Annotated in this window: 195 protein-coding genes, 1 tRNA gene and 1 other annotated feature (1 of these 197 cut by a window edge); of the genes, 103 read left to right on the top strand and 93 right to left on the bottom strand. The window is 50.0% G+C overall.

The genetic code is table 11. The features are described 5' to 3' along the window. Nucleotides 1-478 precede the first annotated feature (478 nt). Together IMY23_RS09510 and IMY23_RS09505 are read right to left on the bottom strand one after the other, a co-directional pair. Nucleotides 479-1,150, bottom strand: a complete 672-nt coding sequence (locus tag IMY23_RS09510) for a C40 family peptidase (protein WP_225986468.1) — start codon at nt 1,148-1,150, stop codon at nt 479-481. A 203-nt stretch (nt 1,151-1,353) separates the two neighbouring features. Next, nucleotides 1,354-2,316, bottom strand: a complete 963-nt coding sequence (locus IMY23_RS09505) for a YheT family hydrolase (protein WP_192821857.1) — start codon at nt 2,314-2,316, stop codon at nt 1,354-1,356. Nucleotides 2,317-2,521: 205 nt separating this feature from the next. Here IMY23_RS09505 and IMY23_RS09500 point away from each other — a divergent pair, with 205 nt between their 5' ends. Further along, the gene (locus IMY23_RS09500) at nt 2,522-2,698 is read left to right on the top strand and encodes a hypothetical protein (protein WP_192821856.1); all 177 of its coding nucleotides are present in this window, start codon (nt 2,522-2,524) and stop codon (nt 2,696-2,698) included. A 144-nt stretch (nt 2,699-2,842) separates the two neighbouring features. Next, nucleotides 2,843-2,931 (bottom strand) — a sequence feature (Phe leader region). On the opposite strand, the gene IMY23_RS09495 is transcribed toward IMY23_RS09500, so the two are convergent. Next, a complete protein-coding gene (locus IMY23_RS09495) occupies nt 2,930-5,326 on the bottom strand; it encodes an endonuclease (RefSeq protein ID WP_192821855.1) in 2,397 nt (798 codons plus the stop codon). Its footprint overlaps the feature before it by 2 nt. A 938-nt stretch (nt 5,327-6,264) precedes the next feature. Between IMY23_RS09495 and IMY23_RS09490 the strand changes: the two genes are divergently transcribed. Then, entirely contained in the window at nt 6,265-8,223 is a 1,959-nt protein-coding gene (locus IMY23_RS09490; RefSeq protein ID WP_192821854.1) for a hypothetical protein, read from the top strand. A gap of 224 nt (nt 8,224-8,447) precedes the next feature. Here the strand turns inward: IMY23_RS09490 and phoU are convergent, their stop codons facing one another. From phoU to IMY23_RS09460, 6 genes are all read right to left on the bottom strand, one after another. Continuing rightward, complete coding sequence (gene phoU, locus IMY23_RS09485) at nt 8,448-9,161, bottom strand: phosphate signaling complex protein PhoU (protein ID WP_192821853.1); 714 nt, start codon at nt 9,159-9,161, stop codon at nt 8,448-8,450. A 102-nt stretch (nt 9,162-9,263) separates the two neighbouring features. Further along, complete coding sequence (pstB, locus tag IMY23_RS09480; protein WP_192821852.1) at nt 9,264-10,016, bottom strand: phosphate ABC transporter ATP-binding protein PstB; 753 nt, start codon at nt 10,014-10,016, stop codon at nt 9,264-9,266. Nucleotides 10,017-10,175: 159 nt separating this feature from the next. Next, complete coding sequence (pstA, locus tag IMY23_RS09475; RefSeq protein ID WP_192821851.1) at nt 10,176-11,060, bottom strand: phosphate ABC transporter permease PstA; 885 nt, start codon at nt 11,058-11,060, stop codon at nt 10,176-10,178. 2 nt (nt 11,061-11,062) lie between these two features. Further along, nucleotides 11,063-12,268: a phosphate ABC transporter permease subunit PstC gene (pstC, locus tag IMY23_RS09470; RefSeq protein ID WP_370589842.1), complete on the bottom strand. Its 1,206-nt coding sequence runs from the start codon at nt 12,266-12,268 to the stop codon at nt 11,063-11,065. Nucleotides 12,269-12,300: 32 nt separating this feature from the next. Continuing rightward, a complete protein-coding gene (locus tag IMY23_RS09465; protein ID WP_192821850.1) occupies nt 12,301-13,200 on the bottom strand; it encodes a phosphate ABC transporter substrate-binding protein in 900 nt (299 codons plus the stop codon). Between the two features lie 23 nt (nt 13,201-13,223). Further along, nucleotides 13,224-14,492: a porin gene (locus IMY23_RS09460; RefSeq protein ID WP_192821849.1), complete on the bottom strand. Its 1,269-nt coding sequence runs from the start codon at nt 14,490-14,492 to the stop codon at nt 13,224-13,226. A gap of 515 nt (nt 14,493-15,007) precedes the next feature. Here IMY23_RS09460 and IMY23_RS19980 point away from each other — a divergent pair. From IMY23_RS19980 to hemA, 10 genes are all read left to right on the top strand, one after another. After that, nucleotides 15,008-15,199 carry a TetR family transcriptional regulator gene (locus tag IMY23_RS19980; RefSeq protein WP_225986467.1) on the top strand — a complete coding sequence of 64 codons (192 nt, stop codon included), beginning with the start codon at nt 15,008-15,010 and terminating at the stop codon, nt 15,197-15,199. Between the two features lie 12 nt (nt 15,200-15,211). Then, nucleotides 15,212-15,712 carry a hypothetical protein gene (locus IMY23_RS09455; RefSeq protein WP_225986466.1) on the top strand — a complete coding sequence of 167 codons (501 nt, stop codon included), beginning with the start codon at nt 15,212-15,214 and terminating at the stop codon, nt 15,710-15,712. A 20-nt stretch (nt 15,713-15,732) separates the two neighbouring features. Further along, entirely contained in the window at nt 15,733-17,469 is a 1,737-nt protein-coding gene (locus IMY23_RS09450) for a peptidase domain-containing ABC transporter (RefSeq protein ID WP_192821848.1), read from the top strand. Then, nucleotides 17,469-18,842, top strand: a complete 1,374-nt coding sequence (locus IMY23_RS09445; protein ID WP_192821847.1) for an HlyD family secretion protein — start codon at nt 17,469-17,471, stop codon at nt 18,840-18,842. Before IMY23_RS09450 ends, IMY23_RS09445 begins: the two co-directional genes overlap by 1 nt. Beyond that, complete coding sequence (locus tag IMY23_RS09440; protein ID WP_192821846.1) at nt 18,839-20,269, top strand: TolC family protein; 1,431 nt, start codon at nt 18,839-18,841, stop codon at nt 20,267-20,269. The genes IMY23_RS09445 and IMY23_RS09440 overlap by 4 nt, the downstream gene beginning before the upstream one ends. A gap of 156 nt (nt 20,270-20,425) precedes the next feature. Beyond that, nucleotides 20,426-21,976 carry a PAS domain S-box protein gene (locus tag IMY23_RS09435; protein ID WP_192821845.1) on the top strand — a complete coding sequence of 517 codons (1,551 nt, stop codon included), beginning with the start codon at nt 20,426-20,428 and terminating at the stop codon, nt 21,974-21,976. 8 nt (nt 21,977-21,984) lie between these two features. Further along, the gene (locus IMY23_RS09430) at nt 21,985-22,434 is read left to right on the top strand and encodes a response regulator (protein ID WP_192821844.1); all 450 of its coding nucleotides are present in this window, start codon (nt 21,985-21,987) and stop codon (nt 22,432-22,434) included. Nucleotides 22,435-22,763: 329 nt separating this feature from the next. Further along, the gene (locus tag IMY23_RS09425; protein WP_192821843.1) at nt 22,764-23,996 is read left to right on the top strand and encodes a hybrid sensor histidine kinase/response regulator; all 1,233 of its coding nucleotides are present in this window, start codon (nt 22,764-22,766) and stop codon (nt 23,994-23,996) included. After that, the gene (locus IMY23_RS09420; RefSeq protein ID WP_192821842.1) at nt 23,993-25,054 is read left to right on the top strand and encodes a response regulator; all 1,062 of its coding nucleotides are present in this window, start codon (nt 23,993-23,995) and stop codon (nt 25,052-25,054) included. The genes IMY23_RS09425 and IMY23_RS09420 overlap by 4 nt, the downstream gene beginning before the upstream one ends. 782 nt (nt 25,055-25,836) lie before the next feature. After that, nucleotides 25,837-27,135 carry a glutamyl-tRNA reductase gene (gene hemA, locus IMY23_RS09415; RefSeq protein ID WP_370589841.1) on the top strand — a complete coding sequence of 433 codons (1,299 nt, stop codon included), beginning with the start codon at nt 25,837-25,839 and terminating at the stop codon, nt 27,133-27,135. Nucleotides 27,136-27,484: 349 nt separating this feature from the next. Here the strand turns inward: hemA and IMY23_RS09410 are convergent, their stop codons facing one another. Continuing rightward, nucleotides 27,485-27,778, bottom strand: a complete 294-nt coding sequence (locus tag IMY23_RS09410) for a cupin domain-containing protein (protein ID WP_192821841.1) — start codon at nt 27,776-27,778, stop codon at nt 27,485-27,487. 18 nt (nt 27,779-27,796) lie between these two features. Further along, nucleotides 27,797-28,261 carry a hypothetical protein gene (locus IMY23_RS09405; RefSeq protein ID WP_192821840.1) on the bottom strand — a complete coding sequence of 155 codons (465 nt, stop codon included), beginning with the start codon at nt 28,259-28,261 and terminating at the stop codon, nt 27,797-27,799. A 229-nt stretch (nt 28,262-28,490) separates the two neighbouring features. Between IMY23_RS09405 and IMY23_RS09400 the strand changes: the two genes are divergently transcribed. The 3 genes from IMY23_RS09400 to IMY23_RS09390 all read left to right on the top strand — a co-directional run bounded on the left by IMY23_RS09400 (nt 28,491) and on the right by IMY23_RS09390 (nt 31,942). After that, on the top strand, nt 28,491-30,935 hold the full coding sequence (locus IMY23_RS09400; RefSeq protein WP_192821839.1) for a heavy metal translocating P-type ATPase metal-binding domain-containing protein: 2,445 nt from the start codon (nt 28,491-28,493) through the stop codon (nt 30,933-30,935). A gap of 4 nt (nt 30,936-30,939) precedes the next feature. Next, nucleotides 30,940-31,110 carry a cbb3-type cytochrome oxidase assembly protein CcoS gene (gene ccoS / locus IMY23_RS09395; RefSeq protein WP_192821838.1) on the top strand — a complete coding sequence of 57 codons (171 nt, stop codon included), beginning with the start codon at nt 30,940-30,942 and terminating at the stop codon, nt 31,108-31,110. A gap of 184 nt (nt 31,111-31,294) precedes the next feature. Then, on the top strand, nt 31,295-31,942 hold the full coding sequence (locus IMY23_RS09390; RefSeq protein WP_192821837.1) for a hypothetical protein: 648 nt from the start codon (nt 31,295-31,297) through the stop codon (nt 31,940-31,942). A 128-nt stretch (nt 31,943-32,070) separates the two neighbouring features. On the opposite strand, the gene IMY23_RS09385 is transcribed toward IMY23_RS09390, so the two are convergent. From IMY23_RS09385 to IMY23_RS09375, 3 genes are read right to left on the bottom strand one after another with little or no spacing between them, the layout of a single operon-like run. Continuing rightward, nucleotides 32,071-32,358, bottom strand: a complete 288-nt coding sequence (locus IMY23_RS09385; RefSeq protein ID WP_192821836.1) for a type II toxin-antitoxin system RelE/ParE family toxin — start codon at nt 32,356-32,358, stop codon at nt 32,071-32,073. Continuing rightward, nucleotides 32,346-32,681, bottom strand: coding sequence for a hypothetical protein (locus IMY23_RS09380; RefSeq protein WP_192821835.1), 336 nt, complete (start codon nt 32,679-32,681; stop codon nt 32,346-32,348). Before IMY23_RS09380 ends, IMY23_RS09385 begins: the two co-directional genes overlap by 13 nt. 43 nt (nt 32,682-32,724) lie before the next feature. Continuing rightward, nucleotides 32,725-33,423: a hypothetical protein gene (locus IMY23_RS09375; RefSeq protein WP_192821834.1), complete on the bottom strand. Its 699-nt coding sequence runs from the start codon at nt 33,421-33,423 to the stop codon at nt 32,725-32,727. A 211-nt stretch (nt 33,424-33,634) separates the two neighbouring features. On the opposite strand from IMY23_RS09375, the gene ccoN reads away from it, so the two are divergent. The 8 genes from ccoN to hemN all read left to right on the top strand — a co-directional run bounded on the left by ccoN (nt 33,635) and on the right by hemN (nt 43,721). After that, a complete protein-coding gene (gene ccoN, locus IMY23_RS09370) occupies nt 33,635-35,815 on the top strand; it encodes a cytochrome-c oxidase, cbb3-type subunit I (protein ID WP_192821833.1) in 2,181 nt (726 codons plus the stop codon). Nucleotides 35,816-36,120: 305 nt separating this feature from the next. Further along, nucleotides 36,121-36,330, top strand: a complete 210-nt coding sequence (locus IMY23_RS09365) for a hypothetical protein (RefSeq protein ID WP_192821832.1) — start codon at nt 36,121-36,123, stop codon at nt 36,328-36,330. Further along, nucleotides 36,320-37,216 (top strand): cbb3-type cytochrome c oxidase N-terminal domain-containing protein, encoded by an 897-nt coding sequence (locus IMY23_RS09360; RefSeq protein ID WP_192821831.1) that lies wholly within the window; start codon nt 36,320-36,322, stop codon nt 37,214-37,216. Before IMY23_RS09365 ends, IMY23_RS09360 begins: the two co-directional genes overlap by 11 nt. Before the next feature lie 1,058 nt (nt 37,217-38,274). Next, a complete protein-coding gene (gene ccoG, locus IMY23_RS09355) occupies nt 38,275-39,675 on the top strand; it encodes a cytochrome c oxidase accessory protein CcoG (protein WP_192821830.1) in 1,401 nt (466 codons plus the stop codon). 67 nt (nt 39,676-39,742) lie between these two features. Next, nucleotides 39,743-40,219: a FixH family protein gene (locus IMY23_RS09350; RefSeq protein ID WP_192821829.1), complete on the top strand. Its 477-nt coding sequence runs from the start codon at nt 39,743-39,745 to the stop codon at nt 40,217-40,219. A gap of 1 nt (nt 40,220) precedes the next feature. Further along, a complete protein-coding gene (locus IMY23_RS09345; protein ID WP_192821828.1) occupies nt 40,221-40,937 on the top strand; it encodes a sulfite exporter TauE/SafE family protein in 717 nt (238 codons plus the stop codon). 53 nt (nt 40,938-40,990) lie between these two features. Continuing rightward, entirely contained in the window at nt 40,991-41,866 is an 876-nt protein-coding gene (locus IMY23_RS09340; RefSeq protein WP_192821827.1) for a universal stress protein, read from the top strand. A 448-nt stretch (nt 41,867-42,314) separates the two neighbouring features. Further along, nucleotides 42,315-43,721: an oxygen-independent coproporphyrinogen III oxidase gene (gene hemN, locus IMY23_RS09335; RefSeq protein WP_192821826.1), complete on the top strand. Its 1,407-nt coding sequence runs from the start codon at nt 42,315-42,317 to the stop codon at nt 43,719-43,721. A gap of 19 nt (nt 43,722-43,740) precedes the next feature. Here the strand turns inward: hemN and IMY23_RS09330 are convergent, their stop codons facing one another. Then, on the bottom strand, nt 43,741-44,448 hold the full coding sequence (locus IMY23_RS09330) for a DUF6766 family protein (RefSeq protein WP_225986465.1): 708 nt from the start codon (nt 44,446-44,448) through the stop codon (nt 43,741-43,743). A 106-nt stretch (nt 44,449-44,554) separates the two neighbouring features. After that, a complete protein-coding gene (locus IMY23_RS09325; protein ID WP_192821825.1) occupies nt 44,555-44,872 on the bottom strand; it encodes a hypothetical protein in 318 nt (105 codons plus the stop codon). 476 nt (nt 44,873-45,348) lie between these two features. Here IMY23_RS09325 and IMY23_RS09320 point away from each other — a divergent pair. Then, nucleotides 45,349-45,425 (top strand) — tRNA-Arg (locus IMY23_RS09320). 49 nt (nt 45,426-45,474) lie between these two features. Here IMY23_RS09320 and nhaA read toward each other — a convergent pair. Together nhaA and IMY23_RS09310 are read right to left on the bottom strand one after the other, a co-directional pair. After that, entirely contained in the window at nt 45,475-46,671 is a 1,197-nt protein-coding gene (gene nhaA, locus IMY23_RS09315; RefSeq protein ID WP_192821824.1) for a Na+/H+ antiporter NhaA, read from the bottom strand. A gap of 307 nt (nt 46,672-46,978) precedes the next feature. Next, a complete protein-coding gene (locus IMY23_RS09310) occupies nt 46,979-47,677 on the bottom strand; it encodes a TVP38/TMEM64 family protein (RefSeq protein WP_192821823.1) in 699 nt (232 codons plus the stop codon). A gap of 268 nt (nt 47,678-47,945) precedes the next feature. Here IMY23_RS09310 and IMY23_RS09305 point away from each other — a divergent pair, with 268 nt between their 5' ends. From IMY23_RS09305 to IMY23_RS09295, 3 genes are all read left to right on the top strand, one after another. Next, on the top strand, nt 47,946-49,085 hold the full coding sequence (locus tag IMY23_RS09305) for a cystathionine gamma-synthase (protein ID WP_192821822.1): 1,140 nt from the start codon (nt 47,946-47,948) through the stop codon (nt 49,083-49,085). Nucleotides 49,086-49,461: 376 nt separating this feature from the next. Further along, on the top strand, nt 49,462-50,148 hold the full coding sequence (locus IMY23_RS09300) for a hypothetical protein (RefSeq protein WP_192821821.1): 687 nt from the start codon (nt 49,462-49,464) through the stop codon (nt 50,146-50,148). 135 nt (nt 50,149-50,283) lie between these two features. Continuing rightward, on the top strand, nt 50,284-50,712 hold the full coding sequence (locus IMY23_RS09295; protein ID WP_192821820.1) for a nuclear transport factor 2 family protein: 429 nt from the start codon (nt 50,284-50,286) through the stop codon (nt 50,710-50,712). Between the two features lie 116 nt (nt 50,713-50,828). On the opposite strand, the gene bglX is transcribed toward IMY23_RS09295, so the two are convergent. From bglX to IMY23_RS09270, 5 genes are all read right to left on the bottom strand, one after another. After that, nucleotides 50,829-53,090, bottom strand: coding sequence for a beta-glucosidase BglX (gene bglX / locus IMY23_RS09290; protein WP_192821819.1), 2,262 nt, complete (start codon nt 53,088-53,090; stop codon nt 50,829-50,831). Between the two features lie 261 nt (nt 53,091-53,351). Further along, on the bottom strand, nt 53,352-54,416 hold the full coding sequence (locus IMY23_RS09285) for a family 16 glycosylhydrolase (protein WP_192821818.1): 1,065 nt from the start codon (nt 54,414-54,416) through the stop codon (nt 53,352-53,354). Nucleotides 54,417-54,483: 67 nt separating this feature from the next. After that, nucleotides 54,484-55,917: a PKD domain-containing protein gene (locus IMY23_RS09280; protein WP_192821817.1), complete on the bottom strand. Its 1,434-nt coding sequence runs from the start codon at nt 55,915-55,917 to the stop codon at nt 54,484-54,486. 18 nt (nt 55,918-55,935) lie between these two features. Next, nucleotides 55,936-57,510, bottom strand: coding sequence for a RagB/SusD family nutrient uptake outer membrane protein (locus IMY23_RS09275; protein WP_192821816.1), 1,575 nt, complete (start codon nt 57,508-57,510; stop codon nt 55,936-55,938). A gap of 12 nt (nt 57,511-57,522) precedes the next feature. Continuing rightward, nucleotides 57,523-60,633, bottom strand: coding sequence for a TonB-dependent receptor (locus tag IMY23_RS09270; protein ID WP_192821815.1), 3,111 nt, complete (start codon nt 60,631-60,633; stop codon nt 57,523-57,525). 251 nt (nt 60,634-60,884) lie between these two features. Between IMY23_RS09270 and IMY23_RS09265 the strand changes: the two genes are divergently transcribed. Further along, nucleotides 60,885-63,782 carry a triple tyrosine motif-containing protein gene (locus tag IMY23_RS09265; protein ID WP_192821814.1) on the top strand — a complete coding sequence of 966 codons (2,898 nt, stop codon included), beginning with the start codon at nt 60,885-60,887 and terminating at the stop codon, nt 63,780-63,782. A 954-nt stretch (nt 63,783-64,736) separates the two neighbouring features. Here the strand turns inward: IMY23_RS09265 and namA are convergent. The 6 genes from namA to IMY23_RS09235 all read right to left on the bottom strand — a co-directional run bounded on the left by namA (nt 64,737) and on the right by IMY23_RS09235 (nt 71,262). Further along, nucleotides 64,737-65,804 (bottom strand): NADPH dehydrogenase NamA, encoded by a 1,068-nt coding sequence (namA, locus tag IMY23_RS09260; RefSeq protein WP_192821813.1) that lies wholly within the window; start codon nt 65,802-65,804, stop codon nt 64,737-64,739. A gap of 202 nt (nt 65,805-66,006) precedes the next feature. Continuing rightward, nucleotides 66,007-66,621: a peptide chain release factor H gene (gene prfH, locus IMY23_RS09255; RefSeq protein ID WP_192821812.1), complete on the bottom strand. Its 615-nt coding sequence runs from the start codon at nt 66,619-66,621 to the stop codon at nt 66,007-66,009. 7 nt (nt 66,622-66,628) lie between these two features. After that, a complete protein-coding gene (locus IMY23_RS09250; protein ID WP_192821811.1) occupies nt 66,629-68,035 on the bottom strand; it encodes an RtcB family protein in 1,407 nt (468 codons plus the stop codon). Between the two features lie 752 nt (nt 68,036-68,787). Further along, nucleotides 68,788-69,252, bottom strand: coding sequence for a MaoC family dehydratase (locus IMY23_RS09245; protein ID WP_192821810.1), 465 nt, complete (start codon nt 69,250-69,252; stop codon nt 68,788-68,790). Nucleotides 69,253-69,342: 90 nt separating this feature from the next. Then, on the bottom strand, nt 69,343-70,338 hold the full coding sequence (locus IMY23_RS09240; RefSeq protein ID WP_192821809.1) for an OmpA family protein: 996 nt from the start codon (nt 70,336-70,338) through the stop codon (nt 69,343-69,345). Nucleotides 70,339-70,551: 213 nt separating this feature from the next. After that, nucleotides 70,552-71,262, bottom strand: a complete 711-nt coding sequence (locus IMY23_RS09235; protein ID WP_192821808.1) for a flagellar motor protein MotB — start codon at nt 71,260-71,262, stop codon at nt 70,552-70,554. A 574-nt stretch (nt 71,263-71,836) separates the two neighbouring features. On the opposite strand from IMY23_RS09235, the gene accD reads away from it, so the two are divergent. The 3 genes from accD (at nt 71,837) to IMY23_RS09220 (ending at nt 74,373) form a co-directional block, all read left to right on the top strand. Continuing rightward, the gene (gene accD, locus IMY23_RS09230) at nt 71,837-72,730 is read left to right on the top strand and encodes an acetyl-CoA carboxylase, carboxyltransferase subunit beta (RefSeq protein WP_192821807.1); all 894 of its coding nucleotides are present in this window, start codon (nt 71,837-71,839) and stop codon (nt 72,728-72,730) included. Nucleotides 72,731-72,922: 192 nt separating this feature from the next. Next, nucleotides 72,923-73,636 carry an OmpA family protein gene (locus tag IMY23_RS09225; protein ID WP_192821806.1) on the top strand — a complete coding sequence of 238 codons (714 nt, stop codon included), beginning with the start codon at nt 72,923-72,925 and terminating at the stop codon, nt 73,634-73,636. Nucleotides 73,637-73,761: 125 nt separating this feature from the next. Then, nucleotides 73,762-74,373 carry a hypothetical protein gene (locus IMY23_RS09220; protein ID WP_192821805.1) on the top strand — a complete coding sequence of 204 codons (612 nt, stop codon included), beginning with the start codon at nt 73,762-73,764 and terminating at the stop codon, nt 74,371-74,373. A 324-nt stretch (nt 74,374-74,697) separates the two neighbouring features. Here the strand turns inward: IMY23_RS09220 and IMY23_RS09215 are convergent, their stop codons facing one another. Next, on the bottom strand, nt 74,698-75,342 hold the full coding sequence (locus IMY23_RS09215) for a DUF2238 domain-containing protein (protein WP_192821804.1): 645 nt from the start codon (nt 75,340-75,342) through the stop codon (nt 74,698-74,700). 78 nt (nt 75,343-75,420) lie between these two features. Next, on the bottom strand, nt 75,421-76,152 hold the full coding sequence (locus tag IMY23_RS09210; RefSeq protein WP_192821803.1) for an MBL fold metallo-hydrolase: 732 nt from the start codon (nt 76,150-76,152) through the stop codon (nt 75,421-75,423). A 116-nt stretch (nt 76,153-76,268) separates the two neighbouring features. Between IMY23_RS09210 and nth the strand changes: the two genes are divergently transcribed. After that, on the top strand, nt 76,269-76,973 hold the full coding sequence (nth, locus tag IMY23_RS09205; RefSeq protein ID WP_192821802.1) for an endonuclease III: 705 nt from the start codon (nt 76,269-76,271) through the stop codon (nt 76,971-76,973). Between the two features lie 231 nt (nt 76,974-77,204). On the opposite strand, the gene IMY23_RS09200 is transcribed toward nth, so the two are convergent. Beyond that, nucleotides 77,205-77,381 carry a hypothetical protein gene (locus IMY23_RS09200; RefSeq protein WP_192821801.1) on the bottom strand — a complete coding sequence of 59 codons (177 nt, stop codon included), beginning with the start codon at nt 77,379-77,381 and terminating at the stop codon, nt 77,205-77,207. 11 nt (nt 77,382-77,392) lie between these two features. Between IMY23_RS09200 and IMY23_RS09195 the strand changes: the two genes are divergently transcribed. The 4 genes from IMY23_RS09195 (at nt 77,393) to IMY23_RS09180 (ending at nt 84,996) form a co-directional block, all read left to right on the top strand. Continuing rightward, complete coding sequence (locus tag IMY23_RS09195; protein ID WP_225986464.1) at nt 77,393-79,903, top strand: TonB-dependent receptor; 2,511 nt, start codon at nt 77,393-77,395, stop codon at nt 79,901-79,903. 458 nt (nt 79,904-80,361) lie between these two features. After that, nucleotides 80,362-81,342 carry a radical SAM protein gene (locus tag IMY23_RS09190; RefSeq protein WP_192821800.1) on the top strand — a complete coding sequence of 327 codons (981 nt, stop codon included), beginning with the start codon at nt 80,362-80,364 and terminating at the stop codon, nt 81,340-81,342. A gap of 186 nt (nt 81,343-81,528) precedes the next feature. Next, nucleotides 81,529-82,041, top strand: a complete 513-nt coding sequence (locus IMY23_RS09185; protein WP_192821799.1) for a gamma carbonic anhydrase family protein — start codon at nt 81,529-81,531, stop codon at nt 82,039-82,041. Nucleotides 82,042-82,425: 384 nt separating this feature from the next. Further along, nucleotides 82,426-84,996 (top strand): DUF6311 domain-containing protein, encoded by a 2,571-nt coding sequence (locus tag IMY23_RS09180; RefSeq protein ID WP_192821798.1) that lies wholly within the window; start codon nt 82,426-82,428, stop codon nt 84,994-84,996. A gap of 138 nt (nt 84,997-85,134) precedes the next feature. Here IMY23_RS09180 and IMY23_RS09175 read toward each other — a convergent pair whose 3' ends face one another. The 3 genes from IMY23_RS09175 to IMY23_RS09165 all read right to left on the bottom strand — a co-directional run bounded on the left by IMY23_RS09175 (nt 85,135) and on the right by IMY23_RS09165 (nt 88,659). Continuing rightward, nucleotides 85,135-86,088 (bottom strand): glycosyltransferase family 2 protein, encoded by a 954-nt coding sequence (locus tag IMY23_RS09175; RefSeq protein WP_192821797.1) that lies wholly within the window; start codon nt 86,086-86,088, stop codon nt 85,135-85,137. A 343-nt stretch (nt 86,089-86,431) separates the two neighbouring features. Next, the gene (locus IMY23_RS09170) at nt 86,432-87,019 is read right to left on the bottom strand and encodes a Pycsar system effector family protein (RefSeq protein ID WP_192821796.1); all 588 of its coding nucleotides are present in this window, start codon (nt 87,017-87,019) and stop codon (nt 86,432-86,434) included. A gap of 329 nt (nt 87,020-87,348) precedes the next feature. Next, a complete protein-coding gene (locus IMY23_RS09165) occupies nt 87,349-88,659 on the bottom strand; it encodes a hemolysin family protein (RefSeq protein WP_192821795.1) in 1,311 nt (436 codons plus the stop codon). Between the two features lie 184 nt (nt 88,660-88,843). On the opposite strand from IMY23_RS09165, the gene IMY23_RS09160 reads away from it, so the two are divergent. Continuing rightward, nucleotides 88,844-91,102, top strand: coding sequence for a cytochrome c biogenesis protein CcdA (locus IMY23_RS09160; RefSeq protein WP_192821794.1), 2,259 nt, complete (start codon nt 88,844-88,846; stop codon nt 91,100-91,102). Nucleotides 91,103-91,456: 354 nt separating this feature from the next. On the opposite strand, the gene IMY23_RS09155 is transcribed toward IMY23_RS09160, so the two are convergent. Beyond that, nucleotides 91,457-91,987, bottom strand: coding sequence for a DUF4385 domain-containing protein (locus IMY23_RS09155; protein WP_192821793.1), 531 nt, complete (start codon nt 91,985-91,987; stop codon nt 91,457-91,459). Between the two features lie 60 nt (nt 91,988-92,047). On the opposite strand from IMY23_RS09155, the gene IMY23_RS09150 reads away from it, so the two are divergent. After that, nucleotides 92,048-92,614, top strand: a complete 567-nt coding sequence (locus IMY23_RS09150) for a hypothetical protein (RefSeq protein WP_192821792.1) — start codon at nt 92,048-92,050, stop codon at nt 92,612-92,614. Nucleotides 92,615-92,889: 275 nt separating this feature from the next. On the opposite strand, the gene IMY23_RS09145 is transcribed toward IMY23_RS09150, so the two are convergent. Continuing rightward, on the bottom strand, nt 92,890-94,494 hold the full coding sequence (locus tag IMY23_RS09145) for a glycosyltransferase family 39 protein (RefSeq protein WP_192821791.1): 1,605 nt from the start codon (nt 94,492-94,494) through the stop codon (nt 92,890-92,892). 183 nt (nt 94,495-94,677) lie between these two features. Here IMY23_RS09145 and IMY23_RS09140 point away from each other — a divergent pair, with 183 nt between their 5' ends. Then, nucleotides 94,678-96,612, top strand: coding sequence for a hypothetical protein (locus IMY23_RS09140; protein ID WP_192821790.1), 1,935 nt, complete (start codon nt 94,678-94,680; stop codon nt 96,610-96,612). Between the two features lie 360 nt (nt 96,613-96,972). On the opposite strand, the gene trxA is transcribed toward IMY23_RS09140, so the two are convergent. Next, nucleotides 96,973-97,299: a thioredoxin gene (gene trxA, locus IMY23_RS09135; RefSeq protein WP_062542637.1), complete on the bottom strand. Its 327-nt coding sequence runs from the start codon at nt 97,297-97,299 to the stop codon at nt 96,973-96,975. 550 nt (nt 97,300-97,849) lie between these two features. Between trxA and IMY23_RS09130 the strand changes: the two genes are divergently transcribed. Beyond that, the gene (locus IMY23_RS09130; protein WP_192821789.1) at nt 97,850-98,395 is read left to right on the top strand and encodes a transposase; all 546 of its coding nucleotides are present in this window, start codon (nt 97,850-97,852) and stop codon (nt 98,393-98,395) included. A gap of 86 nt (nt 98,396-98,481) precedes the next feature. On the opposite strand, the gene IMY23_RS09125 is transcribed toward IMY23_RS09130, so the two are convergent. The 3 genes from IMY23_RS09125 to dnaE form a co-directional block, all read right to left on the bottom strand. Continuing rightward, a complete protein-coding gene (locus tag IMY23_RS09125) occupies nt 98,482-99,045 on the bottom strand; it encodes a transposase (protein WP_192821788.1) in 564 nt (187 codons plus the stop codon). 230 nt (nt 99,046-99,275) lie between these two features. After that, the gene (locus tag IMY23_RS09120; RefSeq protein ID WP_192821787.1) at nt 99,276-99,647 is read right to left on the bottom strand and encodes a hypothetical protein; all 372 of its coding nucleotides are present in this window, start codon (nt 99,645-99,647) and stop codon (nt 99,276-99,278) included. Between the two features lie 12 nt (nt 99,648-99,659). Continuing rightward, entirely contained in the window at nt 99,660-103,295 is a 3,636-nt protein-coding gene (gene dnaE / locus IMY23_RS09115; protein WP_192821786.1) for a DNA polymerase III subunit alpha, read from the bottom strand. Nucleotides 103,296-103,521: 226 nt separating this feature from the next. Between dnaE and IMY23_RS09110 the strand changes: the two genes are divergently transcribed. Both IMY23_RS09110 and IMY23_RS09105 read left to right on the top strand, forming a co-directional pair. Beyond that, complete coding sequence (locus IMY23_RS09110) at nt 103,522-104,007, top strand: copper resistance protein NlpE (RefSeq protein ID WP_192821785.1); 486 nt, start codon at nt 103,522-103,524, stop codon at nt 104,005-104,007. Between the two features lie 52 nt (nt 104,008-104,059). Next, nucleotides 104,060-104,368 (top strand): DUF3817 domain-containing protein, encoded by a 309-nt coding sequence (locus IMY23_RS09105; RefSeq protein WP_192821784.1) that lies wholly within the window; start codon nt 104,060-104,062, stop codon nt 104,366-104,368. A 54-nt stretch (nt 104,369-104,422) separates the two neighbouring features. Here the strand turns inward: IMY23_RS09105 and IMY23_RS09100 are convergent, their stop codons facing one another. Continuing rightward, nucleotides 104,423-105,325, bottom strand: coding sequence for a cyanophycinase (locus IMY23_RS09100; protein ID WP_192821783.1), 903 nt, complete (start codon nt 105,323-105,325; stop codon nt 104,423-104,425). A 615-nt stretch (nt 105,326-105,940) separates the two neighbouring features. Here IMY23_RS09100 and IMY23_RS09095 point away from each other — a divergent pair. Further along, complete coding sequence (locus tag IMY23_RS09095) at nt 105,941-107,278, top strand: MFS transporter (protein WP_225986463.1); 1,338 nt, start codon at nt 105,941-105,943, stop codon at nt 107,276-107,278. Between the two features lie 6 nt (nt 107,279-107,284). Here the strand turns inward: IMY23_RS09095 and IMY23_RS09090 are convergent, their stop codons facing one another. The 6 genes from IMY23_RS09090 to IMY23_RS09065 all read right to left on the bottom strand — a co-directional run bounded on the left by IMY23_RS09090 (nt 107,285) and on the right by IMY23_RS09065 (nt 112,881). Then, a complete protein-coding gene (locus IMY23_RS09090) occupies nt 107,285-107,587 on the bottom strand; it encodes a helix-turn-helix domain-containing protein (RefSeq protein WP_192821782.1) in 303 nt (100 codons plus the stop codon). Nucleotides 107,588-107,627: 40 nt separating this feature from the next. Next, on the bottom strand, nt 107,628-107,966 hold the full coding sequence (locus tag IMY23_RS09085; protein WP_192821781.1) for a type II toxin-antitoxin system RelE/ParE family toxin: 339 nt from the start codon (nt 107,964-107,966) through the stop codon (nt 107,628-107,630). A 153-nt stretch (nt 107,967-108,119) separates the two neighbouring features. Next, nucleotides 108,120-110,366 carry a LysM peptidoglycan-binding domain-containing protein gene (locus IMY23_RS09080; protein WP_192821780.1) on the bottom strand — a complete coding sequence of 749 codons (2,247 nt, stop codon included), beginning with the start codon at nt 110,364-110,366 and terminating at the stop codon, nt 108,120-108,122. Between the two features lie 193 nt (nt 110,367-110,559). Further along, complete coding sequence (locus IMY23_RS09075) at nt 110,560-111,204, bottom strand: O-methyltransferase (protein ID WP_192821779.1); 645 nt, start codon at nt 111,202-111,204, stop codon at nt 110,560-110,562. Between the two features lie 391 nt (nt 111,205-111,595). Further along, nucleotides 111,596-112,186, bottom strand: coding sequence for a redoxin family protein (locus IMY23_RS09070; RefSeq protein WP_192821778.1), 591 nt, complete (start codon nt 112,184-112,186; stop codon nt 111,596-111,598). A gap of 41 nt (nt 112,187-112,227) precedes the next feature. Continuing rightward, nucleotides 112,228-112,881 carry a 4'-phosphopantetheinyl transferase superfamily protein gene (locus IMY23_RS09065; protein WP_192821777.1) on the bottom strand — a complete coding sequence of 218 codons (654 nt, stop codon included), beginning with the start codon at nt 112,879-112,881 and terminating at the stop codon, nt 112,228-112,230. An 85-nt stretch (nt 112,882-112,966) separates the two neighbouring features. On the opposite strand from IMY23_RS09065, the gene IMY23_RS09060 reads away from it, so the two are divergent. From IMY23_RS09060 to folB, 3 genes are read left to right on the top strand one after another with little or no spacing between them, the layout of a single operon-like run. Further along, entirely contained in the window at nt 112,967-113,890 is a 924-nt protein-coding gene (locus IMY23_RS09060; RefSeq protein ID WP_192821776.1) for a WD40 repeat domain-containing protein, read from the top strand. Nucleotides 113,891-113,899: 9 nt separating this feature from the next. Further along, complete coding sequence (locus IMY23_RS09055) at nt 113,900-114,907, top strand: DivIVA domain-containing protein (RefSeq protein ID WP_192821775.1); 1,008 nt, start codon at nt 113,900-113,902, stop codon at nt 114,905-114,907. 9 nt (nt 114,908-114,916) lie between these two features. After that, nucleotides 114,917-115,276: a dihydroneopterin aldolase gene (folB, locus tag IMY23_RS09050; protein WP_192821774.1), complete on the top strand. Its 360-nt coding sequence runs from the start codon at nt 114,917-114,919 to the stop codon at nt 115,274-115,276. A gap of 492 nt (nt 115,277-115,768) precedes the next feature. On the opposite strand, the gene IMY23_RS09045 is transcribed toward folB, so the two are convergent. From IMY23_RS09045 to IMY23_RS09030, 4 genes are all read right to left on the bottom strand, one after another. Beyond that, nucleotides 115,769-118,228 carry a penicillin-binding protein 1A gene (locus IMY23_RS09045; protein ID WP_192821773.1) on the bottom strand — a complete coding sequence of 820 codons (2,460 nt, stop codon included), beginning with the start codon at nt 118,226-118,228 and terminating at the stop codon, nt 115,769-115,771. 340 nt (nt 118,229-118,568) lie between these two features. Continuing rightward, the gene (locus IMY23_RS09040) at nt 118,569-119,309 is read right to left on the bottom strand and encodes a DUF72 domain-containing protein (RefSeq protein ID WP_192821772.1); all 741 of its coding nucleotides are present in this window, start codon (nt 119,307-119,309) and stop codon (nt 118,569-118,571) included. Between the two features lie 426 nt (nt 119,310-119,735). Continuing rightward, nucleotides 119,736-120,107, bottom strand: coding sequence for a hypothetical protein (locus IMY23_RS09035; RefSeq protein ID WP_192821771.1), 372 nt, complete (start codon nt 120,105-120,107; stop codon nt 119,736-119,738). Continuing rightward, complete coding sequence (locus tag IMY23_RS09030) at nt 120,080-120,376, bottom strand: hypothetical protein (RefSeq protein WP_192821770.1); 297 nt, start codon at nt 120,374-120,376, stop codon at nt 120,080-120,082. Before IMY23_RS09030 ends, IMY23_RS09035 begins: the two co-directional genes overlap by 28 nt. A 135-nt stretch (nt 120,377-120,511) precedes the next feature. Here IMY23_RS09030 and IMY23_RS09025 point away from each other — a divergent pair, with 135 nt between their 5' ends. From IMY23_RS09025 to IMY23_RS08985, 9 genes are all read left to right on the top strand, one after another. Continuing rightward, nucleotides 120,512-121,543: a quinone-dependent dihydroorotate dehydrogenase gene (locus tag IMY23_RS09025; RefSeq protein WP_192823729.1), complete on the top strand. Its 1,032-nt coding sequence runs from the start codon at nt 120,512-120,514 to the stop codon at nt 121,541-121,543. Between the two features lie 701 nt (nt 121,544-122,244). Beyond that, entirely contained in the window at nt 122,245-124,908 is a 2,664-nt protein-coding gene (locus IMY23_RS09020; RefSeq protein ID WP_192821769.1) for a DNA translocase FtsK, read from the top strand. Nucleotides 124,909-124,942: 34 nt separating this feature from the next. Further along, the gene (locus IMY23_RS09015) at nt 124,943-125,596 is read left to right on the top strand and encodes an outer membrane lipoprotein carrier protein LolA (RefSeq protein ID WP_192821768.1); all 654 of its coding nucleotides are present in this window, start codon (nt 124,943-124,945) and stop codon (nt 125,594-125,596) included. An 897-nt stretch (nt 125,597-126,493) separates the two neighbouring features. Further along, a complete protein-coding gene (gene pyrF / locus IMY23_RS09010) occupies nt 126,494-127,327 on the top strand; it encodes an orotidine-5'-phosphate decarboxylase (protein ID WP_192821767.1) in 834 nt (277 codons plus the stop codon). Between the two features lie 96 nt (nt 127,328-127,423). Further along, nucleotides 127,424-128,719, top strand: a complete 1,296-nt coding sequence (locus IMY23_RS09005) for a DUF2851 family protein (RefSeq protein WP_192821766.1) — start codon at nt 127,424-127,426, stop codon at nt 128,717-128,719. Then, nucleotides 128,716-130,008, top strand: a complete 1,293-nt coding sequence (locus tag IMY23_RS09000; protein WP_192821765.1) for a hypothetical protein — start codon at nt 128,716-128,718, stop codon at nt 130,006-130,008. The genes IMY23_RS09005 and IMY23_RS09000 overlap by 4 nt, the downstream gene beginning before the upstream one ends. Nucleotides 130,009-130,135: 127 nt before the next feature. Beyond that, nucleotides 130,136-130,768 (top strand): NeuD/PglB/VioB family sugar acetyltransferase, encoded by a 633-nt coding sequence (locus tag IMY23_RS08995; RefSeq protein WP_192821764.1) that lies wholly within the window; start codon nt 130,136-130,138, stop codon nt 130,766-130,768. Between the two features lie 281 nt (nt 130,769-131,049). Further along, complete coding sequence (locus IMY23_RS08990) at nt 131,050-132,018, top strand: rhodanese-related sulfurtransferase (protein ID WP_192821763.1); 969 nt, start codon at nt 131,050-131,052, stop codon at nt 132,016-132,018. A 129-nt stretch (nt 132,019-132,147) separates the two neighbouring features. Continuing rightward, on the top strand, nt 132,148-133,011 hold the full coding sequence (locus IMY23_RS08985) for a nucleoside phosphorylase (RefSeq protein ID WP_192821762.1): 864 nt from the start codon (nt 132,148-132,150) through the stop codon (nt 133,009-133,011). 84 nt (nt 133,012-133,095) lie between these two features. Here the strand turns inward: IMY23_RS08985 and IMY23_RS08980 are convergent, their stop codons facing one another. Both IMY23_RS08980 and IMY23_RS08975 read right to left on the bottom strand, forming a co-directional pair. Then, nucleotides 133,096-133,395: a hypothetical protein gene (locus IMY23_RS08980; protein ID WP_192821761.1), complete on the bottom strand. Its 300-nt coding sequence runs from the start codon at nt 133,393-133,395 to the stop codon at nt 133,096-133,098. A gap of 153 nt (nt 133,396-133,548) precedes the next feature. Beyond that, nucleotides 133,549-134,568 carry an acyl-CoA reductase gene (locus tag IMY23_RS08975; RefSeq protein ID WP_192821760.1) on the bottom strand — a complete coding sequence of 340 codons (1,020 nt, stop codon included), beginning with the start codon at nt 134,566-134,568 and terminating at the stop codon, nt 133,549-133,551. Nucleotides 134,569-134,692: 124 nt separating this feature from the next. On the opposite strand from IMY23_RS08975, the gene IMY23_RS08970 reads away from it, so the two are divergent. Together IMY23_RS08970 and IMY23_RS08965 are read left to right on the top strand one after the other, a co-directional pair. Continuing rightward, the gene (locus IMY23_RS08970) at nt 134,693-135,040 is read left to right on the top strand and encodes a 4Fe-4S binding protein (RefSeq protein WP_192821759.1); all 348 of its coding nucleotides are present in this window, start codon (nt 134,693-134,695) and stop codon (nt 135,038-135,040) included. A 247-nt stretch (nt 135,041-135,287) separates the two neighbouring features. After that, nucleotides 135,288-137,927, top strand: a complete 2,640-nt coding sequence (locus IMY23_RS08965) for a valine--tRNA ligase (RefSeq protein ID WP_192821758.1) — start codon at nt 135,288-135,290, stop codon at nt 137,925-137,927. 206 nt (nt 137,928-138,133) lie between these two features. Here the strand turns inward: IMY23_RS08965 and IMY23_RS08960 are convergent, their stop codons facing one another. The 3 genes from IMY23_RS08960 to IMY23_RS08950 form a co-directional block, all read right to left on the bottom strand. After that, nucleotides 138,134-138,682, bottom strand: a complete 549-nt coding sequence (locus IMY23_RS08960; protein ID WP_192821757.1) for a hypothetical protein — start codon at nt 138,680-138,682, stop codon at nt 138,134-138,136. Between the two features lie 504 nt (nt 138,683-139,186). After that, complete coding sequence (locus IMY23_RS08955; RefSeq protein ID WP_192821756.1) at nt 139,187-140,563, bottom strand: dihydrolipoamide acetyltransferase family protein; 1,377 nt, start codon at nt 140,561-140,563, stop codon at nt 139,187-139,189. A gap of 162 nt (nt 140,564-140,725) precedes the next feature. Further along, entirely contained in the window at nt 140,726-141,991 is a 1,266-nt protein-coding gene (locus tag IMY23_RS08950) for a competence/damage-inducible protein A (protein ID WP_192821755.1), read from the bottom strand. 142 nt (nt 141,992-142,133) lie between these two features. Between IMY23_RS08950 and IMY23_RS08945 the strand changes: the two genes are divergently transcribed. The 3 genes from IMY23_RS08945 to IMY23_RS08935 all read left to right on the top strand — a co-directional run bounded on the left by IMY23_RS08945 (nt 142,134) and on the right by IMY23_RS08935 (nt 147,098). Next, on the top strand, nt 142,134-142,874 hold the full coding sequence (locus IMY23_RS08945) for a DUF4197 domain-containing protein (protein WP_192821754.1): 741 nt from the start codon (nt 142,134-142,136) through the stop codon (nt 142,872-142,874). Between the two features lie 256 nt (nt 142,875-143,130). Continuing rightward, on the top strand, nt 143,131-144,411 hold the full coding sequence (locus IMY23_RS08940; protein WP_192821753.1) for an erythromycin esterase family protein: 1,281 nt from the start codon (nt 143,131-143,133) through the stop codon (nt 144,409-144,411). A gap of 401 nt (nt 144,412-144,812) precedes the next feature. Further along, nucleotides 144,813-147,098, top strand: coding sequence for a T9SS type A sorting domain-containing protein (locus IMY23_RS08935; RefSeq protein WP_192821752.1), 2,286 nt, complete (start codon nt 144,813-144,815; stop codon nt 147,096-147,098). A 1,074-nt stretch (nt 147,099-148,172) separates the two neighbouring features. Here the strand turns inward: IMY23_RS08935 and IMY23_RS08930 are convergent. Both IMY23_RS08930 and IMY23_RS08925 read right to left on the bottom strand, forming a co-directional pair. Next, nucleotides 148,173-148,445, bottom strand: a complete 273-nt coding sequence (locus IMY23_RS08930) for a NifU family protein (protein ID WP_192821751.1) — start codon at nt 148,443-148,445, stop codon at nt 148,173-148,175. 4 nt (nt 148,446-148,449) lie between these two features. After that, nucleotides 148,450-149,553, bottom strand: a complete 1,104-nt coding sequence (locus IMY23_RS08925) for an Mrp/NBP35 family ATP-binding protein (protein ID WP_192821750.1) — start codon at nt 149,551-149,553, stop codon at nt 148,450-148,452. 155 nt (nt 149,554-149,708) lie between these two features. On the opposite strand from IMY23_RS08925, the gene IMY23_RS08920 reads away from it, so the two are divergent. The 7 genes from IMY23_RS08920 to IMY23_RS08890 all read left to right on the top strand — a co-directional run bounded on the left by IMY23_RS08920 (nt 149,709) and on the right by IMY23_RS08890 (nt 156,410). Beyond that, nucleotides 149,709-150,569, top strand: coding sequence for a hypothetical protein (locus tag IMY23_RS08920; RefSeq protein ID WP_192821749.1), 861 nt, complete (start codon nt 149,709-149,711; stop codon nt 150,567-150,569). A gap of 129 nt (nt 150,570-150,698) precedes the next feature. Further along, a complete protein-coding gene (gene dnaG, locus IMY23_RS08915) occupies nt 150,699-152,687 on the top strand; it encodes a DNA primase (protein ID WP_192821748.1) in 1,989 nt (662 codons plus the stop codon). A 72-nt stretch (nt 152,688-152,759) separates the two neighbouring features. Continuing rightward, nucleotides 152,760-153,263, top strand: a complete 504-nt coding sequence (locus tag IMY23_RS08910; RefSeq protein WP_192821747.1) for a hypothetical protein — start codon at nt 152,760-152,762, stop codon at nt 153,261-153,263. A gap of 160 nt (nt 153,264-153,423) precedes the next feature. Next, a complete protein-coding gene (locus IMY23_RS08905; RefSeq protein ID WP_192821746.1) occupies nt 153,424-153,660 on the top strand; it encodes an antitoxin in 237 nt (78 codons plus the stop codon). Further along, on the top strand, nt 153,660-154,061 hold the full coding sequence (locus IMY23_RS08900; protein WP_192821745.1) for a type II toxin-antitoxin system VapC family toxin: 402 nt from the start codon (nt 153,660-153,662) through the stop codon (nt 154,059-154,061). Before IMY23_RS08905 ends, IMY23_RS08900 begins: the two co-directional genes overlap by 1 nt. 196 nt (nt 154,062-154,257) lie before the next feature. After that, nucleotides 154,258-155,457, top strand: coding sequence for a bifunctional 3,4-dihydroxy-2-butanone-4-phosphate synthase/GTP cyclohydrolase II (locus tag IMY23_RS08895; RefSeq protein ID WP_192821744.1), 1,200 nt, complete (start codon nt 154,258-154,260; stop codon nt 155,455-155,457). 269 nt (nt 155,458-155,726) lie between these two features. After that, on the top strand, nt 155,727-156,410 hold the full coding sequence (locus IMY23_RS08890; RefSeq protein ID WP_192821743.1) for a hypothetical protein: 684 nt from the start codon (nt 155,727-155,729) through the stop codon (nt 156,408-156,410). Nucleotides 156,411-156,500: 90 nt separating this feature from the next. Here the strand turns inward: IMY23_RS08890 and IMY23_RS08885 are convergent, their stop codons facing one another. The 8 genes from IMY23_RS08885 to IMY23_RS08850 all read right to left on the bottom strand — a co-directional run bounded on the left by IMY23_RS08885 (nt 156,501) and on the right by IMY23_RS08850 (nt 164,465). Then, the gene (locus IMY23_RS08885; RefSeq protein WP_192821742.1) at nt 156,501-157,274 is read right to left on the bottom strand and encodes an ABC transporter permease; all 774 of its coding nucleotides are present in this window, start codon (nt 157,272-157,274) and stop codon (nt 156,501-156,503) included. Further along, nucleotides 157,271-158,176, bottom strand: coding sequence for an ABC transporter ATP-binding protein (locus tag IMY23_RS08880; protein WP_192821741.1), 906 nt, complete (start codon nt 158,174-158,176; stop codon nt 157,271-157,273). Before IMY23_RS08880 ends, IMY23_RS08885 begins: the two co-directional genes overlap by 4 nt. Nucleotides 158,177-158,369: 193 nt before the next feature. Then, nucleotides 158,370-159,818 (bottom strand): M56 family metallopeptidase, encoded by a 1,449-nt coding sequence (locus tag IMY23_RS08875; RefSeq protein WP_192821740.1) that lies wholly within the window; start codon nt 159,816-159,818, stop codon nt 158,370-158,372. A 1-nt stretch (nt 159,819) separates the two neighbouring features. Then, the gene (locus IMY23_RS08870) at nt 159,820-160,185 is read right to left on the bottom strand and encodes a BlaI/MecI/CopY family transcriptional regulator (RefSeq protein WP_192821739.1); all 366 of its coding nucleotides are present in this window, start codon (nt 160,183-160,185) and stop codon (nt 159,820-159,822) included. Nucleotides 160,186-160,505: 320 nt separating this feature from the next. Next, complete coding sequence (locus IMY23_RS08865) at nt 160,506-162,257, bottom strand: M14 family metallopeptidase (RefSeq protein WP_192821738.1); 1,752 nt, start codon at nt 162,255-162,257, stop codon at nt 160,506-160,508. 46 nt (nt 162,258-162,303) lie between these two features. Then, nucleotides 162,304-162,948: a hypothetical protein gene (locus IMY23_RS08860; protein ID WP_192821737.1), complete on the bottom strand. Its 645-nt coding sequence runs from the start codon at nt 162,946-162,948 to the stop codon at nt 162,304-162,306. 172 nt (nt 162,949-163,120) lie between these two features. Beyond that, a complete protein-coding gene (locus IMY23_RS08855; protein ID WP_192821736.1) occupies nt 163,121-163,447 on the bottom strand; it encodes a 2Fe-2S iron-sulfur cluster-binding protein in 327 nt (108 codons plus the stop codon). Nucleotides 163,448-163,451: 4 nt separating this feature from the next. Then, nucleotides 163,452-164,465 (bottom strand): NAD(P)/FAD-dependent oxidoreductase, encoded by a 1,014-nt coding sequence (locus tag IMY23_RS08850; protein WP_192821735.1) that lies wholly within the window; start codon nt 164,463-164,465, stop codon nt 163,452-163,454. A gap of 198 nt (nt 164,466-164,663) precedes the next feature. On the opposite strand from IMY23_RS08850, the gene lgt reads away from it, so the two are divergent. Further along, nucleotides 164,664-165,503: a prolipoprotein diacylglyceryl transferase gene (gene lgt, locus IMY23_RS08845; RefSeq protein WP_192821734.1), complete on the top strand. Its 840-nt coding sequence runs from the start codon at nt 164,664-164,666 to the stop codon at nt 165,501-165,503. A gap of 94 nt (nt 165,504-165,597) precedes the next feature. Here the strand turns inward: lgt and IMY23_RS08840 are convergent, their stop codons facing one another. From IMY23_RS08840 to yidD, 6 genes are all read right to left on the bottom strand, one after another. Beyond that, nucleotides 165,598-166,005: a hypothetical protein gene (locus IMY23_RS08840; RefSeq protein ID WP_192821733.1), complete on the bottom strand. Its 408-nt coding sequence runs from the start codon at nt 166,003-166,005 to the stop codon at nt 165,598-165,600. Between the two features lie 29 nt (nt 166,006-166,034). After that, nucleotides 166,035-166,862 (bottom strand): hypothetical protein, encoded by an 828-nt coding sequence (locus IMY23_RS08835; RefSeq protein WP_192821732.1) that lies wholly within the window; start codon nt 166,860-166,862, stop codon nt 166,035-166,037. 120 nt (nt 166,863-166,982) lie between these two features. Continuing rightward, nucleotides 166,983-168,431 (bottom strand): NAD(P)/FAD-dependent oxidoreductase, encoded by a 1,449-nt coding sequence (locus tag IMY23_RS08830; protein WP_192821731.1) that lies wholly within the window; start codon nt 168,429-168,431, stop codon nt 166,983-166,985. Between the two features lie 2 nt (nt 168,432-168,433). Beyond that, nucleotides 168,434-168,985: a metal-dependent hydrolase gene (locus IMY23_RS08825; protein WP_192821730.1), complete on the bottom strand. Its 552-nt coding sequence runs from the start codon at nt 168,983-168,985 to the stop codon at nt 168,434-168,436. Nucleotides 168,986-169,074: 89 nt separating this feature from the next. Further along, nucleotides 169,075-169,512: a nucleoside deaminase gene (locus tag IMY23_RS08820; RefSeq protein WP_192821729.1), complete on the bottom strand. Its 438-nt coding sequence runs from the start codon at nt 169,510-169,512 to the stop codon at nt 169,075-169,077. Nucleotides 169,513-169,676: 164 nt separating this feature from the next. After that, complete coding sequence (yidD, locus tag IMY23_RS08815) at nt 169,677-169,907, bottom strand: membrane protein insertion efficiency factor YidD (protein WP_192821728.1); 231 nt, start codon at nt 169,905-169,907, stop codon at nt 169,677-169,679. 66 nt (nt 169,908-169,973) lie between these two features. Here yidD and IMY23_RS08810 point away from each other — a divergent pair, with 66 nt between their 5' ends. After that, nucleotides 169,974-172,280, top strand: a complete 2,307-nt coding sequence (locus tag IMY23_RS08810) for a S46 family peptidase (protein WP_192821727.1) — start codon at nt 169,974-169,976, stop codon at nt 172,278-172,280. 401 nt (nt 172,281-172,681) lie between these two features. Here the strand turns inward: IMY23_RS08810 and IMY23_RS08805 are convergent, their stop codons facing one another. Then, nucleotides 172,682-172,885, bottom strand: coding sequence for a hypothetical protein (locus IMY23_RS08805; protein ID WP_192821726.1), 204 nt, complete (start codon nt 172,883-172,885; stop codon nt 172,682-172,684). A 125-nt stretch (nt 172,886-173,010) separates the two neighbouring features. Between IMY23_RS08805 and IMY23_RS08800 the strand changes: the two genes are divergently transcribed. Both IMY23_RS08800 and IMY23_RS08795 read left to right on the top strand, forming a co-directional pair. After that, nucleotides 173,011-173,841, top strand: coding sequence for a hypothetical protein (locus IMY23_RS08800; RefSeq protein WP_192821725.1), 831 nt, complete (start codon nt 173,011-173,013; stop codon nt 173,839-173,841). Further along, entirely contained in the window at nt 173,838-175,925 is a 2,088-nt protein-coding gene (locus IMY23_RS08795; RefSeq protein ID WP_192821724.1) for a hypothetical protein, read from the top strand. Before IMY23_RS08800 ends, IMY23_RS08795 begins: the two co-directional genes overlap by 4 nt. A gap of 173 nt (nt 175,926-176,098) precedes the next feature. Here IMY23_RS08795 and IMY23_RS08790 read toward each other — a convergent pair whose 3' ends face one another. From IMY23_RS08790 to IMY23_RS08765, 6 genes are all read right to left on the bottom strand, one after another. After that, entirely contained in the window at nt 176,099-177,577 is a 1,479-nt protein-coding gene (locus IMY23_RS08790) for a hypothetical protein (RefSeq protein ID WP_192821723.1), read from the bottom strand. After that, nucleotides 177,574-179,163, bottom strand: coding sequence for a hypothetical protein (locus IMY23_RS08785; protein ID WP_192821722.1), 1,590 nt, complete (start codon nt 179,161-179,163; stop codon nt 177,574-177,576). The genes IMY23_RS08790 and IMY23_RS08785 overlap by 4 nt, the downstream gene beginning before the upstream one ends. Further along, nucleotides 179,150-180,736: an NAD(P)/FAD-dependent oxidoreductase gene (locus IMY23_RS08780; protein ID WP_192821721.1), complete on the bottom strand. Its 1,587-nt coding sequence runs from the start codon at nt 180,734-180,736 to the stop codon at nt 179,150-179,152. Before IMY23_RS08780 ends, IMY23_RS08785 begins: the two co-directional genes overlap by 14 nt. Nucleotides 180,737-181,045: 309 nt before the next feature. Then, entirely contained in the window at nt 181,046-181,711 is a 666-nt protein-coding gene (locus IMY23_RS08775) for a flavin reductase family protein (RefSeq protein WP_192821720.1), read from the bottom strand. Between the two features lie 198 nt (nt 181,712-181,909). Continuing rightward, nucleotides 181,910-182,197 carry a hypothetical protein gene (locus tag IMY23_RS08770; protein WP_192821719.1) on the bottom strand — a complete coding sequence of 96 codons (288 nt, stop codon included), beginning with the start codon at nt 182,195-182,197 and terminating at the stop codon, nt 181,910-181,912. A 187-nt stretch (nt 182,198-182,384) separates the two neighbouring features. Beyond that, complete coding sequence (locus tag IMY23_RS08765) at nt 182,385-182,582, bottom strand: hypothetical protein (protein ID WP_192821718.1); 198 nt, start codon at nt 182,580-182,582, stop codon at nt 182,385-182,387. A gap of 193 nt (nt 182,583-182,775) precedes the next feature. Between IMY23_RS08765 and IMY23_RS08760 the strand changes: the two genes are divergently transcribed. Genes IMY23_RS08760 through IMY23_RS08745 form a run of 4 tightly spaced genes read left to right on the top strand, consistent with a single transcriptional unit; the run spans nt 182,776 to nt 186,927 of the window. Next, nucleotides 182,776-183,195, top strand: a complete 420-nt coding sequence (locus IMY23_RS08760) for an FdtA/QdtA family cupin domain-containing protein (protein ID WP_192821717.1) — start codon at nt 182,776-182,778, stop codon at nt 183,193-183,195. Continuing rightward, nucleotides 183,186-184,124, top strand: coding sequence for a hypothetical protein (locus IMY23_RS08755; protein WP_192821716.1), 939 nt, complete (start codon nt 183,186-183,188; stop codon nt 184,122-184,124). Before IMY23_RS08760 ends, IMY23_RS08755 begins: the two co-directional genes overlap by 10 nt. Before the next feature lie 54 nt (nt 184,125-184,178). Beyond that, nucleotides 184,179-185,105 (top strand): glycosyltransferase family 2 protein, encoded by a 927-nt coding sequence (locus IMY23_RS08750; protein WP_192821715.1) that lies wholly within the window; start codon nt 184,179-184,181, stop codon nt 185,103-185,105. Nucleotides 185,106-185,127: 22 nt separating this feature from the next. Continuing rightward, the gene (locus tag IMY23_RS08745; RefSeq protein ID WP_192821714.1) at nt 185,128-186,927 is read left to right on the top strand and encodes a hypothetical protein; all 1,800 of its coding nucleotides are present in this window, start codon (nt 185,128-185,130) and stop codon (nt 186,925-186,927) included. A 37-nt stretch (nt 186,928-186,964) separates the two neighbouring features. On the opposite strand, the gene IMY23_RS08740 is transcribed toward IMY23_RS08745, so the two are convergent. Further along, nucleotides 186,965-187,282 (bottom strand): hypothetical protein, encoded by a 318-nt coding sequence (locus IMY23_RS08740; protein WP_192821713.1) that lies wholly within the window; start codon nt 187,280-187,282, stop codon nt 186,965-186,967. Nucleotides 187,283-187,481: 199 nt separating this feature from the next. On the opposite strand from IMY23_RS08740, the gene asnB reads away from it, so the two are divergent. The 9 genes from asnB to IMY23_RS20305 all read left to right on the top strand — a co-directional run bounded on the left by asnB (nt 187,482) and on the right by IMY23_RS20305 (nt 199,134). Beyond that, nucleotides 187,482-189,329 carry an asparagine synthase (glutamine-hydrolyzing) gene (asnB, locus tag IMY23_RS08735; RefSeq protein WP_370589840.1) on the top strand — a complete coding sequence of 616 codons (1,848 nt, stop codon included), beginning with the start codon at nt 187,482-187,484 and terminating at the stop codon, nt 189,327-189,329. A 53-nt stretch (nt 189,330-189,382) separates the two neighbouring features. Then, nucleotides 189,383-190,735 carry a UDP-glucose/GDP-mannose dehydrogenase family protein gene (locus IMY23_RS08730; RefSeq protein ID WP_192821711.1) on the top strand — a complete coding sequence of 451 codons (1,353 nt, stop codon included), beginning with the start codon at nt 189,383-189,385 and terminating at the stop codon, nt 190,733-190,735. A 13-nt stretch (nt 190,736-190,748) separates the two neighbouring features. Beyond that, complete coding sequence (locus IMY23_RS08725) at nt 190,749-191,711, top strand: UDP-glucuronic acid decarboxylase family protein (protein ID WP_192821710.1); 963 nt, start codon at nt 190,749-190,751, stop codon at nt 191,709-191,711. 119 nt (nt 191,712-191,830) lie between these two features. Beyond that, a complete protein-coding gene (locus IMY23_RS08720; RefSeq protein WP_192821709.1) occupies nt 191,831-192,751 on the top strand; it encodes a glycosyltransferase family 2 protein in 921 nt (306 codons plus the stop codon). A gap of 47 nt (nt 192,752-192,798) precedes the next feature. After that, on the top strand, nt 192,799-194,235 hold the full coding sequence (locus IMY23_RS08715) for a lipopolysaccharide biosynthesis protein (protein ID WP_192821708.1): 1,437 nt from the start codon (nt 192,799-192,801) through the stop codon (nt 194,233-194,235). Between the two features lie 114 nt (nt 194,236-194,349). After that, complete coding sequence (locus IMY23_RS08710) at nt 194,350-195,423, top strand: glycosyltransferase (RefSeq protein WP_192821707.1); 1,074 nt, start codon at nt 194,350-194,352, stop codon at nt 195,421-195,423. Nucleotides 195,424-195,491: 68 nt separating this feature from the next. Beyond that, nucleotides 195,492-196,691, top strand: coding sequence for a glycosyltransferase (locus IMY23_RS08705; protein WP_192821706.1), 1,200 nt, complete (start codon nt 195,492-195,494; stop codon nt 196,689-196,691). A 115-nt stretch (nt 196,692-196,806) separates the two neighbouring features. Further along, nucleotides 196,807-198,048 carry a glycosyltransferase gene (locus IMY23_RS08700; RefSeq protein ID WP_192821705.1) on the top strand — a complete coding sequence of 414 codons (1,242 nt, stop codon included), beginning with the start codon at nt 196,807-196,809 and terminating at the stop codon, nt 198,046-198,048. A 6-nt stretch (nt 198,049-198,054) separates the two neighbouring features. Then, on the top strand, nt 198,055-199,134 hold the full coding sequence (locus tag IMY23_RS20305) for a glycosyltransferase family 4 protein (protein ID WP_192821704.1): 1,080 nt from the start codon (nt 198,055-198,057) through the stop codon (nt 199,132-199,134). A 152-nt stretch (nt 199,135-199,286) separates the two neighbouring features. On the opposite strand, the gene IMY23_RS08690 is transcribed toward IMY23_RS20305, so the two are convergent. From IMY23_RS08690 to IMY23_RS08665, 7 genes are all read right to left on the bottom strand, one after another. Continuing rightward, complete coding sequence (locus IMY23_RS08690) at nt 199,287-200,111, bottom strand: IS3 family transposase (protein WP_225986461.1); 825 nt, start codon at nt 200,109-200,111, stop codon at nt 199,287-199,289. Between the two features lie 8 nt (nt 200,112-200,119). Then, nucleotides 200,120-200,395 (bottom strand): transposase, encoded by a 276-nt coding sequence (locus tag IMY23_RS19970; RefSeq protein ID WP_370589906.1) that lies wholly within the window; start codon nt 200,393-200,395, stop codon nt 200,120-200,122. Nucleotides 200,396-200,479: 84 nt separating this feature from the next. Continuing rightward, nucleotides 200,480-201,589, bottom strand: a complete 1,110-nt coding sequence (locus IMY23_RS08685) for an acyltransferase (RefSeq protein WP_192821703.1) — start codon at nt 201,587-201,589, stop codon at nt 200,480-200,482. A gap of 89 nt (nt 201,590-201,678) precedes the next feature. Then, nucleotides 201,679-202,281, bottom strand: a complete 603-nt coding sequence (locus IMY23_RS08680; protein WP_192821702.1) for an IS982 family transposase — start codon at nt 202,279-202,281, stop codon at nt 201,679-201,681. A gap of 366 nt (nt 202,282-202,647) precedes the next feature. Next, the gene (locus IMY23_RS08675; RefSeq protein ID WP_192821701.1) at nt 202,648-204,033 is read right to left on the bottom strand and encodes a hypothetical protein; all 1,386 of its coding nucleotides are present in this window, start codon (nt 204,031-204,033) and stop codon (nt 202,648-202,650) included. A 53-nt stretch (nt 204,034-204,086) separates the two neighbouring features. Continuing rightward, nucleotides 204,087-205,235, bottom strand: a complete 1,149-nt coding sequence (locus IMY23_RS08670; RefSeq protein ID WP_192821700.1) for an acyltransferase — start codon at nt 205,233-205,235, stop codon at nt 204,087-204,089. 6 nt (nt 205,236-205,241) lie between these two features. Further along, complete coding sequence (locus tag IMY23_RS08665) at nt 205,242-206,513, bottom strand: lipopolysaccharide assembly protein LapB (protein WP_192821699.1); 1,272 nt, start codon at nt 206,511-206,513, stop codon at nt 205,242-205,244. 292 nt (nt 206,514-206,805) lie between these two features. Between IMY23_RS08665 and IMY23_RS08660 the strand changes: the two genes are divergently transcribed. From IMY23_RS08660 to IMY23_RS08605, 12 genes are all read left to right on the top strand, one after another. Next, nucleotides 206,806-207,720, top strand: coding sequence for a M20/M25/M40 family metallo-hydrolase (locus tag IMY23_RS08660; protein WP_192821698.1), 915 nt, complete (start codon nt 206,806-206,808; stop codon nt 207,718-207,720). 322 nt (nt 207,721-208,042) lie between these two features. After that, entirely contained in the window at nt 208,043-210,289 is a 2,247-nt protein-coding gene (locus tag IMY23_RS08655) for a sodium-translocating pyrophosphatase (RefSeq protein ID WP_192821697.1), read from the top strand. Between the two features lie 88 nt (nt 210,290-210,377). Continuing rightward, complete coding sequence (gene hpt / locus IMY23_RS08650) at nt 210,378-210,938, top strand: hypoxanthine phosphoribosyltransferase (RefSeq protein ID WP_225986460.1); 561 nt, start codon at nt 210,378-210,380, stop codon at nt 210,936-210,938. A gap of 177 nt (nt 210,939-211,115) precedes the next feature. After that, nucleotides 211,116-212,363 (top strand): acyltransferase, encoded by a 1,248-nt coding sequence (locus IMY23_RS08645; RefSeq protein ID WP_192821696.1) that lies wholly within the window; start codon nt 211,116-211,118, stop codon nt 212,361-212,363. Between the two features lie 465 nt (nt 212,364-212,828). Further along, the gene (locus IMY23_RS08640; protein ID WP_225986459.1) at nt 212,829-212,969 is read left to right on the top strand and encodes a hypothetical protein; all 141 of its coding nucleotides are present in this window, start codon (nt 212,829-212,831) and stop codon (nt 212,967-212,969) included. 141 nt (nt 212,970-213,110) lie between these two features. After that, nucleotides 213,111-213,692, top strand: coding sequence for an adenylate kinase (locus IMY23_RS08635; RefSeq protein ID WP_192821695.1), 582 nt, complete (start codon nt 213,111-213,113; stop codon nt 213,690-213,692). A gap of 189 nt (nt 213,693-213,881) precedes the next feature. Continuing rightward, nucleotides 213,882-214,877, top strand: coding sequence for a GTPase ObgE (obgE, locus tag IMY23_RS08630; RefSeq protein ID WP_192821694.1), 996 nt, complete (start codon nt 213,882-213,884; stop codon nt 214,875-214,877). Between the two features lie 229 nt (nt 214,878-215,106). Next, on the top strand, nt 215,107-215,682 hold the full coding sequence (locus tag IMY23_RS08625) for a nucleotide exchange factor GrpE (RefSeq protein WP_192821693.1): 576 nt from the start codon (nt 215,107-215,109) through the stop codon (nt 215,680-215,682). A gap of 6 nt (nt 215,683-215,688) precedes the next feature. Continuing rightward, entirely contained in the window at nt 215,689-216,843 is a 1,155-nt protein-coding gene (gene dnaJ / locus IMY23_RS08620) for a molecular chaperone DnaJ (RefSeq protein WP_192821692.1), read from the top strand. A 585-nt stretch (nt 216,844-217,428) separates the two neighbouring features. Beyond that, on the top strand, nt 217,429-218,343 hold the full coding sequence (locus IMY23_RS08615; RefSeq protein WP_192821691.1) for an ABC transporter ATP-binding protein: 915 nt from the start codon (nt 217,429-217,431) through the stop codon (nt 218,341-218,343). Further along, entirely contained in the window at nt 218,336-219,646 is a 1,311-nt protein-coding gene (locus IMY23_RS08610; protein ID WP_192821690.1) for an ABC transporter permease, read from the top strand. Before IMY23_RS08615 ends, IMY23_RS08610 begins: the two co-directional genes overlap by 8 nt. An 84-nt stretch (nt 219,647-219,730) precedes the next feature. Next, on the top strand, nt 219,731-220,330 hold the full coding sequence (locus tag IMY23_RS08605) for a hypothetical protein (RefSeq protein WP_192821689.1): 600 nt from the start codon (nt 219,731-219,733) through the stop codon (nt 220,328-220,330). Between the two features lie 88 nt (nt 220,331-220,418). Here the strand turns inward: IMY23_RS08605 and IMY23_RS08600 are convergent, their stop codons facing one another. Then, nucleotides 220,419-220,769 carry an iron-sulfur cluster assembly accessory protein gene (locus tag IMY23_RS08600; RefSeq protein WP_192821688.1) on the bottom strand — a complete coding sequence of 117 codons (351 nt, stop codon included), beginning with the start codon at nt 220,767-220,769 and terminating at the stop codon, nt 220,419-220,421. A gap of 175 nt (nt 220,770-220,944) precedes the next feature. Here IMY23_RS08600 and IMY23_RS08595 point away from each other — a divergent pair, with 175 nt between their 5' ends. Continuing rightward, nucleotides 220,945-221,481, top strand: a complete 537-nt coding sequence (locus IMY23_RS08595; RefSeq protein WP_192821687.1) for a hypothetical protein — start codon at nt 220,945-220,947, stop codon at nt 221,479-221,481. Between the two features lie 233 nt (nt 221,482-221,714). Here the strand turns inward: IMY23_RS08595 and dinB are convergent, their stop codons facing one another. Beyond that, a complete protein-coding gene (gene dinB / locus IMY23_RS08590) occupies nt 221,715-222,776 on the bottom strand; it encodes a DNA polymerase IV (RefSeq protein ID WP_370589839.1) in 1,062 nt (353 codons plus the stop codon). 235 nt (nt 222,777-223,011) lie between these two features. On the opposite strand from dinB, the gene IMY23_RS08585 reads away from it, so the two are divergent. Further along, complete coding sequence (locus IMY23_RS08585) at nt 223,012-223,611, top strand: hypothetical protein (RefSeq protein WP_192821686.1); 600 nt, start codon at nt 223,012-223,014, stop codon at nt 223,609-223,611. 107 nt (nt 223,612-223,718) lie between these two features. Here the strand turns inward: IMY23_RS08585 and IMY23_RS08580 are convergent, their stop codons facing one another. Then, nucleotides 223,719-223,904 (bottom strand): hypothetical protein, encoded by a 186-nt coding sequence (locus tag IMY23_RS08580; RefSeq protein ID WP_192821685.1) that lies wholly within the window; start codon nt 223,902-223,904, stop codon nt 223,719-223,721. A gap of 37 nt (nt 223,905-223,941) precedes the next feature. Then, a complete protein-coding gene (locus tag IMY23_RS08575; RefSeq protein ID WP_192821684.1) occupies nt 223,942-224,319 on the bottom strand; it encodes a hypothetical protein in 378 nt (125 codons plus the stop codon). Nucleotides 224,320-224,562: 243 nt separating this feature from the next. Here IMY23_RS08575 and IMY23_RS08570 point away from each other — a divergent pair, with 243 nt between their 5' ends. Further along, nucleotides 224,563-226,842 (top strand): Tex family protein, encoded by a 2,280-nt coding sequence (locus IMY23_RS08570; protein ID WP_192821683.1) that lies wholly within the window; start codon nt 224,563-224,565, stop codon nt 226,840-226,842. A gap of 291 nt (nt 226,843-227,133) precedes the next feature. Continuing rightward, nucleotides 227,134-228,693, top strand: a complete 1,560-nt coding sequence (locus IMY23_RS08565) for a hypothetical protein (RefSeq protein ID WP_192821682.1) — start codon at nt 227,134-227,136, stop codon at nt 228,691-228,693. A 128-nt stretch (nt 228,694-228,821) separates the two neighbouring features. On the opposite strand, the gene IMY23_RS08560 is transcribed toward IMY23_RS08565, so the two are convergent. Beyond that, nucleotides 228,822-229,712, bottom strand: a complete 891-nt coding sequence (locus IMY23_RS08560) for a DUF3667 domain-containing protein (protein ID WP_192821681.1) — start codon at nt 229,710-229,712, stop codon at nt 228,822-228,824. Between the two features lie 296 nt (nt 229,713-230,008). Here IMY23_RS08560 and IMY23_RS08555 point away from each other — a divergent pair, with 296 nt between their 5' ends. The 3 genes in view from IMY23_RS08555 to IMY23_RS08545 are tightly spaced (at most 20 nt apart) and all read left to right on the top strand, a layout consistent with a single transcriptional unit that may run on beyond the window. Continuing rightward, complete coding sequence (locus tag IMY23_RS08555) at nt 230,009-230,440, top strand: STAS/SEC14 domain-containing protein (protein ID WP_192821680.1); 432 nt, start codon at nt 230,009-230,011, stop codon at nt 230,438-230,440. Between the two features lie 20 nt (nt 230,441-230,460). Beyond that, a complete protein-coding gene (locus tag IMY23_RS08550) occupies nt 230,461-230,652 on the top strand; it encodes a hypothetical protein (protein WP_192821679.1) in 192 nt (63 codons plus the stop codon). 2 nt (nt 230,653-230,654) lie between these two features. Then, nucleotides 230,655-230,686, top strand: the start of a protein-coding gene (locus tag IMY23_RS08545; protein ID WP_192821678.1) for a hypothetical protein. It continues 229 nt past the right edge of the window; only the first 32 of its 261 coding nucleotides appear in the window; it begins with the start codon at nt 230,655-230,657; the stop codon falls past the right edge of the window.

The raw sequence follows: 230,686 nt of genomic DNA, 5'->3' as shown, positions 1-230,686 counted from the left end.
GGCGGGGCTTCCTTTTTTATATCATCTCCAATCAAGGATATGTAATTCTGCCATCTTCTGTTTTGGGGCTCATTTCCAGAAATGAGCCCCAAAACAGAAGACTTTTTATGTGAAGGAAAACCAACCGATAAACCCTTTGGTTAATCTGAAAGCGTAGGAAGCAAATAGCCATCCTGCCTCTGGGCCGCAGCATCTTTCTTTTAAGCGTGGTTTTCAATTGATTTTACCTTAAGTGACTGCCCATACCAAATAGACTTGGGCGGCACATACCGCAGCTAAAGCAAGAAGAAGTTGAAGGAATAGACAGACCACCCGGCAGTTTTGGCAACCAGTAGTTTCTGTTTTTGGCTTCGTTTTCAGAAATGAGCCCGAAAACGGAAAGGAAGATTCTGGAAGAATAACCATCAATCCACCCTTACCAAACACCAATGGAGGTAATGGTTGAAAGGATGTTCTGAGTTACAGGAAGCGGGAAGTTCTAGATGTTCGGTCTTACCGCTTTTACGAAGATTTTCTGGTAATAAGGGGCGTAGAGGTTGTCTTCGGTTACGCCCAAGGAGGTGGAGGAATGGATGAAATAGACTTCATTGGCGCCTTTTACTTCGGTGACCATGCCCACATGCGTGATGTTGTTCACGTTTCTGGACGAGCTGAAGAAGACCAGGTCGCCGGCTTTCAGGTCACGGGTAGAGACAGATGGGCCGAATTGGCTCTGTTCCCCGGAGGTGCGCGGCAAGGTGACGTTAATAGCCTGGAACGAGGTGCACAACAAACCAGAACAGTCCATGCCAATGCGGGTGGTGCCCCCAAACTTGTAAGGCGTGCCGCGGTAAGAACGGGCCGTGGAAATCACTTTCTGAATGTTTTTGTCAGCGCTTCCCAAATGAATGGAAGACACGCGCTTGCGCCGGTCCTTACTTGGCTTGGCGGCCATTTTCTTTTTCTCAGTGGGCGTGAGCAGCCCAGATTTACGGGCCAGTCTGCGCTGCTGGCGCTCGGTGCGCTTGAGTTCGGCAATTTCCTGGGCAGACTTGTATTGGTCGCCGGGCTTGCTGAACGTGGCATATGAGGATTTACCGCAGGAACTCACCAGAAAGACAAGGCCCAGCAGCAAAAGAGAAAAATGGTAAAAAGCGCGGTGCACAGCCATAACGCAAGGTTGGGGTAGGTCTGGATGATAAATATACTTCTTTCCGCTTTCAGATGAAATGAAAAAAGCCTGAATCTGGAATCTGCCCTAGCCCCAGAAGTGGCTGGTGACTTAGTTGCCAAGCTCCTTACCCTGCGCAGACAGACAGTAATTCTTGAACGCGGCCTTGCCAGGCTTAGTATTCCGTAGGCAGTCCAAAAAGATTAGAAGGCTTGGCTTAAAAATTCCACCGCCCGGCGTTCTGAGTAATAGTGGCCCTTCGCGAAATTCTCTGCAAACCCCACATGGCCGCCCGTGGCAGGCATCTCCAGGTAGAAATGTGGGTTTTGCCGGGCCTGCTCCACCGGAAAACACTCCGGTGACAGAAAGGGATCATTCAGGGCGTTGACCATGAGCGTGGGAATCTCAATCTGGTGCAGGCGCTGAACAGAACTGCAGCTTTCATAATAGTCATCGGCGCTTTTGAAGCCATGCAGCGGGGCGGTGTAGCGCTCGTCAAACTGCTCAAAAGTCTTTATGCGGTCATACTGCGTCAGGTCCAGTTCAAACCGCTGGGCTTTCTCAGAGAGTTTTAGGTGTAGGCTTTTCAGGAAGCGTTTCATGTAGACCCGGTTCTGGGGCTTGGCCAACTGCAGGCAGGAACCTTTCAAATGGCAGGGCACAGAAAACACCGCGGCCCGCTGCACCTGCTCGGGGAGTTGACCATTGCCCTGCGCCAGGTAATTAAGCGTGAGGTTGCCGCCCATGCTGAAACCTACCAGAAAAATGCGGGCATACGGCTTGGTAGCCAACGCATGGCGCACCACCAAATCCAAATCCTCAATGGCGCCCATGTGGTAAGACCGAAGCAAGTGGTTGGGTTCGCCGCTGCAACTCCTGAAATTCCAGGCCAGGGCATCCCAGCCAGCGGAGTTGAGCGCCCGCACCATGCCTTTTATGTACGGCCTATGGGAATCGCCCTCCAGGCCATGAGACAGTACCACCAATGTGTCTGACCCCACTTTGGACCAGTCCAGATCCAGGAAATCATGGTCTGGGGTGGTGAGGCGCTCCCGCGTGTAGGAAATCACCGGCGCGCGGCGGGCCATGCTTGGCAGAATGGTTTGCAAATGCCCATTGAACAGGTAATACGGCGAAGAAAAGGCAGGCGTGGGAAGTAGCGGCATGGCAAAGGCTGGAACTACCGCAAATTTACGCTTTAATGGCAAGGCCGTCAAACGCATAAGGTGGAAAGGCATAGCTAGCTGACGCAGAGGTTCATCGGGAGTTTGGGAGCATTCATCGGTTAGGCCACGGGTTAAGTCTAAAAGTGAAAAGGTCTGTTTTAAAAGGGGGTACCTTTGCATCAGTTCAGAACAAACACATGTGCGTATGCTGTATTCAAAGGTTGAGGTGAAGAATGAAAGTTGCCTTGTGGCAAAGGCCCAGGAAGAGACCGTTGACCAAGAGGAGAAGTTTGAACACGCAGACCAAATGGTGCTGTCGGCGCAGGCCCGCTTAGCCGCGTTGAAAGAAAAATACCGCCAGAAACTAGAGTTGGAGTTCTAAGCTTCCTTTTCCTCTGCATTGGTTTAAAAACCCGCTCTGTCTATATAAAAAACCGCCGATGACCCTTCGGCGGTTTTTGCTTTTACAAGGTTTGCTACTTCGGTTTGGCTGGCATCAAGAATGATTTCCGTAGAGTATGACATAAAAAAAGAGGCCGCCCAGCTGGGTGGCCTCTTTCCGTTTTCGGGCTCATTTCTGAAAATGAGCCCGAAAACGGGAGTTAGAAGAATATTATTGCACTACAATGCGGCGTACCAAGGTTCCTTTGTCAGTTCTCAGGTGCAGGATGTAAATGCCTTTGGCGGCATTCTGCAGGTTGAACGTGACAGGTTGGTTAGCCGAAGCAGGTTTCTTAGCAGTGATCTGTTGACCTACCGCATTGAATACCGCCGCTTCCAGCAACCGCAGGCCAGCTGGGGCTTGCACCGTGAAGGTGCCCGTGGTTGGGTTAGGGTACACCACAAACTGCTCATCTATTTCCTTGGGCAAGCCAGTCACAGTAGAAGTACCATACAAGGTCACGTCATCAATGTTTAGGACTTCATTGGGTGCGTTAGCAGACAATACCAGTTTCAATTGAACAGAGGTAGTGCCAGCCGGGACTCTAATAATCATTCGGGAAGGCGCAGCGTCACCAGAAATGTCTCCAGGCGTGCTAATCGTTTTGGTGACAGGGGTTCCTGCGGTTGTTTCCACAACGCCTGTTCCGTTCATGCCATAGCGTACGTTCAACTCAGAAGAGGTGATTTTAAGGTCTGGAGTGTTAGAGAATTCACTGCCGTTCAACGTAACATAGGCCTCAATAAAATCACCGGCATCCATACCATTGCCCGAAGTGACAGATATTGAGCTGTTGAAAATCTCTACGGTTAAGTCTTTGAAGTCAGTGGTGTTGATAGGTGCGAAAATCAGCTGACCTAAAGTAGGCACGCCAGTGGTGGTAGGAATGTGTTGGAAAGATTTGGCTCCACTCTTTATTCTTTGACCATTGGGTGTGCCCGTGTTATCTGTGGAACTGCTGAAGCCCGTTAAAACCTCCCAGCCATCTTCAGAACCGTTCTCAAAATCCTGTCTGGCTACTACACCTTCAGGCAGAACGCCACCGGCTACGGTAGTTGCCACTTGCAAAGGCACCGAAGCCGTGCTGTAGCGCCAGCCGTTAGAGCAGGCTTCCAGGGCTACCACATAATACGTAGTGTTAGATCTCAAACCAGTGATGGAGGCTTGTAACCCAGTGCCGCTGTATACCACACGTGACCCGTCTGACAACATAGGCGCAGAGGCATAGTTGGCATTGGCGGTGGCGGTGTAAGAGGTGCCAGTAGTAGGCAAAGCTGTTGGGGCGCTTCCTTCTTTCACCAAAAGCAGGCGGCTGTCGCCGTTACCCGCCGTGAACGTGGCCATAAAACCAGAAGAACCAATCTCAGAAGAAGTAAGGTTGGTCACGGTCTGGTTTGGCGCGTTGAAGCAGTTGTAATCTGGCAAAGTCACTTGGGCAGCCGGCACGTTGGTGGTGTTGAAGGCATTGTCTGTGCTGCAGTACTCAAACACCTGTACATGGTAGGTCCGCGCCGCAATCAGGCCGGTCACGGTTACGTTGGTGGCGGTGCCACTGTACACAATCTTGTTGTCGTTGGCCTGGGCGGTAGCCTGGGAGAAATCTGCGTTGATGCCGGTGGTATAAGCACCACTTGGGCTGAAGTTAGCCGCTGCGCCTTCTTTCACCACTACCAACCGTCTGTTGCCGCTGCCGTTGGTCCAGTTAACGGTAAAGGTAGTCTGCGTGGCACCGGAGATGGTTACCTGAGACGCCTGGGTGGCAGGAGAACAGGCCGTCGTTGGTGTGAAGCCCCAGGCATTGGCCACCAACTCCGGATAATCAATGTAGGGGTTACGGTTCCCCTGCGAACGTTGCACACGGTTGTTGCGCTCAATTTCGCGGGCATCTACGGGATCTTGTAAGTGCCACTGGTACAGGGTCTGCAGGTTGGCCACCGCGCTGATAGTGCCTTTACCTGGGTCAAAGGTTTGGCCGTCATGCATGGTGTAGAAATAGAAAATGGCGCGGGCCAGGTTGCCTTTGTGCACTTCGCGGGGCTCAAACTCAGAGTTGGTGTCCTCGCTGTAATCATCAATATTACTGGTAGGAATGGAGGTCTGGGCGTTATTAAGGCCGATGATCCATTTCTGGGTCTGGGCATCTGGGATTTCCGCGAAAGGGTCTGAGCCACGGTCACTGTTCCACTGGTTTACAGTAGGGAACAGGTGGTGAATGTCTGAGCGCATGCGTTCCGCCTCATTAAACCAAGACTGCGGCACGGTGTGCTCAGAGTTAATGTTGGCGATGGACGTGGACGTGCTGGTCTCACTGTAGCTAAACGGCTGCTGGTAGCCAGAATACACGCAGGTTACTTTGCCGTTGTCATTGTCAATGTAGTTGTACATTTTGCCGCGGGCGGTGCTGTAGCTGAGCACCTGGCGTTTGCCGTCATACCAGTTCTGTCTGAGCCAGGTACGTAACTCTGTGCCACTCAGGTTGGCAGGAGGAGCCGTTTGGGCAAATGTTGCCGTCAGGCCGCCCCAACCTAGAAGCAGGAAGGTAAACAGGGACCGTAAATTCTTGTTCATAAAAAAGCGTTGGATTTGAATTACAAAGGTACGAAGCCCAACTGGCTTATGGTAGGAATTTGCTGACCCTGACAGAATTATCCAGACATTTTACAATTATTTAATAAGTATTCGGTCAATTGTAGGCTTATGTAAAGCAGCCTGTCAGCCCTTCGGTTTTAAGAAAAGTGCTTTTTCCGTTTTCGGGCTCATTTCCGGAAATGAGCCCGAAAACGGAGGAAGTGCCGCAAGAAATCAAATGAATTTCAACTGCAGGACATTGAAAACTGACAAAGCACCCAGTGGTTAAAGGCCGAAACTGCTTTTGCCATATGATGCGCGTCACGCAAGTGTCGGCTAGTTATTCGGGCCTTCGGTCTTAACATAAAGGCTATTCCAGGCGCTTGGCTGTAGTTTTTCTGGAAGGGAAGACGAGTGGTGATGATTTTACAGAATTGAAATTAAGCGTTTATGTTTCTGGCCATCAGCAATGACAGGATCCTATTACGAGCTTGTTTAGTATAGAAGAATGGGTGAGTAGAAAAGCAGCCCTTGTTGGTATTATCACCAACAAGGGTGACGGCACATAATTATCCGTTACTAAACAGGTTCACTTTTTATAATTGGTTCCTGAATTCTTGCCGCTGCTACCAGCAGGTGTTCAGATAATTACCTAATTATAGGTATTGCGGCCCTACCTATCTCTTGCTATTTTTGACTGCCAAAACTTATCATTTCAAGACTGTTTCAATTCATATCTGCTACATAAGACAGCCCAAGTAAACATGAGCCTTTTATAAGTTGGTTCTAGGAAACTCTAGAGTGCTGGGTTTTTGAGGCGCTCCGAAAAAAGGTAAAAGACATCTCCATCTCTTGGGTTGTCTACTTGATTTTTACAACAGAGCCAATGGCAGCAGGGCCACTGTGGTTGAACAGCAATGAATTCTATTTACATCATAATGAAAAACAACATTACCCTTAAAAGCCTGTTGCTCCTTTTCTGCGGGCTGTTCGCGTTTGTTTCCTGTGAGGAATCTGAGGAGGAACCTACCGGCAAAGTCACCTTCGTCATTAACCCCCCAGAAGAGATAACTGCCACCAGCGCTGTTTTCTCCGGAGAGGTCACCGCTGAAGGCAATTACGAAGTAGAAGGCAAAGGCATGGTCTGGAGCATAAATCCTAAACCAACTTTAGCCGATGATAGCTATGCCTTTGGCTCAGGGCCCGGGGAAATCATGATCACTGCCCATGATTTGTCATCTTCCACCACCTATTATGTGCGGGTCTATTCCGTGGATGCTGACAATGAGGTGACCTACAGCCAACAGGAAACATTCACCACGTTGGCGCCACCCTCTAATGCTTTTGATATTATCACCAACCCGGCCACTGCTGTCACCGCTTCATCGGCTACCGTGAGTGCTTCTATTGTAGGAACGAGTACGGTGATAGGCAGGGGAATCTGCTGGAGCAAGGATGTGACGGTGCCTACGGTTAATCATTTCGTGTCCACCAACGGCTCGGGGCCTGGGGTTTTCTCTGCGTCGCTGACCGGTCTGACCGCCAATGCGGTGTATTATGCCCGGGCATATGCAGTTACTAGCGTAGGAACCGTGTACGGCAACACCATCAGTTTCACGGCTTCCAGCAACAGCACGCCTACCATTTCTGTAACCACAGACCCGGCGCAGTCTGTCACCACCAATTCTGCCATTGTGGGCGGCGTAGTGACTGGATCAGCTATGGTAACGGCGCGCGGCATCTGTTACAACACAGCTCCTAACCCCACCACCAGCAACAGCAAGACTACGCTGGGCAGTGGCACCGGGTCTTTCAACAGCAATCTTACGGGATTAACAGCCGGAACCCTGTATTATGCGCGGGCCTACGCCACCACTAGTGCGGGCACCACGTACGGGAACTCAGTTTCCTTTACCACCGTCTCCGCTGCTACGCCCTTGGCCATTTCCACGGCACCAGTGACAGGAATCACCACCACAGCGGCGGCCTCTGGCGGGACTATCACGGGAACTGGAACAGTGACTGCCCGGGGCGTTTGCTGGAGCACGTCTGCCAACCCAACCACCAGCAACTCAAAAACCAGCAACGGGACCGGAACGGGATCTTTCGCCAGCGCCATCTCTGGGTTAGAAGCCGGGAAAACCTATTACGTACGGGCCTACGCCATCACCAGCGCGGGCATCACCCTGTACGGCAGCAGCGTGTCCTTTGCTACCCCCGCCGGCACGGTCACCGTGGTCACCAATGACATGAGCTTCTTCCAAACCAATTCATCGGCGAGTATTAAACTAACCGGAACCGCTGAGCTGCAGTCTGCGGGAGTCTGTTGGAGCAAGTCGCCCAACCCCACCATCAATAATTCCAAAACCCAGGTGCCAAATTTCAGGGGGAACAACTTTACTTACAATGGCATTTTGGTGCCCTCGCTGGAAAGCTGCACCAAGTACTATTTGCGCGCTTACGCCATTACGACTGCGGGCGTGGTAACGTATGGCAATGAAATCAACTTCAAGAGCCCGGCACCTATTTTAGGCGACTGCAGCCCGTTGAACGGCGTTTGGGAAAGAAGCGGCGGGGCGTTTGTCTTGAGCGGTAGCGTGAACGGTTTTAAATTCACCTCCTTTGCCACCAGCACAGATAAGCTGAGTTGGTACAATGCCTTTAGCAAAGGCTTGGTGGGTCTAGGCGGCTATTACATCTCCAACCTGGTGCCTCAGTCCAGCAACACCTGGAAGTGCTCCAGCCTTTGGTTGAACGGTACCACTACCGGCGGGGTGACCGAAGTGAAATACGGAACCGGTACTTTAACCATGAGCGCAGATGAAAAATCGTTCACGGTAGTTTCAACCAGTCCTTTCTCCGGAACCACGTCTTCGGCTACTTTCACAAAGAGATAAAAGTACACATTGATAGCATAAAAAAAGCCCGCTCTGTTGAGAGCGGGCTTTTTTTATGTTTTTAGAGCATGTTTAAAATTGTCTTTCGCGCTGCAAACTGGTATCAAAAGAACCTGTCTTTGCCTTTTTTTCTCACCATAGCGCTGCTATGCTGCTCAAAAAACGCTTCGCCAGAACCTTTCGCTCCCAATTTTCGCTTGCAAAATCAAATTTTAAACAAGCTCTTAGGTGTCCTGCAACGGCGAGCCGGAGCCGCCTTTCTTCTTTTTCTTTTTGGCTTTCTCTTTGTGCTTCACCACTTTGGCGTCTACATAGAAGATGATTTCCTCAGCTATGTTGGTGATTTGGTCGCCAATGCGTTCCAGTTTTCTGATGATGCCAGATACTTTCAGGGCCTGATTGATGGCGTCTGGGTTCTGCCGAATGTATTTGATGATGACTTTGTCGGTCTTTGCGTGGATCTTGTTGAGCAGCTTGTCTTGCTTGATGATCTGGCGGGCCAGCTCAGTGTCTTCTTCATGAAAGGCGCGCTGCACATCGGCCAGCATGGCTTCGGCGGCGTTGTACATCTCCACCACGCGCGTGACCTCCAGCAAAGCGGGGGCAATGGGGCCTTTGGCTTCCTTCACCAGTTGGGCCACGCCTTCGGCAGAATCTCCAATGCGTTCAATGTTGGCGTTGATTTTCAAGATGGCCATAAGCCAGCGCAGGTCCACGGCCACCGGGTTGTACAGCGCAAAGATGTTCTCGCACATGCGGTCTATCTTTATGTCATAGGCGTTCACCTTGCGGCCGGCCTTGAGAATCTTCTTGGTCAGGTCCTCTTCCTGCTGGTGTAAAAGCGCGTCTTTGCCGGCCAGTACCTGGAATTCTACCAGCGCCCACATTTCCTGCACTTTCACTTTAATGGCCAGCAACTCTTTGTCTAAATAATTCATGTTTCCCGCTGTTCTGTGGTACTAACGTACTTATTTTAAGCCGATTTTTTTCTGTTTTTGGCTTCGTTTTCAGAAATGAGCCCTAAAACGGAATTCTAATACTCAACCAAACCTACCCGTGATGTAATTCTGGGTGCGGGTGTCTTTGGGGTTGGTGAAAATGGTCTTGGTCTTCCCGAACTCCACCAACTCGCCCAGGTAGAAAAACGCCGTGAAATCGCTCACTCGGCCGGCCTGCTGCATGTTGTGCGTCACAATCACAATGGTGTATTGCTCCTTGAGTTCATGAATGAGTTCTTCGGTTTTGGCCGTGGAAATAGGGTCCAGCGCCGAGGTGGGTTCGTCCATGAGCAGCACGGTGGGTTCAATGGCCAGCGCGCGCGCAATGCAGAGGCGCTGCTGCTGCCCGCCGGAGAGTTCAAAGGCCGATTTCTTGAGCTTGTCTTTTACTTCGTCCCAGAGGGCGGCCTGTTTCAGGGAACGCTCTACGCGCTCCTCCACGAAGGTTTTGTCATTGTTGCCGTTCACGCGCAGGCCATAGGCCACGTTCTCAAAGATGGACTTGGGGAACGGGTTGGGCTTCTGGAACACCATGCCCACGTGCTTGCGCAGGTCATCTACCTGAATGTTGCTTTTGTAAATGTCCACGCCGTCAATGAGAATGTCGCCGGTGATTTTTACGCCGTCAATGAGGTCGTTCATGCGGTTGAAGCAGCGCAGGTACGTGGACTTTCCGCAGCCCGAGGGGCCGATGAAGGCCGTGACGTGGTTCTTTTTCATGTCCATGGAAATTCCCTTGAGCGCATGGAAATCGCCGTAATATAAATGGACGTCTTTGGTTTCTACGCTGTTCATATGGTTGTAAAAAAGGCGTTTCCGCCAGCTTTCCTGTTTTTGGCCCCGTTTCTGGGAATGAGCCCCAAAACGGCTTTCCTTTTCTTTTTAATGCTCCGGATGGTTTCCACCGAATTCCTGTTTTTGGCTTCGTTTCCAGAAATGAGCCCGAAAACGGCCTTAATTCATTTTCACTTTCTTACCGAAGTAACGGCGCAGCCAGTTGGCTAGCAAATTCACTAACAGTACAATCATAATCAGCACGAAGGCGGTGCCGTAGGCCATGGTGCGCGAGGCTTCAATGTTGGTACCGCTGGTGGAGATCACGTACAAGTGGTAGGGCAGGGCCATGACCTGGTCAAAGATGCTGCCGGGCAGTTTGGGTAAAAAATAGGCCGCCACCGTGAACAGAATGGGCGCCGTCTCCCCGGACACGCGGCCAATGCTCAGGATCAGACCCGTGATGATGTTGGGGAAGGCCATGGGCAACACCACGCGGCTGGTGGTCTGCCATTTGGTGGCGCCCAGCGCCAGAGACCCAATCCTAAAGGAGTTGTCAATGGCTTTCAGGGCTTCCTCCGTGGTTCTGATCACTACCGGCAAGGCCAGGAGCCCCAGCGTGAGCGAGCCCGCCAGAATAGAATCGCCAAACCCGAACTGGTTCACAAACAGGGCCATGCCAAACAAACCGAACACAATAGACGGAATGCCCGCCAGGTTGTTGGTCATGAGCTTGATGAACCGCTTGAACCAGCTGTCTTTGGCGTATTCGTTGATGTAAATACCCGACATGATGCCAATGGGAAACGCAAAAATCATGCTGCCCAGCACTAAGCACAGCGTGCCCACAATGGCCGGGAAAATGCCGCCCTCGGTCATGCCCTCTTTGGGCGATTCTGTGAGGAATTCCCAGCTGATCACCGAAATGCCCTGCACCATGATAAAGCCCAGAATGATGAGTAAAATGGCCACCACCGAGAAACTCAGCAGCCGGAAAACCAGAAACGCCGCGCCCTGCCTGAACGCCTTGCTTTTGTTGTTGGAAGTTTTTTCGCCGAACGCCATACTTATCTATTCGCTTTCTTTTTGGCAGACACAAAATCTACGGTGAGGTTAATGGCAAGCGTCATGAGGAACAAGATGCAACCCAGCGCAAACAGAGACTGGTAATGGATGCCGCCCTGGGGCGCCTCGCCTAATTCTGCCGCAATGGTGGCCGGAATGGTGCGCACCGGCTCCAGAAACGTGCTCGGGATCACCGCGGCATTACCCGTCACCATCAAGACCGCCATGGTCTCGCCAATAGCCCGACCAATACCCAAGATGGCCGCCGTGGAAATACCCGAGATGGAATACGGAATGATGACTTTGTAAATGGTCTGCCACTTGTTGGCGCCCAGGGCCAGGCTGGCTTCCTTCATGGCGCGAGGCGTGGTGCGCATGGCATCTTCAGACACCGAGATGATGGTAGGCAAGGCCATGATGCCCAAGACAATGCTACCCGCCAACGCCGTCTCGCCCACCGGCAAACCAAACACACTTTGAATCATGGGCACAATCACCACCAACCCGAAGAACCCATATACCACTGACGGAATACCCGCCAGCAACTCAATCACCGGTTTTAGAATTCCTCTGATTTTGGGGTTGGCAATCTCAGCCAGGTAAATAGCCGTGGCTAAACCCAGCGGCAAGGCAATGATTATGGCGCCCAAACTCACCCAAAGCGTTCCCAGAATGAGCGACAACACGCCCATCTGCACGGCCGGCTGAATAGTTGGATACCACTCTTTGCCGCCCAAGAAGCTGCCCAGGTTGATTTTCTCCAAGGCCAGTTTCTTGCCCGTGAAGTCCTTGGCCAGGTATTCATCTGGAAAGAAAGCCAGAATGTGCGGGTCTTTGGCCACTACTTCGTTCAGGCGCTGGGGCAGGTGTTCAAAGTTAGCCCCAATCTGTTCCTCAGAATAATAGTCTGTGATGTCATCTACCTGAAACAGTTTGATGGGCGCGTCTGGCCCGCCCACATCTTTCCAGTTGGTGATGTTCTGGTCAAAGATTTCCTTCACCTGGTTGGCAGACAGCTCCGTGACCGGGTTCTGGCGGTTCACGGCCAGAACAGATTCCTCGGCCACGGGCGTGTGGCTGAAAATGCCCAACCCTTCTTTGAACAGGTAGAACACAATCAGGAGCACCGTGAGGCTGGTCACCGTCCCGCTGATGGTAATCAACCCTTCAATCAATTTTTCGCCCAGGTGGTGGAGTCGCCGTTTCACAGGTAATTGGTAAGGTTAAGCAGAGGTAAAACTTATTTGCTCAAAGGGATGTAACCGGTTTCCTGCACGGTTTTCTGGCCTTCGTCAGACAACACGTAGTCAATGAATGGCTTCACTTTGCTTTCTGACGTGGCGTTGTAGAAGAAGAAAAGCGGGCGGGAGATTGGGTAAGTTTTGTCTTTGGCAGATTCCATGCTGGGGGCCACAAAGGTTTTGCCCTGGTCATAAGACACTTTCAAAGATTTCACCTGGTTAGACTCGTAGGCCAAGCCAATGTAGCCAATAGCGCCCGTGGTCTGGCTCACCGACTGCACAATGGAACCGGTGGCGGGCATCATGAGAATGTTGTTGGCATAGTTCTTCTTGTCCAGCACGTGCTCTTTGAAGAATTCATAGGTACCGGAGCTGGTCTCACGGGAATAGGCCACAATTTTCTCGTCATTGCCGCCCACTTCTTTCCAGTTGGTCACTTTGCCGGTGAAAATGCTCTCCAGTTGCTCGCGGGTGAGTTGGCTTACGTTGTTTTTGGGGTGCACAATGATGGAAAGCGCGTCATAGGCGATCAAGGTTTCGCGGGTGTCTATCTTGGCGCCTTTCAGTTTCAGTTTCTCCTCGGTTTTCAGGCCGCGCGATGCCATGGCAATGTCAGTGGTGCCTTCCTGCAGGGCAGACAGGCCTACGCCCGTTCCGCCGCCCACTACCGTAAGCGAGGCACCGGAATTCTTGGCCATGTACCTCTCGGCTTGCTGCTGGGCTAAAGGCAACACCGTGTCGCTGCCCTTGATGGTGACAGAAGACGTGGCATTGGCAGAAGATTTGTCATTCTCTACGTTCTCTTTTTTGCCGCTTTCGCCGCAGGCGCCCAACAGTAAAGTAACTACCAATAAGCTGCTCACCTGGGTCTTGATGGAGTTGAATGCTTTGTTTTTCATGGTTTTATGGAAATTCTTTTATGTTAGAAGTTGAATTGGGCCTGCAAGCGCAGAAATTGCCCATGCTGGCGGTTGTCTTTGGCTTTGCCGTCTGAAGTGGTGCGGTCAGAAATGGTGTATTGCGCCGCGAATTCAAAATTCTGGATGGGTTGCCATTCTACGCCAATTTCGGTTTCATACACCTTGCTGTAGCGGGCATCGGTTTCGGTTTTCTTGCCGCCGTCATAATACTGGGCTTTCACAAACGGAATGAAATCATGCTCCCCAATGCTGAACGCGTACATGGCCTGCGCATAGCCGCCCTTCAATGATTTGGTCTGAATGGTGCCGCTGGCTGTGTCAAACTCGGGCCCTTTGCCCACGTTGTACTCGGCCACAAACCCGAACGGCTGCGGGTACACCATAATACTGGCTGCCACGCGCTGGTCCCTGAAATCGCCGCCCGTTACGGCATCACTGCTCAATTGGTCTTTGGTCACGGCGTATAAACCAGTGTAGGCCTGTATGCCGGGCTCAATGATCTGGCCGTTTTTAAACGCGAAGGGGTAGGAGAGGCGAGCCACCACGTGCTGGTTGTTGTTGGCCTCCGGGCGGTTCACGGTTTGGCCGTTGTAAACACCCAGCCCGAACACGCCGTAGTCGCCGGAGCCTTTCATGCGGCTGTTAGCCAGCTCATTGAATCTTTTTCTGATATGGGCTGGCGCCCAGTAAAACATTACCCCTAAATCACGCTCGTTGGGCAGGGCGCTGTTCAAGGCATCGGCGCGGTCTTGGGTGAGGCGGTTAGAGCTGGACTGCATGTTCTCAAACCCGAAGGGAATCTTGCTCTGGCCCACGCGCAGCCGGTATTCTTTTTTCTTGTCAAGCGAAAGGTCAAAATACGCGTCTCTTAGCTGCGCGAAATGAATGGAAGACCCCCCCGAAGGTGTGGAAGCCAAATCTACTTGTATATAGGCCTGCACACGCTCATGCACATCTCCGCTGAACACCAGACGGGCGCGTCTGATCAAGAAACCGCCTTTGTCGCCCACAGATTTGTCATAGTCGGTTTTTAGGTTGGGGTTGGTTTCCAGCAGGCGGTTGTATCTGAACTGCACGTAGCCGCGCAAGGATATTTTCTCATACCAAGGGGCTTTGGCCGGTTCAGCGTTGCTGGCCGTTTCCGCCACCGAGTCCTGGGCCACTGTCTGTGCCTGCGCGTTCGCCAAAGGGGAGATCAAGAGAATAGTTGCCAGGGCGCTTGCTTTTACAAAGGAAGAACAGGCCGCTACTTTGTTTATGGGTGAGAACATAAGCAAATGGTTAGCTGAAGGTTAAGATTCGTGCTGCTTGCCGCGCTGTAGTCAACAGCTCTGGCCGCCGTACGAAGTGAGAAAGAGGGCCTGGCTTCTGTAGTCAGCAGGTACAAGGCTGTTCTTTTTCAGTGCAAAACTACCTAGGGCTTATTGCCTGAATATTATGGCCGTGTTATGGAATTGTTATGAGATGACAGGGTGCCGTTTTTGGCCTCGTTTTCGGAAACGGAGCCAAAAACGGAAAAGGAGGACAGCTTTCTGTTTTGGGGCTCATTTCCAGAATTGAGCTCCAAAATGGAATGTTTGATTTTTATTTCGAATTAGAATAAAGATAGATATGTGTAAATCAGTATGTTAAAATTGTCAAGGACAGCCTAGCGGGTGCAGGTTTCATTTTTTTTCGGGCCAATCAAAAAACAAACTAAGCGCTGCTTTGTTGCTAGCATTGTATTACCTTATTTTGTGATAGTAATACTATTAATTGTAAGCGTAAACAGATTATACAATCTCTCATGAGTGCAGCCTTACAGATTGAACTGAACCAAAAGCTTTTCTTACGCAACCCAGACCAGACAGAACTGGGCCGGACCATTATCAAAGAAAGCATCAGGTTGATAGATGACTTGGGGTTTGAGCATTTCACTTTTAAGAAGCTGGCCAACCATATTCAGAGCACGGAGGCGTCTGTGTACCGGTATTTTTAGAACAAGCACAAATTGTTGCTGTACCTGGTGTCTTGGTATTGGAACTGGGTAGATTACCAGATTGGGTTCCATACGCACCACATGACCAATGCCCAGGAGAAACTCCAGATGTTCATCCATCTGCTGGCCACCCACCAAACCAATTCCACCTTGACCACTTACCTAGACGTGGAGGTGTTGGCCCGGTTGGTAATGGTGGAAGCCTCCAAAGCCTACCTCACCAAAGAAGTGGACCAAGACAACAAAGAAGGTTTGTTTCAGGAATACAAAAGCCTGTGCCACAAGATGGCCGAGACGGTCCTTGACATACAACCTGCCTATCCTTATCCGCATGCTTTGGTGAGTACCTTGATTGAAAGCGCCCGCAAGCATCGGTTTTTCGCGCAGCACCTGCCTTCCCTCACTGAGGTGAAAGACCAAGGGCAAAACCAAAGTAGCCTGGAAGCCTTTCTGCGCCACATTGCCTTCTCTTCTTTGGGCTTAGGAGATTTTTCATCGCAGAAACCATCTTAAACACCTCAGGTTATTCAACTATGGCAACTACTTCTACTGCTGGCACCAAAGGCAAGGCCACTCCTTTCAGGCAGTTCCTTGATTTGCTGTCCTCTGAGAAAAGGGTGATTGGGTATATTTATCTGTATGCCGTTTTCTCTGGGTTAGTCAGCTTGTCTTTGCCCTTGGGCATTCAAAGCCTCATCGGGTTTGTGTCTGGGGGGGAATTGGTCACGTCTGTCACGGTGCTTATCTTTTTCATTGTGGTGGGGGTGTTGGTGGTAGGGGCGCTGCAAGTGATGCAACTCTCCTTGGTGGAACATATTCAACAGCGCATATTCGCCACCAAAGCGTTTGAGTTCTCCAGCCACCTCACGCAACTCAAGAGCAACCAGATGGCCCTGCAAAACCTGCCGGAACTCATGAACCGGTTTTTTGACGTGATTTCCCTGCAGAAAGGAATCGCCAAGATGCTCACAGACTTTTCTGCGGCGGCCATTCAAATTGTGTTCGGGCTGATTCTGCTGTCTTTTTACCACCCGTACTTTATCATTTTCGGGGTGCTGCTGATTTTAATTCTGGTCCTTATTCTCAGGCTTACCGCGCCCCGGGGCATGCACACCAGTTTAGAGGAATCTACCTACAAATACCGGCTGGTGAATTGGCTGGAAGAGATGGCTCGTAACATCACCATCTTTAAAGTCTCCACCCACGAGAACCTGTCTCTGCAGAAAACCGATGCCTACACCAGCAACTATTTAAAAGCCAGGGAAGCGCATTTCAAGGTCTTGATTACCCAGTACATTGGTTTTGTGGGATTTAAAACCGTTATCACCGCGGCCTTGCTGTTGATGGGAAGTTTGTTGCTGGTCAATCAGGAAATCAACCTGGGGCAATTTGTAGCCACCGAAATCATCATCATCTTAATCATCAACGCCGTTGAAAAACTGCTTGTGAAGTTAGATGTGGTGTATGATGTGTTGACCAGCCTAGTGAAACTGAGCGCCGTCACAGATTTGCCCATGCAGGAGAAGCAGGAAGCCAATCTGCCTGTAGTAATGGAGCAAGAAGGCGTAGCGGTAGAGGTTAGGAATGTGTCTTTTACCTATGGCGGTGCCACCCGTGAAGCCTTGAGCCAGATAAGTTTCACGTGCGCGCCCGGCGAGAAAATTTGCCTGGCTGGTTCAGAGGAAGCCGGCCGGTCCACGCTTCTGCAAATACTGGCTGGCATCCAAACCGAGTATGCCGGTACCGTGGTGCTCAACGGCTTGTCTCTCCAGGATTACGGGGCGGCGGGCATGCAAGGTCAGATAGGGTTTTACCTTTTGCCAAGCCTTTTGTTTGAAGGCACCGTGCTGGAAAACATGACCATGGGCCAGCCCGAGGTGACACTGCCAGAAGTGCTGTGGGCCTTGGAACTGGTAGAGTTGTCTGAGTATGTGCAGGCGCTGCTCAATGGCTTGCAAACGGTCTTGTACAGTAATGCGCTCAACGTACCGGTGGGCGTGGCCCAGCGGCTGGCCCTGGCCCGCAGCATAGTCCGGAAACCCAAGTTACTGTTGCTAGACAGTTTTATACCGTCTGTGAGCCGGGTGCAACGCGAGCGCATTGCCAAACGCATATTGCAGCAAGACTTGCCCTGGACCGTGCTGCTGCTCTCCAATGATGTGGGCATCATGCAGTTGTGCCACCGGGTTCTGCTGCTCCAAAAAGGCCAACTGCTGCAAGATATTCAGGTACATCAAACTTCTAAAGAAGCGCTTCAAACGTTAGTGTAATGGCAAAATCAACTACCAAACGCCCGTACCCCGCCTCGTGGGAGCAGTTTCAGTCTTTCCAGCTGGTCAGCAAGCCCCGCCTAGGCCGAGTGATGGCCTATTGGGTAACGGGCATATTTGCGGGGCTCTTCATCTTCACCTTGCTGCCCTGGACCCAGAACATTCGGTCCGCGGGTTCTGTGACCACTTTGCAGCCCCAGGACCGACCGCAAACGGTGCACAGCACTATTGCCGGCCGCATTGAAATTTGGAAAGTACAGGAAGGCCAGCGGGTGAGAAAAGGTGATACGCTAGTAGTGTTGTCTGAAGTGAAAGAGAAGTATTTTGACCCGCAACTACTGCCCCGCATACAAGAGCAGGTGCAGGCCAAAGAAGGTAGCCTGCAGGCCACCCAAGCCAAGGCTGGGGCCCTTGAAAACCAGATTGTAGCGTTGCAGGAGGGGTTGCAGTTCAGTCTGGAGAAAGCGCGTAACAAAATGCGGCAAGGCCGCTTGAAAGTGCAAAGTGACAGTGCCGAGGTAGTGGCGCTCAAGGCAGAATTCGCGGTGGCGCAGGACCAGTACCGGCGGCAGGAAGTCTTGTACCAGCAAGGGCTTAAATCACTCACAGAATTAGAGAGCCGCCGTCTGAAACTACAGGAGGTGCAAGCCAAATTCCAAGGGGTGCAGAACAAACTGAGCATCAGTAGAAATGAAGTGCAGAACGCGCGCATTGAACTCTCTTCCCTAGACGCCGAATACCAGGACAAGATTGCCAAGGCCCGGTCAGAATTAAACGCCACCCGAGCGTATCTAGGTGATTCCCGGGCCGACATCTCCAAGATGCAGAACGAGTACGCCAATGCCCAAATCAGGAATTCATTTTACCAAATCACCGCCCCGCAAGACGGCTATATTGTACGGGCCTTGAAATCTGGTTTAGGCGAGACGGTGAAAGAAGGCGAAGCCATCTGCAGCATCATGCCGGCCAACCCGCAGCTGGCGGTCCAGTTGTATGTAAAACCCATTGACATGCCGCTGCTGGATGTTGGCCGAAAGGTGCGGCTGCAGTTTGAAGGTTGGCCCACGCTCGTCTTTTCAGGTTGGCCCAACGTGGGCTTCGGTACCTTTGGCGGTGTAGTGGCCGTGATGGACAACATTGACAGCGCCGGCAAATACCGTATTCTGGTGGTGCCAGACCCGGCCTCGGGGCCATGGCCGGAAGCCGTCCGGATTGGGTCTGGGGCCTACGGCTGGGCTATGCTGAATGACGTGCCCATCTGGTACGAGTTGTGGAGGCAGATGAATGCCTTCCCGCCAGATTACATGGGCCCAACCACCTCCCCAAAAGAAACCCAAGCCAAAACCAGCGTTCCTGAGGAAGAAGGCAAATGAAACAGGTAAGTAAAGCCTTCCTTTTCTTGATAGCCGGTTTTTTGTGGTTTATGCCTATACCGGGGTTGGCGGCAGACAGTACTGCGGTTTTCACGGTCAATGCCCTGCTGCGGCAGATTACTACGCACCATCCGGTGGCGCGGCAAGCCGCCTTGCTTTCTGAACAGGCCAAGCAAGAAATCAGAATGGCCAGAGGCAGCTTTGACCCCAGCGCCGCGGTAAAAGTCTCTAACAAAGAATTAGACGACAAGCATTATTATACCCTCTGGGACAATGTCTTGAAAGTGCCCCTCTGGGTGGGCGATATAAAAGTAGGGTATGAACGCAACACCGGGCCCAACGTTAACGGCGAAAATAGCACCCCAACACAAGGTCTGCATTATGTAGGTTTCTCGCTGCCCCTGGCGCAGGGCTTGCTCATAGATGAACGCCGGGCCACCTTGCAATTGGCTCAGCAGGCTCAGGCTTTGGCCGAAACAGAGCGCGTGAAACTCATCAACAAACTTTATTTTGAGGCGGCCAAAGCGTACTGGGACTGGGCCTATAGCTACCATCGCTGGCGCTTGTTGCAGGAAGGTTCTCAACTGGCCCAGGTACGGTTGCAGGCTATTAAAGAGCGCGTGATACAGGGAGATTTAGCGTCCATTGATTCAGTGGAAGCCTTGATTGAAGCACAGAGCCGGTTGGTGTCCGCTAATCAGGCGCAGGTAGAAACCCAGAATGCCGCTTTGCTGGTTTCTAATTTCCTGTGGCGTGAAAACAACGTGCCAGTTGAGATTCCCGGCGGCGTTGTTCCTTCCATGGTGGGCACTGAAATAGAAGTCCTGTCACCGGCGGCGCTGGCTGATCTGCTGGAAACTGCGGGCCAGCAACATCCGGAGCTTTTGAAATTAGAGGTGAAACTCAACCAACTGGACATTGAGCGGCGCTTTGCGCAAAACAAACTGCTGCCCAAAGTCAACCTAGACTACAACCTGCTTGGCAAAGGCACCACCGTGGGCGAGGGTTGGCTGCAGGACCAATACTTCCGGAACAACTATAAAATTGGGGCCAGTGTGAGTATGCCCTTGTTTCTGCGGCAGGAGCGCGGCAAACTGCAACTTACCCGCCTTAAAGTGACCAGCACGCAACTAGAACTAACCCAACGCCGCCGCGAAACCCAGAACCAGATACAAGCCACCTACAATGACCGGCTGCAACTGGAAACCCAGCTTGCCCTGCAGGAACAGGTGGTGGCCAACAGCCTTGTCTTACGCAATGGGGAACAGCAACGGTTTGAGAACGGCGAAAGCTCTGTTTTTCTGGTGAACACCAGAGAGATGAACCTGCTCAACCAACAGATAAAACTCTATGAACTCAAGGCCAAATACGGCAAGGCCAAATACCTGTTGCAGTGGGCTGCGGGGAGATTAACGGAGGGAAATTAGAATGGACAAGGAATGTCTGATTCTCGTTTTGGGGCTCATTTTCAGAATTGAGCCCCAAAACGGAAACCAGGTTTCTAAAGCCCACAAATGACATTCATCATACCCATGCTACCTTGAAATTCGTATTTTTGCCTTAGCACCCAGAACTGAACCGGCATGGCCCCAGACAACCCGCAAGACGTTACCCCGCAGAACATAGATGACAGGACTCGCCTGCAAGCCATCATTGACACCGCCATTGACGGCATTATCACCATTGACGCGCGCGGCACCATTGAGAGCGTGAACCCGGCGGCGGCCCGCATCTTCGGGTATTTGCCAGACGAAGTGATTGGCCAGAACATCAGAATGCTCATGCCCGAGCCCGACCGAAGCCAGCACGACCAGTACATTGAGAACTATCACCAAACCGGCGTGGGCAAAATAATCGGTATTGGACGCGAGGTTTTGGGCCGAAGAAAAGACGGAACGGTTTTCCCGTTTCTGCTGAGCATCAGTGAAGTGAAACTGCAGGACAAGCAGATTTTTACGGGCATTGTGCATGACATTTCCAACCTCAAGAAAGCAGAGGCCGCACTTCGCGAAAGCGAAAACAAAATCTCTTCCATCATTCAGGCGGCCGTAGATGGCATTATTACCATTGACACGCGCGGCACCATGGAAATGATCAACCCTTCGGCGGCCAAACTGTTTGGCTATGAACCGCAGGAACTGTTTGGCAAAAGTATCAACATGCTCATGCCGGAGCCCGATAAAAGCCAGCATGACGGTTACATTCATAATTACCAGGCAACCGGGCACCGCAAGATTATTGGCATTGGGCGTGAGGTGACGGGCTTGCGCAAAGACGGTACCACGTTTCCGTTTTTCCTGAGCATCAGTGAAGTGCAGCTGAGTGACCGCAAGGTGTACACCGGCTTTATCCATGACATCACGCTGCAGAAAATAAGCGAGGAACGCCTGCGCCGCTACGCGGCAGAATTGGAGCGAAGCAATCTGGAATTACAGGATTTCGCCTACGTGTCTTCACATGATTTGCAGGAGCCGCTGCGCAAGATTCAGGCCTTTGGCGATAGGCTGAAAAGTAAGGAACTGGACAACCTGAGTGAGCAAGGAAAAGATTACGTAGACCGCATGCTCAACGCGGCTTCGCGCATGCAAAACCTGATTAATGACCTGCTGGCCTTCTCGCGCGTGACTACCAAAAGCAAACCATTCGTGCGCGTGAACCTGGATCAGATTCTCTCAGAAGTGCTGTCAGATTTGGAAGTGACCATTGAGAAAACGGGCACGCAGATTATTCGATCGCCGTTGCCGGAGATTGAGGCAGAGCCCACCCAAATGCGCCAGCTGTTCCAGAACCTGATCAGTAACGCCATGAAATTCAGGAAAGAAGATGTGGCACCCATCATCAAAATCACCGCCCGCCTGACCCAGCGCCAGGCGCACCTCACGGCCACCCCCGGCGACGAGAAAGTGGAGATTGAGATTCAGGACAACGGCATCGGGTTCCATGAAAAATACCTTGACAGAATTTTTAATATCTTTCAGCGGCTAGACGGCCAGAAGTACGAAGGCTCGGGCATAGGCCTGGCCATCTGCCGTAAAATAGCCATCAGACACGGCGGCGACATCACCGCCAGAAGCCAACCCGGCCTGGGAACGCAGTTTTTCATCACCCTCGCCACCAAACAAACCACCGAGTAACCGCGCCTATGAACAACCCTAAAAAATCTATCCTGATTCTGATAGCCGATGATGACGCCGAAGACCGCATGTTGCTCAAAGAAGCGCTGGAGGAAAACCGGCTGAAAAACGCCCTGCAGTTTGTGGAGAACGGCGAAGTGCTCATGGACTACCTGCACGGCGAGGGTCAGTACCAGGACCGCGAGAAATTCCCGCTGCCCGGCCTTATACTGCTGGATCTCAACATGCCCAAAAAAGACGGTCGCGAAGCGCTCAAAGAGATAAAGGAAGACCCGCACCTGCGCATGATTCCCATTGTGGTGCTCACCACCTCCAAAGCCGAGGAAGACATCATCAAAACCTATGACCTGGGCGTGAGCTCGTTCATCACCAAACCCGTCACTTTCGTGGCGCTGGTAGACATGATGAAAACCCTCACCGACTATTGGTTTGAACTGGTGGAACTGCCTAAGGTGTAGCTGATTTTCCGTTTTCGGGCTCATTTTTGGAAACGGAACCAAAAACGGACCTCACCCCCGGCCCCTCTCCAATGGAAAGGGGAGCTTGCAGAAGTGGTTGAATTTTTATCATTCACTTATGGCAGACACCTCTGGCGCGGATTTACTTGCTGATATTATGGTTAGTCACGGAAGTAAATCCGCGCCATATAAAGGAAATCCAAATAAATAGAAATTCCCCTCTCCGTGGGAGAGGGGCCGGGGGTGGGGCTGTTTTTCGCCTCATTTGCCAAAACGAAGCCAAAAACGGAAACCCACATCATCCACACAAAACCACACGGCGCACGCGTATGTCAGACCCTATCAAAATCCTGCTAATTGATGACGATGAAGACGACTACATCATCACCCGTGACATCATCTCAGACATTCCGGCGCGCAAATATTCCCTGGATTGGACCGCTTCGTTTACCGAGGCATTGGAAATCATTGCTGAAAAACGGCATGACATTTACCTGGTAGACTACCGGCTGGGCGCGCATGACGGGCTGGAGCTCATTACGCAGGCGCTGGAAAGCGGCACTACTGCACCACTCATCCTACTCACCGGTCAGTCTGACCGCGAAACTGACGAACGCGCCATGCGCCTGGGCGCGTCTGATTACCTGGTCAAAGGCACCATCAGTCCGTTTGATCTGGAGCGCTCCATTAGGTACAGCATGGAGCACGCCAAGAACCTAGCCGAAATCCAGAAACTGAACGCAGAACTGGAACAGCGCGTGGCTGACCGCACACAGGAATTGGCTCAGGCCATCAAAGAACTGGAGAGCTCTAACCGCAGCCTCTTCAAAGCCCAGCAGGAAATCAACAAAGCACTGCAGAAAGAGAAAGAACTGAACGAGCTGAAATCCCGGTTTGTGACCATCGCCTCGCATGAATTTAGAACGCCGCTGAGCACGGTGCTGTCGTCGGCGTCTCTGATTGGCCGTTACCAAACTGAGGAAGATGATGACAAGCGCCAGAAACACGTGCACCGCATCAAGAGCGCGGTGAGCAATTTGACCGGCATTCTCAATGATTTCCTGAGCCTGAGCCGCATTGAGGAAGGCAAGATTTACAACGTGCCCACCACCTTTGAGCTGGAGCCGTTCGCGGCTGAGGTGGTAGACGAAATGCAGAGTTACATCAAGGTAGGCCAGCAAATCCACTACCAGCACCAGGGCGCCGCAGATGCGGTTACGCTGGACAAGCAACTGCTCAAAAACGTGCTGCTCAACCTGCTTTCCAATGCCAGCAAGTACTCTGCAGAAGGAAAAAATATTTATCTTACCACCCAGACGTCTGCCAAAGAAATAAAAATTACGGTGAAAGACGAGGGCATCGGCATTCCTGCCCAAGACCAGCAGCACCTTTTTACGCTCTTTTTCAGGGCGCAGAACGCGGCCAACTATGAAGGCACCGGGCTGGGTCTCAACATCGTGAAACGGTACGTAGACATCATGCAGGGCACGCTCACCTTTGAGAGTGCACTGCACCAAGGCACCACGTTCACCGTTGAACTTCCTAAAACCACTGAGCTGTGAAAAAAATCCTTTTGATAGAAGACAACACGGAAATACGGGAGAATATTTCTGAAATTTTGGCATTGGCCAACTATGATATTCTGGAGGCCGAAAACGGGAAAGTAGGCGTGGAACTGGCCAAACAGCACGCCCCAGACCTGATTATTTGTGACATCATGATGCCCCAGCTAGACGGCTACGGTGTGCTGAATATCCTGAGTAAAAACCCCGCCACCGCTACCATTCCGTTTATATTTTTAACGGCCAAATCTGAAAAAGAAGACTTTAGAAAAGGCATGAATTTGGGCGCCGATGATTATCTGATTAAGCCGTTTGATGACCTGGAACTGCTGGACGCGGTGGAGATGCGCCTCAAGAAAAACGAGATTGTGAAAGGCGACTTCCAGAAGAACGCCGCCGGCCTGCAGGAGTTTATGCAAGAGGCCAAAGGCCTGGAAGACCTGAACAAATTCATCTCGCAAGACCAGAAAATTGTCACCTACAAAAAGAAGCACCAGCTGTTCGCTGAAGGCCAGTACCCGCACACGCTTTTCTTTTTGAACAAAGGCAAAGTCAAAACCTACAAAACCAACGAGGAAGGCCGCGAATTTATCACCAACCTCTACAAAGAAGGCGATTTCATTGGCTACCTGGATCTGCTGGAAGACCAAGCCTACCGTGAATCAGCCGAAGCCCTGGAAGACACCGAAGTCTGCCTCATCCCCAAAGATGATTTCTTCTCCTTACTCCACAAAAACCGCGACGTCGCCAACAAATTCATCAAAATCCTGTCAGACAACCTGGCCGAGCGTGAAGAACGCTTGTTAAAACTGGCCTACAACTCCGTCCGCAAACGCGTGGCTGAATCTCTGCTGCTAGTGGAGAAACAATACCAAAAAGAAAACGGCGTACACGCGCCGGTGAGCATTTCCCGCGAGGATTTGGCCAACATTGTGGGCGCCTCCAAAGAGACTGTCATCAGAACCCTATCAGACTTCAAAGACGAAAAACTCATCAACATCTCCGGCGGCAAAATCACCATTTTAAATTCAGACAAACTCACCCGCATGCGGAATTGAGTTTATAGAGAAAAACTGCAGGCGATAACCCACCCCTACCCCCTCCGAGGAGGGGAATTGAAATGTGTACTTGGTGGATTTGGTAAATAAAATAAGTTTTCAAAACCACGCATTCCTGATAATTCCCCTCCTCGGAGGGGTAGGGGTGGGTTTCCGTTTTTAGCCTCATTTCCCAAAACGGAGCCAAAAACAGGAAATTGCCTTTTCGCTGGTTCAAGTTTTCAACTTGGACCCACCCACGACCTGAAGTTTGTAACTTCAGTGAAGCGCCAGCTTCAACCCACGTATTCCTGAAATTACAGCATCTAAATCAAGTCGTGATTCAGGGGCAATTTTTCCCGTAGGGATAGGGCTTGACTGCTCTTCTGGAGTTCTACTCCAGAAACAAACTGATTGGGAGTTCTACTCCCCTACGTCTGCGCGTGGTTCCCGGCGGAGTGGAACTCCGCAGCAGGAAGGTTCGGGAGTAGAACTCCCGAACAGCAAACTTATATTTTTCCCTGCAAGATTAGCCGTTGGGGAGGGGCCAGGGGTGGGGCTGTTTTTGCCCCCATTTCCAAAACTGAGCCCAAAAACGAACGGTCCTCTCCAAAGAAATTGAAGCTTTCGCTTCACTGAAGTTGAAAACTTCAGGTCATGGATAGGTCCAAGTTGAAAACTTGAACCAGTTGGAGTAGAGTGTTTGCGTTTTCGCCTTCATTTCCCAAAACGAGCCCCTAAACGGAAAACCTGACCAACATCTTTAGGGAAACTGACCTTCGTCATCTTTTGCAAAGGGCCCTGTGCCGAACTTTGTCCTAGATTTAGACGAAGCCATGCACGTTCCATTCAAAGCGCTCACCCTTTCTTACAAGCACGCCCCCATTGCCGTCCGAGAGGCTGTGTCTCTGAATGAAACCGCCAGCCGTAACCTGTTGCAGAAAATACAGGAATTCACGTCGGCCAAGGAAGTGCTGGTGCTTTCCACCTGCAACCGCACCGAAGTCTATTACGCGGCAGAGAAAGACCTTTCCCGCGAAATCATCAAACTGATTGCCCTGGAGAAAGGCTTCATTGCGTCTAAATCCATCAGTCCGTTTTTCCGGCATTTAACCGACCCCAAAGAAGCCATGCAGCACCTATACCGGGTGGCGCTGGGCGTGGAGTCGCAGGTGGTGGGCGATATGCAGATTCTGAATCAGGTGAAAAGCGCCTACCAATGGTCTACAGACGCTAATTTGGCTGGCCCAATTCTACACCGCTTACTCCATTCCGTTTTCTTCGCCAACAAGCGCGTGGTGAACGAAACCGGTTTTAAAGACGGCGCGGCCTCAGCGGCCTATGCTACGGTGGAACTGGTGGAAGAACTCACCAAAGACCTGAACCGTCCGCGGGTGCTTATGATTGGCCTGGGCGATATTGGCGCCAACGTGTGCCGCAACTTCAAGAAATCTGCCGGCATTGATCTGGTGGTAGTCAACAGAACTTTCGCCACTGCCGAAGCTTTAGCCCTTGAATGCCACGCGCAGGCCCAGCCCTGGGAAAACGTCTGGACCGAAATCACCAAAGCCGATGTGGTCATTTCCTCGGTACCCGGCGATGCGTTTTTCATCAGCAAAGCGCAGGTAGCGCCCCGCATGAAGGCCGTGAACAAATTCTTCATAGACCTTTCCATTCCGCGCAGCGTGGACAGCACTATTGAAACGCTTCCGGGCGCCTGCGTCTATAACATTGACGGCATCCGGAACCGCGCCTCTGAGGCCCTGGAAAAACGAATGGCGGCCTTGCCAGAAGTGCATACCATCATCGCTGAATCTCTGGAAGAATTCCTGGCCTGGACCCAAGAAATGGCGTTCTCACCGGCCATTCAGAATTTCAAGAAGCGCCTGGAGGAAATTCGGCAGTTAGAGATGGCCCGCCACCTCAAGCACCTGAACCCTACTGAGAAAGAAGCCGTGGAGGCCCTCACCAAAAGCATGCTCCAGAAAATCATCAAACTCCCCGTCCTGGAACTCAAAGCCGCCTGCAAACGTGGCGATTCTGAGGAGTTATTGGCTGGTTTGAGTGCGTTGTTTAATCTGGAGATGAAGCAGGAAGTGTAGAGGATTTGTACATTCATGATGATGTAGGGACAGGTCGCGACCTGTCCTTTCGCATTCCTGGTCCTACGGATTCCCGAAGGCGCATTCCATTTGGTTGCATTGCCTACCTAATGGGAGGGCCACCGTTCCGGACAGGTCAAGCCCTGTCCCTACATTCTCTTGGATGCCAGCGTGATGTAGGGGCGTATCGCATACGCCCTCACGCATTCCTGATTCAAGAATATTTGGTTCATCCTCTTCCAGGAATAAAAGATACCACAGCGGCCACCGCAAGGGCGTATGCAATACGCCCCTACAGATCAACATCTACACACCTTCAAATTCCCGCATCTTCAAATCTCCAAATTCATCAAGGCTTCACCAGCAACATTTTAAAATCAGTAACCGCCGTTAAGGCGTGCGGCACGTTGGCGGGAATGTAGATGGCGGTGCCTGAAGTCAGGTCATGGGTTTGGTCTTCCATCATGAAATGGGCGGTGCCTTCCAGCACTACCAAAACTGCCTGGTTGGGCGTGGTGTGCGTTTTCAGGCCTTGGCCTTGCGCGAAGGCGAAGAGAATGGTTTTCTGCCCGTCTTGGTTCAGGAGGATTTTGCTGTTGAATTTCTCGGGGGTGTACGGTACGTGGTCGGTTAGATTTTCCATATTAATAGCGATAAAAGTTTAAGAAAGCGCAGTTGCGCGGACAGATGCCAACTGTTGGCGGTAAACGGTAAAAGCGGTGAACAAAAGCAGCATAACTTTCAGGAGTTCCAGTGCCACGTAGCCAAAATGCAGGTTACTGGGCGGAGGCGTGTGGCCAGCTATGATTTGAACGGCCCTCACGTCAAGGGCAGGCAGCAGCCAGAAGGTTTGAAACAGGAGTATAGTGGCCAGAATGATGGCTGGTACCCAAGCCTTTCCATAGGCGCGGTTGAAGAGCAGACCAATCAGGAGAATGGCGCAGAAAACCAGTTCGCATTTGTTCAGCCACCCGAAGACCAGACGGCCAATGCCCAGCCCCAGGGCCAAGGTAATGTTAGGGGCGGTGAATTTGACGGGCGCCTCCAAGAAAGAAATGCCCAGGATCATGCCGGCCCACAACAACAGAGCCAGTAAGAGAATAAATGTTAGGGTTGCGTTTCGCATAAACGAGAGATTTAAGTGCTGCGAAGTAGAATATGACTTCCGTTTTTGGCCTCGTTTTCAGAAATGAAGCCGAAAACGGGAATTGCCGGAAAGCCGGATCTCTTTGTACAAAGATGAGGGAAGAAGTTTACCTGTAAAGCGGTAAGAATCATCTAAAAGAGTGATGTGCATCATAATTTCAGGGGACAAGCCAGGGTAATTTTGTGATTGATTCAAAGGCCGAAGACCCATGATTGAAACCGCCTGCCCCCAGATAAAAGAGCACTGCTACCACTGCGGCGATGAATGCACGTCTGAACCGCTGCACGTGGAGGAGAAAGCCTTCTGCTGCACCGGCTGCAAGGCCGTGTATGAACTGCTCTACGCCAACAACCTCTGCACCTACTACAACCTGGAACAGGGCGAAAAACCTGGCGTTGCGGTCAAAGAGGAAGAGGTGACCATGGGCCAGTTCGCGTATTTAGATGCCACGGCCGTGCGCAGTCAATTGCTCACGTTCCAGAGCGAGGCCCTGGAGAAAGTGCATTTCAAAGTGCCCAACATGCACTGCAGTTCTTGTATCTGGCTTCTGGAAAACCTCTATAAACTAGACCAGGGTGTGCTGGAGTCACGCGTGAATTTCCCCAGAAAAGAGATTTCCATTTCGTACCACCCGGCGCAGACCAAACTGAGCGCGGTGGTCACGCTGTTGCATAAAATTGGCTACGCGCCCACGCTTAACCTGGACAACCTCTCGGTTAAGAAAGAGAAAAACACCTTGGGCATTAACCTGCAGTTGGGCGTGGCGGGCTTCTTCTTCGGGAACATTATGCTGTTCAGCTTTCCGGAATACTTCGCGCTGGCAGATGAAATCAAGGAGACGTTTGGGCCGTTTTTCGGGTACCTGAGCATTGTGCTGGCCTTGCCGGTGCTGCTGTTCAGCGCGAAGGGGTTTTTCACGTCGGCCTGGCAATCTCTAAAGCAGCGGCACATTAACCTGGACACGCCCATCAGTCTGGGATTGGCGTCTTTGTTCTGTGTGAGTTTATATGACATCATCAGCGGAAGCGGCCCCGGCTTTCTGGATTCGTTTACGGGCTTGGTGTTCTTCATGCTGATTGGCAAATACGTGCAGCAGACCACCTATGACGCCCTCACCTTTGACCGCGACTACAAAGCGTATTTCCCTATTTCGGTGACCGTGCTGGAGAAAGGGCAGGAGCGCACCATGGCTGTGAAAGAACTCACGCCCACCAAACGCATTAGAATCAGAAACCAGGAATTGGTGCCCGCAGACGCTATTCTGCTCCGTGGAAACGCCTTTATTGACTACAGTTTTGTCTCGGGTGAATCTGTGGCGGTGCCCAAGGTGCCCGGCGAAATCATCTACGCCGGTGGCCGTCAGGTGGGCGAAAGCATTGAGTTGGAAGTGATTAAAGACGTATCGCAGAGTTACCTCACCCAGCTCTGGAACAATGACGTTTTTCAAAAGGAGAAAAGCTATTTCGGGGTGGGCACGTACGCCGACAAAGTGGGCGGTTGGTTTATCTCGGTGACCATGCTGATTGCCCTGGGCGCGCTGGTGTACTGGGTGCCCCGAGATACGGACATGGCCATCAAAGCCTTCACCTCGGTGTTGGTGATTGCCTGCCCGTGCGCCTTGTCGCTGAGTACGCCGTTCACGCTGTCTAACGTGCTCAAAATCTTCGGAAAGCAGAAGTTCTACCTTAAAAACGGCGATGTGGCCGAAACATTGGCCAAGGCCGATGCCGTGGTCTTCGACAAAACCGGAACCTTGACGGAAAGCGCCCAAACCGATATTCTGTTCACCGGAAACGTGCTGAACGCCCCGGAAATTACCGCCGTGAAATCTGTGTTGCAGCATTCCACGCACCCTTTGAGCCAGAGTCTATATCAGCAACTGCTGGGGCCGGTGTTGCCCGTGAGCCAGTACCAGGAAGTGGCGGGCCAAGGCATTACCGGCGTGGTCAACGGTCTGGAAATAAAGGTCGGTTCCGCCGAATTTGTGGGCGCGCAGCTTAACCAGACTACTAAAAATACGCTGGCCACCCGTGTGTACATTGCCCTGGAAAATGCAGTGGTAGGCTTTTACACCTTCAGCAACCACTACCGGCCAGGCCTGCAAGAATTGGTAAGGGAACTGCAAAAGCAAGGCAAACAACTGGCCGTGCTTTCCGGGGACAACGCCGCCGAGGCTGAGAACCTGCGCGTATTATTCGGCCCTGCCGCTGATTTGAACTTCAACCAAACCCCCGCCAATAAACTGGCCTACATTGAGAAACTGAAAGCCGAAGGCAAGAAAGTCATCATGGTGGGAGATGGTTTGAACGATGCCGGTGCCCTAAAAATGAGCGATGCGGGCATTGCGGTTACGTCGTCGGTAAACGGGTTTTCGCCGGGCTGTGACGCCATTCTGGATGCCGGTTCTTTCACGCAACTGGCCAAATTTCTGGTGTTCTCCAAGCGCGCGCTGTACGTGATTCTGGGTTCTTTTCTGGTGTCGTTTGTGTACAACATTGTGGGGCTGAGCTTGGCGGTGACGGGGCAGTTTACGCCAGTGGCTTCGGCCATTTTAATGCCCATCAGTTCCATTAGTGTGATTCTGTGCTCGGTGCTGGGCGTGCGCTGGGTGGCCTGGCGCATGGGCTTTTTGACTTCTACTTCTAACGCGTAACGCTATGACCATCATCTTTTTATTAATTGGCATCAGCCTCACGGTGGCGCTGTTTTTTCTGAGTTCGTTTATCTGGGCGGTTAAGTCTGGTCAATATGAAGACGACTACACGCCCGCCGTGCGCATGTTGTTTGAGGAAGAAAAACCTGCGGTGAAAGAAGAAGGAGGAGATTGATTTCCGTTTTCGGGCCCGTTTTCAGAAATGAGGCTAAAAACAGGAATTGGCAACTATGGCTCACCTTCTATGGCGCGGATTTACTTTCATGACTTTTAAGTGGCAAAAAGGCAAGTCACGGAAGTAAATCCGCGCCATAGTTTGCTCTAAATCCATTATCAAAAGCTACATATTATTAGAAACCATGAAACATCTCACCTTATATGCGCTCGCTTTTGTTTCGTTGCTGGGCTTTTCGGGCTGTCAGTCAGAATCGGCAGATGGCCGGTACAAGACCGCCGATGAAGACGTGATTGAAACCCAGATTGACGAAGACGCCAAAGCCTCTATTGACAGTTTGGCCAAAGCCACCCGCAAAGGGAAAATCACCTTCGCGCTGCCCGACACGCTCACTGACTTGCTCACGCAGCAGCGGCCCAAGGCCAAAGTAGCCGCGTTACCTGACCAGATTCTGGCCCAGAACCAATCGTTCGTCAAAGATCCGCTCTACATCATCGGGGATTTTAACGGTGACCAGAAACGCGACTACGCCGTGCAGGTGCTGGAGAATGATTCTATTCATGTGCTGGCGTTCCTGGATTTCGCGCGGCAGGCTAAACTGGTGAAGGTGGCCACGTATCCGGCGCAGAAACTGGCCAACGGTTTGTTTAGCGTGTATCAACTGCGCCTGGCGCCCAAAGACTCCGTGGTGACTGACTTCCGGAACCAGAAAAAAAGACCGCTGGGCTTGGATGGCGTTTCGGTGATTGAACAGACCCGCACCATTCTGTATGTCCTGAAAAACAACCGCTTCCTGCCGTTTGACCAGCAATTGCCTCCAGACCAACGGTAAGTAATTCTGGGGATAGGCAGCGTTGTGGTTGCTTTCTCTGAAGAAGCTGAGAGTAGTTTTGTGGATGGAAGAAGCATTCCCGTTTTCGGGCTCGTTTTCAGAAATGAGCCCGAAAATGGGGATTTATTTTATTTCTTGGAAGGATTTTGCCGGTTATCAAAAAAGGCCAGCAGGTAAATCTTTTCGTTCACTGATTTGTACAGCAGCGTGGTGTGGCGGTGCAGGACAAAACCTCTGATGTTCTTTTCTGGGTTTTCAATGGTACCTAGCGTGGGAAATTGCTGGAGTAATTCCAGAAATTGGAAGCTATGAAAAGTAAACTCCTTGGCTGCTTTCTTCCCAAATTCCTCTAAAAGGTAGGTTTGAATAGCCTGAAACTGTTGGGTGGCGCGTTTATGCCAAATTATTTGAGCCATGGGGCATTGGCTTTCACTTGGTCTTCATGGCTGAGCCAGGCTTTTGGGTCGTCAATCTCGGCTTCATTGTCCAGCACTTGTTGCCGTTGTTCTGCGCTTAAACTTTCCCAGATCTGGCCGGCGGGTTGCTGTGGGTTTGACAGCAGCATGAAAATGTTCTGCAGCAGCGCTTCGTCTTCGGTGCTTTCAATCAGTTTATGCAAGTCTTCTTTCAGGGCGCCCATGGTCTGCAATTTCTTAAAAGATACGGAGAAAGTGAAAGAAAAGTGTTTGGTAAGTAGTTTGGAGGTTGGCGTGGAAGTGTAAACAGAAAAAGACATCATTCCGTTTTCGGGCCCATTTTCAAAAATGAGCCCGAAAACGGAATTAAGATCTAAAATACTCTACCAACAGAAAAATTCCGTAAATCCAGCTGTTGTACAACAAGGTATAAACCAAGCCAAAGCCCAAACTTGCCAACAATCGGCCCTTGGTCTGGTGACTGTGCCGAAACACCAATCGCAAGGCCCTAAAGAAGACCCAATAGAGCATAGCCATAAACGCGAACACGGCTACCAACAGAACTTCGCCAAAGAGAAAAAGCACAACGCTCAGCACCACCGCCGCCAGTATCCAAAGCAAGATGCCAGCTAGCACTACCAGACAGCCTTCATCTCCACCGTCTAAGTCGCCCAAATCAAAACCACTTTTAGAAGAACCAGATGAATTACCGCTAGGGAAGGTGGGGGATACATCTAGAAAATTTGACCAACCGGTGCGTTTCTTGCTTGCGGTTGTCTCTCGCCGGAAGGGAATTCTGTCTGTGATGTTGCCTACTGTATCTTTTAATTTCACGCCTCTATAAAGCCCCGCGCTCACAAACCCAAAGAACGCCAACGACAACAGCGAAGTGGAAAGCAACGAGTTCTGGAAAAACGTATGGTGTCGGCCAAGGCCGAATAAATACACGCTTAAGACGGTAAGCCCCAGAACCAGCAGCGTGAGCGTGAAAACGGTGGAAGAATTAAGAAATGGGCGCGAGGTTCTGATGGTAGGAGCTTTAGGTTGAGTGCGAGAGTTATTCAAAATAAATTGAATTTCCAGACTTCACCTGTTAAGTGATGTATTAATTTTTTCTGGGCCTTTAATTGTACGGCGCTAGCTCCACTTTTTAATCGTTTTAGCCCTTTCGCCTTTACCTCCCTTTTTGACATCAATCACCCGCGCAACTGACAACCGTCATCTTTTTCCCTGGCGGTACTCCTGACATTTGTAGTGTTCAATAAACACCACGTACATGTCAACGCTAACCCTCACCAAACCCAATCCGCCGCTCCGGAAAACCGACGACCCCAGTTGGGTAGATACCTTCTTCTATGACAACAAGATTGTCAGGGACTTTGCGTACGCCACCTTGTTCTGGGGAATAGCCGGTATGATGATCGGCGTGCTGATCGCTTTCCAGCTGGCGCGGCCAGAACTGAACATGGGCACCGAGTACACCACCTTCGGGCGGGTACGGCCCTTGCACACCAACGCCGTGATTTTCGCCTTTGTGGGCAACGGTATTTTCATGGGGGTGTATTACAGTTTGCAGCGCCTCTGCAAAACCCGCATGTATTCAGATGTGCTCAGTAAAATCCATTTCTGGGCCTGGCAGTTGATTATTGTAGCTGCCGTGATTACGCTGCCCTTGGGCTACACCACTTCTAAAGAATACGCTGAATTAGAGTGGCCCATTGACATTGCCATTACGGTAGTGTGGGTAGTGTTCGGCTGGAACATGTTCGGAACCATTCTGAAACGCCGCGAGCGCCACCTGTACGTGGGTATCTGGTTTTACATTGCTACTTTTTTGACCGTGGCGGTGCTACACATTGTGAACTCCTACGAGATTCCGGTGACGTTCATGAAAAGCTACTCTGGTTACGCCGGGGTGCAAGATGCGCTGGTGCAGTGGTGGTATGGCCACAACGCAGTCGCATTCTTTTTGACCACGCCGTACCTGGGCATGATGTATTACTTCCTGCCCAAGGCGGCTAATCGTCCGGTATATTCTTATAGATTATCCATCATCCACTTCTGGTCCTTGATTTTCATTTACATTTGGGCCGGTCCGCACCATTTGCTGTACACGTCTTTGCCCGATTGGGCGCAGAGTTTGGGCGTGGTGTTCTCGGTGATGCTTTTGGCGCCTAGCTGGGGCGGGATGATTAACGGCCTCCTGACCTTGCGCGGTGCCTGGGACAAAGTGCGCGAAGAGCCGGTGCTTAAGTTCATGGTAGTGGCTATCACGGCCTACGGTATGGCTACGTTTGAAGGCCCTATGCTGTCGCTGAAAAACGTGAACGCCATTGCTCACTTTACAGACTGGATAGTAGCACACGTACACGTAGGCGCACTAGGCTGGAACGGGTTCCTGACCTTCGGGATTATCTATTGGCTGTTGCCGCGCATTTTTCAGACTAAACTATATTCTAAAAAACTGGCCAATGTGCACTTCTGGTTAGGTACGCTGGGGATTCTGTTCTACGCCATTCCTATGTACTGGGCCGGTTTCACCCAAGGCTTAATGTGGAAACAGTTTAACCAAGACGGCCTGTTGCAATACTCTAACTTCTTAGAGACCGTGCTGCAATTGGTGCCTATGTATTACCTGCGTGGTATTGGGGGCGTGTTGTACCTGGGCGGTGTGTTTGTGATGCTCTACAACGTGATTAAGACCGTGAAATCCGGGTCTTTGCTCGCCAACGAAGAAGCCCACGCCGCGCCAATGATGCCTATGATTAAAGGCGTGGAGCATAAAGGACACTGGCACCGCTGGATTGAGCGTCGTCCTATTCAAATGGCGGTATGGGCCACCGTGGCTATCCTGATTGGCGGGGCTGTGGAGATGATTCCTACCTTCTTAGTAGAATCTAACGTGCCGACCATTGCTTCAGTGAAGCCTTACACATCACTGGAATTACAGGGCCGCGACGTCTATATCAAGGAAGGCTGTGTGAACTGCCATACGCAAATGGTTCGGCCGTTTAGGTCAGAAACCGAGCGCTACGGCGAGTATTCCAAAGCCGGCGAGTTTGTGTATGACCGTCCGTTCCTGTGGGGTTCTAAGCGCACCGGGCCAGACTTGCACCGCGTAGGCGGAAAGTACCCGCACAGCTGGCACTACCACCACATGTTAGACCCCACCAGCATGTCGCCGGGTTCTATTATGCCCGCTTACCCGTGGTTGTTTGAGAAAGACTTAGACACCTCAGACACACCGGTCAAGATTGAAGCCCTGCAGAAACTGGGCACACCATATCCCGCCGGCTACGCCCAACAGGCCAACGCCGACCTGCAGAAACAAGCTGCCCAAATCTCTGCCGAGCTGGCCAAGGAAGGCATAGAAGTGAAACCTGAGAAAGAGATTGTCGCCCTCATTGCCTACCTGCAACGCCTGGGCACTGACATAAAAGTGAAAACTGAAAAGTAGACACAAGATGTAAGCCGCAAGACGCAAGAGATGTGAAGTGGAATTTGAAGAGTTGAAGTCTTGCGTCTTGTATCTTACATCTTGTGTCTCAAAAAGAAAAGTAGGAATTCCCATTTGCATGGGGAAAAAGGGAGGGTGCTGTTTTTGGCTTCGTTTGGGGGAATGAGCCCGAAAACGCCCCTACCTGTTCCTGCTTCTTTTACAAAAAAAAATTAGTCAAGCCCCAGGGGTGCTTCAAGCCAGGGAACTGGAACGAGCCCAACTTTTAACTCATAATTCTCAACTCTTAACTTAACATAAGAGCCATGTATAAAAATATACTGCAATCCATTGACGGCATCGCCATTTACCCAATTATCTCGTTTTTAATCTTCTTCGTGTTTTTCATCGGGTTGCTCTTGTTCGTGATTTTCTCAGACAAGCAGCACATTGCCGCCATGAGCGCCATGCCCCTGCAACAGCCTGAGGGCGAGGAAGTAGCCACGCCGTTAACCCACCTGCGTTATGAAAACTAATTTTACGCTCTCTTCTAAACCGGCCCTGGCGCTGGCGGGTGCCTGGCTGCTGAGTTTGCCCAGCTGGGCGCAGGAAGCTGCAACCGCCGCTGCCCCAGAAGCCGCGCCTGAAAGCATGTTCGGCATACCGGGCTTGTCCACGGCGGGTTTGCTGGTGCTCTGCCTCACGGGGCTGCTGTTAACGGCGGTGCTGGTGTTGGGCGGCATGGTCTTCGTGCAGAGTTTGCCGTTGCTGGAGAAACTGTACGCCCGCCCGGGCCTGGAGCACTCGTTCATGGCCCGCCTGATTGCCCTTTTGCGTGGCGATGCCCAACTGCTCACCGGCAAAGCCACCGACGTGGTGCTGGACGACCATGACTATGACGGCATCCATGAATTTGACAATGACCTTCCGCCCTGGTGGAAATACAGTTTCTACGCCACCATTGTGTTTTCTGTGGTGTACCTGCTGAACTACCACGTGTGGGGCGGCAAACTGCAGGACGCAGAATACCAACATGAGATGCAGCAAGCGGCCCTGCTTCAGCCCAAAGACGGCTCGGGCAATGCCCAGGAAGTCACCAACTTCAAACCGCTCACAGACGCGGCTCTGCTGGAAGCCGGCCACGCCACCTACACCCAGAACTGCGCGGCCTGTCACGGCCAGAACGGCGAAGGCATGGTAGGCCCCAACCTCACCGATGAATTCTGGCTCCACGGCGGCGACGTGAACGATGTGTTCAAAGTGATCAAATACGGCGTGACCAGCAAAGGCATGGTGGCCTGGCAAAGCAAACTCTCAGATGACCAGATTCTGGAAGTGTCCAGCTACCTCCTCAGCCTGCAAGGCACCAAACCCGCCAACGGCAAAGCCCCGCAAGGCGAGAAATATGAAGGAAAGAAGTAATTATTGTTAGTGTTTAATGGGAGAGATGCGGAATTTCCGCACATCTCTTGAACGAAAGGGAATGCTCAATGGGCATTCCTTTTTTGTTTTGGGAATGTTCATTCATTGCTTTTTACGCATTTCGTCCCCCTTCAAAGGGGGACGGAACGCGCCATAAAACGTATGTAATTAAAGTTTTCCAAGTCTTGAAATTTGGGTCGAAAAGGTAAGGGCTAGTTTCCGTTTTCGGCTTCATTTTCTGAAATGAGGCCGAAAACGCAAGTCACCCAGCTCTTTCGGATTTACCAATCCGAAAGTTATCTGTCGGGGATTTCCTAATCCCCGTTTTCTAGCAGCGGGGATTAGGAAATCCCCGACAGAGTGGTTCGGGATTGGTAAATCCCGAACAGCATAGATAGCATAAAAAAACTCCCGCAAGTTTAGCGCCAGCGTAACTTGTGGGAATGCACCGAGTCAGTTTATCAACTGACGTAAGTTTATAAACTTACAACGTGTGCTGCCACAAGTTACGCTAGCGCTAAACTTGCGGCAGGTGAAGCCCTTGTGTTATCAACATCCGTTTTTGGCTCCATTTCCAGAAATGAGCCCGAAAACGCTTTTTACATTTTTATGTCTTATTTACACGCATTCCGTCCCCCTTTGAAGGGGGTAGGGGGATGATTTCTTGTGCAGGTAAGGGCACTTCTGGATTCCTTCCGTTGTCTGGAGTCTTCCGCAAGATGACTCCAAATATAGGACAAAGGAGCAATGCGTGGTAGAGACAAGGCACTGCCTTGTCTCTACAGGTGGAGGTTCCGACAAACGCCCGCCCAAAGGACCTCGTAGTGTGCGCAGCTCCTACGAGTGTCTCCGCCAACGTCCGTTTTCGGCCTCGTTTCCAGAAATGAGCCCGAAAACGCACGTCATCGTTTTTACATCCCCACCTCTCCACATCGCCTTTGACAAGAATCACTGCGCTACATGACCGGCGTCATCTTCTGGCTGGGGCAAAACCCTGAATTTTGTAGGGTAGAAAGGAGAAGACCCTTTCTGAGTGCAACCCCCAAACAGAGAAAGAAATGAGCCAGGTAGTAGTAGATCATGACGCCTTCCGGGATACCATTGCCACCGTTGACAAAGACGGCAAACGCGTGTGGGTGTACCCCAAGAAGCCCAGCGGAAAGTTCTACAACTACCGCAAGCTGGTAAGCTATGGCTTTCTGGCGCTTCTGTTCATAGGCCCGTTCCTGAAAATCAATGATTTGCCGGTGTTGATGCTCAATTTGCCCGAGCGCAAGTTCATCATCATGGGCATGATTTTCTGGCCGCAGGATTTCTTTATTCTGCTGGTGGGGTTCATGGCCTTTGTGCTGTTCATCATTCTGTTCACCATTGTGTTTGGGCGCGTGTTCTGCGGCTGGGTGTGCCCCCAGACCATTTTCATGGAAATGGTGTTCCGGCGCATTGAGTACTGGATTGAGGGCGATTTCAACAAGCAGAAAGCCCTGGACAAAGCCCCACTCACCTTTGAGAAATTCTGGAAAAAGAGCTTGAAGCACCTGGCGTTCCTGGCCATTTCATTTGTGATTGCCAACACGTTTCTGGCCTACATTATTGGGGTAGAGGAACTGCAGAAAATAGTGACAGACGCCCCCGCCAACCACGTAGGCGGCTTGTCTTCCATGGTCATTTTCACGGGCATTTTTTACGGCGTATTTGCCCGGTTCAGGGAGCAGGTGTGTACCATTGTGTGCCCCTACGGGCGGCTGCAAGGCGTCATGATGGACAAGAAAACCAGCGTGATTGCCTATGATTACGTGCGAGGTGAACCCCGTGAGAAACTCCGCAAAAACGTGGAACGCACCGCCGGCGACTGCATTGACTGCCACCAGTGTGTGTCTGTGTGTCCCACGGGCATTGACATCAGGAACGGCGCGCAGCAGATGGAATGCATTAACTGCACCGCCTGCATTGACGCCTGCAACAACATCATGGACCTGATTGGCAAGCCGCAGAACCTGATCAAATATTCGTCAGAGGAAAGCATTGCCCTGGGCACGCCCACCCGGTTCACGGCCCGCATGAAAAGCTACACCGTGGTGCTGGTCTTGTTAATGGCTGGGTTTGTAGCGCTGTTGGTGACCCGAAGCAACGTAGACGCCACCGTCTTGCGCACACCGGGCATGCTCTACCAGAAAAAAGAGAACGGCCACATCAGCAACCTCTACAACATCTCAGTCATCAACAAAACCAACGCGCCCATGCCCATCACCGTGAAAGTTCTCCGGCCCGCGGGTAAGGTGAAACTGGTGCGCAACGAGATGGTATTGCCCGCGCAGGGCATCACTGAAGGCGTGTTCTTCGTGGAGATTGACGGCCAGAAACTCAGCGGAATGTCTACGGAGATTGAACTGGGCGTGTATAGCGGCGATGAACTGATTTCCAAAGAGAAAACCAAGTTCCTGGGCCCGGGCAAATAAAATAAAAGACAGCAAACAAGCATAAAAATAACTGCTTCTGGTCAACGGGAGCTTACCCCTAGAAATCATGACAACAACTAGTCCAGCTAAGAAAAGTGGCGCCTGGTGGCCCAGGTTGATCATCACGGCCTTCGTGCTGTTCATCTGCTACATTGCCTTTATGGTGCGCGGCGCCATGCAGAGCGAAGTGAACCTGGTGTCAAAAGACTACTACCAACAGGAACTGGAATACGGCCAGCGCATGGACCAATTGAGCCAAACCCAGGCCTTGGCGCAACCGCTTACCATTGTGCACGCCGCCGCCGCGGAGCAAGTGAGTCTGGTATTTCCAGAGGCATTTAAAGGTCAGAAACTGAAAGGAAACGTGCGGTTTTTCAGGCCCTCAGACAGCCAGCAAGACATAGAAGTAGCCTTGGCTTTGAACAGTGATTTGCAGCAGCACATCAGCACCGCCCAACTGGCCAAAGGTTTCTGGCGGGTAGAAGTAAGCTGGCAGGCCGAGGGTCAGCAGTATTTCATGAAACAAGACCTTACGCTGGAGTAACATGATCTGGGCAGGGTTTTTATTCGGGATTTTGGGCAGTTTTCACTGCGTGGGCATGTGCGGCCCCATTGCCATGGCCTTGCCCATGGGCAAAGGCGCGGGGTTTTCCTTCCTTTCAGGCCGGTTGCTGTACAATTTGGGACGCATTATCTCTTATACTGCCTTGGGGGCGGTGGCCGGTTTGCTGGGCCAGAGTTTCCAGTTAGCGGGTTTTCAGCAGGGGCTTTCCATCTTCTCCGGGGTTTTGATTCTGGTGTTGGTGGTGGTACCGGCTGCCGTGTCTGGGAAGTTCAGACAAGTAACCGGGGTGGAGGCGCTGCTGCAAAAAAATCAGAAAGCCATGGGCCATTTTTTTAAGAATCCGTCTTGGTGGTCCATGGGCGCTATTGGTTTGTTGAACGGACTGCTGCCTTGCGGGTTTGTGTACTTCGCCATGGCGGGGGCGGTAAGCATGCCTAGCGTGCCGGCCGCCATGGGCTATATGGCGCTGTTTGGGTTGGGCACGTTTCCGTTGATGTTTTTGCTCTCGGTGTCTGGCAAATTGGTAGGGCCGGGGCTACGGCGGTTCTTTAAGAAGTCTATCCCGTACGCGGCCACGTTCATGGCGGTGCTGTTCATTTTGCGGGGCCTCAATCTGGGCATTCCGTACGTGAGCCCGCAACTGGCGCAAACAGAAGCAGGGGAGAAGCCCATTGCCACCTGCCATTCTCCTAGATAATAACTGCCCTTAACCGGGAAATAAAATACGTGTTCACGCTTAACCTATTGAAGATGAAAAAGATATTAGTACTCACAGATTTGTCTGACAACAGCGTGAACGCCTACCGCTATGCCGTGGAGATGGCCTGTCACCAAGGCGCCGATGTGTTGTTGGTCTTCAGTTCCAACGGCGCGCCCATGTCCATGACGGATCATTACCAGTACTCGCAGCGGCTGCATAGCTTCGCCAAGCGGTATGCCTGCCCAACCCGCCAGCGCGCCCAACCGCAGCACCTGGAATGCCTGCTCAGTCATGACCGTTGGGCCGAGGCGCTGCCGTTGCTGGTGCAGGTACATCAGCCGGATTTAGTGATTGCCGGTTCTGAGATGTTGGAAGTGGTGCAGGGAGAGCAACAGGCCTGGTCGTTGCAATATTTTGAACATTGCCCCGTGCTGTGGGTGCCGGAGAAAGCCGAATACAAACCCATTCAGCATTTAGTCTACGCCACCGACTTCACCGACCAGGACCCTGCCGTGGTGAGCCAACTGAAAACCCTGGCAGATCTGTTCCGGGCGTCTGTGTCTTTGGTGCATTTCTACCCCAAGTCTGACCGCAACCACCTGGCAGAGATCAAGCGCCAGGGCGAGGAATTACGGGGATTGCTGAAATCTTCTGGTGCCACGTATTTGCTGATGGAGGAAGAAGACCTGATTGAAGGCCTGCAGGAAGTGCTGGAGAAACAGCCCGTGGATTTATTTGTGATGGCCACCAAAGACACGCACCTGGCTCAGCAATACACGCAGCCCACCTACCGCAAAACCCAGTCGTGCCAGACAGCCATTCCGCTGCTCAACCTGTACCAGCAGAAACTGAAAAGCTGCGCCGGTTCTTGTTCTTTCTGCCACCATGAACATGAGTCAACGGCGCAGGCGGTTCCCGTGGCGTAAGGAGACTTTGTGAACGAAGCAAGACCCACCCCTAACCCCTCCTCGGAGGGGAATTTTCAGCACAATTAGTTGAAGATGATGTTAGTAAGTAATGGTCCTGATTTTTTAATACTTACGCATTCCATTCCCCTCCTCGGAGGGGTAGGGGTGGGTTAGTTTAAGTGAAGAATTCATCACATTTTTTATATCATCACGCAGGCATCCCAATTCGAACTCAGAAATTTTTGCCTATTGAATTAACATTCCAGCAACTCCCGTTTTCGGGCTCATTTCTGAAATTGAGCCCGAAAACGGGAGTTGGTTTTTCCGCTCAGTTCATCTTTCAACCAATAGGGTTTCCGTTTTCGGGCTCCAAATCTGAAATGTGACCAAAATCAGTGCGCGGTATGGTGTAGGTCATGTTTCTCAGGAGAAGGGGGCTGTAGCTTTGCAGTATAATTAGCTGAGCATGAACGCACTTCCCCTGAACACCGGCCTCACAGAGATCCAACGCATCCAGCAACAACTGGTACAGAAGTATGATGTGCCTGCGCCGCGGTACACCAGTTACCCTACCGTGCCTTTCTGGGATGCCACACCGCCCACGGCCAGCCAGTGGTTTGAGGTGGTGGAGCGCGTGTTCACGGAGTCTAACCAAGAGAAGGGCATCAGTCTTTATCTTCATCTACCATTCTGCGAGGCGCTGTGCACGTACTGCGGTTGCAACACGCGCATCACCAAAAACCACAGCGTGGAAGGTGGTTATATTGAAAGCCTGCTGCAGGAGTGGAGCTTGTATCTGCGCCATTTCCCGGAGAAACCCATCATCAGGGAATTGCATTTGGGTGGCGGCACACCTACATTTTTCAGCCCAGAGAATTTGAAACTGTTGCTGGACGGCATTTTTGCGCAGGCCGAAATTCATCCTGACCACGAGTTCAGTTTTGAGGGCCACCCCAACAACACCACCTCGGCCCATTTGCAGACCTTGTTTGACCTGGGCTTCCGGCGCGTAAGTTTCGGGATTCAGGATTTTGACCCGCTAGTGCAATTGACCATCAACCGCGTACAGCCCTTTGAAAACGTGGAATTTGTGACCCAGGAAGCCCGAAGGATCGGGTACGAGTCCGTGAACTTCGATCTGATTTACGGCTTGCCTTACCAGACCCTGACCAGCGTGTCTGACACCATTGACAAAGTGGCGTTGCTTATGCCAGACCGCATTGCGTTTTACTCCTACGCGCACGTGCCGTGGGTGAAACCGGGCCAGCGAAGTTATACGCACAAAGATCTGCCCAGCGGTTCTGAGAAACGGGCCTTGTATGAACTGGGCCTGCAGAAATTCAAGGAGTTGGGCTACTCAGACATCGGCATGGACCATTTCGCGCTGCCCCAAGACGCGCTTTACAAAGCCATGGAGAACGGCACCCTGCACCGCAATTTCATGGGCTACACCACGTGCCACACAGAACTGTTGATTGGGTTGGGCACGTCGTCCATCAGTGACGCCAAGTACGGCTACCTGCAGAACCAGAAGAAAGTGGAAGACTACAAAACTGCCGTTGCCAGCGGAGAACTGGCCATTTTCAAGGGGCATTTGCATACCCTGGAAGATCTGCGCACCAAAGAAATTATCTTGAACCTCATCTGTAAAGGCGAGCAGCCCATAGACCAAAGCCTGCTGGGTTCCCTGGATTATGATTCCAAAATTGCCCTGGTAGAAATGATGGAGGAAGACCTGCTCACCCTTACAGACCATGCGCTCAAAGTCAACCAATTGGGCAAAGCCTTCGTCAGGAACATCTGCATGGTCTTTGACCAACGCCTGCGGCAATCTTCCCAAGCCAACGAAAACACCTTCAGTAAAGCCATTTAAGCCATTCTGGAACGGTTTTCTACTCCATGTCCTGGTGGGCCATGTCTACGGGCTTTGACTCCGGCGAGCCTTTCTGCCTGAGGTAAATGGACAGCACCACAATAGAGAGAATGGCGATGAACTCACTCTGCCAGTTCTGTAAAGACTCAAACCAGAATCTGGACGTGGCCATATAGCCCCACAGGTCTACCGTTGGCTCCCCATGGTGCTGTTGTTCTATGTTGTAGACTTCCATTCCGCCGTAGGCGTGCAAAAAGAACGAAGCCAGAAACAGCAGAAAAAAGGCGAGGCTCAGCGAGTTTTTATAGAGCGTTTTCCAGAGCCCGCCGGCGCGCACGGGCCACGGTGCGTCTTTGTGTGGCTGGGGTTCGCGGTCCACTTCGTCTTCCTCGTAGGGCTTTTTAGACTCGGCAGATCCCTTCTGCCTTAACCACACCGTGAGCAGCACATAGAGGCCCATTTGCAGAAACTCGCTTTCCCAGTTCTCAAAAGTGGCCTCAATAAAATGTCCAGATTTTAAGTAGGCTCCCAACGCGAGCGGCGCCAGCTCCATCTGCTCCAGCTCGTCATTGTACTCATGCCAGCCAAACACAATCTGCCCCACCATAGCCAGCAGCACCAGACCCAGCGTGACCAGGCTCAGGCCGTTCTCATACAGAAACCTTTTAAGCGGCGAGGAAGAAGGCTGTGACGGCATGGCGGTTGTGTAAGTGAAACGAGTGAGCATACGCGTTTCATGCCAGTAAGTGACAGAGGCCCAAAAGAAAAACCCGTTTTCGGGCTCATTTCTGAAAATGAGCCCGAAAACGGGTTTTTTGACGAATTCCGGAAAGTTAGTCCTGCTCTTCTACGGGCTCAATGGTGGCTTCGCGCAGCAGGAAAAGAATGGTGACCTTGGTGAGTTGCACACTGTCCTCGGCGTTGTCATTGAGCAGCAACTGCTTGGCATGGCTCAGCTTTATTTTGCAATAGTTCATGATCTGCTCCTGCTCACTGGAATACCCCGACGACAGCAGCATGTGGCAGCTATTGATCACAGAATCTATGTGCTCGGTGAGCAACGGGTAGTTGGCCCGGTAGCTAATGTCCAGGGCGTTGATTTCCTCCAGCACCTGCCGCAGCTCCTGAATGTATTCCTCTTTAGTGGCCATTGCCTGGTGGTGGTTAATTTGAAAATGGTGGAAGCACCCGTGGCCTACTGCCTGCCAGCGCCTTTTTTCTCTGGTTGACCGCTTGTTTCTAGCGCTGGTAACGGCCAAACTCCGGAAAATATTCGCGCGGGAACCTCCCGGAACTGGCTCCCTTTCCTTCGGCTGCCATTCCAAAGGAAATGTACGAAGTTATCTGCCACACTTGCAAGCGGTGCGAGGCAATAGATTTTTCTGGTTCTTCAGGTAGATGCAGAAAACCAGAATTGTTGGGCGGCTTGCGTAGGCCAGCACCATCCGCAGACCCCACGGAGCATAACCACCTAAGGATTGTGGAAGCTTTGCCTGAAACAAGTTTTTTCTGGGAAACGTGCTGAAACACAGGCTTCCGGGGCAAGAGGATGATTTTTTCTTGAAAATATTTGCCTGGAACTTGCGTATAAAGGGGAACCCTGCTACCTTTGCATCACTAAATAACTGGTCACGTAGCTCAACTGGATAGAGCATCTGACTACGAATCAGAAGGTTAGGGGTTCGACTCCCTTCGCGACCACCATTTATCTTAAAAGGCCCTTCAGCTACAGCTGAAGGGCCTTTTTGTGTTTCTATAGCCCGTTGGTATGGCGCAGGGAAGCCGCGGCTTGTTTGTTGGCCACCACCCGCAGGGTAATGTACCCCAGAACCCCAGAGGCAACCGAGGCCACCAGAATGCAGAACTTAGCCTCAGTGTGGTAGGCCGGGTCTGAGAAGGAGAGCAAGGCAATGAAGATGGACATGGTGAACCCAATACCGGCCAGCAGGCCCAGGCCCACTACCATAGGCCAATTAACGCCCTGCGGCAAAACGCTTATTTTCAGTTTGACGGCTAGCCAGCTGGAGAGCAAAATGCCAACCGGTTTTCCCACGCACAAACCCAGAATCACACCCAGTCCCAGAGGGTTGAATATGCCTTCCACCATGCCTTCCTCAAACCTGATGTTGGTGTTGGCCAACGCAAAAATGGGCATGATCAGAAAGTTCACGGGCTTGGTGAGGGCATGTTCCAGTTTTTCCAGCGGTGACTCCGTGGCGTCTGGGGTGGTGGGGATGGCCAGTGCAGTGAGCACCCCGGCAATAGTGGCGTGTACCCCAGAATGGTGAATGAAATACCAGATGAAGAAACCGGGCACCAGGTAAAAAATCAACGATTTCACGCCCAGGCGGTTCAACACCAACAAGCCCAGAAATATGCCCAGGGCATATAAAAGGTTAGACACTTGAATGCCGGAAGAATAGAAAAACGCAATCACGGCAATGGCGCCCAAATCATCTACAATGGCCAGCGCCGTGAGGAAAACCTTTAAACCAATGGGCACCCGGCTCCCCAAAAGGGAAAGCAAGCCAATGGCAAAGGCAATGTCGGTGGCCATGGGAATGCCCCAGCCGCTGGCCGTATCAGTACCCGCGTTCACCAGAGCATAAATACCGGCGGGAATGAACATACCACCCATGGCGGCGAAGACCGGCAGGGCCGCTTTTCTGAAGGAAGACAATTCGCCTTCCACCATTTCGCGTTTAATCTCCAGGCCCACCAGCAGAAAGAAAATAGCCATGAGTCCGTCATTCACCCAAAGCAGGATGGGGTATCTAAGATGGATTTGGTCAGATTCATACCCCAGTTCTAGGCTCAGGAAATTGGCGAAAGCCGCACCCCAGGGAGAGTTGGCAATGAGAAGCGACACCACCAAGGCAATGATCAGAATGATGCCACCGGCTGAAGCGGACCTGAAGAAATCTGGAAAGACTTTTAAGTTTATGTTCATGATAGGGAATGGTTGATGCAAGGGGATTTAGGACGTGAAAAGAGGGTTTCCTTGGTAATACGGCAGGGAAAAACAAGGTGTTAGAAACCGCCTGGCCAGACAAACATACCCAAACTAGCCTTGGATTGCCAGAGAAAAGGGCATAAAAGACCACTTGAAGGCTTTAAAATCGCCCAAAATTATAAGCAGAAACGGCAGCTTAGGAGACTTGGAAACGGAAAGATGCAGTCTGAAAATTATTCCTGATTTATCGGAAAAGTCTTGTGTTATTTTGGGAAGTCAGGTTATAAAAAAGCGATTTAATATATTACCCTTTTTTTCTGGACAGTGCTTTTTTAATGGCCCGGTTCAGCACCAGGTACAGGCCGGCAAATGAGATAAGCACCAACGCCCCCATGAGCAGCTTGCCAGAGGTGCCGGCGTTGGGGTCCTGCAACAGGGCCAGCAAGTCCTGGGCCTGGGTGCCCACCCAGAAGAAGAACAGCGTACGCGGCAACATGCCCACCATGCTGGCCAGCAGAAAGCGGGTGCGCGGCACCTGCACCAAAGACAGCACAAAGGTCATGAACGCAAAAGGCAGCACCGGCGAAATACGGGAGAGAATGATCAGGCCCCAGCTCTGCTGCTGTAATTCATCGCGCACGCTTTGGGCTTTGGGGAACTGCTGCAGCAGCTTCTCCATCTTGCCCTGGTCAATAAGTTGCGCCATGCTGTAGCCAATGAGCGCGGCCACGCCGTAAGAAACCACCACGCCCGGAAATCCTTCCCAACCCAGGAAAAAGCCGGTGGCCAGCGCCACAAACGTGGTAGGCGTGAGGGCAAATGCCATGGTGAGCGAAACCAGGAAGTAGTACAGCAGCATTTGCGCCCACGTGAGCGAATGCATGAGTTCCTGGTTGTTGTACAGCCAAATAGCCAGGCCAGAGCTGGCCAACACCGGCACCACTACCAAAAGCAGCGAGTAGAGCACCGTGCCCGAATTCTGTTGCAGGAGTTTCTTCCACATAAACGTTAGCTATAACTAGGGCGGGGGCAGTTTTCCCTCCGTTTCCTCGCCGTGAATTATCATTTTAAAGCCAATGCGGCTCGGTTCGGTAGGATTGCCACCTGTTTTTGTAGGGAGTCTGTTGGGTGCGTGAAAGTAAGGAGTAAAAGCAATACGTCAACAGACTCACAGGGAAGTACGGCAAAATTGGTTGTTGGGCTGAAACCGGGCCACTGGAAACTTGTCGGCAATATCCTTAACTTGCGGACCATCCTTCGTATAACACACTATGAAATTCGGAACCAAAACCATACACGCGGGGGTAGAGCCAGATCCTACCACCGGGGCCATCATGACGCCCATCTACCAGACCAGTACCTACGTGCAGCGCTCCCCCGGCGACCACAACGGCTATGAATACAGCCGCACGCACAACCCCACCCGCACCGCCCTGCAGAACGCCCTGGCGGCGCTGGAGAACGGCAACCACGGCCTCTGCTTCGCCTCTGGCATGGCCGCCACTGACTGCATCATCAAAATGCTGAAGCCCGGCGATGAGGTGATTTCCACCAATGATCTGTACGGCGGCACGTACCGCATCTTCACCAAGGTGTTCCAGAACTACGGCATCAAGTTCACCTTTGTGCCCATGGGCGATATTGCCAGCATTGAGCAGTACATCACAGAGAACACCAAAATGATCTGGGTAGAGACGCCCACCAATCCGCTGCTCAACATCATTGACATCAAAGGCGCCGCCCAAATCAGCAAAAAGCATAACCTCACGCTGGTGGTGGACAACACCTTCAGCACGCCGTACCTGCAAACGCCCTTAGATCTGGGCGCCGATATTGTCATGCACTCGCTCACCAAATACATGGCCGGTCACTCAGACGTGGTCATGGGTGCCATTGTGGTGAAAGACCAGGAACTGGCAGACCAGTTGGCCTTTCTGCAGAACGCCTGCGGCGGAACGCCCGGCCCGCAAGATTGCTTTTTGGTGCTGCGCGGCCTCAAAACCCTGCACATACGCATGCAGCGCCACTGTGAGAACGGGAAAAAAATTGCCGAATACCTTAAAGGCCACGCCAAGGTGGAAAAAGTCTTCTGGCCCGGGTTTGAGAGCCACCCCAACCACCAAATTGCCAAAGACCAGATGCGTGATTTTGGCGGTATGATCTCATTTGTGCTGAAAGGCGACAAGCAGGAAGATGCCATCAAAGTGCTGGAAAAATTGAAATACTTCGCCTTGGCTGAATCTCTGGGCGGCGTGGAATCATTGTGCGGGCACCCGGCCACCATGACCCACGCCACCATTCCGCAGGTGGAGCGCCTGAAAGGCGGCTTGTCAGATTCCTTGATCAGGCTCAGCGTGGGCATTGAAGACGTGGAAGATCTGATTGCAGACCTGGAGCAAGCCATCGGGTAATTACTAGGAATTTCTCTTTTCAGAATCCCCGTTAGCAGAAGTGCTGGCGGGGATTTTCCGTTTTCGGGCTCATTTCCAGAAATGAGCCCGAAAACGCCTTGGTTGTTGGCTTCCAGATTTTGGGGCCGAAAGCATTTAATTCAGTTAGAGCTTGTTTAAATTTTGATTTTGTAGGCGAAAAAAGATAGCAAAAGGTTCTGGCGAAGCGTTTTTGCAGCGCAAAAGACAAATTTAAACATGCTCTTAGAGAGCAACCGGTAGAAAACCTTCCAAAATGCTAATCCGTTTTTAAGTAGAATTCCAGAATGGCCTGTGGTGCTATTCAGAAGTCAATCTGAAGAACAAAATCCCAACTCAATAGAAAGGAGTAGGAGCTATGGTTTTAGCCAATTGCCGGGCCCAGTTCACCGCCCAGGACTTTGAGTTTGTGGCCCGCGTGTTAGCCCAGAAACAAGGCAGCAGCGTGAGTCTGGTAGAATTGCTCTCTGACCCCGAATGCCGCGATGAAATGCTGGACCATCAGGCCCTGGTGCAAGTTCTGTTGTCGGGGAAAGGGCAGTTGTTTGTGTCACAGCACCTGTATTTCTACGTGCTGGCCCGCACCGTGCTCAAGCGCCAGGGCCTGGACGACCGCGAACTCTCTGACTACATTGCCGCCTTGCTCTGGAAATTTTCCCACACCCAGCGTCTGCATACCGTGCATGAAAAATTGCCCCAGAACTACCAGTACATGGTAGAAATGCTGGAAGCCCTGGAGACCGCCACCGCCGCCGAAGCCTTTTTGATACGGGTGCACATGGGCAATTACGCGCTCTTTCTGTCTGGCATGTTCAAAGCGTTCATTGAGCGGAGGCAACGCCGGGGCGCGCCAGATTTCTCGTTCTATGAACAGATTGGCAAAAGCAGTTTCAGGACCGCCTCTGAGCACAAACTGGCCTACCAACTGGAACTAACCCAAATCTACCACCAACTGGCCGACGGATTCCAAGTTGCCCGCCAGGCGCTCAATGAACTGGCCAGCCGTGTCTGGCGCCCAGACTCAGAGCCGCCGCTGGCGTGGTAGTGCCCAATGATTTTCCGTTTTCGGGCTCATTTCAGGAAACGGAGCCGAAAACGGAAAATTTAGTTTGGCCTCTGAATTGAAAACAGTTTCTGGCAATTTAAGTACCTTCCGGAAATATCAGCAACATCAACGTTTATGAAAAGAATTGTCTGCCTGCTGGCGCTTTGTCTGGCATTTATAGGTTCTGTGGCCGCGCAAACCAAGGATGAACGCAAGGTAGCCGCCGCGGTGGAGGCCCTGAAAAACGCCATGCTTTCCGGCGAAAAACAAGCCCTGCAAATGATTGTCGCCGACCAACTAAGCTACGGCCACTCCAGCGGAAAAATAGAAGACAAAGCCACGTTCATAGAAACCCTGGCGAGCGGGAAATCAGATTTCGTGACGATGGAGTTGACCAACCAAACCGTTCAGGTCACCGGGAAAACCGCCGTGGTGCGGCACCAAATACAGGCCACCACCAATGACAGCGGTACTCCCGGCACCGTGAAACTGGGTATTTTGCTGGTCTGGCAGAAACAAGGCGGCCACTGGAAACTGTTGGCCCGGCAGGCGTTTAAGTTGTAATTTATCTAACGAGTATCAAGATTTCCATTTCGTGCTAAAGCCAAAAACGCCCGCAGAACCAACGGGCGTTTTTGGCTTCGTTTCCGGAAATGAGCCCGAAAACGGGTAATTAAATGCTACAAGGAAGTCAAGGTAAACGGAAGTTCCTGCACGTCGCGGGAGTTGCCACCCACCATCACTTTGAAATCACCGGGCTCGGCGCCGTAGGTCATATCACGCCGCCAGAAGGAGAGGTCGGCGGTGGTGAGGGTGAAGGTGATGGTCTTTTTCTCACCCGGCGCGAAGGAAAGTTTCTGGAATTTCTTGAGTTCTTTCACCGGCCGGCCCGTGCTGCCCACCATATCTCGGGTGTAGAGTTGTACCACTTCTTCGCCGGCTACTTTCCCGGTGTTGGTCACGTCCACGGTCACGGTTAACGTTTCTTTGCCGGTGATGCTGCTTTTGCTCAAGGTTGGTTTTCCGTAGCTGAAGGTAGTGTAGCTTAAACCGTAGCCAAACGGATACAAAGGCGTGTTAGGCACATCGCGGTAGCGTGATTTGTACACGCGCTCGCTGCCAGGCTCAGAATGGTCGCCTTCATACATGCGGCCGGTATTTTTGTGATTGTAATACAAGGGCAACTGGCCCACGTGGCGCGGGAAAGAAAGCGGCAATTTACCGGCTGGGTTGTACTCCCCGAACAACACGCTGGCGGCGGCGTTTCCGGCCTCAGACCCTAGTGACCAGGTGGCCAGAATGGTAGGAATATTCTGGTCCAGCCACGTCAATTCCAACGCCCGACCGCTGCTCACCATAGCCACTATCGGCTTGCCGGTTTTATGGATTTCCTTCACCAAATCCAGCTGTACGCCCGGTAAACCAATGTCGGCGCGGGAACCGCCTTCTCCGTTCATGACGGCGCTTTCGCCAATGGCCATGATCACCACATCAGCATTGCGGGCGGCGGTTACGGCTTCGGCAAATAGGGTGGTGGAGTTGGTGTACAAATCGCAGCCTTGGGCATAGGTTACTTCGGCTCCTTTGGCGTATTTCTTAATGCCTTCCAGGAAACTCACGGCGTGCTGCTCTTCCCCGAAGAACGACCACGTGCCGTTCATGTCTGCTTTGTTGTTGCCCAGCGGGCCAATGACCGCAATTCTTTTGGTAGCCGCGGTTAGAGGTAGCACGTTGCCCTGGTTTTTGAGCAATACGATGGATTTGCGCGCCATGTCAAAGGCGGCACCCAGGTTTTCTTTGTTTCTTATTTCGTTTTTCTCGCGCTTGGTATCTGAGTACAGGTACGGTTTATCAAACAAGCCCAATTTAAACTTGAGCCACAATACGCGGCGCACCGAGGCATCCAGAACCTTGACATCCATTTTGCCAGACCGTACCATTTCCGGAATGAAGTTGAGGTAAGCCTCGCCCATCATGTCCACATCTGTTCCGGCTCTTAAGGCTTGCTCAGCGGCTTGGCCGTGGTCTTTGGAGTAGCCGTGGTGCACCATTTCTGTGATGTTCTGCCAATCTGAAATCACCGCGCCGGTAAAGCCCCATTCTTTGCGCAGAATCTGGTCCATGGTGAACATATTGCCCGTGGCCGGAATACCGTTGAATTCATTAAACGACGACATTAACGTAGCGGAACCCGCATCTAAAGCCGCTTTGAACGGCGGAAGGTAAATGTCCCGCAGCACGTACTCAGACATGTCGGTGGTGTTGTAATCGCGCCCGCCCTCAGCGGCACCGTAGGCCACGAAATGCTTCACACAGGCCGCCATGGTTCTGGGGTCAGCCAAGTCTTTCCCCTGGAAACCGCGCACGCGGGCAGCGGCAATGAGGGAACCTAAATAAGGGTCTTCGCCGGCACCTTCGGCGGTACGGCCCCAGCGGGAGTCGCGGGCAATGTCTACCATAGGCGCGAAGGTCAGGTTGATGCCGCCGGCCGTAGATTCAATGGCCGCCACGCGGGCGCCGTTCTCAATGGCCGCCAGATCCCAACTGGCAGACTCGCCCAAGGGAATTGGGAAAACAGTCTTGAATCCATGGATAATATCGGCGCCAATCAACAATGGAATGCCCAACCGAGATTCCTTCACCGCAATGCGCTGCAGTTTGCCAATGTATTCGGCCCCGTGAATGTTGAAGATGCCGGTGATCTTGCCGCTTTTAATATCTTGGTTGAATTTGTCTGACTGTGACGTTCTCACCGTGGGGCCGGTGTTGAACAAATCACCCACTACAAAGTTGAGCTGTCCTACTTTTTCTTCCAGCGTCATTTTGGCCAGCAGGTCTTCTATGCGTTTTTCAATGGGAGCCTGTTTTTGGGGCGGCGTAAAGGAAGAAAATGTTCCCAGGGAAAGTACAAACAGGAGGAGCGTAGCGGTAAACCTTTTCATGGGTTTTATTTTAGGGTTGTTGAAATCAGGAAGAAAAGCTTCCTGTAAAAATTAAAGAAAGAATACGGGCTGCAGGCCATCCTTTTACCAGGTTAATGGCTGCTTGAAATGCGTTTTGTACTAGATGTAGTCTTAATCTGGCGAAAGCATAGCTCACTGGGTCCATGTTCATCATTTACAGCTAATTTATTTCGTAGGAGTCCCTTGCGAACATTCACCTGGAAGTAGAAACCACACTAAACCATTAAGCAAACTGAACTGCTACCCAATACCATTTCCGGTTTTAACGTCCATGGTTTTGGTATAGGTCTGGCCGTTGTGTTGTACCTGCACGCGTACTTTCCCAGAAGATTTTCCCCAGTTGATCACTATTTCTGAGGTGTTATGACCCCTCACAATGGTGGCACCCTTTGGCAAAAACCAGGTATAAGTGGCATTGGCCAAGCGGCTGGTTTTGAACAGTAGGTTTTGCGCGGCAGGCCTCACCACAGCCGGACCCGTGAGCGTTAAATCTTTGAATTGTTGGTACACCCGCACATAGTCTACCTCCATGCGCGTGCTGGTCAGGTTGGGGTCAACGCCGTTTTTCTGCCCGTTGGTTTCAAGCGTCGGTTCACTGCCCATGTTGCCGCCCACGGCTATGTTCATGATAAGGAAAAAATTGTCATTCAACGGCCAGGTCTTGGCGTCTTTCACGGCAGGCGCATAGGTGTAATACAGCGTGTTGTCTACAAAGAATTTTATGTCATGGGGCGTCCATTCTGCGGCATACACATGAAAGGCGGTAGTAGCGTCTGGTACTTGCGTAGCGCCAATGTTCTGGGTGTTGCCGTAGCTGGCAGGCGTGTGCATGGCACTTTGTATTTTACCCGGAAGCCTGTCAATGTATTCCACCACGTCTATCTCCCCGCAGGCAGGCCAGCCTTTGGTAGAAACGCTTTCGCCCAGCATCCAGAGCGCGGGCCAGGTGCCCACGCCGGGTGCCATCTTTGCCTTGAACTCAACACGGCCATGGGTAAAGCTGAACTTGCCCTGAGTTTTCACACGGGCAGAAGTCCAGGTGCCGTTTTGTTTAATGGCCTCAATCACCAGGTTACCATTGGCCATGCGCACGTTGGCTGGTTGGTTGGTGTAATGCTGCAATTCACGGTTGCCCCAGCCATTTTCACCGGTACCCAAGTCATATGTCCACCGCGCCGGATTTGGAGCACCATCGCCCTCAAATTCATCGTTCCAGACTAATTCATTGAACGTACTGGTCTGGGCCACTGCCGGTGCGCCAAAGGCCAGGCAGAGGGTAAGGGCCAGATATTTAAATTTCCGCATTTTAAAGGGGATTCAGGAAAAGCGGGCCAGAAACAAGAGTGTCTCTGGCCTATTTCCCTATGAAAAACTAAGGCATCAGACGGAAATCGTCTAAATAGAAAATGCCTGGGTTAAAATGCGCTTCGCCACCAAATTGAATAACGATCTTGTCAAAGTCCTGGCGTTGGTCAAAATTAGAGAAGTCAAAGGTGAGCTCTACCCACTGGTCCATCACGGTCACTTGTTGAATGATCTCAGCCTGGGTAGTCCAGGAGTTGCCGCCCAGTTCTGAGTTCTGCAGTTTAACGGCCAGCTGCTTTTGCAAGGTTTTTACCGGTGACCAATCCTCTGCACCCCCCATGGTGGTGTAGTCATTGTAACTAGGCAAGAAGACCTTCACTTTAAATACTTTGCGCTGTCTGAGGTCTATTTTATAGGGAAGTTCAATGAACACATTAGAAAAAGCTTTCCCCTGGCCGGCCTCTTTAATATAGCGGGCCACTTTATCAGATGGGTTAGCGGCTACCTGGGCTGGGTTATCAAAGCTTTCATTGAACAAGGCGTTGTCCATTTTCCAGGTGAAGTTGCCCGGCGAATCAAAGTCATCATTCAGGTCAGCGGCCTTGTATTCTTTGGGAGGAACAGGTTTAGAGAATCCCTTGGGAACCAGGCGCTGGTACCAGCCGTGTTCTGCATTGGCTGTGCTGCCAAATTTGATGTACAGCTCGGTTTCTGTGAGGCGTAGGATTTCATAACGTGACACACCGGTGTAATACCCAATGAACCCGTTTTTGGTGATTTCCAGAAACTTCTTGTCTCCTTCTTCCACAATGTTCCACTGCATGCCGGTAGGCGGGGTGTACACTAACGTGTGGTCTCCACCAGGTACGCCACCTAAGCCAGCTGCTGAAGCGCCGTGCGTAAAAGTGGTACCCTTGTTGTCATAGGTATAAGCCAAGTTATTGTTCAGGTTGAACACCATTTCGTCATCATAATACCCTTCAGAGGCTTTTTCATTAGGACCCGCGGAGTACCACTCTGGGGTGCTGCTGGTAATTGGGCCCAGAGCCAGGTGTCCGCCGTTTTCACGGTCAATCACCCAGGTCTTGCCTTGTAAGTTACTGATACCACCGGTCAGGAAGTTGTAATCTTCGCGGTTGAGCATGGCGGGGTTGGTGGCGGCAATGGGAACAGTCTTGGTACTGGAAGCTGAGCCCCCAGGGGTTGAAAAAGTCATTTTGACGGTGTATTCACCTTTTAAGGGATAGCTGCGCGTCACTTCGCGGCCTTGCACGGTAGAACCGCCGTCAAATTCCCATTGCACGGCTGCCCCTTCTGGAGCGGTGCTTTTAAAGGTGACAATGTTAGGGTTGGTGCCGTAGGAGTAAGTAAAGGTGGCTTGCTCCGCCGAAGGAGTAGGCACTGGGCCCAGCTCAGGGTCTTCCACTTCACAACTGGTCCACGCAAAGGCTGACAACAGCAACAGCGTGATGTATGGAATTATTTTTCTCATCTCTTTCATGGTGAATGCTTTAAATAATTAGTAACCGGCATTTGGTTTCAGAACCCCAGCAGACAAATCAATCTCACTCTGTGGAATAGGAAGGAAGCCTTTTCTGGCAGTATTGAATTGTATGGTGAAGTCGCTCTGGGTACCCACATAGGTAGGAGGCAATGGACTAGGCGTCACGGTGATGGCGGCACTGGCCGTGCTCAGGCCGTAACGCAACAAATCCCAGTACCGGTGACCTTCAAGAGCTAGTTCTAACCGGCGCTCTTTTCTAATGTTGTCTAAGGTGGCGGGTACGGGGTCTAAGCCTACCCGGGCTCTTACCCGCGTCAAAGGGCCTTGCGCGTCTCCGCCGGTGGTCAGAGCTAATTCAGCAGCCATTAACAGGACATCTGCAAACCGGATGGAACGGTAGTTGTTTCCCCAGTTCAGTTCCATTTGCCCGAATTCTGGCTGGTATTCTTTGGTGGTGGTGTATTTCTGACTGAAGTACCCGGTGTGCTGGTAGCCTAGGTCCAGGTTGGCCCTTCCGCCCGCTTCATTCTCCTCTAAAATAGTGGAGTCTCTTCTTATGTCATTGGCGGCAAAAGCGTCATACAATTCCTGGGTAGGGGTGCCTGTGCTCCAGCCACGAACGTACAGCAGACCCGTTGGATTGATGATGCGAGGCCCCTGTTGCTGCGGCTGCATATTTCCTTCGCCACCGTGAATGTAGCCCCAGTCAAACCACGGGTTTTCATCTGAATAAGAGATTTCCCATACAGATTCAATACTGAACTCATTGGCTTTGGTAAAGATGCTGCCGTAGGAAGGAAGCAAATCATGGCCACTTTGGGAAATGATATCTGCAAGTTGTTGCTGCACATAAGCTGCGTTCACGGCAGTGGTGCCGGCTTGTAACTCTTGGTTGTACACGCCTTTGTGGAACAGATAGGCTCGGGCAAGTAAAGCTTTGGCGGCCCATCTGGTGGCCCGGCCCTGGCTTCCTTTGAGGTTGGTGGCGGGCAGGTCTACCATGGCTTCCACTAAATCCTTGGCAATCTGGTCAAAGACCGCCTTGGGCGTGGCAGCGGGTTGGTTGTATTCAGAGGGGCTTGGCGTTTTCAAAACCAGCGGCACATTCTCAAATAACCGTACCAAGTCTAAGTAGAAGTGGGCACGCAGGAATTTGGCTTCGGCGGCTACGCGTTTTTTAAAGTCATCTGGTGCCGCCACGCCGTCAATTTTCTCCAGCAACGTGTTGGCCCGGGCAATACCTATGTAGTGTTTCCTCCAAAGACCATGCACCTCACCGTTGGTAGGCAAGATTTGGTGCCGGTCCATTTCTAAAAGAGATGGCTCTGAGGTGGCCTGGCCCGCAGAATAAGAATCATCTGACATGATATCCAACACCAGCGGTGTGGTATGGTAGCCCACTACGGTGTTCCATTGCAAGATATCATAGACTCCCACCAGGGCTTCACTGGCGTCTGCCTGGGTTTTGTAGAAATTGTCTGCCGTTCTGGTGTCTAGGGGAGAGCGGTCCAGAAAGTCCTCACAGCCGGTACCCGCGAACAGAAAACTGGCCAAGAGAAGCGTAGAAGTTTTTTTAACTATATTTTTCATAGAGAATGTCAATTAAAAAGTAGCGTTGAATCCTAACCTGAAAGTCTGCGCTTGTGGGTACACGCCCCGGTCAATGCCAATGTTCAAGGAACCTGCCGCGCCAATCTCCGGGTCAAAACCTGTGTAGTTTGTAAGCGTGAGCAGGTTGTCAGCGGAGATATACATGCGCAGTTTCTGGACGTGTATTTTGTTCAGCAGGGCACCTGGCAGGCTGTAGCCAAGCTGCAAGGTTCTCAAGCGTACAAAATCAGCGTCTTCCACGTAGAGGTCAGAAATGTTTTTATAATTTCCGTTGGTGTCATTCCAGGTGAAGCGCGGATACTCATTGGTGCTGCCTTCGCCGGTCCAACGGTTGAGGTACCTGGTTTGCATGTTGGCCTGTGGCAAGTCAAAACGACGGGTACCGTTGAACACCTGGTGCCCAAAGGCGCCATACAAGAAGGCACTGATATCAAAGTTGAGGAAGTTGGCGCCCAGGTTGAAGCCCACCACGGTGGTAGGCGTGGGGTTGCCCAGTTTGGTGCGGTCTCCATTGTCAATTACTCCGTTGTTGTTTAAATCCACAAACCGCACGTCGCCTGGTTTAGCCAGGGGCTGAATCAGCTGGCCGTCTTTGGAATAAGCCGAAACCTCAGCTGGGTTCTGGAAGATGCCGGCCGTTTTATAGCCGTAGAAGTAACTGATAGGCATGCCTACTTCTGTTCTGGTCACCGCGCCATAGGTAGAGAAGCCAGCACCGCCAGGTATTACACCTTCAGCGTTTCTCACTTCGGTTACCTCATTTTTATTAATGCTTCCGTTAAGGCCCAGATTATAGCCAAAACGACCTATGGTACCGTTGTAGTTAAGCGCCAGTTCAAAGCCAGTGTTTCTTACCGAGCCGGCGTTTTGAGGAGGGGCAATGGGCAACCCGGCAGACCCTGGAACCGGAGGGTTCAACAGCAAGCCTTTAGTGGTTTTGATGTAGTAGTCTGAGGTAACCGTAAAGGCATTGTTGAAGAAGGAAAGATCAAGGCCCACGTTGGTTTGTTCAGAAGTTTCCCAGCGCAACTCGCGGTTTTCAGCGTCTTGCAGAGCGGCACCACTGGTGTAGCCCGGCTCTTCTGGGTTGGCGCTGTAGAAAGAATAGCCTCTGCCAGTGCCAATGGTAGCTCTGGAGGCATAGAAGCCGCCAATGTTTTCATTGCCATTCTGCCCCCAGGAACCTCTCAGTTTAGCTAAGCTCAATACATTGCTCTGCGGGAAGAAAGATTCTTCAGACAATATCCAGCCCAGGGAGAAGGAAGGGAAGGTTTCATACTTATTGTCTACAAACCTGGAAGAACCATCACGTCTTACCGTGGCCGAAAACAGGTACTTCTCTTTAAAGGCGTAGTTCACCCTTCCAAAGAAAGAGAGGATAGCTCGTTCTGCGGCACCACCCAACGCTCTTTGGGTTCTGGTGCCTACGGCGGTGTTCAGGTAAGCCATGGCAGGATCTGTCACCACCAGGTTGTTGTTGGAGCCATAAACCCCTTCATTGCTTTCTTCCAGGGCACTGGTCCCGGCGGTCAAGCCCAGACTGTGGTCACCGAAGACCTTGTTGTAATTGAAGTAGTTTTCGGCTTGCCATGAGAAGTACTGCGTGGTGCCTCTGGACACGGCAGAAAGGCGGTTCTGGGTGGCCGAGTTCAGGTAAAATACCGGAGAATAGTCAGTAGCGGTAACAAACGCGAGGTCAATGGAGAACGTGGACCGGAACGTAAGTCCTTCCAAAAGTTTTACTTCGCCAAAGACGTTTCCTACCAGTTTGTCTACATTGGTCAGGCCGTTGCTTACCTGTAAGCGCGCCAGGGGATTGACCACTTCCTGGCTTACATATCTGGAAATCCCGAATACTCTACCGTTGGCATCAAACACCAAAGGGCTAGCGGCTCCGCCATATTGCGGCTGCGCTAAGTCCTCTGGGTTGGTCACATACACCGGCGTGATGGGGTCCATGTTCAAGGCATTGCTCAAGGCCCCGCCAAACTCGCCGTTGGCGTTCACGGTTCTTCTGTTAATATGGGTGTAAGCCAGGTTGGTGCCAATTTTCAAAAAGCTTTTTACCTGGTTGTCTGCGTTGACTCTGGCGGTGTACCTCTGAAAGCCAGATTTCTCGCCGCCCACAATGCCTTCCTGGTCAAAGTAGGAGAAAGCCGCAGAATAGCCAGATTTCTCGGTACCACCATTAATAGTGAGCTGGTGATTTTGGATGGGGGCACTTTTCTCAAAAAGGGCATCTTGCCAGTTGGTACCGCCGCTTATCTGGTTCACATCTGGGAACAGAATGGCAGAACCTGCATTGATAGCCCCTTCGTTCATCATGACGGCGTATTCCCGGGCATCCAGCATCTTTAGAGTGCGCCAAGGTTTCTGAACACCTACATAGCCGTCATAAGAAACAGTCATCTGCCCGTCTCTTTTTCCTTGTTTGGTGGTGATGATGACCACGCCGTTACCGCCTCTGGCGCCATAGATGGCCGCGGAGGCTGCGTCTTTCAGCACGTCAATTGATTCAATATCACCGGGGTTGAGGTAGTCAATGCCGCCCACTGGAAACCCGTCTACCACATATAAAGGATCTGAGGTGCCCGTAGAGCCTATTCCCCTGATTCTGATGGTGGGGGCGTCACCGGGTTGGCCGGTCACATTGGTGGCCTGCACACCGGCTACTCTTCCTTGCAAAGCCTGTTCAATGCGTGTGATAGGCGTTTGGGTGATTTCCTCTGGGGTAACCGATGAAATGGCCGTGGACACTTCCCTTTTCAATTGAGTGCCATAGCCCACCACCACCACTTCTTCTAGGGCCCGTTGGTCTTCTTGCAAGGCCAGGTTAATGGTAGTTCTGCCATTGATGGCTTCTTCTTTGGTAACAAAGCCTATATAAGAGAATACCAAAGCACTTGAGGTGGCGGGTGCCTGAATCTGATACCGGCCGTCTACATCTGTTGACGCACCAGCGGTGGTTCCTTTCACCACCACGCTAACGCCTGGCAACGGCTCACCGTTCTTAGCCGAGGTGACGCGCCCAGTAATGGTGCTCTGGGCGAAGGCTATTCCGCAGGAGAGGAACAGCAAAAGAGTGAGTAATTTTTTCTTCATAGGTGATGGGTTTAGGGGTAGCGATTCCGCTGATATAAATGTAGGTGGGCAGGGGTGGCGTAACCTAACAATCTACTACATCAATACTACATCATAGACTGCCAAGCCACTACATCAGGATTACATCAAATAGGCTAAATGGGGTATTCTGGCAGAATAATGAGGTTTTGTTAAAAAAATTATCCTTAAAATTAACTTTTACTAAATACATCGCTACCTTGAAAAGGTATTCTGTCAAAATGATATTTCCCATGAAACGAGTTGGTGTTCTGTGTGCCGTGGTTTGGTTGGCCTGCCTGGCCTTTGTCAACACTACACTGCAGGCGCAGCACTACTTCTTTGGCAACCCGGTCATCAGGAATTTTAAGCCGGAGGAATTCAAGGGCGGCATACAGAGCTGGGGCATTGTGCAAGATGACCGGGAGTTGCTGTATGTGGCCAATAACTTCGGGTTACTGGAGTTTGACGGGGCTACCTGGTCGTTGCATTCGCCCAAAACCGGTACCAAGATCAGGTCAGTGCATGTGGGCAAAGATGAGAAAATCTACGTGGGCGGCCAGGGCGATTTTGGCTATTTCCAGGCAGATGCCCTGGGCAAGATGCAGTATGTCTCCTTGGCTGACAGTCTCTCTCAGAAATACCGCAATTTTGACGAGGTGTGGCGCATCTATGAGCAGTCTGGGCGCATCTATTTCTTTACGTTCAAGAACATATATACCTATGTGGCCGGCAAACCTATAGAAGTCATTCAGTCTGCTAGCCCGTTGGAGTTTTCTTTTCAGGTGAACAAGAACCTGTACACGCAGGTGTGGACCAAAGGCCTGGCTCAGTTGGCCAACAAGAGTTTGAAAGTGTTGCCCGGCGGCGAATTCTTTGCCTACAAGCGCATTGCCTCCATTTTGCCCTTTGATAAAAACCAGTTGATTGTTTTTACCATTCAAGATGGGGCTTTTTTGTATGACGGTCGCGAGGTAACGCCTTTCCTCATGCCCCAGGAGCCCATCTACCAGGGCGTGATCATCAACCAGGCCATTTTACTGAAGGACGGAAATTTTGCATTGGCTACCCAGAACAAAGGCCTCATGCTCATTGACCACAAAGGGCAGTTGGTGCTCTCCACTTCTGTGCGTGAAGGTTTGCTGGATAACACCGTGCACACGCTCTACCAGGACAGCCAGGAGAATCTATGGCTGGGTCTGAATAACGGCTTGTCTTTGGTGGAGTTGAGTTCGCCGTTCAGCAGGCTAGACGGCACCATGGGTTTGTCTGGCACGGGGTATGCCGCCTTGCAGAAAGGCACCAATCTGTATGTGGGTACCAACAGCGGCTTGTTTGTCTCCAGCACAGAAAACCACAAGAAAAGCTTTGTGCCCGTGGGCAACAGCAACGGCCAGGTGTACCACTTAAACCAGATAGGCAGGCAGATCTTGATGGGGCATCACAACGGGCCTTATCTGGTGAACCAAGCCAACTCCACCCTCATTCACCCCGAAAACGGTTCCTGGGAATTTGTTCCGGTGCCCAACCACCCAGACAAAGTGATCATGGGCTCCTACAACGGCATAAGTCTATACAACGTCACGGCGCAGGGCTTGCAATTCGTGAAGAAATTTAAAGGCCTGGACGAATCTTCACGGGTGCTGGAGTTTGACAAAGACGGCGAACTCTGGATGGCCCACGGCTACAAAGGCCTTTTCAGGATCACGTTTGACGCCGCTCTGGAGAACATCACTTCTGTCAGGTTCTACAATGCCCGTCACGGCCTGCCCTCCAACCAGCTCATTAACATGGAGAAGTTGCACGGGGAGTTGGTGTTCCCGGCCATGTACGGCATGTTCACCTTTGACAAAACCAAAAACCGGTTTGTCAAGCACAAGCAGTACACGGCTTTGTTCGCGGCCAACGAGCACATCATTGAGATGGAGGAAGACGTGCAGGGCAATATCTACTTCATCTCTGACCAGCGGGTAGGCAAAATTACGTTAGACAAATTCGGGAAACCCACATTGGACGACAAGCTTTTCAAAAACATACGGGAGCTGTTAAATGATGACCTGAGCTATATTCAAGTGCTGGACATCAACAACGTGCTGTTTGGGGCCAAGGAAGGTTTTATTCATTACAACGCCGCCAAAGCCAAACGCATGGTGCCTTACCATACCCGCCTGGCCCAGGTGCTTACCATCTCCAATGAATTGGATTCACTGCTACTCTCGGGCCGACAGCTGGACAAAGCCTCAGACACAGAACTGCCGTATGCGCTCAATTCCCTTCGGTTTGTGTATGCCTCCACTTTTTTTGAGAAACCGGAGAAAACGCAGTACCAGTATTTCCTGAAGAACTTTGACGTGGCCTGGTCTGAGTGGACAAACAAAACTGAGAAGGAATACACCAACCTGCCCGAAGGAACCTATACGTTCCACGTGCGCGCCCGCAACATCTACGGCATTGTGAGCAAGGCCCAGGCATTTACTTTTGTGGTGAATCCGCCGTTTTACCGCAGCAAATGGGCCTACCTGTTCTACACCTTGCTGGGCGTGCTGGTGCTGGGCGCCGCGTTTTACCAGGTAGACAAGCGGTTTAAGGTAGAGAAACGCCGGTTAATCCTGGACAAGGAACGCAAACTGGGGCAGAAGGAAATTGAGATCAGGCACATCACCAACCAGAGCGAGCTGGAGATTGACCGCCTGCGCAATGAAAAATTCCAGGCCGAACTGGACCACAAAAACCGCGAACTCACCTATTCCACCATTCACCTCATCAATAAAAACGAACTGCTCAACAACGTGAAACTGGAGCTTCAGGACATTCTTAAAGGGGGCGGAAAAACGGCTCCGCAAGAAGAACTCCGCAAGATCATCAGGAGCATTGACCACAACATCACTAGTGAGGTAGACTGGAAGCAATTTGAGCTCCATTTCAACCACGTGCACGGCGACTTCATCCATCGGCTGCAATGCAATTTTCCCAACCTCACGCCCCAGGAAATCAAACTCAGCACTTACCTGCGCCTGAACCTCACCACCAAAGACATCGCACAGCTGCTCAACATCTCGGTGCGAGGCGTGGAGATCAGCCGCTACCGCCTCCGCAAACGCCTTCTCCTGGACCGCAGCGAAAACCTCACCGACTTCATGCTCAAGTTTTAACCAGAAAGCCGAATTGAAGAAGTGGGCTGGAGAAGATGTTTTTCCGTTTTCGGGCTCATTTCCAGAAATGAAGCCGAAAATGGAAAGCTAAAGTCTCATATCATAAAGACAGGCAGCGCCTCATCTTTGCAATTCATGCTACAGAAATTATCACGCATTTCGTCCCCCTTAGAAGGGGGTAGGGGGATGATAAAGTTTGCAGAAATGTCTTTCCTACCACAAGTTACGCTGCGCTAAACTTGCGGCAGTAGAAGTAGGAAATGATGTTCTTAGTTTGGCCTCCATTTCTAATCTAGAGCCGGAAAACGCAATTGGCGGAGACACTCGTAGGAGCTGCGCACACTACGAGGTCTTTTGAGCAGGCGTCTGTCGGGACCTCGACCGTAGAGACAAGGCAGTGCCTTGTCTCTACAACCGGCAACCGAATTCCAGTTTCGTTACCATTTTCAATCCAGAGCCCGAAAACGCAGTTGGCGCAGACCTCACAGGTTTTGGAAACCTGTGAGGTCTTACCTGGCAAACTGCCCATGAACCCGCACCTTTTCCAGCCTTTCCATCGAGCGCCTCGCGGGTTGGCCTTGTATGGCCGGGGCTAAATGCAGATTGCAGAGTTGGCCAAGACGGGCAGTGCGAGAGGGGAAGGCGGGGCCTCGCGGCCGTGAGCGCTCGGAGCCCAGCTATGCAAAAGGCCGTCTTGTAAAACTCAGGATGAAACGGCGGTTTGGAAGGAAGGCAAATGGCGTGCACAAAGGCAGCTGGAACCGCAGATTTGGTCGTTGGTGATAACACCAACAACGGCAATTGCTTGAACAGTCCAAGAAAGAATCTTCGTTAGATCCGTCGGTAGCTTCGCTCGCTCTCTTCGGCTCTCGCCTCAAGAATGCTCAGGATGACCGTGAAAAATAATTTCTGTTTTGGGGCTCATTTCCAGAAATGAGCCCCAAAACAGAAATTCTAATTCTTGGCGCGTTGGTATTGCAGCGGCCATTCCAAATCCACACCCAATTCTTGGGCGGCGTGCAACGGAAAATACGGATTACGGAGCATTTCACGGGCCAATAGCACCAGATCGGCTTGGCCGGTGGCAATGATTTCCTCGGCATGGGCCGGGGTGGTGATCATACCTACGGCCCCGGTCATGATACCCGCTTCTTTCTTCACTTTCTCTGCAAAAGGCACTTGGTAACCCGGCCCCACCGGAATCTTGGCTCTGGGCACGTTTCCGCCGGTAGAGCAATCCACTAAATCCACACCCTTTTCCAGCAGCACCTTCGCCAATTGCACCGAGTCTTCATCCGTCCAGCCGCCTTCTGACCAATCTGTGGCCGAGATGCGCACGAACAGCGGGAAACCGGTAGGCCAGACTTCCTGCACGGCCGCAATCACTTCCAGCAACAGCCTGATCCGGTTTTCAAAAGAGCCGCCGTAGTGGTCCTGGCGCTGGTTGCTGAGCGGAGAATAAAACGAATGCAACAAATAGCCGTGGGCCGCATGAATTTCCACTACTTTGAAACCGGCAGCCAGGGCGCGGGCAGCGGCCGTTTTAAAATCAGCAATGACTTTCTGAATACCTTCCTGGTCTAATTCCTGGGGCATAACATCTGCTTCATGAAACGGAAGCGCGCTGGGTGCTACCGTAGTCCAGGCGCCTTCCTGACCGGGGAACAGCGGCGCGCTGTTTTGCCAAGGCGGCAAGTGGCTGGCTTTTCTTCCGGCGTGGGCCAATTGTATGCCGGGCACGGCGCCGTGGGCTTCCAGAAACTTTGTGATGCGCGAAAGCTCAGAGATGTGGGCGTCTTTCCAGATGCCCAGGTCAAAAGGCGTAATGCGCGCTTCGGGGGAAACGCCGGCGGCTTCCAGAATAATTAAACCGGCGCCGCCCACCGCCCGGCTGCCCAAATGCACCAAGTGCCAGTCATTGGCATAGCCGTCCTGGCTGGAATACTGGCACATGGGAGAAACCGCAATTCTATTTTTTAGTGTGATGCTTTTTATTGTAAGTGGACTGAAAAGTGCGCTCATAAGGTGGTTTTTACTTCTAACCTATTACCCTGGTTATAGGCTGAAAGTTGTGCAAGAATACAAAACGCCAACCTAAGAGGCTGGCGTTTTGTTTACAGTAATATGGCGTTTGATTCAATTTTCAGGCATCATTAGAACAATGTAAGATTCTAATCTTAGCCAAACCAGAAGAATGCAATGCGATTCTTCCTCGAAATTGAAGCTACAACCTGCCGGTAAAGGTTTTCGCGGCATTACCCCGGGTGAGCCCGTAATGCTGCAGCCATTGTTCCTTGGCTAGTTGGGCCGCCTGCTGCACGTGCCAGAACTGCAGTTTTTCCTGCAGGCGTTGGCGGGCTTCCTCCTTGTTTTGGTGCTGCGACCTTCGCTCTGAGGCCACTACCATCAACCCAGACGGCACATGCCGGGCGCGTACCGCCGACTCGGTTTTGTTCACATGCTGTCCGCCGGGGCCAGACGCCCGCATGCTCTCATACACCACGTCTTGCTCGCGCCATTGGAACGTGCCCGCCACCTGCACCGCTTGAAGGCCAATAAACCAGTTTTTGCGTTTGTGGTATTTCCTGAACGGGCTAGGCGCAATCCATTGAATGGTGCCTTGCCATTGATTCGCAAACGCTTGGGCGCCTTTCCCTTTCACCAGCACCAAGGCAGACAGAAACGTGTGTGGCAAATGACCGGGCACGGTTTCCAACACCTGGGTTTCCAGCTTTTGGGCCCGGGCCTCTTTCAGGAATTCGTCCAGTACCCGGGCTACTGCGCGGGCGCACTCCTCGGGCCCTTGGCCCGCCGTGAGTTGGATTAATTGTTCTTCCATGGCCGGTCTATTCTTTGTGCATGCGTACCACCTTGGGCAGAAACTTGCCATGAATGTCCACCAACTGGTGCTGGGCCTGCATGACGGTGTCAATGTCTTTGTAGGCCAAGGTGTGTTCCTCTGTGGAGCCGCCAATCAAGGTGACGCCCGCGCCAGAGAGCCGTTTCTTGAGGTCAGACATGGTGAAGCTTTCCTTGGCGCGGCCTCGTGACAAGCGGCGGCCGGCCCCGTGCGAAGCCGAGAATAATGCGTCGGCCACACCTTTCCCACTCACCAGATAACCGGCCGTGGTCATGCTCCCCGGAATAAAACCCAGTTCCCCGGCATGCGCGGGCGTGGCTCCTTTGCGGTGGACAACCAATTCCTGCCCATTGCCGGATACTTCTTTCCAGGCGAAATTGTGGTGGTTCTCCACGCGGGCCACGGGCTTCTCGCCAATGGCTTTGGCCAGGTTCAGGTGAATGCGGTCATGGCAGGCTTGGGCGTAATCACCGGCCAGTTGCATGCTCAGCCAATATTCCTGCCCTGCTTCGCTGTCTAAAGAAAGCCAGGCCAACGACTTAGCTTCCCGCGGAAGCTCGCAAAGGTCCATTGCCAGCGCCGAATAATGTTTGGCCACCGCCGCCCCAAAACCTCTGGAACCCGAGTGCGAAAGCAAGGCCAAATAAGTGCCAGCCGGTAAACCCAGGGTGTTCTGTTCCAACAGCTCCAGCGCTCCGAACTCAACAAAATGATTACCGGTGCCCGAAGTGCCCAACTGTTTCACCGCCTTGCCATGCAGTTTCCGGAGCAAGCTGGTAGCCTGGAAGTCTGGGTGGTCCAACACGTCATGTTCCTGTGCAAAGTCCAAGCCTCCCTCAATCCCGAAGTGGGTGAATTCCTTCAGAGCTTTCTTAAGCTGGAAGGCATTGGTTTGCAGGAATTTCTCCGGCACATTAAACACCGACATCGCCATTCTACAGCCAATGTCCAAACCTACCGCATACGGAATCACGGCGTTGTCCACGACCAGCACGCCGCCAATAGGCAGCCCGAAGCCCGCATGCGCGTCTGGCATGAGCGCGCCCTGCACAGCCACCGGCAGACGAAGCGCCAACTCCATCTGCTTTTTAGCGATCACTTCTATTTCCTTGGCCCCATAAATTTTTAGCGGCGCACTTTCCGGCTTCAAGTCAAAAGTCTCAAAGGGCTGTGTGGTCACCGGCGGGGCCAATTTTAAGGCCAACGGCGCCAGGGCGGGGTGTTGCAGGTACTTTTTCGGCTCCAGCAACACGTCTTGCAGCTGCGCTAGTATTTCTTCTTTGGGTACGTGCTTGAAGTGCCGCGCCGCCAGGTTCATGGCCAGGCCGCGGGTAACATCATGCCGATACCCGAGTTTGCTTAAATCCTTAGATTTGATTGATTGTTTGCCCATGGGCTTGTATGTATTCTGTTATTTTTCAACATTTTATAAGAGGGAACTCTAAAGGAGTTGCCCAAAAAAGTCCGGCTTCTTTCTGAAAGATTGCAGGTGTACTGGTTGTTAAAGACCATCATAAGAGTAGAAGTAAACATGTAAAAAAGGGAAGGAGCCCAGCGCAAATGCGGGACCAGTTTATTCCCAGATAAGAAAAACCAAACGTGCGTAGCAGGCAGCTTTTAAGCCGCAACTATTAGGGGAGAAAGAAGAAATTGGTGGTGAAGGATTCACTGGAAGGAGCTAAGCGCAAAAGCGACAGAACTCAAGCAGCAGAATCTGCCCGTAGCGTGCATGGCACAGGACTACAACTTCGGCTTAGCTACAAAAAGGCAACGCGGTAACGGGAACGGGGCAGTCAAAAGACTTCGCGCTCGCAGTATTACTTTCTAAAAAAGAAAAGGGTGCTTGTCTTTGCTGGCTTAAGCAAAAAGCGGAAGGGGCGATATGTGGGAATTGGCTAACATATTGAAAACCTCCCATGTTTAGTGAAACATGAGGACCAATGAATGGGGCAAAGCTAGATGCTTTTTCTGGAGTTGGCAAGAAAAGGTTACCCGCCAAGGTAAAATAGTTGCGGAAAAGACCTTCCTGTAGCTGTGCGCCTCGCAAGTTTTAGGTCGAAAAAAATCCGTTTTCGGGCTCATTTCTGGAAATGAGCCCGAAAACGGAAAAGTTGAAGCGGTGCTTAGAAATTTTTTAATCGATGCTTAATTGAAATGGTACAGGAACGTGATTACGCCGGTGAAAGCTGGTTTTTTTACGCCTTCCACTTCCATGGTCACTTCCAGGCGGGCCTTGATCACGCCGCGCAGGTCTTTCGCGCTGAGCAGTTTCACGCGCAGGCGCACGGCGCTGTCCACCAGCACCGCTTGGTTAAACCGGAGGCTCTCAATTTCATAGTTCACCTGCATCTTCAGGTTTTCTATGGTGATGATCTGGCCCCACAAATACGGCAACAAAGACACCGTTAGATACCCGTGGGCAATGGTGGCCTTGAACGGCGATTCTGTCTGGGCGCGCGCGGCATCCAGGTGAATCCATTGGTGGTCAAGGGTGGCGTCTGCGAACAGGTTGATCTGCTCCTGCGTGATGGTGTGGTAGTCAGAAACGCCTATTTCAGCGCCTTCATACTGCAACAGGTCTTGGTAATTCTGGATGATAACTTGGCTCATGGGTACTGGTTAAGGAAACGCGGGGCGTTTTTGGCTTCGTTTTTAAAAATGAGCCCGAAAACAGGAATGCTGCCTGGGCCGGTTGCGTGGTTAGTTGGCCTCCAGAATCTGGAAGAGTTCGTCTAGTTTTGGCGTGAGAATAATTTCGGTACGGCGGTTTTTCTGGCGCGCCTCGGCGGTTTTGGCAGCATCCAGAGGCACATTTTCTGCTCTGCCCGACGGCGTGATTTTGGTGCCGGCCAACCCGGCGGTGGTGAGAATACGGGTAATCTCAGTGGCTCTGAGCACGCTCAGATCCCAGTTGTCTTGCATGCCGGCGGTACCGCGGGCCACGGGCACATCATCTGTGTGGCCTTCCACCACCACGTTCACGTCTTGCTGGTCTTTGAGGGCGGCGGCCAGTTTCTTGAGGGCGTCCTGGCCTTTGGCATCTACTTTGGTAGAGCCGGACTTGAACAGCAGTTGCTCAGATAAAGACACATACACCTTGCCGTTGCGCACATCCACTGACAAATCTTTGCTGTTGAAACCCAGGAGCGCGTTGCTCACTTTGGTTTTGAGCGCGTTCACGGCTTTGTCCTTTTCGGCTAGAATGCGTTCCAGTTCGTTCAGGCGCTCTTCGCGTGATTTCAGGTCGGTGCTGAGTTTGTCTAGCTGGGAGCGGTTCTTGGTGAGGGTCTCGGTGAGGTTTTTCATCTCCTCCTCGCGGCGGGCCAGGTCTTTGCTAAGCTTGGAAGACTCCAGCGCGCTGTTGGCCATGAGCCGGTCATGGTTCTTGATGAGCTTGTCATAGGTGTCACTCAGTTCGCCGTACAGTTTCTGGGTTTTTCTTAAGGTGCCGCCCAGCAAGGTGGTGTCAGCGGCCAGGTTCTGGCGGTAGTTGTTCAGGTCGGCTACCTGTTGGGTGAGGTCTGTGCGGTCACGGGTCACTTTGGCGAGGTCGGTCTGGCAGTCGGCTTTCTCGCGCTCCAGCCGTACTTTCTGGGCAAGCAGGTCATTGTATTTCTTGGCGGTGGTGCAGGAACTGAGCAGGCAGGTGCCCAGTAAGACAACGCCCGCGTGGCGAAGGAAGCGGTTCTCAAGCATGACGGTAGGCAATAAAGTAAAAGGGTTGGCAGATATTTTGGCATTCGGCCCGCTTCGCGCCGCGAAAAAGGCTTGTATGCAAAGATAGAAAGCTGGCGTGTTTGTCAAAGCGCAAAAAGCCGTTTTCGGGCTCATTTATGAAAATGAGCCCGAAAACGCAGAAAGCCAGACCCAAGGCCCGGCTTTCTGTAGAAATTCAATTTAAACAAGCTCTTAGTTTGTTTGAATCAACTGCAGGATTTTCTCAAAGTTAGGCGCCAGAATAATCTCGGTGCGGCGGTTGCTTTGGCGCGCCTCCGGGGTGCGGGTCATGGCCAGCGGCGTGTATTGGCCGCGGCCGGCGGGCACTACCATCTGGGGCGGAACCCCGTTGTTGATGAGCAGGCGCGTTACTTCAGTGGCTCTGAGCACGCTCAGGTCCCAGTTGTCTTTGTAAGTCACGTTGTCGGCGGCCACGGCTACGTCATCGGTGTGTCCTTCAATCATGATCTCCGTGTCACGCTGTGATTTCACGGCGGTGGCCAGTTTGCCCAGGGCGGCCTGGCCGTTGGGGTTCACTTTGGTGCTGCCGGTGGCAAACAGCAATTTCTCTGGCATGGTCACGTACACTTTACCGTCGCGCACGTTCACGGTGAGGCCTTGCTCCTGGAAACCCGCCAGGGCGTTGTTCACGGTGGTTCTCAGTTCATTGAGGATTCTTTCTTTCTGGGCTATCTGCTGCTGGTACTGGGCCAGTTTAGATTCACGGTCTCTCAGGTTGGCATTGGCTTCTTCCAGGCTGCGCTGCGCGGCGGTTTTCTCCTGCTCCAACGCGTTTTTGCTGGCTTCCAGTTCTTTGTATTTCTTAGATGACACGCAAGAACCCAGCAGGGCAACGCCCAAAGCCAGCATAACGGTAGAAGACGCGAAACTTGATTTCTTCATAGTGGTTTAGTTTTTTAGGAAGGGTGGTTTGCCTAAGCGGCCGGCGTAGCGGCCTGCTCCCTTCCCGCAGATGAATAACAGATGGAAAACGGCTGCAAATAAGGAATAATTGCCTTAACTTGAAAAACAATATTGAATTCCCCGCTTTAATTACGTGCTTTATTTCTATAATGCGTTAAATGACAAAAATTTGTATTTATTTTAAATACGAATTAAATGCTTTTTAATTCCTGATTAAATTCAGGTTAAAAAACGCCTGTGTTGCTAATTGCCGCACAACAGTGAAAGATAAAACCAGGCAAACACTTTCCCTTCGCCAAATTTAGGTCCGCCGCCTTGTCTTGGCAGGCATCTGAAACCCCATTCGCCTGAAAGATTCCTTAAAGAAAGGGGAGAAGGTAGGGCAACCTCTGCATGGCCGGGCGGGTACAAGCAAAGAACGGGCGGGCGTCCTTTCTACTTGCCCCAAAGTAGGGCGCTACCTTTTCTTTTTTATCTTTGCACGTTTTAACAGACAACCGCAGACAGAAGATTCACCCCGTTAGGGCGTAGCATAAAAAATTAGAAGCAGCGTATGGCTTGGTTTAAGAGAATAGAAAAAGGCATTGTCACGCCCACGGAGCAGAAAAAGGAAACCCCAGACGGCCTTTGGCACAAATGCCCGGAATGCAAAGCGGTACACAGCACGGCAGAGCACCGGCAGAACCTGTACACCTGCCCTAAGTGTGACCACCATGACCGTATCAACTCGCATGAGTACTTTGAGATTCTGTTTGATGACAACGCCTTCACCGAGCTGGACGAAAACCTTAGTTCCTCAGACCCGCTCCACTTTGTAGACACCAAGGCCTACCCAGACCGCATTGTGGCCACCCAGCGCAAAACCAACTTGAAAGACGCGGTGCGCACGGCCCACGGCAAAATCAATGACCTGGATCTGGTGGTGGCCTGTATGGATTTCAACTTCATTGGCGGCTCCATGGGCTCTGTGGTGGGCGAGAAGATTGCCCGTGCCATTGACTACAGCCGGGCGCACCGCGTTCCGTTTCTCATGATTTCTAAATCTGGGGGCGCGCGTATGATGGAGGCCGGGTATTCCCTTATGCAAATGGCGAAGACATCGGCCAAACTGGCGCTGTTGTCTGAGGCCGGCATTCCGTATTTTTCATTGTTGACGGACCCTACCACGGGCGGCGTGACCGCGTCCTTCGCCATGCTGGGGGACTTTAACTTCTCTGAGCCGGGCGCGTTGATTGGGTTTGCCGGACCAAGGGTGATCAAAGAAACCATAGGAAAAGACCTGCCCAAAGGCTTCCAGAGCGCTGAGTTTGTCTTGGAGCACGGCTTCCTGGACTTTATTGTACACCGAAAAGAACTGAAAGATCGTTTGGCCAACCTCATCACCATGCTGGCCCAGCCTGCCGTGAAAACAGAGAAAACATCTGCTAAAAAGGTAGTTTCCAAATAAATAAGAAGCACTACTTGAAATCGGTCTTTCTAAAATTTTAGGGAGACCGATTTTTTTATGGGCTTTTGGCACGATTCTTACAGTAAAGAATATAGATTTGCTACTATATCTGAACATTTTGTGCTGATTCTAGTATGTAAGTCCAGACTAAACTCTTTTAACTATCTCTATTTATTACCAAAACCCAAGACTATGAAACTATTAAAAGGAACATTTACCGCATTGATAGCCGGCACAATGCTATTCTCTTCTTGCCAGTCTAGCCAGACCGGCACCACTTCAGACACTACGCAGAACAAAGGCATGAGCAAGACCGCCAAAGGTGGTATTATTGGTGCCGGTGGTGGAGCCGTACTAGGTGGCATTATTGGTAAAGTAGCAGGTAACACCGCAGCGGGCGCTATTATTGGTGCAGCCGTGGGCGGAACCACCGGTGCCATCATCGGTCGTAGAATGGACAAGCAAGCCGAGGAATTGGAGCGTGAGATGAAAAACGCCCAGGTAGAACGTGTGGGCGAAGGTATTAAAGTAACCTTTGACGCTGGTCTCCTGTTTGCTACCAACTCTGCGGATTTGCAGGCTTCTGCTAAAACAGACATCCAGAAATTGGCCGAGACCCTGAAAAAATACCCAGGCACCAACATTCTGGTAGAAGGTCACGCCGATAACACCGGTTCAGACGCCATTAACCAGCCGCTTTCTGAGCGCAGAGCCCAGGCTGTTTCCAACTATGCCATTTCACTGGGCGTGGAGCCAGGCCGTATTCAGACCCGCGGGTACGGTTCTACCCAACCAGTAGCTGATAACTCAACCGCCGCTGGCCGTCAGCAGAACCGCCGCGTAGAGGTGGCCATCTTCGCCAGCGAGGAGCTGAAGAAAGCCGCTGAGAACGGTGAGATCAAATAATTTACAATTCAATATTGTCTAGAAAAGGGCTGGCCGGTTGGTCAGCCCTTTTTGTTGAATCAGGCTACGTTGTAAACCTGTGGCCCAAATGCCCGTTTCAGTGGATATTACCCAACCCAAGAACTATGAAAAAGATAACCAAATCCATATTCCTGTTCGGCCTGGTGGGCCTTTTAGGGGCCTGTGAACGCGTGAAAGACCAGGAGGCGGTGGCCGCACTACCGGAGACCTCCAAAGAAGACACGCTGGTGTTCACCCCAGACTCCGTGGAAATTGACACCACGTATTATGAAGGCAACGCCGCCTATACAGATGATGACGCCACCTATGAACCAGCACCTGAAAGCTATGCCGACCAGCGCGAGTTTGCCACCAGTGACGGTTCTGCCCCCACTAATGGTGCCGGCACGGCGGTGACGTCTTCCACAGAAACAACTACTACCACCACTAAAACGACCACCTCGGCCACTGCCGTTAAGAAAAAGTACGTGCGCCCCACCAAAAGTCAACTGCAGAGCGCCCTGGCCGCAGATGCGAAACGGTCTAGCCGCATGAGCTTGAATAACCTCCGTAATTACTGGTTGCAGCGCCAGCATTACTACCGGAGAGCCACTAAAGAAGTGAAGTTTGTGGCCGGCCCCACCAAAATCAAAATCAACCAGGAAGAAACCAAGATTGAAACTTCGCGCGGAAAAGTGAAGATTGAAGGCCAGGACATCAAAGTGAAACCTGACTAAACCAGAATGCCTCCAGGATTTAATGTCTGGAGGCATTTCTGTTTTTGGGCTCATTTCCGGAAATGAAGCCAAAAACGGTTTTTGAGAAATGAAGTGCGTTCCAGAAATGTAGCGTCGTGGCACCGACACGACGTGGCTCCATGAAACGAGGAAGTCTCTGGTTAAATAAACCTTGCTTCTGGACGAAATTGTGGAGAGAATTGTAGCAGAAGATTTGGGACGTTTCTGCTGCGTAGAACCCCCGTTGTGTCAGTGCCACTACGCTACGGTGGAATCCTACGTTTTCGGCTTTATTTTCAGAAATGCAGCCGAAAACGGAAATGCTTAGCGGTTTCTTACTTTATTCCTGACCAGCGCAAACACCGCCGCCATGGTGATGGCCGCGCCCAGCAGCGCCAGGGCAATGTCTTTCTGGGCATCCCAGACATCGCCTTGCGTGCCTAAATAGGCCATGCCTTGCGCGGGGAAAAAGATATCGGCCACGGCCCATTCCACCAGTTCATAAACAGCGCCCAGGCTCACCGCCAAATCAATGGGCAACAGGTAGGTGAAGCGTTTCTGCATGTTGGTGCGCCGCCAGAAGACCTCATGCATGGGGTAAGCCAGCAAAAAACCAAACCCGAAGTGCACCAGCCGGTCATAATGGTTGCGTTCCAGGCTCAGCTGTTCCTTCACCCAAAACCCGAAGGGGTTTTCGGCATAGGTGTATTGGCTCCCGTACACGTGCAGCATCATGAACACAAAAATGCACAGGTAGCTGAAATCTGAGAACCTAAAGTAGCGGTAGAAAACCACCAGCAAAATAATGGCTGTGAACGTGAGCGTGTTCTCCAGCCACCAATTGCCCAGGTCTGGCGTGTTGAAGCCGGTGTACGCCCAATACACCCCAAAAATAAGGGCCAGGGCAATTAAAAGTGGGTTTTTACTGAAATGCGTGTGTTCCTTGTCTTGGGCGAAGGAGAAGCTCATACGTTGCGGCTGTTTAACCTGAAAGATACGGATTTTACCACAGCCCGCACGGGTTGGTTTCTAGTGGTTGCCATTAAGTCAGTTGGCAAAGTGACTCACCTCCTGCAAGGTTTCTTGTAGCACAAACTCAGGTTGGTGGTACACCAGCGGGAATGGGTTGTCCTCGGGGCTTTTGGTGGGGTTGCAGTGATAGCCGTATACCTGAAAGCCGTCGGCCACAGGAATGAGTTTCTTGTAGAAGGTATGGCCGGGGTTTTCTTCGTTAAAAGTAATGTCATGGAACACGGTGGTGCGCTTGGGCGGCATGCCCCGCAGGTAGGCGAAAAAGACTTCGGGCTTGCCCAGATCCCCGGAATAGGCAACTCGCTGACCGGTTTCCTCAAAGATATAGGCGTAGGTCTGCAGGTTCTCCACGTGCTGGCCAAACGTGTCCACCGCGGTAATGCCCCTGAACTCAGACAGCGGTACAAAATCTACGTAGGTCTCGGGCTTTTGCACCTGCAGCCGCAGGAACTCATAGACTTCATCCCTGAAATCATCATCTGGGTAGAGAATGGCGGGACGTTTGCAGCTGGTGTTGTAGAAACTGCAGTGCAGCAAGACATTGGCCAGGCTGCCGGTGTGGTCATTGTGCAGGTGCGTGAGCAGAATATAGTCTACGGTGCGGGTAAGCTGGTGCTGCCGCAAGATGGGGTAGACCGTGAACCCGCAGTCCAGCAGAATGGTGTGGCCGTTGATCTCCACAAGCGCGGCAGAATTCCCGTAATCTATGTCAAAGGCTCCGCCTGTCCCTAAAAAAGTAAATTTCATGTCAATAAGCTGCAGCGTTTTGGTCTCTGTGCAAAAGCTTTTTACGTAAACGGCCACAAATGGGCATTGCGTGAATACAAGAAAAAACGGGATTGTTTGAATAGAAATCTGAAACCATGGCTGACACTGAGCAACATTTACCGCCGCAAGAGAAAATCTGGCAAGTGCACCTGCGCCTGAAAGAAGTCTTCGGGGAGCTTTCTGGGCATGCGCGCTTCAGCCCCATGCACGAACTCATCTCCACCATGCTCAGCCACCGCACCAACCGCGCCAATGAAGTAAAAGCCTACGAGCAGATGGTAGCTACATTCCCCACCTGGGAAGAAGTCATGGCCGCACCCGTAGAAGTACTGGCCGATTTGCTGGCGCCCGCCGAGTTTCCCGGGGCAAAGGCGGTCAACATTCAGAAAGCCCTGCGCCTCATTCAGGCCGAGCACCCAGACTTCAACCTGGATTTCCTGCGCGACCTGGACGTACCACAGGCTATGGAATGGTTGATGCGCCTGCCCGGCGTTGGTCTCAAAACGGCCACGCTCTTGCTGCTGTTCAACTTCCAGAAACCCGTGTTCCCCGTTGACACGCACGTACACCGCATCAGTCAGCGCGTGGGCCTTATAGGCGCGAAAGTCACCCATGACAAAGCCCACCAGATTCTGTTGGACCTATTGCCTAAAGACGCGCTGATTCTCTACAACTTGCATCGCCACCTACTCAAACACGGCCAGCAAGTCTGCACCTGGCGCGCCCCCAAATGTGAAGTCTGCGTACTGCAGTCTCTCTGTAATTATTTCCATGACGTACGGTTGAAAGGCTTGGGTTGATTTTTCCGTTTTCGGGCTCATTTCTGAAAACGGAGCCAAAAACAGAAACAAAGGCAATGCGTGGTAGAGACAAGGCACTGCCTTGTCTCTACGATATCAATTTTAACTACCGTAAGTTTAGCGACAGCGTAAATGTGGTAAAACCCTCTATGGCGCGGAAGTTACTTCCGTGTCTTTTTAGTAAAGCCAGGAAAGTCACGGAAGTAACTTCCGCGCCATAGAAAATATAGGTTATTGGCAGACGCTATCCTGCTTGTTGGTGAGAACACCAACAATGGAAAAGGAGGCAAGAGCAATCAATGCGCCAACAGGATGAGAGATCATCCCCCAACCCCCTTCAAAGGGGGACAAAATGCGTGAGGCACTTTCGGCTTCATTTCCAGAAACGAAGCCAAAAACGGAATCCACAGTTTTTACTTATGAAACAAAAACCGGCGCTGCTGGTTTGCATCCTGAAACACGAAGTCCTTTCTTTACCCAACATGAACAAACTCTGTACACTTCTCACCACGCTCTTTTTTCTGATAGCCTTTCAAGTGGCCGCCCAAAACACCGGCCGTATCACGGGCGTGGTGCGCGATAGAAATACCCAGGAACCCATCATCGGCGCGACGGTTACGCTGGAGGAAACCACCCTGGCCGCCGCCACAGACGTGCAAGGGCGTTATAGATTAGAGAATGTGCCCACGGGAAGCTACAACATCAAGGCCACCTATCTGGGCTACGACGCTGTGACGCGCTACAACATTCCCGTGACCTCAGGCAACGCCGTGACGTTGAACCTGGAATTATCGCCCAGCCAAACGCAGTTGCAGGCCGTGGAAGTGACCTTTGACCGTTCCATACGCGTAGCCACGGTAGAAACGCCGCTGTCTGTGCAGAGTTTGAGCAGCGAGGAAATCAAGAGCAACCCTGGCGGGAACTTCGATATTTCCAGAGTGATTCAAACCTTGCCGGGCGTGGCCGGGGCGGGAAGTACGGGCGCTGGTTTCAGAAATGACATTGTGATACGCGGCGGCGGGCCCGGCGAGAACGTTTTTTTCCTGGATGGCATTGAGATACCGGTCATCAACCACTTCTCTACGCAGGGCAGCAGCGGCGGGCCGCAGGGCATTTTGAACGTGTCCTTTATTGAGGATGTGACCTTGAGTACCAGCGCTTTTGACGCGAAGTATGACAACGCGCTTTCCAGCGTGTTCCAGTTCAAGCAGCGCGACGGCAACCCAGATAGATTGCAAGGCAATATACGCCTGAGCGCCACCGAGTTGGCTGCTACCCTGGAAGGTCCGTTGGCGCCCAAGACTACTTTTCTGGCATCGGCGCGCCGTTCTTACTTGCAGTTGCTGTTCAAAGCCATTGACTTGCCCATTCGGCCGAATTATTGGGATTTTCAATACAAAGTCACGCATCAACTCAACGCCAAAACCACCATTACGGCGTTGGGCATTGGCGCGATTGACGATTTCAGCTTTGCCGTTCCCAAAGAATCAAGCCCCGAGAAAGAGTACGCGCTCCGGTCTAATCCTTTGATTAACCAGTGGAATTACACCGTGGGTTTGAGTTTGAAGCGCTCGCTGGAAAATGGGTTTGTGCAGGTGGCCCTCAGCCGAAACGTGTTTGAAAACCGCCTGGACCGTTTTGAAGATGCCCAGTACGGAGATGAATCCAGACGCGTGCTCAAAGCCCGGTCGCAGGAAAAGGAGAACAAGCTGCGGGTTGACGTGAACAAGTTTGTGGGTGGCTGGAAGTTCGCGTACGGGGCCATTGGCCAATACGTGGGCTATACCAATGATTTCCTGAGCCAGATTCGGCAGGAAGTGCGTGACCAGAAAGGGACGGTGGTGCAGCCGCGCGTGGTGCTGGACTTCGACTCTGATTTGAATTTCTTCCGGTACGGGCTCTACGGGCAAACGTCTAAGAGTTTTTTTGAGGACAAACTGAGTCTTTCACTGGGCGTGAGAACTGATATGAATTCGTTCACCACCAACGGCAACAACCCGCTGGAAACCCTGTCGCCGCGCGTTTCTGCGTCGTATGCCCTGGCCGAACGCTGGAAACTAAACGCCTCGGTGGGCACCTATTACCGCTTGCCTATTTACACCGTGCTGGGCTACAAAGACGCCGCCGGCACCTACGCGAACAAAAACTCAGATTACCTCAAAGCCACCCATTACGTGGCGGGTCTGGAGTTCTTGCCTACCATCGCCAACCGCATTACCGTGGAAGGTTTTTTCAAGCGTTACGGCAATTACCCGGTTTCTGTGCGTGACGGTCTTTCATTGGCCAACCAAGGCATTGAATTCGGGGCAATTGGGAACGAGGCGGTGGTCAGTGTGGGCAAAGGCCGGGCCTACGGCGCCGAGTTTTTCTTCCAGCAGAAGCTCACCAACGGCTTGTACGGCTCTGTTTCTTACACCTTGGTGCGTAGCGAATTCACGGGTTTGAACACAGACAGCTACATCGCCTCGGCGTGGGATAACCGGCATTTGGTGTCGGCGTTGCTGGGTTGGCAGTTTGGCAAGAACTGGGAACTGGGCGGGAAATACCGCTTCGCCGGCGGCTCACCTTATACACCTTTTGACTTAGAAGCCTCGCAACAAAACTACGCCTCTTTGGGCACCGGACTGCTGGATTATGACCGCCTGAACACGCTAAGATTGCGCTCTTTCCAGCAGCTGGACGTGCGCCTAGACAAGAAATGGAACTACAAACGCACCACGCTTGATGTGTACGTGGACATCCAGAACATCTTCCGGTTCAAAGGCCCTTCGCTGCCGCAATACACCTTCCAGCGCAACGCCGACAATTCCGGTTTTGCCACTACAGACGGCCAGCCGCTACAGGCCAACGGTTCCAACGCCATTCCTTTGCTTTTGGACGAAGATGACGTGACGTTTCTGCCCTCAATTGGATTTGTGCTGGAGTTTTAGGCCTCACCCCAACCCCTCTCCAACGGAGAGGGGCTTTTCCGTTTTTGGCTTCGGTTTGGAAAATGAAGCCAAAAACGGAATTTGATTTCACGCATTCCGTCCCCCTTTGAAAGGGGTAGGGGGATGATAACTTTTGCTGTTTTTTTATATTCCTGATAATGTACGGACAGGTCGCGACCTGTCCCACGAATTCCTGATTCTAAACATTCCTGATTCCACGTAGGACCGAAAGGGTTTTTGAATTGCTACGTGGCAAGCCTAGTGCTCAGGCCACCGTTCAGGACAGGTCGCGACCTGTCCGTACTATATCTGCAATGCATTATCATCCCGGGCCTTCAAAGGGGGAAGGAATGCGTCTGAAAACTAGGACAAACATGACGTCTATGGTCATGGCCGCCGCAAATCCGTATGCAATGCGTACCTTGCAAGGGCCAAGGTATTCCGTTTAGAAAATCAGCATGCGCTTAATCCATCACCCTGTTCTGGCCAATTATTACGTGACGTACCGGTGCAACGCCAAGTGCTCGTTCTGTGATATTTGGGAGAAGCCGTCGCCGTACATTCAGTTGGAAGACGTGCGCCAAAACCTTAAAAACCTGCGAAAGCTGGGCGTGAACGTAGTGGACTTTACGGGCGGCGAACCGCTGCTGCACCGGCAGATGGACCAGTTTCTGGGAGTGGCGCAGGAGTTGGGTTTCATCACCACACTCACCACCAACGGCATGCTCTACCCCAAATGGGCCGAACGCCTGAAAGGCAAGGTGGACATGCTGCATTTCTCCCTGGACTCCGCCGATAAAACCGAGCATGACACCGGGCGCGGCGTGGCTTGTTTTGACTTCGTGCTACAGTCTATTGAGATAGCCAAAAGTCTGGGCGAACGGCCCGATATTCTTTTCACCGTCTTCAAGCACAACCTGGCCCAGATAGAGCGCGTGTACCATGAAATCTGCCTGCCTAACAAGTTGATGCTGCTTTTGAACCCGGCGTTTGAGTACAACCAGGTAGAAACCGGCGAACAACTATCTGAAGCGGAACTTGACTACCTGGTGAAATTCAGCAAGCAGAAATATGTGTACCTGAACGAGGCCTTCGTGCAGTTGCGCAAAGATGGCGGCAACCACATTGACAAACCGGTCTGCAAAGCGGCCAGCACCACGTTGGTGATTTCGCCGGAAAACGAATTGGTGTTGCCGTGTTACCATTTAGGCGCCCAGAAATTCCCCATCAACGGCAACTTGTACGACCTCTACAAATCCAAGGAAGTAAAGGAACTGATTGCCCTGGAAGGTCGGCTGCCCGCCTGCGAAGGCTGCACCATCAACTGCTACATGCAACCCAGCTTTGCGGTGGAGATGAACAGCTACTGGTGGAAAGCCCTTCCCAGCACGCTCAAATACAACTTGCGCAAAGGCACCTGGAAGAAGATGCTTTCTTAGTTGGTAGCAAGTAGTAGGTATCAGGTAGCAAGTAGAAGGATATTGTATTCAATGGGTTTTGAGGCGTTTTTGGCTCCGTTTCCAGAAATGAGCCCGAAAACGGAAATATTTCCTGCCATGCTTCTCCGCCGCGCTTGTTATCTTGCCATTCCTAATTCGTAATTCCCAATTCCTAATTAAAAATCTATGCCTGTTATTCTTCCGGTCAAAGGAGTGCACCCCGTTATTGGTCAGGATTGTTTTATCGCGCCCAATGCCACCATTGTGGGGGATGTAGTTTTAGGAAATCAGTGCACCGTCTGGTTTAACGCCGTGGTGCGGGGAGACGTGCACAGCATAAGGGTAGGAGACAAGACGAACATTCAGGACGGGGCCGTGATTCATTGCACCTACCAGAAAGCGCCCACCGCCATTGGCAGCAACGTGAGCATTGGCCACAACGCGCTGGTGCACGGCTGTACCGTGGAAGACAACGTGCTCATAGGCATGGGCGCCATTGTCATGGACAAGGCCGTGGTACAACAGCATTGCATTGTGGCCGCCGGAGCCGTGGTGCTGGAGAATACCATTTGCGAGAGCGGCTATATCTACGCGGGTGTGCCTGCCAAAAAAGTGAAAGCCCTGAGCCCGGAACAGATTGCCGGCATGGCCCAAACCGCCGACAATTATGTGCTCTACGCCAGTTGGTTTCAGGATTGAGAAGGAAGAAGCAGTAAATAATGCAGAGGGGCAAAAGGCTCTTTAGGAGTTGACAAAAACCAAAGGAATATTTTTTTCTTTGTCAGGCCAGCCACAGGCGTATTGTACAGAACTTCTCCAAAGTAATAAATTTGCTGTTCTTGTCTTGCCTGGCAAGTTTTTGTCCTTGGTTGTCCTTAAAAGGAATTCTGAGAAGCCTGCCCTTCTTGCTTTGTTATGATCACAACATGATGATTGCCAGAAGTCAGGAGTTTTCTGTTTTGGGGCTCATTTCCAGAATTGAGCCCCAAAACGGAGAGCAACCTTCAAACATATTTGCATATTAGCAGCCCAATTCTGCCATACTACTTTACGCCCTTTGCATCTTTTAGCTTTTATTCAAGAATGAACCAGAACAGACTGCTTTTTATCTTTTCTTTTCTAGCCATCACCCTGCTTTTCCATCTCTGTTACGGGCTGGAGGTGTTGGTGCCTACCAATATCAACTGGCTTCTGCAGGTCAAGCATGATTGGGGCGGGCATTACCTGGGCTGGTACAATTACCGGGTAGATGAATGGCGATTTCCGCTGGGGCAAATGAACAACCTCATGGCCCCTATGGGCACCAATGTGGGCTTCACAGACTCCATTCCGCTGTTTGCCCTCTTCTTTAAAGTGCTCTCGCCGGTCTTGCCAGAGGATTTCCAGTATTTTGGTTTGTTCATGTACCTGAGCCATTTGCTGACGGGCTACTTCACTATTCTCATCTTCAACAGGTTTGGGGTAAAGCCCATCTACACGTTTCTGGCGGTGTTGTTTATTGTAGCCAATCCGGTGCTGGTGTACAGGGGCATGCACCCTTCCTTAACAGCCCAATGGCTATTTTTAGGCTCCATTTACCTGTATTTTGCAGATTCAACTGTGATGAGCGCCAGAAAAGTGCTCCAGTACCAGTTGATTCTGTTGTGGCTGAGCGCCTTGATCACTCCTTATCTGTGCTTTATGGTGCTGGGGTTCACGTCCTTCATCGCCCTGAAATTATGGTGGTATGAGAAAAGCATCAATGCCGTTACGTTCCTGGGGTACCAGGTTTTGTCTGTAGTGGCGTTGCTGGTGACCTGGTTTCTGGTGGGCATGATGTTCCATAGCACCGGCGAAGACCTGGGGGTTGCCAACGCATTCGGGCTTTACGGCCTCAACCTTAACGCCCTGTTCAACAGCTTTGGTTTGTCTGCTTATCTGCCGCAGTTGCCTTGGGTGAGCGGCTACCAGTATGAGGGATACGCTTATCTGGGCTTGGGCATGATGGCCTTGGTACTTTTCGTCTTGGTGTACCTGCTGATTCAAAAGCTGCTCACAAAAACCGATGGGGTGAAAAACAGCCTGCAACTGAACGGTATTGCCCTGACCCCTCTGGTCATTTTGGTGGTGCTTTACCTGTTGTTTTCCATTACGCATGTGGTGAGTTATGGTGACAAGGTGCTGTTCACGGTTCCGCTTCCCCAGACAATTCTCAAGATAGGCGATATCTTACGGGCCAGTTCCCGTTTTTTCTGGATTATCTATTACCTCATTTTTATCTTCTCTATTGCCATTCTGGCGAAGAGTACCTTGAAACCCGCTGTTAAAATAGGTTTGCTGGTGGCCGCACTGGCCTTGCAGTTCCTAGACACCAGAATCTTGTTCACCTACCGCAACCTGGCTCATGGCGCCTACCAGGCCGAAGTAGATATGAACCATTGGCAGAGCCTGGTGGGGCAATTTGACGAAGTGGTCCTCTACCCAGGTTATCAAACCACTAACCTAAAGGCCGCTGATTACCAGCATTTCACGTTTTTCACTGCTAAAGCCCGCAAGAAAATCAACACCGGGTACGTGCCCAGGGTAGATGCCAAACGCATGACTTTTCTGGCCGACAGTCTTAAAGATGAGCTGCAGAACGGCCGCCTTTCGCCCAAGGCGCTGTATATCACAACCCCAGCCAACTTACAGGCCTTTTCTATGGTGATTCTAGGGGGAGACGCGCAGCTGAATTACGTAGACGGGTATTATTACCTGTTCAGCAAAAAACGTTTGAACCCCACCTTACGCGCACTGCTGGCAGAACCTGGAGCCAATTCCAAAGCGCCGGTTGGCTCAGCGGCGTATGAAAACCAATTTGCCAAGAAACGGGCGCACCTAGATTCTGTGGCGGTGGCCATAGGCAAAAGGCAGGAGTTCAAGAAAGTAGCCAACCTGCCTTTAAGCTCCGGCTCGCCCATCAGGATTGCGGTGGACCAACTGGACATGCGGGATAAATTCATCTTTGTGAGTGGCTTCGCCTTCTTGAACGCAACAGACAACAACAGAGGAGATTCTGTGTACGTGTTCCTGCAGTCAGAAAAGAACAACTATCTGTCTGCGGTAAGCGTGCTACTGCGGCCAGATGTGACGGCGGGCTTCAAGAAAGCCTATTTAGATGATGCCGGTTACCGAGATTATGTATTCACCAACAACGTGGAGCGCGGGTATTACAAACTGGGCATAGCCATCAAAGACAAAAAAGGACAATGGAAATACCAGCTGTCTGATGAAGTGGTGCGGGTGGATGTTCCAGAATACGCCCCTGCCGTTGCCGCCAACCCACTCAAGGCCACCAATGACATAACCCAGTACCTGGAGACGCTGGAGGAAACTGAGAAAGTGATCAAGGCTGGGGGCTGGGCTTTCCTGAAAGACCAGGCCAGCAAGGGCAATGAAATCTACCTGGCCCTCAATGACGGTGACCGGTTTTATCTGTTGGAGACCATGCCCATCAACCGCCCAGACGTTACCGCAAACAACCCCGCTAAATTAAACGTGGACAACTCTGGGTTCAAGGTGCAGTTCCTCCGGACGGCCCTGCCCAAAGCCAAATACCAGATTTCCATCCACATCAAAAACAAAGACACCAAACGGGTCAGCACCGTGAGTACGGGCCGCGAGATACAGTTGTAAGCCCGCGCCATAGCAAACACAGGTTCCCTGTTTTGGTGCTCATTTCTGGAAATGAGCCCCAAAACAGGGAACCTGTGTTCTAAGCCAAGCCCATTGCTTTTCTGCGCTGAGTTCTAAATGCTAAAATGGAGATTGCGCCTAACGGAAATTGTTTCTATGGCTGTAGGTAGTATCTTCTGGTGAAAGAAATTCGCGCTGCACCACGTACAGAGGCCGGCTTTTTACTTCGTTAAAAATCTTGGAGATATACAAGCCCACCGTGCCAATGCTGATGATGATGACCCCGCCAATGAACAGAATCACAATTAAGGTGGAGTTATAACCGGGCACGTCAATGCCGTTCACCAGTACTTTAATGAAGGTGATAACGGCATAGATGAATGAGGCCAGAGTCACGCCCAGGCCCATGAGCATGATCAGGCGCAAGGGCGCGTCTGAGTAAGAGATAATGCCGTCAAAGGCCAGTTTGAACAGCTTGTTGTAGTTCTGTTTGGCTTTTCGGTTGGCTTTGGGGCGGCTGTATTGAATCTCAGTGGTCTTGAAACCGGGCCAAGACAGCAGACCTTTCATGAACCGGTTGCGCTCCGGCATGCGCTTAATCACGTCGGTCACGGTGCTGTCCATGAGCCGGAAGTCGCCTACATTTTTATGGATGGGCGTTTCTGAGATTCGGTTGATGAGCTGGTAGAACAGCTTGGCGGTCAGGTTCTTGAAAAACCCGTCTTCGCGCTGAGACCTCACGGCCAGCACCACGTCAAAGCCTTTTTCCCATTCTTCCAGCAGGCGGGGCAACAAAGAGGGCGGGTCCTGCAGGTCGGCGTCCAGGGGTACCACGGCGTGGCCGGTGGCGTAGTCAATACCGGCGGTGATGGCCACTTCCTTCCCAAAATTACGGGAGAAGGAAATGATTTTCATGGCATGGGTCTGAATGCTCCTTAATTCTGCCAAGGTGGAGTCCTGGCTGCCGTCATCTACGCAGATCAACTCAAACTCATAGGGCAGCGCCTGGATAATGGGGAACAGCGTGTCAAAGAAGGTTTTTACCCCAGCGCCTTCGTTGTAAAACGGGATAATGAGCGAAATTTTTTTCATTAATGAAGATAGGTGCCTTGGCGCATGGTTACGGTTAGCGGCGGCAACAGGCAAACCTGCGCGCACTCGCCAGCCACGGCCCAGCCATTACCGGTAAAGAAAGGCAAGATAGAAAATTATCCTTTTTCTTTCAGGCGCTTTTTGGCCCAGAACCTCCAGCACATTCCCTATTGGTTCCTGAGGGAACCAGAAGATTTTTTTATTTTATTGGAAAGAGAAAGGCCTGTGTGGGAAAACAGGCGTTTTGGGGCTCATTTCCAGAAATGAGCCCCAAAACGGGAAGTAGATATAAGGAAAATGGGAATTTCAGGTGTATTGCCTGGCACGAATGGCAGGAAAAACCTTAGAAGATCTGCGTGGCCACAAAGGAAACCACAGACACAATAAAGCCCACCATAAAGAAGATGTACGCAAAGCGCAGGCTGGTGTATTTTTTCTGGAGCACCACGCCCAGGTGGTAATTGTCTTTGATCATGCTGCCGTACAAGGTTTTGTTGTCGGCCATCATCTCAGAAAAGCCCTGCTCATATTGCGCCAGGCTGATGTCATAAAAATCACCGAAGAAAAGGAGGTTCACTTTTTCATTGGGATCTGGTACTTCCTTGGTCTCCTTTTTCTTGATGCGGGGCATGGTCACCAGAATAGCCAGTACAATGGTCACCAGGGCGGTCACCAGGAACATAATGCCCGGGATGAGCAAGGCCGGCTCTTCGCTAATCTTCCGGAACAGCACTGACAGCAAGATGGAGACAATGATGGAGTTGATGGTCAGGAGAATGTGCGCCTTCTTGTCGGCCATGTCACTGAGGCGCATCTGGTTGGCAGCCGTAATCCGGAAGAGCGTCTCTACGCCGCGCTTCGATTTATCGGACTTGTCCTTTTTCTTCTTTTCTTTTTCTTCCGGACGGTTGTCCTGGGGTGCCTCAGTCATTGGAATGTGGTGTTTGGGAACGTGAGAATGTTCTTCTCTTGCCGGGCGCTGCTCATAGGAGATTGTTGGGGCAGCTCCGTTACCGGCTATGTACGTACTGATTGCCGCCTTATGTTACACTAGAGCAAAAGAATGCTGCCATTTAACAATTGTAGTCCTGGCCATGACCCAACCGAACCGTGCCCAGAGACCCCTTTGCCGGGCCCAGGGAATTTCTGTTTTTGGCTCCGTTTCCAGAAATGAGCCCGAAAACGGAACGTTAGAGAAGCCGTTGTTTGCCGTTTGAATCAATTTACCTGCAGGAAAGGTGCATCCTGAAACCGGAGTGCCTACAGCAGATTGTCGCGCTTGTCTTCTGTTACGGTCAACAGCACGGTTTCCACGTTGCGGTCGGTTTTCTCCAGCACTTTGAGTTCATACACGCCATGGATGACCGTGTCGCCAATCTCTGGGATGCGGCCGTAGATCATGTTGAGGTAACCGCCCACGGTCTCGTAGTCTTCGCCCTCCGGCAAAGGGTAGGGCAGGAAGTCGTTGGCATCCTGGATAGAGGCACCCGAGCTTACCTTGAATTCAAAGTCGCCCAGTTTCTCCACAATAGGAATCTCCTCATCATATTCGTCCTGAATTTCGCCCACCAGTTCTTCCATGATGTCTTCAATGGTGACAATGCCAGACGTGCCGCCAAATTCATCTGAGACCACGGCAATGTGCATGCGGTTACGCTGGAAATCTTTGAGCAGGCGGCTGATGCGCTTGGTCTCCGGCACAAAATAGGGCTGGCGCATGAGTTTCTCAAGGCTTACCTGCTCGCCGGCACGCAAGACCACTAAAAGGTCCTTCACATAGAGAATGCCCACAATGTTGTCAATGGTGTCGCGGTACACGGGCATGCGGGTGTAGCCTTCGTTGAAAACCACACTGAATATTTCATCCTCGGTAGATTCCAGGTCCAGGGCAACCAATTTGGTGCGGGGCACCATGATCTGCTTGACCATGCGCTCGTTGAACTCAAACACGTTCTCAATCAGTTCCTGCTGGCTGCCGCCAATGTGGCCGCCCTCGGCGCTCTGTTCAAATAACAGGCGCAGTTCCTCGGCGGTGTGCACCTCAGAGCCGTGCATGGGCGTGATGCCCACCTGGCGCAGAATAAAATTGGAGAAGCCATTGAGCACCCAGATAAAGGGCAATAGCACGTAATACACAATGCGCAGTGGAATGGCAATGGCCAGCGTGGTGGACTCGGGCCGCTGAATAGCCAATGATTTAGGCGCCAGTTCACCGAAGACAATGTGCAAGACGGTAATCACCGCAAAAGAAATAGGCAAGGCAATCTTGTGGGCCAGTTCGGCACCACCCTGAAACCCGAAGCTGTTCATGATTTCGATGATAATCTCAGACACCACGCCTTCGCCAATCCAACCCAAGCCCAAAGAAGCCAGCGTAATGCCCAGCTGAGTGGCCGAGAGATAGGCGTCCAGGTGCCCAATCATGTGGTGGGCAATTTTGGCGAGTTGGTTGCCGGCCTGCGCCCGGAGTTCAATTTGGGAGGCCCGTACTTTTACCAGCGCAAACTCGGCGGCCACAAAGAAACCGTTGAGCGCTACCAGCAAGAGGGTGAGGAAAATGTTGAGTATCATAGGGAAAGGTGCCGGTGCATAGGTGACGAACGGGCACTTTGGTCAAATTTAAGGGTTTCTTGGCACTATCAAAGAAAGAATATTCGTTTGCTGTACGAGAACCGCGGCAGAAAGTAATGGCGTAGGTTCCCCACAAGAAACCGCACGCATGAGTTTGTGGGATAATTGTGTAAATTTGCCACACATGAACTTGACTTTACGTTCTTACTTGCCTATACGCTGGTTCCGCCTGCTGGGTATCTTGCTGCCGCTGTTGCTGCTGGTGGCTGCCGCCCACGGCCAAATCCTGAAACCCGCCTCCTGGACCCACGAAGCCTCTGCCAAAGAAGTGAAAGTGGGCGAGGAACTGGAACTGATTTTCAACGCCAGGATCATCCCAGACTGGTATCTCTATTCCTCTGACTTTGACCCAGACCTGGGGCCGATTGTGACCACGTTCACATTTCAGAAGCATCCGTCTTACGCCTTGGTGGGCAAGATCAAGCCCATAAACCCCAAGAAAAAGTATGATGCCACCTGGGGCGGCGACTACACCTATTTTGTGAAAACCGGGCAGTTCCGGCAGCGCATCAAAGTATTGCAGCCAGGTTTGGTGGTGAAAGGTTCTTATGAATACCAGGTCTGCTCTGAAATAAACGGCCAATGCATTCCCGGCGAGGGCGATTTCTCGTTCACTGATTTTACGGTATTGCCCGGCACCGCACCGGCCGCTGCGCCTGCTTCAGGCACTAACGCGCCCGCAACCACCAATGCCCCGCAGCCTTCTGCCACACCTACCACAGGCGTAAATGGCGGCACGGCCATCCTGAACACACCGCCCACCGAACTAACCGTAGACAATACCGCCGCCAGTGCAGATTCTAGCTTACTGGCCCCAGATTCTACCACCAACGCACAAGTAACGGCAACTGCTTTCGGCGACAGCACCGGACAGACTACAGGAACCGTAAATACCGCCATTTCTGAACCCGCCACCCCCGAAGCCCAGGAAACGCTCTGGACCTTTTTCTTGCTGGCCTTCATGTTCGGGTTGTCGGCGTTGCTCACGCCCTGCGTGTTCCCCATGATTCCCATGACGGTGAGTTTCTTCACCAACAGCAGCACCACACGCGGGCAGGCCGTCTTCAAAGCCTTGGTTTACGGGTTCTCTATTATCGCTATTTACACTTTGATTGGTGTGGTGTTCGCGCGCATTTTTGGGGCCTCAGAAATCAACTATTACCTGAGCACGCACTGGATTCCCAACGTACTGTTCTTTGTGGTGTTCGTGGTCTTCGGGATGTCTTTCTTGGGCATGTTTGAGATTACGCTGCCGCATTCCCTGGTGAACAAGATTGACGCCCAAGCCGACAAAGGCGGTCTGTACGGGGTCTTTTTCATGGCCTTCACGCTGGCGGTGGTGTCGTTTTCCTGCACCGGCCCTATTGTGGGCACAGTGTTAATCGCTTCGGCGGGCGGCGAAATTCTAAAGCCCATTGTGGGCATGTTCGGGTTCTCCTTGGCCTTTGCGCTGCCGTTTACTTTGTTCGCAATTTTCCCCAACCTGCTCAACAGCCTGCCCAAGTCCGGGGGCTGGTTGAACTCCGTGAAAGTGGTGCTGGGCTTTCTGGAACTGGCTTTGGCCTTGAAATTCCTGAGTATTGCCGATCAAGTGTACCACTGGGGAATCTTGGACCGCGAAGTCTATCTGGCGCTTTGGATTGTGATTTTTGCCTTGATGGGGCTGTATCTGTTGGGTAAACTGAAACTTTCGCATGATTCAGATTTGCCGTATTTGGGCGTGCCGCGGTTGATGTTGGCCATTGCTACGTTTTCTTTTGTAGTGTACATGATTCCGGGCATGTTTGGCGCGCCGCTGAAAGCGCTTTCGGGGTATTTACCGCCTCAGGCCACGCATGATTTTGATTTGTCGGCGCTGCTGCGCGAAAAACCGACTTCGGCCCAGAACCAAACCTGTGAAACGCCCAAGTATTCTGAATTTCTGCATCTGCCGCACGGCCTCACCGGTTATTTTGACCTGGAGCAGGCCAAGCGTTGCGCCGCTGAGCAAAACAAGCCCATCTTTATTGACTTCACCGGCCACGGCTGCGTGAACTGCCGCGAAATGGAGGCCAACGTGTGGTCGCACCCCGAGGTCTTGAAGCGCCTGCGTGAGGAATTTGTGATTGTGGCCCTGTACGTGGATGATAAAACCGAACTGCCGCAAAACGAATGGGTGACTAGCACGCATGACGGCAAGGTGAAAAACACCATGGGCAAAAAGAACGCCGACTATCAGATCACCCAATTCAACGCCAACGCCCAGCCGTATTACGTGGTTATGGACGCCAACGAGCAGAAACTGATAGACAAGCCCATCGCCTACGAACCCAACGTGCAGAAATTCATCCAATACCTAGACGCCGGCATTGCCGCGCACAAAGCTCGCCAAGCCGCGAAGTAGAGTTAGACTATGGATTGAAAGAAAAGCCCCAGAGATTTCTGGGGCTTTTCTGTTTTTGGCTCCGTTTCTGAAAATGAGGGCAAAAACGGGATTTAACTTAATTTCCCATTGTAAAGCGCCTTAATATTGACTTCTTAGTTATAAGACGCATTTCGTCCCCCTTTGAAGGGGGTAGGGGGATGATGTGTTTTACTGATTAACATTCCCGAGGATCAATTTACTTACTCCCATTTTTAAGTTAATGGTGTTTCAAGCGGCTTTGTCATCCCCCTACCCCCTTTTAAAGGGGGACGGAATATTTGCAAATTTGAAGTGTCGTTTTTGCCCTCATTTCCAGAAATGAGCTCCAAAACGCTATTTTACGTAATACCTCTCCCTGAATTCCTGCTTCTGTTTCAAATATTCCGGATGGTTTTTGGCTTTGAACCAGAAGTTTTTGAAGATGGCGGCGGCCTGTGCTTTCTCGTTGGTGAGGGCGTCCTTGGCTTGCGGTAATTGGTCATTGCCTTTGTGCGCGCTGCCCGAGGAATAGGGATAGGCCAGGCCTTGGGTAGAATCATCTTCCTCAGATTTGTATTTGCGGCCACTTTTATGGTTGGCGTAGCGGCGCGCGCGGGTGAAGCCCATCTGCAGGAACTTCCGGGCCATGTCGGCGCCCACAAAATCCTGCCGGGCCAAGTAGTCCTCAAACAGGGCGTAAATCTTTTGGGCAGAAATGGTGGCCACTTCCACGTTCTTGAAGCGCCAGTGCGGCAGAATCTCGCTTTTGTACGGTTCCACCAGGAGCACACCCTGTTCGCCCACGCCCACGCGGTACAGTTCTGGGTGTTCCCTGAAATTGGTGGTCTTGAAGTCCAGCTGGTAGGGGAATGCGTTTTTGGCCATAGGTAGCGGAACAACCCTAAGGGGGGCAGGTTTCGTATGCAAGGTTCAATCTTGTGTACTATGAAAAGACCGTATCTGTTTCCCGTATCGCTGTTCATGTTTCTGGCAGGCATTCTGCTGGGCACCATTTCCTGTGATTCCACGCCCCGCGAACGCAAGGAAACCGTGAACCGTGAAATTGACAAGCTGGATGAAACCGTGGAAAGCGTGGCCTCCAAAACCAAGGAAGAAGCCAAAGAAGCCCGCGCCGCCCTGGCCCGCAAGAAAGCCGAAGACGCTTTAAGAAAATCCCGCACTCCTGCGCCCGGAAAACTGGCGCAGATGGAACAAGAATTACTGGGCGCCTACAGCAACCTCGGCCAGACCACGCCAGAGAACCTTAAAGATGCCTACGTGAACTTCTTGCAGCAGGTGCGCGCCCGCAAAGACGCCTGGTCCATGGAAGACTGGGACTACGCCAACGGTATCTACAAACGCCTCAACGCCCGCGAGAAGGAACTGCATGACGACATCATCCTTCGGCACGCCACCAAAATAAAAGCCCTGCAAGCCGAGTACCTGGCCCTTGAAAACAAAGCCGACCTAGGCGAGTACCAACGCATCAAGAAAGAGCAAGCCGGAAATTAAGGCGCTGATTTTGAAGGTGCTGATGTGCTAGATTTGAAGGGGTAAGGAGTTGGTTAAAACCGAACCTTTTAGTGAAGCTAACTCAAAAAACTCTCGCCCTTGCTGCGTGTTCTCACCAGCAAGTGAAACGGCTCCTGCACTTGGTTTATTGGTGATAACACCCACAAAGGCAACTGACTTCTTCGGGGTTTTGCTTCACGTAACGGGGGTTGCATGAGTTTATTTTATGGCCGTTTTGGGGCTCATTTTCAGAAATGAGCCCCAAAACGGCTTTTTTATGGCCTGACTTTTTGGGGAAGGAGGAAAAGCTTCACTTTTTCATTTTGGGCAATAAGTTTGGCTCCGGGGAATGGTTTGAGAAGTTCTTGATCGGTGGGTTGGCCCAGAATTTCGGGGTTGCCCAGCAGGCCGTTGTTGATAAGCAGATACACTTTTTCTGCCTGCCGGTTTTGTATGGTCAAGGAGTCTTGGAACGAAACAGCTTTGATGGCAGCAGGAATCTCAAACCCATAGAAAAAGTCCAGATGCGCGGTAGTCATAGGGTCAGAGATCAGCAACATGGTTTGCGTAGTAGAGGCCGGTAAGTACTTGTCCAACACCTGCGCCTGCGCAAAGTAATTGTTCACCGACGGTTTCCAGATAAAATATGCAGGCCGTACCAGCTGCACCACCACTAACACGGGCAAAGCAAGGAATGCAGCCAGCGTACTAATTCTCGGCAATGCCCACGCTGCGGCAAAAAGAAGCATGAACGGCACATAGTACACTTTCATTTCGCCGTATGCCAGGAAGGCGCACATTATAAACAGACCTGCAAGCCAACCCAGAGTTCGTTTTGTAAAACCCGTAGTCTGAATAGCAAACCCCGCGCTGAGGCAGAAAGTAGGTAGTAAAGGGTGGAGCATGCGCGGCACCAGGCTCATAGGCTTGTAATGGTCCAAACTCACCGTGCCCAGCCACAGCGGGGCCAGCATGAAAACCATCGCCCAAAACCAGTACCCCTGGGCGGAATTCAATGACCACTGCTGCTTTTCAGGATGCGCCAGGAAACAACCCAAAAGAAATACCAACGGAACCGCCATGCCGGTGCCAATGAAAAAGAGCAGCGGGCCGTAGGTGAGGCGCTTCATCAGGGCCAGTGAAGACGTTCTGTTGAGATAGCCTTCCTTCAAATGCAGACTATAAGCTTCAATCTCCTCGAAGCGCCACCACAGGCCTCTTTCCGTCTGGGAATAAAAGCCGAAATACAAGCCAAGCAAAACTATGCCAACACCTACGCCAACCAGCCAGAAAGAGACCAGGCGTTTCTTTCTGAGATCCTGCACGGCCAACAATAGGCAGAAAGGCAACAGGTACACCACGGTCTCCTTCACCAGAAATGCGCAAAAGCCCAGCCCCACTAACCCCACCGCCCACCACCAGGGCACTTGTTGCTTTCCTCTGGTTTTATAAAGAATCAGGAGACAGGCGGTGGTGTAGAACAGCAGAAGGTTGTCTGGGTACAGGTAATTGACGGTGTTCAGGAGAAAATAAAAAAGCCCCAGAAAGACCAAGGTCCACGAAATAGCGACCGGGTACTCTTTCTGGAACGTCTGGTAGAGCAGGCCGTACGTGCCTAAGGTGCAGAGCAAAGGGTACAGCGTGGTGGTATAAGGCCCTACGCCCAACACCGCGTACACGGCAGCCGTAGGCAAGGTGACCATGAGCCGGTGGCAGAAAATGGAGCCGGTAGCACAAAACCGGCCCTGCAGGGCGTCATAGGCATGTTTGGCGTAGGAGTAATCGTCTTGGTGGTAAAGGCCTTCGTGCTCCAGGAAAAAGTACAGGAGGTTGCAAACCACTACCAGCCAGAACCAAAAACGCGGAGAGGAAAGAAACAAAAGTCTCGGCCAAAAAGACAAGGGCACAGCACACGGGGTTTGGTTCAAAAAGAGAAAGCTAGGCAGAAACATAACAGCAAGCAACCTTTTCCTGTTTGCTTTGGCTATTTTAGGTGCGAACTTTGTGGGAAAGGCACGAGGCACGGGATTGGTTCGTTACGTAAGTTGAGAGTTTTAGAATACATGATGAGACAAAGACTGGTTTGGTGGTGCATGGTGTGGCTGGGCTTGGTGGCGGGCAAAACGCAGGCGCAGGACATGATTGAAACCCGTTTGGGCTATAATTACCTGGACAAATTTGAGTTCACCGATGAATGGCAGTACCTCACCACCGACATGTACCTGTTCAACGCCGGGCAGTTTACCAAGGTGGTCAACGAACTGGAAAAAGGCTCGTCCAAAGCCCGCCGGCGCGATTTTGTGAACCTGGAGTCGTTGTTTATTTCGGCGCAGCTCAAGAACGCCAAGCTGTTTGGGCAGGAACCGGTGGTGTACCCGCTGTACAACTTCGCCATTGAGCCGCCCAACGCCAAGAAAGAGTACGTGACCCGCATCTCAGACAACATTGAGGCCATCAGAATCATTGACAAACTGCCCCTGGCCCAGGATGAACGCAACATTGACGCCACCATTGACGCCAAACTGTTCACCTCAGACAGCCGCGAGGTGTTCTTCAACCTCATCGCCAACCAACTCACCAACATCAGCAAGCAGGGCACGGCGCAGTTGCCGCTTTTCTCCCTGGTGGGCGAGTTCGGGAATCTGATCCGGAACGTGGCGCAGAAAAAAGAATACAAATTCAGCTCCACCATCAGGCTGTATGAAGGCCAGAATTTTGACACGCGCTTGCATTCTGTGCGGGTTTATGTGTTCGTGCCGAGTTTTGCGAAAATTCCGGCTTTGCGCACCGCCCGCCTGGCGGAGTTACTGAGCAACAGTCCGCAGGGGTTTGAGCGGCAGAAGCTGGAGGCGGCGCTGGCGTTCAAAGATTATCCGGTGCTGGTGGTGGCCAACTACAAGAGCCTGTACAAGATGGATGCGCTCACGGGCTCAGAAATCACCACTGAATCCATTGAGAAACGCCGGGTGCGCATTGAACAGGCCTACAATTCAGGTTTGGTGAATGATGACGCCTACAAGCAGGAAAAATACTATGTGGAGTTTCTCAGGAACTTCGCGGACCTTAAGCAGAACCTGAACAATTACCGCCTCAACTACAAAAACAACAGCCCCGAGGGGAACGCCAAAACCATGTTCGCGGTCATTCAGGACTACAAACGGCTCAAAGGCCTGGCGCAGCAGCGCGACCGTGAATTCTCCCGCAACCACACCTACCAACGCATTTTCAAGAACGAATACCAGACCATTCTGTCCAACGCAGACGCCTACATGGAAACCGACCATAACCTGCGCAGCGGCCGGGAACTGGTGAACACCCTGCTGGATCTGGACCAGGAACAGGACAAACCCTTCACGGCGGCCCAGCGCGAGTACTACCTGAACAAACTGTATTCGGTGGAATTGCCCAGCCAGGAGTATCTGGCCAGTTCTTTAGAGGGCGAAGGCCTGACCCGCCACGTAAAACGCCTAGAGACCACGCAGTACAATGAAACTTATGACAAAGAAGTGACGCGCCTGCGCAACGCCACGCCCACCGAGGAAAATTTGGCCCTTCGGAACAATTTGCTGGAGAAAGCCAACGCCACCAAATGCCGCAGCTGCCGCGAGGAAGTGAAAAAAGCCACCCAACTGTTCAACCAGCGCTACCAGGAACAGCAACTGGAGAAGGAACGCTCCCGCCTGCAGGAGCTCACCATGCAACTGGACCGCAAGATCATTGCCTTCCTGAAGCAAGACGCCTGCATGGAAAACGCCTTCAAAACGCAGTTCCCGTCTAACGACACCTTGCCGGCCCACATGCAGCGGCTCTATGAAAAGAAAGGAGAATTAAAAGCGCAGATCCTGGAGCTGGAAACCCTGATGAAATCTCCGCCCACCGAAGGCAAACTCAGCCTTTACCGGGAACACAGCCAACGCCTCAACAGCCTGATACGCCTGCTAGAGCAAGGCTACACAGATATCTGCGCCGCCGAAAAAGCGCTGTGCGACTGTGAGTAGCCCCTCCCCAAAGAAGAAAGGCTTTGCCTGAACTGCGTTTTCGGCCTCATTTTCAGAAATGAGCCCGAAAACGCAGGCTCTATTGTGCTGGCGCAAGACTCCCGGTTCGTGCGCTAGTATAAAGCGAGTGGCTGGTTTCGGTTAGAATTAGGAACAAGAATTAGGAACAAGAATTTTGAAACTGGAGTCTGGAGACTTCATCCATTCCTGGGCACGATTCTGGAGACTCGCGCCAGCACAGACATTTTAGATAATCTGGCAACTCCCGTTTTCGGCCCCATTTCCAGAAATGAGCCCGAAAACGAAAAAGCCGCCCCTTGTGCAGGAGCGGCTTTTCTGTTTTGAAGCGGGTGATTCAGTTTATGCTAACTGGCCATCTAGTTTCTGGGCCAACACGTTCTTGGGAACGGCGCCTACTTGCTTGTCTACCACTTGTCCGTTTTTGAAAACCAACAGCGTAGGAATGCTTCTGATCCCGAATTTGGCAGAGGTCTGTGGGTTGGCGTCCACGTCTACTTTGCCTACCACCACGCGGCCTTCATAGTCGCCGGCTAGTTCTTCTACCACGGGTCCTACCATGCGGCAAGGTCCGCACCACTCGGCCCAGAAGTCTACTAATACAGGTTTATCTGAGTTGATGATCTCCTCAAAGTTCGCATCGGTGATCTCAATTGCTTTATGTGCCATGATTTTTCGTTTTTATGTGCTAATGGAAGTTGTTGGTCAAATATAGAACCAATTCTATTTAGTTGGTAAAGCTATGCTTTTCTGTCAGGTGTGTCAATATCCTGCAGGAAACCGTTTTCGGGCTCATTTCTGAAAATGAAGCCTAAAACGTGCCTATATCTACTGATATCCGGGGAAAAGGTTAGGAACGCGCCTCCCTGACAGATTGGCTAATTCCAGAAAATGGTGGCAGAAACGGCGGCAAGGCTTCTCTCAAGATTGCCTTCAGTGGCAGAGAAACGTGAAAGGGCACACCTCAGAACGAGGCTTCCCTAAAAAAGGCAAGGCTTTTCTAGTAGAAAGAGGTGGAAGCCAACTTTAAACCGGAAAAGCCAAGAACCCGAAGGTTGAGACAAAGGTACGTATATTTTTGGAAAAGGCAAGGGGAATGGCTTTTGAATTGGGTTAATCTGAATAGCTCTTCTGGAGTTGTACTCCAGAAATATGCGATTTGGGAGTTCTGCTCCCTTTTTCTGCAACTTTCGATACTTTTGCAACCGTATTTTGAGGAATGGGCATCAAAAACAAAATCCACGAAGGCTATCTCTATTTTGTGACCTTAACAGTGGTGGACTGGGTAGATGTTTTCACCAAGCCTGTTTACCGTCACATTCTGCTCGACTCCTTAAAGTTTTGTCAGGAAAAGAAAGGGCTGGAATTATACGCATGGGTGGTCATGAGCAATCACCTTCACTTCATTGCTTCGGCACCAGACGGAAAGAATTTGGCTGACATCCTCCGCGATTATAAACAATTCACTAGCCGCAGAATTACCCAAGCCATCCAACTGGAAAACGAAAGCCGGAAAGAATGGATGCTGCCTCGTTTCCATTTCGCGGCTGCCACCAATGCCAAATCCTATCATTTTAAATTCTGGCAAGACGGAAATGAAGCCAAAGAAATTCACTCAAATGAATTCCTTCAACAGAAGCTAGACTATATTCATATGAATCCGGTCCGGGCAGAATTGGTCTATGAGCCGGAACATTACACCTATAGTTCAGCCCTAGATTATGCCGGCGGCAAGGGTTTACTGAACGTGTTGCTGGTAGAGTAAAATAAAGTATGCTACTCTATTCGCTGTTCGGGAGGTCCTTCGCTGTTCGGGAGTTCCTACTCCCGAACCTATCTGCTGCGGAGTTCCTACTCCGCCGTGAACCACGGGCAGCCATTGCAGAAGAAGGGGAGTCCTTTGGTGCCCGCATAATCTCGGGCGGAACTGTATAAATAGTGCTCTGGTTCCTGCACAATCTCGGCCCGTACTGGATTTTGATGAATGTAGTCAAGCTTCTGTTGAAGGAACTCGTTGGAATGGATTTCCTTCGCCTCGTTCCCATCTTGCCAAAATTTGTGGTTGATTACTTTGGAATGCACATTGGCCGGAAACTGGAAACGGTGCAGCATCCATTCTCTTCTGCTTTCATTTTCCATTTGGATTGCTGTCACGATGCTTCTGCTTGTAAATTTTTTGAAGTCCCTGAGAATGTCAGAAAGGTGAAATCCATCTTTAGCTGTTGCGATCATGTGTAGGTGATTGCTCATTAAAACCCAAGCATATAATTCCAGCCCTTTCCTTTCTTGGCAGAACTTGAGTGAATCTAGAATGATGTGTCTATAAATAGGCCTAGTGAAAACATCAATCCAATCCACTACTGTTAATGTCAAATAATGTAGATGGCCTTCATGGATTTTGTTTTTGATGCCCATATAAAGAGCTACGGCAAATAAAAAACTCAGTTTCTAGTTGCCATCTAGACGCTGTTCGGGATTTACCAATCCCGAACCACTATGTCGGGGATTTCCAAATCCCCGTTGCAGGCTAATAGGGAAAGCTTGAGCACGGGGATTGATAAATCCCCGACAGACAACTACCGGATTGATAAATCCGGAAGAGCGGGCTTCACTGTCTATCTTAATTTAAAAAATTGACTTAATTTTTATTCGAATTGGTTCTTTAAAAATACTTCCAGTTCTTCTACTGCTTTAAATAAATCATTCCTATTGTTTATAGCAAGAACAGTTTTTAAGGGAAAACTTTCGCCTGACCAAGGTACTATTTCTTCAGTCTTATTATCCCTTAGCAGGCAGTACAAGTTTTTATTAGGTTGACTGTAATAGATTTCTAAGATTATTTCTCCCTTCTGATGGTATATGTGAACACCCGAACGATTTAATACTACTTCCTGACTTCTAAAGGAATGATTCACAAGCCAAGCAGAAAATCTTGGAATCATCAGTTCTATAATATCAACCCATATTTTATAAATGGGTGTATCTGAATAATTTGAGCTGTCTAACTGAGTTTCCATATTAGTATTGCCTCAAATCAACTGACACGTCGCCACTTCCAAATCCTTCACGTTCTGCAAAAAAGCCTTCGGGTCAATTCTATATTTTCTAGAAAACAATTCCACCGCCAAACGTTCCCCCGGCTCTGTCAACACCAATTCCAGTTTCTTCTGCCCGGGGCTGTTTACAGCGGCTTCTTCCAGCCGGTCAATTAACAGGGCGTTGATGTTTCGGATGTCAATATCCATGCGCACACCTTTGGCCATCTTATCAGCTACATCAGAAAGCAGTTGCATAGAGAGCGGTTTCAATTCCCACTGGTCCTCAGACTTGTAGCGTAAGGTTACCTTGGCTCTTATGAACAGGTACATGCCCTCTTTCACATAAGGAGAGAACTTTACAAAATCCTCCCCAAACAAGGCCAGGCCCATGGTGTTGTCATAATCCTCCAAGGAGAAGAGCAGGAACGGGTTGCCGTTTTTACCGGTCCGCATGACCACGTTGCTGATGATACCAGCCACGTTTACGTCACGGCCTTTGAACTCCTCAATGCGGTCTAGGCTACAAGTGCAGTAGGAATCAATCTCCAATTTGAACTGGTCTAGCGGGTGGCCCGACAGGTAGAAACCAATCACCTCTTTCTCGCGGCGAAGCATCTCGGTTAAGGACCAAGGTTGTACGTCTGGCACCTTCGGCAAAGGCATATCTACCGCTCCGCCACCACCGAACAGAGACTGTTGGGCGGCGCTTTTCTCGGCCTGGTACTGGTTTCCGAAACGGACGGCCTTCTCCAGGAGGTTGATGGTTTCGCCGGGCGGGGTTTCAATGTACTGGGCGCGGTGGTAGCGTTCAAACGAGTCAAAGGCTCCGGCTTGGGCCAAACTTTCAAACGTCTTCTTGTTCACGGCGCGCAGGTTCACGCGTTTGGCAAAGTCAAAGACATCGGTGTAGGGACCGTTCTGTTCGCGCTCTTCAATGATGGCTTCCACGGCGGCCTCGCCGGTGCCCTTCACAGCGCCCATCCCGAAACGGATTTGCCCTTGTTGGTTCACGTTGAACTGATGGATGGATTCATTCACATCGGGTCCCAAAACCTGAATCTGCTGCTTGCGCGCCTCCTCAATAAAGAACGTCACTTTCTTGATGTCGTTCATGTTGTGGGTAAGCACGGCGGCCATGTACTCGGCTGGGTAATGCGCCTTGAGGTAACCGGTTTGGTAAGCCACCACGGAGTAGGCGGCGGAGTGCGAGCGGTTGAAGCCGTACTGCGCAAATTTCTCCATCACGTCAAATACCTCAGAGGCCTGCTTGGCGGCAATGCCATGAATCTCCTTAGCCCCAGCCACGAATTTCTCGCGTTCCTGGGCCATCTTCTTCATGTCCTTCTTCCCCATCGCCCGGCGAAGCAAATCCGCACCACCCAGGGAGTAACCTGCTAGAACTTGCGCCGTCTGCATAATCTGCTCCTGGTACACCATGATGCCGTAGGTGTTCTTCAAAAGCGGTTCCAGCAGGATGTGCGGGTATTCCACTTCCTCGCGGCCCTGTTTCCGGTTAATGAAGTTAGGGATGAACTGCATAGGACCTGGGCGGTACAGGGCATTCATGGCAATCAAGTCTTCAATGTTGGTTGGCTTCAGGTCCTTGAGGTACATGCGCATGCCCTCAGACTCAAACTGGAACGTACCAATGGTATCGCCGCGCTGGTAAAGGGCGTAGGTTTTCTCGTCGTCCAGCGGAATGTTGTCAATGTCAATCTCCACGCCGTAGTTGCGCTTGATCAGAGCCATGGCATCTTTCAGAATTGATAGGGTTTTCAGGCCCAGAAAGTCCATTTTCAGCATGCCGGCGCTCTCAATCACCTTGCCGTCAAACTGGGTCACCAAGAGGTCAGAGTCTTTGGAGGTAGACACTGGAATGTAGTTGGTAATGTCATCTGGCGCGATGATCACGCCCGCCGCGTGGATACCCGTGTTGCGCACCGAGCCTTCCAACTTTTCAGCTAGTTTTAGGGTTTTGGCGCGTAAATCGTTTCCGTCTCTAATGGAGGCCAGTTCCGGCGATTCTATAAATGCTTTGGCCAGCGTGGTGCCGGGTACTTCAGGTACCATTTTGGCTAGTTCGTTGGCCTCGGACAAAGGTAAATCCAGCACGCGGGCCACGTCTTTGATAGACGATTTAGCCGCCATGGTACCGAAGGTGATGATCTGGGCCACCTGCGTTTTTCCGTACTTCTCCACCACGTAATCAATCACGCGCTGCCGGTTTACGTCATCAAAGTCAATATCAATATCGGGCATAGACACCCGTTCCGGATTCAGGAAACGCTCAAACAGCAAGGCGTATTTAATAGGGTCGATGTTGGTGATTCCCACGCAGTAGGCCACGGCAGAACCCGCCGCCGAACCCCGGCCCGGACCCACGGCCACGCCCATGCTGCGGCCTTTGTTAATAAAATCCTGGGTGATGAGGAAGTAGCCCGCAAAGCCCATGGTCTCAATAATGCCCAGCTCGTAGTTCAGGCGTTCCTCTACCTCTGGCGTAATCTCATGGTAGCGTTTCTTGGCGCCTTCAAAGGTTAAGTGACGCAAAAACAAGTCTGCGGTGGGGTGCTCCGGAGGAAGCGGAAAATTGGGCAACAGGATATCGCGCTGCAGCTTAGGTGGCGTTATCTTGTCTACAATCTCATTGGTGTTGTCCACGGCGAAGGGCACGTCCGCGAACAGCTGGTTCATCTCGGCCTGGCTCTTGAAAAAGAACTGGTCGTTGGGGAAGCCGAAGCGGTCCTGCGGGCGCGGTTTCTGCTGCTCTTCCTCAATGCGGTACAACATGCGGCGCACGTTCTCGTCATGGCCGTAGCTGTTTCTGATGTTGGTGAGCGTGTCGTAAATCACCTCGCCGCTACCGCTCATCATCCGGAAGTACTGCGTCTGGAAATCGCCTACGGGTACACTTTCCTGCTCGCCGGTATTTACGCACAGGAGAATGTCATGCGCGTTCCAGTCGGTCTGCTCTACGTAATGGCTGTCATTGGTACAAATAACCTTGACATTGTACTTGATGGCAAATCTGAGCAACACCTGGTTTACGTCTTCCTGAGACAAGCCAGTGTTGTCAATGTTCATGAGCCCGTGGCGCTGAATCTCAATGTAGTAATCGTCCCCGAACAAGTCCAGCCACCACTGTAGCAGTTTTTCGGCTTCTTCTTCACCTTTCCACAAGATAGCCTGCGGCAGCTCCGCACCAATGCAGCAAGACGTGGCGATGAGGCCTTTGTGGTATTTTACCAGCAGTTCTTTGTCAATGCGGGGCCATTTGCTGTAAAGGCCGTCAATGTAAGAATAGGAGCAGAGCTTGGCCAGGTTCTGGTAGCCTTCCTGGTCTTTGGCCAACAGCAATTGGTGGTGACGCACGTCTTTCTGCTCCTTGGTAAACGTCTTTTGGTGACGGTCCTGCACCAGATAGAACTCACAGCCCACAATGGGTTTCACATTGTACTTGTTAGCCTCGGCCACGAAGTTGAACGCCCCAAACATGTTGCCGTGGTCGGTCATGGCGACGGCTTTCATGCCATCGGCCTGGGCCTTTTTCATGAGCCCGCTAATGCTGGCGGCGCCGTCTAAAAGCGAGTACTGGGTGTGGGTATGGAGGTGGGAAAAATCTGGCACGGAAGCGAAAATTAAGAATTGGGAATTATGAATCAGGAATGGAGGTAGACCAGGCCTAAAACCCGCCGGAGCGGACTACGAAGATACAAAATAAACCCCGGAGATAGACGGAAATTTGTGGTTTTGACTTCCGTTTTTGGCTTCGTTTCTGGAAATGATGCCAAAAACGGCGCGGCAGCCGGCCTTGGCTCAAAACCATTTCCGGCAACAGCAGTATGCAAGAATAATGACTACTTTTGGGGCCATGAAATACTTCTGCTTCTTTCTGGTGTGTGCGGTGGTGCTGGGTGCCTGCCAGCAGCGTGAATCAGCCAAAACCGACCAAACCGCTGCCCAGATAGGCCAAGCCACGCAGAACTTTGAATACGCCGGTACTTTTGTGGGCACCGTGCCCTGTGAAGACTGTGAGGGAATTCACATGCAACTGGTGCTGCAGCCCAACCATACCTACCAATTAGAAGAAGGCTTTATCAAAGAACAGGTGTACCCGGTCAAAACGTCGGGGCGGTGGCTGGAGATTGAGAACGGCGAAAAAGTGCTGCTGCAGCCCGCCCAGGCCGACGAGGTGCGCTACCTGGAAGTAAAGGACGAAAACACGCTGGTGCTCCTGGTGCCCGAAAAAGAACAGGTGGAGAACAAACTGGACTACGGCCTGTCACGCGTGGACCCCGAAACCGGCGAGACCGCCGAGGAAGAAGAACTGGCGAACTAAGGGATTGTGCCCATTTGGCCCTACCTTTGCCCTTCAACCGCTTCTCTTACCCATGAATATTCCGTTAAACACCTCACTGGGCCGTTTCAGGCTGGTGGCCATCATTGAAGGAATCTCTTACCTGGTCTTGTTGCTGATTGCCGTTCCTTTAAAATGGATTTTTGGCATGCCCGAAGCTGTGCGTGTGGTGGGCATGGCGCACGGCGTGCTGTTTGTGCTGTTCGGGTTTCTGCTGCTGCAAGTCTGGCTTGAGTACCGCTGGTCATTTAAGAAAGCCGCTGAGGCCTTTTTCTGGTCGCTTATTCCCTTCGGCACTTTTTACTTCGATAAAAAAATAGCCCACGACACGCCGGCCCGCTGATTTATTTTCCGTTTTCGGGCTCATTTTCAGAAATGAGCCCGAAAACGGAAATTTTTATTTAAGCTGAATGCGGGCGTAGGTGGGAATGAAATATTCGTCTTTGTCGCCTAACAGGTGCACGCGCAGGCCTTTCACCGTGAAGGGTTCGCCGTTGGCGATGTCAAATATATTGGTCTCGGTGATGCCCCGGCCATCTACCACCGTGATGAGCCCGCTGCCTACCACTTCCACTTTTCCGCCTTCAGAGACTAAAATGGCCGTGTCTTCCTCCAGCCCAATACCAATGCATTCTGGGTTGGTGGCAATGGCCTGGGTCATGCGCACAATGCGCCCGCGGGCGATGAAATGCGTGTCAATGGCTACGTCTTTCAGAAACTCCAGCCCGGTGGTCAGGCGCACATCGCCTTTAATGTAGCCACCTTCAGACTCTCCCTCAAAAATCATGGGCGTGGACATGGCCGCGGCGCCCGCGCTGGTGCCGGCAATAATGATGTTGGTGAGCGCGTACCGTTCTTTCATGGCTTCCAGCAGGTGAGTGCCGCCAAAAATAGTCGTGAGCCTGAGCTGGTCGCCGCCGGTGAACATAATGCCCGCGGCGGTTTTCACTATTTCCAGGTTTTCCGGGGTGTCACAGTCGGGCCGGTTTCTGATGTCCATGACCTGTACGTTGGGCACGCCCAGGTCTTTGAATACTTTCACATAGTCCTGGGCCGAGGCCTCCGGTTCATTTGAGGCCGTGGGAATAATGGCCACCAATGGGTTCTTGCCTTTGAGTTCGGCTACAAAGCGCTTCAGAATCTGCTCACTAATGAAGTTGATGTTCTGGGGCGCGCCTTCTTCTTTGTCCTCGCCGTTCTGGTCTTTGCTTTCCTTACCGCCAATGGCCAGCAGTTTTCCTTTAGGAATAAAGCGGCGGTTCACCGGGTGGTGCAATTCTGGGTCTTTTGCGTTGGCCATACTTTTGGTGCGTGGTAGAATTGTTGGAAATAATGTGTGCCGGTTTTTTCTGTCTGCTGTTGGCCACGTGTTTTAGTGAAAATTCTCTCCTTCCGGATTCTTATTTACTTATGATGTCGCGCTAGGTTGCAAATATTTGATTAGTAGTCTGCTACAGATGGAAGTTTATAAGCAAATGCGTTTCTAAGGTTCAATTTATTTATAGTAAGCTGATGGTCAGTAATTTCCGTTTTTAGCTCCGTTTCTGGAAATGAGCCCGAAAACGGAGTTTCTGCCAGAAACGTCAACGCTAGGCCAAGGCCGTTGCCCAAAAGAAAAGCGCAGTTCCTTCTCCCGCTGGGAAAAGGGTAGGATGTGGGAGAAATTACCACGCTCTGGCGCGTGTCCCCAGACTCGTGACGATAGATGAAGTGAGCCAGGAGATTCGCGCCAGCAGATAAATCGAAAAACACCCTCACCCTAGCCCTCTCCCAGCGGGAGAGGGGATTTTTTAGATTCCGTTTTTGGCTCCGTTTCCGGAAATGAGCCCGAAAACGGGTTATGAAAAAGGCTTGGGTAGAACACAAATAGGGCGGGGCTGCGTACACCAACCCAGCGTACACGGCAATTCTATCCATGGCACCATCTCCTTCGGCGGGCACTACTTCTAACTTGGGCGGCATGTTCCGGGCCCTGCGTTCTTACAATTACCGGCTGTTTTTCATGGGGCAGGGCTTGTCTCTGATTGGCACCTGGATGCAACAACTGGCCATGAGTTGGCTGGTGTACCGACTCACAGATTCGGTGCTGTTGTTGGGTCTGGTGAACTTCGCGGCGCAGATGCCTTCTTTTCTGTTGGGTCCGTTTGCGGGTGTGCTCTCTGACCGTTTCAGCCGCCATCGGTTGCTGTTGATTACCCAATTCCTGTCTATGCTGCAAGCCAGCACCTTGGCCACGCTCGTGCTCACCGACAACATCACCATTCCGGTAATTATGGCGTTGAGCGCGTTTCTGGGCATTGTGAACGCGTTTGATATTTCGGCGCGGCAGAGTTTTGTGGTGGAAATGGTGGAGCACCGCGAAGACATGAGCAACGCCATTGCGCTTAATTCTTCTATGTTCAACGGCGCGCGGCTGGTGGGGCCGTCTATTGCGGGCGTGGTGATTGCCGCCGTGGGCGAAGGCATGTGTTTTCTGTTCAACGCCTTGAGTTACCTGGCCGTGATTGCCTCTCTGCTGGCCATGCGCCTGAAACCGTTTGAGCGGCCCGTCACTCAGCACCGCGTGCTGGAGTCTTTGCGCGAAGGCTTTGCCTATGCTTTCGGGTTTGCGCCTATTAGAAGTATTCTGCTGTTGATTGCCATGTTGAGTTTGTTCGGGATGCCGTTCAGTGTGCTGATGCCGGTGTTTGCGCGTGATGTGTTGGGCGGTTCTGCGAGTACTTTGGGCTTAATTATGGGTGCTTCGGGCGTGGGAGCTTTGTCGGCGGCGCTGTATCTGGCCTCGCGCAAAACAGTGCTGGGTTTGGGCAAGTTGATTGTGGGCGCCGCTATTTTGTTTGGGGTGGGGCTGATGCTGTTCTCGTTCACCAGAAGTTTGCCGCTGGCCATGTTCTGTATTTTTATGGCCGGTTTGGGGATGATGCTCCAGATGGCCTCGTGCAACACGGTGCTACAAACCATTGTAGACGAAGACAAGCGCGGCCGCGTGATGAGTTTTTATTCCATGGCGTTCATGGGCATGGCGCCGTTCGGGAGTTTGCTCGCCGGTTGGGTGGCCGAACACATTGGCGTGACCTACACTCTATTGGGCTGCGGCATTCTGTGCGCCTTGAGTATTATTCCGTTCGCGCTGCAACTGCCCCAACTCAGAACCCTGGTCCGGCCCATTTACCAGCGTTTGGGGATTTTGCCGGAGATTGCCACGGGTTTGAGGGCGGCCACTAATTTAACCGTTCCACCGAGGCAGGATTGAAGTAAATTACTCAATAGAAAGGAAGACTTTACGGCCAAGGCCGATTTCAAGGATTCTGTAAAGTGTGGAGAGTTGGATATCACTGTGACCGTTTTCTATTCTTGAAATAAAGCTCTTTTTTGTCCCTGTTTTTGCTGCTAGTTGTTCTTGCGTCATCTTGGCTAACTTACGCTCTTCTTTGATAACCTCGCCTATGGCAAATGCTTTGGCTTTGATTTCAAATTCTGCCCTTTTCAAGGATCCGGTCTCACCGTACCGATTATCAAGATGTTCCTCAAACGTAATGATGCTTTTATTTTTAGTTTCCATAATCTTGTTGGTTTAGTAAATTTTGGTCCTATCTTAAGATTTACTTCTGTGCGAAGTAGTCTACCTTCAACTTTATGGCTTTTTCAATTTCTGACTTAGGCGTTTTCTGTGTTTTTTTCTGAAATCCGTTAAAAAGTACGACTAACCTGCCTTCATCAAAGCAGCAGAAAATCCTAAAGATATTACTTCCTACTTCAACCCTAACTTCATAAAGCCCATCAGTTCCTTCCATGTGCTGAAAAAATTTCCTTGGCACTCTTTCAATGATGGTAATCAGAAAGAGAACTTCATCAATTTTGTTTTTGACCTTCTCTGTCTGTTTGTCAAAAAAATCCTGAAAGTGATTCTGGTAAAAAATGATTTCTCTTACGGGTTCCACTGTGTGAAGTTAACTAATTATGGAACAAAATAAAAATGATGTGTCTTAAATTTAGAATTAGCCAAATATATGGCTAACACCAGAATCCCCGTTTTCGGGCTCATTTCCAGAAATGAGCCCGAAAACGGGGATTAAAAACTTCAGCTAAAAAGGCTAGTTCTTTGGTTTAATCAAAAGGCTTTCACCCACGGTCACGTTGAAGTCTGGTTTGCCGTTCCATTCCATAATTTCCTTGATAGTCACGCCGTACTTGCGCGAAATCTGGTACATGGACTCGCCGGTGGTTACTTTGTGGGTGACGGTTCCTGCGGCAGATTTCTGCGGGGCAGCGGTTGGCGCTACGGTGTTTTCTTTAACAGGCGTCGCCTCAGCAGGCGCGGCAACTACCAGTTTCTGACCCAAAGAGATAGAGCCGTTGGTGCCTAGGTTGTTCCAGGTCTGGAGGTTCTGCAGCGTGACGTTGTACTTCTTAGAAATGGCGTACAGCGTTTCACCAGCCACCACAGTGTGTTCAGTTGCTGCAGAAGTAGAGGAGGCAGGGGCGGCAGTTTTAGCAGGCGCGGTAGTTGCCGATGTTTTCGCGGGGGTGGCCGGTGCTGCTGATGGCTGCGCGTCAGCGGCCGGACCGGTCAAGGACAATTCCTGACCCAGGGCCAAAGGCTTGCTTCCGTCTAAGTTGTTCCAGGCCAGCAGGTCTTCCATGGACACGTTGTGCAGCTTGGAGATGGCATACAGAGTTTCGCCTTTCTCTACTTTGTGGCTGGTGGCCACTTCCACGGAGATTGGTTTGGCGGTGGCGGGCGTAGGCTCTACTACAACAGAAATAGGCTCCTCGGGGGCTTTGCGCTCAATGGGCGGCGCGGGCTTGTTAGCGACCTCAGCAGATTTGCCAGGGTACAAAGCTTTGGCGGCTACAGAATCTTCTCCCTCAGTTTTCTTCACGTTAGGCACGTAGGGCGTGTTGGCATCTTCCACTTCCACAGAAATGCTACCTTCTTTTGGTTTCACGGGCTTGGCCGGGGCTGGCGTAACGGGCGCAGCAACTTGGGCTGGCGCAGCGCTCGCAGGTTTCTGAGCGATGATGGTGGGTTCATCATTGGGGTACCGAATCTCTACCGGAATGCTGGCCGGGCGGGTGTCTTTGAGCCAGATTACACGGCCCGGCACCACAGCCTCGGTCTTTTTCATGCGGTTTTTGCTTAGGAGTTTCTTAAGCTTCACGCCGTATTTCTGCGAGATGCTGTGCATGGTTTCGCCGGCGCGGGCCACGTGGTAATCTGTTTCTGACTTGCTGGCTTTGGCTTTCAGGTAATACGTTTTGCCGGCCTCAATCTGGTCAAAGGAACGCATGTCATTCACCCGTAGGAATTTACGTGTGGAAATGCCCGCCTGCATGGCCAGCATGTCTTTGGTATCGCCGGGCTGGGCCACAATAGAACTGATGTTGTTGCTGGTGGTGAAGAGGTTCTTGATTCTAGCCGTCAGGGATTTCAGCTTTTCGCCCACGGGTGGCGTGTCTTTCACCGCCGCTGGGGCAGATTTCTCAGCAGCAGGCGCTGAAACGGGGGCTTGGGCCAGAACCGGACGAGCCGCGCTGCCCGCCATTGGTATCATCACAGTATATTCTTTGTCTGCGGGAATGTTGGAGGCCAAAAGCCATTTGTTGTAACGCTCCACTTCGGTGGCATCTGCCTGGGCCTGCAGGGCGATTTCCATCAAGGTTTGGCCGGGGCTGGCTTTCACGGGCTGCAGCGTCAGGGTTGGCTTGGGGTTTTTCCCTATGGCGTTTTCATAGGCCACTTTGTGCGCCAGAAAGGTGAGCAGGTATTTGTTTGTCTGGCTTGTCACTGCCATTTTCTTCATGCCAATGTCAGAGGTCTTGGTCAGGGCTTTGGTGCCGGTCAAGCCTTGGTAATAAGACAGCAAAGAATTGAACCAGTTTTGGTAGTACACATTGCTGCGTAGCAAATATTTGGCTGCGCCGCGGCTGGAGGCAATGATGTGCTTGCGCTCGTCTACCTGGCTGTTTACTTTAATGCCCAGCTCGGTGGCCGATGCCTCTTTGAACTGCCAGAAACCCACCGCGTTGGAGGTAGAAACGGCATCAGAGACCAAACCGCTTTCCTGCAGCACCAGGTATTTAAAATCGGTGGGCACGCCTTCCTGCTGGAACGCCTGCTCAATGAACGGGAAATATGCATCAGCCAAGTCTACTTTCTTCTGGAAATAGGCCGGGTGCTTGGTGAGCGCGTTTACAATTTTCTGGATATCTGCGCGTGCGTCTTCCTTGATTTCCAGTTGCATGTCTGCGAAGGAAATGTTGTAAGGGACCACGGGGCTTTGGGCACGGGCCACCCAGCACAACAAGCTGAGAAGCAGGAGAGATACAGTTCTTTTCATGGCAAAAAAGGGTTGAAAGGCAAAAATTGCGGCAGCGCTATGTTCTTGTAAAACTGGAGTTGATGCAGGGTAAATTGCTAACCCGTAACCAGTTGTACCGCCAAGCGCTTCTACAAAGTAGGCGATTTTGGAAGGAAGGAGAAAGCGCGGAGGCCTAGTATTTATCCACCGGGTTATCCACAATCAAGCGGTTTTACTTCTTCCGGACCACCAGAATGCCGTCTCTTATGGGCAGGAGCACATTTTCAACGCGCGGGTCCTCTTGAATTTTCTGGTTGAAGTCCAGCACCTGCTGTGTGTCTTTGTCTAGCTTCGGTCTGAATTTCTCCACCACCTTGCCGCTCCACAGCACATTGTCAGCCAAGATAAACCCGCCCTGCCGAACGCGGTCAATGACCAGGTCAAAATACAAACCGTTATTTTTCTTATCGGCATCAATGAAAACCAAATCCCATGTTTCCTGGAGCGTGGGAATAATATCGGCGGCCTGGCCCAGGTGTTGTATGATTTTCTGGCTGAATCCGGCTTTCTCCACGTACCCGCGCACCATGTCCTCCAGCTCGTCGTTCACGTCAATGGTGTGCAACACGCCGTCTTCGGTCAGCCCTTCTGCCAGGCAAAGCGCCGAATAGCCCGTGTAGGTACCAATTTCCAGCACCCGCCGCGGCCGCAGCATCCGGGAGAACATAGCCAACGTACGCCCCTGCAAATGCCCCGACAGCATGCGCGGCTTGAGCACATGCAAATGCGTCTCGCGGTTCAGCTGCCGCAGCAGGTCAGATTCTGGGGAAGTATGGGCCTCGGCGTAGGCCTGCAAGTCTGGGTCCAGGAAATCCACTTTCGGTTAATTAGGAATTGGGAATTGAGAATTAGGAGTTTCTTCCAGAGACAAAGATACACGGTGGTGCGTTTGGAAATGCGTTTTCGGGCTCAATTCTGGAAATGAAGCCGAAAACGGGAATCAGGAACACGTAGAGACAAGGCTCTACCCACTGCCGCAAGTTTAGCGCAGCGTAAATGTGGTATTCAATGTTGTAAGTTTAAAAACTTACGTAAGTCAATAGACTTACAACGTGGTAAACCACAAGTTACGCTGCGCTAAACTTGCGGTAGGTTTGTTGATGTTTCAGGCTCCATTTCCAATTTAGAGCCCGAAAACGGAGACACCTCACAGGTTTTAAAACCTGTGAGGTGTCTCCGTAAATTATCAGCAATGAACAATCAGCAATTTAAAAACGCTTGATTAAGCAGCCCGTGGCGCGTTTTTCGGCGGCGGTCACGGTTTTGTTGGCAAGTACATTATCTAAGGCAGTGCGCAGGTAGTTTTCCTTCACGTAAGATTCCATCTGCGGATTATCATCAATGGCGCCTTTGTAGCGGAGGTAAAAACCGTCGGCAGAATTCTGGAGCACGAATACTTCTGGCGCTTTGGTGGCGCCAAACTGCTTGCTTAGGTTCTGGCCTTCGTCTACTAAGTAAGGGAACGTTTGGGTGCTGGTTTGGTCGGGTTGGGCTTTGGGCGCGGTGCCTTCCTCCAGCCCGATGGCGGCGTTCACGTACACAAACCGCACGCCGCGCGCACCGTAATTCTGCGAAATGGCCTGCAACCGGGCATCATACAGTTTGGAATATGGGCATTTCACGCTGGTGAACACCACTACCACGGCCTTGGCATCACTGAAACTAGACAACGGCACCGACTGTCCGCTGGGGTCTTTCAAGGTGAAATCGGTGATTTTAGAACCAATGCGGTAACCGCCCTGGGCAAACACCGAGGCGGTCAGTAACAAAGAAAATGCGAGGGTAAAATATCGTTTCATAAAATAAGGTGCTAATGAAGGAAGGTGCTGATAGGCTATTTTCAAAGTTCTGCTTCAAGCGGAGCCAACACGTAGGTCAGCACATATTCAGGGTCTACAATATAGTGAACGTCATAGGTATGCCGGAAGTTGTGAGTCTGCACCGTGCCCTTGAACTGGCCGGTGGGCTGCACGTTCACATTTTCCAGCAGCAGATTTTCCTTGAACAGCAGCTTTTTTCGGCTGTAGGCTTTGTACAAGGTCTCTTTCGCGCTCCAATACAGGTGCATTTTCACAGGGTCAGTTTGGGAGGCGGTCAGTTCTTCCTCGCTTAGGAATTTTGCTACCAGCCGCGGCACCTTGGTTCCCCGTGTTTCAATATCTATGCCAACTTGGTAGGTGCCCGAAACCAGGGCCGCCACCCAAGGCCCGGAATGTGTCAAGGACACCTGAAAACCACCGGCAACGCACACCGGCTGCCCGGTTTCCTCACGGGTTATGATGGTTTTATCTGCTGATAATTGGTCCAACAAACTATACGCCAGCACCCGAACGGCTAGCCATTCGCGGCGGCGGCTTTCGGCTTTGAAGTCTGGCAAGGCATGGTTGGGTCTCAGGTATAATAATGCTTCTTCCAATTCTGCCACAGATTCTTTGATGTGCCAAAGGCCTAAAAGCGTTTCTGCGGAAAGAGTTTGCGTTGAAAGGAGCGGCATGGGCAAATAAAAGGGGCAGATGTCTGTTTTCGGGCTGGTTTTGGTAAATTTAGGCAAAAATAGCATCTCCAGTTTCCCAAACTCCATGGCCAGTCCGTTTCAGGTTCAGAAAATCAACACCTTCACCGGTCACCACGACTGCGTGTATACCGTGGAGCGCGGGCCGGAAAGCCATACGTTTTTCTCGTCGGGCGCCGATGGCTTGGTGGTGAAGTGGGACCTGACCCAACCCGACAAAGGCGAACTGGTGGCCAAGGTAAGTTCCAGCGTGTACGCCTTGCGTTATGTTGAGGCAAAGAATTGTCTTTTGATCGGGCACAACCATAATAGCCTGGAAGTGCTGGACCTTTCGGCGAAAGCCATTCTCAAAACCATTCCCCTTCCGCCCGCGGCTATTTTTGACATTCAGCAGGATGCGGATACGGACCAGGCTTTTATAGCTATGGGCAATGGCCTGCTGTTGCGCCTGGATTTGCAAAAACTGGAAATCACCCAGACCGTGAACTTGTCAGAGAAAAGCGTTCGGTGCTTGGCCTTGCATCCAGAGAAAGAAGATATAGCAGTGGGCCTGAGCGACCACCGCATTCTGGTGCTAGACAAACAAACCTTGGCGGTGAAAAAGGAACTCACCGGCCATACCAATTCAGTGTTCACGCTGGGCTACACACCAGACGGGGCGTTTCTGCTCAGCGGTGGCCGAGACGCGCATCTAAAGACGTGGGAAGTAAAGAATCAGTACCAGGAACATACCAGCATCATTGCCCACTTGTTCACTATTAATCATTTGGTTTTCAGTCCGAACGGAAGGTTGTTTGCCACCTGCAGCATGGACAAATCCATTAAGGTTTGGGACACGCAGACGTTTAAATTATTAAAAGTGATTGATAAAGCCCGCCACGCGGGACACGGCACCTCGGTCAATAAAATGTTTTGGTCTAGTCACTGGAATCAGTTAGTTTCGTGTAGTGATGACCGCAGCATTGCCGTTTGGGCATTAACCTTGAAGTAAAGCGTAGATATGAAGATTACACCATTAGAGATTAGACAGAAAACGTTTGAGAAAGCGTTCCGGGGGTTGGACAAAGATGAGGTGCAAGCCTTTTTACTCACGCTTTCGCAGCAATGGGAAAAACTGCAGGACGAAAACAAAGACCTGAAAACCAAACTAGACGTAGCGGGCCGCGAAGTGCAGAAACTTCGCGAGGTGGAGTCATCGCTTTACAAAACGCTCAAAACCGCCGAGGACACCAGCACCAGCATGGTGGAACAGGCTTCCAAAGCCGCCGACCTGCAAATCAGAGAAGCCCAATTGAAATCTGACCAACTGCTGGAAGCCGCCCGCCAGAAAGCCCGCAGCGTACTGGACAACGCCTACCAGCAAGCCGACAAAACCATTGCCGAGATGCAGGGCGAAGTCAAAAACCTGGAGCAGGACTACCTGCGTCTGGAAGACTACCTGGAGAACCTGGTGCGCGACCTGCAGAACATGGCCTCAGACGCGTTAGACAAAGTAGAGAAGACCAAAGCAAAACCCAAAGCCGCCATTGGCAGTATCTTACAACGGGCCGCGCAAGCCAAAGCCATGCAGCGCCCCGATGACGAAAAAGATACTCCTATGAACACATTTGCACCTGTAGCCCCGGCTATCAAATCTATGAATACGGCGTCTGCCCTGGTAGACCAACCACAGAGCTACGGCTTTGGCGAAGGCGGAAGCCGCGAAGCTATTCCTGCCACGCCGGGTACTATTCCGTCTGTGCCCACGCCTAACCCCGCGCCAGACGTACACCCGCGCACGCCGGAGATTGTGCCGCCACGCATCCCAACGCCGTCTATTGACCCGCCTAAGCGCGAAGAGCCCAAGCCAGATATTCCGCCAATGCCTACACCGGCACCGGTAGAGGAACCAGCCCCGGAGCGTGAATCGCCGGTGCCCACCACGCCAGAAGTGCAGCCGCCCATGACCACGCAGGCCAAACCGGCTGTGGCCGCCACCACCGGCGGTTCTTTCTTTGACGAAATCTAGGCCTTACGCATGGGGCAGATTGCACTGGAAGGCATGGAGTTCTTCGCCTTTCATGGGTATTATGACGAGGAGCAGAAGATAGGCAATAAATACGGCGTGGACCTGTACCTCCTCACCGATCTGCACGCCGCCGCCTCCTCAGATAACCTGGACCAGACGGTGAACTACGAGCGCTTGTATAAGCTAGTCCTCAAAGAGATGGGGCAACCGGCCCGTTTATTAGAGCATCTGGGCCACCGCATCATTGAAGGCATCTACCAGGAATTCCCCTTCGTGGAGCAGATTACCGTGAGCGTCTCCAAATTCAACCCACCGCTAGGCGGCATCTGCCACAAAGCCAAAGTCACGCTGGAGAAGCGAAAGAATTAAGATAAATGCGTTTTCGGCCTCGTTTCCAGAAATGAAGCCAAAAACGGTAATATGAAAAACGCCTCACCGGTTTTAGAACAGGTGAGGCGTTTTTTTGTTAAAGCGGAATGAAAGGCTAAGTTTTAAGGTGAATTATAAAGTTGAGTATACCGCTAACTAAATGCAGATTCTCCCCTTGAGGGGAGTGCAGAGGGGTGTTTACACAGGAGAGCGAATTTGGAGATTCTGTAGGGGCGTATCGCATACGCCCTTGCGCATTGCTGATATTTCCTTTAATATATTTTTCAGACCTTAATTTCAAAATGAAAGATACTACCTATGCCACCATATTGGGCGTATGCGATACGCCCCTACATCATAAAATGCATAATCAGCAAATGTAAACACCCCTCTACGCTCCCCTCAAGGGGAGAATCCGCGGTTAAGAAAGGGAATCCTATATTCTTGCCAGAAACATCAAATCACTTCATCTTCACATCTCCACATAAAACGCTAATCCCTTCCCCTTCCTCTGCCGCGGTTCTGTTTTTCTAGTTTCTCCTCCAGGTCTTCCTGCCAGTCACGGTCTTTTTTCTTTTTGCCTTTCCCTTTGAAGAGGTCTTTGAGTTTTCTGCCAGTCTTTTCAAAAAAATCGTCAATACCTCGGCCTCTGTCTTCTTCTACTGGGGCTGCCACCACCGGCGGTTGGTAGGGCGGACAATTCAGGTAACTGCGAAGTAAGGGAGGTACTGGCGTGAAACGGCTGTTGGCGTAGCGGCGGTAGTCGCGTTCCTTGACAAGGCGTTGGAAGAAACTGCCCCAGATGGGCAAGGCCGTGTTGGCGCCACCGCCTTTTTCCAAGTCTCTGAACCTGATTCTGCGGTCTTGGCCGCCAACCCAGGCACCGGCCACCAAGTCTGGCGTGTAGGCCACAAACCAGCCATCGGCGTGTGATTGGGTGGTGCCCGTCTTGCCAGCAATGTCCATGTTCAACGGGTAATCACGGCGCAGTCTGCGGCCGGTGCCCTCTGAGACGGCGCTCTGGAGCATGGGCCGGAGCAGTTGGGCCGTTTGCCAGCTTATGACCTGCCGGCCTCTGGTGGGTCTGGTTTTGTCCAGGAGCACGCGTCCGTTTCGGTCCACAATTCTCAGCAAATAGCGTGGCTCCACCTTATAACCACCATTCGCGAAGCTGGCATACGCGGTCACCATTTCCAACAAACTGGCATCTGCCGTGCCCAGCGCCAGGGCTGGAGTGGAAGGCAAATCGCTGGAAAGGCCTAGGCTTTTAGCCAGTGTAATCACCTGCGGCATACCCACTTGCAAAGCCGTGTTCACGGCCACGGTGTTCACCGAATGCGTGAGCGCACCCTGCATGGAATACGCCCCGCCGTATTTTTCATCAGCGTTGCGCGGCGACCAGTTGTCATGCTCCGGGAAGACGCGGCGTTCATTAGGAAAGTAGGAGCAGGGTGAAATCCCGCGTTCCATGGCCGCGGCGTACACAATAGGTTTGAACGTGGAGCCCATCTGCCGTTTAGCCCGCACGTGGTCATATTTAAAGAACGAATGGTTGATACCGCCCACCCAGGCCCGCACAAAGCCTGTCTCCGGTTCCATGGCAATGAACCCGGCGTTGAGGTAGCGCAGGTAATGCCGCAAAGAATCCATGGGGCTAAGCGTGCGGGAGACTTCGCCGCTGTACCGGAAGATTTGCATCTTGCGGGGCGTGCTGAATTCCTCGGTAATCTCGGCCTCAGATTTGCCGGCGGCCTGCGCGCGCTTGTACCGCAGAGACCGTTCCTTGGCCAGTTTCAGAACATCGGGCTGGCCCGACCATGGTGCTTTCTTTCCCCAGTGTTTGTCGAAGTCCGTTTGAAGCGCGTACATGCGTTGCTTGAGGGCGCGTTCGGCGTGGAGTTGGGCTCGGCTGTCAAGAGTAGTGTAGATTTTCAGCCCGTCATTGTAGAGATTGTAAGGCTCGCCCTCCAGGTTCTCCTGTTTGGTGGCCCATTGGCTCAGTTCCTCGCGCAGATGTTCCCTAAAATAGGTGGCCAGGCCGCTGTTATGCGAATACGGGTTGTACCGGAGCGTGAGCGGTTTCTGCTGCAGCTGGCTTTTCTGGTCTTGGGTGAGGAAGCCCTGCTTGGCCATCTGCGCCAACACCACGTTTCTTCTTTGTTTGGACCGTTCTGGAGCCAGCCTGGGATGGTAATACGTGGTGCCTTTGAGCAAACCCACCAAAACGGCCGCTTCCTCGGTTTTTAAAGAATCTGCCGAGGTGTTGAAAAACCGCCGCGCCGCCGACTCAATGCCGTAGATGTTGCCGCCCATGGGCACGGTGTTGAGGTAGAGCGCCAGAATTTCCTCTTTGTTGTAGACCGCCTCCAGCCGTTTCGCCAGAATAATCTCCCGCATCTTGTTCACCGGCATAGACAGCAAGCCCAGACTCTTTCGCGGGAACAAGTTCTTAGCCAACTGCTGTGACAAGGTGCTGCCTCCGCCCGAACTTTCTTCCTGCAAGAGCAACGACTTGATGAACACCCGCGCCAGACTTCGGTAATCCACGCCGTCATGGTCATAAAATCTAGCATCCTCGGTGGCTACCAGGGCCTGAATCACGGGTTCGGCAATGTCTTCATACTGCACATTGGTTCTGTCCTGAATAAAATAGCGGCCAATCAAGACGCTGTCACTGGTGTAGACTTCAGAGGGCATGTTGTTCTGAATGGCCTTTAGTTGGCGTTTGGTGGGCAGCCAGCCAAACAACCCAAAATAAACGGACAGGTAAAACACGAAAAAAGCCAGAAACCCAGCCGCCACCAGCTTGCCCAGCACCCGGAGCCAGCCTTTGGTGCCCAGAGACCGCCAATAGGTGCCCGTGAGTTTATGGCCGTGCCGGGCAAGCCACCGCTGGCGGCGCAGGTTGAACCATTGGGAGAACGCACCAAAATAAGAGTTGAACAGCGGCATGTAGGTTTTTAGAAAGTAACAGCGGTCAGGGTTCTGCTTACCACTTGCGAGCGGTGAAGGTTACGAATGGGAATTCTAAGGCGTGCGTTCTGCTTTTGAGTTGGTATAAATTCTTGTTGTAAGTCTTTGCAGATCTGTACGGACAGGTCGCGACCTGTCCTGAACGGTGGCCAACGCCAAGTCATTTGCCATGAAGTAAAATAGTAAGTACCCGAAAGGGAATGCGTGGACCAGCAATGCGTGGGGACAGGTCAAGCCCTGTCCGTACTGGGGAATGCAAAGCGCTGAAATTTCCGTTTTCGGGCTCGTTTTGGGAAATGAAGCCGAAAACGGAAATGGTTTACCGACCGGCAGCTACCAATTCCTGCAAGGTCATGGCGTTGGAAGGTGCGTGGCTGCCAATGTCGTTGTCAAAATACACAAAGACATCTTTCCCCTCTTCGGCCCAGGCCAGGCATAAGTTGGCCCATTCCTGCAAGGCTTCTGGCGTGTAGCTGCCCTGGTATTTTTCGCCGGGGCCGTGCAGGCGCACATAGACAAAATCTGCGGTCACTTCCAGCGGCGATTGGTGCCCGGCCAAATCATAAATACAAAAGGCATGGTTGTGTTGGCGTAGCAGGGCGTAAATCTCTGGATGGTACCAACTGGGCTCCCGGAACTCAAACGTGTACCGGAAATACGGCGGAAGCGCCTGCAGGAACTCCCGGAACCGCTCCACGTTCACGCGCCAGGCCGGGGGCAACTGAAACAAGACCGGGCCCAGTTTCTCACCCAGTCCCTGCGCGTTGCCCAAAAACTGCTGTAAGCCCTGCTGCGGCTCCTTCAGCTTTTTCATGTGCGTGATGTAGCGGCTGGCCTTCACTGAAAACAGAAAATGCTCCGGCACGCTGTCGCGCCAGGCGGCGAAGGTTTCTGGCGTAGGCAGACGGTAAAAGGAATTGTTAATCTCCACAGTCTGGAACTTGGTCAGGTAATAGGCCGTGAACTGACTGGACGGCGTGCCCACCGGGTAAAACGTGCCTTTCCAGTGGGTGTAATGCCAACCAGATGTGCCGATGTGAATGTTTCCTTTTTCCTGCATAGACTATTTATACTGGCAGCAAAAGTTGGAGGTTGTTTTCCGTTTTTGGCCTCGTTTTCAGAAATGAAGCCGAAAATAGGTTTTTGTTTTTCTATGGCTTCTCTATGGCGCGAAAGTTACTTTCGTGACTTATTTCAACAGCTTTGTAAGTCACGGAAGTAACTTCCGCGCCATAGAAGGCGGGAAATAAAATGAAGTTGTTTTACGTTTTTGACCTCGTTTTCAGAAACGAAGCTAAAAACAGATAAATGATTCACGCATTTCGTCCCCCTTTGAAGGGGGTAGGGGGATGACAAAGGCAGTCAAAGATCTTAATGCCAAACCTACTAAGCTTAAAAGATGATTCTCGGGAATGCAATTTTCTGCAAGAGTTAATCATCCCCCAACCCCCTTCAAAGGGGGACGAAATGCGTGAGGAATCTGCGTTTATTTATTCAAAAACCGATAAAAAATCCAGCCGCCCAAGGCATACAGCGCCACGTCCACCCAGTCACCGGTATAACGCGGCATGAACTTCGGGAAAAACCATTCAAAAGCCAGCGCAAAATACAGCACCGTGAACAGCACATGATACCCAGAAAACCGCACCTTCGGCCCGAAGAAAAAGCGCATGACAAACAACGTGATGCTGAGGACCAAGGGCAGGCAGAGCAAATCGTCAAGGTAATTAATGACCCACTCTGGCCTTGGGAGTTCTTGCCATCGCCAAACCAAATGCCCCACGTACACTAGCGCCAGCAGCCAAAACAGCGGCCGAAACGTGGACCAAACTAGCCGGCCAGCAGCGCGATCAGCCATAAGATAAAAGAGACGATGCCCACAAACGCCACTTGAAAACCCAGGCCAATTCTTTTGTAGAGTTGTTTGTGCCACGGGTCTGCGGGGTCAAGCTGGATGAAGTCAACGGTGAACTGTTTCTTCTGCTGCTCGGCGTGGTCTTCGCGGTCTTGCTTGCGGGCCACGGCCGCGGGGTCTAACGGGGCCTGGCAGTGCTGGCAGCGGTCCTCGGGGTTTTGGTTCCAGCTGGACCATTGGCCGCAGGTAGGGCATTTCTTGGTTCCGTTCATGGCGGATAGGGTTTAGGCCTGCGGCGAAGGATGTTAAGGAGCAGGCCGGGTCTGTTACATTTACTGTACGAAGGTAAAGCGGGAAGGCCAGCGCGCAAGCCGTTTTTTTTATCTTTGCCCAAACCCAACGTCGCCGTGTACAAAAACCTGATCAGACCGCTGCTTTTCAAGCTGGACCCCGAGAAAGTCCACCACCTCACCACCAACGCCCTCAAAACCGCATACAGCTTGCCCTTGGCCAAGTCCATCAGCAAAAGTCTGTTTCAGGTAGAGGACAAACGGCTGGAGCGCGAAGTCTTCGGGCTGAAATTCCCCAATCCGGTGGGTCTGGCGGCAGGCTTCGACAAAGACGCGCGCATGATTGACGAGTTCGCGGAGCTGGGGTTTGGGTTCATTGAGATTGGCACGCTCACGCCCAAACCGCAGGAAGGCAACCCCAAACCGCGTTTGTTTAGGTTGCCGCAGGACGGCGCCATCATCAACCGCATGGGCTTCAACAACGAAGGCGTGGACCAGGCCGTGGAACGCTTGCGCAGCCGCAAGAGCAGCGTAATCGTGGGCGGAAACATCGGCAAAAACAAAGTCACGCCCAACGAACAGGCGCTGCAGGATTATCTCTATTGTTTTGAAGCGCTGTATGACGTGGCAGATTATTTTGTGGTGAACGTGAGTTCGCCCAACACGCCAGATTTGCGCGCGCTGCAGGAAAAAGAACCGCTGCTGGATTTGCTCAGCAACCTCCAGAACCGAAACCAAGGCAAAGCCAAACCCAAGCCGCTGCTCCTAAAAATTGCCCCAGACCTGAACCACGCGCAACTGGATGACATTGTGGAGATTGCCGTGCAGACCAACCTCTCCGGCGTCATCGCCACCAACACCACCATCAGCCGGGCGGGCTTGCAGACTTCGGCGAAAGCCGTTACACAAATTGGCATGGGCGGCTTGAGCGGAAAACCGCTGACCAACGCGTCTACTGAGGTGCTTCGCTACCTTCGTAAAAATCTACCGGAGCAGGTGCGATTGGTTGGCGTTGGCGGTATTATGACCCCAGAAGATGCGCTGGAAAAACTAGCCGCCGGGGCAGATTTGATTCAGTTGTACACGGGCTTTATCTATGAAGGCCCTGGTTTGATTAAGCAGATTAATCAGCGGTTGTTGCAGAAATAGATTTCCGTTTTTGTGCTTGTTTTTGGAAATGAACCTGAAACGGGAATTTTGAATTACCCATTCCTACCTTAACTATGGCGCGGAAGTTACTTCCGTGACTTACATAGCTGACCTTTAGGCACGGAAGTAACTTCCGCGCCATAGTTTTTAAAAGAATAACGTTTTTGGCTTCAATTTCAGAAATGAGCCCGAAAACGCACGCCTACAATTCCTGCCGCAAGTTTTCAACTTGTGGCTATGCACGCTGGAAGTTTATAAACTTCCTTAGAGCTTGTTTGGCAAAGTACGCAAGTTGATAAACTTGCTCGGTGGGTTGCTCCAAGTTGAAAACTTGAAGCATGGTAAGCTTTTTTATTCTTCCAGATTTATGAATCACCGCTCTTCCGGATTTATCAATCCCCGTGTTCATGTAAATGAATTAGAACGAAGGGGATTGCAAATCCCCGACAGAGTGGTTCGGGATTGATAAATCCCGAACAGCAGAGTTTATGATTCCAAGGCAGCAGGCGAGGTATAAAAGTAAAAGTACAGGCTCTGTTTTCGGCTCCGTTTCCAGAAATGAGCCCCAAAACGGGAATTCAAATCATTTCATACTTCCCCAAGCCAACTATAGAAAATCCCTATATTTCACAAAGCAGATACACAAAGTTTCTTGACGGCAGATTGCCTGAAAAAATGTAGATTTGAGGTTTGGAGATAGTATGGCTACGAATACATATAAACGTGAAGTGGGAAATGCGCCTCGGCCTAAAAATGCGCCGCGCATGCAGAACGAGCCGAAGGAAAAGGTAGAAAGCCGCGCGCCCAAAGCGCCTAAAGAACCCAGGGCGCCCCGCAAGCCGTTTGTCGCGCCGCAGCTTTCTTTTTCGTTTCTGAAAGACCGCCGGCTGCAGCTGTTTGTGGGCTTTTTCTTTTTGCTTTCCTCGCTGTATCTGGCCATTGCGTTTGTGTCGTTTCTGTTCACGGGCGCGGCAGACCAGAGCGTGGTGGAGTCGGTGACGGTAGATGCGGTCAAAGACGCCGGGCTGGAATCTGAGAACTGGCTGGGCTTGTTCGGGGCCTGGGTGTCTGACTATTTCATCAACCGCTGGTTTGGGGTCGCCTCGTTTTTCTTCATTCCCATCATCTTTTACATAGGCTATAAAATTGTGTTCCGGCGCACGGGAGTCACATTTTCATCGGTGGTTACCTTGTGTTTGTTCGGGTTGCTGTGGGGTAGCGTGACGGCGGGTTACGTGGTCTTGACCGGCAAAGTAGCCGACAGTTTCGGGTTTACCAGCGGCGCCATTGGCTATGAAAGCGCCATCTGGCTGCAGAGTCTGCTAGGCTGGGGAACGGGTTTGCTGCTGGCTTTTCTGCTGGGCATGTTCATCATGTTCTTTTTCAACATCACCACTTTGGGCAGACCAAGAACTGCTGCAGCTTCAGAAACCGTGGACCGCAAAAAATCGCCGTTTGAGACCTCTGAGCCAGGAGTGTATGCATCGCCGTCGGTGGGTATGAATCATCTGAGCAATCCTTCGGGCACGTTTGACGAGCTGGAGGAAGAGGATGAGCAAGAAGACGAGCCGGAATTTGAAGCGCCTTTCACCGTCAGAAACCAGTTGCAGGTAGCAGAACCCCAGGAAGAACTGGTGGAAGAAACGGCTGCCCCTGAAGAAGATTTGTTCGCGGTGAACACCTTGAGTCCCACGCCCAAAGCCGCCGCTATTGCTTCGGTGCCCTTGGCTTTGGAATTGGAGCACGCCGAAGAGGAACTGTTTGAGGAAGCACCCTTGGCTGAGCCTGAACCTGAAGTGGATTTGGCCATTGCCAAGCCCGTTTTAGACGAAGAATCTGACGAACTGGTGAGTGAAAATTATGACCCCACGTTGGATTTGCCGCGCTACCAATACCCCAGCATTGACCTGCTCACTGACTACGGTGTGGGCAAAGTGCAGGTGACCAAAGAAGAACTGGAAGCCAACAAAGACAAGATTGTGGAGACGCTGGGCAACTACAGCATTGGGATTGCGAGTATCAAAGCCACCATTGGGCCTACGGTTACGCTGTATGAAATTGTGCCGGAGGCGGGCGTGCGAATCTCCAAAATCAAGAGCCTGGAAGACGATATCGCCCTAAGTTTAGCGGCCTTGGGTATTCGGATCATTGCGCCAATCCCGGGCAAAGGAACCATTGGTATTGAGGTGCCGAACAAGAAAAAGGAGATGGTCTCCATCAAATCCATCCTGAGCACTGAGAAATTCCTGAAAAGCGAAATGGAACTGCCCATCGCCTTCGGAAAGACCATCACCAACGAAGTCTTTATCACTGATTTGGCCAAAATGCCTCACTTATTGATGGCCGGTGCCACGGGCCAAGGGAAGTCAGTTGGTTTGAATGCCATCTTAACGTCGCTGCTGTACAAACGCCATCCGTCGCAGTTGAAATTTGTGCTGGTAGACCCCAAGAAGGTAGAATTGTCACTTTTCAATAAGATTGAGCGTCACTTTTTGGCCAAGCTGCCAGATACAGATGAAGCGATTATCACCGATACCAAGAAAGTGGTGAACACGCTGAATTCGCTCTGTATGGAGATGGACCAGCGCTATGATTTGCTCAAAGACGCCGGTTGCCGCAACCTGAAGGAATACAACCTCAAGTTTGTGGAGCGCCGCCTGAACCCGAAGAAGGGGCACAAGTTCATGCCCTACATTGTGTTGGTGATTGACGAGTTGGCCGACTTGATGATGACCGCCGGTAAAGAGGTGGAAACACCTATCGCGCGTCTGGCGCAGTTGGCACGGGCTATCGGGATTCACTTGGTAGTCGCCACACAGCGTCCATCTGTGAACGTAATCACGGGTATTATTAAGGCGAACTTTCCGGCGCGTATTTCATTTAAAGTAACGTCTAAAATTGACTCGCGCACCATTCTGGACACCGGCGGCGCCGACCAGTTGATTGGCCAAGGTGATATGCTCTTCTCACTGGGTTCAGATTTGATACGCGTGCAATGTGCGTTCGTGGATACGCCGGAAGTGGATAGAATTTGTGATTTCATTGGCGAGCAGCAGGGCTATTCAGACGCGTACCTTTTGCCGGAATTTGTGGGCGATGAATCTGGCAATGACAAAGCCGAATTCGACCCGAGCAACAAAGACGCCATGTTTGAGGAAGCCGCCCGCATTGTCGTCACGCACCAGCAAGGCAGCACGTCTCTATTGCAGCGCAGATTAAAACTGGGTTACAACCGCGCGGGCCGTTTAATTGACCAGCTGGAAGCTGCCGGTATTGTAGGCCCGTTTGAAGGCAGCAAGGCCCGCGAAGTTTTAATTCCCGACGAATACAGTTTGGAACAGTTATTGAATACCATGCAACCGTAAGCACTTTTGCATTCATTCAACCTAAATAGATACCATGAAACGAATATTCTCTATGCTGCTGGCTTTTTTCACCTTGGTGCAGGTGGCCAGTGCGCAGAATAACCCCAAAGACCCCGAGGCCCTGAAAGTACTGGACGCCATGAGCAAAAAGTACCAGGCCATGAAAGCCTACAGCGTAAGTTTTACCCAATTGCTGGAAAGCCCCCAGGCCAAAGTGAAGGAAACCATCGCCGGTGACATCACTGTGTCGGGGAATAAGTTCAGGTTGGCCGTGGCCGGTCAGGAAATCATCAACAACGGCACCACCATCTGGACCTACATGAAAAAGGAGAACGAGGTGAACATCTCAGACTTCGACCCGGAGGAGCAGGAACTCACCCCCGACCAGATTTACAACCTCTACAAGAAAGGCTATAAGTATGTGCACAGCGGCGAGGAGAAAATTGCCGGCGAAACCGTGCACGTGATTGACCTCACCCCCGATGACCGCAACAACCAGGTGTTCAAGGTGCGTCTGCACATCAGCAAGAAAGACAACTCCCTGAAATCCTGGAAGATGTTCCGCAAAAACGGCACGCGTTATACGTATACTATCAAGAAATTTACGGCCAACCCGCCGGTAAACGCCAGCACCTTCACGTTTGACAAGACGAAATACAAAGGTGTGAAAGTAGTGGACCTGCGATAGTAGTATCAGGTAGCAGGTATTAAGTAGCAAGAAAAGGCTCTCACGTAAGTGGGGGCTTTTTTTATTTTCGGGCTCTGTTTTGGAAATGGAGCCTAAAACGGATTTGGCGGAGACGCTCGTAGGAGCTTCGCACACTTCGAGGTCTTTTGAGCAGGAGTTTATCGGTTCCTCAGCCGTAGAGACAAGGCAGTGCCTGGTCTCTACAATTTAATCTGCCGCAAGTTTAGCGCAGCGTAACTTGTGGCTTTCCATGTTGTGAGTTTATCAACTCACGTAAGTTTGTAAACTTACAACGTGTTTAACCACAAGTTACGCTCGCGCTAAACTTGCGGTAGGGAAGATTTTGTTGGTTTCGCCTCCATTTCCAATCTAGAGCCCGAAAATGATAAATTGGCGCAGACCTCACAGGTTTTCAAAACCTGTGAGGTCTTACCTGGCAGACTGCCTATCAACGTGCACCTTTTCCAGCCTTTCCATCGAGCGCCTAAGCAGGTTCCGTCGCCGGTAGGCGGGTGCCGAAGGCGCCAGGAAGCTGGTACAGTGCGAGAGGGGAAGGCGGGGCCCCGCGGCCGTGAGCGCTCGGAGCTAAACTATGAAACAAGCCGTCTTGTAAAACTCAGGAGTAAGCGGTTATTTGAAAGGAAGGCAAACTGCAGGCACAATCACACTTGGAGCCGCAGTTTAGGTCGTTGGTGATAATACCAACAACGGCGAAGAAGCAGAAGCAAAAATCTTCGTTAAATCCCTCGGCGGCGCTCAGGATGACAACTGCTTTTTGCACTAAGAATGCCCAGAATGACCGTAACAAAAATTCAAATCCCGTTTTTGGCTTCATTTCTGAAAACGAAGCTAAAAACAGCTTAGCTTTGCTACACTCAACCGCTACGCAAACCTACCATGACCAGACAACAGCTTTTTGAGCAAATCCAGCGCAAGCGTTCCTACCTGTGCATTGGCCTGGACACAGACCTGAACAAAATCCCGAAGCACCTGCTGCAGCATGAAGACCCTATCTTTGAGTTCAACCGCCAGATTATTGAGGCTACAGCAGATTTGTGCGTGGCTTACAAACCCAACATCGCGTTTTATGAAGCCCACGGACCCAAAGGTTGGGTGAGTTTGGAGAGAACTTTACAAGCCATTCCGCAGGATATTTTCACCATTGCAGATGCCAAACGCGGCGATATTGGGAACACTTCTGAGTTGTACGCCCGCGCGTTTTTCGAACAAATGGACTTTGATTCGCTCACGGTGGCCCCGTACATGGGCGCAGATTCGGTGCAGCCGTTTCTGCAGTTCCCCAATAAATGGGTCATTCTGCTGGCGCTGACCTCCAATGAAGGGCACGAAGATTTTCAGTTGCTGAGCGTGGTCTCCGAGGGTAAATCGTATTTCATGTTTGAAAAAGTGATTCAAAGCAGCCAGGCTTGGGGCACCGCCGACAACATGATGTACGTGGTGGGCGCCACCCGCTGTGATTACGTGGAGCGCGTGCGGGCCCTTGCCCCCGACCATTTCCTGCTGGTGCCCGGCGTGGGCGCGCAGGGCGGAAACCTGGAGGAAATCTCCAAATACGGCATGAACGCCACCTGTGGGTTGCTGGTGAATTCATCCAGACAGATTATCTATGCGTCACAGGGTGAGGATTTCGCGGAGAAAGCCAGAGCCGCCGCCTTGACCATGCAGCAGGAGATGAACCGTTATTTGAACGAGTTTCTTCCGCAAGAGTAAGCTGTTTTTGGCTTCATTTCCAGAAACGAAGCCAAAAACGGAACAGCCCTTGGTGCCGGTTCTTCGTAGGGAAGAAGTAGCACCAAGGGCTGTTCTATGAAGGAGGATTTTCTGCATTACGTGTGGCAATACCAATATTTCCGGAAGGAGCAGCTCCTCACTTCGGCGGGCGAACCTGTCCAAATCCTGCATCCGGGCGTTTACAACAAATCCAACGCCGGCCCAGACTTCTTCAACGCCCGCCTCAAACTTGGCGAAACCGAATGGATAGGCAGCGTGGAACTGCACCTAAAAGCCTCGGACTGGCGAAAACACCAACACCAGCACGACGGCAAATACAATCAAGTAGTGCTGCATGTGGTCTGGGAAGACGATGAACCCGTGCTCCGCGAAGAAGGAACCGCCATTCCCACGCTGGAACTAGCCGGCCGGGTGGAGTTGCCCTTGCAGGCGAAGTACCAGGAACTACTCTGGAGCCAGGCCGTGATTCCCTGCGCCGAGCAGGTGCATAAGGTAGAATCTATTTTCAAGTCCTCTATGCTAGACAAAGCCCTTATGGAACGACTGGAAATTAAGGCCGAGTTGGTCTTGGAACGTCTGCAGCAGAACCGGCAAGATTGGGAAAGCACGGTCTATCAGACCATGGCCGCGGGCTTCGGGTTTAAGATTAACCAAGACGGTTTTCTGCGGCTGGGGCAGGTCGTTCCCTATACTTTAGTGCAGCGCTACAGAACTTTTCCCAAGCAGTTAGAGGCCTTGCTGTTTGGCCAGGCCGGAATGTTGAATCAAGGAGAAATTTCAGATGAACACGTTCTAACCTTAGCTAAAGAGCACCGCTACCTTTCCCAGAAACACAGTCTGCCGGAGCCGCTGCCCAAAAGCGCCTGGAATTACCTTCGGTTGCGGCCGGCCAATTTCCCGGCGGTGCGGTTGGGGCAGTTTCTGGCGGTATTGCTAAACCATGAACACCTGTGGTCTGAATTGGTGGCCTGTGAGACCAGGGAAGAATGGTTTTCCTATTTCCGGCAGTCGGTGCCCGCGTGCTGGCAACAGCACTCGCTGCCGGGCAAACCTTCGGCGCAGCCATTTCTTAAAATAGGCGATGACAGCGTGCAGGGACTTTTGATTAACGTGGCGGCCCCTTTGCTGGTAGCCTACGCTAAGAGAATGGACAATACGGCCTACTTAGAAAAAGCCATTGCGCTGTTGGAAAAACTGGGCAAAGAAAATAACCACATCACGCGCCTTTACACGGGCCTAAATTTCCCGCACACCTCCGCCGCCGATTCTCAGGCGCTTTTGGGGCTGTACCACACGTTCTGCACACCCAGGAAATGCGTACATTGCACCATCGGGCACCGCCTGATGAAACAGAACCTCCCGCGCGCATGAACCTGCTGAACTGGCTTCCCATTCCGGTCTTTCTTTTTCTGGTCTACCTGCTATGGCGTTCTGTGAAAGGAAGCAGGCAAGACCTGGTTTTCTGGTCAGCGTTGGGGTTTAAGTTGGGGTGCGGTTTGGCCTTTGGCTGGCTGTATCGAAATTATTTAGGGCTGGGCGATACCTGGTACCACCATGAAATCACGATACAAGTGACCGACTTAGCCAAGGCCGATGCTACCGCCTACCTCCGGTTTCTGTTTCTGGATGACGTGGGGGTCCTTCAATTGCCCTGGAAGCCGTTCTACAACTCGTTTTTCTTCCTGAAACCTACCAGCCTGCTGTATCTGCTTTCTGGCAACTCTTACTGGTGGGCCAGCTTTTTTTTGAGCCTTTTCAGTTTCTGGGGCTGTTGGTTTCTGGTGCAGCGCCTTAGAAGATACTTTCCTGACTATGGGTTTGCCGCCACGGTGGCGTTTCTGTTCTTCCCTAGCGTGGTGTTCTGGACCAGCGGGTTCTCCAAAGACAGTTTGTTTATGGGGAGTATGTGCTTCACCATCGGGTTGGTTCTGCAACTTGCAAGGCGCGAAGGTGGCAATAGTTGGCAACAGTTTCTGCTACTTATAGTATGCATCTGGCTTTTCTGGAGGGTTAAGTTTTTCCTGGCGGCGGTGCTGTTGGTGTTGCTTAGTACTTACGTGGTAGTGCAAGAACTTGCGCGGCGAATTCATTGGTTGCATGCAAAAGCGAGCCAAGTGGTAACGTATTTTCTGTTGCTGAGCCTTGGGGCGTTTTTGGCTTCGTTTCTGCATCCTACATTTACGCTTAACTTCTTTTTGAAGCATTTGCTGTACAACTACAATAACCTACTGGCTATTTCAGACCCTGCCAAACCAATTCTGCATTTAGCTTATTTGGAGCCTACGCTTTGGTCAGTTTTAGTCAATGCCCCACAGGCGCTGTGGCAGATGCTGTTCAGGCCGTTTGTGTGGGAACCAGCGCCTTTGTTCTATAAACTGGCCGCGGTGGAGAATCTTGGGTTGCTCGTTTTGGTTTTGGCAGCAGTCATCCATCAGGCTGTAACTAGGCGTCTGCCTAAACTTCCCTCGTTTGTGGCGGTTTTGTTACTGTTCTTTGTGCTGGCGGGTGTGTTGGTGGCCTTGCCCACGCCTAATCTGGGTTCGCTGTTCAGGTACCGTGCGCCGCTATTGCCGTTTTTTCTGCTGGTAATAATTGCGTGGGGACCGTTGCCCGGCTGGTGGCAAAAATGGACTGGTTCTACCGCAAAAGACAAGGGCTGAGTCTAATCCGTTTTCTTTACGTATTTTTGCAGACGCTTCCGTTTTCGGGCTCATTCTCAGAAACGGGGCCGAAAACAGAAATCAGGATTTCCTGAAACACATCGGGAACCGAACCAAAACAGAACGTATGCAGAATCCGGTAGTAATATTAGGGGCCCAGGAACTGGGCGTATTGGCGCTAGACGCCTTCCAGAGCAATGATGTAATTGTCTATTGTTTTTTAGATGACCAGGTGGCGCTTCAGCAGAAGGAAATCAACGAAATTACGGTGATGGGCAATACTGAGGACGAAAATATTCTTAAACTTCTGGGCAAAAAGTGCGATGTGTTTGTGGCCGCCGAAGACATGGCCGCGCGCAAAAGCCTCACCAACATGCTCAAGAATGACTACAAAGTGGTGCCCGTGAATGCCATCCACAAGTTCAGCTACGTGTCTGAGCACGCGTGGCTGGGCCACGGCAACTTCATTCAGGCCGGGGCCATTGTGAACGCCAACGCCAAAATTGGCGACAACTGCCTGATTGGCGGAAGGGCCTTGGTAGATGCCAACGCCGTGCTGGAAGACAACATCACGTTAGGTGCTGGTGCTATTATTAACCCCGGCGTGACCGTGGCCGAAGGTGCTTTCATTGGCACCGGTGCCGTGGTAGTGTCCGGTGTGAAAATCGGCAAGAATGCCCGCGTAGGTGCCGGTGCCGTGGTAGTAGCCGATGTGCCTGCTAAGCAGACGGTCTTCGGGAACCCGGCGAAGGCGGTGTAGCCCCACCCCAACCCCTCCCCAACGGAGAGGGGCTTTGCGATAAAGTAATTGACTGGTTTTATTCCTGCGTTTTAAGCTCCGTTTTCAGAAGTGAAGCCAAAAACGCATTTTCAGAATAGCCCCTCTCCGTTGGGGAGGGGTTGGGGTGGGGCTTCCGTTTTCGGGCTCTATTTTCTAAATTCGCACCAAAACAGAAACGCTGGTGTTGCAGGAAGAAGTAGCACACTAGCACATTCAAAAATTAGCACATTAACCCTACACTTAGCTTGAAACTAAGCCGTATGAAAACCTACAGTATCTTACTCTATTACCACTACACCAAGATTAAAGACCCGGAAGCTTTCCGCGAGGAGCACCATTTGCTGTGTCTCAAGTTGAACCTGCTGGGCCGCATTATTGTCGCGCCCGAAGGGTTGAACGGCACCGTTTCTGGCTTGGTGGAAGACTGCGAAGCCTACATGGCCGAAGTCAAATCAGACCCCAGATTCACGGGCATCGACTTTAAAGTGGATTACGCCGACGAGCACGCCTTCACCAAACTGCATGTACGCCACAAACCCGAGATTGTGCATGCGGGGCTACGGAACATTGACCCCACGCAAAGAACCGGCGTGCATTTATCGCCGCTGGAGTTCAGGCAGATGAAAGATCAGGAAGACGTGGTAGTGCTGGATGTTCGGTCTGACTACGAGCACAGCATGGGCAAGTTCAAAAATGCCGTCACGCTGGACATTGAGAATTTCAGGGATTTTCCGGAACAGATAGACGCCCTCAAGGAGAAGTACGAAGGCAAGAAAATCCTGACGTACTGCACCGGCGGCATCAAATGCGAGAAAGCGAGCGCGTTCTTGCTGGAGAAAGGCTTCGAGAATGTGTACCAACTGCACGGCGGCATCATCAAATACGGCATGGAGGCCGGCGGCGAGGATTTTGAGGGCAAATGCTACGTCTTCGACAACCGCATTGCCGTGGACGTGAACACCGTGAACCCCGTGGTCATCTCCAAATGCCACGTCTGCGAAACGCCTTCAGATAGAATGGTAAACTGCGCCAACCCGCAGTGCAACCTTCACGTGCCCATCTGTGAAAATTGTGGCGTAAAACTGGACGGTGCCTGCTCTACCACCTGCCAGGAACATCCCGAAAAACGTCCGTATGACGGCTCCGGTTATTATCAAAAGAACACCAATGGCTACAACCCGTACAAAGGTCTGAACCGCCGCAAGACGGAGCAACCCAAGGCCGTGTAACGCTATATTTTTATTAGTAAAGCGCCTGATGTTGCTCTAAACCGGCAGCGTCAGGCGCTTTTTATTTTACTTTCATTTTTCGCTACTGGCGAAATTTAGAGAATATTCCACCTACTAAAACGATGAACTATGGCCCGTATTCCGGAGTCTGAATTGATTTTGAACCCAGATGGCAGCATTTACCATCTCAACCTGTTGCCCGAGCAAATCTCTGACACCATTATCACGGTGGGCGACCAAGACCGCGTGGCCAAGGTGAGCAAGTATTTTGACTCCATTGAGGTGCAGGTGGCCAAGCGCGAATTTGTGACGCACACGGGCTATTACAAAGGAAAGCGCATTTCAGTGGTGTCCACGGGCATTGGTACAGACAACATTGACATTGTCATGAACGAGTTGGATGCGCTGGTGAACATTGACTTTGTGAGCCGGGAAGAAGTAAGCGTAGAGGACCGAATCTCGCTTAAGATTGTGCGCATTGGAACGTCTGGGGCGTTGCAACCGGCCGTGCATTTGGGTAGCCATCTGGCCACAGAATACGCCGTGGGCTTAGACACCTTAATGCAGTTTTACCCCTTGATGGAAACCGGATATGAAACTGAAATTGCCGTGAACCTGCAGTTGGCGTTGGGTCTCGGGTTCTTGCCGTACTGCGTGAAAGGCTCTGATTTACTGCGCGAGCAGATTGCGTTTGACATGATTCACGGCAACACGTTTACCTGCCCGGGGTTCTACGCGCCACAGGGAAGGTTGCTGCGGCTTCAGCCCAAAATTGAGAACGTGATTCAGAAACTAAGCGATTTCAAATATGAAGACGTGGCGTTCACTAACTTCGAGATGGAAACGGCCGGACTTTACAGCTTGGGCCGTTTGCTGGGCCACGAAGTACTTTCCCTGAACGCCATTGTGGCCAACCGCATCACCCATGAATTTGCCACCAACACAGAGCAGGTGATTGATGACTTAATTCTGAAAGTGCTGGATAGGATTTAAGTCGATATTCTCTAAAATAACATAATATGAAGGGCTTTGGTACATCACCAAAGCCCTTCGCTTTTTTGCTGAATAAAAGATTATCTAGAAAAACTCCACCGCCAGAATAGCCGAGGTAGGAATGGTCACGCCCGCTTTAATGGTCGCGAACTGCTTATCGGCTTGCCAGATAGTGGTGCGCACGCGCAGGATTTCGCCGGAGGCTACTTTGAAGGTGAGCTCCACTTTGCCCTGGTAACCGTTGCCCAAAAGACTGGCGCGGTCCAGGTCATGGAGGCGTTTGGTCTGGGCGGCTTTGTCAGAGAGCACGTCCTGGGTGCCGAAGTTCAGTTGCGGAATGATTTCCTTTTCTATCAGTTGGTAGGTTGAGGTGCTGGTGTCCATAGTATGCGTATTTTACCTTGTCTGTAAGCCAATGAAAAAAGTATTTGTTATAAATACAAGTGTTTACGGGTAGAATAAATTTTTAACAAAAGATATTCCAATAAGTTTAAACCCAGTTTTACCTTCATTTCTAAAACAGAGCCCGAAAACAGATTACAATTTCAGCAGGAACGCCAGCGTGTCCACGCCATCGGCGTAATCATCTACACCGGGGCACTGTGCCTGCCCAAACGCGAAGCTTTTCTCCCAAATTCCTTCCTTTGAAACCACACACTGCAGCTTTTCCTGCACGGCGGTCAACTTCTGGCGCAGGTCATTTTCATCTTTATAGGTTTCATAGAACATGACCGAGATAGGGGAGACCAATTGTTCGCTTTCGGTTACCATCAAAAACCCATTGTCTAAGTGCGGCACGCCGTTCACCAGATAGATAGACTTATTGTAATCATAGTTGTTGCGGTATTTATGGAAGTCCACAATGTCTGCCTTGTACTCAATGGCCTCAAAAAACGGAATGAAATCATAGCCTTCGGGCACATAAGCCTTTGACACATTGCGGCAGCCCAAGCCGTAATAGCGCAACAGGTCATCGCCCAGAGCAGCCAGTTCTTCCTTGGTCTCCTGTCCTGTCAGCACGGCCACGCTGGTGCGGTTTTTTCTGATGATGTGCGGGCGCTTCGCGAAATAATATTCAAAGTAGCGGGCCGTGTTGTCTGAACCGGTGGCAATAATAGCGTCTGCCTCTTTGAGCATGGGCACAAAATGTATCATCGGCGCGAAGTCAGGCTCCAACTCCACCAGTTTCTCCAATAAGTGCGGCACCAGAAACGGATCATCTGAGCTGGGTTTGGCCAGAAGAATATGCCCCGATAATAGAATACAAAGCGCATCATGGAAACCCACGGCAGGAATATTGCCAGCCATCACCACGCCTACTTTTTTAGGTGCGTCATTGGTTTCGGGCACGTCATATTTGGCTAACCAGGCTTCCAACTGCTCTGGCTGAAGCATATGAGCCAGCCCGGTGAGCGCCGCTGAAACATTTGGCCCGTCAAAGAAGTTATTGTGCTGGCCTGCCCGGCGGGCAAGGTATTCGCGTTCCTCTTTGGGCAATTGCCGTATATAATCGCCTAGTTTGATAAAGGCTGAAAGTCTTTTTTTGAAAGTTAACATGCAGGGGTAACAGCAGCTAGGTGAGAAACGTTTGATACAATGCGCGCCAATGCGTACTTTTGCGCGCGAATGGGTGTACCGGTACCGGTGCGAAAGTAGGAAAAAGAAACAGGAGAATACGACTATGGCGATAATGATCACCGATGAGTGCATTAACTGCGGCGCTTGTGAGCCCGAATGCCCCAACACGGCCATCTATGAAGGCGGCATGCAGTGGACCTGGGGCGATGGTACTTCCCTTACCCAAGTGGAACGGGACGGCGGCGTTTTAGTAGACGGAAAAGCCCCCCAACCACCCATCTCAGACGAGTTCTACTACATAGTTTCTGACAAGTGCACCGAATGCTGTGGTTTCCACGAGGAACCCCAATGCGCCGCCGTCTGCCCCGTTGACTGCTGCGTTGATGACCCAGATTACCGTGAGACCGAAGAGGCCTTATTAGCGAAGAAGGAATGGCTGCACGCCAGCTAGTTTCTTTTTGTTAGATAGTTTGAGAAACCCGCCACGTGCGGGTTTTTTGTTGTGGTTTTAGTTTTGGCCATTTTCGTTTTGGCTCCGTTTTCAATTTTGAGCCCGAAAACAGGAAATACGTCCAGCCTTAAAACTAACCTGCCGCTAAAGTCTTCTAATTTACTATTTTTGCATTCCATTTGTGGCTTATGGTCAACTAGCTGAGCAATACGTGCTACTTGATACTTGCTACCTGATACCAAAGAAGATGTCCACCATACCAAAGACCTATAACCCCAAAGAAGTAGAAGACAAGTGGTACGCCACCTGGCTAGAACGCGGTTTTTTCAAGTCGAAGCCAAATCCAAAGAAGCAGCCCTACACCGTGGTGATTCCGCCGCCCAACGTAACGGGCGTGCTGCACATGGGCCACATGCTCAACAATACCATTCAAGATGTATTGGTGCGCCGCGCCCGTATGCAGGGCAAAGAAGCGTGCTGGGTTCCAGGAACAGACCACGCGTCCATCGCCACTGAAGCCAGGGTGGTGAACATGCTCAAAGAAAAAGGCATCAACAAATCTGACCTTACCCGCGAAGAATTCTTGGCACATGCTTTTGAGTGGAAAGAGAAATACGGCGGCATCATTCTGGAGCAACTTAAGAAACTGGGCGCCTCCTGCGACTGGGATCGTACCCGTTTCACCATGGAGCCAGACCTGACCGATGCCGTGATTCAGGTGTTTGTGGACTTGTACCGCAAAGGCCAGATTTACCGCGGCGTGCGCATGGTGAACTGGGACCCGCAGGGGTTAACCGCACTCTCAGACGAAGAAGTAAATTTCAAGCAGGTAAACGGAAAACTGTATTACCTGCGCTACGGCATTGAAGGCTCAGACGAAGTGCTCACCGTGGCCACCAAACGCCCAGAAACCATCATGGGCGACGTGGCTATCTGCGTGCACCCTGAAGACGAACGCTACAAACATTTAGCCGGTAAAAAAGCCATTATTCCGTTGGTGAACCGTGCCATTCCCATCATTTTTGACGAATACGTGGACCGCGAGTTCGGTACGGGGGTGTTGAAAGTGACGCCGGCGCATGACATCAATGACTATGAACTGGGCCAGAAACACAACCTGCCCAGCATTGACGTGCTCAATGACAACGGCACCATCCATGAACGCGCTGGCCTCTACGTGGGCGAAGACCGGTTTGTGGTGCGCAAGAAAATCACGAAGGAACTGGAAGCCAAAGGCCTGCTGGAAAAAGTAGAAGACAGCGTTTCTAACGTGGGTTTCTCTGAGCGCACCGATGCCGTAATTGAACCCAAGTTGTCTATGCAGTGGTGGTGCAAAATGGACCAGATGGCCAAACCGGCGCTGGAAAACGTGCTTAATGACACCATCAAACTGCACCCAGCCAAGTTCAAGAACATGTACCGTTCCTGGATGGAGAACGTGCATGACTGGTGTATCTCGCGGCAGTTGTGGTGGGGACAGCAGATTCCGGCCTATTACCTGCAAGACGGCACCTTTGTAGTTGCCCGCACCGCTGAGGAAGCCCTGGAAGAAGCCCGCACCAAAACCGGAAACTCAGAACTGCAGCTATCAGATTTGCGTCAGGACGAAGATGTGCTGGACACGTGGTTCTCGTCTTGGTTGTGGCCAATCTCGGTGTTTGACGGTTTCAAAGACCCAGACAACGAAGACATTCTGTATTACTACCCAACCAATGACCTGGTAACCGCCCCTGAGATTCTGTTCTTCTGGGTAGCGCGCATGATTATGGCCGGCTACGAGTTCCGGAAGGAATTGCCGTTCCAGAATGTGTACCTCACTGGCATTGTGCGCGACGCGCAGGGACGCAAAATGTCTAAATCCTTGGGCAATTCGCCAGACCCGTTGGTCTTGATTGAACAGTACGGCGCCGACGGCGTTCGGGCGGGCATGTTGTTCAGCTCACCCGCCGGGAATGACTTGTTATTCGATGAAAAACTCTGCGAGCAGGGCCGGAACTTCAGCAACAAAATCTGGAACGCCTTTAGACTCATCAACGGCTGGGAAGTGGATGAATCCTTGCCAAACCTCAACGAAAAAGCCATCAAGTGGTTCGATTCTAAATTGAACGAGGCGCTGGTTACGCTGGAAGACCACTTTGACAAATTCCGGATCTCTGACGCCTTGCTCACGGTTTATAAATTGGTGTGGGATGATTTCTGCTCCAATTATCTGGAGATGATCAAGCCGGCATTCGGGTCACCAATTGACCCAGCTACGCTGCAGTCTACCTATGAATTCCTGGAGAAACTGATGAAAGTGCTGCATCCGTTCATGCCGTTCATTACTGAGGAAATCTGGAACACCATGAAAGAGCGCGCGCCCAAAGACTGTCTGGTTGTCGCCTCCTGGCCACAGAAAGGCCGCATAGACGCTGATTTGCTAAAGCAAACCGAGTACGTGCTCAACGTGGTGGGCCAAATCAGGAACGTACGCAACAGCAAGAACATTTCGCCCGCTAAAAAACTGGCCCTGCATGTGAAGCTGTCTGAAGGCAAGAACGCCATCTCTGGTTATGAAACGCTGGTGAGCAAACTCGCCAACCTCTCTGAGATTCAGGAAACCGAACAGCCGCTAGACAACGCGCTTTCTTTTGTAGCCGAGGACAGCACCGAGTTCTTCATCCCGATGGAAGGTAACATTGACGCCGCTGCCGAACGAGAACGTATCTTGAAAGAACTGGACTATACCAAAGGCTTCTTGACCAGCGTAGCGAAAAAACTCAGCAACGAGAAATTCGTGAACGGTGCCCCTGAAGCCGTCTTGAACGCCGAGCGCAAAAAACAGTCAGACGCTGAAGCTAAGATTGCCGCCCTAGAGCAAAGTTTAACGGCGCTGCCAGAAGCGTAGAAATTAAGATTAAAGTAATAATAAAAGCGGCTGCTCCAGTTTGGGGCAGCCGCTTTTTGGTTTCTGTGGCTTCAGCAAAAGAAAGCATTGCGTGTAGAGACAAGGCACTGCCTTGTCTCTACGTGACCTGATAAATGTATTTGATGGACATTTATCTGTTTTCCTGTTTTCGGCTCCATTTCCAGAAATGAGGTCAAAAACGGAAATTATTGTATATATGAATCCAGTTTAATCCAGGTAATTGCACCATTATCGACTGAATAGCGCAGGACCATATTGCCGCCAAAGTGGCCATCTTCAAAATAAGCCATCGCATACCGGTCGTTCAGAATTCTAACGTCATGGATGGCCATAGTACCGCCTTTAACCCCTACGTTGGTCAGCACACTTTTCTGTTTGCGCATGAGGTCGTTCATTAAATCTGTTTCAGGGTTTTTGAGGCCTGCGCGTTTTAAACGTTTTACATCTGAGTCAGAGAGCACACCCAATTCTTCCTCAAACGTGGTGGAGGGGGTTGGAGGCACTTTCTCTTCAATGGCAATGGAATCGCCCAACGGCGGCTGGGTAGTGGTAGGGGCCAAGGCGGTGTCCGTAGAGGCGCTAGGATTGGTGTAGCGTCTCACTTGTTCTTCCAGGCTGGTGATGCGTTCGTTGTTCATGGCCAGCTGGCTTTCGGCGTTGCTTTTGCCCCAGTAAAAGTAGATGGCCAGAAACAGCACCACCGCGAACAGAATCAGGAATAAGGTATTTTTCATAGGAATTTCGAATTGAAGCAAGATACAGCTTTTACTATATTCTGGCAGTGCGGGTTCTGTAATTTCCGTTTTCGGGCTCCATTCTGGAAATGAAGCCAAAAACGGCGGCTCACTATTAAAATCCCGCTTCAGCTATTTGGAGTCTTCCGAAGGGTGACTGCAAATCATCAATGATTAGCAGGAACTCTGTTCCGGGCAAAAGGAAGCAGCGTACCTTCAAAGCGACATAATTTGCATTAGAACCATTTAACAGTTTGAAAGGCCGTTTTTTCTTAGCAACCAGGAAGTCAGAGACTTCCACTCCATTCTGTTCGGAGTCGCCCTGCGGAAGACTCCAAACAGCGATGTTAAATCTGTAGATAAGAGCCGCCGTTTTCGGCTTCATTTCCAGAATTAAGCCCGAAAACGCAAGCACAAAAAAGCCCCTCCTTGGCGGGAGAGGCTTTTTAAATGAGAGACGCCATTTGCACATCTCCACATTTTCAAATCTTCCAATCGAAAAAATTATATCGCCGTGTTCGGGTCGAAGGCTTCTAAGTAATCAGCTACGCGGCGCACGAATTGACCACCCAAAGAACCATCTACCACGCGGTGGTCATAGCTGTGAGACAGGAACATGAACTGGCGGATTCCGATTAAATCGCCTTCAGGGGTTTCAATGACGGCTGGCTTTTTCTTGATGGCGCCCACGGCCATAATGGCTACCTGCGGCTGCATGATGATTGGCGTGCCCATCACGTTCCCGAAGGAACCCACGTTGGAAACGGTGTAGGTGGGGTCAGCTAAATCTGCCGGGGTGAGTTTGTTGATGCGGGCGCGGTTAGCCAGGTCATTCAGGCGCTTAGAGATGCCGTTGAGGTTCATCTGGTCGGCGTTGTGGATCACGGGCACAATCAGGTTGCCGGAAGGCAGGGCCACGGCCACGCCAATGTTGATGTCGCGCTTTTTAATGATTTTGTCGCCGTCTACGCTCACGTTAATCATCGGGAAGTCTTTGATGGCTTTCACGATGGCTTCAATGAAGATAGGGGTGAAGGTGAGGTTTTCGCCTTCGCGCTTCTTGTAGCTGTCTTTGGTTTTGTTGCGCCAGTTCACAATGTTGGTCACATCGGCCTCCACAAAAGAAGTCACGTGCGGACTAATGCGCTTGCTGTCTACCATGCGCTGCGAAATCATCTTCCGCATGCGGTCCATCTCAATAATCTCCACGTTGCCGCTATAAGACTGCGCCGGAGCCGGAACAGAAGGAGCCGCGGCCGGAGCTGCTGCTGGTTGCGGAGCCGAAGCTTGGGTTGGTGCGGCTTGTGCTGGAGCAGCGGCTGGTTGCTGTTGATTAGTAGGAGCAGTTTGCGAACCAGACTGCCGGTTGGCCACAAACTCCAGAATGTCTTTTTTAGAAACGCGTCCGTCTTTGCCAGTGCCGGGTATATACTCCAGTTCCTGCATAGAAATTCCTTCCTCGCGGGCAATGTTCATCACCAACGGCGAATAGAACCTTCCCGAAGCAGGTTGCTCTAAAAGCTGCGAAGTCTGGGCCGTGGCCTGTGGTGCGTCTGCCGGATGTGCGGCTGGTTGGGTAGTGGGGGTCGCGGCCGGCGCTTCAGCGGCGGCTGGGGCAGCAGAAGTCGGTTGGTCATCGCCGCCGGTGCTGATGATGGCGATGGTGGCGCCCACAGCTACTACCTGACCCTCTTGCACCAGAATCTCTTTCAAGACGCCGCCTTGAATGGCAGGTACCTCGGTGTCAACTTTGTCAGTGGCAACCTCCAGTACAGATTCATCTTGCTCAATGGTGTCACCTACTTGTTTCAACCATTTAAGCACGGTGCCTTCCATGATACTCTCGCCCATTTTGGGCATCACCATTTCTACAAGGGCCATATTGTCAGTTTTCAGTTATCAGATTAAGGGCAGCAAAGGTACGTTTGCCCGGGCAAAAAACTCGTTTACGCAATGTTACAGAAAAACCAGAAATGAATTGCTGTAAACCGCCAGAGATTATAGGCTACCTAACCTTTGTTAGGCAAAAATAGGGAAAATTACCTATTCCTCAACGGCCACGGGCAAACTCTGCCGCACCAGGTTAAGCGCCTGCAGGGTGGTGTACTCTATGTTGAGCAAACGGGTTTTGTTGTAACTGATTTTGCGGGCGATGGTCTGGTGCGCGTCTGCGTACGCAATCCAAATGGTGCCCACGGGTTTCTCTGGGGTGCCGCCGTCTGGACCGGCAATGCCGCTGGTGGCTATGCCAATGTCTGTTTGGAGCAGCTGCCGCACGCCTTCGGCCATTTGTTTGACAGTTTCCTCGCTCACAGCGCCGTGTTGGGCCAGGGTTTCTGGTGTTACGCCCAACTGCGCCTGTTTCACGTCATTACTATACGCCACCACGCTGCCTTTGAAATACGCCGAACTGCCCGGCACGCTGGTCAATTTATGCGCGATTAAACCACCGGTGCAGCTTTCAGCGGTGGCAATAGTGAGGTTTCTGGCTTTCAAAAGCTGGCCAATTGCTTCTTCTAAGGTTACCTCGCCGTGCGCGAAAATATGCGGGGCAATCAGTTGGCTCAGTTGGTTTATCTGTTGCTGCATTTCGGCTTCCAGCGCATCTGTTGAACCTGTAGCCCGCCCCGTGAGCCGTAAACGTACGCCTGCCAAATGTGGTAAGTACGCCAGTTTTAAATGTGATGGCAGGTTGTCTTCCCAATCGGCTATTATTTCGGCAAGAAAAGACTCCCCAATGCCAATGGTCTGCACTACTTTATGAATGATTTTGGGAAGGTGGAATTCTTGCTCCAGCAGCGGCAGCACGGTGTCCTGCATCATGCGCTTCATCTCAAAGGGCACGCCCGGCATGGAGACGATGATGGTGCCCTGTTCCCGGAACAACATGCCGGGCGCGGTGCCCAACGGGTTTCTAACGGGCGTGCAGGAGGCGGGCAAGAAGGCCTGTTGTCGGTTTATTTCCAGCATAGGACGGTTGTAACGCCTGAAAATAGCTTCCACATCGTCTAAAGAAGGTTGGTGCAGTTGCAGTTCGGTCTTGAAATATTCGGCTAAGGTGTGCTTGGTGAGGTCGTCTTTGGTGGGGCCCAGGCCGCCGGTAATCAAGATAACATCGGCGCGGGAGATGGCGTCGGTGAGGGCTTGGCAGATGGCTTGTTTGTCATCAGAAATGCTGGTGATTTGTTTGATTCTGATGCCGATGTTGCCCAGTTCCTGCCCCATGAATGCTGAGTTGGTGTCAATGACCTGGCCATACAGAAGTTCATCGCCAATGGTGATGATTTCCGCCGTGATTTCTTTTTTCATTCTTTTGGCTTGATTTCTGCGTAGTGGAAAGAATACGTTCAAGTTTTGGTTTCTAAAGCGAAAATGGCTTAGCCCGAAGACAAAGGTTGAACATATTCTCAACTTACCAACCATATCTAATTTCATAGACATGTACGCACGTATGAAGAAACTTGCCAGCCCCACTTTTGTTTTGGCGTTTTCCGCGATAATTGGTCTCAGCGGCTGCACCGCCAGCCAGATTCAACAGGCCGTTGACGGCGTGGCCGGCGCCACCAACACCACCGGTCGGCCCCTGACCCAGACCGAGGTTGCCTCCGGTCTCCGGGAAGCGCTGTCACAGGGCATTTCCAAAGGCGCCAACCAAGCCTCACAGACCGACGGTTTCTACGGGAACAACTTAATCCGGATTCCTTTCCCGAAGGATGTGCAGAAAGTGGAGAACACGCTTCGGCAGATTGGCCTGGGTTCTGAGGTGGACAAGTTTATCTTGACGCTCAACCGCGGGGCCGAGGACGCTGCCAAAAGCGCCGTTCCTATTTTTGTGAGTGCTATCAAACAATTGACCTTCAGTGATGTCTGGAATATTTTGAGCGGGGAGAAAGACGCCGCCACCCAATTCCTGAAACGCACCACTACCAGCCAACTCACGCAGGCGTTCACTCCCATTATGCAAAAGTCTTTAGACAAAGTGCAGGCCACCAAGTACTACACAGATTTGGTGAACCAGTACAACCGCATTCCGTTGGTGCAGAAAGTGAACCCAGATTTGAAGTCGTATGCCACGCAGAAAGCCATTGACGGTCTGTTTTTGCTGGTAGCCCAGGAAGAAGCGAACATCAGGGAAAACCCCATTGCCCGCACCACTGAGTTGCTACGACGCGTGTTCGGGAGCAGGTCGTAATTTAACCTCAACCAAAAATTCAAACGCCTTCTTTGCCTTAAACTGGCAGGGGAGGCGTTTCCGTTTTCGGGCTCATTTCTGAAAATGAGCCCGAAAACGGGATTGGAAAGGTGCGTGATTTGGGAGGGCGGGGATGAAATCTTTCTAAGATATGCCCCGGTATCGCCATAGTTTTTCCAAAAATGGTGAAAATCGGGTAAACTTTCTGCAGGTAGTAGGGGTAAAAGGCAGGGAGTTCATTTTTGCTTCCGTACCCATGAATTATACAAAGCTGCCGTATCACCGGCTGGAGAATAAATCAGATTTAGATGTTTTGCTCAATGATATAGGAGATGCGCGTATTGTCATGTTGGGGGAAGCATCGCACGGAACCTCAGATTACTACGCCTGGCGCACCGCCATCTCCAAGCGGCTCATAGAAGAAAAAGGATTCACCTTTATTGCCGTGGAAGGCGACTGGCCCGACTGCTACCAAATCAATAAATTCATACGCGGCTACTGCAAGCCCGGCACCAAAGTGTCTGACATTCTCAAGCACTTCAACCGCTGGCCCACCTGGATGTGGGGCAACTGGGAAATAGCCGCGCTGGTAGAATGGCTCAAGGAACACAATGACCGCCCCAATACCAATAAAATCGGGTTCTACGGATTAGATGTGTACAGCCTCTGGGACTCGCTGCAACGCATCATGAAATACCTGGAGAAGAAGGACGGGCAGGCTGTGAAAGCCGCCAAAGAAGCCTTTAAGTGTTTTGAGCCCTACAGCTCTGACCCGCAGGAATATGCCCGCGCCGTGGCCTATGTGTCTGAAGACTGCGAAGAGGAAGTGCTCACTATGCTACAGGAACTGGGCAAGCGCGAAACCGATGCCCCCGCCAACGCCGAGGCCGAGTTTGACGCCCAGCAGAACGCTTTGGTGGCCGTGAACGCCGAACGCTATTACAAGGCCATGATCAGAGGCGGCGGAAGCTCCTGGAACATCAGGGACGAACACATGATGGAGACTTTGAACCGCCTCCTGGAATTCCATGGGCCAGACTCCAAAGTGATTATCTGGGAACACAATACCCACGTGGGAGATGCCCGTTTCACGGATATGGCCCAGGCCGGCATGGTGAATATTGGCCAATTAGCGCGGGAACAATACGGTAGAGAAAATGTCTATTTGGCAGGTTTCGGAAGTTATGAAGGTTCTGTGATTGCCGGCGACAGCTGGGGCGCGCCCATGAAAAAGATGGAAATGCCGCCTGCCCGCCAAGGTTCCTGGGAAGATTGGCTTCATAATTTAGGCGCCACAGACAAGCTGCTGCTCTCCAAAGACTTGCGCGGAATAGAAGAAGCGAACCAGCAGATCGGCCACCGAGCCATTGGCGTAGTCTATGACCCCAACCGCGAAAAATACGGCAATTACGTGCCCACCATCATTCCGGAACGGTACGATGCGTTTCTGTACCTGGATGAAACCGAGGCTCTGCGACCGTTTATCATTAAGACCAAAGAGAAAGAACCGCCAGAACTGTACCCGGCCAACGAGTAACATCGGCGGCCTTTAAAACAGGTTAGTAAAAATTATTATCCCCCGCTTCTGAAATACAGTGCTCAGGCTTGGCCAGAGCAAGCGCGCCATCTTACTACATATATAGAAAAGCCACCCGCAACAGGTGGTTTTTTTGCGTTCAGGGCGTTTTGGGGCTCATTTTCAGAAATGAGCCCCAAAACGGAAATGACTGATGGTTAGGCAGGTGCAGTAGTATTCATGTAGGTAATCGATTGCTCAGTTTTGAACCTAATAATTACCGGTGATTGAAAGTTTTACCAAATAAGGACTGGTAGATTAGAAAAAAGAAACTATATTTGGTTGTGCAATCGATTGCGCATAGCGTTTTCGTAATACCCACAAAAGCCACCCGCGTATTTCCTTACCCAAATAAACATACCATGAAACATTTCTTTACGCTTCTCTTACTGCTCTGCACCCTGGGTTCCTGGGCGCAGTCCCTCACCATCACAGAATCTGCGGGCTGGCTGGAATCAGCGTATGTGAAATGGCAACCGGTGACCAACGCCGAAAGCTACAATGTGTATTACAGCGGCGAAGGCATCACTGACCAGAAAATTGACAACCAACTCATCCGGAGCTATGGGACCTACATGCGCGCCGATGTGCTGGGCTTGAAAGCCGGTTCGTACACGCTTAAAATTAAACCGGTGGTGGCCGGGGTGGAAGGGGCCGCCACGCAAACGGCCGCCTTAACGGTTAAGGCGCAGGACCGCACGGGTTTCGCGTTCAGCAACGGGCGGGTACCGGGCGGTTACCAAGCAGACGGTACCGTTAAAGCCAACGCCGTGATTCTGTACATCACGCAGAACACCAAAAACACGGTTTCTTTGAACGTGACGGGCGCCACCGTAAATCCATGTGTGGGGCTGCAGACTATTTTAGATGGTTTTAAAAAGGGAAGAGACAATCGCCCGTTGATCATCAGAATGGTAGGTCAAATCACTGACCTGGCCACCATGCAAAGCGGCGACATAGTCATTGAAAACAACAACAACGCCAACAGCCACATCACTTTGGAAGGCGTAGGCGATGACGCCGTGGCCGACGGCTGGGGCATCAGAATCAAAAACGCCTCTAACGTGGAAGTCCGCAACCTGGGCTCCATGAATGTGAACAGTGACGAAGGCGACAACATTGGCCTGCAACAGGAGAACGAGTACATCTGGATTCACCATGTGGACTTTTTCTACGGTGACGCCGGCAGTGACGCTGACCAGGCCAAAGGCGACGGCGCCCTGGACAACAAGCGTTCCACGTACGTGACCTTCGCCTATAACCACTTCTGGGATGCCGGTAAAAGCAACCTGGTAGGTTTGAACGAAGGCACCACGCAAGGTTTGTTCATCACGTTCCACCACAACTGGTATGACCACTCAGACTCGCGTCACCCGCGGGTGCGTTATTACTCGGCGCACGTGTACAACAACTATTATGACGGCAACTCTAAGTATGGCGTAGGTTCTACCTTGGGCTCGTCGGTGTTTGTGGAGGGCAATTACTTCCGCAATTGCAAGTACCCTATGCTCACTTCCATGCAGGGCTCAGATGTGTACAGCGAAGCCAAGCAGGCAAACGATTACAACAACATGGGCACTTTCTCCGGCGAAGATGGCGGCACTATCAAAGCCTTCAACAATTTCATGATCGGCCAGCGTCGGTTTGTACCGTATGCCGCAGCCGGTTTCCCCAACGCCACCCGTGATTTCGACGCATATGTAGCCACTACCCGCAACGAAGCCGTTCCGGCCACCGTGGTGTCTGCCTACGGAACCAACACCTACAACAACTTTGACACCAACGCCGCGGTGATGTACGCCTACACGCCAGATAGCCCCGAGGAAGCTAAAGCCAACGTGATGCAATACGCCGGCCGCGTGAACGGTGGTGACTTTAAATGGACGTTTAACAATGCCGTGGATGATGCGTCATACGATGTGAACGCACCCTTGAAAGCCGCGTTGGTGAACTATAGAACCAGCCTGGTTTCTGTGCAAGGCGATGTAGCCCCGGTAACAGGTGGCGATGGAGACGGAGAAGATGAAGGCGACGGCGGCAACACCGGCGGCACGTCTGAGGAAGGCATGGTCCACAACTTCACCACGGCCGGCAGCACGAGTTCGTTCTACCGCATCACGGGCAGTTTGTCAGACTCCAAAGGAACGGTGACTTACAATGGCTTAACCCTTACACAATGCCTTAAAATTGAATCAGCCACCAACATCACCTTTACTACTACCAGAGAAAGCACACTCACGCTAGTTTTCAATAGTGATTTAAGTGGAAAGATTAAAGTGAATGGAACTGACCAGACCATTACGGCTGGTAGAATGACCATGACGCTCCCGGCTGGTACCCACCAAATCACCAAAAATTCTACCGCTAACTTGTACTACATGAGCACCGCGTACACCGGGGCGCCATTGAGTTCAAGAGAGCAATCTGAAACGGCCATTAAGGTTTATCCAAATCCTGCCACCGACCAAGTACTGGTGACCTACCAGCAGCAGAAGGTATTCTCACTGTACAACGCCACGGGTTCTCTGGTAAAAACCGGCACCACCAACCAAGCCCTTGACCTCAAAGACGTGAAAGCCGGCCTCTACATTGTGGTCATCAAAAGCGACAACGGACAAGTTTGGACGTCTAGATTGATTAAGAGATAACATGTCTTCTATTGCCGAGTTTTCGGTAGGTAGAACGCTTGATTTAAAGGAATGCCCACTATGCAAATTGCATGGTGGGCATTTCCGTTTTCGGGCTCGTTTTGGGAAATGAAGGGAAAAACGAGATTTGGCGAGAGACGCTCGTAGGAGTTGCGCGCATTACGAGGTCTTTGGAGCGAGCGCCTGTTGGAAGGCAGGCAATCGGGCAGCGTGAACCCACCCCCAGCCCCTCCGAGGAGGGGAGTATCTGGAATGCGTAGCAAAAGAGAGTTATGCCTGGAAGAAAAGGCGGTGCCTGGTCTCTACACTTGCAAACCTGATTTATCCTACATTTCCGAAATAGAGCCCGAAAACGGGATTGGCAGAGACACTCGTAGGAGCTTCGCACACTACGAGGTCTTTTGAGCAGGCGTTTGTCGGGACCTCTACCGTAGAGACAAGGCAGTGCCTGGTCTCTACAACCAGCCACAGAATTCCAGTTTCGCCTCCATTTCCAATCCAGAGCCCGAAAACGCAATTGGCGCAGACCTCACAGGTTTCCAAAACCTGTGAGGTCTTTTGAGCAGGCGGCACTGCTGATGCCCGAAAACGCAGACTGCCTTTCTACCCGCACCATTTCCAGCCTTTCCATCGAGCGCCTAAGCAGGTTCCGTCGCCGGTAGGCGGGTGGCGAAGGCGGCAGGAAGCTGGTACAGCGCGAGAGGGGAAGGCGGGGCCTCGCGGCCGTGAGCGCTCGGAGCCCGGCTATGGAAAAGGCCGACTCGTAGAACTCAGAAGCAAGCGGTTATTTGAAAGGAAAGCAAACTGCATGCACAAAAGCAGCTTGAAACGCAGTTTAAGTCGTTGGTGAGAACACCATCAATCTGAATTGCAGTTGTATGAATTGCAGTTCAGGTGGTTGGCCCCTATAAACAACGGCAGATAATAACAGAAAGAATCTTCGTTAGATCCTTCGACAAGCTTAGGATGACATAAACAAAAGAAGGGATTAGAAAGCAAAATGCCCACTCAGCCAAAGACACAACCTGCATCTCCACTAAGTGGGCATTCTAAAAAACTTATAAAGACAGAAGCCTAAAAGGCATCCATAGGCGTAAGGTTCACGGCTAAAACCGCTTTAATCTCCGGCACAGCGCGCATAATAGCCTGCTCAATGCCGCCTTTGAAGGTCATGGCAGACATAGGGCAAGAACCGCAGGCACCTACCAACTCCAGGTTCACCACAAAGTCCTCGGTGATTTCCAGGACCTTCACATCACCGCCATCGGTCTTTAAATACGGCCTGATGGAGTCCAGGGCTTGCTCCACACGCTGGAGTAAAATTTCGTTTAATGCGTTCTCTACCATATGCTTACACTTTAATTTCTACTATCTTCGTTTTGGCCAGGCTGGCGTTCCGTACCGAAATCTGGCGGGCCACTTCCTGCGCTATGTCATAAAACGCGAGGGCGGCGGGAGTACCTTCCTGCAGAATCTGCGGGGCACCGGCGTCACCGCTTTCGCGTATGCTCTGTACCAATGGCACCTCACCGATAAACGGTACGCCGTAGCGCTCTGCCAAGTCTTTGCCACCGCTTTGTCCAAAGATATAATATTTATTCTCAGGAAGTTCTGCGGGCGTAAAATAGGCCATGTTCTCCACCAAACCCAGGATAGGTACGTTAATCTGGGGCTGACGGAACATCTGCAAACCTTTCACGGCATCGGCAATGGCCACTTTCTGCGGCGTGGTCACAATAATGGCGCCGGTGACCGGTACTGTCTGCACCAACGTCAAGTGGATGTCGCTGGTTCCCGGCGGCAAGTCAATCAGCAAATAATCCAGTTCGCCCCAATCTACTTCGGTAATAAACTGCTTCAGAGCCGAGCTGGCCATGGGGCCGCGCCACACCACTGCGCTCTCAGACGGCGCCAGGAAACCGATAGACATCAGTTTGATGCCGTATTTCTCAATGGGCTCAATCAGGTTGCGGCCGTCAGGCATGCGGTATACAGCGGGCTTGGCATCTTCCACGCCAAACATGGTAGGCACACTTGGGCCCGAGATGTCAGCATCGACCAAGCCCACCTTCGCGCCAGATTGGGCCAAAGCTACGGCCAGGTTGGCGGTCAACGTAGATTTGCCCACACCGCCTTTGCCCGAAGCCACCGCAATGATGTTCTTCACGCCTTTCAGCAGGGTTTGGTTGTCTTGGCGGGCCGAGGTTACGCGCGAAGTCATGTTGACCGTTACGTTCGCCTCTTTGTCCACCATCATGTGAATTGCCCTGATACAGGCGTTCCGGATCAGGTCTTTAAGCGGACAGGCAGGCGTGGTTAGAATCACCGTGAAGGCAACGTCTAACCCATTTATCTGTACGTCCTCAATCATGTTCAGGGTCACCAAATCCTTACCCAGGTCTGGTTCCTCTACATAGCTGAGGGCTTTTAATACGTCTTCTTGGGTAATAGCCATAGAATTGGGTGCAGAATTATGCGCTTTGGCAAAGATACAAACAAACTGCCGCAAAGGGAAACGCCGCTGGATTTGCCTCGGTTTCCTAAAGGTTAGGAGTAGATTTTTGAATCTTTTATTAATAACTTAGCACGCACAGAATATAAAAAGTGGAGATGAAAATTTTATTCAAAAATGTTATCAAGAAATTTCTTTTGTTTTCAGCAGGGGTGCTTTTGTTTTCTTGTACGAACAAGGATGAACTAGAGCAACTCACAAAAGAAAAGACGGAAGTTTGGAAATCAAACCAAGCGCCAATAATCACTTTAGACGAAAATACTGATACACTTACATTTGAAAGTTACGGTGAAAATGGGAAACTAACGATAAAGATGAAATACACTGGAGAATGGAGGTCTCCACTTATAGAAACAGGACGTGTTACCTACCAAAAAACGACTGTAGGTTCTACTGTTCCCGTAGAATATAATTTACTTCCTGGTAGATGGTCATCAGTACTGCAAATGAATATGACTGATTTCACTTCACAGATAATGAAAGCTGAATTTCAGGTTAGCCTAAAAAAGTCTACATCTGGGAGCAGCCCAGAATCACCTGAAGTTCTCCATATTACAAATGGAAAACTTTTTGGGCACTATACTGTCATACCAAAAGTAATAAAGGAAGAAGTTTGGATAAGTAGTAAAAAACCTATTATTAGATATTATCCCTCTTCTCTTGGAATTGAACTTGAAAATGCGCAAGGTGAGTTGATCCTGTCATTAGGAAGTTTTACTGGGGTAAAAAAGTACACTTTTCCAATAAATTTGTTTGGTATATATAGTACCAATAAGACAGGAGAACTTTCATTATTTGACTTTTCTCCTAAAGGGGAATGTATGGTGGAAATCACTAGTTGGGATCCTGTCACGAAAAAAGTAAAAGGCCGGTTTAATCTCTATTTGGTCAACAGTATTACAGAAGAATACTTAAATTACACTGGTGGTGAATTTGAAGGAGTAGCGGAAGGTAATTAGCAAGTAAAGAATTCCTGACTATTATCAATAAGAGTTTGTTAAAGCCAGCTATACCAGCTGGCTTTTTCTTTTCGGAAAAGGGAGTGGTAGATTGTATCTTTGTCTACCGCCCCAATTTTACGCGTACCCATGGCCCTGATTAAGAAAGAAGTTGTTGACCAGATCATCCTGCAAGCCGACATAGTGGAGGTGGTGGGGGATTATGTGAGTCTGAAGCGCAAAGGCCAAAATCTGTGGGCGCCCTGCCCGTTCCACAATGAAAAGTCGCCGTCTTTTAGTGTGGCGCCCAACAAGGGCATTTACAAGTGCTTTGGGTGCGGCAAGGCGGGGAACTCGGTGCAGTTCATTATGGACATTGAGGGCACCAGCTACGTAGAGGCGCTCAAGTTCCTAGCCAAAAAGTACAGCATTGACATAGAGGAAGACCAGAGCCCGGCCGCAGTGCAGGCCCAGAACGAGAAAGACAGCCTCTACATACTCTCAGACTTCGCGAAGAAATATTTCCAGAACGCGCTTCATAAGCACGATGAAGGCGTCGCCATCGGGTTGCCGTATTTTAAGCAGCGCGGCTTGTCTGCCAGCACCATCCTGAAGTTTGAGCTGGGGTACAGCTTAGACTCTTGGGATGATTTCACAAAGGCGGCGCTGGAGAAGGGCTTCTCTTTGAAATACCTGGAGGAAACCGGCCTCACCATTGTCAAGCCCGAGGAAAGCAAGCAGTACGACCGCTTCCGGGGACGCGTGATGTTCCCCATCCAGAACGTCAGCGGCCGCACCATCGGGTTCGGGGCCAGAACGCTCAAGAGCAACGACAAAAAATCACCCAAATACGTCAACAGCCCAGAGTCGCCTATCTACCACAAAAGTGATGTGCTCTACGGCATGGCGCAGGCGAAGCAGGCCATCAGGCACGCTGACAATTGCTATCTGGTGGAAGGTTATCTGGATGTGCTCTCGCTGCACCAAGGCGGTATTGAGAACGTGGTGGCCAGTTCGGGCACGTCTCTCACGGAGAGTCAGATCAAGCTAATTGGCCGCTACACCAAGAATATCACGGTTTTGTATGACGGTGACCCCGCCGGTATCAAAGCCTCGTTGCGCGGCATCGACCTGATTCTGGAAGGTGGCCTGAACGTGAATGTGGTCTTGTTCCCAGACGGCGATGACCCCGATTCCTACATCAGGAAAGTGGGCGACACGGCTTTTAAAGCTTATGTAGACAGCCACAGCCAGGACTTTATCTCGTTTAAATCTGAGCTGTTCGCGAAGGAGGCCAAAGACAATCCTGTCAAAAAGGCCGAGGCCATCCGGGAAATGGTGGTGTCCATCGCCAAGATTCCAGATGCCATCAAGCGGTCGGTGTTTCTGAAGCAGTGCAGCATCCAGTTCGGGATTGACGAGCAGGTGCTGATTTCTGAGTACAACAAAATTCACCTCACTGAGCAGCGTTCCCAGCGGTCTTCTTCCAGTTCGTCTACGTCCAGTTATCCGCCGGCGGCGTACGCGCCCGGTTCTTTTGAGGAAATGGCCGCCGAGGCAGAAGCCGCCGCTGCTGCCGAAGCCGAAATGTACGGCGCCGAGGACCAGCAGGAAGCAGACCAAACCAGTCTGCTGCGCATGCGCGAGCGCGAAGTCATTAGGTTCATCCTCAACTACGCCGACAAGGAAGTAGAGGAGGGTGTGACTACCAGCCAGTTCATGCTGGGCGAACTGGAAGACATAGAATTCAAAACGCCCATCTACAAGCGCCTCTTTGACATGTGCCGCCTGAAACTGGAGCAGGGCTTTTTGCCGCTGGCCACCGAGTTCATGCAGCACGAGGACAAAGACATCCGGAACGAAGTCATAGACTTAGTGAGCGAGAAATACGAACTCAGCAACGGCTGGGCCACGCATGAAATCATTGTACCGCATGAAAGCGACCTGGTCACCTACGGCTCAGAGCGCGAAGTCTTGAGGTTGAAATGGCGCAACGTGCAAATCATGATTAAAGAACAGATGGACACGCTGCCCAAAATCACCAATGACGCTGATTTAGATAAGACGCTTCGGGCTATCAAAACTTTGAAGGAGTTTGAAAAGCAGATTGCTGATTTATTGGGGATTGTGGTGAGTTAGAAAGTGAAAATTTAGATATATTATATTCGTCTAATGCATAAAATATTAAGACTAAAGCACTGGCAACTGTTCTTGGCAATTATAATTACTAGTTTTATAAATGATTTTAAAACTGATCAACCTTCTGTAATTAATGAAGTTTTAACAATTGTGGAAGTTGTCGTATTAATGGGTTGGTTGATATTGACCGGGCATGAATTGTATAAAATTTTGCCGCCCAAAGTTGATCTCAACTTTACGCTGTTTATGATTAATAGCTTTCTGTGTATTGCAGCGGTTAGTAGTGCCGTTATTATACTGGGAGAAGGAGAATACTCTGGGCAAGGGTTAGTAGGATTATTGGTGTGTTATTTAATGTACGCCTATTTTCATTTGCATGCATTCACAGCCAAAGCTTTGCGGTCCATTGAACTCAGAAGAAAAGCAAGATTTGGTGATTATGTTGGTGAGTTTTTCCTGTTGTTATTTTGGCCGGTGGGGATTTGGGTTTTACAGCCTAGAATTAATAAAATCGCTATTAAAAAATTTGGCTCCATAAAACAAGAAGAAATAACTATTGATGAATTCCTGAAATAAGAATCTATTATTCTCCTTTGCTGGGGTACCACCAAAAAGGCACTTATAATATCTACCCGTTTTTAGCTTCATTTCCCAAAACGAGCCCGAAAACGCATTCTTCCAAACGAAAGTCCCAACAGAATCGTTAATTTTAGAATCACACACTAGTTTAACCAGCATGGCCTTCGAGACAATCAGCATACAGAATGAATCTGGCTCCCAAGCAATTCGTATTCCCGAGAGCCATAAAATCAACGATGATAAAGTCTATGTGAAAAGGCTGGGGAATGCCCTGTACCTTATTCCGTTTCACAACCCATGGCAGAACCTTTTTGAAAGCCTTGATAAATTCACGCCAGATTTCATGGAGAATTCAGACCAACCAGCAGATCAAACCCGGGAAGCGTTAGACTGATGGAATATCTGCTAGATACCAACATCTGCATTTACATCATCAAGAAAAAGCCTGTGATGGTGTTGGGACGGTTCAGAGGATTGGAGCTGGGTAGCGTTGGTATCTCTACCATCACCTTGGCGGAACTGGAATACGGTATAAGAAAAAGTGCCAATCCGCTCAAAAACAAAGAGGCGTTAAACCAGTTCCTTGTGCCCTTAGATATTATTGACTTTGACTATAACGCCACAATAGAATATGGCAAGGTCAGGGCTGATTTGGAGAAACTGGGCACGCCTATCGGGCCACTAGATACTTTAATTGCCGCACATGCCCTAAGTCTAAAGGTTACTCTCGTCACCAACAATGAAAAAGAGTTCTCTTGGGTGCAAGGTTTGAAAATTGAGAACTGGGCGAAGTAAGAAAGTCAAACACCTTTTGCAATTTCCCGTTTTCCGCCCCGTTTCCCAAAACGAGCCCGAAAACGCATTTTCCACGCACCCAGAGTATATTGCCCAGAACAGCCGTTAGCTTCTAAAATCCACTATCTTTGCGCATCCAAGGGCAGCAGTTCTTCCTGAGAAAGAGAAGGCTGCCTTCACTAAAGACGTAAATGTCATGCTAGACAAGATAGAAGACGCTATTGCAGATATAAAAGCCGGCAAGGTAATTATTGTGGTAGATGATGATGACCGCGAGAACGAAGGCGATTTCATCTGCGCCGCTGAGAAAATAACCCCCGAGATTGTCAATTTCATGGCTACCCACGGTCGGGGCTTGATTTGCACGCCCCTCACAGAGGAACGCTGCGATGAACTTGGCCTGGAACTGATGGTAGGCCGAAACACTGCGCTGCACGCCACGCCGTTCACCGTAAGCGTGGATTTGCTGGGTCACGGCTGTACCACGGGTATCTCGGCGAGTGACCGGGCGAAGACCATTTTAGCCTTGGCCGACCCTGCCACAGATCCAGCCTCACTAGGCAAACCCGGCCACATTTTCCCGTTGCGCGCGCGCAAAGAAGGCGTGATTAGAAGAGCAGGCCATACAGAGGCAGCCGTTGATTTGGCCATGTTGGCCGGTTTAGCTCCCGCCGGCGTGCTGGTGGAAATCATGAACGAAGACGGCACCATGGCCCGCATGCCAGACCTGGAGAAAGTAGCCGAACGCTTCGATCTTAAACTCATTTCCATCAAAGACCTCATCACCTACCGCCTGCAGAAGGAAAGCCTGATTGAGCGCGAGATTGCCGTGGAACTGCCTACATCCTGGGGGAATTTTGACTTATACGCCTACACCCAGCGCAGCAATCAAGCCAAGCATCTTGCCTTGGTCAAAGGCACGTTTGAACCCGGCGAGCCGGTGCTGGTGCGGGTGCATTCGTCTTGCGTGACCGGTGACATCTTTGGGTCTTGCCGTTGTGACTGCGGACCGCAGCTGCACCGCGCCATGGAGCGCATTGAGCAGGAAGGAAAAGGCGTGCTGGTCTACATGAACCAGGAAGGCCGCGGCATCGGGCTACTGAACAAACTCAAAGCCTATAAACTGCAGGAACAGGGCTTAGATACCGTAGAGGCCAACCTGCAGTTGGGTTTCGGGACCGACGAACGCGATTACGGCGTGGGCGCGCAGATTCTCAGAGATTTGGGCGTGACCAAGATGCGGCTGCTTTCTAACAACCCCAGAAAGCGCACCGGCCTTATTGGCTACGGCCTGGAGATTGTGGAACAGGTGCCCATTGAAATTGTGCCCAATGAACACAACCAGCGCTACCTCACTACCAAACGCGACAAAATGGGCCATACCATCCTTAAATAGTCATTATTATAGCACAACAGACGCATCGGGCGGAAGGGGTTTTCTCTTCCGCCCGACTCGTTCATAGGTGGCGCGTTTTTTGCTTAGTTCTTCACGTTCAGCAACTACCAATCAATTTTAGAAAAGGCTATCATAACATTTTGGTTAGTTATGGGTATACCTTTTGAATAGGATTATTCGTTAAAAAAGACTGGACTCAGGGAACAATATTCTCTGATTTAAGTATATTAAGAACTATATATTTAAACCGAACCTAAGCAAAGAAGAAGATGGTAAGAAAAGTGTGTGGGCTTTTGGTGATGCTTTTTATGTATGGCGCCAACGCCCTGGCCCAAGCCACCGGCTTGGTAGATGAATGGCCCCTGGGCCGTGTGTATCTCGCCTCCGGTGACTCAGTGAACGGCAGAATCACCTATCATAGAACCGAGGATTTAATCAAAATCACGAGGCCAGACGGCTCTGTGGTGGCGTTTGCGCCGGTGGCGGTGCGCGCCTTTGAGGCCGTGGAGAAAGACGGCCGGTACCGCCGCGTGTTTGTGACCCAGCGCTGGAACCTTGGCAATGACTACAGTGATTTTCTGGCCCCGGCGTTTTTTGAACAGATAGTGATTGGAAAGTACGGCCTGCTGCGCCGCGAGACCATGACCCAACGCGACATCAGCCGTGATCCTGGCTATAGAAACAGATACACTTCTTATGGCGGTATGGGTTACCCCGGCGGGCCTATGTACGTGGAACAGCGCATTGATTCATTTTTTCTGCTCTTGCCCAGCGGCAAGGTGAAGGAACTGCGCAACGTGAAGCGTGACCTGGAAACGCTCTTCGGAAAAAAGCAAAACGTGATGAAAGCCTATATCAAAGACAACAAGCTAAAGTACACCAGCCTGCCAGACCTGGCCAAGATCATCAGTTACTTCGGGAGTATTTCACAGGTGGAGGAAAAACGAACCTAACCAAAGAATGTAGAAACAGAAAAGCCGCTCTAACCCAAGAGCGGCTTTTCTGTTTTTGGCCTCGTTTCCGGAAATGAGCCCGAAAACGGCTTATAAATCGCGGGAGCGCAGCAGTGCATAGCTGAGCAGGCAGAACAACGCTATGTAGCCAATGGCCGGGGCCAGCGCCTGCATGGGCGTGAGCACTTCGGTTTCGCCCAGTACCATCTGCACCAAAGCGCTGTTGGGGTTGGGCGTAAGGCTGCCCAAGGCTTTAATGGGCAGGAATTTGTCTATGTAGTCGGGTAGTTTCCAGTGGATGAGGGGTTCCACCACCAGCGTGTAGGCCATGAACGCCAGAATGGCCAGTCCGCTTTTCTTGAACAGAAACCCGAACAGCATGGCCAGCGGCAGATACCCCAGCAGCTGCACCAGGTAATACCCCACCGACTCCAATTGGCTGAACACCTGGCCCCGGTTGGCCGCATCACCAAAATACAGCCCAAACCCCAGACCCAGCGCCACCGCGAAAAACGCGCACACCAAAGCCAGCAACACCGCCGAGGTATATTTGCCTTGCACCACTTCGGCGCGGGAGAAACCGTCTATCACCTGTTGCCTGAGCGTTCTGAACGTGTATTCATCGGTGACCAGAATTATCAATAAAATGCTGGGAATCAAGTTCAGGTAACTGCAGACGTACACCAGATTCGGCCAGATGTTGGGGAATTGATAAAGATCCGCCCCCGCCATTTTGCCGTTTATCTGCACGTGGCCGCGCACGTAGAAAAATAGGAACATAAGCAGCAGCTGCAAACCCAGAATCACCCAGAAGGTGCGGTACGGGAGAACTTTCTTGAGTTCTATGCGCAAAAGTGACATCATAGGGCGGTATCGGCTTTAATGATTTCCATGAATTGGCTTTCCAGGCTTTTCTTGCGCACGGTGAGTTGGCCCAGGGCAATGCCCCGATCAAAGAAGGCGCGGTTGAGGTCTGAACTGGTGGTGCCGTCCTGCAAAGAAAGTTGCACCTGCTCCTGCACCAGGCGGGCGTCTTTTACAAAAGGCAGCGCGCGCGCCATTTCCAGCAGTTGTGCCGCTTCGGCGCCGCCGCTGATGAACACCAGGTCGTTGGTGACCATGATGGAAGCCACCGTGCCCTGCGCTTTGAGTTTTCCGCTGCGAAGAACGGCCATGTGCGTGCAGACTTTCTCCACCTCGTCCAGCAAATGACTGGCCAGAATGATGGTTTTCCCCTGCGCGGCAATGGAAAGGATTAACTGCCGAACCTCGGCGATGCCTTCTGGGTCCAGTCCGTTGGTGGGTTCGTCTAAGACCAACACCTCGGGGTCACCCAATAAGGCTGCGCCGATGGCCAACCGTTGTTTCATGCCCAACGAATACCCTTTGAACGCCGTGCCTTTGCGGGCGCCCAAGCCCACCATTTCTAATGATCTGGCAATGTGGCGGTGGTCCACACGTTTAATGTCGGCTACAATGCGCAGGTTCTGTTCGCCGTTGAGGTAGGGGTAGAAGTTGGGCGTTTCCAGCAGCGCGCCAATGCGGCGTTTGGTGTCTTTGCCGGTGGGTTGGCCAAACCATGTGTAACTTCCGCCCGAGGCGTTAATCACATCCAGCACAATGCCCAGAGTGGTGGTTTTGCCGCTTCCGTTTGGGCCCAGGAGCCCGTAGATGCTGCCCTGCGGCACTTGTATGCTCAATTGGTCCAGGGCGTGCACGCTGCCGTAGCGCTTGCGCAGCCCCTGAATGTCTAATACGGTTGCCAAGTTGGTGAAGTATAGTGAATTGCCAATGTACAAAGCTAGAAGGATTTGCCAGATTAGCGAGGAGGCCCTTCTATTTAAACAGCAAAAAGCCCCGCTTGATGTAGCAGGGCTTTTTGCGTTTTCGGCCTTGTTTCCAGAAATGAGCCCGAAAACGGGTCAAAACTTACTAGTTAATATTTGTCTGTCAAAACAATTAACAAGTTGGGTTCAATTGGAAGGCACCGTTGTACCTAAGTGGTTGGTGACTTACACCGGCTTGGGGTTTAACCACCGGCGGCATAAACTTCACAGAGCCAGCACTATTTTTCTTTTTAGCAGGCGCAGCTTTCTTACGCACAGGTGGCGGCGGGGCCGGAAGTGAGCCGTACTTTTTCTCCAATGCGGCAACGCCTTCCTTGGTCTGGTCAAAGGTTTCTACTTCGCCGTTTTTCAGGATGATGTAGAACGTGCCCTCAGAACTGGTGAAGCCTTTCACGCTGGGGTTGCGCGCCAGGAAATCCTTCGGCCAGTCTTTTCTATAGGGTGGGGGCGGCGGCGGTGGGGGCGGAGGAGGCAACGTACCATATTTCTTAGTAGCTGAGGCTAATCCCTGCTTGGTACGCGGATAAGTTTCAGTTTTGCCAGATTTTAAATGCACATAAAAATTCTCCTTGTTCCAGCCCAGGCGCTTGACTGTGGGGTTGCGCGCCATAAAGGTGTCATAATCTTCTGGCTGGTCAGTGGCCAGGGCTTTGCTGGGTTTGTTTTGAGCAGCTTGCTGGAGCAGTTCAGCGGGATTTTCCAGAGCCAGTAATTGCAGCGAAACCAACGACAAGCCTAGCAACGGGATGGCCACCAGGAACCGTAGCGCCTGCACCCTGGCCGAGGGCGTTTTGTTCATCATCATGATTCTGTGTTTTAAAGAGTGATAACTGAAAGAAGCCGATAAAGAGAAAGGCGAGGCCCGAGCCGTTTGCAGCAAAGAGAACTGGTACCGTTTCCGGTCAATGCCCGCCTGCACGGTTTGCTGGTCTGTGAGGAATTCCAAGTTCTGTTTGAGCGCTTTGCGCAACTGCCAAATCACGGGGTTAAACCAGTGCACCAGCGTGAGCATTTCCACCAGCAGAATATCCAGGGTATGCAACTGCCTAACATGCGTGTGCTCGTGTTTGAGAATGGCTAGCCAATCTTCCTGCGGGTGCCGCTGGGCACTGAAATAAATGGTGGTCCCGAAGGAAAACGGGGGCAAATCCTGTGCAACTTCCCTAAACGCTATGCCCTGATAACTTTTCGGCGCAGATTTCCGATGAATGCTGTACAAAGATGCCAACTGCACGCAGAACCGAACGGCCATCACACAAAACCCCAGCCAAAACAGCCAAACCGGAATCAGCCCGTAATCAAACGCCGTCTCTTGGGTCACTGGCTCGTAGGCAGGCCAGGCATACACATAAATAGAAATGGTCTGGTAAAGCTGGGGTTGCTCCAGAAATAGTTTTTCAAAGTCAACCAGCGGCAGCACCGCCGTTAACACCAGACCCGCCAACAGGAAAAAGCGGTTCCAGGTGTAAAACGTAGTTTGCCGCAGGGCCAGTTGGTACAGCAAGTACAACAGCACCAACCCCACGTTCACCTGCAACAGATACAGTAACAGCTTCGGCATATCAGTCGGGTTTTTGGTTTTCAATCATCTGTACAATCTCTTTGAGCTCCTCTGGGCTGAGTTGTTTCTCCTTCACGAAGAAGGCCACTAGTTCTTTGTATGAGTTCTGGAAATAATTGCCCACAAAGCCCTTCATGAACTTCTTCTTGTATTCCTCAGCTTTAATCAGCGGCGAGTAGCGGTAGGTGTTGCCCAGCTTTTCGCCCTGCACAAACGCCTTTTTCTCCAGGTTTTTCACCGTGGAAGCCAGCGTGGTGTAGGGCGGCTTGGGCTCCGGAAGCTTCTCCAGAAAATCTTTGATAAAGCCGCCGCCCAATTCCCAAATCACCTGCATGGCTTCTTCTTCCTGCTGCGTTAATTTTTCCATAGATTCTGTCTGTCTGCGAGATGTTCGTAGTGTTACGATTATTTAGTAATACTACGAATAATTCGTAATAGTTGTATGTGTTCGGTTGGAAAAAAATTTATAAAAATAAAAAAGCCACTTCCCGCATTGAGAAGTGGTTTTTTTATTGAGTCGTTTTCGGGCTCGTTTTCAGAAATGGGGCCGAAAACGGAATTTTAGAATTTCATTTACACGCACATTGTTCCCCGTTGAAGGGGGACAATGTGCGTACCCAAAAATGGCAAGGCGACAACTTCCGTTTTCGGCTTCATTTCTGAAAACGAGCCCGAAAACGAAATTACTTACTTCACCGGCAAGGCGCCACCCAGCCAACGCGCCACGGGGTAACGGTTGTGCGTGGTTTCATAGTGCGGCGTTTTGCGGTAAATGAAGTTGAGTTGGGCCTGGGCGCTTTTGGCCAGGGCGGGATCTTTGGCTTTGGCGGCATCCAGCGCAGCTTTCAGTTTAGGGTCTTGGGTGAGGTACTGCGCGGCCAAATCCTCAAACACGTAAGCCGAGAAATGTTCTTTCTGGCCCAGCACCGAGTCAAAGAAATTCCACGCGAAGTACGAGTCCGGGGCTTGCGGTTCCAGCACTTCCACCAGAAAACGGTTGCTCACTTGGTTCAGGTAGACCACGTAATCACCGGCGTAGTATTGAATGGGCTGCTGCGCTTTTCGCACCTGTACGTCTGTGTGCAAATAATGGCCTTCATAGGGACGCTGACCGGTTTTGTAGTCAGTGATGTAATAGGTTTCTGGCGTGAGCACGGTGTCTTTTTGCAGGCGCTTCAACGCTACCTGGTTCTGCTGCAGGCGCTCAATGACCTCAGACCAGGCCTGCGGAATGATGTAGGCTACCGGCTTGCTCACCGAAAGCGTAGGGCGAAACGTGTCAAAGAATTTCACTGGTCTGGTAAAAGGCGCGTTGCGGTCATAGTACAGGCGCTCCAGGCCACTGACTTCGCTGGGTTTGTACTTCGCCTCAAAGCCTTTAAACTGGATGGTTTCTACCTGTGTGGTGTCGGCCGTCCAGTTCAAGGCAAATTCCTGCTGGGTTTGCACCGCGGCGCGATCTTGGGCTCTAGCGGCCTGTATGGCTTTTCCGTTTTTGGCGGTGTAATCCAGGAATTCCAGCATCAGGTCATAGGTAGAGGCCACACGTTTGTCAAAAGACTTGAGCATGTGCGTCTCCGGAATAAAACCCAGGGTTTGGAACAGCGTGGTGTAGCCGCTGGCGTAGCGGGGCATGTCATTGAAGCCGAAAATGCCTGTTTCCGGCGTTTCGCCGCGCGAATTCACGTACGGCACCAGAGGCCATTTGCGTTTCTCCATGCCTTTGTAGAGCGCGGGCAGCATCTGCTGTTTCAGAAGTTTGCCCAATTCGCCGCCCAGTTTGTTGTGCTGCGTGGGAATCAAGGTCATGGTGTACTGGTAATCGGCGCCGTTGCTGGTGTGGTTGTCCACGAACACCTCAGGGTCCCAGGTCCGGAAAATAGTGGCGAAGGTCTGGGCGTTTTTGGAGTCTTCCTTGATAAAATCTCGGTTCAAATCTAAGTTGCGAGCGTTTCCCCTGAAACCGTAGCTTTCTGGGCCATTCTGGTTGGTGCGCGTGTGGCTATTTCTGTTGAGAGCCCCGCCCACGTTGTAGATAGGAATTATCACCACTACCACGTTGTCCAACTGCTTTCTCAGGTTCTTATTCAGCATCAGGTCACGCGCCAGCATCATGGTGGCGTCAATGCCTTCGGGTTCACCCGGATGAATGCCGTTCTGCACCAGAATGACCGTTTTGCCTTTCTTATGAATAGAAATCGGGTCGAAATCTTGGTCCGTGGAAAGTACTACCGTGTGCAATGGTTTGCCGGCATCGGTCATCCCGATGGGCATCATTTTAATCTCTGGGTATGCCTGGTCCAGACGTTCATAATAGGCAATGCACTCCTGGTAAGTGGCGGTCTGGGTTTTGTTGCTTTTCTCGTAAGGCGTCTGCCAGTCGGGTTTTTGCGTGGGGGAAAGGAGTAGGCTGAAAGCGGTCAGCAGGTTCAGGAACATAGGTGCGTTGGTCTAGAATGATGAACGGTGTTTTCTAAGTCGGAAATCAGTTTTGGTTCTGAAGCAGGATTTCTTCGCCCTTGATTTTCTTGATGGCTTTGATGCCGTTATACAACATGGTGATGAACAGGATTTTGATGAACAGGCCCGTCACCGGGTTACCACCAATCTCTGTGGACATGTAAAACGAAAAGAAAATGTCCAGCACCAAAAGGCCGATAGCTAAATATATAGCACCAATAGAAAGTCTTTTCTGAATGAAATAACCCAAGCCCAAGTAGAAGGCTCCAATCACGGCGGAGGTAATGCCCAGACCCAGCGTCTTCAGCAATTCAATCTGCACTAGCTCAGACAGAATGCCCAGCAGAATATTGAAAGCGCCAATAAAATAGAGTACGGCCACGGCGGTTTTCAACTGCTGGTGTGGGTCAGAACCGCTTCCGGGCAAAGGGTTGCCGTTCAATAGCAGTTCCAGGGAATGGCTAATGCCGTCTTGCTTGAGCTGCACAAACAATTCCTTTCCTTCGGCCAGCTGAAAACTTCGGCCTTCACGCAGTTCTTTGGCGGTGGCAATACTGCCAATTTCCTCTCCGTCAATTGTCAGCACCATGTTTTTCCAGTTGAAACCCCAGCGCAAGGTGAGAATTTGGGCGGGGTCAGTGTTGGGAATAGTGTAGGTGCGGATGGGCATGGCAACGATGCAAGTTGAATGAAACTACAAGGTAGAGCAGAACCGCAAGAAAGCAAAGAAGCCTGCGGGTTTCCGTTTTCGGCTTCATTTCCAGAAACGAGGCCAAAAACGGAAAAAGCCCGGCCTCTTATGAAAGAAAGTCCGGGCTTTTATAAATCGAATTCAAAAATGCTTATTCAAAATCAGCCATCACGCGCAGCACCGCACCGTCTAATTCTGGCGTGACTTTGATTTGGCAAGACAGGCGGCTGCCGGGGCGTTGGTCGGGGAGGTTCTCCAGCATGTAGAGTTCATCGTCTGAGGGCTCCGGCAATTCCGGCGATTCCAGAAGTTCCACGTGGCAGGTGGCACACAGGGCCATTCCGCCGCAGGTAGCCTGTATGTTGAACTCGTGGGCTTTCAGTGCTTCCATTAAGCTCAGGCCCATGTCGGTAGGCACGGGCACGGCTTCGCGGGCACCGGCGGGGTTTTCTACGTAAACGGTGATGTCTTCTTGCATGGCATTACATGGTGGGCACCCCGTTCACGGTAGTGTATTTCAAAACGAATTTCTTGTCTGGGTTGATGATGGAGTACGCACTCTGCGCCATCAAAGCGGCTTCATGGTACCCGCAGAGAATCAGCTTCAACTTGCCGGGGTAGGTGTTGATATCGCCAATGGCGTACACGCCGGGTATGTTGGTGCTGTAGTCAAAAGTGTTCACCACAATGGCTGACTTCTCCAGCTCCAGGCCCCAGTTCTCCAGCGGTCCCAATTTAGGCACCAACCCGAAGAGCGGGATAAAGTAATCTGTCTCAATCTGGAATGCCTCGCCGCCGTCTGGCACCACGGTCACCGCGTTCAGTTGGCCTTCGCCGTGTACTTCGGTCACGTTAGATTTCAGTAACAGGCGCATATGGCCTTCCTCCGCCAAACTAGCCACTTTTGCCGCCGACTCTGGTGCGCCTCTAAAGGTAGTGCCTCGGTGTACGAGCGTCAGTTCTTCAGCAATGTCAGCTAAGAAAATAGCCCAGTCCAGGGCCGAGTCGCCACCACCAGCCAGGACTACGCGTTTGCCGCGGTAATACTCAGGGTCCAGAATCATGTAGTTCACGCCCTTGCCACCTTCATAATTGGTCAGGTTGTCAATGGCGGGCTTGCGTGGCTCAAAAGAACCCAGGCCGCCAGCAATGACTACCACTTTACAGAAAACTTCGGTGCCCTCTGAGGTGGTGACTTTAAAGCTGCCGTCTTCTTGTTTGTCTAAAGTTTCTACGCGCTCGCCCAAGGTGAACGTGGCGTGAAAAGGGGCAATCTGGTCCATCTGGTTTTTGATCAGGTCGCCGGCCAGAATGGTGGGGAAGCCGGGAATGTCATAGATGGGTTTCTTAGGATAAATTTCAGACAATTGCCCGCCCACCTGTGGCAGGGCGTCTATCACGTGGCACTTCATTTTGAGCAGACCGGCCTCAAACACCGCGAAGAGCCCCACCGGACCGGCTCCAATAATACAGATATCAGTAGTTACTGTTGACATACAAGGTTATAGTTCAAAGTGCAGCCCTTTTCAGTGAGCCGAACAAATTCTAAATCACACACAACCGCTTAACGCTGGGTTTTGCGTTTGCGCCTGCAAAGTAACATCATTTTAAGGTAAAGTGTTTCGCTAGTTGCAGATATGCTTCTTGTGGCCTATGGATTAAATTGTAATTTTAGCCCCACTAACTACTAAACCATGCTGAATTTCATCACTTGGGATGTTTCCCCTGATATTTTTTCCATTGGCCCGGTGACCGTTCGCTGGTACGGACTGCTGTTTGCCATGGCGTTTGTCTTGACCCAGCCCCTGGAGAAATACATCTACCGCAAAGACGGCCGCACCGACGAGGACGTGGACATTCTCACAATGTACATGATTGTGGGCACGGTCATTGGCGCGCGCCTGGGCCATTGTTTGTTTTACAACCCAGACTATTACCTGTCTAACCCGCTGGAAATTTTCAAAATCTGGGAAGGCGGCCTGGCCAGCCACGGCGGCACCATCGGGATTCTCACCGCGCTGTATATGTTCTGCCGGAAATACAAGTTCAACTACCTCTGGGTCCTGGACCGCATTGTGATTGTGGTGGCCGTAGGCGGCGCCTGTATTAGAACCGGTAACCTGATGAACTCAGAAATCATTGGCAAGCCTTCTGGCGCGCCCTGGGCGTTCAAATTCATGCGCAACGCTGAAACCTTCAACGGCGTGCCGGCTTACGTAGACCCGCGCCACCCCAGCCAGTTGTATGAAGCCCTATTCTGCGTGGTGCTGTTCCTGCTGCTGTTCTTCCTCTGGAAAAAAGGGGCCGGCATGGTCAGAGGGTTGCTTTTCGGGTTGTTCGTGACGCTGTTGTTCTCGTTTAGGTTCTTAGTAGAGTTCACCAAGGAAAACCAGGAAAAATTTGAAGACGCCCTGCCCCTGAACATGGGCCAATGGTTGAGCATTCCGCTGGTGCTGGTGGGAATTGCCGTGCTCTTCTACGCCTACCAAAACCGCCGACAGCCCTCCCTGCCCATGACTACCAGTTACAAATAGCGTTTTCGGGCTCATTTCTGAAAATGAAGCCAAAAACGGCGTCTCCTCAAATTGAGAGGACGCCGTTTTTTTATGTTTTTACAGCAATGGAGGGTTATTTTCCTTCTATTTCAGTAGTGAAAGTAATGTAACAGTCTTTCAAAATTTGATGATGTTCTTCTGATAAAGTGAAATAGTCAGGATGAAGAAAATTAATAGCACAATGGTCATATCCAAGTCCAATTAAATTTTCTTTGTATTTGATTTCATAATGGAAGTAATCTGATGAATCAAAGTATTTAGCAAGTACAGATAGAAATTCGCTTTTATTGGATTGCGAAACAATAAATTCTCTGTTTGCATCGAGAAAGGGTTTTATCATTTTTGCTTTTAAATTCCTCTCTTCATCATAGTCTTCTTCATGCCAATTGGATTGAAGTTTTAAAACCATATCCACTTGACATGAATCAATTATTGCAATCAGGGAATTTAAATCTGATAATTCTGAGTACATAATAATCATAACATTCGCATACCGTCGAAAACAAAACCCTACAAAGAATACCTATACAAACTGCCTTCCTCGTTGCTGATGATCAAGGTTTTGTTGTTTTTGAAAACTACGGCTTCTACCTGGCCGCTTCTAGGTAATTCCAGAACCTTGGGCGCCTTGGAGAAAAATTGCGTACTGCCTGCTGCCACGGGATACAAATACACTTTCCCGAAGGTGAGTACCGCCAAATTCCGTCCGTCTGGACTCAAATCTGCCGAAGTCACTTGCCCCGGAAAATCTTTTTTGGCGAGTAATTTGGCTACGTGCGTGCCCGGCGTGTCTGGCAGGCTGTAAAGTTTGGCGGTTTTGGATTGGCCCCGGTCCTTGGAGATGAGGTAAAGATGGTTGGCGTGCCAGAAAAAAGCCTCACAGTCAAAGTTGCGGGCCTCTTTCTCTATTTTCCCTTTGGGCTTGTCAGCGTACGTGAAGTTGAGGACCTGCACGCGATTGCCGTTTTTCATTGACATCTTGTAGATTCTTAAATCCTTCCGGCGGTTGCCGTTGTCACCCATGTCGCCAATATACAGGAAGCCTTTGGTGTCCTGGGCCAGGTCTTCCCAGTCTTTGTTTTCGGTGCCGTTGACCTGCAGCTGGCTCAGGAGTTTGCCTTTTTCGTTGATTTTGTAGAGCACGGCCTCGTTGCCGGCGTCATTGTGGGTCCAGTAAGTGTTGGGTTGGTCGGCCAGTTCCAGGCCAGAGCTTTCCTCTACCAGTGAAGGTAATTTGCCCAAGAGCACCAACGTGTTCGCCACGCGCAGCGCATAACTGCTCAGTGAAAAAGTAACCGGCAATGCCAACAGCACGAACAAAAGGAAAGGTTTTTTCATTTTGTCTCTCAACAAGCTCTTAGTGAAAAAGAAAGTCTCAATACCTGTTTACAGGCCGACTTTTAAACGTTGATGCCCCGCCGAGGTTCCAAAACTTCCATTTCCCAGACAAATTCTGGCCTACGGAAGTGGTTTGGCTTTCAAGTTGAAAATGTCTCTGAGCGCCCGGTCGGCGGCATAATACCCGCACATACCATGCACCCCGCCCCCCGGGGGCGTAGACGAAGAACATAAATACAAACCTTTAACTGAGGTTCTATAAGGCGAAGAGCGCAAGGCTGGACGGGTGAACAGTTGACTCAGATTAATCACGCCGCCGTTGATATCGCCTCCAATGTAGTTGGGGTTGTAGGCTTCTATTTGGTGCGTGTTCATGGTGTGGCGAGCCAGAATCAAATCTTTAAAACCAGGCGCGTACCGTTCCACTTGGTTCTCAATAGCGGCGGTCATGTCAACGGTAGAGCCGTGCGGCACGTGGCAATAGGCCCAGGCCGTGTGCTGGCCTTTTGGGGCACGGAAGGCATCAAAAACGCTCTGCTGGGCCAGGAGCACAAAGGGTTTTTCTGGATGTTTTCCGTCCCAGGTCATTTGCTCGGCGGCCGTGATTTCCTCCAGTGTGTTGCCCAGATGCACCGTTCCCGCTTTTCGGCATTCTGGCGCGGTAAACGGAATTGGTCCGCTCAGCGCCCAGTCAATTTTGAACACGCCCAAACCATATTGGTATCTTTCCAGCTGCCATTTGTAAACAGACGAGAAGGTATGCCCCGCAATCTGCAGCAGCTGCTTAGGCGTCATATCAAACAAAACGGCTTTACTGGAGGGCAGCTGCGCCAAAGATTTTACCTCGAAATTCGTCTCAATCTTTCCGCCCAAAGAGGTAAAGTAAGAAGCCAAGGCATTAGCAATACTCTGCGAACCGCCTTTGGGCAGAGGCCAGCCATGCAGATGTGCCTGCGCCATCAACACCAAACCAATAGCCGAGGTGGTCATGCGCGTCAAGGGCTGAATAGAATGCGCCGCCATGCCCGCCCAAAGCCCTCGCGCTTCTGGGGTAGAGAAATACAGATTGGCCAACGTGGTGGCCGGTGCCATTGCCTTTAACCCAAATTGCGCCATGGCAACTGGGTTCTTCGGGAATTGCAAAGGACCTAACACAGTATTGGCCAGCTGAGGCCAGTCCTGTACTAATCCTTTGATTAACTTCAGATAGGCTTTTTCATCTTTGCCCAGGCTCTGTGCGGTTTGGGTGAGGGATTGCGTGAGGGCCGCCGCGGTGCCATTGTCAAAAGGGTGCGCGGCCGCTACCTCAGGGTAAATGTACTCCAGGCCATGATCGGCCAAAGGCAAGGTCTGAAAATAAGGGGATCTGGCCGCCAACGGATGAATGGCCGAGCAGACATCATGCTGAAAACCGGGCAAGGTCAGTTCTTTGGTTCTCAGGCCGCCGCCAATGGTGTCTTTCGCCTCAAGCAATAAAACAGACAAACCCACTTCCTGCAGAGCAATAGCCGCCGCCAGACCGTTGGGGCCGGAGCCTACTACAATGGCGTCAAAGTCAGTTTTTTCCATGGTTAGGAAGTTCTTTTGGCCAGGAATTTCTTTATTCCCCACAAGGAAAATAAGTAGCACAAGGCCGGGATGCCCACATAAACAAATTCACTTTTCAGGACATCTACACCTCGCTGAGTAAAAAAACGGCCTACCCCAATGGGCGACACCTGAATGGGGCGCCAGGGCAAGAAGTACCGGGTGTTGTCAAAAGGCGAGAAAACGGCCACCCCCAGGCCGCCGCTGGTCATGGCATCTAGCAAGGCATGCGAGGCAGTACATACCGTAAATAAAGCTACCAGTCCCATGCCTTGTTTTGAGGTGAGCGGTATCTTCCGGAAAAACAACCAGGTAACAGCCACCCCCAGGAGCAGCGCAAAAACCAATGAATGCGAAAAGCCCCGATGGCCCAGCACGTGTTCATACGGCACGCCCAGCTTGAACATGAGCACATCTGCGTCCGGGAATACAGCGCAAAACGCACCTACCGCGGCAAGTTTACCGGCATGTTGTCTTAGAGGATGTGCTTTGCTGAACGCGAACGCCACAAAGGCATGGGCAAAGGCTGAAGCCATGGTATAAAAATAGTAGCGAAAAGAATCGCCCAAATGTAGACCAAAATCAAGACGGGGCCAATTTTCTCAGCCCTAGTTAGTGCCGGGGCCTAAACCCCAATATCCTCGTTCCAGAGCTCGGGTTTCTCTTTGATGAATTGCTGCATCAAATCATAACAAGGTTGGTGGTCTACTACCGTCACATCCACGCCGCGAGATTTGAGCAGTTCCTCTTCGCCCATGAACGTTTTGTTTTCGCCCACCACTACTTTAGGAATGCCATAGAGCAAGATGGTGCCGGAGCACATGGAGCAGGGCGAAAGCGTGGTGTATAGCACGCAGTCGCGGTAAACGGCTGCGGTTTGCCGGCCGGCGTTCTCCAGCGCATCCATTTCGCCGTGCAAGATGGGGCTGCCGTTCTGTACGCGCCGGTTGTGGCCCCGCCCAATAATTTTACCTTGGTGCACCAAAACGGAGCCGATGGGAATTCCGCCTTCGGCGTAGCCTTTCTGGGCCTCTTCCAGGGCTGCTTGCATGAAGTTATCCATAGTGTAATTGCTAAATTGTTGAATTGACTTTCAGGAATACGCGAACTCGGGCAATACTGGTTCTGCGCAGTTTCCGTTTTCGGCTTCATTTCCTAAAACGAGCCCGAAAACGCAATGCAAGAAAAAACTCCCCTCTCCGCGGGAGAGGGGCCGGGGGTGAGGTCTCAAGGCACCGGGTCATAGCCATGTCCGCCCCAGGGGTGACAGCGGCCAATGCGTTTGAGTGCGAGCCAGCCGCCTTTGAACGGACCGTGCTTGACAATAGCCTGGTGCGCGAAAGCCGAACACGTGGGCGTGAACCGGCAACTCCCCGGTGTGAGCGGCGAAATCATATAGCGGTACACCCACACCAACCCCAGGAAAAATTGCTGAAAAAGCCAGAGAAAGAATCGCATAAGGTGCTAGTATCGTAAAAAAAAGCCGTAATTCCTTATCTTTGGGTATTCTAACTAACAACCGTTATGCTAAAGAAACTTTATACCGCCCTTCTGTTGCTGAGCGTAGGTTTTTCCTACCAGGCCAAGGCAGACGAAGGCATGTGGCTTCCGCTGCTGGTCAAGCGCCTGAACCACGTAGATATGCAGAAACAAGGCCTGCAACTTACCGCCGAAGAGATTTACAACGTCAACAATGCCAGCTTGAAAGATGCCATTGTGTCGTTCGGGGGATTTTGTACCGGCGAATTCATCTCCAAGGAAGGCTTGCTTTTGACCAACCACCACTGCGGGTATGATGCCATCGCGTCTAACTCCACGCCGCAGGACAATATTTTGAAAGACGGTTGGTGGGCCCAGACCAAGCAGCAGGAAAAGAAAAACGATGGCCTGTTTGTAGACATTCTGGTGCGCATGGAAGACGTGACCGGCCAGGTGCTGCAAGGCATTACGGCCCAAACGTCTGAACAGGAGCGCGGCAAATTGGTAGCTGAGCGCTCCAGAGCCTTAGCCGATGCCGCCAAAAACAACAACCAGTACGTGAGCTACGTGCGTGATTTCTACAATGGCAACGAGTTCTACCTGTTTGTCTACGAGCGTTTCTCTGATGTGCGCCTGGTAGGGACCCCGCCGGAAAGCGTAGGAAAATTCGGTGGCGACACGGACAACTGGATGTGGCCGCGCCATACCGGCGACTTCTCTATGTTTAGAGTGTACATGGCCCCAGACGGAAAACCGGCTACCTATTCTGAGAAAAACGTACCGTACCGTCCTAAGCACCATTTGCCTATTTCCATGAGCAACGTGAAGGAAGGCGATTTTGCTATGGTGTTCGGGTTCCCGGGGCGTACCACGCGGTTTATGACGGGTGCCGGTTTGAGCATGGCCGTAGACCAGTCCAATCCCGCGCGTATCAAATTGCGCGAGCGTCGGTTGGCCTTGATGAAAGAATCCATGGATGCCTCCCCTGCAGATAGATTGAAACTGGCCTCTAACTACGCCAACATCAGCAATTACTATAAATATTATATAGGGCAGAACGAGGGTATTAAGCGCATGAAAACCCTTGATAAGAAAGCCGCTGAGGAAAAAGCTTTCCAAACCTGGGCCGATGGGGAGGCGGGTCGTAAAACCTTGTATGGAAGCACTTTGCCAGACATCAACGCTTCGTACAAAGGCCAGCGCGATTACAATATGTCGGTGATTTACCGGTCAGAGGCGGCGTTGGCCCCGCAGTTAATCGCGCACGCGTATCAGTACACGCCGCTCTACAACTTCCTGAAAGACCCCAAAGCTGATAAAAGCAAACTGGCAGAATTGACACAAGGCTACCAGGAAATGAACACGGAGTTCTACGCCAGCTACGTGCCCGCCGCCGACCAGAAAATCTTTGCCGAGCTGATGCAGATGTACTACAATGACGTTCCCAAAGCCCAGCACGCTGATATTTTCAAAGACCTGACCACCACCTATAAAGGCGATTTCAAGAAATGGGCCGCTGATGTATACTCCAAGTCGGTGCTTTCTTCTGAGGCCAAAGCCAAAGCGTTTTTGGCGAACCCAACCTTGAAAGTGCTGGAAAATGACCCTGCGTTCAAATTCATGCGCGCTGTGCAGTTGAACTACCAGAACAACGTGCTGCCTAAAATGAACGAATACAACGCCGCTTTGGCGCGCGCCAACCGTTTGTATGTAGCCGGTCTGCGCGAAATGAGCCCGAACAAAGTGTTCTACCCAGACGCCAATTCTACATTGAGATTAAGCTACGGCACCGTGCAAGGCTACGAGCCCAAAGACGGCGTGGAATACAAGTACTACACCACGCTTGATGGCTTAGCCGAAAAAGAAGACCCTACCAACGAGGAGTTTATTGTACCCGCCAAACTGATGGAACTGTACCGCCAGAAAGACTATGGCAAGTACGGCGAGAACGGCGAGCTGCGCGTGGGCTTCATCACCAACAATGACATCACGGGCGGTAACTCGGGCTCACCGGTCATCAACGGAAGAGGCGAGCTGATTGGCCTGGCCTTCGACGGAAACTGGGAAGCCATGACCGGTGACTTGGTGTTTGACAAAGAGTACAAGCGCTGCATCAACGTTGACATCAAGTACGTGCTCTTTATTATGGACAAGTTCGCCAATGCCGGTCATTTAATCAACGAGATGACCCTGGTGAACAACGGCAACCCCAACACGCAGTTCAACCCCGCCATCAATGACATTAAGATGGAAGGCAAGATGGAGATAGAATCTGAAACCGAGGAAATCAAAATCAAGAAGAAAGGCAACGAGACCAAGATCAAGAAGGAAGTGAAAAAGAAGAAAAGCTAAGCTGGTTTTCGCTTCATTTCTGATTTAGAGCCCAAAAACGCCCAGAGTGAGAACACTGGGCGTTTTTTATTGTCTCATTTTGGATTGGCGGGTTTGAGAGTTTTCCGTTTTCGGGCTCTAAACCTGAAATGGAGCATAAACCAGAACCGTAGCGTCGTGGCACTGACACGACGTGTCTCCATGAAACTGAAACGTCTCTTTTTGGACATGACCTTTCACCGAAGGGAAACTGCGAATAACTCCACCTTGGTCTGTCCCCTGACAGGCCAAAGAAATTTGCCTGAAGTCAATATTTATAAAAGCCGAGCACGTTTGGTCAAGGGAAGGGGTGCCATCACGCTACAGTTGCGTTTTTGGCTTCATTTCCAGAAATAAGCCCGAAAACGGAAATCTATGCGAACTTATTTACAATGCACGTAGCACAGCACATAGGCGCATTTCCCGTATTGGCGGTTCTTGCATTGCTTGCCCGTTGACTTGGCTATGGCGGTGCACTGGGGGTTATAGGAGGTGGTGGTTGGGGCCGGGGCTGGTTTCGGGGAAGAAAACGAAAGCAGGAGCCCTATGCACAAAGTACCCAGACTGGTTTGGTAGATTTTCTTCATGAAAGCAAGGTAACTAAATCCCTGAGACGGCCAATAAGTAAGCCATTTTAAAATCAAGCCAAGAACGTATAGCACATTTTGCAGGCAATTCACGTAAGCGGAAAACTGACCAAGGTTCACTGCCTATGCCAATAGCTCTACGGTTTTTCCTTTTCTTACTGTTTGCCTGTCAGTATTTTACCAGCCAAGGCCAGACGTTCCATGCGCCCGTGGGTGCCAGAGCGGCCAGCCTGGGAGGATCGGCTGTGACCTTATCTGATGTCTGGGCGCTGGGGAACAACCCTGCGGGCATGGCGGCGCTAAAAAATGTAGAAGTGGGTCTGCACGCGCATAACCGGTTTGCGGTGCCCGAATTTACCACGGTGGGTTTGCTGGCGGTGCTGCCAACGGTAAAACTGGGCACGCTGGGACTGGAATTGCAGCGCTTCGGGGGTGAACTGTACAACGAGCAGCGGCTGGGCATAGGTTTGGCACACCAATTGGGCGTGGTGCGGTTAGGCATCAAAGCCGATGTGCTGCAAGTACGCGTCAAAAACTGGGGAAGCCGAAAAGCGTTCGCCCTGAGCGCGGGCGGGCAGTCTGAAGTGGTGCCAGGGCTCACGTTTGCCGCGCACATCTACAACATGACCCAGGCCAAGTTGGCTGAGTTTGAGGACGAGCGCGTGCCCACGGTTATGCGAATGGGCTTGGGCTATCAGGCCGCGGCCAAAGTGCTGCTGGTGCTGGAAGTGGAGAAAGAACTGGAGTTTCCGGCGGCGGTGAAGGGCGGCATTGAGTACCGAATCATGCCCGCGCTGGGGCTTCGCACGGGGTTTAACTCAGGTACAAGGGCTGGCACGGCGGGCGTAGATGTCAAGTTCAGGCAGTTTCAGGTAGCGTACGCGCTGGGCAGTCAGCACCAGTTGGGCTTCAGCAATTACCTGAGTGTGGCCTACCAATTTGAGAAGAAGCCATGAACCTGCGTTTTTGGCCTCTGTTTCTGATCCTGAGCCTAAAACAGTTCTTAGGTTTTGCGCAGGAAATTCCGCGCCCCGCGGTAGATGTGGAACTGCTGATTCAGGAACTCTTCGCGCAGCAGACAGATGAAAACGCCATTCCCTACGAGGACCTCTACGAAACCCTGCTCCAGTATTACCGCCAACCTTTAGACCTCAACCGCGCCTCCCGCGAAGAACTCCGTGGCCTTTGGCTGCTTTCAGAACCCCAGATTACCGCGCTGCTCACCCATGTTTCAGACAACGGACGGTTGGTGAGTCTCTATGAATTGCAGTCCATTCCCACCTTCGATTTAATCACTATTAGGCGGTTATTGCCTTTTGTGACCATTCAAACCCAGGGTGTAAATGATCATCAACCCTGGCGGCAGCGCCTCAAAAACGCCGACACGCACACGCTTTTGCTGCGCTATGACCGCACCTTGCAGGAGCAGCGCGGCTACACCCCAGCAGAAGGCCGGTCCACTACGCGTTACCAAGGCTCGCCTGATAAATACCTGCTGCGGTACCGGTTGAGCCAACCGCGTGATTTCAGTTTTGGCGTGACCGCCGAGAAAGATGCGGGCGAAAAATTTGGCTGGCAACCTGGCACTAGTCTGTATGGGTTTGATTTCCTTTCGGCGCACGCCCAGGTTTATAATAAAGGTGCGTTCAAAACTGTTGCCTTAGGAGATTATCAGTTGCAGTTTGGCCAAGGACTATTGCTGAGCGGCGGCTTGAGTGTGGGCAAAGGCGGCGAAACCATCACTACGCTTCGCCGGAGCCAAACGGGCATCCGGCCGCACACGTCGGCCCTAGAGGCGTTTTATTTCAGAGGCCTGGCCGCCACGCACCGCTGGCGACGGCTGGAAACTACGGTGTTTTACTCCAATAGAAAGGTAGATGCCTCGGCGGCGAGTTCACTGGCGCAAGATTCTCTGGAAGTGGCGCTGGCGGGAAACATTCAGACCTCGGGCCTGCACCGCACACCCACTGAGGTGGCCAACCGGCTGCGCGTGCGGGAACAAGTTCTGGGCGGAGATGTGACGTATAGAAACCCCAGCCAGACCTTTAGCGTGGGGTTGACGGCCTTGGGCTCTTGGTTTAATTTGCCGCTACAGGATAGGGCAGAGCCGTATGCCAGATTTAATTTCGCTGGGAATCAGAACCACGGCGTGGGTTTGCATTACAGCTATCTGTGGCAGAATCTGAATTTCTTCGGGGAGGTGGCGCGGTCTGCCAATGGCGGTTTGGGAAGCGTGAACGGCGTGCTGGTGAGTTTATCTGAGCGCGTGGAAGTGGCCCTTCTCCACCGGCACTATGACCGCAACTTCCAGAGCCTGTACGGCAACGCATTTGGCGAAAGCAGCCGCAACCAGAATGAAACCGGTTTGTACACGGGCCTGAAATTGAAACTCAGCAACCGCTGGCAACTCACCGCCTACTATGACCGGTTCACGTTCTCCTGGCTGCGGTACCGAGTAGATGCGCCCTCAGACGGCGAGGAGTACTTAGCGCGCTTGCAGTTCATGCCCTCCAAAACCACGCTTCTCTACGGCCAATACCAATACCAACGCAAGGCCCGCAATGAAACCGTCTCCGGCGACGCCCTGAACCAAGTCACGCCCACTTTTCTGCACCGCTATTTACTGTTGCTGGATTTGAGCCCTTTGCCCAGTTTAAGGTTGCGCAGCCGGGTACAAGTGAGCCAGTTCCAGCAGTCGGGCCCGCGCCGCGAAGGGTATTTCATGTCGCAGGACGCCTCCTGGGAGCGCAACTTCACCCGCCTTACCATGCGCTACGCCCTCTTTGACACTGATGATTATGACACCCGCCAATACGTGCCCGAGCAGGATGTGCTTTATGCCTTCGCCATTCCCGTATTCATTGGCCGAGGGTCGCATGTGTACTTCCTGGCGCAGCAGCGGCTTACCAGACAGTTAGACCTCTGGTTCAAAATCAGCCACACGCAGTACCGCGGGCAAGACACCATTGGCAGCGGATTGGAAATGATTCAGGGCAATGCCCGAACGGATGTGCGAGTGCAAGTGCGGTATAGGTTGTAGGCAGAATTTTTGGGGTGTGCTTTTTCGTTTTCGGGCTCATTTCTGGAAATGAGCCCGAAAACGGGAGGCTTTCTGCTCTAAAGTTGATGTGTGTTTACAGAGAGTGGATAAAAACTAATAGATGAAATGACAAACAGGCCCATTACTTCAGACACTCTTTTATGAAAAGCACATTAGTCTATCTGGTACAAATACATGGAGACTTTGGGTATAATATAATCGCCGTCAAAAGAGATAAGGTGTTGGATTGGAAAAGGATAGGCCTTGGTGTTTAATTTGAAATAAGAGATAAGTATAAGTGGTCGCTTTTCTTTTCGGCCAAAATCACGCAAAGACTCAAGGGTTTGTAACGGTGATAATCTCTCTGTCTCAGACAAGCCTGGGGTGAAATAAGAAGAAGGTTTCAGGGTAGATAGATGGATGGCTGGTCGCCCTGCATAGGCAACCACGGTAGAGGACCAGACTTCATTATTGGTGATTATAATGGAGTTCGGTGGGGTGTTTTCCATTATATATTCCGCCACCGCTTTTGCCGGTAGAAAGGTGTGTTCTATGTCTTGTTTTACCGCAAAAGCTCCTACGCCAGCTTGTATGAACGTGGCCAGGAACAGCAAAACCTGCACTTTTTGAAAGGCCCCGGCAACAGTTGGAAGGGAGCGGTAATGGTACAGAATCCAGCTTAAAGCTACCGTAAAAACAAAGAAATGACCGTGGTGACGCATGAACCCGTCATACTTGAAGATGAAAAAGATAAACAAGCCCGTGAACAACAGAAACAAGGCCAGCAAAAGACGCGGCACGGTTTTAAAGCAATAAAAAAGGAATAGTAAAAGACAGACCGTCAATGGCATAGCATAGCGCACTCTCAACACAGAGGTTTCCCAGAAATGCAACTGAAATTTAGGGATGGGGAAAAATGCCCGGCTCGGCAAGGCAAAGGCTTGGCCGGTGGTATACCGCAATACTCTTTCTGGGTTGACCGCCGCAAGTTCCTCTGGCCTGATCATGCTCCATAGGGAAACACTGCACGCTGCCACCCAAAAGGCAAGGCCTATCCACAATTTTTGATTGAGTAGCCTATTTGCTTTAAGCTCTGCACGCTTTTGGGAAAAGGCCTCATAAAAAAGAAGCGCCCCAAGCACCCCTGAGAACATAAACCCAAACAAGTGAATATTGGCAATGATGGCCAGTAGGGCCATATACAGCCACCAATGCTCAAATCTCTTAGGGTACAGGGCGCAGAGCGAGAAAATGGCAAAAAGCTCCAACGCGTACAATCTACTGATGATGCCATATTCAAACAGCCCAAAATATCCAAAGCAGAACAGCAGCCTCAGCAAAAAATGAAACGGGGCAAACCGAAGGAAAATCAACACAAAACCCACCGCAAACACAAATTGGGTGGCTTGCAAGGTCCATAGGTTTTCTGTGAAACGCGTGATAAGGAAAAGGATACTGTACCACAAGTTAGGGTGGCCTTCATAGCGTTTGTTATGCAGTAGGTCAGTGTAGGAATCACTGTACAGAGCCAGAAGCCAAGGTTCTGTTTCATCAAACCACAACTCATGGAAACCCATCAGCCATGCTAGCAGAAGGGCATACAAAGCAGTAAAACCAAAAGAGAAATACCAGGGCCGGAGTTGGTGCATCATGGTTGAAGGGCAGAAGTCTTCCTGCTTAGCGGTGCAATAGGCAATTGGGCGGTTGGGCCCGCCACCAGGTGCCCCGGCGGAAGCGCAAAGGCTGGGATTTCGTAGATAAAAAAGGAGAACGGGTTGATGTGGATACCTTTGAAAGACGCCACAAACTTGATGGGGTACGGGTACCATAAATGGTTGAGTTCCCATCTGGAGATCAGAATCACCGTTTTTCCCTTTTGGTGCGCCAGAATTCTGGCCCAGTCAAACTGCACATTTGGACTTGGGTCATTCACTTCGTGCGGGTTCAAGGTGTAATAGCTTCTGTAAATGCCACTGGTAATGTCATAAATGGGCTTACCATAATAGGCTACCACGTTGGACCCGGTTACTATCTCAGAGATGGCAATGAACCTGTCAGGCGGAAGGCCTTTTAAAAATTCAACCACTTGTTTCCCTCCAAAAAAGGGATGGTTTTTATCAATGGCTAGGGCATACGCGCCTCCCGCCAATTGAAGGCATCCGCAGAAAATCAAGAAATAGTCTGTCCATTTAGTAGAAATTCCGGTTGAGGGTGAATCTGTCTGGTGGTTTTGATGATGTCTGTACAGCCAAAAAAATGCGAGGGTGAAAAAGAAATAGTGGGCATGGTGGCGGGCGCTTCCCTCAAACTTGAGCGCAAAAAACAAATAAAGGGTGGCGAAAAGCAAAAGCAGCGGGAACAGCAATTGTTTGTGCCGGTATAAAGCCACTACTATAAAAACCACCACTGCCATAGACAGGGGAATCTCCCAGGAAGTAGGCAGTAGGGAGGAATTCCAGAAACCAATCATGAACTGGGGCACCGGGGCAAAGGCTTGCCAGATTCTAGTGGCTGCCTGAAAAAAATAATAGGGCTCAAAAAAAGTGATAAATGACCCGCCGCTGCCTTCGCCGGGCCTAAACATGCTATAGAAGGAGTAGCCGCAGCCAATCGCCCATACAAGGGCCCCAACTATCTTGTGGGTAACAGAGACCGGTTGCCCACTAGTTTGTTGCCGCCAAAAGCCCGTGGCTTCCATAAGCAGCAACACGCCCAAAATTCCAGAAATAAAAAAACCGAAAAGGTTAGTCTGCGCATGAAGGGCCAACAGTAAGATGTACCCATACCAGTGGGAGAACCGCTTGGGGTAAAAGGCGCAAATTATGAACAGCGTAAGAAGTTCAATGGCGTACAGCCTGCTTATGGTGCCGTACTCAAACAATCCGTAATAGCCAAAGCAGAAGAGCAGCCGGAAAGTTCTGGGAAACGGCGCATACCGCAGGAAAACATAGACAAAACCCACCGCAAAGAACCCTTGGGTAACCTGGAGGGCGGTCAGGTTGGAGGTGAAGGCGGTCACGCCATAGAGGACGCTGTACCACAGGTTGGGGTGACCCTCAAAGCGTTTGTTGTACAGAAGGTCTGCATAAGAGTCACTGTACAACGCCAACAGCCAAGGTTCTGTCTCGTCAAACCAGAGCTCATGAAACTGCATGAACCAGGCCAGCAGCACGGCATACAGCAAGGTGAACGCCAGGGCGAAGGCTGGTTCTGACAACCACTGTCTACTTTTGATCATTTGCTCCTTCGTGGTATTCTTGTTCTGTGTTCACAGCCCAAAGGTTGGCCTTGTCTGTGCGGCCTGCGGCAATGTTTTCCACAGCCAGCATGGCGGTGAGCATGGAATGGTCCTGGTTATTGTACTTGTGCATGCCGTTTCTACCGACCAGAAACAGGTTTTCAATCTGATCTAAATAGGCCTGTACTTTGGGGAACTGGGCATAGGCACCAAAATAGGCAGGGTATGCCTTGGGCATTTTCACCACGGTGCCGTCAAGCACCTGATCTGCCGTGATGATCCCCAATTTCTGAAGCTCGGCAATGGCCAATTGTTTCAAGGCCTCGTCTTCCATTTGCCAAAGAGCGTCTTCCTCCTGACAGAAATACTCCACGCCCAGCCATACTTTCTGCGGGTCTGTGACCAGGTAGGGGCTCCAATTGTTGAACAGCTGCAGTCGGCCGGCCAACACGTCCGGTTCCTGAATGTAAATCCAGTTGTCTTGGATTAAGGTGCCATCCTCGGTCTCTATGTTCAGTTTGTGCAGGAGCAAACCCACAGAAATGAAGTTCCGGTAAGGCAATGCCTCTGCAATGACTTGAATGTCATTTGGAACCACGTCACCCAAAGCCCTAATCAGGTGTTTCACGGGCATGGTGGAGATGATGTGGTCGGGTTGGATTTGGTAGGTGGTCCCGTCTGCGGTGCGTTGAATGGTAGCCGACACAATGCGTTTTCCCTGCAGTTTCAGGCCAATCACCTCGTGCCCCAAATGTACCTCACCGCCTTTGGCATGCACTTTTCTGGTGACTACTTCCCACAAATGACCCGGCCCCAGCTTAGGGTACAGGAACTGCTCAATTAAAGAAGTCTGCGTGTTTTTCTGGGCAAGGTCTTTTTGGGACGAAGATGAAAACTGTTGTTTGAAGAAGTGCCGGGCCGCCTGCGTGATGGAGAGCGCTTTTATCCGCTGCGCTCCCCACTCGGCGCTGATTTCTTTGCAGGGAACGCCCCAGACTTTCTCTGTGTAGGCTTTGAAAAACGTGTAGTACAGGTGCTTCCCGAAGCGGTTGATGAAAAACTCTTCCAGGTTCTTCTCTTGTTTAATGGGGCGGGCTACCTGTTTGAGGTAGCTAGCCACCGCTTTCACAGACCAGCCAAATCCTAGCTGGGAGAGCGTGCCCAGAGTGAAAGACAAGGGGTAGTCAAAAAACTTCCGCCGGAAAAAAATACGGGATTTGCGCTGCCGCACCAACATGACATCATCTGGGCCAATCTCAGGGCTGCCGGCTGCCAACGGGACTGGTCTATTTTTGCCCTGGTACCCCAGTTCCCCCACTACCTGGCCCGGTTCCAGGTGAATGGGCAGTATGTTGAGCCACCAGGCCATCACGCGGTCAGACTTGGAAAAGAAACGGTGCCCGCCAATGTCCATCCGGTTGCCTTTGTAGTTGATGGTCGCCGAAATACCGCCAATAATCTGGGTGGCCTCCACTACATATGGGTGCACGCTGGTATGCTCCAGAAACTCATGTGCCGCGGTCAATCCGGCTGGGCCAGCCCCAATAATCAGGGCTGTGGTGGGTGGTGCCATAAAAACAGGTAAAGTGCTCAGGTCAATGGAAAACCGCAGGCAGCGGTCGCACCATCTTTTGTCTGCAAGTTAATGAAGAATCTACAGTAAATAGTGGTAAACCAACGTGGCCATGTAACCATATTTAGAATTCACTATTACTTTGGCGAAGCAGGGAAGTGAAAAGGTTTCAAACAAGACCAAAGATGGCTGGATTATCCTTTCGCCTCTTAAAACAACAGCTCCCGTTTTCGGCCTCATTTCCAGTAATGAGCCCGAAAACGGGAGTAAACTCAAGGTTGAAGTTATGAATGAAAAGCAGCCTATTCTTTAAGAAATTGCGTTTATAGAAGAGAGCGACTGCGGGGCAGGGGAGTAGGCGGAATCAGGGGTAGGGTTGGGTAATCGGCTGAGTCGTTGGGTGGAATGGTAGCTGTCCAAACCCGAGGCGGTGATGCTTTCGGCCTTCTCCAGGTCAATGTAGCCATCTGGCTGCAGGCAGTCTTCCGGAAGTATGGTTTCTACCACTTCGCCAATGACCAGAATGGTGCCATTCAGTTTTATGTAAGTGCGCTGCACCAGTTTCAGGCCGAGTTTAATACTGGCTTCCTGCACGTAGGGGGACGGGTGGGCCATGGAAAACTGCGGCGTGAACTGGCACAGCTCAAACTCTGAGTGGCTATGGTGCGCGCTGCAATGATGGGCCGCCTGGTAGAAGTCAGGTTTCACGTGGTTGAGCGTGAAAAAACCGGTTTTGATGATGTTGTTGAGCGTGTCGCGCACCACATTGTCGGGCCGAACCAACATACCAATGAGCGGCGGGTTGGCCCCCACGTGGAACACCTGCGTGTACAGGCTCAGGTTGGTAGTGCCGTGTGAATCTACAGTGCCCACCAGGCAAAGGCTTTTGAATCCAGAGAGTGACGTGACGAAGTTCGCCCGGTAGGGCAACTCCATCTGTAAAATGTCTGAGGTAAGAAAGCGAGCGTCTGCCATGTCTGTAACAGTGAATGAATATGCGAAGACGTTTCCCTTAGAAAAGGATGCGTAAGTTAGTAAGTTGAACCGTTTTTACCTACTCCCACCACTATTCGTTCCCAAATGCCGCCAGTTTGCCACAGGTGTTTGTAAATGTCCTTTTAAATAAAAATTCATGGCACCTGCATAGTGGCGCAGCCCTGAAGTTACCCAGATTTAAAACCCGTTTTGGGGCTCATTTCTGGAAATGAGCCCCAAAACGGATGAAATTTCACGCCTTACATAAAAGGTTGGGCAGTCAGGTTTAACCTCAGCGCTGAGCAGACTACCCTGCCAATCCAGTTCCAGGTGACAGCACTCCAGGAAAACCGCCTTCAGTTTTTCGCGCCCGCGCCGCACCCGTGACTTGCCTGCTGACAGTGACAGCCTCAACTGCTTGGCAATTTCCTGCAGCCACGCGTTCATGTTTTTGATGTCGGGCAGCATTTCACAGTTCTTATGCACGTTAAGGAGCACTTGCTGGGCTAAGTTCTGGACGTCTGCGAGGTTGTCACCCGTTTCTTGATGAACCCTAGTAAGGCCTCATACTAAGGGAGAAAAAGTGGTTTCACTGGCGCGCAGGGGCCCTGCGGCGTTCGCGAATTGCTATGGCAACTGGTATTGACAGTACATGGCGGCGTAAAATGGTATGCTATTGGATTGACAAAGGAAAGATGCCTGTTTTGATGGCCATTTCCAGAAATGAGCCCGAAAACGGAAATATTTCAATGGTTTTAGGGTCTTCCAGCATCCGGTTGGCGTACTCTTGTTTATGCACGGTAGGCCCTGCCTCAAATAAGGCACTATAAAAGTCAACGGGCTCAATTAGGTTGGCAACGCGTATGTTCACGTGAAATCTTTGAAGACGCGAAGCCCTCCCAAAAGAGGCAAAGGTTTTTAGAAAATTTTTGGGCGGCGGCTTCTGGGTAAATGAACCTGCGCTTTCAGACGCCTTTAAAAGTCAAGGGTGTTTTATGGGCAGCTGGTTTTTAGTACCTTGCTTCTTGTGGAGTGTGGCCCTTGGCTTTAACCTCAACCTCCAGATGAATTTAAGCCTCAAAGTGACAAGACCTTACCTGTTGGAGTTTCCTGAAATAGGAGCAGAAGAAGTAGGCTTTCTGGCCGTAGCGGAAAGCAGTGGGCGGGTGCCATTTGCCATTAAGCGGGTTTTCTGGACAGTAAACACCCCAGAAAGCGTTCTAAGGGGTCGTCATGCCCATCATGTCACGGAGCAGATTCTCATTGCGGCCCAAGGCCGAATACTGGTCACTACTGAGCAACCCGATGGCCAAATAGCGTTGTTTGTGCTAGACCACCCTAACCAAGGCGTGTATGTGCCGCCAAATGTGTGGCACACTATGCAGTACTCGGCCAATGCCGTGCAAATGGCGCTGGCCTCCACCCCGTATCTGGAAGAAGATTATATCAGAGATTACGCAGAATTTAAGGCCATATGGAAGTAACAGTAGAGGCACTCCTGCCACCAAGGTTAGAAACTCTTGTCTCCTACAGCCCTTACACGTTCATAAGGGAAATTAAACCGGCAGATCAATTTGACCTTTTTGTCAAGCCTGTTGTAGAGAAGTTTGGCGTAGCTGACAATGCCCACTTGTTTACGGTTGAGGTAAGCGGGCAGAAAATAGTTTTTCTATATGAATACCTGCCTTGGGACAGCACCCATTTTAAGAAAGACTGTCTGAAATTGTACACGGTTCTGTTTAGTAAGCAGGATCCAAAAGCATTGGTGAAAGCAATTGAGCTTTTTAAGGAAGATTTAAAGAAGTATCCTCGCTATTATCTCTTCGCGGAAATCCCGGCTGAGGATATTTTCCTGATCCAGTGCCTGAATGCCACCGGCCTGCGAATGGTGGAAACCCGCCTTCATTATTACAAGAAAAAGCTGGAAGACTTCACCAGTGCGCGGTATCCTGTCCGGAAGGCCACGCCCGCAGATATTGAGGCCTTGTCTGCCGTAGCCGCCCAAAACAGGAACATCTATGACCGCCTGCACGCAGACTACACTTTTTCAGAACAAGAGGCAGACCAGTATTTGGCCACCTATGCCACCGCGGCGGTGAATGGCTTTTGTCACGAAGTACTGGTGCCAAATGAAAATACTATACCCACTGCTTCTTTTCTAGCTTATAACATGGTAGATGTAATTCAGCCTAATTGTAGTTTTAAGTTGGCACATGTGCGGTTGGTGGCTGTGTCAGGAGAGAATAAGGGTTGGCTTTTAAAGCTAATTTCTGAATTGCTTTATAAAGCTGGAATTATGAACGTTACATATGTTGTTTATCCTACCCAGTTGGTAAATAAAGTAGCTATTCATGTTTGTGAACGTCTTGGCTTTAAACTAGGGTATTCCTCGCATATTCTGGCTTTTTCTTGATGTTTACAATAATTTGGCACAATCGAAATACTTTTCTCGGGTTAACCAATCAAAATGCCTTTACTTTCCATCATAATACCTTGCTATTTCAATGAACTAAATATTCCGGTCACTGTGGGGGAGTTGGTAGAGAATGAAAGCCTGTTTCCCCAACAGGTATCATTTGAATATGTGTTTGTAGATGATGGCTCAAAAGACAACACGTTCCAAGCGCTTCTTAACGTAAAGCAGGCATATCCAGATAAGGTTAAAGTAGTGAAGTTGGCGAGTAACGTGGGGTCCTATAATGCCATGGTGGCTGGTATGGAATACGCCACTGGTGAATGCGTGGTAATTATTTCAGCTGATTTGCAAGACCCACCGGAGTTAATGGTGAAAATGTATGACTACTGGCGGCAGGGAATAAAGCTGGTGATTGCCAGCAGAAAAGACAGACAAGATCCTTTTCTTTCAAAATTGTTTGCTAATACCTTTCATGCCATTATGCGGAAGATAGCCATTAAAAATCTTCCGCAGGGTGGGTTTGACTTTGTGTTGTTTGACGGGTCCATCAGGCAAAGCATTCTGGAGATGAAGGAGCGGAACACCAATGTGCTATATCTTTTGGTTTGGATGGGCTATGATTTTGTGACAATCCCCTATGTGCGCAAGGAAAGGAGCGTGGGAATCTCTAAATGGACATGGCGCAAAAAAATAAAACTGCTTCTGGACTCAGTCATGTCCTTTTCCTATGCACCTATCAGGGCAATCTCTGTCATGGGCATCGGGCTGGGCATGGCGGCTTTTCTCTATGCCTTGTTCCTGATTGTGGCCAAAGTGAGTGGTGCCATTCAGGTGGAGGGTTGGTCTTCTTTGATGGTGGTGCTGTTGTTTGTCTCTTCTTTCCAGATGATTGCTTTGGGTATACTGGGCGAATACGTGTGGCGCGGGTGGGACGCAGCCAGGAAGCGGCCGCTGTACATAGTGGAGCAAGTAATCTGATGGTGTACCAGAAAGAAAGCAAATGGGTCTGATCTTATTGGTGGGCGTACTGCTCTTCGTCTTTTTTTATGCTGTAGGCGCTTTGTTTCTGCATGGCAAGTTTAAAAAGGCCACTTACACCCAACATGTCATCAATTTCTGGGTGGGCCTGTTGCTGGCGGTGTCTTTGTATGCCATCCTGAAAGCAGTATTTGTTACCATATTGCTACTTGTGCCAGGGGTATTGGTGGTTTTCAGGAAAAACCTGTCAGCCTTTGCCGGCAATAAAGTACAAAGGCCTTGGCTGTTTATGGCGTGCTCGGCAGGGGTGTATGTGCTTGTGTTTTTCCTGCAGGTGAACTTCTCCATGGGCGTTTTTCAAAACCCTTTTGGTTATTTGCACTATCTGCACCCTTACCCAGGCGAACGGTACATTTACAGCGCCATTTTAAGCTTCGTGCATTATGACGGGGCAGAAACGGTGAGCATGGAATCTGCCTTGCAGGGTGTTTCGGGTATTTCTCTGTACCACTTTCTTGAGTTTTGGCTGGGGAGCCTTTTCAAGTCTTTCCTCAACGCCAAAAGTGACCTCGTCCTTTTCTATTTTGTATACCCAGTTTTCAAGACGTTTACGGTCCTAACCCTTTTCTCTGTCTTCTCAGAGAAGATACACAGCAAGAAAGCATTAGCAGTAGTGGTAGCCGTCCTTTTCTGCTTCAGCGCTTTTGGGTTTCTCTGGATTACGGTAGCCGTGGCCAAACTACACCTTAGAGACATCATTATTTTGCCCATGCTGTTGCTGGTGGTGCAGTGCCTGTACCTCAGGAGATTTGAAGCGGCCGTGGCCCTCTTGATGGTGGCGTCTGTGGAATATGTTCTTTTTGTGCCTGCGTTGCTCTTGACGTATCTTCTGTTCTTCAAGCAGATTAAAGGCAGGCAGTATTTTTACTTGGTGGGTTTTCTGACGTGCTACCTCATGGTGTTCTGGCTATTCCGGGAAAAGGTAGACAACAAGTATTTCACGGCCGGGCCAGCCGAGGCCATCTTGTCTGTGTTTACGCTAGCGAAAGCAAAAGAAATCTACCGGGTGATGGCGCTTGCTATTTTAATGTACCCAATCCGGACGGTGGCCGCGTATTTCCTCCTGACTTCTTATGAACATGTAAAAAGGAAGAAACTGGTTATGGACGTGGGCGCTTGGATTCTGCTGGTTTTTCTGGCCTATCAAGTGCTGGCTGCGTTGCTCTCAGATTTGTCTTTAGATGCCTGGCAGTTTAAAAACGTTTCTATGCTGCTTTCAACCGTGGCTTTTGTATTTGTGCTGTATGAACTCCTGAACCGGGAAATGTATGCCATTTGCCTGGTTGTCCTGCTTTTGGCAAGCAATTACAAGCACCCGTTAGAGCCTATTGTGGTGGAGAAGGGGTATGACTTAATTTTGGAGAAGAAACTGGCTGCGGTAGGCGCAGGCAAAAAAGTAGTAGGTTTTTTTGTGGATGAGCAGAAGGGCCTGCCTGAGCAATGGGCTTTGTTTCATTACCCTACACATGCTACAGAATACGCACGCGCCAATGATTTCAGAACCTATCTGTTTGCGTATGACATTACGGGCATCAAAAAGTCTATTCCATCCTTAGAGCCCAAAGCACATCCCATTCTTCAGAAGCTTATCCATCCTCTTTTTGATACCAAGGTAGGCCTCTCAGAAAATATAAGACAACACAAGGTATCTCTGGTATGGATAAATAAAAACTCTAACTACCTGCCAGCGCTCAAGAACCATGAATTGCTGCATGTTGAGGGAGACTATCTTATATACCAAATAAGAAAGGAAAACCTGTAAGCTTTTGCCACATCTTCCTGATGGTTTGCGTCACCTCTTACGGAATGGGGAAGGCTTTTTGTAAACATGGCCCAAAACTTTCTGGTACATAGTTTTGCTGGGCAGGTAAAGCTTCTGTTTTCGGCCTCATTTCCAGAAATGAGGCCGAAAACAGAAGCTTTATTTTTTTGCTCCATCTGTAATTTGAAATAATTTTCAGCCAGATTAAACAGAACAGCGTACCATGTAACGTTTGGTGAGAGACCTTGCGTTTTTGGGCTCTATTTTGGAAATGGAGGCAAAAACGGAGAGTAAGATCAATTTTATCGAACCCTTTAGGAATCTTTCCAGAACCTGAAATGTCTGTAGGTGTCATGTTTGCCTTTCAAGACGTTGACCAGTAAGGGTGTGCTGCTTTTCATAATGTGAGGGCCACAACATTTAGGTTCAACTAAATATAGTTTTTACAATATCTTAGAACCATCTCAGGTATAAGTCGTACCTTTGCGTCAATTATGTGCGGAATTTCAGGAATCTACGCTTTTAGCCAAGAAGGTCGGCAGACCATTCAACGTTTGCAAGACTCTACCGATGCGCTCGCGCTCCGTGGACCAGATTCCAGCGGCCATTTCACCCATGGCGCCGTTGGTCTGGGGCACCGCCGTCTCTCCATCATTGATGTGAGCGATGTGGCGTGCCAGCCCATGGTAGACGAGCAGGAGCGCTATACCATCGTCTTCAACGGTGAGATTTTCAACTACCAGGAACTTAAGAAACAGCTGCAGGCCAAGGGCTATTCGTTCTTTTCGCAGTCAGACACAGAGGTGCTCCTGAAGTATTACATAGAGGAAGGGCCTTCGTTCCTGAAGAAGCTGAACGGTTTCTTCGCCTTCGCTATTTATGACAAGCAGGAAGAAACGCTGTTTGTGGCCCGCGACCGTATGGGCGTGAAACCCCTGCTCATGTACCAAGACGAGGACAAACTGGTCTTCGCCTCTGAGATGAAATCCATTCTGGCGTTTGACATTCCGCGCAAGCTGGATTACGTCTCGCTGTACCAATACCTGCAGCTTAATTACATTCCGGCCCCGGCCTCTATTTTCAAAGGCGTTAAAAAACTGATGCCCGGCCATTACCTGCTCATCAACAAGAAGGGCAAGGTGGAGAACAATAGGTGGTATAAGATTCCGTATGACGAGAAAAAGGTGAAGCACAATGACCTGTCTTATGACGCCCAGCAGAAGAAACTAGTGGAGCTGATGGACGGGGCCGTGCAGCGCCGCATGATCGCCGATGTTCCGCTCGGCGCTTTCCTGAGCGGTGGAATTGACTCGTCTGCCATTGTGGCCTTGGCTTCACGGCACACCCAGCATTTGAACACCTTCTCCATTGGGTTTAAAGATGAGCCGTTCTTTGATGAGACCAAGTACGCCAAATTGGTGGCCGAAAAATACAAGACCAATCACACGGTTTTCTCACTCACCAACAATGATTTATACGAGCACCTTTTCAGGGCGCTTGAGTACATAGACGAGCCGTTCGCAGATTCCTCTGCCCTGGCCGTCAACATCCTGAGCCACCACACGCGCCAAAAGGTGACTGTGGCCCTTTCCGGTGACGGTGCCGATGAACTCTTTGCCGGCTACAACAAACACATGGCCGAGTACAAAGTGCGCCAAGGTGGTTTTCTGGCAGAAACCGTGACCGCCCTTCTTCCCCTTTGGGAGATGATGCCGAAGTCGCGTAATTCTTCTTTAGGCAACAAGGTAAGGCAGTTCCAGCGCTTCGGCGAAGGCATGAACCTGTCGGCCAAAGACCGGTACTGGCGCTGGGCCTCCTTCGCTACCGAAGACGAAGCTAGAAATCTTCTTAGTGGCAAGTCAAAGCGCATTCTGTCCAAAGACACGTACAAAAAACGCCGGCAGAAAATTTTGAGCCACCTGTCAGACAAAGGCGATATCAACGAAGTTTTGTACACAGACATGCAGCTGGTATTGCCCAATGACATGCTGACCAAGGTGGATCTAATGTCAATGGCTAACAGCTTAGAGGTCCGTACGCCGTTTTTAGATTATAAAGTCGTTAACTTTGCCTTCTCCTTGCCCCAGTCCTCTAAAATTGACGGCGGCATGAAGAAAAAGATTGTGCAAGACGCGTTCAGAGACATGTTGCCTCCTGAGTTGTACAAACGGCCCAAGCACGGCTTTGAAGTACCTTTGCTGAAGTGGTTCCAGAATGAGTTGAAACCTATGATCATGGATGATTTGCTGTCAGACACCTTCATAGAGGAGCAAGGACTTTTCAGCGTAAAGGAAATACAACGGCTAAAAGCCCAGCTTTTCTCCAGCAATCCCGGCGATATCCATGCCCGGATCTGGGCTTTGGTAGTGTTCCAGCACTGGTGGAAGAAGTGGATGGTGTAAATGGCAAGGTAGCCTAGATAGAACTTAATAGTAATTGATATAAAAATTAACGCATGAAAATTGCTGTAGTAGGAACAGGTTATGTTGGTCTGGTAACTGGTACCTGCTTTGCTGAAGTAGGCATTGATGTGACGTGTATTGACGTGAACGTCAAGAAAATTGAAGACCTCAGACAAGGGATTCTACCCATTTATGAGCCAGGATTGGAAGAAATGGTGCTTCGTAATGTGTCTAAAGAGCGTCTACAATTCTCAACAGATTTAGCAACAGCCATTAAAGGCTGTGATGCTGCATTTATTGCAGTGGGTACTCCTCCAGGCGAGGACGGCAGCGCAGACTTAAAATATGTGCTTGGTGTAGCCCGTGAGATTGGACAACACATGGATGGCTACTTGGTAGTTGTAACCAAGAGCACTGTGCCCGTAGGTACCGCTAATAAAGTGAAACAGGCAGTGACAGAAGAACTTCAGAAGCGCCAATCGGCTTTACAGTTTGACGTTGCCTCTAACCCTGAGTTCTTGAAAGAAGGTGCTGCTATTGAAGACTTCTTGAAGCCAGACCGCATTGTGATTGGAGTGGAGTCTGAAAAAGCCGAAGAAGTGATGCAGCGTCTGTACAAGCCTTTCTTGTTAAACGGCCACCCCATCATTTTTATGGATGTTCCCTCCGCAGAAATGACTAAGTACGCTGCTAATTCTATGTTGGCTACCAAAATCAGCTTCATGAACGACATAGCTAACCTATGTGAGATCATGGGAGCGGATGTGAACATGGTTCGCCGGGGAATTGGCTCTGATACACGTATTGGCAATAAATTTATATACCCTGGCATTGGGTATGGCGGCTCCTGTTTTCCTAAAGACGTGAAAGCTTTAATCAAGACAGCCTCAGAGAATGGATATCAAATGCAGATTCTTCAAGCCGTGGAATCCGTTAATGAAAACCAGAAAGAGGTGCTCTTTAGCAAAGTGAAGAAACACTTTAAGGGAGAATTGGCCGGTAAGACATTTGCCTTATGGGGTTTGTCTTTCAAGCCTAAAACAGATGATATGCGTGAAGCTCCTTCACTTGTCATCATTGAGAAGCTATTAGCAGAAGGAGCCAAAGTGAAGGCGTATGATCCTGTTGCCATTAAGGAAGCACAGCACATGTTAGGGGAAAAGGAAAATGTCTCTTATGCGAAGGATGAATACGAAGCTCTGATTGATGCAGATGCTTTGTTAATTGTGACAGAGTGGCCAGAGTTTCGGTCCCCCAACTTCTCAGTGATAGGTAAATTATTAAAGAATAAAGTCATCATTGACGGCCGGAATATCTATGATGCCAAAGAAATGCAAACTTTAGGCTTTTGCTATTATGGCATTGGCGTACAGGAGGTGCAACCCCTGACTGAGATGACAAACTAATATGCCTGAAACTATGAAAAGAGTATTGATAACGGGTGGTGCTGGTTTTTTAGGTTCCCACTTATGCGATAAATTCATTAAAGAAGGGTATCATGTCATTGCCATGGACAACCTCATTACGGGGGATTTAAAGAATATTGAGCACTTGTTCAAGCTGGAGAATTTTGAATTTTATAACCATGACGTTTCCAAGTTTGTCCATGTACCAGGGCATTTAGATTACATCCTTCATTTTGCGTCGCCTGCTTCGCCCATAGATTATTTGAAGATCCCCATCCAAACCTTAAAAGTAGGGTCATTAGGAACTCATAATCTGCTTGGATTAGCTAAGGCCAAGAAAGCTAGAATGTTGATTGCTTCTACGTCAGAAGTCTACGGAGATCCAGAGGTGCACCCGCAAGTAGAGGAGTATTGGGGTAATGTAAACCCGGTAGGACCGCGGGGATGCTATGATGAAGCAAAACGCTTTCAAGAAGCTATTACCATGGCCTATCACATGCATCATGGATTAGAAACCCGCATTGTGCGTATCTTCAACACCTATGGGCCAAGAATGCGACTCAACGATGGTCGCGTTCTACCGGCTTTCATGAGCCAAGCCTTGCGTGGTGAGGAGCTTTCTATTTTTGGAGATGGCTCCCAGACCAGATCATTCTGCTACGTAGATGATTTGGTTGATGGCATTTATAGGCTTTTATTGAGTGACTATGCATTGCCAGTCAATATTGGAAATCCTTCTGAGGTAACTATCAAAGAATTTGCAGAGGAAATCTGCAAATTGACAGGCGTAGACCTGAAACTAGGCTACCAACCACTTCCGGAGAATGATCCCCAAAAACGGAGACCGGACATTTCCAAGGCCAAGGAGATTTTAGGCTGGGAACCGCAAGTATCTAGATCAGAAGGGTTAAAGAGGACATTGGATTACTTTAAAGAGCACGTTAATACAGCTCCTGTTGAAGCAAGAGAGTTCTAAGTGCTGTTTAAGGACTTTAAATTTAAAACCTCAGCCCATACTTTTAAAGTATGGGCTGAGGTTTTAAATTTTAGAAAAATAACATTAATAATAGACTTATAACAGTTTCTTTATTTATTATGGAAAGTGTAAGTGTAGTGATTTCTACCTACAATGGTGCGAACAAAATTAGGACGATTCTGGAGAGTCTTACTCTACAAAGTGTACGAAATTTTAATGTAATTATTGTGAATGATGGCTCTACTGATAGCACTATAGAGGTGGTGCAAAGTCTTATTCGTAAGTTACCTTTAAAAATTGAACTCATAAATCAAGTTAACAAAGGTAGAAGTGCTGTTAGGAATACAGGTGCTAGAGCTGCTGAGAATGGATTGTTGATTTTTTTTGATGATGATATGCGTTTAACGCCCAATTGTGTGGAAAAGCATATTAAATACCAAGAAGAATTAGAGGGTACTATAGTTGTAGGGAGTGTTCCTGAGGATCTTGCTGTTGCAAGTACAGATATACAAAAGTATAAAGCTTTTAGAAGTAGAATATGGCATGTGAATTATTTAAATAAACAAGGTCCTTTATCCAAAGAAAATTTATTTCTTACAGCCGCTAACTTCTCAATACCTAAAAAAATGTTCTTCCTTTTGGAGGGATTTGATGAAAATCTCAATGATAATGAAGATTTTGATTTAGCAATAAGAGCCTATTATGCCAATTTTCCTGTTTATTTCAGGCCAGATGTGATTGCATGGCATGATGATTTTATTACTTTTAAATCCTTTATTCATAGACAGAGAGAGTATAGGAAAGCGCAAACTAGATATGCCGCTATAAAGCCAGATTTTGTGCGTGAATTCAACAGATATCAAATTGCCCCGCCTAGCCTTCTAAAGAGAGGTGTCTATAATCTTTTTGCTAAAAAGGAGTGGGTTGATATTGTGGATAAAGAATTGTTGAATCATTTATTTCCCCAAAAAGTTAGATATAAGCTATATACTTTAATATCCACTTCCTTAAGCGTTTACTACCCAGATGTTAAAATTTAAGCATGTTGAGTCAGTAAGTCTGAATCGAGGATATCTTATATCGATATATGAATTTTAAGTTAATGAAAAACACAGGGATATATACCCTTCTAGGATTTATACCTCTAGTTTCCTCTTTCGTACTACTTCCTATATATACCCAGTACTTAACAGCTGCAGATTATGGGATAGTATCCCTTGCTGGAGTCATGGAGAGTTATTTGTTAGTACTTATTACGTTTGGGATGCAAAGCGCATTTTCAGTCTACTACTTTGATTATTTAAACCTAAATAATGGCATTGCAAGACTTTTAAGTACCGTGCTTTTGTCCATTCTAGGTATTGGGCTAATTTTTGTGATGATTTTCTTGTTTGGAGGTGAATATATTTTTAATTCTCTTTGGGAAAATAATTTACCATTTAAAAAATATGGTTGGTATATATATTCAAATGCAGTTGTATTATCACTGAATCAAATCATTTTTCAATATTACCGTGTCTCGGAGAATTTGAAGCAAGTAATGTTTGTTTCTCTTGCTCCTTTTTTTGGTAGCACCATTGGAGGCATTATTGGTATTGTTATCCTGAAGAATGGAGCACTTGGGGGGGTGACCGGAAAAGCAATTGGGACATTACTAATGTCGATTCCTTTTTACTTATTATTATTTAAAAAAATAGGGGTTGGTTTTGATGCTAAAATTGCAAAAAATATTTTTAATTATGCATACCCGTTTGTATTGATTTTTTTTATTTCGAATCTCTCTGAAACGGCAGATAGGTTTTTAATGAATCAGTATTTTGATTTGAAAATTGTAGGAATTTACGCTTTTAGTTTAGTAGTGGTAAGCCCAATACGTATTCTTATTCAGTCTTACTGGAATTCTGTAACTCCATCAATGTACAAAGCGGTTTCAGAAAATAGTATTGGGAAAATCAATATAGTGCATAATGGATTGAGTGGAGTTCTGATTGTTAGTTTAACCTCAATTTGGGGAGTCATTATGGTGGTCGATCCGGTAATAAGGATTGTTGCAAATCCTACGTATTATGGAGCGATTTATTATATTCCTGTATTAGCGTTAACAGTTTTTGGAAGATCATATGATTTGATTTATACATTCAATGCGTCATTTTATAAAATGACGAAGTTTCTTCCTTTAATCAATGTTGCTTCGTTGGTGGTTGGAGTTTCAAGTGCGCTTATCCTTGTAGGACACATTGGTATAGGAGCTATATTTGTAGCTGTCGTCTTAAGCAAAATTACACAAGGTGTATCTGCTTATTTAATTGATAAGTTGCTAGGTTATAATAGCTTTCCACTGCAGTATCAAATGCCTTTAGTTTTGTTGACATTTGTAATGGTGATATTGAACTATATTGTTATATACGACCATTTTGGAAGTAATATTGAGATAGTTCATTTTACAGAAGGCGTTTTGTTTTTTTTGGCATTTTTTCTTTATAATAGAGATTTGTTCAAAAAAATTGTGAATCATCTAAATTAGATACGTATTATACATGCATGCTTTTATTTATTGATATCTAGGAAAATAAAGATTGAAATTGATTAATGGTAGTGGATTTGTGTCAAATGGCAATGTTTTTATTAGGTGGAATTGATGAAACGTAAAGTAATAGTTCATATCATTGATTCTCTTGGACGCGGTGGTGCTGAAACCTTATTAATTGGGGTTGTAAATTCATTAGCTGAGTTTAATCATGTTATTATCAGTCTAAAGCCTCTTAATGAATTTGAATTAGAGTTGCAGGGGGTGAAGGTGCATTTTCTAAATTTAAAGTGGTATCATTCTATACCTGGTGTAGCATTTGAAGTAAAGAAGATAATAAAGGCATCTGCGGCAGATGTAGTACATGCAAATTTGTTTTGGTCAAGCATTGTGTCTAGAATAGCTACTCCCAGAAATGTAAAGCTAATTAACTCATACCATGCCTTAATTTATGGATCTGAAGGGGCTAACTATCCTGTTTATGCAAGATTGTTAGATAAGTTTACGTATTATCCGGCCATTACAACACTTTGTGTATCAAAAGGTGTAAAAGACAACCTGGCAGTCCACGTAGGAATCAATAAAAATGCCCACATCTTACATAACTATATTGAAGATGCCTTTTATTCTAATTACAGACCTGCAAGAATTGAGGAAGGCAAATGCAAGCTTGTTGCTGTAGGGAATTTAAAGGAGGACAAAAATTATAAAGTAATAATTGAAGCTTTTTCTCAATTAAGTAGTCCTTTGCAAGAGCATATAACGTTAGATGTTTACGGGAAGGGCGCTTTATTAGAAAGTTTGAAAGAGCAGTGTAGGAACAAGCAGGTTTCCAATATATATTTTAAAGGGTCAGTTACCAATGTAGCCGCAATTTTGCCTGCCTACGACGCCTTTATCCTTTCATCAAAAACTGAAGGATTTGGAATAGCAGTTGCTGAAGCAATGGCTGTTGGTTTACCAGTGATTGTTTCTGATCTACCTGTGCTTAGAGAAATAACAGCGGGAATTGCGGTTTATTTTGATCCTTTTAAACCCGGGAGTTTGTGCCAAGTCATTGAAGATTTTGTAACTGACAAACGGAAAATGGTAGAATTATCTGCAAAAGGGCATGACGTTAGTAGATTATACCAAAAGGATCTTTACCTTAAAAAATTAACTGAATTTTACTTTAGTGATCAATGATGGACTGGATCTTTGTTAAAAAATGTGTTTTGTTAAAAAGCTAATAAGTAGCTGTTTTTATTGTGGTAATGCAGGAGAGAAGAAAGAATATTTTATTGTTAATTCCTACTTTTACTGAAGGGGGAGCTCAAAAAATGGTATTTGAAATAGGCAAAATCCTTGCTGAAAAGTATAATGTTTTTGAGTGCTCTTATGACGCTTTTGGTGAGCCACATGTCTTTAAGAATAGTAATAAAATTTTATCATTGAATTCGCCACATGGTGGTTCTATACTCAAAAAGTTAACTGATTATCCTAAAAAGATTTCAAGACTTAGGGATATTAAAAGAGAATACAGTATTGATATAACCATTAGTAATTTATGGAGCGCAGACTTGGTGAATATACTTTCTGGGGCTGATAGCAAAACTATATCAATAGGCCACATTAGTATAAAAGGTAATTTTCAGAACCGACTTTTATTAAAATTAAGAAAATTTGTTAAGTTAATTTATAATAGATTTGATAAAGTAATAGCTGTAAATGAAGCCTTAATGACTGAATTAGGCGAGCTATTTGAGATCCCGAAAGGGAAAATTGGCTTTATTAACAATTTCATTGCTTACCCTGAGAAGCCAATCGCTAATAAGGCAAAGCTTGACACAAATAAAAGACTAGTTACAGTAGGGCGGTTAAACCCCATCAAGAACCAAGCGCCGCTTTTATATATATATCAACAATTAAAAAGTAAGTTTACTACACTACAGTTGGTAATTATTGGGAACGGACCCTTAGAAGAGGAATTAAAAAATATAGCGAAGTCAATGAGCTTGCGCATTGCTTCTTCTATAGGGGATGTAAACGCTGATATAGTATTTACAGGGTTTGTTAATCCTTATACTGTATTAAGTGGCTGTGATATTTTTGTTTTTCCATCTAAATCTGAAGGTCTTCCTTTGGTCATGTTGGAGGCAATGAACCAAGGTTTGCCAGTAATTGCTAGTGATTGCCCCACTGGGGGAGCATATGTGGTATTAGAGGGCAGTGGCGGTCATCAACCAGATAGGGTAGATTTTGAAGAGACCAAGACGGGCTTTTTAATGCCAATACCTGACGCAGATAAAGTAGAGACTATTACCACATGGGAACATGTTATCAAAAACTTGTTGGACAATCAAGAAATGATTGATGAGAAAAGTAGAGCTGCTATGCTTAGATCACTTGAATTTTCAGTTGAAAATATCAAAACCGAATGGTACGACCTTATAGAGGAAGTTTGCCAAAAATAATAATTATTCCGAATTGCACAATACCTGCTTTTCAATTGATTGAGCTTACACTGCGTTTGAGAGCTTTGAAATTATATCCAGTAGATCATTGTTCTAGCGTAAGTGACTATTTAAGATGAACATTATGAATGTATTGTATATTAGTTATGATGGAATAACTGATCATATTGGCCAATCTCAGATTGCTCCTTACTTAATGGGCTTGGCAGCTAAAGGGCACCAAATTACATTGCTTACTGCTGAAAAGATTGAACGCCAAGATATAATTGATCAATTCAAAGAAAAGTTTGTAGAATCCGGGGTTGAATGGCATTTTGTAAAATACCACTATAGCCCTCCTGTATTTTCTTCTGTTTTTGATATTTTTCAGATGAGACTAAAAGCTCATGCTATCATTAATAAGAATAAAATTGAAGTATTGCATTGCCGAAGCTACATGGCATCACTTATTGGCCTACATTTTAAGCGAAAGCTAGGTACAAAGTTTATTTTTGACATGCGTGATTTTTGGCCAGATGCTAGGAAAGAGGTCAAGCAATTTGATGTTGATAATAATGTAATTCATAGATCTGTTTATAATTATTTTAAAAGAAAGGAAAAAAACTTTTTAGAAGAAGCTGATTACATTATCAGTTTAACGGAGGCTGGGAAACAAGTTTTAAACGGTTGGCAGGAAAAGGGTATGAAAATAGATGCCCCAATTGCCGTCATTCCTTGTTGCGCTGATTTTGATGTTTATGATCGAGATAGGTTAGAATCTGAAAAATTGGCGTTAATGCGAGAAGCATTGGGTCTTCAAAAAGGTGAGTTTATTTTGAACTATTTAGGAAGCCTTGGTCCAGCTTATCTGACAGATGAAATGATGGATGTCTTTAAAAGACTCTTGATTAAGAAACCAGAGGCTAAGTTTCTAATTATAGCCAACAATGATCATCATTTAGCACTTCAATCATCTGAAAGAAAAGGTCTTCCTTCTGACAGAATCATAGTTAAGAAAGGTACTAAGAAGGAAGTACCCTATTTAATTGCCCTTTCAGATTTGTCCCTTTTCTTCATCATTCCTTCTTTTGCGAAACAGGCATGCTCGCCTACAAAGTTGGCAGAACTTCTGGCAATGAATGTGCCTGTAATAGGCAATACCAAGGTAGGTGACGTAGATTCAATTCTTCAATTAGAAGAAAACAATTCTGCTGTTGTAAAAGCATTTACAGATGTTGAGTATGATGCTGTCTTAGAGAAAATCCTTCCTAAAATAGCGTTAGGGAATGATCATATTAGAGGGCACTCTATGAGATTCTCCCATTTGTGCGGTATAGACTCTTATGATGCCGTTTACCAATCACTTAAGAATAAATAAACTGCTGTGAAAATACTTTTTGTTGCCCCTTACCCATTTGCCAAGGCTCCTAGTCAAAGGCTTAAATATGAACAATATTATTCTTACTTTGAAGATGCGGGTTATGAAATTACAACCAGCTCCTTCATTGATGATCAATTTTGGTCAATCGTGTACAAACCAGGAAATGTCTTTAAGAAAATAATTTTTACCCTGTTAGCCTATCTGCGGAGGATAGGGGATTTATTTCGTTTAGGTCAATATGACATAGTATATGTTCATTTATGGGTTACTCCAATAGGTCCGCCCGTGTTTGAGTGGCTTTTTAGAAAATTCTCTAAAAAACTGATATATGATATTGATGATTTGATTTTTCTAAAACCGAAGAGCAAAAGTAATCCGCTCATCAATTGGTTGAAATCTGGGAGTAAGCCTATTTATTTAATGAAGGTTGCTGACCATGTTATTACATGTACTCCTCATCTTGATACTTTTGTTAGGCAATATAACCATAAGACAACAGACATTTCTTCAACTATTAATACCCAAATCTATAAGCCTAGGGAAAATTACTCTATTTCTAATAATAAGCTTACCTTAGGTTGGAGCGGTAGCCATAGTACTTCTAAATATGTTTATTTGTTGAAGGATGTATTTATAAAATTGAAAGAAACCACAGACTTCAGGCTCTTAGTAATTGGGGATAAAGAGTTTAAGATGGAAGGGGTTGATGTTACATCAATAGCCTGGCAAGAGAGTACTGAGGTTATTGACTTATCTAAAATTGATATAGGTTTGTACCCTTTACCTGATGAAGAATGGGTGCTGGGTAAAAGTGGCTTAAAAGCTTTACAGTACATGGCACTTGGTATTCCTACAATAGCAACAGCAATTGGGGCAAATTTCAGAGTAATAGAACACGGCGTTTCTGGGTATTTAGTGAAGGATGACCAGCAATGGTTAGATGCCATTATAGCATTAGCAAATGATAGCCAACTAAGGGAGTCTATTGGCACAAAAGCCGCTGAGAGAGTTGAGCAATATTACTCTATTAATGCAAATGCGCCCGTGTATTTAAAAATAATGGACAGTCTTCTGAAAAGGTGAGAATCGGGTAAGTGATTTAAAAAGTATAATGCGTTGGTAGAATACATGCCTCTATTGTAATATTAGTGTAAGTACCCCATTTTTCGGTCAGTCTAAAGCAGACTTTTCTACTTCCATTATCGATGCTATCAGGAAGTGGGAATGTGGTAAACTTACGGCGGCGGGGCAAGGTGCGGAGGTAAGTTTACCATATTTCCACTTCCCTTTTTCACTGGCCATTGGCTTGGGGTTAAGTTGCCCAACGCCTCGTGCGGCCTTTTGGTATTGTATTCCCCTATCCACTGCCCGGTTAACTGCCGCACTTCCTCCAGGTCGAAAAACAAGTAGGCATTGAGTATTTCCCGGCGGTAACTGCCATTAAACCGTTCAACATACCCATTCTGCATGGGCTTTCCCGGCTGGGTATATTGGATAGTGATTTCCTCCTTCTTGCACCAGGAATTGAAATCAGCACTGGTAAACTCCGGGCCATTATCCACCCGGATGGCAGCTGGCTTACCACTCCAGTCAATGAGCTGTTCCAAGGGGCGCACGACTCTTTTGGCCGTGATGGAAGTGGTAATCTCTATCGCCAATGCTTCCCTGTTGCAGTCATCAATTATATTCAACGTCCTGAATTTGTTGCCCGAGGCCAAGCTGTCGCTCATGAAATCCATGCTACAGCTGTTGTTCAGCACTTCTTGCGCTTGCAGGGGCTGTTTTACCCGGGCCGGCCACCTTCTCTTACCCCTTTTCTTTTTATTCAGCTTTAAGAGCCTGTAAGCCCGGTACACCCGCTTGTGGTTCCACGCCTTCCCGTCCCTTTTCAGGCAGGCCTGAAGCTTGCGGAAGCCATACACCGGATGCTCGTCGTCCAACGCCTGTAGAGCGCTTATTATTTCCGTGTCATCCTTGCGGCTCTTGTTATAAAACTGGGAGCGGGCCAGGCTGCTGAGCCCGCAGGCCTTGGTAACCGGTAAAGCATAGTCCGAAACCAATTCTTCGGCTAATTGCTTTTGTTGCCAAGGCCCCAGCCTTTTTTTGTTATTACTTTATTTAGAACGGAGTGGTCCAGGCTCAGATCAGCGAACATCTTCTTCATCCGGGCATTTTCTTCTTCCAGCTCTTTCAGCCGCTTGACATCTGAGGCTTCCAAACCTCCATACCGGCTTTTCCATATGTAAAACGTGGCCCGGCTTATTTCCAGCTCCCGGCAAATATCCTCGGTCTTCCGACCAGACTCATTTTCCTTGATAGACTTTACTATCTGGCTTTCACTGATTCTGCTCTATCTCATCTTTTGCAGTTTAAAACTAAACCCTTTTTGTCTACTTTTAAACTGTCTCGGTTTTAGGGATACTTACAATCAAATCTTACTGATAGCCGTTCCTGAGCTTTTAACAGTGGCAAACCTATTTTTTATTTTTAAAAACGGTTTTTCAAAATATGTATAAGAAACATAAGAAAGTAGTATAGTTAAACCTAACACACTTCCATAGACTAAAGGAAGCTTGAGTATAGGCTCTAAATTTAAACCTCCTATAGCCTTTCCTAAAAAGAAGATAAGTAAAGGGTGAATAATATATAAGCCATATGAAATCTTACCTAGAAAATCAGAAAAGCGATTATCTAAACTTACTATGTAGTTTTTACGTGTTATTTGACTAATAATTATTAGTGTAGTAACAACCGACACAATCTCACTATCAAGTATAGAGGCAACATGAAATTTATTAAGTATGATCAATAACATTACTATCCAACAAAGGGCTTGGGTAAGTAAATGGGTAGAAATTTTTTCAAATAATTGATTGCCACGATAGTAAAGAATAGCGCCACCTGCCCCAATCATCATGCAGTGTACCCTAGTAATTCCAATAGCTGAGGAAATTATTTCAGTACCTGGAAGTATGTGAAACAACACTTTCAATACAATTAGAAGTCCAGCTATTGCCATCACTTTTGTTAAAAAGTATTTGTGGGTGAATTTTACAAGCCATGGCCAAAAAAGGTAAAACTGTTCTTCTACTGCCACAGACCAGTAATGTGCCACAAAGGGTACATATGCTTCAAACAAAAAAGGAACGTTGGCAGCAAGTAAAACATAAAAAGGGACAGATGAAGCAGGATATTCTATATTATAGATTGTGGCTACCGCTAAACTAGTTGCTAAGTAAAGGTAATACAAAGGCCATATTCTTAGAATTCGCCGATAATAGAAGTGAGGAACATTTATTGAATTCTTTTTCTTTTCTACAAGAAGGAGGTAGGTTATAAGAAACCCGCTTAACGCAAAAAACATACTAACTCCAAACCCGGCTAGCATGTAACCTTTTGCACTACCATCAGGATTATAGCCAAAAAGCGGCTCCAGATTAAAGCTTTCGCTAGCTAAAGAAGTATGAGAAATTACTACTGCCACTGCTGCAAAGGCTCTAATGCCATTTAATCCTTTAAAATGAACAACTCCACTCATATACTGAAAAAGTAGGTAAAATATTGCCGCAAATATAAGGTCAAATTCTTGCTTTTCTATTTACATAGTATAAATAATCCAAGTTGCGATTAAATACATTTGTTGATGGTGTAAGCAAAGATAAAGAGGACTAGCTTGAGCAGGAATCCCTCGGGCGTTACGGCATGGATTGATCGCGGGAAGGCCGCCGTGATTTCGCTGAAGGTGGTTTCTATCTTCTTACTCATAGCGGTTTTTATATAGTCCATCGCCGGGCTGTCTTTCCGTTTGCTGTTGCTTTTCCGCTGGGTGAGCAGGTTCACCCGCTCGCACTCCTCCATCAGGTCCTCCATTTCGTAGTTGGTGTAGGCGCTGTCGCCATACAGGCTGCTGCCCGGCGGCAGGTCCAGGTGCATGGCCTGAAGGGCCATGCCGTCGTGCACGCTGCCGGCCACGATGAAGCAGTCGACCGGCAGCCCGTCGGCGGTTACGACGAGCTGCACCTTGAAGCCGTAGAAGTACTCCCTCTTGGAGGCGTTGTAGCCCCTGTAGGCCTCTTCCTGCAGCAACCTACACCGATTGATGCGGATGTTGCGGGACACGGCCACCGGAAAGCTCTCGATGACGAACTCACTGGAGGTGTTGAGTTCCTTGAGGCTGTCGTCCAAGGCTAGGGAGATGCCCGCTATGACCTTGCTCAGGCGGTGCAGCACGCGGTAGATTTGCTCTTGTGCGGCATGGGTACTTCTGGTGCTGCCGCATGTAGTTGCTGGCCGTAGTCATGTTGCTTCCGAAGAAGCGCGCTGCCACTAGCGCCTTGGTGATGACCTCCGCGTCGCTCAGCTTGCGTTTGGCCGCCGTTTTCGTGCCCGCTATTTGCAAATAATCATCAACAAAACAGTAAATTGCTATCGTGAAGTCATTCATGGCAAGTCAAGAATTAAGTGTGGTTACTTTTTCCTGAACATGCCTGAGTGGCTTCATAGTTTTATAATGCCACTAAATCGCAACTTGGATTAAATAATAGCGGAATAGCAATTTTTAAAAAATATCCTGCTTAGATTTTGAATAGGATTAGATTACTGATGAAAAGGCGTTTGGTTTAAGGCAGTGCTCTTTCTTTTCTTTCTTTTTTGTTTGTCTACAGTGTATTTTTCTTTATATAAAACTGCTAAGAATAGTAAATAGAAAGGCATAATTGGTATTTTATACCTTACTAATGAACCAAAGTTGGCAGACGAAACACCAACCATAAAAGCAAAAGTAAGGCTGAACAACAAGCAGAAATGAATGATAGGATTATTCCAAATAATTCCAAATGATTTTGTTAATCCTTTTTTAAACAAAAGCTTTATTGTAAAATAAAGGAATAACATGCTCTCAATTGAAGCAAACAAGATAAATGGGTTAAGGTACTCCCAAGGGTAAGGGCGAAAAAGGGTAATGTTAATAGCTAAGGGTATTGCAGCAACAATACCTGCGGGTGAAGAAAAATCCACATTCAGAGTGTAAGTGGAGCCAGCTTTTTGCTCATTGATATAATACGCTGTCATCGAGGCAGTTTCAAGCACGGAATCAACAGAATATCTTCCAAACAGATCGTCAGCATATTTTAGAAATAATGACATGCTGCCAATACCTATTATTAGCATTAGCGGGATGCTAAGAGTGCGGATTAATGGGTTTTTTATTTGGTTTTTGTTACTATTTACCACAAAAATTATAAAGAATGGAATGAACGCAGCGATAATATATGATTTAATACTGTAAATAAGAATTGTACAGATTATAATAGCAATAATATTGATAATAATTTTTCTTCTTTTAATAAATACATAGTATCCGCACATGAACAACCATAACAAAGCTGTAAAAGTGATTGTATCTTTAAATATGCCAGATCCCCACACCAAAACTGAAGGTATATAAAGCGTAGATAAAGCTGCTGCTTTTAGAGGGATTTTAAATTCTTGTATAATGAATATAAAAAAATTCCAAAGGCCAATAAAGGCAATGGTGCAAAAAAACAATGCGTTTGGTAAAAAGGAGTTGAATGAAATTATATTAAATACTCCAGCAACTTTACTTACAACAAATGAGGCATCTGCAAAAAGGTGATAATTTCTTCCATGTAAACCATCTCTATTAGTTAAGTTAAAAGTTTTTAAATCTTCAATAATGGTTCTATAAAATTCTTCAGGATATTTAAACCAATATTCGGTAAGCATTTTCGCCCCTTTAAAGTATGCTGTTCCATCATACGCGCCTTTATAATAATATTGGTAAATTAATGAAATTGATATGCATCCAAAAATTTTTAAATATAGTGCGAGGGTGAAATGTTTTTTTAGAAGTTTGTTATTTCCGTGTTTTTTGTTAAAATATATATTTAATAAAAATATTAAAGCAGCTAAGTAAAAGGGTGTTAAAAGGTAGTCTTGGAGAAAAATAAACTGATTCTTCATGCTTGTTTTCGTAAGCTGCTTGATTCTAGATATTTCAATTAGTATATAGATTGTTATTTGTCTGGGATTGAATTATGTGAGATTATAACGTGAGTATCAAATTTGGTTTTTAGCTTTAAGAATTTTTTCTCGAAATAGTTGTAGCTTATCCAACTAATACACATTGTTATTGATAGTGCTAGTATTGTGTCAAGAATTAGAACTGAAGGTAATGAGGTGTTAATTTTTAACAATTTGGTTGTGTTGGTTGCAATTAGTATTCCAATGAAGTGAAGGCAATATAATCCGTATGTGTATTTTCCCCATTTAGTAATTGTCTTAAAATTGCTAAATTTATAAAATGAATTTTCTGAAAAATTCTGCTCTAATATGATAAAAATGAAAAATATTGATAGAATTAATCTTTCGAAAGTTTGTAAAATAGCAAAATTTTCAAAATGAGGTGTCATGGCAATAACTAGAAATCCGATAATGTAAAAGATTATAATCTTTGGTTTGTTAAGGTTAGTTATTGATTTTATAAAACTGTTTGAATTGTAAGATAGCCAAGCAAAGAGCCCTCCAATTGATAAATCATTGATAGCACTAAATGTATGAAGGTCTAAAGTTGTATTATTACCAAGGTTTGAATATCTAAATACTAAAGAAAATAATATTAAAATTACAAAGAGAAATGGTCGATATTTTTTAAAGAGAATTATTAAGATTGGCCAGAATAAATAAAATTGTTCTTCTATTGATACGGACCACAAAACACTTAAAACGGAAGAGTCTGGTGTTCCGTTTTGTATAGTATTGAAATTACTTAAAAAAGTTATAAAGTATAGAATATTTGCCGTCTCGTTTGGTGTTTGATTGAATATTGTTTTCAATTGCGGAAATATAATGAATCCAAAGAAAACACAGAAGAAATATAGCGGCCAAATTCTTAATATTCTCCTCATGTAAAATTTAGGAATATTTATTCTAGCATGAGTATTTTCCTCAATTAATAAAAGATATGTTATTAAAAAACCAGATAAAACAAAAAATAAGTTTACCCCAATATGGCCTAGATTCCAAACGTCAAACTTTATAAGCTTATAAATACTTGATTCCTTTATTGAATTGAATTCGGTGTAGCCTGAGTGGCAAAGAAAAACTGCAAAGAACGCTACTGTTCTGATGCCGTCAAGATTTTGAAAATGTATTTTCTTCTGCATTAAAAATTATTGGTTTACTCGTTTATTTTTCTTCAAATACGCCTTTGCCTCTTTCTCCGCATCAGACTTTGATTCAGCCAAGTCCACCACTTTCTCATAATACTGCTTGGCCTGCTTCACATTTTTCTCCTTGTCACTGATCCGGGCTAAGTTTAGAAAAGAAGAAATGTAATACCCAGACTCTTTTTCGCCGGATTGCTCCGCAAAGCTAATACATTGTTGGTAATAAGCTTTGGCTTTAGCCAGATCATTGTTCTTGTGCTGGTTCACATACCCCAGGTAAAAACTGGCGTAGCGCCCACTGATGGCTTCATACCCAAAAGCACGTTGTTTTATTTTCTCCAGAATCTGTAAAGAAGCCTGCTCCGTTAATGTTAAATTTCCTTGTGTAAACGCCATGCGGGCATAGAAGCGTTGGAAATAAGGGTTGTCTGGATAGGTGCTAGCCAGGTACTGCGACAAAGCCATGGCGGCGGGCCCGTTGTTGGTCTCGTTGGCATAGATTTTCATCAAGAAGAATTTCGCCTCGGTGCCGGTGTAAAAGCCGTTGAAGGCTACTTGCTGCAGTTGCCGAAGTCCCAGTTGCTTGTTCCCTTTCGGGAAGAAGTAGAGGATGGGCCGGAGCATTTTGTAGTTCTCGTGGATCCAGACTGCATAGTAGTTGAACAGCGCTTCGCCGAAGAGGAATTCGTCACTGAGGCCGTTGGCTTTTCGGCTTTTCTGCAGGTAATCAAGGGACCGGTTAGCCATGACGGCCGCTTTTCGCCAGTTCTTGCGCTCTGAATGCAAACGGGCCCCAAAGCCGTTAGCCGCCGAAAGGAAAAATGCCGCCTCCAGGTTCTTTTTGTCCTTGTCATACAAATCCTCGGCCAGCGTAATGGTGGTGTCCATGTAGGCCAGGAAGGGCGCGTCAAAGCGGGAGTCATTGATATTGGAGGGCACCATCTTCCACCAGTTGCTCAAACCCAGCAGAAAATAAGGCATGGGGTGTTTGGGGTAGCGGCGGCGCAGAGATTTGAACTGCTTCTCAGCGGTCTCAAATTTGAAGTTGTACATGTTGTCCACGGCGCCACCCAACTCGTTCATGATGCTCTCATTGAGCAGTAGCCAGCCTTTGATGTCCAGGGCCTGCGGCAGCACATCCACTGAGTCCAGGTTGATGGTGCGCTGCAGGGAGTCCAGGAACTTCTGGTCCAGCTGTTTGGTGGTGTCGGGAACTTGGGCCTGCGCGGCAGCGAAGCCAAAGAGCAGGAAGAACAGGGCAAGGAATTTTTTCATCAGGTATGCGGAAGGACAGCCCCACATGCTGCCGTTAGGCTGGTTTAAAGATAAGGACGCCCACAGAACATGCGCCCTGGCCGCTAGGTTTCATTACTGTTTTTTTATCCTTTTGTTTTCGGGCTCATTTCCGGAAATGAGCCCGAAAACGGCTAGAAAACATCACCAAAGGGACGCATTTTTTTAGACTTATCTATAGAACATGCAACTTCTTAGGCTTTCATAAGCAGATTATTCAAAAGCACATCATTGCATGCGGACGCTTGCGTACCTTTGGTGAAAACGATTTACCATGGAATTATTGCATAGGCTGTGCCAAATACATGCCCCTTCTGGCAACGAAGTCCTAATGAAGGAATTTTTGCTGCATTATGTGCAGGAGAACCAAGCTTCCTGGAAAGTGAAACCCCAACTAGTCCACGGCAAAGGTTTCCAGGATTGCCTGATGCTGGTGTTCGGGCAGCCGCGGACCGTCATTTTTGCGCACATGGATTCCATAGGGTTCATGGTGCGCTACGGAAAGCAACTGATAAGAATAGGCGGACCCGTGGCGGAGGCTGGTTACAAGTTGGTAGGGGAGGACAGCCAGGGCAAGATTGAATGCACGGTGGTGGAAAATGAAGAGACGGGCGCGCTCTCATATGACTTTGACCGGGAAATTGAGCGCGGCACGGAGCTGGTCTTCAAATGCGACTATAGAGAAACCGAAGAAACTGTGCAAAGTTGCTATTTAGATAACCGTTTAGGTGTTTGGAATGCGTTGCAAGTGGCTGAGACACTTGAAAATGGGATCATCGCGTTTGGATGCTGGGAAGAAACCGGCGGCGGCTCGGTGGGCTATCTGGCCAAATACATTCATGAAACGTACGGCGTCACGCAAGCGCTTATCTCAGACATTACGTGGGTCACAGAAGGCGTGCAGGCCGGCCAAGGCGTGGCCATCTCCCTGCGCGATTCTTTGATTCCCCGCCGAAGCTTTGTGCAGAAGATTATCAAAATTGCCCAGGAGGCCAACATCCCGCACCAGGTAGAGGTGGAGAGCGCCGGCGGATCAGACGGCAAGGAGCTGCATTACGGTCCTATTCCCTGGGATTGGTGCTTTATTGGCGCCCCGGAAGACCACGTGCATTCGCCAAATGAACTGGTGCACAAAAAAGACATACAGGCCATGGTAGATTTGTATAAGGTCCTGATGCAGAAACTCTAAAACCCAGAGCATAGAGTATAAGATATATTTGTTTTTTAGGGGAGAAACGCTAGCTTGCACAACAGACCTAACCAATGGCCGGTCTGCGCAAGCTGATTTCACCGCGTAGGAAACTGCTTTCTGGTTCTGGTGCAAGTTGCTTTCTCTTTTCCCGTTTTCGGGCTCATTTTCAGAAATGAGCCCGAAAACGGAAAACTGCCACAAGGTGTAGCAAAAAAAGGAGAGGGCAACCAACGCCGGAGCAGAAGCATTTTTGTAATGGTGCGAGAAGCCGGGGCAGACAGGCGAAAACCAACCTAACTACCAAACAAAACCTTACGCTATGCAAACAATTCTTTACGCCATTCCTGCTTTCGGTGTGGTGGCCTTGTTGTACACCGCCGTAAAATCTGCGTGGGTGACCAAACAAGACGCCGGCGACGAAAAGATGAGTACCATTGCCCGTTACATTGCTGAAGGGGCCATGGCCTTCCTTAAGGCCGAATATAAAGTGATGGCCTACTTTGCCGTCATCGCCTCCATCTTCCTCTTTTACATTGGCTACATCGGCGAGAAATCTTCCACCCTTATTGTAGTCGCTTTCCTGATTGGGGCAGTTTTGTCGGCCTTGGCCGGTTTCATTGGCATGCGCATTGCCACCAAAGCCAATGTGCGCACCGCGCAGGCCGCCAAAACCAGTTTGTCTAAAGCGTTAGAAGTGTCTTTTACCGGCGGGGCCGTGATGGGCATGGGCGTGGCTGGTTTGGCCGTGCTGGGCTTAGGCTCCTTGTTCATTGCGTTTTACTATTGGTTTGTGCAGCGCCACGGCGCCAGCGCCAGCAGTGAGGAAATGGAGATTGCTCTGGAAGTACTAACCGGTTTCTCTTTAGGTGCCGAAAGTATTGCGCTCTTCGCCCGGGTGGGCGGCGGTATCTACACCAAAGCTGCCGACGTAGGCGCTGACCTTGTAGGAAAAGTAGAGGCCGGTATTCCAGAGGATGACCCTAGAAACCCCGCCACTATTGCAGATAACGTAGGCGATAACGTAGGCGACGTGGCCGGTATGGGCGCTGACCTGTTTGGGTCTTACGTGGCTACTATTCTGGCTACCATGGTGCTGGGCCGCGAAATTACTGTGACTGACAACTTCGGGGGCTTGTCTCCTATTATTTTGCCAATGCTGATTGCCGGTATGGGCATCATTTTCTCCATGATTGGCTGCCTGTTTGTGCGCGTGAAAGAAGGCGGTGATGTACAGGCCGCCCTGAACATGGGCAACTGGTCTTCGGTGGCGTTGACCGCCGTGGCGTCTTACTTTGTGATTGACTGGCTCATGCCCGAAACCTTGAGCCTGCGCGGCTACGAGTTCACTTCCATGGGAATTTTCTGGGCGGTGATCATTGGTCTGGTGGTAGGTACGCTTATCTCCATCATTACTGAATATTACACCGCCATGGGTAAGAAGCCGGTGATGTCTATTGTGCAGCAGTCGTCTACGGGGGCGGCTACCAACATAATTGCCGGTTTGAGTGTGGGCATGATGAGTACTGCTTTGCCAGTGATTATTCTGGCCGCCGGTATTGTGTTCTCGTATTCGGTGGCTGGTTTGTACGGCGTGGCTATTGCCGCCGCCGGTATGATGGCCACCACCGCCATGCAGTTGGCCATTGACGCCTTCGGACCAATTGCTGACAACGCCGGTGGTATCGCCGAGATGAGCGAGTTGCCCAAGGAAGTTCGCGAGCGCACCGATATTCTGGATGCCGTGGGCAACACTACCGCCGCAACGGGTAAAGGCTTTGCCATTGCGTCTGCAGCTTTGACTTCATTGGCTCTATTCGCGGCCTTTGTGGGCATTTCAGGCATTACTTCCATTGACTTGTACAAAGCGCCGGTGTTAGCGGGCTTGTTTATTGGCGGTATGATTCCGTTTGTGTTTTCGGCCTTGGCCATTAGTGCAGTAGGCCGGGCGGCCATGGCCATGGTGCAAGAAGTTCGCCGGCAGTTCAGGGAGATTCCTGGCATTATGGAAGGCACGGGCAAGCCCGAATATGACAAATGTGTGGCTATTTCCACCAAAGCCGCCATCAGAGAAATGATGTTGCCAGGCGCTATTGCCTTGGTAGTGCCCATTATCATTGGTTTCGGTCTGAAAGATGTGTTTGACGAAGTTTCTTCCGCTGAAATTTTAGGCGGAGTGCTGGCCGGGGTGACCGTGGCTGGCGTACTGATGGCTATTTTCCAATCCAACGCCGGTGGCGCCTGGGACAATGCCAAAAAGTCCTTCGAGAAAGGTGTATTAATCAATGGTGTGATGGAGTACAAAGGCTCTGAGCCGCACAAAGCCTCTGTGACCGGTGATACCGTGGGCGACCCGTTCAAAGATACCTCGGGACCGTCTATGAACATTTTGATCAAGCTGATGTCTATTGTGTCTCTGGTGATTGCGCCGCACATTGCCGTGCAGGAAACTACACTGCCGGCGCCAGAAACAGACCTGAACCTGGAAGGCGTGCATCAGAAACTGGAGAAAACTGCTCCAGAAACCACCTTCCATTACCAAAATTTTAAGGTAGGGGCCAACTGCTAGTATTCCCTTGCAAGAGCAAAGGCAATCGTTCTTTTCTTCTGAAAAGGGCGATTGCCTTTTTTAATTCCACGAGTTTTCCCCAATTTTGATGCACCCAACCCCTAGCCAGATGCATCATCCACCGGTTACCATTCATGACAAACAGTTCAGTATTTATTTGCCGGAGCGCAAGATTCTTCACAACGTGGAGATTGTGGCGGCGCGCCTGAGCCATGACTACCGGGGCAAGAAACCCATTTTTCTGGCGGTGCTGAACGGGTCGTTTATGTTTGCGGCTGACCTCATGAAGGAGATGAGCACGCCCTGCGAGATTTCGTTTATCCGCCTGAAATCTTACACAGACATGCAGAGCACCGGGCAGGTGAAAGAAATCATGGGCCTCAGTGAGGACATCAAAGACCGCCACGTGGTCATTCTGGAAGATATTGTGGACACCGGCCATACCATGGCAGGCCTGTTGCCGCAGCTTAAAAAAGAGTCCCCGGCCTCGGTAGAAATTGCCACGCTGTTGATCAAGCCCGAATGCCTGCAACACAACCTGGCGGTGAAATACCCGGCCATGTCCATTGGCAATGACTTTGTGGTAGGCTACGGCCTGGACTACAACGGCCTGGGCCGTAACCTTAGAGACATCTATAAAGTAATGTAGCTTTTAGTTTAGAAACTTGAATTATAATAGTTAGAGTGTATTAGTGAAGTGGATCAGTTTAATGAATCAGAATAATGATAGTTGGAATAACTCCATAATTCGTAAACCGGTAGATTTAACATTAAAAAATACATACACTGATTGTTCTATTCATTTCCCCTAACTTTCTGAGTATAGATGCAAAAAACAAAATGGTTTGATTATAATATAGAAGCTTTAAGAGGATTTGCTGCACTTCTAGTTGTTTTGGGCCATGTTATTAACACTGGTAAATTTCTAGATCCAAATTATTCTCCCTCCTTTCACTTTAGATATGCAGCACCTGCACATACAAGTGTATTGATTTTTTTTGTCTTGTCAGGCTATGTCATCGGACTGACCAATAAATCCAAAATGGATAAAAGGGATATATATCCATATATGAAAAAGAGGCTGATTAGGCTTTTCCCAATTTACGCCATTGTAATATTAGGAGTAGCAGTAGTAATGCCAATAAATTATAAAGCATCAACTGTACTCTTTAATCTTATGTTTTTGCAAGTTGCTGTCTCCCCCATTATGGAAGGCCTTGACCCTATTTGGTCCCTTCATTATGAGATAGTGTTTTACCTCTTGTTTATTCCTGTTTCTTATTTTAATATAAATCCAGTAAAGGTGGCAATAGTTTCATTTGTCTTAGGGTTTAGTAATTATTTGCTTTTTCCTTCCAGCTCAGCCTTATTTACATCTATTATGTATGGATTTAGTTTTTGGACAGTAGGATTATCAATAGCAAAGCATTTTCAAGATTCTATTGGTAAAACTAAAATGAATTATAGCCTAATGTTAAGTAGTTTGTTTCTCTTGCTTTCATTAGAGAGTTTGAACTTTATTCATTCAATTTTTAGAAGGTCAATTCTCTTTCTTTTTGAACGTGAATTTGTCTTTGATACTGCCTTCCCATGGGCAGAAAGAGCAATTAAGTTTAATGATTTTTCTTACCTTCCGTATTGCGTGTTTTTTGTGATGGTATTCTCTGGTAAGCAGTTTAAATATAGAAATTACTTTTATTCTGTTTTGTTGTTTCTCCCAATGCTAAAATTGATTTTAGCTTATTTTATTTTTGATGCCATTTTTTTAGAAAAATTCTTTGTGTTCACGGGTTTTTATGCTGTGAGTATAATTCTGTTTTTTATAAAAAATGGTTTTATAGCGACTTTCTCTAAATATATGATAAAGAAGAGTGTATGGCTTGGTTCTGTTTCTTATGGAGTTTATATTATCCACTACCCAATTTTGGCTTTTATGAATAAAATTGATTTTTTTTCGGGGTCGTATTTTACTTATTATATTCGATTTGTTGTCTTATTATTTTTAACATTTTTAACTGCATATATATTAGAGAAAAAATTATATCCTGCTGTAAAGATGTATTTTAGCTCTTGATTAAGTTATATAAGTATTAAGAGTCTTCTTGGCTTAGTGGTGATAGTTATTTGAGTTCTTAAAACCAATCAATTCCTTTATATAAAATAAATATAGCTTGATCAATCTATATTTACTTTATATAAAGGAATTGATTGGTTTGTAATTATATATTCAAAAACAAGTCACTTGCATTATTTTATATGCCTAAAGAAATGGTTTGTATAAGTCTACTGTTGCTATTATTCAAAAAAGAGTGTGTCTGGTTTTTGAGTTAGGTTCAACAAGAGCGTGGCTGTGTTAGGTGATTAAAATCAAAAGTTTATCCGACCTTAAAACAGGGATTCACTGACTTGTAATGAGGGGTGAAGGCTTTAATTCCTTCCATTGATAGGGGGAACCAACACCGCCTCAAGGTAATTATGGATACTGCGGATGGGTGGCCTGTCTACTGTAAGTTCGGCCTCAATTGAAATCGCTACGCTGTTGATTAAGCCTGAATGCCTGCAGCACAACCTGGCGGTGAAATACGCTGCCATGTCCATTGGCAATGACTTTGTGGTGGGCTACGGCCTTGACTACAACGGCCTGGGCCGTAACCTTAGAGACATCTATAAAGTAATGTAGCTTTTCTGTTGGTTCTGTTTTGGGGCTCATTTCCGGAAACGGAGCCAAAAACGGGACTTGCAAAACCGCCGGTTGCTGGCGCAACCCCTGTCATTTTCAAGAAATTATTAGTACTTTTGTCTTCTCACAATTTCAATATTCATGCTGAACATCGTACTCTTCGGCCCTCCCGGGGCTGGTAAAGGCACGCAGAGCCAGAAACTCATTGAAAAATACGGACTGATTCACCTGTCTACCGGAGACCTGCTGCGCTCTGAAATCACCCAGGGCACAGAACTGGGCCTCAAAGCCAAGAAGCTCATGGATGAAGGCCTGTTGGTGCCAGACGAAGTGGTGATTGGCATGATTGAAACCAAGATTGCGGACAACCGCAGCGCCGCCGGGTTTATTTTTGACGGTTTCCCGCGCACCGTGCCGCAGGCTGAGGCCTTGGACCAACTCCTTCAGAAATATGACCAGGGCATTAGTTGCATGATTGCCTTGCAGGTGCCCGAAGAGGAACTGGTGAAACGTCTTTTGCTGCGCGGTCAGACCTCCGGGCGCCCAGATGACGCCAATGAGGTGCTGATTCAGAAGCGGGTGCAGGAATACAACACCAAGACTGCCGCCGTAGCCGACTACTACGCCAAACAAAGTAAATTCTACGCCGTGGACGGCATTGGCGAAATTGAAGATATCTTCGCTAAAAACTGCGAAATCATTGGCGCTTGCCAGCTGGCCTAGCCCAAACCATACAGTACTTCCTGAAAACCATCTGATAAGATTCTTGTCAGATGGTTTTTACATTATATAACCAGTTAGGATGATGGTTGCGCTTGATTGCCTCTAAAGCAATTTTTAACCGGAAAAGCACTTTTAAAGCTTTTTTCCCAGCGGAAATTCCTAACTCCTACTTCCTAATTCCCAATTAAAATGTCAGGTTCAAACTTCATAGATTACGTTAAGATTTGCTGTCGCTCAGGGCACGGCGGGGCCGGTTCCAGCCACTTGCACCGCGACAAGAAAACCGCGCACGGCGGGCCAGACGGTGGTGACGGCGGCCGCGGCGGGCACATCATCCTGAAAGGCAACTCCCAACTCTGGACCTTGCTGCACTTGCAGTACCAAAAGCACGTAATTGCTGAAAACGGCGGAAATGGCGGCCCCAGCCACTCCAGCGGTCCCTATGGCAAAGACATCATCCTGGAAGTCCCCATTGGCACCGTGGCTCGTGACGTAGAGACCGGTGAAATTAAAGCTGAAATCACGGAGCACGGCCAAACGGCCATCATCACGCCCGGCGGAAGGGGCGGTTTAGGCAACGCTCACTTTAAATCGCCTACCAACCAAACGCCGCAGTACGCCCAACCCGGGGAAGAAGGCCGCGAGGAATGGACCATTCTGGAACTGAAACTGCTCGCCGATGTGGGCTTGGTTGGATTCCCAAATGCCGGTAAATCCACGCTGCTGTCGGTAGTGTCGGCGGCTACGCCGAAGATTGCCAATTACGCGTTCACCACCTTGGTGCCTAATCTAGGAGTAGTAGCCTACCGCGATTACAAATCCTTCGTGATGGCCGATATTCCGGGAATCATTGAAGGTGCCTCTGAAGGAAAAGGCCTGGGGATCAGGTTCTTGAAGCACATTGAGCGAAATTCTATCCTGCTGTTCATGATTTCGGTGGAGAGCCCAGACATAGCCGCCGAATACGAGATTCTGGTGAATGAGTTGAGAACTTACAACCCAGAGCTGCTCCACAAAGAACGTCTGCTGGCCATCACCAAGACAGATTTGATTGACGATGAACTGGAAGCCGAGATGCGCGAAACCTTACCCAAAGACCTACCCACCATTTTCATCTCCAGCATGATCAACAAGAACATCATGCAACTCAAAGACATGATCTGGAAAGCGTTGAACCAAGCGTAAAATAATTTCCGTTTTCGGGCTCATTTCTGGAAACGAGCCCGAAAACGGCTTTTTTGAATTTTGAGATTAGGCCATTAACTGGCGCAGGACTGTCAGTTTTAACTCCATCCTTTTATCGGCTTTTAAGGTAAAAATGCCAGAATGACATAAATACGCCTTTGGCAGAATTGTTGCCGTTAGCCTGCCACCTAACCTTTGAGTAGATTCATCTGAAAAGATACAACCCTATATGAGTACAAGAGCTGAACAAAATCCGGAGGAAGAACTAAACAATACCCAATCAGAAACCAACCAGGCCACTGAGCCAACGGCTTCTGAGGAACAAACCGAGCAGCAGAACCCAGAATCTGAGGAAACTTCCCCAGAAGGCGGTACCGCTGAGGCCGACGAGCTGCGCGATAAATACCTAAGACTGCACGCCGAGTTTGACAATTTCAGACGCCGCACGTCAAAAGAGCGCCTGGAGCTGTTTAAAACCGCCAACCAAGAATTGATGGTGGCCTTGATTCCGGTATTGGATGATCTGGAGCGCGCCCAAGCCGCCATGAAAGATGCGCAAGATGTGAACGCCGTGCGCGAAGGAGTGGAGCTGATTTTCAATAAATTCCAGAGCCTGTTGCAGCAGAAAGGTTTGAAAGCCATGGACGCCGTGGGCCAGCCGTTTGATGCTGATGTGCATGAGGCCATCACGCAGATTCCGGCGCCAAATGAAGAGATGAAAGGCAAAGTGATTGACCAAGTAGAGAAAGGATATTACCTCAATGACAAAGTGGTTCGCTTTGCCAAAGTGGTGATTGGAGCATAAGAAGCCATGGCAACCAAGAGAGATTATTATGAAGTGCTGGGCGTGGCCAAAGGGGCACAACCGGATGAAATCAAGAAGGCGTACCGCAAAATCGCCATCAAGTTTCACCCAGATAAAAACCCCGATGACCCTACTGCTGAGGACAAGTTCAAGGAAGCCGCAGAGGCTTATGAAGTTCTTAGCGACGAGCAGAAACGTCAGCGCTATGACCAGTTTGGGCACCAGGGCGTGAACGGCGGCGGCGGCTTCGGCGGTGGTGGCATGAACATGGAAGACATTTTCTCCCAGTTCGGCGACATCTTCGGCGGTGGCGGCGGAGGCGGCTTTGAGAGCTTCTTTGGGGGCGGTCAGCGTGGCGGCAAACGCATGCGGAAAGGCAGCAACCTACGCATCAAACTCAAACTCAACCTGGAGGAAGTAGCCAAAGGCGTTGAGAAAAAGATAAAAGTAAAGCGCTATGAATCTTGCCAGGTCTGCGACGGAAACGGTTCTAAAAACGGTTCTGCGTTGCAAACCTGCGGCACCTGCCAGGGCCAGGGCCAGGTAAAACGCGTGGTGAATACCATGCTGGGCCAAATGGTTTCCAGCAGCACTTGCCCTACCTGCCACGGCGAAGGCAAAATGGTGACCCAGAAATGTGACGCCTGCCACGGTGAAGGTCGTCAGTTGCGCGAGGAAGTTATTTCCATTAATGTACCTGCGGGTGTGGCCGATGGCATGCAGCTTTCCATGAGCGGCAAAGGCAACGTGCCCGAGCGCGGCGGCATACCGGGTGATTTATTGATTCAGATTGAGGAAGAGCACCACGCAACCTTGCGGCGCGACGGCAACAACATCATGTTTGAGCAGTACGTGAGCTTTGTAGATGCTACTTTAGGCGCCAGTGTGGAAGTACCTACCATTGAAGGCAAAGTGAAAATCAAAGTAGACCCCGGTACACAATCTGGCAAAATTCTTCGCTTGCGCGGAAAAGGAATTCCAGACATCAACGGTTATGGCCGCGGCGACCAACTGATCCACATCAACGTCTGGACGCCTAAGGCCGTGAATTCTGAGGAACGCCAAATCCTGGAAAAACTCAGAGACAGCCAGAACTTCACCCCAAACCCCGGCAAAAATGAAAAAGGCTTCTTCGAGAAAATGAAGGAGTACTTTCAATAGGTGAGTTCTGAGCCTTGAGTTCAGAGTCCTGAGTCAGAATTATTTTAGTAGCGCCCGTTTTCTTCTAGAAGACGGGCGTTTCTGTTTTAGGCCTCATTTCCAGAAATGAAGCCGAAAACAGGGTTTAGTCTTCAGAATTCTTGATGCATATTTTCTTCTATGGCGCGGAAGTTACTTCCGTGACTAATTATTATGGGAATACCTGCACATTTCGTCCCCCTTTGAAGGGGGTAGGGGGATGATGACTTTTGCTGAAGGTCTAACCTTTCTAAGTAGTTAGTCTGCCGCAAGTTTAGCGCAGCGTAACTTGTAGCTGTACACGTTGTGAGTTTATCAACTCACGTCAGTTTGTAAACTGACCAAGTTTTTCACCACAAGTTACGCTGCGCTAAACTTGCGGCAGAGTTGCCTTTATCATTTCTTACTCCTCCAAAGAAAGATGATTCATGCTACAACTAATGAAGTACTGTAATTCCGTTTTCGGCTTCATTTCCAAAAATAAGCCCCAAAACGGAAATCTGTATTGAGTTGCATAGCCTGTGACTTTGGCGTAGCTTTAACTGTTTCAAACCAAGCCAGAATCTCTTGCAACCCATTCTACAAATACAAGGCGTGAGCAAACGCTATGAGGCGCACCAGGCGTTGAACCAGGTTTCCTTTGATGTGCCGCAGGGCAGCATCTTCGGGTTGCTGGGGCCCAACGGCGCAGGAAAGACCTCGCTTATCAGAATTATCGCCCAGATTACCGGTCCAGATGAAGGCCAGGTGTTGTTTGAGGGCCAACCTCTGCAGCCGCACCACATTCAGCAGATTGGGTATTTGCCCGAGGAGCGCGGACTCTACAAGAAAATGAAAGTGGGCGAGCAATTGGTGTATTTGGCGCGTTTGCGCGGCCTTACTAAGCCAGACGCCATCCAGAAAATAAAGGCCTGGGCCGAACGCTTGGACCTCACCACCTGGCTCACCAAAAACGTGGAAGACCTGTCAAAAGGCATGCAGCAGAAGGTGCAGTTTATTGCCAGCGTGTTGCATGAACCCAAGTTGCTGATTCTGGACGAACCTTTCTCGGGGTTTGACCCCGTGAACGCCAACATCATCAAAGACGAAATCCTGAAACTGCGCGAGCAGGGCTGCACCATCATTTTCTCTACGCACCGCATGGAGTCTGTGGAACAGCTCTGCGATGACATTGTGCTCATCAACCGAAGCCAGAAAGTACTGGAAGGAAGCGTGCGCGACGTGCAGAACAGGTTCAGGACCAAAACGTTTCACGTGGCGGGTACGGGGCAACTTCTCATAACTTCGCCTGATTTCAAGGTGCTGGAACAACACCAGAATGGGCCCGAATTTACGGCCGAAGTGCAGTTAGAGAACAACGCCGGCCCAAATGACTTGCTTCGGTACCTGATTGAGCGGGTAGAGGTGCAGTTGTTGCAGGAGAAAGTGCCCAGCATTCATGATATTTTTGTAAAGACCGTAACCCAGCCCACCAATGGATAAGATTTGGTTAGTGTTTCAGCGCGAATACCTGGTGCGCGTTCGCAAGAAAAGTTTTATTGTCATGACCATTCTGGGGCCGCTGCTCATGGCCATGATCATGATTTTGCCGGCTGCCCTGTTCATGATGTCTGATGACGCCAAGGTGATTCAGGTACTGGATGAAAGCACTTTGTTCGGCGACAAGCTGGTGTCTAATGCTGACTTCAAGTTTGTGCCCGTGAAAGGACCGCTGGAAGCCGCCAAGGAAAAATACCTGGCCTCAGAAGACGCCGCCTTGCTCTACATTCCGCAGATTGACTTAAACCAGCCCAAAGGCATACAGCTGTACTCACAGAAAAGCGTGAGCATGACCTTGATTTCCTCTTTGCAGAAGCATGTGAAGCAGGAAGTAGAGGCCATTAAATTCGCGAAATCTGGCATTGACCAGGCCGTGTTAGATAAAATAAAGGTGAAGGTGGCCATTGACACCGTGAACCTGAGTGCCGAAGGTGAGAAAAGCAGCAACGTGGGCGTGACTTCCATTGCCGGTTTTCTGGGCGCGTTCATGATTTACCTGTTCATCTTCATCTACGGGGCCCAGATCATGCGTGGCGTGATAGAAGAAAAGACCAGCCGAATTCTGGAAATCATGGTCTCCTCGGTGAAGCCATTCCAGCTCATGGCGGGCAAAATCATGGGCATTGCGGCGGTGGGACTCACGCAGTTTTTGCTCTGGATTGTGCTGTCATCGGCTATTTACGCGGGTGTTTCCTCCACGTTTGAGCTGGACCGATTCTCTGGCGCGCAGATTGGCCAAACCGTGGAACAGATGGACAACGAGCGCGACATCAGCCAGGCCCAACAGATCAACCAGGTCATGAATGGCCTGGACAACCTGAACGTGCCGCTGCTCGTGGGCGGTTTCCTGTTTTATTTCCTGGGGGGCTATCTGCTGTACGGTGCTATGTTCGGGGCCGTGGGCGCCGCCGTTGACAGTGAAACCGATAGCCAGCAGTTCATGATGCCTATCACCATTCCGCTTATTCTTTCCTTTATTGTGGCGCAGACTATTATCATGAAAGACCCCAACGGCACCGTGGCCTTCTGGATGTCCATGATTCCGTTGACGTCTCCCATTGTCATGATGCTGCGCCTGCCGTTTGGCGTGCCCGACTGGGAACTGGCCCTTTCTATGTTCCTGTTAATCCTCGGGTTTGTGGGCACTATCTGGGTGGCAGCGCGCATTTACCGCGTGGGCATTCTCATGTACGGCAAGAAAATCACTTACCGCGAACTGTCTAAATGGCTGTTCTATAAAGGCTGATGAAATTGTTGATTGGTAATTGCTGATTGTCTGAGAATTTTCGTTTTCGGGCTTGTTTTTGGAAAGGAAGTCAAAAGTGTAAGGATGACAGAAAAAAAGAAGGATAAAATACTTACTATTATAGTATGCAGTCTTTGGACTATTTATGTTCCATTTTCATACTATTACACATATGGTTTTGTAACATTCTTCATTTTTTTCTTCTTCCTAATTATAGCATTGCCTTTAACAGTTAAGTTATTAATTGGGCTTATTAAAAGGGCTAAAGCAAAAAAAAGTTACTCTTTTTACCTGCTCACTATTTCACTTCTGGTTCTTTTGTTCAATACATTTTACTCTGTAGGTATATTAGAAAAATTAGACTGGAAGTATAGATATCATGAACGATTATCAATAATTGAGAAATTTAAAGTAGGAGAACTTAAGGCAACTGATGGTAGAATCAAGTATAATTCATTACCACCAATTTCAAACGGAGGTAATGAAGTCTTTATATCTAAGACGCCTTCAGGGAAAGTTGAAGCTAAATTTTATATCGATAGAGGTTTCTTAGACCATTACTCTGCTTACATTTATACAGAGAGAGAGGCAGATATTGAAGCTTATGAAAGAGATATGAAAGATGAAGGTATCTCAAAAAAAGTTGAGAAGATGGCTCAAAATTGGTATAAAGTACGGGATTAATAGAAATAGTATTTAATACAAACAGAAATCTTCCTTAACAAAAAAGGCCTGCAGAGATGCAGGCCTTTTCTTTTAAAAATGTAGTTGGTTACGCGGAGAACGAGGTTCCGCAGCCGCAGGTGCTTTTGGCGGTGGGGTTGTTGAACACAAAGCCGCGGGCGTTCAGGCCATCCTGGAAGTCCACTTCCATGCCCATCACGTACATGCCGTGTTTTTTGTCCATAATCAACTGCACGCCGTCCAGTTCATAGATTTCATCGGCGTCCTTGGCCTTGTCAAAGCCCAGCAGGTAAGACATGCCGGAGCAACCGCCGCCTTGCACGCCAATGCGTAAGCCGTACTCAGTGGGTACGCTTTTATCTTGCATAATCACTTTCACTTCGTGCAGGGCACGCTCAGTGAGGGTAATAGGAGCTATTTTTATTTTTGTGCTTTCCATAGTACGTTTGGTTTGCGCTGCAATTTACTAAAAATTAGACCGTTTCTACGCTGCCGCGCTATACTATTAGAAACCAGAAACGGACCTAAATGATTCAGCGGCGAGCACATCAATTTTTTTACGGATATTTACGGAGGCAATGGGCCGCCGTTTGCCCGCTTCAATCAAAAATCACATGACCACTGACACCTCGTCCATCATTTTATTAGTGTTGCTCAGCGCCGTGCCTGCCCTGTTAGTGGCTGGCGGCATGTACCTGCTGGTGCAAAAATACCTGGACCGCGACTACCGCAAACGCCTGCTGGACATACGGTTAAAAAACAGCGAAATCATTCTGCCCATCAGGTTGCAGGCCTATGAACGCATCATTCTGTTTCTGGAGCGTATTACCCCCAGCAATTTGATGATCAGGGTGAGCCCCAGCGGCGTGACAGCCCTGGAGTTTCAGGCGCAATTGTTACAAGAGATTCGGGCGGAATACACGCATAATCTATCGCAGCAGCTGTACATGAGCGAGGTGGCCTGGCAGCAGGTGAAAAAAGCCAAGGAAGAAGTGGTCACGCTCATCAACCAAAGCTACCAGGCCCTGGAAGACAAAACCAAAGGCACCGAGCTGGCCAAACGCGTGCTGGAACACGTCATGCACCAGCAGGTAGACCCAACAGCCCCCGCCCTGCAATTTTTAAAACGCGAACTTCACGAGATTTTCTAATCGATTTTCAGCTTGTTTAAACATCCTGTTTTGGGGCTCATTTTCAGAAATGAGCCCCAAAACAGGATGTTTTTTCTTCCAACCTTCTCTTCTGCCATCTTGGAAAAATCTCGGGTGCGAACTAGAAAAGCAAAAAAAGCCTGCCATTGCCGCTTGCCAACGAAATCCTTTCAGGATGACAGAAGGTGGGTGTCGAATTTCTGACAACTCTTTAACTCTCTGCTAACGCTTTATTAAAACGGAAAAGACAACTGCCCGCTTTGGTGGTTGCCGTAGGTTAAGGTAGACACCGTGATGCCCAGGAGCCGGATGGGTTTGGCCGGGAAGTGGGGTGTGTGCAGCAGTTCGGCGGCAATCTCCAGGAGCATGTCTTCTTCCCGAATGGTAGAGAAAAATGTCTTGCTGCGCGTATTCAAGGTGAAATCATGGTATTTGAGCTTGAGCGTGACGGTTTTGCCGGCGGCTTCCAGGCGGTGCAAGTCATAGGCCACTTCGCCCGCCAGTTTGCAAAGCTCCGGCAGCATTTCCTCTTCGGTTTCCAGGTCGTTTTGGAAGGTACGCTCTGATCCAATGCTTTTTCTAATGCGGTTGGGCTCCACGGGCCTCTCATCCTGGGCGCGGGCAATCTGGAAAAAGTAAGAACCGCTCTTCCCAAAATGGCGACGCAAATCCACTTCGGTTCTTTCTTTTAAATCGGCCCCGAAATGGATGCCCAGTTGTTTCATCTTGGCGGCAGTCACGTCGCCAATGCCGTAGAATTTCTCAATGGGCAGGGCTTCTACAAAGGCTTCGGCGTCTTGCGGCAAGACCACCGTGAGGCCGTCGGGCTTGTTCTGGCCCGAGGCTACCTTTGCCAAAAACTTGTTGAACGACACGCCCGCCGAAGCCGTCAACCTGGTTTCCTGGTAAATTTCGTGCTTAATGCGCTGCGCTATGAACATGGCAGATTTCAGGTTCTGCTTGTTCTCCGTCACGTCCAGGTAGGCTTCATCCAGAGATAGCGGCTCCACCAAGTCTGTGTACCGAAGGAAAATCTCACGAATCTGCCGAGACACCTGCTGGTATACCTCAAACCGCGTAGGCACCATGATCAGAGTAGGGCATTTGCGCAACGCCGTGGAGCTGGGCATGGCCGAATACACTCCAAATTGCCGTGCTTCATAACTGGCCGCCGCCACCACGCCCCGGGCCTTGGTGCCGCCCACGGCCACCGGTTTTCCGCGCAGCGCCGGGTTGTCCCGCTGCTCCACTGACGCATAAAAAGCGTCCATGTCTATGTGGATGATTTTGCGCACGTTAGCTGACTGAATCCTGAGTTTTGGGGAAGGAACACGCTTCCTGTGAATAAAAAATATATACTTTTTTCTATCTATTGCGTTCAAGGACTGGCTATGGCAAGTTAGGCAGGTTATCTGGAACCTGCCAGAAATTGCTGCGTAACCTGAACGGCGCACCGGCAGGCGGCCAGGCCAAGCTTACCTTTAATCCGAATTCAATTTACCTAATACCCATTTTACAAAACCCAAAATTATGAAAATCAAATCTTTACTCTCGTTGGTAGTTTGTGGTGTGGCCAGTCAGTTAATGATAGGCTGTAGCTCTTCAAACCAGTACTTTGACTTTAGCGCGCCCACGGCTACCTACCAGAAAAAAGCCCCCAAAACGCAGGTAACGCCCGCCGCAGAAGCTGAAAGCCCCGCGGTAACCGTAGCGGAGCCAGCCATTGAAGCAACTGCACAGATACTCACTGCAACTCCGGCCGTGGCTACCGCCCCCGTGAAACCAGCGCAAGAGATGCAGGCTTCTACCAAAAGAGCTGTTGCTTCTGCCAGCGTGGCCCGCACCGCGCCGTTGACCACTGCTGCCGTGGCCGAGGCCATTGCCGCCAACCCAAAGGAGGCCGCTGAAATGGCCAGCGTGAAAAGCAAAAAAGAAATGAAGGCCGAAGTGAAAAAGATGAAGCGCGAAGCCAAAGCCGCCAAGGCCCTCAACTACTACATTAAAGTGGGTATTGTCTTGATTTTGGCAGGCGTGTTGTTAGGCATTATCCCTGGTTTGGGCGCAGTAGGCAGCATTGTAGCCGTAATTGGGGTTGTCTTTATTGTACTGGGCCTGCTAGACATCTTGTAGAGATAGCCACCATATACTTTTAAACAGAAAAGCACCGCCCCAAAAGGCGGTGCTTTTCTGTTTTCGGGCTCATTTTCAGAAATGAAGCCGAAAACGCAAGTGAGAACTTAATCATCGTTTCTCCTGAAATAGTACAGCGCATACCCGAAGGCGGTGATCAATGCTCTAATCACCCAGCCAATGGGTTTTCCCCAGTCATCTACCCAGAGCAGTAGAAAGTGGTGTGCCCCAAAACTGGCCGCCAGCATGGAGACCAACCCTACCAGAAAAATAAACAGACCTAAAAACTTCATGCTACTTACAAACAGTTCTTGCCTGTGAAGCTAGCAATTAGTTGTTGTATTCCTGCGCCATGCCCTGGCCATTTTGCTGCGGAATGCCCATTTTTTTCTCGCGGTGCTGCTGGTACTGCTGGAACTGGGTCACCGACAACACGCCACGCAAAGACTCCAGGCGCGTGGCGCTGATCAGATCCATGGTGGCTTTGAGTTGGCGCGGGTCGTTTTTATGCTCTTTTCTGGCTTGCTCCAGTTGCTGTATGCTGGTGAGGTTAATGGTGGTCACCTTGGCGGCTTGCGCGGGGTTAAGGCGTAAATGCTGGGTCATGGTGGTGGTCATGGCTTTGGCGCGCGCCTCGGGCGTCACCGTCTGCGCCTGGCTCGTGAATGACAGTAAACCAAAGGCCAGCAATAGAAGGAATTTGTTCATATAGGTGTTTGCGTTAATTCGATTTTAAACCAAGGGTATGGCCTGATAAATGCCCCCGGCAAGCGAATGGTTCCGGGTTCAGAAAGTAAAGATACAAAAACCAGGCCAGTCCAGAACCCTACTTAAAAGCTGCCGGAAAGCACATTAGGGGTGCGGGGTTTCCGGCAAAATACCTGTATCTTTGAAGACTGAAAACTGCCGTGACAACGCAGAATGCAGGTTCTTAGTCTTTTCCATATTACCATGTCAGACATACATTTCAAGAAAATTGCCGCGGAACTCCAGGTTAACCAGAAGCAGGTAGAGGCCACCGTGGCCTTGCTAGATGAGGGAGCCACCGTGCCGTTTATCGCCCGTTACCGCAAAGAAGTCACCGGAACTCTGGACGAAGTGGCCATCGCCGCCATCCGGGACCGAATAGAACAGCTCAGGGACTTGGACAAGCGCCGCGAAAGCATTTTAAAATCGCTGAAAGACCAGGAAAAACTCACGCCAGAGTTGGAGGCCCAGGTTTTGGCTGCTGAGACCATGGCCGTGCTGGAAGATATTTACCTGCCCTACAAACCCAAACGCCGCACCCGCGCCACCATCGCCCGCGAAAAAGGACTGGAGCCGCTGGCGCAGCGCTTGTTTGAACAGGCCAACTTTGATATTCAGTCAGAAGCCGCCACGTTCATCAGTGAGGAGAAGGAAGTGAAAGATTCTGAGGAAGCCTTGGCCGGTGCCCGTGACATCATAGCCGAATGGGTGAACGAAAACCCCGAGGCCCGCGCCAGCATCCGGAATCTGTTTGAGCGGAAAGGTGTGTTCAAAGCGCGCGTGATTCCGGGCAAAGAAGAGGAGGGCCAGAAATACAAAGACTATTTTGAGTGGGACGAACCCATTGAGAAAGCACCTTCTCACCGCATTTTGGCCATGCGCCGCGGCGAAAAAGAATACGTCTTGATGCTGGACGCCCAACCCGAGGAAGAAGCCGCCATTGCCGTGTTGGAGCGCCAGTTTGTGACCGGCCACAACGCCGCCTCCGAGCAGGTGAAACTGGCCATTAAAGAAAGTTACAAGCGAATGCTGCGCCTCAACATGGAAACCGAGGTTCGCTTATCTTCCAAGAAACGCGCCGATGAAGAAGCAATACGGGTTTTCGCTGATAACTTAAGACCTATGTTGCTGGCGGCTCCGCTGGGGCAGAAGCGCGTCTTAGCCGTTGACCCGGGCTTTAGAACCGGCTGTAAAGTAGTGGCGCTGGATGAACAAGGCAAATTGCTGCACTACGAAGCTATTTTCCCGCATAACGGCGCCGGTCAGGCCAAAACCGCCGAGCAGCAGGTGATGGTCATGTGCCACAAATACCAGATTGAAGCCATCGCCATTGGGAACGGGACCGCCAGCCGTGAGACCGAAACGTTTGTGCGGAATATCGGCTTGCCGAAAGAAATTGCCGTGGTGATGGTGAACGAAAGCGGTGCGTCTATTTATTCAGCCTCAGACGTGGCCCGCGAGGAATTCCCAGACCAGGATATTACCGTGCGTGGCGCCGTTTCCATTGGTAGAAGATTAATGGACCCTTTGGCGGAATTGGTGAAACTGGACCCGAAATCAATAGGGGTAGGTCAGTACCAGCATGACGTGGACCAAAACGCCTTGAAACACAGCCTGGATGATGTGGTGATGAGCTGCGTGAATGCCGTTGGCGTGGAAGTAAATACTGCCAGCAAGCAACTCTTGACCTACGTTTCCGGCCTTGGTCCGCAACTGGCGCAGAACATTGTGGACTACCGCAACCAGAACGGCCCGTTCAAAACCAGAAATGAACTCCGCAAAGTAGCCCGCCTGGGCGACAAAGCCTTTGAACAAGCCGCCGGTTTCCTGCGCATACATGGCGGAAAGCACCCATTAGATGGCAGCGCGGTGCACCCGGAGCGTTATGCGTTGGTAGAGCAAATGGCGAAAGACGTGAACGCCACCGTAGAGGAACTGATTAAAAACGCAGAACTCCGCAAGCAGATTGACCTCAAGAAGTACGTGTCTGAGACCGTTGGTTTGCCCACGCTGCAAGACATTCTAAGCGAGTTGGCCAAACCCGGCCGTGACCCGCGCGAAAGCTACGAGGCCTTCAGCTTCACCGAGGGTGTGAACGAAATCAAAGACCTGCGCCAGGGCATGAAACTACCGGGCATCATCACCAACATCACGGCCTTCGGGGCGTTTGTGGACGTTGGGGTACACCAGGATGGATTGGTACACGTGAGTCACTTGTCAGACCGCTTTGTGAGTAATCCGCATGAAGTAGTGAAAGTGGGGCAGAAGGTAGAGGTGACCGTGCTGGAAGTAGAGGAAAGTCGCAAGCGCATTGCCTTGTCCATGAAGTCAGACCCGCAGGCCTCCACGCCGCGCGCTAGCCGTGGAACCAATGACCGCAACCGTCCCGTCAACGCCAGCAGCAACAGTAGCAAACGCGAAGCACCCGTGGAAGAGGAAGACATGGCCACCAAGCTGAACAAGCTGAAAAACATGTTTCGGTAAACGCCATCCATAGAAAAACAACAAAGCCCACGATGTTCGTGGGCTTTGTTGTTTTATACCTTCGTTAGTAAGGGCTTTCGCCAGAAAAAAAAGAATTCTCGTTTTCGGCTCCATTTCTGAAAATGAGCCCGAAAACAGAAATTTCAAGCAGTGCAAAACTAGTTAAGCAACGCTCTCCCAAACTTAAATTCAGGACCTTGCCGCCGGTGGCTGCACCTTTGGTTTGCTGCTTCCAAAGGTTCCTGTTATCTTTATATATACAACTTATACAATTACTTTATTCTTTAACGCATGCAGAAATGTCTACTTTTCTTGCTGGTGATTTTTGCCTTCTCTGCGCAGGCTCAAAAAGATACCCTTCGCATTAAAAATATTGCCTATTCCTCTCCATTTGAAGAAACCCACCTCAAGGCCTGGCAGACGGGCAACCAAAACAAGCTGGCGCTGCTGCTAGCGGTGAATGGCTCCGCCACAGAGGCGGAACTGGAACGCGCCCAAGGGTCTTTGCTGGAATTGTTCACAATTTTGGAGGTAAGCAAGATCAAGGAAAAGCCCTTGGCCAAACAGGTGAAACTTATTTTTGATACCACCCACAAGCGGTTCCTGAAAAAGTATGAGGAGATTGCCTCTTTTGACCAGATCCTGAAGACCGGCACCTACAACTGCGTGAGCGCTACGGCACTTTACGCGCTGGTGCTGGAGCGCTACAACATTGCCTATGAAATAAAACAGCTTCCCACGCACGTCTATTTAGTGGCAGACCCCGCGGGCGCCAACATCATGATGGAGTCTACCAACCCATCTGGGGGATATTTTGCGCCAGATGCCCGGTTCAAGAAAAGTTACGTGGAGTACCTGCAGAAAGGGAAACTGGTCAGTGACGAGGAAGTGAAAACCAAAGGCGTGGAAGGGGTTTTCAAAGAGCAGTTCAAGGCAGACAAAGCCATTTCTTTCCAACAGTTGGCCGCGTTGCAGTATTACAATGAAGGCGTGAAGCAGTATGAAGACCAAAGTTATGAGAAGGCGGGCAAAGCCTTCCAGAAAGCCTATTTGCTGTACCCAACCAATGAAACCCGTTATTTGCTCACCTCGGCGCTGGGCCAGCAGATGGACGGCATCAACTATGACAAGCTGGAACAGGTGGAGTTGCTGACCAGCTACTACGCCATGCAACCCGGCGACGCCTACCGTGACGAGTTCACCAATGATTTCAAGATCATGACTCAGAAACACCTGCTAGACAAACCAGACACCGCTTTCTACAACAAGATTTACGCCTCTTTTTTAAGCACGGCCCGTGACAGTGTGTCGTACAAAGACATTGCGTATGTGTACCATTTCCACAATGGCCGGGTGCAGGCCCTAAACAACCAGTATGTCGCCTCCCTGGCTTACCTGACCAAAGCCTACGCCTATAACCCAGCCAGTACAGAACTCACGGGTCTCATAAAATCGGTGGTGTATGAAGGGCTGGGCCGAGGGCGTTTCAAGGGAGATTTGGTGAAATCTGTGGAGGACTACAAGCAGCGTTTCAGTTTCTTCAATACTGACCCAACCTTCCATAATGCCTGTCTGATGGCTTTCGCCAGGGCCACCCACAATGCGTTTGAAGCCGACAATAGGGCCGAGGGCAAGAAGATGCTGGCCTCTGTTGAGAATCTGTACAAGGTAGACAAAGGCGATTTAACGGCCAGAATGATGGGAGATTTGCACGTGATGGCCTGCCAGTCTTACTTCAGGGCGAAAAGCGCAGCCAGCATAAAAGAATTTGCCAAGAAGGGATTGGTCTATGACCCCAACAATGAGCACCTCAAGACCTTGGCCACCATGCCTGCCAACGTCAGGTTTTAAGTCGACTAAAAGAAAAGGGCTGCCCACCAGGCAACCCTTTTCTTTTGATTAGGCAATACGTATTGACTTCCGTTTTGGGGCTCATTTCTGGAAATGAGCCCCAAAACGGAAGTGCATCATACAGCTTTTTATTTAGCGGAAGCAATAGCAAAAACCATAGCCACCAGGTACACCAAGGAACTGGTGGTGTAATAACCAAGTAGGAGCAGAAATACTTTGGCCCCAGTGCGTTTCCAGGATTGCCCGTACATACGCTTCAGGGCAAAGACCAGATATCCGCCCGCAATCACCACGTTGACCAGGGACAGCAAGGAGTTGGCGGTGCTGGCGCCAATGCCCACTAAATAATAAGCCGGCCAAAGCAATACGGCAAACAGCAAGGAGAAAGAAATGAAGTGGAAGGAGAAAATGACGTGCTCCACAAAATATCGCTTCTGGTACACCAACTTAAGCATCAAGCCCATAACCAACACGTAACTAAACTGACTCCAGGACACATACCGCTGCCAGGTTTGGTTCATCTGCTGGACCAGAACGGGTCTTTCCACTTTATGGTCAGCGGCTAAACGGTCCAGCTGCGCATTGAACGCGCCGGTGGTATCCATTTTGTTGATGAGTTCCACGTCATAGAGCCGGTTAGTTTCTGAGAATGAATACGCAAACACACTCAGGGCAAAAATCAACAGGAAAATGCGCAGAGGGCTTAGGTAACGTATCTTCTTTCCGGCAAAATAATCAAGCGTCAACTGGCCGGGTTTGAACAGCAGCGCCCACAGGGTTTTGCCAACCTTGGAGTTCTCAATGTGCGTGACTTCATGCAAAGAATGACCCAGGAAATGCTTGAAAGAAAGTTCATGGTGCGGGTTCACGGTTTCGGCCCCGCAGCTAGAACAGAAATGCCCGTGCTTCATCTCCTGGCAATTGGCGCAATGTTCCGGGTGGGCTGCCGGGGTGTCGGCTTTTTTCGGCAATGCCACATCCTGCAGCAGCGTGTCTTGTAAAATTGTTTCTTGCACCATATACCCTTCTAATAGAACCTGTTACAATCTAAATCATTTCCGGTGAAATCTCAATGGGCTGCGCTCTTTTATTTTAATGCCAAACGGTAGTATTTTCCAGCATTTGGCTGTATCATGCATAGAAATAAAGCGGGCAGAAAGTGAAACAATGGGTATTATCCTATACAGTTGTTGCTTTCCTCCAAAACCTGGGTAGTTAATAATGAGTTTATACCATGATGGTTTCCGTTAAGCCTATCTTTAAGAACGCATACACCATTTAAGGACAACACCGAAGCAAAAACGCCCTACGGCACATGGAAGACGCAGCCCAATACCTACAGCTGGAAACAGACTGGCGCCACCTTTTATTGGTGATGCACTGGCAGGGCTTTGTCCCCAGTGAGGCGTACCGCGCCGGTATGCTGGAGGCAATTCAGGTAGCCGACCAAGAGCACCTCAACACCTGGGTCATGGACATGAAAGGCATGAAAGTGATCCGGCAGGCCGACCAGGACTGGACTCTCACCAGTTGGTTTGCGCAGTTCCAGTTAGTTCGGGTAAAGCGGTTGGCTTTTGTGGTCTCTGATGATATCTTCAACCAGATGGCCGTGAGCAGCATGGTGGCCACCATGCGCCCCAAAATGCAGGCCGAGGTGGAATATTTCCAGAGCCTGGAGTCTGCGCTCCGGTGGGCGAAAGAAAGTGCCTCCGGTTCCGGCAATTCTGGCCTTTTTTCCGTAGAATAGGCCAAAAATCAAATTAGTGCATGAACATCCGTAAGAGAGTGAAGGCCATTCTGCCGTTAGAAGGCGGAAGATTTGTGGCCCTGGGCGTATTTGTGAAAGCCGCCGAGGCCGACCGCTGGTCAGATGCTGAAATCCAGACTGTGATAGATGAAGTGGTAGAGGCCGATGAAACTGAGGCCCTGGCCATTCTGCAATCTTACACCGCGCAGTAGCCATGCCACTCAACCCCAAACTCATCGCCAAACT

The sequence above is a fragment of the Rufibacter sp. LB8 genome (assembly GCF_014876185.1).
Taxonomy (GTDB): domain Bacteria; phylum Bacteroidota; class Bacteroidia; order Cytophagales; family Hymenobacteraceae; genus Nibribacter.
The sequence above is the reverse complement of the archived record's forward strand: the minus strand, read 5'-3'. Positions and strand labels throughout refer to the sequence as shown.

Excerpts from the sequence above, each read along its gene's own strand:
- IMY23_RS08795 (WP_192821724.1), top strand. The coding sequence starts at position 173,838 with ATGAACCTGCGTTTTTGGCCTCTGTTTCTGATCCTGAGCCTAAAACAG.
- IMY23_RS09250 (WP_192821811.1), bottom strand. The coding sequence starts at position 68,035 with ATGGGCAAACAATCAATCAAATCTAAGGATTTAAGCAAACTCGGGTAT.
- IMY23_RS08670 (WP_192821700.1), bottom strand. The coding sequence starts at position 205,235 with ATGCAGAAGAAAATACATTTTCAAAATCTTGACGGCATCAGAACAGTA.
- IMY23_RS08925 (WP_192821750.1), bottom strand. The coding sequence starts at position 149,553 with ATGGCTATTACCCAAGAAGACGTATTAAAAGCCCTCAGCTATGTAGAG.
- IMY23_RS08850 (WP_192821735.1), bottom strand. The coding sequence starts at position 164,465 with ATGTCAACAGTAACTACTGATATCTGTATTATTGGAGCCGGTCCGGTG.
- IMY23_RS09180 (WP_192821798.1), top strand. The coding sequence starts at position 82,426 with ATGAACCAGAACAGACTGCTTTTTATCTTTTCTTTTCTAGCCATCACC.
- IMY23_RS09500 (WP_192821856.1), top strand. The coding sequence starts at position 2,522 with ATGCTGTATTCAAAGGTTGAGGTGAAGAATGAAAGTTGCCTTGTGGCA.
- IMY23_RS09160 (WP_192821794.1), top strand. The coding sequence starts at position 88,844 with ATGAACTTGACTTTACGTTCTTACTTGCCTATACGCTGGTTCCGCCTG.
- IMY23_RS09380 (WP_192821835.1), bottom strand. The coding sequence starts at position 32,681 with ATGATGTCTTTTTCTGTTTACACTTCCACGCCAACCTCCAAACTACTT.
- folB (WP_192821774.1), top strand. The coding sequence starts at position 114,917 with ATGGGGCAGATTGCACTGGAAGGCATGGAGTTCTTCGCCTTTCATGGG.
- IMY23_RS09505 (WP_192821857.1), bottom strand. The coding sequence starts at position 2,316 with ATGCCGCTACTTCCCACGCCTGCCTTTTCTTCGCCGTATTACCTGTTC.
- IMY23_RS08960 (WP_192821757.1), bottom strand. The coding sequence starts at position 138,682 with ATGAAAAATACCTTATTCCTGATTCTGTTCGCGGTGGTGCTGTTTCTG.
- IMY23_RS08995 (WP_192821764.1), top strand. The coding sequence starts at position 130,136 with ATGCAGAATCCGGTAGTAATATTAGGGGCCCAGGAACTGGGCGTATTG.
- IMY23_RS09460 (WP_192821849.1), bottom strand. The coding sequence starts at position 14,492 with ATGTTCTCACCCATAAACAAAGTAGCGGCCTGTTCTTCCTTTGTAAAA.
- IMY23_RS08895 (WP_192821744.1), top strand. The coding sequence starts at position 154,258 with ATGCTAGACAAGATAGAAGACGCTATTGCAGATATAAAAGCCGGCAAG.
- IMY23_RS09000 (WP_192821765.1), top strand. The coding sequence starts at position 128,716 with ATGAACCTGCTGAACTGGCTTCCCATTCCGGTCTTTCTTTTTCTGGTC.
- IMY23_RS08760 (WP_192821717.1), top strand. The coding sequence starts at position 182,776 with ATGAATTTAAGCCTCAAAGTGACAAGACCTTACCTGTTGGAGTTTCCT.
- IMY23_RS09265 (WP_192821814.1), top strand. The coding sequence starts at position 60,885 with ATGAAACGAGTTGGTGTTCTGTGTGCCGTGGTTTGGTTGGCCTGCCTG.
- IMY23_RS08705 (WP_192821706.1), top strand. The coding sequence starts at position 195,492 with ATGCAGGAGAGAAGAAAGAATATTTTATTGTTAATTCCTACTTTTACT.
- IMY23_RS08685 (WP_192821703.1), bottom strand. The coding sequence starts at position 201,589 with ATGAGTGGAGTTGTTCATTTTAAAGGATTAAATGGCATTAGAGCCTTT.
- IMY23_RS08675 (WP_192821701.1), bottom strand. The coding sequence starts at position 204,033 with ATGAAGAATCAGTTTATTTTTCTCCAAGACTACCTTTTAACACCCTTT.
- lgt (WP_192821734.1), top strand. The coding sequence starts at position 164,664 with ATGCTGAATTTCATCACTTGGGATGTTTCCCCTGATATTTTTTCCATT.
- IMY23_RS09495 (WP_192821855.1), bottom strand. The coding sequence starts at position 5,326 with ATGAACAAGAATTTACGGTCCCTGTTTACCTTCCTGCTTCTAGGTTGG.
- IMY23_RS09020 (WP_192821769.1), top strand. The coding sequence starts at position 122,245 with ATGGCTACGAATACATATAAACGTGAAGTGGGAAATGCGCCTCGGCCT.
- IMY23_RS08740 (WP_192821713.1), bottom strand. The coding sequence starts at position 187,282 with ATGACACCTACAGACATTTCAGGTTCTGGAAAGATTCCTAAAGGGTTC.
- IMY23_RS08790 (WP_192821723.1), bottom strand. The coding sequence starts at position 177,577 with ATGATGCACCAACTCCGGCCCTGGTATTTCTCTTTTGGTTTTACTGCT.
- IMY23_RS08975 (WP_192821760.1), bottom strand. The coding sequence starts at position 134,568 with ATGTTAACTTTCAAAAAAAGACTTTCAGCCTTTATCAAACTAGGCGAT.
- IMY23_RS09510 (WP_225986468.1), bottom strand. The coding sequence starts at position 1,150 with ATGGCTGTGCACCGCGCTTTTTACCATTTTTCTCTTTTGCTGCTGGGC.
- IMY23_RS08820 (WP_192821729.1), bottom strand. The coding sequence starts at position 169,512 with ATGGATAACTTCATGCAAGCAGCCCTGGAAGAGGCCCAGAAAGGCTAC.
- IMY23_RS09030 (WP_192821770.1), bottom strand. The coding sequence starts at position 120,376 with ATGAACGGAACCAAGAAATGCCCTACCTGCGGCCAATGGTCCAGCTGG.
- IMY23_RS09435 (WP_192821845.1), top strand. The coding sequence starts at position 20,426 with ATGGCCCCAGACAACCCGCAAGACGTTACCCCGCAGAACATAGATGAC.
- IMY23_RS09225 (WP_192821806.1), top strand. The coding sequence starts at position 72,923 with ATGAAACTATTAAAAGGAACATTTACCGCATTGATAGCCGGCACAATG.
- IMY23_RS09270 (WP_192821815.1), bottom strand. The coding sequence starts at position 60,633 with ATGAAGAAAAAATTACTCACTCTTTTGCTGTTCCTCTCCTGCGGAATA.
- IMY23_RS08655 (WP_192821697.1), top strand. The coding sequence starts at position 208,043 with ATGCAAACAATTCTTTACGCCATTCCTGCTTTCGGTGTGGTGGCCTTG.
- IMY23_RS09365 (WP_192821832.1), top strand. The coding sequence starts at position 36,121 with ATGTATAAAAATATACTGCAATCCATTGACGGCATCGCCATTTACCCA.
- IMY23_RS08710 (WP_192821707.1), top strand. The coding sequence starts at position 194,350 with ATGAAACGTAAAGTAATAGTTCATATCATTGATTCTCTTGGACGCGGT.
- IMY23_RS08810 (WP_192821727.1), top strand. The coding sequence starts at position 169,974 with ATGCTAAAGAAACTTTATACCGCCCTTCTGTTGCTGAGCGTAGGTTTT.
- IMY23_RS09040 (WP_192821772.1), bottom strand. The coding sequence starts at position 119,309 with ATGCAGGAAAAAGGAAACATTCACATCGGCACATCTGGTTGGCATTAC.
- IMY23_RS08985 (WP_192821762.1), top strand. The coding sequence starts at position 132,148 with ATGGCCCGTATTCCGGAGTCTGAATTGATTTTGAACCCAGATGGCAGC.
- IMY23_RS09190 (WP_192821800.1), top strand. The coding sequence starts at position 80,362 with ATGCGCTTAATCCATCACCCTGTTCTGGCCAATTATTACGTGACGTAC.
- IMY23_RS08635 (WP_192821695.1), top strand. The coding sequence starts at position 213,111 with ATGCTGAACATCGTACTCTTCGGCCCTCCCGGGGCTGGTAAAGGCACG.
- IMY23_RS09310 (WP_192821823.1), bottom strand. The coding sequence starts at position 47,677 with ATGTGGAAGAAACTCCTGCAACAGAATTCGGGCACGGTGCTCTACTCG.
- IMY23_RS08720 (WP_192821709.1), top strand. The coding sequence starts at position 191,831 with ATGGAAAGTGTAAGTGTAGTGATTTCTACCTACAATGGTGCGAACAAA.
- IMY23_RS09280 (WP_192821817.1), bottom strand. The coding sequence starts at position 55,917 with ATGAAAGAGATGAGAAAAATAATTCCATACATCACGCTGTTGCTGTTG.
- IMY23_RS08555 (WP_192821680.1), top strand. The coding sequence starts at position 230,009 with ATGGAAGACGCAGCCCAATACCTACAGCTGGAAACAGACTGGCGCCAC.
- IMY23_RS09150 (WP_192821792.1), top strand. The coding sequence starts at position 92,048 with ATGAAAAGACCGTATCTGTTTCCCGTATCGCTGTTCATGTTTCTGGCA.
- pstB (WP_192821852.1), bottom strand. The coding sequence starts at position 10,016 with ATGAACAGCGTAGAAACCAAAGACGTCCATTTATATTACGGCGATTTC.
- IMY23_RS08610 (WP_192821690.1), top strand. The coding sequence starts at position 218,336 with ATGGATAAGATTTGGTTAGTGTTTCAGCGCGAATACCTGGTGCGCGTT.
- IMY23_RS08830 (WP_192821731.1), bottom strand. The coding sequence starts at position 168,431 with ATGGAAAAAACTGACTTTGACGCCATTGTAGTAGGCTCCGGCCCCAAC.
- IMY23_RS09245 (WP_192821810.1), bottom strand. The coding sequence starts at position 69,252 with ATGAGCCAAGTTATCATCCAGAATTACCAAGACCTGTTGCAGTATGAA.
- ccoS (WP_192821838.1), top strand. The coding sequence starts at position 30,940 with ATGACCATCATCTTTTTATTAATTGGCATCAGCCTCACGGTGGCGCTG.
- IMY23_RS08665 (WP_192821699.1), bottom strand. The coding sequence starts at position 206,513 with ATGAAAAAATTCCTTGCCCTGTTCTTCCTGCTCTTTGGCTTCGCTGCC.
- IMY23_RS09390 (WP_192821837.1), top strand. The coding sequence starts at position 31,295 with ATGAAACATCTCACCTTATATGCGCTCGCTTTTGTTTCGTTGCTGGGC.
- IMY23_RS08890 (WP_192821743.1), top strand. The coding sequence starts at position 155,727 with ATGGTAAGAAAAGTGTGTGGGCTTTTGGTGATGCTTTTTATGTATGGC.
- IMY23_RS09215 (WP_192821804.1), bottom strand. The coding sequence starts at position 75,342 with ATGAGCTTCTCCTTCGCCCAAGACAAGGAACACACGCATTTCAGTAAA.
- IMY23_RS09305 (WP_192821822.1), top strand. The coding sequence starts at position 47,946 with ATGAAATTCGGAACCAAAACCATACACGCGGGGGTAGAGCCAGATCCT.
- IMY23_RS08835 (WP_192821732.1), bottom strand. The coding sequence starts at position 166,862 with ATGAAAAAACCTTTCCTTTTGTTCGTGCTGTTGGCATTGCCGGTTACT.
- IMY23_RS09410 (WP_192821841.1), bottom strand. The coding sequence starts at position 27,778 with ATGGAAAATCTAACCGACCACGTACCGTACACCCCCGAGAAATTCAAC.
- nth (WP_192821802.1), top strand. The coding sequence starts at position 76,269 with ATGGCTGACACTGAGCAACATTTACCGCCGCAAGAGAAAATCTGGCAA.
- IMY23_RS09445 (WP_192821847.1), top strand. The coding sequence starts at position 17,469 with ATGGCAAAATCAACTACCAAACGCCCGTACCCCGCCTCGTGGGAGCAG.
- IMY23_RS09130 (WP_192821789.1), top strand. The coding sequence starts at position 97,850 with ATGGGCATCAAAAACAAAATCCACGAAGGCTATCTCTATTTTGTGACC.
- IMY23_RS08840 (WP_192821733.1), bottom strand. The coding sequence starts at position 166,005 with ATGATTATTATGTACTCAGAATTATCAGATTTAAATTCCCTGATTGCA.
- IMY23_RS09165 (WP_192821795.1), bottom strand. The coding sequence starts at position 88,659 with ATGATACTCAACATTTTCCTCACCCTCTTGCTGGTAGCGCTCAACGGT.
- IMY23_RS08660 (WP_192821698.1), top strand. The coding sequence starts at position 206,806 with ATGGAATTATTGCATAGGCTGTGCCAAATACATGCCCCTTCTGGCAAC.
- IMY23_RS09005 (WP_192821766.1), top strand. The coding sequence starts at position 127,424 with ATGAAGGAGGATTTTCTGCATTACGTGTGGCAATACCAATATTTCCGG.
- pyrF (WP_192821767.1), top strand. The coding sequence starts at position 126,494 with ATGACCAGACAACAGCTTTTTGAGCAAATCCAGCGCAAGCGTTCCTAC.
- IMY23_RS09110 (WP_192821785.1), top strand. The coding sequence starts at position 103,522 with ATGACTACTTTTGGGGCCATGAAATACTTCTGCTTCTTTCTGGTGTGT.
- IMY23_RS09350 (WP_192821829.1), top strand. The coding sequence starts at position 39,743 with ATGACAACAACTAGTCCAGCTAAGAAAAGTGGCGCCTGGTGGCCCAGG.
- IMY23_RS08955 (WP_192821756.1), bottom strand. The coding sequence starts at position 140,563 with ATGGCCCTTGTAGAAATGGTGATGCCCAAAATGGGCGAGAGTATCATG.
- IMY23_RS08825 (WP_192821730.1), bottom strand. The coding sequence starts at position 168,985 with ATGGCTTCAGCCTTTGCCCATGCCTTTGTGGCGTTCGCGTTCAGCAAA.
- IMY23_RS09430 (WP_192821844.1), top strand. The coding sequence starts at position 21,985 with ATGAACAACCCTAAAAAATCTATCCTGATTCTGATAGCCGATGATGAC.
- hpt (WP_225986460.1), top strand. The coding sequence starts at position 210,378 with ATGCACCCAACCCCTAGCCAGATGCATCATCCACCGGTTACCATTCAT.
- nhaA (WP_192821824.1), bottom strand. The coding sequence starts at position 46,671 with ATGAACATAAACTTAAAAGTCTTTCCAGATTTCTTCAGGTCCGCTTCA.
- IMY23_RS08940 (WP_192821753.1), top strand. The coding sequence starts at position 143,131 with ATGAATTATACAAAGCTGCCGTATCACCGGCTGGAGAATAAATCAGAT.
- IMY23_RS19980 (WP_225986467.1), top strand. The coding sequence starts at position 15,008 with ATGAGTGCAGCCTTACAGATTGAACTGAACCAAAAGCTTTTCTTACGC.
- phoU (WP_192821853.1), bottom strand. The coding sequence starts at position 9,161 with ATGAATTATTTAGACAAAGAGTTGCTGGCCATTAAAGTGAAAGTGCAG.
- IMY23_RS09220 (WP_192821805.1), top strand. The coding sequence starts at position 73,762 with ATGAAAAAGATAACCAAATCCATATTCCTGTTCGGCCTGGTGGGCCTT.
- IMY23_RS08755 (WP_192821716.1), top strand. The coding sequence starts at position 183,186 with ATGGAAGTAACAGTAGAGGCACTCCTGCCACCAAGGTTAGAAACTCTT.
- ccoG (WP_192821830.1), top strand. The coding sequence starts at position 38,275 with ATGAGCCAGGTAGTAGTAGATCATGACGCCTTCCGGGATACCATTGCC.
- IMY23_RS09080 (WP_192821780.1), bottom strand. The coding sequence starts at position 110,366 with ATGAAAAGAACTGTATCTCTCCTGCTTCTCAGCTTGTTGTGCTGGGTG.
- IMY23_RS08565 (WP_192821682.1), top strand. The coding sequence starts at position 227,134 with ATGCAGAAATGTCTACTTTTCTTGCTGGTGATTTTTGCCTTCTCTGCG.
- dnaG (WP_192821748.1), top strand. The coding sequence starts at position 150,699 with ATGGCCCTGATTAAGAAAGAAGTTGTTGACCAGATCATCCTGCAAGCC.
- IMY23_RS09490 (WP_192821854.1), top strand. The coding sequence starts at position 6,265 with ATGAAAAACAACATTACCCTTAAAAGCCTGTTGCTCCTTTTCTGCGGG.
- IMY23_RS08580 (WP_192821685.1), bottom strand. The coding sequence starts at position 223,904 with ATGAAGTTTTTAGGTCTGTTTATTTTTCTGGTAGGGTTGGTCTCCATG.
- IMY23_RS09340 (WP_192821827.1), top strand. The coding sequence starts at position 40,991 with ATGAAAAAGATATTAGTACTCACAGATTTGTCTGACAACAGCGTGAAC.
- IMY23_RS09300 (WP_192821821.1), top strand. The coding sequence starts at position 49,462 with ATGGTTTTAGCCAATTGCCGGGCCCAGTTCACCGCCCAGGACTTTGAG.
- IMY23_RS09425 (WP_192821843.1), top strand. The coding sequence starts at position 22,764 with ATGTCAGACCCTATCAAAATCCTGCTAATTGATGACGATGAAGACGAC.
- IMY23_RS08785 (WP_192821722.1), bottom strand. The coding sequence starts at position 179,163 with ATGATCAAAAGTAGACAGTGGTTGTCAGAACCAGCCTTCGCCCTGGCG.
- pstA (WP_192821851.1), bottom strand. The coding sequence starts at position 11,060 with ATGGCGTTCGGCGAAAAAACTTCCAACAACAAAAGCAAGGCGTTCAGG.
- IMY23_RS08775 (WP_192821720.1), bottom strand. The coding sequence starts at position 181,711 with ATGGCAGACGCTCGCTTTCTTACCTCAGACATTTTACAGATGGAGTTG.
- IMY23_RS08870 (WP_192821739.1), bottom strand. The coding sequence starts at position 160,185 with ATGGAAAAATTAACGCAGCAGGAAGAAGAAGCCATGCAGGTGATTTGG.
- IMY23_RS09275 (WP_192821816.1), bottom strand. The coding sequence starts at position 57,510 with ATGAAAAATATAGTTAAAAAAACTTCTACGCTTCTCTTGGCCAGTTTT.
- IMY23_RS09330 (WP_225986465.1), bottom strand. The coding sequence starts at position 44,448 with ATGCTCACTCGTTTCACTTACACAACCGCCATGCCGTCACAGCCTTCT.
- IMY23_RS09125 (WP_192821788.1), bottom strand. The coding sequence starts at position 99,045 with ATGGGCATCAAAAACAAAATCCATGAAGGCCATCTACATTATTTGACA.
- namA (WP_192821813.1), bottom strand. The coding sequence starts at position 65,804 with ATGAGCGCACTTTTCAGTCCACTTACAATAAAAAGCATCACACTAAAA.
- IMY23_RS09360 (WP_192821831.1), top strand. The coding sequence starts at position 36,320 with ATGAAAACTAATTTTACGCTCTCTTCTAAACCGGCCCTGGCGCTGGCG.
- IMY23_RS08805 (WP_192821726.1), bottom strand. The coding sequence starts at position 172,885 with ATGAAGAAAATCTACCAAACCAGTCTGGGTACTTTGTGCATAGGGCTC.
- IMY23_RS08625 (WP_192821693.1), top strand. The coding sequence starts at position 215,107 with ATGAGTACAAGAGCTGAACAAAATCCGGAGGAAGAACTAAACAATACC.
- IMY23_RS08945 (WP_192821754.1), top strand. The coding sequence starts at position 142,134 with ATGAAGAAACTTGCCAGCCCCACTTTTGTTTTGGCGTTTTCCGCGATA.
- IMY23_RS08560 (WP_192821681.1), bottom strand. The coding sequence starts at position 229,712 with ATGGTGCAAGAAACAATTTTACAAGACACGCTGCTGCAGGATGTGGCA.
- bglX (WP_192821819.1), bottom strand. The coding sequence starts at position 53,090 with ATGAAAAGGTTTACCGCTACGCTCCTCCTGTTTGTACTTTCCCTGGGA.
- obgE (WP_192821694.1), top strand. The coding sequence starts at position 213,882 with ATGTCAGGTTCAAACTTCATAGATTACGTTAAGATTTGCTGTCGCTCA.
- IMY23_RS09095 (WP_225986463.1), top strand. The coding sequence starts at position 105,941 with ATGGCACCATCTCCTTCGGCGGGCACTACTTCTAACTTGGGCGGCATG.
- IMY23_RS09045 (WP_192821773.1), bottom strand. The coding sequence starts at position 118,228 with ATGCCGCTGTTCAACTCTTATTTTGGTGCGTTCTCCCAATGGTTCAAC.
- IMY23_RS09465 (WP_192821850.1), bottom strand. The coding sequence starts at position 13,200 with ATGAAAAACAAAGCATTCAACTCCATCAAGACCCAGGTGAGCAGCTTA.
- IMY23_RS08715 (WP_192821708.1), top strand. The coding sequence starts at position 192,799 with ATGAATTTTAAGTTAATGAAAAACACAGGGATATATACCCTTCTAGGA.
- IMY23_RS09285 (WP_192821818.1), bottom strand. The coding sequence starts at position 54,416 with ATGCGGAAATTTAAATATCTGGCCCTTACCCTCTGCCTGGCCTTTGGC.
- IMY23_RS08875 (WP_192821740.1), bottom strand. The coding sequence starts at position 159,818 with ATGCCGAAGCTGTTACTGTATCTGTTGCAGGTGAACGTGGGGTTGGTG.
- IMY23_RS08905 (WP_192821746.1), top strand. The coding sequence starts at position 153,424 with ATGGCCTTCGAGACAATCAGCATACAGAATGAATCTGGCTCCCAAGCA.
- IMY23_RS08575 (WP_192821684.1), bottom strand. The coding sequence starts at position 224,319 with ATGAACAAATTCCTTCTATTGCTGGCCTTTGGTTTACTGTCATTCACG.
- IMY23_RS09055 (WP_192821775.1), top strand. The coding sequence starts at position 113,900 with ATGAAGATTACACCATTAGAGATTAGACAGAAAACGTTTGAGAAAGCG.
- IMY23_RS09090 (WP_192821782.1), bottom strand. The coding sequence starts at position 107,587 with ATGGAAACTAAAAATAAAAGCATCATTACGTTTGAGGAACATCTTGAT.
- IMY23_RS09105 (WP_192821784.1), top strand. The coding sequence starts at position 104,060 with ATGAATATTCCGTTAAACACCTCACTGGGCCGTTTCAGGCTGGTGGCC.
- IMY23_RS09065 (WP_192821777.1), bottom strand. The coding sequence starts at position 112,881 with ATGCCGCTCCTTTCAACGCAAACTCTTTCCGCAGAAACGCTTTTAGGC.
- IMY23_RS08970 (WP_192821759.1), top strand. The coding sequence starts at position 134,693 with ATGGCGATAATGATCACCGATGAGTGCATTAACTGCGGCGCTTGTGAG.
- IMY23_RS09325 (WP_192821825.1), bottom strand. The coding sequence starts at position 44,872 with ATGGCCACTAAAGAGGAATACATTCAGGAGCTGCGGCAGGTGCTGGAG.
- IMY23_RS09195 (WP_225986464.1), top strand. The coding sequence starts at position 77,393 with ATGAAACAAAAACCGGCGCTGCTGGTTTGCATCCTGAAACACGAAGTC.
- dnaJ (WP_192821692.1), top strand. The coding sequence starts at position 215,689 with ATGGCAACCAAGAGAGATTATTATGAAGTGCTGGGCGTGGCCAAAGGG.
- IMY23_RS08570 (WP_192821683.1), top strand. The coding sequence starts at position 224,563 with ATGTCAGACATACATTTCAAGAAAATTGCCGCGGAACTCCAGGTTAAC.
- IMY23_RS09185 (WP_192821799.1), top strand. The coding sequence starts at position 81,529 with ATGCCTGTTATTCTTCCGGTCAAAGGAGTGCACCCCGTTATTGGTCAG.
- IMY23_RS08585 (WP_192821686.1), top strand. The coding sequence starts at position 223,012 with ATGAAAATCAAATCTTTACTCTCGTTGGTAGTTTGTGGTGTGGCCAGT.
- IMY23_RS08800 (WP_192821725.1), top strand. The coding sequence starts at position 173,011 with ATGCCAATAGCTCTACGGTTTTTCCTTTTCTTACTGTTTGCCTGTCAG.
- IMY23_RS08750 (WP_192821715.1), top strand. The coding sequence starts at position 184,179 with ATGCCTTTACTTTCCATCATAATACCTTGCTATTTCAATGAACTAAAT.
- ccoN (WP_192821833.1), top strand. The coding sequence starts at position 33,635 with ATGTCAACGCTAACCCTCACCAAACCCAATCCGCCGCTCCGGAAAACC.
- IMY23_RS08600 (WP_192821688.1), bottom strand. The coding sequence starts at position 220,769 with ATGGAAAGCACAAAAATAAAAATAGCTCCTATTACCCTCACTGAGCGT.
- IMY23_RS08550 (WP_192821679.1), top strand. The coding sequence starts at position 230,461 with ATGAACATCCGTAAGAGAGTGAAGGCCATTCTGCCGTTAGAAGGCGGA.
- IMY23_RS09060 (WP_192821776.1), top strand. The coding sequence starts at position 112,967 with ATGGCCAGTCCGTTTCAGGTTCAGAAAATCAACACCTTCACCGGTCAC.
- IMY23_RS08595 (WP_192821687.1), top strand. The coding sequence starts at position 220,945 with ATGACCACTGACACCTCGTCCATCATTTTATTAGTGTTGCTCAGCGCC.
- IMY23_RS09140 (WP_192821790.1), top strand. The coding sequence starts at position 94,678 with ATGATGAGACAAAGACTGGTTTGGTGGTGCATGGTGTGGCTGGGCTTG.
- IMY23_RS08725 (WP_192821710.1), top strand. The coding sequence starts at position 190,749 with ATGAAAAGAGTATTGATAACGGGTGGTGCTGGTTTTTTAGGTTCCCAC.
- IMY23_RS08935 (WP_192821752.1), top strand. The coding sequence starts at position 144,813 with ATGAAACATTTCTTTACGCTTCTCTTACTGCTCTGCACCCTGGGTTCC.
- IMY23_RS09240 (WP_192821809.1), bottom strand. The coding sequence starts at position 70,338 with ATGCTTGAGAACCGCTTCCTTCGCCACGCGGGCGTTGTCTTACTGGGC.
- IMY23_RS08965 (WP_192821758.1), top strand. The coding sequence starts at position 135,288 with ATGTCCACCATACCAAAGACCTATAACCCCAAAGAAGTAGAAGACAAG.
- IMY23_RS08860 (WP_192821737.1), bottom strand. The coding sequence starts at position 162,948 with ATGCCCATCCGCACCTACACTATTCCCAACACTGACCCCGCCCAAATT.
- IMY23_RS09035 (WP_192821771.1), bottom strand. The coding sequence starts at position 120,107 with ATGGCTGATCGCGCTGCTGGCCGGCTAGTTTGGTCCACGTTTCGGCCG.
- IMY23_RS08700 (WP_192821705.1), top strand. The coding sequence starts at position 196,807 with ATGAACATTATGAATGTATTGTATATTAGTTATGATGGAATAACTGAT.
- IMY23_RS09120 (WP_192821787.1), bottom strand. The coding sequence starts at position 99,647 with ATGGAAACTCAGTTAGACAGCTCAAATTATTCAGATACACCCATTTAT.
- IMY23_RS09400 (WP_192821839.1), top strand. The coding sequence starts at position 28,491 with ATGATTGAAACCGCCTGCCCCCAGATAAAAGAGCACTGCTACCACTGC.
- trxA (WP_062542637.1), bottom strand. The coding sequence starts at position 97,299 with ATGGCACATAAAGCAATTGAGATCACCGATGCGAACTTTGAGGAGATC.
- IMY23_RS09210 (WP_192821803.1), bottom strand. The coding sequence starts at position 76,152 with ATGAAATTTACTTTTTTAGGGACAGGCGGAGCCTTTGACATAGATTAC.
- IMY23_RS09100 (WP_192821783.1), bottom strand. The coding sequence starts at position 105,325 with ATGGCCAACGCAAAAGACCCAGAATTGCACCACCCGGTGAACCGCCGC.
- IMY23_RS08990 (WP_192821763.1), top strand. The coding sequence starts at position 131,050 with ATGAAAACCTACAGTATCTTACTCTATTACCACTACACCAAGATTAAA.
- prfH (WP_192821812.1), bottom strand. The coding sequence starts at position 66,621 with ATGGAAGAACAATTAATCCAACTCACGGCGGGCCAAGGGCCCGAGGAG.
- IMY23_RS08900 (WP_192821745.1), top strand. The coding sequence starts at position 153,660 with ATGGAATATCTGCTAGATACCAACATCTGCATTTACATCATCAAGAAA.
- IMY23_RS09170 (WP_192821796.1), bottom strand. The coding sequence starts at position 87,019 with ATGACTGAGGCACCCCAGGACAACCGTCCGGAAGAAAAAGAAAAGAAG.
- IMY23_RS08855 (WP_192821736.1), bottom strand. The coding sequence starts at position 163,447 with ATGCAAGAAGACATCACCGTTTACGTAGAAAACCCCGCCGGTGCCCGC.
- IMY23_RS09070 (WP_192821778.1), bottom strand. The coding sequence starts at position 112,186 with ATGAAACGATATTTTACCCTCGCATTTTCTTTGTTACTGACCGCCTCG.
- yidD (WP_192821728.1), bottom strand. The coding sequence starts at position 169,907 with ATGCGATTCTTTCTCTGGCTTTTTCAGCAATTTTTCCTGGGGTTGGTG.
- IMY23_RS08950 (WP_192821755.1), bottom strand. The coding sequence starts at position 141,991 with ATGAAAAAAGAAATCACGGCGGAAATCATCACCATTGGCGATGAACTT.
- IMY23_RS09175 (WP_192821797.1), bottom strand. The coding sequence starts at position 86,088 with ATGAAAAAAATTTCGCTCATTATCCCGTTTTACAACGAAGGCGCTGGG.
- IMY23_RS09295 (WP_192821820.1), top strand. The coding sequence starts at position 50,284 with ATGAAAAGAATTGTCTGCCTGCTGGCGCTTTGTCTGGCATTTATAGGT.
- IMY23_RS09235 (WP_192821808.1), bottom strand. The coding sequence starts at position 71,262 with ATGAAGAAATCAAGTTTCGCGTCTTCTACCGTTATGCTGGCTTTGGGC.
- IMY23_RS08780 (WP_192821721.1), bottom strand. The coding sequence starts at position 180,736 with ATGGCACCACCCACCACAGCCCTGATTATTGGGGCTGGCCCAGCCGGA.
- IMY23_RS08605 (WP_192821689.1), top strand. The coding sequence starts at position 219,731 with ATGACAGAAAAAAAGAAGGATAAAATACTTACTATTATAGTATGCAGT.
- IMY23_RS08865 (WP_192821738.1), bottom strand. The coding sequence starts at position 162,257 with ATGTTCCTGAACCTGCTGACCGCTTTCAGCCTACTCCTTTCCCCCACG.
- IMY23_RS08645 (WP_192821696.1), top strand. The coding sequence starts at position 211,116 with ATGCAAAAAACAAAATGGTTTGATTATAATATAGAAGCTTTAAGAGGA.
- IMY23_RS08885 (WP_192821742.1), bottom strand. The coding sequence starts at position 157,274 with ATGATGTCACTTTTGCGCATAGAACTCAAGAAAGTTCTCCCGTACCGC.
- IMY23_RS09405 (WP_192821840.1), bottom strand. The coding sequence starts at position 28,261 with ATGCGAAACGCAACCCTAACATTTATTCTCTTACTGGCTCTGTTGTTG.
- accD (WP_192821807.1), top strand. The coding sequence starts at position 71,837 with ATGGCTTGGTTTAAGAGAATAGAAAAAGGCATTGTCACGCCCACGGAG.
- IMY23_RS09345 (WP_192821828.1), top strand. The coding sequence starts at position 40,221 with ATGATCTGGGCAGGGTTTTTATTCGGGATTTTGGGCAGTTTTCACTGC.
- IMY23_RS09015 (WP_192821768.1), top strand. The coding sequence starts at position 124,943 with ATGAAACGAATATTCTCTATGCTGCTGGCTTTTTTCACCTTGGTGCAG.
- IMY23_RS08980 (WP_192821761.1), bottom strand. The coding sequence starts at position 133,395 with ATGGACACCAGCACCTCAACCTACCAACTGATAGAAAAGGAAATCATT.
- IMY23_RS08730 (WP_192821711.1), top strand. The coding sequence starts at position 189,383 with ATGAAAATTGCTGTAGTAGGAACAGGTTATGTTGGTCTGGTAACTGGT.
- hemN (WP_192821826.1), top strand. The coding sequence starts at position 42,315 with ATGAACGCACTTCCCCTGAACACCGGCCTCACAGAGATCCAACGCATC.
- IMY23_RS08745 (WP_192821714.1), top strand. The coding sequence starts at position 185,128 with ATGGGTCTGATCTTATTGGTGGGCGTACTGCTCTTCGTCTTTTTTTAT.
- IMY23_RS09450 (WP_192821848.1), top strand. The coding sequence starts at position 15,733 with ATGGCAACTACTTCTACTGCTGGCACCAAAGGCAAGGCCACTCCTTTC.
- IMY23_RS09155 (WP_192821793.1), bottom strand. The coding sequence starts at position 91,987 with ATGGCCAAAAACGCATTCCCCTACCAGCTGGACTTCAAGACCACCAAT.
- IMY23_RS09440 (WP_192821846.1), top strand. The coding sequence starts at position 18,839 with ATGAAACAGGTAAGTAAAGCCTTCCTTTTCTTGATAGCCGGTTTTTTG.
- IMY23_RS08920 (WP_192821749.1), top strand. The coding sequence starts at position 149,709 with ATGAAAATTTTATTCAAAAATGTTATCAAGAAATTTCTTTTGTTTTCA.
- IMY23_RS08930 (WP_192821751.1), bottom strand. The coding sequence starts at position 148,445 with ATGGTAGAGAACGCATTAAACGAAATTTTACTCCAGCGTGTGGAGCAA.
- IMY23_RS09385 (WP_192821836.1), bottom strand. The coding sequence starts at position 32,358 with ATGGCTCAAATAATTTGGCATAAACGCGCCACCCAACAGTTTCAGGCT.